General features: G+C 70.0%; 217 protein-coding genes, 4 tRNA genes, 2 rRNA genes and 6 pseudogenes (2 of these 229 cut by a window edge). 149 read left to right on the forward strand and 80 right to left on the reverse strand.

Annotated elements, in window-relative coordinates; translation table 11 throughout:
- The 9 genes from KK483_RS20395 to KK483_RS20435 all read left to right on the forward strand — a co-directional run.
- Nucleotides 1–2,137 (forward strand): 23S ribosomal RNA (locus KK483_RS20395) (it extends 982 nt beyond the left edge of the window).
- A gap of 80 nt (nt 2,138–2,217) precedes the next feature.
- Nucleotides 2,218–2,334 (forward strand): 5S ribosomal RNA (gene rrf / locus KK483_RS20400).
- Nucleotides 2,335–2,501: 167 nt separating this feature from the next.
- A complete protein-coding gene (locus KK483_RS20405; protein ID WP_262006643.1) occupies nt 2,502–3,728 on the forward strand; it encodes an MFS transporter in 1,227 nt (408 codons plus the stop codon).
- On the forward strand, nt 3,679–4,854 hold the full coding sequence (locus tag KK483_RS20410) for an acetoin utilization protein AcuC (protein ID WP_262006644.1): 1,176 nt from the start codon (nt 3,679–3,681) through the stop codon (nt 4,852–4,854). The genes KK483_RS20405 and KK483_RS20410 overlap by 50 nt, the downstream gene beginning before the upstream one ends.
- Nucleotides 4,855–4,971: 117 nt before the next feature.
- Nucleotides 4,972–5,787, forward strand: a complete 816-nt coding sequence (locus KK483_RS20415; protein ID WP_262006645.1) for a phosphatase — start codon at nt 4,972–4,974, stop codon at nt 5,785–5,787.
- Between the two features lie 128 nt (nt 5,788–5,915).
- Complete coding sequence (locus tag KK483_RS20420) at nt 5,916–6,128, forward strand: helix-turn-helix domain-containing protein (protein WP_242329139.1); 213 nt, start codon at nt 5,916–5,918, stop codon at nt 6,126–6,128.
- Nucleotides 6,129–6,238: 110 nt separating this feature from the next.
- A complete protein-coding gene (locus KK483_RS20425) occupies nt 6,239–6,337 on the forward strand; it encodes a 30S ribosomal protein bS22 (RefSeq protein ID WP_003948845.1) in 99 nt (32 codons plus the stop codon).
- A gap of 214 nt (nt 6,338–6,551) precedes the next feature.
- Nucleotides 6,552–7,673, forward strand: a complete 1,122-nt coding sequence (locus tag KK483_RS20430; protein WP_262006646.1) for an NAD-dependent epimerase/dehydratase family protein — start codon at nt 6,552–6,554, stop codon at nt 7,671–7,673.
- A 24-nt stretch (nt 7,674–7,697) separates the two neighbouring features.
- Nucleotides 7,698–8,876 (forward strand): lysophospholipid acyltransferase family protein, encoded by a 1,179-nt coding sequence (locus tag KK483_RS20435; RefSeq protein WP_262006647.1) that lies wholly within the window; start codon nt 7,698–7,700, stop codon nt 8,874–8,876.
- An 87-nt stretch (nt 8,877–8,963) separates the two neighbouring features.
- Here KK483_RS20435 and KK483_RS20440 read toward each other — a convergent pair whose 3' ends face one another.
- The 3 genes from KK483_RS20440 to KK483_RS20450 all read right to left on the reverse strand — a co-directional run bounded on the left by KK483_RS20440 (nt 8,964) and on the right by KK483_RS20450 (nt 12,585).
- Complete coding sequence (locus KK483_RS20440; RefSeq protein ID WP_262006648.1) at nt 8,964–10,193, reverse strand: DUF5667 domain-containing protein; 1,230 nt, start codon at nt 10,191–10,193, stop codon at nt 8,964–8,966.
- A 260-nt stretch (nt 10,194–10,453) separates the two neighbouring features.
- Nucleotides 10,454–11,242 carry an ECF subfamily RNA polymerase sigma factor, BldN family gene (locus KK483_RS20445; protein ID WP_262006649.1) on the reverse strand — a complete coding sequence of 263 codons (789 nt, stop codon included), beginning with the start codon at nt 11,240–11,242 and terminating at the stop codon, nt 10,454–10,456.
- A gap of 395 nt (nt 11,243–11,637) precedes the next feature.
- Entirely contained in the window at nt 11,638–12,585 is a 948-nt protein-coding gene (locus tag KK483_RS20450) for an HAD family phosphatase (RefSeq protein WP_262006650.1), read from the reverse strand.
- A 137-nt stretch (nt 12,586–12,722) separates the two neighbouring features.
- Between KK483_RS20450 and KK483_RS20455 the strand changes: the two genes are divergently transcribed.
- The 5 genes from KK483_RS20455 (at nt 12,723) to KK483_RS20475 (ending at nt 18,527) form a co-directional block, all read left to right on the forward strand.
- On the forward strand, nt 12,723–12,998 hold the full coding sequence (locus KK483_RS20455) for a glutaredoxin family protein (RefSeq protein ID WP_262006651.1): 276 nt from the start codon (nt 12,723–12,725) through the stop codon (nt 12,996–12,998).
- Between the two features lie 315 nt (nt 12,999–13,313).
- Entirely contained in the window at nt 13,314–14,231 is a 918-nt protein-coding gene (locus tag KK483_RS20460; protein ID WP_262006652.1) for a redox-sensing transcriptional repressor Rex, read from the forward strand.
- Nucleotides 14,228–15,898, forward strand: a complete 1,671-nt coding sequence (locus KK483_RS20465; RefSeq protein WP_262006653.1) for a glutamyl-tRNA reductase — start codon at nt 14,228–14,230, stop codon at nt 15,896–15,898. The genes KK483_RS20460 and KK483_RS20465 overlap by 4 nt, the downstream gene beginning before the upstream one ends.
- Nucleotides 15,895–16,863: a hydroxymethylbilane synthase gene (gene hemC / locus KK483_RS20470; RefSeq protein WP_262006654.1), complete on the forward strand. Its 969-nt coding sequence runs from the start codon at nt 15,895–15,897 to the stop codon at nt 16,861–16,863. The genes KK483_RS20465 and hemC overlap by 4 nt, the downstream gene beginning before the upstream one ends.
- Complete coding sequence (locus KK483_RS20475; protein WP_262006655.1) at nt 16,860–18,527, forward strand: bifunctional uroporphyrinogen-III C-methyltransferase/uroporphyrinogen-III synthase; 1,668 nt, start codon at nt 16,860–16,862, stop codon at nt 18,525–18,527. Before hemC ends, KK483_RS20475 begins: the two co-directional genes overlap by 4 nt.
- A gap of 97 nt (nt 18,528–18,624) precedes the next feature.
- Here KK483_RS20475 and KK483_RS20480 read toward each other — a convergent pair whose 3' ends face one another.
- Nucleotides 18,625–19,197: an LAETG motif-containing sortase-dependent surface protein gene (locus KK483_RS20480; protein WP_262006656.1), complete on the reverse strand. Its 573-nt coding sequence runs from the start codon at nt 19,195–19,197 to the stop codon at nt 18,625–18,627.
- A gap of 198 nt (nt 19,198–19,395) precedes the next feature.
- On the opposite strand from KK483_RS20480, the gene KK483_RS20485 reads away from it, so the two are divergent.
- The 3 genes from KK483_RS20485 to hemB all read left to right on the forward strand — a co-directional run bounded on the left by KK483_RS20485 (nt 19,396) and on the right by hemB (nt 22,867).
- The gene (locus tag KK483_RS20485) at nt 19,396–20,583 is read left to right on the forward strand and encodes a transposase (protein ID WP_262006657.1); all 1,188 of its coding nucleotides are present in this window, start codon (nt 19,396–19,398) and stop codon (nt 20,581–20,583) included.
- A gap of 349 nt (nt 20,584–20,932) precedes the next feature.
- A complete protein-coding gene (locus tag KK483_RS20490; protein WP_262006658.1) occupies nt 20,933–21,469 on the forward strand; it encodes a hypothetical protein in 537 nt (178 codons plus the stop codon).
- A 402-nt stretch (nt 21,470–21,871) separates the two neighbouring features.
- The gene (gene hemB, locus KK483_RS20495) at nt 21,872–22,867 is read left to right on the forward strand and encodes a porphobilinogen synthase (RefSeq protein ID WP_262006659.1); all 996 of its coding nucleotides are present in this window, start codon (nt 21,872–21,874) and stop codon (nt 22,865–22,867) included.
- A gap of 121 nt (nt 22,868–22,988) precedes the next feature.
- Here the strand turns inward: hemB and KK483_RS20500 are convergent, their stop codons facing one another.
- Nucleotides 22,989–23,813 (reverse strand): DUF4253 domain-containing protein, encoded by an 825-nt coding sequence (locus KK483_RS20500; protein ID WP_262006660.1) that lies wholly within the window; start codon nt 23,811–23,813, stop codon nt 22,989–22,991.
- A 54-nt stretch (nt 23,814–23,867) separates the two neighbouring features.
- Nucleotides 23,868–24,596: a DUF4232 domain-containing protein gene (locus tag KK483_RS20505; RefSeq protein WP_262006661.1), complete on the reverse strand. Its 729-nt coding sequence runs from the start codon at nt 24,594–24,596 to the stop codon at nt 23,868–23,870.
- Between the two features lie 199 nt (nt 24,597–24,795).
- Here KK483_RS20505 and KK483_RS20510 point away from each other — a divergent pair, with 199 nt between their 5' ends.
- Entirely contained in the window at nt 24,796–26,097 is a 1,302-nt protein-coding gene (locus KK483_RS20510) for a helix-turn-helix transcriptional regulator (protein ID WP_262006662.1), read from the forward strand.
- On the opposite strand, the gene KK483_RS20515 is transcribed toward KK483_RS20510, so the two are convergent.
- Nucleotides 26,061–26,336 carry a DUF397 domain-containing protein gene (locus tag KK483_RS20515; RefSeq protein WP_262006663.1) on the reverse strand — a complete coding sequence of 92 codons (276 nt, stop codon included), beginning with the start codon at nt 26,334–26,336 and terminating at the stop codon, nt 26,061–26,063. The genes KK483_RS20510 and KK483_RS20515 overlap by 37 nt on opposite strands.
- The gene (locus KK483_RS20520; RefSeq protein ID WP_262006664.1) at nt 26,333–27,160 is read right to left on the reverse strand and encodes a helix-turn-helix transcriptional regulator; all 828 of its coding nucleotides are present in this window, start codon (nt 27,158–27,160) and stop codon (nt 26,333–26,335) included. The genes KK483_RS20515 and KK483_RS20520 overlap by 4 nt, the downstream gene beginning before the upstream one ends.
- A gap of 113 nt (nt 27,161–27,273) precedes the next feature.
- On the opposite strand from KK483_RS20520, the gene KK483_RS20525 reads away from it, so the two are divergent.
- The 8 genes from KK483_RS20525 (at nt 27,274) to KK483_RS20560 (ending at nt 36,756) form a co-directional block, all read left to right on the forward strand.
- Nucleotides 27,274–27,681 carry an ATP-binding protein gene (locus KK483_RS20525; RefSeq protein ID WP_262006665.1) on the forward strand — a complete coding sequence of 136 codons (408 nt, stop codon included), beginning with the start codon at nt 27,274–27,276 and terminating at the stop codon, nt 27,679–27,681.
- 67 nt (nt 27,682–27,748) lie between these two features.
- Nucleotides 27,749–28,765: a LacI family DNA-binding transcriptional regulator gene (locus KK483_RS20530; RefSeq protein ID WP_262006666.1), complete on the forward strand. Its 1,017-nt coding sequence runs from the start codon at nt 27,749–27,751 to the stop codon at nt 28,763–28,765.
- Nucleotides 28,766–28,937: 172 nt separating this feature from the next.
- Nucleotides 28,938–30,299, forward strand: coding sequence for an ABC transporter substrate-binding protein (locus KK483_RS20535; protein WP_262006667.1), 1,362 nt, complete (start codon nt 28,938–28,940; stop codon nt 30,297–30,299).
- On the forward strand, nt 30,299–31,270 hold the full coding sequence (locus KK483_RS20540) for a carbohydrate ABC transporter permease (protein WP_262006668.1): 972 nt from the start codon (nt 30,299–30,301) through the stop codon (nt 31,268–31,270). The genes KK483_RS20535 and KK483_RS20540 overlap by 1 nt, the downstream gene beginning before the upstream one ends.
- Nucleotides 31,270–32,145 carry a carbohydrate ABC transporter permease gene (locus KK483_RS20545; protein WP_262006669.1) on the forward strand — a complete coding sequence of 292 codons (876 nt, stop codon included), beginning with the start codon at nt 31,270–31,272 and terminating at the stop codon, nt 32,143–32,145. The genes KK483_RS20540 and KK483_RS20545 overlap by 1 nt, the downstream gene beginning before the upstream one ends.
- Before the next feature lie 29 nt (nt 32,146–32,174).
- Nucleotides 32,175–34,649, forward strand: coding sequence for a carbohydrate-binding protein (locus tag KK483_RS20550; protein WP_262006670.1), 2,475 nt, complete (start codon nt 32,175–32,177; stop codon nt 34,647–34,649).
- Between the two features lie 92 nt (nt 34,650–34,741).
- Nucleotides 34,742–36,457: a glycoside hydrolase family 13 protein gene (locus KK483_RS20555; protein WP_262006671.1), complete on the forward strand. Its 1,716-nt coding sequence runs from the start codon at nt 34,742–34,744 to the stop codon at nt 36,455–36,457.
- A gap of 26 nt (nt 36,458–36,483) precedes the next feature.
- Nucleotides 36,484–36,756 carry a DUF1876 domain-containing protein gene (locus tag KK483_RS20560; protein ID WP_242329157.1) on the forward strand — a complete coding sequence of 91 codons (273 nt, stop codon included), beginning with the start codon at nt 36,484–36,486 and terminating at the stop codon, nt 36,754–36,756.
- Between the two features lie 63 nt (nt 36,757–36,819).
- Here the strand turns inward: KK483_RS20560 and argS are convergent, their stop codons facing one another.
- Nucleotides 36,820–38,586: an arginine--tRNA ligase gene (argS, locus tag KK483_RS20565; protein ID WP_262006672.1), complete on the reverse strand. Its 1,767-nt coding sequence runs from the start codon at nt 38,584–38,586 to the stop codon at nt 36,820–36,822.
- A 205-nt stretch (nt 38,587–38,791) separates the two neighbouring features.
- On the opposite strand from argS, the gene lysS reads away from it, so the two are divergent.
- The gene (lysS, locus tag KK483_RS20570; protein ID WP_262006673.1) at nt 38,792–40,531 is read left to right on the forward strand and encodes a lysine--tRNA ligase; all 1,740 of its coding nucleotides are present in this window, start codon (nt 38,792–38,794) and stop codon (nt 40,529–40,531) included.
- A gap of 95 nt (nt 40,532–40,626) precedes the next feature.
- On the opposite strand, the gene KK483_RS20575 is transcribed toward lysS, so the two are convergent.
- The 3 genes from KK483_RS20575 to KK483_RS20585 form a co-directional block, all read right to left on the reverse strand.
- A complete protein-coding gene (locus tag KK483_RS20575) occupies nt 40,627–41,973 on the reverse strand; it encodes a DUF2637 domain-containing protein (protein ID WP_262006674.1) in 1,347 nt (448 codons plus the stop codon).
- 260 nt (nt 41,974–42,233) lie between these two features.
- Nucleotides 42,234–42,959 carry a DUF3558 domain-containing protein gene (locus KK483_RS20580; protein ID WP_262006675.1) on the reverse strand — a complete coding sequence of 242 codons (726 nt, stop codon included), beginning with the start codon at nt 42,957–42,959 and terminating at the stop codon, nt 42,234–42,236.
- A 176-nt stretch (nt 42,960–43,135) separates the two neighbouring features.
- A complete protein-coding gene (locus KK483_RS20585; RefSeq protein WP_262006676.1) occupies nt 43,136–44,008 on the reverse strand; it encodes a DUF3558 domain-containing protein in 873 nt (290 codons plus the stop codon).
- Nucleotides 44,009–44,178: 170 nt separating this feature from the next.
- Here KK483_RS20585 and KK483_RS20590 point away from each other — a divergent pair, with 170 nt between their 5' ends.
- Both KK483_RS20590 and KK483_RS35350 read left to right on the forward strand, forming a co-directional pair.
- Complete coding sequence (locus KK483_RS20590; RefSeq protein ID WP_262006677.1) at nt 44,179–45,372, forward strand: RtcB family protein; 1,194 nt, start codon at nt 44,179–44,181, stop codon at nt 45,370–45,372.
- 539 nt (nt 45,373–45,911) lie between these two features.
- Complete coding sequence (locus KK483_RS35350) at nt 45,912–46,211, forward strand: hypothetical protein (protein WP_313879470.1); 300 nt, start codon at nt 45,912–45,914, stop codon at nt 46,209–46,211.
- Between the two features lie 10 nt (nt 46,212–46,221).
- Here the strand turns inward: KK483_RS35350 and KK483_RS20600 are convergent, their stop codons facing one another.
- Entirely contained in the window at nt 46,222–46,764 is a 543-nt protein-coding gene (locus tag KK483_RS20600) for a hypothetical protein (protein WP_262006679.1), read from the reverse strand.
- Between the two features lie 408 nt (nt 46,765–47,172).
- The gene (locus KK483_RS20605) at nt 47,173–47,604 is read right to left on the reverse strand and encodes a peptidase M23 (RefSeq protein ID WP_262006680.1); all 432 of its coding nucleotides are present in this window, start codon (nt 47,602–47,604) and stop codon (nt 47,173–47,175) included.
- Between the two features lie 326 nt (nt 47,605–47,930).
- Between KK483_RS20605 and KK483_RS20610 the strand changes: the two genes are divergently transcribed.
- Together KK483_RS20610 and KK483_RS20615 are read left to right on the forward strand one after the other, a co-directional pair.
- Nucleotides 47,931–48,455, forward strand: coding sequence for a hypothetical protein (locus tag KK483_RS20610; RefSeq protein WP_262006681.1), 525 nt, complete (start codon nt 47,931–47,933; stop codon nt 48,453–48,455).
- Nucleotides 48,455–48,832, forward strand: a complete 378-nt coding sequence (locus KK483_RS20615; RefSeq protein ID WP_262006682.1) for a hypothetical protein — start codon at nt 48,455–48,457, stop codon at nt 48,830–48,832. The genes KK483_RS20610 and KK483_RS20615 overlap by 1 nt, the downstream gene beginning before the upstream one ends.
- Nucleotides 48,833–48,887: 55 nt before the next feature.
- Here KK483_RS20615 and KK483_RS20620 read toward each other — a convergent pair whose 3' ends face one another.
- The 3 genes from KK483_RS20620 to KK483_RS20630 form a co-directional block, all read right to left on the reverse strand.
- On the reverse strand, nt 48,888–50,534 hold the full coding sequence (locus tag KK483_RS20620) for an alpha/beta hydrolase (protein ID WP_262006683.1): 1,647 nt from the start codon (nt 50,532–50,534) through the stop codon (nt 48,888–48,890).
- 218 nt (nt 50,535–50,752) lie between these two features.
- Complete coding sequence (locus KK483_RS20625) at nt 50,753–51,520, reverse strand: SDR family NAD(P)-dependent oxidoreductase (RefSeq protein ID WP_262006684.1); 768 nt, start codon at nt 51,518–51,520, stop codon at nt 50,753–50,755.
- Nucleotides 51,521–51,577: 57 nt separating this feature from the next.
- Nucleotides 51,578–51,913, reverse strand: coding sequence for a YnfA family protein (locus tag KK483_RS20630; protein WP_262006685.1), 336 nt, complete (start codon nt 51,911–51,913; stop codon nt 51,578–51,580).
- Between the two features lie 116 nt (nt 51,914–52,029).
- Between KK483_RS20630 and KK483_RS20635 the strand changes: the two genes are divergently transcribed.
- Nucleotides 52,030–52,578 carry a hypothetical protein gene (locus tag KK483_RS20635; protein WP_262006686.1) on the forward strand — a complete coding sequence of 183 codons (549 nt, stop codon included), beginning with the start codon at nt 52,030–52,032 and terminating at the stop codon, nt 52,576–52,578.
- Nucleotides 52,579–52,636: 58 nt separating this feature from the next.
- Here KK483_RS20635 and KK483_RS20640 read toward each other — a convergent pair whose 3' ends face one another.
- Nucleotides 52,637–54,091: an FAD-dependent monooxygenase gene (locus KK483_RS20640; RefSeq protein ID WP_262006687.1), complete on the reverse strand. Its 1,455-nt coding sequence runs from the start codon at nt 54,089–54,091 to the stop codon at nt 52,637–52,639.
- 96 nt (nt 54,092–54,187) lie between these two features.
- Here KK483_RS20640 and KK483_RS20645 point away from each other — a divergent pair, with 96 nt between their 5' ends.
- Nucleotides 54,188–54,760: a TetR/AcrR family transcriptional regulator gene (locus KK483_RS20645; RefSeq protein WP_262006688.1), complete on the forward strand. Its 573-nt coding sequence runs from the start codon at nt 54,188–54,190 to the stop codon at nt 54,758–54,760.
- A 34-nt stretch (nt 54,761–54,794) separates the two neighbouring features.
- On the opposite strand, the gene KK483_RS20650 is transcribed toward KK483_RS20645, so the two are convergent.
- The 3 genes from KK483_RS20650 to KK483_RS20660 form a co-directional block, all read right to left on the reverse strand.
- Nucleotides 54,795–55,544, reverse strand: a complete 750-nt coding sequence (locus tag KK483_RS20650) for a Mut7-C ubiquitin/RNAse domain-containing protein (protein WP_262006689.1) — start codon at nt 55,542–55,544, stop codon at nt 54,795–54,797.
- Between the two features lie 84 nt (nt 55,545–55,628).
- Nucleotides 55,629–56,168 carry a GNAT family N-acetyltransferase gene (locus KK483_RS20655; RefSeq protein WP_262006690.1) on the reverse strand — a complete coding sequence of 180 codons (540 nt, stop codon included), beginning with the start codon at nt 56,166–56,168 and terminating at the stop codon, nt 55,629–55,631.
- 48 nt (nt 56,169–56,216) lie between these two features.
- Nucleotides 56,217–57,110 (reverse strand): helix-turn-helix domain-containing protein, encoded by an 894-nt coding sequence (locus KK483_RS20660; RefSeq protein WP_262006691.1) that lies wholly within the window; start codon nt 57,108–57,110, stop codon nt 56,217–56,219.
- Nucleotides 57,111–57,376: 266 nt separating this feature from the next.
- Between KK483_RS20660 and KK483_RS20665 the strand changes: the two genes are divergently transcribed.
- The 3 genes and pseudogenes from KK483_RS20665 to KK483_RS20675 all read left to right on the forward strand — a co-directional run bounded on the left by KK483_RS20665 (nt 57,377) and on the right by KK483_RS20675 (nt 61,043).
- Nucleotides 57,377–57,946, forward strand: coding sequence for a TIGR03086 family metal-binding protein (locus tag KK483_RS20665; RefSeq protein ID WP_262006692.1), 570 nt, complete (start codon nt 57,377–57,379; stop codon nt 57,944–57,946).
- Nucleotides 57,947–58,535: 589 nt separating this feature from the next.
- Nucleotides 58,536–59,737: pseudogene (locus KK483_RS20670) on the forward strand (globin domain-containing protein).
- 187 nt (nt 59,738–59,924) lie between these two features.
- Nucleotides 59,925–61,043, forward strand: coding sequence for a magnesium and cobalt transport protein CorA (locus tag KK483_RS20675; RefSeq protein WP_262006693.1), 1,119 nt, complete (start codon nt 59,925–59,927; stop codon nt 61,041–61,043).
- A gap of 213 nt (nt 61,044–61,256) precedes the next feature.
- Here KK483_RS20675 and KK483_RS20680 read toward each other — a convergent pair whose 3' ends face one another.
- Nucleotides 61,257–61,814, reverse strand: coding sequence for a hypothetical protein (locus tag KK483_RS20680; protein ID WP_262006694.1), 558 nt, complete (start codon nt 61,812–61,814; stop codon nt 61,257–61,259).
- Nucleotides 61,815–61,940: 126 nt separating this feature from the next.
- On the opposite strand from KK483_RS20680, the gene hemL reads away from it, so the two are divergent.
- From hemL to KK483_RS20720, 8 genes are all read left to right on the forward strand, one after another.
- Nucleotides 61,941–63,257: a glutamate-1-semialdehyde 2,1-aminomutase gene (hemL, locus tag KK483_RS20685; RefSeq protein ID WP_262006695.1), complete on the forward strand. Its 1,317-nt coding sequence runs from the start codon at nt 61,941–61,943 to the stop codon at nt 63,255–63,257.
- Between the two features lie 68 nt (nt 63,258–63,325).
- Complete coding sequence (locus tag KK483_RS20690) at nt 63,326–64,018, forward strand: histidine phosphatase family protein (protein ID WP_262009620.1); 693 nt, start codon at nt 63,326–63,328, stop codon at nt 64,016–64,018.
- A gap of 109 nt (nt 64,019–64,127) precedes the next feature.
- Nucleotides 64,128–65,420, forward strand: a complete 1,293-nt coding sequence (locus KK483_RS20695) for a hypothetical protein (RefSeq protein WP_262006696.1) — start codon at nt 64,128–64,130, stop codon at nt 65,418–65,420.
- A gap of 77 nt (nt 65,421–65,497) precedes the next feature.
- A complete protein-coding gene (locus KK483_RS20700) occupies nt 65,498–66,118 on the forward strand; it encodes a TlpA disulfide reductase family protein (protein ID WP_262006697.1) in 621 nt (206 codons plus the stop codon).
- A gap of 7 nt (nt 66,119–66,125) precedes the next feature.
- Nucleotides 66,126–66,863: a cytochrome c biogenesis CcdA family protein gene (locus tag KK483_RS20705; RefSeq protein WP_262006698.1), complete on the forward strand. Its 738-nt coding sequence runs from the start codon at nt 66,126–66,128 to the stop codon at nt 66,861–66,863.
- 3 nt (nt 66,864–66,866) lie between these two features.
- On the forward strand, nt 66,867–68,765 hold the full coding sequence (locus tag KK483_RS20710; RefSeq protein WP_262006699.1) for a cytochrome c biogenesis protein ResB: 1,899 nt from the start codon (nt 66,867–66,869) through the stop codon (nt 68,763–68,765).
- Nucleotides 68,762–69,844: a c-type cytochrome biogenesis protein CcsB gene (gene ccsB / locus KK483_RS20715; protein WP_262006700.1), complete on the forward strand. Its 1,083-nt coding sequence runs from the start codon at nt 68,762–68,764 to the stop codon at nt 69,842–69,844. The genes KK483_RS20710 and ccsB overlap by 4 nt, the downstream gene beginning before the upstream one ends.
- 37 nt (nt 69,845–69,881) lie before the next feature.
- Nucleotides 69,882–70,424 carry an SRPBCC domain-containing protein gene (locus KK483_RS20720; protein WP_262006701.1) on the forward strand — a complete coding sequence of 181 codons (543 nt, stop codon included), beginning with the start codon at nt 69,882–69,884 and terminating at the stop codon, nt 70,422–70,424.
- On the opposite strand, the gene KK483_RS20725 is transcribed toward KK483_RS20720, so the two are convergent.
- Nucleotides 70,411–71,385 (reverse strand): isopenicillin N synthase family dioxygenase, encoded by a 975-nt coding sequence (locus KK483_RS20725; protein ID WP_399014403.1) that lies wholly within the window; start codon nt 71,383–71,385, stop codon nt 70,411–70,413. The genes KK483_RS20720 and KK483_RS20725 overlap by 14 nt on opposite strands.
- Nucleotides 71,375–71,746, reverse strand: coding sequence for a PLD nuclease N-terminal domain-containing protein (locus KK483_RS20730; protein ID WP_262006702.1), 372 nt, complete (start codon nt 71,744–71,746; stop codon nt 71,375–71,377). Before KK483_RS20730 ends, KK483_RS20725 begins: the two co-directional genes overlap by 11 nt.
- Before the next feature lie 86 nt (nt 71,747–71,832).
- Here KK483_RS20730 and KK483_RS20735 point away from each other — a divergent pair, with 86 nt between their 5' ends.
- Both KK483_RS20735 and mqnP read left to right on the forward strand, forming a co-directional pair.
- Nucleotides 71,833–73,287, forward strand: a complete 1,455-nt coding sequence (locus KK483_RS20735) for a menaquinone biosynthesis decarboxylase (protein ID WP_262006703.1) — start codon at nt 71,833–71,835, stop codon at nt 73,285–73,287.
- Nucleotides 73,284–74,186 carry a menaquinone biosynthesis prenyltransferase MqnP gene (gene mqnP, locus KK483_RS20740; RefSeq protein ID WP_262006704.1) on the forward strand — a complete coding sequence of 301 codons (903 nt, stop codon included), beginning with the start codon at nt 73,284–73,286 and terminating at the stop codon, nt 74,184–74,186. Before KK483_RS20735 ends, mqnP begins: the two co-directional genes overlap by 4 nt.
- Before the next feature lie 57 nt (nt 74,187–74,243).
- On the opposite strand, the gene KK483_RS20745 is transcribed toward mqnP, so the two are convergent.
- Nucleotides 74,244–74,840, reverse strand: coding sequence for a rhomboid family intramembrane serine protease (locus KK483_RS20745; protein ID WP_262006705.1), 597 nt, complete (start codon nt 74,838–74,840; stop codon nt 74,244–74,246).
- A 93-nt stretch (nt 74,841–74,933) separates the two neighbouring features.
- Here KK483_RS20745 and KK483_RS20750 point away from each other — a divergent pair, with 93 nt between their 5' ends.
- Nucleotides 74,934–75,608 carry a UbiX family flavin prenyltransferase gene (locus KK483_RS20750; protein WP_262006706.1) on the forward strand — a complete coding sequence of 225 codons (675 nt, stop codon included), beginning with the start codon at nt 74,934–74,936 and terminating at the stop codon, nt 75,606–75,608.
- Between the two features lie 29 nt (nt 75,609–75,637).
- Here the strand turns inward: KK483_RS20750 and KK483_RS20755 are convergent, their stop codons facing one another.
- Complete coding sequence (locus KK483_RS20755) at nt 75,638–75,790, reverse strand: hypothetical protein (protein ID WP_262006707.1); 153 nt, start codon at nt 75,788–75,790, stop codon at nt 75,638–75,640.
- 126 nt (nt 75,791–75,916) lie between these two features.
- On the opposite strand from KK483_RS20755, the gene KK483_RS20760 reads away from it, so the two are divergent.
- The 6 genes from KK483_RS20760 (at nt 75,917) to KK483_RS20785 (ending at nt 82,036) form a co-directional block, all read left to right on the forward strand.
- The gene (locus tag KK483_RS20760) at nt 75,917–76,375 is read left to right on the forward strand and encodes an Lrp/AsnC family transcriptional regulator (RefSeq protein WP_242329188.1); all 459 of its coding nucleotides are present in this window, start codon (nt 75,917–75,919) and stop codon (nt 76,373–76,375) included.
- A gap of 84 nt (nt 76,376–76,459) precedes the next feature.
- A complete protein-coding gene (gene mqnE, locus KK483_RS20765) occupies nt 76,460–77,653 on the forward strand; it encodes an aminofutalosine synthase MqnE (protein WP_262006708.1) in 1,194 nt (397 codons plus the stop codon).
- 3 nt (nt 77,654–77,656) lie between these two features.
- Nucleotides 77,657–78,181 (forward strand): GNAT family N-acetyltransferase, encoded by a 525-nt coding sequence (locus KK483_RS20770; protein ID WP_262006709.1) that lies wholly within the window; start codon nt 77,657–77,659, stop codon nt 78,179–78,181.
- 188 nt (nt 78,182–78,369) lie between these two features.
- The gene (locus KK483_RS20775) at nt 78,370–78,702 is read left to right on the forward strand and encodes a DUF4229 domain-containing protein (protein ID WP_262006710.1); all 333 of its coding nucleotides are present in this window, start codon (nt 78,370–78,372) and stop codon (nt 78,700–78,702) included.
- A gap of 56 nt (nt 78,703–78,758) precedes the next feature.
- Nucleotides 78,759–80,378: an ABC-F family ATP-binding cassette domain-containing protein gene (locus tag KK483_RS20780; RefSeq protein WP_262006711.1), complete on the forward strand. Its 1,620-nt coding sequence runs from the start codon at nt 78,759–78,761 to the stop codon at nt 80,376–80,378.
- A gap of 302 nt (nt 80,379–80,680) precedes the next feature.
- A complete protein-coding gene (locus KK483_RS20785; protein WP_262006712.1) occupies nt 80,681–82,036 on the forward strand; it encodes a dicarboxylate/amino acid:cation symporter in 1,356 nt (451 codons plus the stop codon).
- A gap of 109 nt (nt 82,037–82,145) precedes the next feature.
- Here KK483_RS20785 and KK483_RS20790 read toward each other — a convergent pair.
- Both KK483_RS20790 and KK483_RS20795 read right to left on the reverse strand, forming a co-directional pair.
- Nucleotides 82,146–82,871: pseudogene (locus tag KK483_RS20790) on the reverse strand (ABC transporter permease).
- Nucleotides 82,872–82,966: 95 nt separating this feature from the next.
- Nucleotides 82,967–83,227: a hypothetical protein gene (locus KK483_RS20795; protein WP_262006713.1), complete on the reverse strand. Its 261-nt coding sequence runs from the start codon at nt 83,225–83,227 to the stop codon at nt 82,967–82,969.
- 309 nt (nt 83,228–83,536) lie between these two features.
- On the opposite strand from KK483_RS20795, the gene KK483_RS20800 reads away from it, so the two are divergent.
- The 4 genes from KK483_RS20800 (at nt 83,537) to KK483_RS20810 (ending at nt 86,630) form a co-directional block, all read left to right on the forward strand.
- Nucleotides 83,537–84,718, forward strand: coding sequence for a hypothetical protein (locus tag KK483_RS20800; protein WP_262006714.1), 1,182 nt, complete (start codon nt 83,537–83,539; stop codon nt 84,716–84,718).
- A gap of 3 nt (nt 84,719–84,721) precedes the next feature.
- Nucleotides 84,722–85,693, forward strand: coding sequence for a hypothetical protein (locus KK483_RS20805; protein ID WP_262006715.1), 972 nt, complete (start codon nt 84,722–84,724; stop codon nt 85,691–85,693).
- Nucleotides 85,694–85,791: 98 nt separating this feature from the next.
- A complete protein-coding gene (locus KK483_RS35530; protein ID WP_099048249.1) occupies nt 85,792–85,866 on the forward strand; it encodes a 50S ribosomal protein bL37 in 75 nt (24 codons plus the stop codon).
- 107 nt (nt 85,867–85,973) lie between these two features.
- The gene (locus KK483_RS20810) at nt 85,974–86,630 is read left to right on the forward strand and encodes a TetR/AcrR family transcriptional regulator (RefSeq protein WP_399014407.1); all 657 of its coding nucleotides are present in this window, start codon (nt 85,974–85,976) and stop codon (nt 86,628–86,630) included.
- On the opposite strand, the gene KK483_RS20815 is transcribed toward KK483_RS20810, so the two are convergent.
- Nucleotides 86,593–87,561: a MaoC/PaaZ C-terminal domain-containing protein gene (locus KK483_RS20815; RefSeq protein ID WP_262006716.1), complete on the reverse strand. Its 969-nt coding sequence runs from the start codon at nt 87,559–87,561 to the stop codon at nt 86,593–86,595. The two genes, KK483_RS20810 and KK483_RS20815, sit on opposite strands and share 38 nt — an antisense overlap.
- A gap of 123 nt (nt 87,562–87,684) precedes the next feature.
- Complete coding sequence (locus KK483_RS20820) at nt 87,685–89,172, reverse strand: 3-oxoacyl-ACP reductase (protein ID WP_262006717.1); 1,488 nt, start codon at nt 89,170–89,172, stop codon at nt 87,685–87,687.
- 86 nt (nt 89,173–89,258) lie between these two features.
- Between KK483_RS20820 and KK483_RS20825 the strand changes: the two genes are divergently transcribed.
- Nucleotides 89,259–90,521: an acetyl-CoA C-acetyltransferase gene (locus KK483_RS20825; RefSeq protein WP_262006718.1), complete on the forward strand. Its 1,263-nt coding sequence runs from the start codon at nt 89,259–89,261 to the stop codon at nt 90,519–90,521.
- Nucleotides 90,522–90,567: 46 nt separating this feature from the next.
- On the opposite strand, the gene KK483_RS20830 is transcribed toward KK483_RS20825, so the two are convergent.
- Nucleotides 90,568–90,966 carry a DUF1992 domain-containing protein gene (locus KK483_RS20830; protein WP_262006719.1) on the reverse strand — a complete coding sequence of 133 codons (399 nt, stop codon included), beginning with the start codon at nt 90,964–90,966 and terminating at the stop codon, nt 90,568–90,570.
- Nucleotides 90,967–91,033: 67 nt separating this feature from the next.
- On the opposite strand from KK483_RS20830, the gene KK483_RS20835 reads away from it, so the two are divergent.
- Nucleotides 91,034–91,519, forward strand: a complete 486-nt coding sequence (locus tag KK483_RS20835; protein ID WP_262006720.1) for a GNAT family N-acetyltransferase — start codon at nt 91,034–91,036, stop codon at nt 91,517–91,519.
- A gap of 99 nt (nt 91,520–91,618) precedes the next feature.
- On the opposite strand, the gene KK483_RS20840 is transcribed toward KK483_RS20835, so the two are convergent.
- Entirely contained in the window at nt 91,619–91,822 is a 204-nt protein-coding gene (locus tag KK483_RS20840; RefSeq protein ID WP_003967102.1) for a cold-shock protein, read from the reverse strand.
- Between the two features lie 269 nt (nt 91,823–92,091).
- On the opposite strand from KK483_RS20840, the gene KK483_RS20845 reads away from it, so the two are divergent.
- Entirely contained in the window at nt 92,092–92,994 is a 903-nt protein-coding gene (locus KK483_RS20845) for a menaquinone biosynthetic enzyme MqnA/MqnD family protein (RefSeq protein ID WP_262006721.1), read from the forward strand.
- Between the two features lie 86 nt (nt 92,995–93,080).
- Here KK483_RS20845 and KK483_RS20850 read toward each other — a convergent pair whose 3' ends face one another.
- Nucleotides 93,081–94,127, reverse strand: a complete 1,047-nt coding sequence (locus KK483_RS20850; RefSeq protein ID WP_262006722.1) for an esterase family protein — start codon at nt 94,125–94,127, stop codon at nt 93,081–93,083.
- Between the two features lie 216 nt (nt 94,128–94,343).
- Here KK483_RS20850 and KK483_RS20855 point away from each other — a divergent pair, with 216 nt between their 5' ends.
- From KK483_RS20855 to KK483_RS20875, 5 genes are all read left to right on the forward strand, one after another.
- Nucleotides 94,344–96,044 (forward strand): serine/threonine-protein kinase, encoded by a 1,701-nt coding sequence (locus KK483_RS20855; RefSeq protein ID WP_262006723.1) that lies wholly within the window; start codon nt 94,344–94,346, stop codon nt 96,042–96,044.
- Nucleotides 96,045–96,235: 191 nt separating this feature from the next.
- The gene (gene mqnC / locus KK483_RS20860; RefSeq protein WP_262006724.1) at nt 96,236–97,435 is read left to right on the forward strand and encodes a cyclic dehypoxanthinyl futalosine synthase; all 1,200 of its coding nucleotides are present in this window, start codon (nt 96,236–96,238) and stop codon (nt 97,433–97,435) included.
- Between the two features lie 7 nt (nt 97,436–97,442).
- The gene (locus tag KK483_RS20865) at nt 97,443–98,045 is read left to right on the forward strand and encodes a hypothetical protein (RefSeq protein ID WP_262006725.1); all 603 of its coding nucleotides are present in this window, start codon (nt 97,443–97,445) and stop codon (nt 98,043–98,045) included.
- A 397-nt stretch (nt 98,046–98,442) separates the two neighbouring features.
- The gene (locus KK483_RS20870) at nt 98,443–99,138 is read left to right on the forward strand and encodes a demethylmenaquinone methyltransferase (RefSeq protein WP_262006726.1); all 696 of its coding nucleotides are present in this window, start codon (nt 98,443–98,445) and stop codon (nt 99,136–99,138) included.
- Nucleotides 99,139–99,165: 27 nt separating this feature from the next.
- Complete coding sequence (locus KK483_RS20875; RefSeq protein ID WP_262006727.1) at nt 99,166–100,077, forward strand: glutaminase; 912 nt, start codon at nt 99,166–99,168, stop codon at nt 100,075–100,077.
- A gap of 25 nt (nt 100,078–100,102) precedes the next feature.
- On the opposite strand, the gene KK483_RS20880 is transcribed toward KK483_RS20875, so the two are convergent.
- Nucleotides 100,103–100,618, reverse strand: coding sequence for a GNAT family N-acetyltransferase (locus tag KK483_RS20880; RefSeq protein WP_262006728.1), 516 nt, complete (start codon nt 100,616–100,618; stop codon nt 100,103–100,105).
- A gap of 98 nt (nt 100,619–100,716) precedes the next feature.
- Here KK483_RS20880 and KK483_RS20885 point away from each other — a divergent pair, with 98 nt between their 5' ends.
- From KK483_RS20885 to KK483_RS20895, 3 genes are all read left to right on the forward strand, one after another.
- Nucleotides 100,717–102,003 carry a geranylgeranyl reductase family protein gene (locus KK483_RS20885; RefSeq protein WP_262006729.1) on the forward strand — a complete coding sequence of 429 codons (1,287 nt, stop codon included), beginning with the start codon at nt 100,717–100,719 and terminating at the stop codon, nt 102,001–102,003.
- Between the two features lie 91 nt (nt 102,004–102,094).
- Nucleotides 102,095–102,379 carry a hypothetical protein gene (locus tag KK483_RS20890; protein ID WP_262006730.1) on the forward strand — a complete coding sequence of 95 codons (285 nt, stop codon included), beginning with the start codon at nt 102,095–102,097 and terminating at the stop codon, nt 102,377–102,379.
- 169 nt (nt 102,380–102,548) lie between these two features.
- Complete coding sequence (locus tag KK483_RS20895; protein ID WP_262006731.1) at nt 102,549–104,372, forward strand: FAD-dependent oxidoreductase; 1,824 nt, start codon at nt 102,549–102,551, stop codon at nt 104,370–104,372.
- A 118-nt stretch (nt 104,373–104,490) separates the two neighbouring features.
- Here KK483_RS20895 and KK483_RS20900 read toward each other — a convergent pair whose 3' ends face one another.
- Complete coding sequence (locus KK483_RS20900) at nt 104,491–105,294, reverse strand: C40 family peptidase (RefSeq protein ID WP_262006732.1); 804 nt, start codon at nt 105,292–105,294, stop codon at nt 104,491–104,493.
- Between the two features lie 787 nt (nt 105,295–106,081).
- Here KK483_RS20900 and KK483_RS20905 point away from each other — a divergent pair.
- The 15 genes from KK483_RS20905 to KK483_RS20975 all read left to right on the forward strand — a co-directional run bounded on the left by KK483_RS20905 (nt 106,082) and on the right by KK483_RS20975 (nt 122,809).
- On the forward strand, nt 106,082–106,441 hold the full coding sequence (locus tag KK483_RS20905) for an NADH-quinone oxidoreductase subunit A (RefSeq protein WP_262006733.1): 360 nt from the start codon (nt 106,082–106,084) through the stop codon (nt 106,439–106,441).
- A 31-nt stretch (nt 106,442–106,472) separates the two neighbouring features.
- Nucleotides 106,473–107,027 (forward strand): NADH-quinone oxidoreductase subunit B family protein, encoded by a 555-nt coding sequence (locus KK483_RS20910; RefSeq protein WP_007383964.1) that lies wholly within the window; start codon nt 106,473–106,475, stop codon nt 107,025–107,027.
- On the forward strand, nt 107,024–107,773 hold the full coding sequence (locus tag KK483_RS20915) for an NADH-quinone oxidoreductase subunit C (RefSeq protein WP_262006734.1): 750 nt from the start codon (nt 107,024–107,026) through the stop codon (nt 107,771–107,773). The genes KK483_RS20910 and KK483_RS20915 overlap by 4 nt, the downstream gene beginning before the upstream one ends.
- Nucleotides 107,770–109,092, forward strand: coding sequence for an NADH-quinone oxidoreductase subunit D (locus tag KK483_RS20920; protein ID WP_262006735.1), 1,323 nt, complete (start codon nt 107,770–107,772; stop codon nt 109,090–109,092). The genes KK483_RS20915 and KK483_RS20920 overlap by 4 nt, the downstream gene beginning before the upstream one ends.
- A 17-nt stretch (nt 109,093–109,109) precedes the next feature.
- On the forward strand, nt 109,110–109,967 hold the full coding sequence (gene nuoE, locus KK483_RS20925; RefSeq protein WP_262009624.1) for an NADH-quinone oxidoreductase subunit NuoE: 858 nt from the start codon (nt 109,110–109,112) through the stop codon (nt 109,965–109,967).
- Nucleotides 109,967–111,331, forward strand: coding sequence for an NADH-quinone oxidoreductase subunit NuoF (gene nuoF / locus KK483_RS20930; RefSeq protein ID WP_262006736.1), 1,365 nt, complete (start codon nt 109,967–109,969; stop codon nt 111,329–111,331). The genes nuoE and nuoF overlap by 1 nt, the downstream gene beginning before the upstream one ends.
- Before the next feature lie 217 nt (nt 111,332–111,548).
- On the forward strand, nt 111,549–114,059 hold the full coding sequence (locus tag KK483_RS20935) for an NADH-quinone oxidoreductase subunit G (protein ID WP_262006737.1): 2,511 nt from the start codon (nt 111,549–111,551) through the stop codon (nt 114,057–114,059).
- 127 nt (nt 114,060–114,186) lie between these two features.
- Complete coding sequence (gene nuoH / locus KK483_RS20940) at nt 114,187–115,596, forward strand: NADH-quinone oxidoreductase subunit NuoH (RefSeq protein ID WP_262006738.1); 1,410 nt, start codon at nt 114,187–114,189, stop codon at nt 115,594–115,596.
- On the forward strand, nt 115,589–116,203 hold the full coding sequence (gene nuoI / locus KK483_RS20945) for an NADH-quinone oxidoreductase subunit NuoI (protein ID WP_262006739.1): 615 nt from the start codon (nt 115,589–115,591) through the stop codon (nt 116,201–116,203). The genes nuoH and nuoI overlap by 8 nt, the downstream gene beginning before the upstream one ends.
- Nucleotides 116,200–117,039, forward strand: coding sequence for an NADH-quinone oxidoreductase subunit J (locus KK483_RS20950; RefSeq protein ID WP_262006740.1), 840 nt, complete (start codon nt 116,200–116,202; stop codon nt 117,037–117,039). The genes nuoI and KK483_RS20950 overlap by 4 nt, the downstream gene beginning before the upstream one ends.
- Nucleotides 117,036–117,335, forward strand: a complete 300-nt coding sequence (nuoK, locus tag KK483_RS20955; protein WP_262006741.1) for an NADH-quinone oxidoreductase subunit NuoK — start codon at nt 117,036–117,038, stop codon at nt 117,333–117,335. The genes KK483_RS20950 and nuoK (KK483_RS20955) overlap by 4 nt, the downstream gene beginning before the upstream one ends.
- Before the next feature lie 11 nt (nt 117,336–117,346).
- Nucleotides 117,347–119,242 carry an NADH-quinone oxidoreductase subunit L gene (nuoL, locus tag KK483_RS20960; RefSeq protein WP_262006742.1) on the forward strand — a complete coding sequence of 632 codons (1,896 nt, stop codon included), beginning with the start codon at nt 117,347–117,349 and terminating at the stop codon, nt 119,240–119,242.
- 5 nt (nt 119,243–119,247) lie between these two features.
- Nucleotides 119,248–120,846, forward strand: coding sequence for an NADH-quinone oxidoreductase subunit M (locus KK483_RS20965; RefSeq protein ID WP_262009625.1), 1,599 nt, complete (start codon nt 119,248–119,250; stop codon nt 120,844–120,846).
- Nucleotides 120,843–122,495, forward strand: coding sequence for an NADH-quinone oxidoreductase subunit NuoN (nuoN, locus tag KK483_RS20970; RefSeq protein WP_262006743.1), 1,653 nt, complete (start codon nt 120,843–120,845; stop codon nt 122,493–122,495). The genes KK483_RS20965 and nuoN overlap by 4 nt, the downstream gene beginning before the upstream one ends.
- Before the next feature lie 161 nt (nt 122,496–122,656).
- Nucleotides 122,657–122,809 carry a hypothetical protein gene (locus KK483_RS20975; protein WP_262006744.1) on the forward strand — a complete coding sequence of 51 codons (153 nt, stop codon included), beginning with the start codon at nt 122,657–122,659 and terminating at the stop codon, nt 122,807–122,809.
- Between the two features lie 83 nt (nt 122,810–122,892).
- On the opposite strand, the gene KK483_RS20980 is transcribed toward KK483_RS20975, so the two are convergent.
- From KK483_RS20980 to KK483_RS20990, 3 genes are all read right to left on the reverse strand, one after another.
- Nucleotides 122,893–123,783 carry a DUF4190 domain-containing protein gene (locus tag KK483_RS20980; RefSeq protein WP_262006745.1) on the reverse strand — a complete coding sequence of 297 codons (891 nt, stop codon included), beginning with the start codon at nt 123,781–123,783 and terminating at the stop codon, nt 122,893–122,895.
- A gap of 183 nt (nt 123,784–123,966) precedes the next feature.
- Nucleotides 123,967–125,193, reverse strand: coding sequence for a fumarylacetoacetase (gene fahA, locus KK483_RS20985; protein ID WP_262006746.1), 1,227 nt, complete (start codon nt 125,191–125,193; stop codon nt 123,967–123,969).
- A 109-nt stretch (nt 125,194–125,302) separates the two neighbouring features.
- Nucleotides 125,303–127,294, reverse strand: coding sequence for a CocE/NonD family hydrolase (locus tag KK483_RS20990; protein ID WP_262006747.1), 1,992 nt, complete (start codon nt 127,292–127,294; stop codon nt 125,303–125,305).
- A 229-nt stretch (nt 127,295–127,523) separates the two neighbouring features.
- On the opposite strand from KK483_RS20990, the gene KK483_RS20995 reads away from it, so the two are divergent.
- Both KK483_RS20995 and KK483_RS21000 read left to right on the forward strand, forming a co-directional pair.
- Nucleotides 127,524–128,534: a polyprenyl synthetase family protein gene (locus KK483_RS20995; protein WP_262006748.1), complete on the forward strand. Its 1,011-nt coding sequence runs from the start codon at nt 127,524–127,526 to the stop codon at nt 128,532–128,534.
- Between the two features lie 176 nt (nt 128,535–128,710).
- Nucleotides 128,711–129,967, forward strand: a complete 1,257-nt coding sequence (locus KK483_RS21000; protein WP_262006749.1) for a sigma-E factor regulatory protein RseB domain-containing protein — start codon at nt 128,711–128,713, stop codon at nt 129,965–129,967.
- 103 nt (nt 129,968–130,070) lie between these two features.
- On the opposite strand, the gene KK483_RS21005 is transcribed toward KK483_RS21000, so the two are convergent.
- From KK483_RS21005 to KK483_RS21020, 4 genes are all read right to left on the reverse strand, one after another.
- A complete protein-coding gene (locus tag KK483_RS21005) occupies nt 130,071–131,396 on the reverse strand; it encodes a M28 family metallopeptidase (RefSeq protein WP_262006750.1) in 1,326 nt (441 codons plus the stop codon).
- A 300-nt stretch (nt 131,397–131,696) separates the two neighbouring features.
- Nucleotides 131,697–131,864 carry a hypothetical protein gene (locus KK483_RS21010; protein WP_262006751.1) on the reverse strand — a complete coding sequence of 56 codons (168 nt, stop codon included), beginning with the start codon at nt 131,862–131,864 and terminating at the stop codon, nt 131,697–131,699.
- Nucleotides 131,865–131,910: 46 nt separating this feature from the next.
- Nucleotides 131,911–132,822, reverse strand: coding sequence for an EamA family transporter RarD (gene rarD, locus KK483_RS21015; RefSeq protein ID WP_399016130.1), 912 nt, complete (start codon nt 132,820–132,822; stop codon nt 131,911–131,913).
- A 160-nt stretch (nt 132,823–132,982) separates the two neighbouring features.
- Complete coding sequence (locus KK483_RS21020; protein ID WP_262006752.1) at nt 132,983–133,843, reverse strand: SDR family oxidoreductase; 861 nt, start codon at nt 133,841–133,843, stop codon at nt 132,983–132,985.
- Between the two features lie 87 nt (nt 133,844–133,930).
- Here KK483_RS21020 and KK483_RS21025 point away from each other — a divergent pair, with 87 nt between their 5' ends.
- Entirely contained in the window at nt 133,931–134,314 is a 384-nt protein-coding gene (locus KK483_RS21025) for a helix-turn-helix domain-containing protein (RefSeq protein ID WP_262006753.1), read from the forward strand.
- A gap of 37 nt (nt 134,315–134,351) precedes the next feature.
- Here the strand turns inward: KK483_RS21025 and KK483_RS21030 are convergent, their stop codons facing one another.
- The 5 genes from KK483_RS21030 to KK483_RS21050 all read right to left on the reverse strand — a co-directional run bounded on the left by KK483_RS21030 (nt 134,352) and on the right by KK483_RS21050 (nt 141,311).
- A complete protein-coding gene (locus KK483_RS21030; RefSeq protein WP_262006754.1) occupies nt 134,352–135,413 on the reverse strand; it encodes a 2-oxoacid:ferredoxin oxidoreductase subunit beta in 1,062 nt (353 codons plus the stop codon).
- Complete coding sequence (locus KK483_RS21035) at nt 135,406–137,352, reverse strand: 2-oxoacid:acceptor oxidoreductase subunit alpha (RefSeq protein WP_262006755.1); 1,947 nt, start codon at nt 137,350–137,352, stop codon at nt 135,406–135,408. The genes KK483_RS21030 and KK483_RS21035 overlap by 8 nt, the downstream gene beginning before the upstream one ends.
- Before the next feature lie 300 nt (nt 137,353–137,652).
- The gene (locus tag KK483_RS21040) at nt 137,653–138,312 is read right to left on the reverse strand and encodes a response regulator transcription factor (protein WP_262009627.1); all 660 of its coding nucleotides are present in this window, start codon (nt 138,310–138,312) and stop codon (nt 137,653–137,655) included.
- Nucleotides 138,313–138,572: 260 nt separating this feature from the next.
- Nucleotides 138,573–139,904: a sensor histidine kinase gene (locus tag KK483_RS21045; protein ID WP_262006756.1), complete on the reverse strand. Its 1,332-nt coding sequence runs from the start codon at nt 139,902–139,904 to the stop codon at nt 138,573–138,575.
- Between the two features lie 204 nt (nt 139,905–140,108).
- Nucleotides 140,109–141,311 carry a sensor histidine kinase gene (locus KK483_RS21050; RefSeq protein ID WP_262006757.1) on the reverse strand — a complete coding sequence of 401 codons (1,203 nt, stop codon included), beginning with the start codon at nt 141,309–141,311 and terminating at the stop codon, nt 140,109–140,111.
- Nucleotides 141,312–141,508: 197 nt separating this feature from the next.
- On the opposite strand from KK483_RS21050, the gene KK483_RS21055 reads away from it, so the two are divergent.
- From KK483_RS21055 to KK483_RS21115, 13 genes are all read left to right on the forward strand, one after another.
- Nucleotides 141,509–141,952, forward strand: coding sequence for an NADH-quinone oxidoreductase subunit A (locus tag KK483_RS21055; protein ID WP_262006758.1), 444 nt, complete (start codon nt 141,509–141,511; stop codon nt 141,950–141,952).
- Complete coding sequence (locus KK483_RS21060; protein WP_262006759.1) at nt 141,943–142,557, forward strand: NADH-quinone oxidoreductase subunit B; 615 nt, start codon at nt 141,943–141,945, stop codon at nt 142,555–142,557. The genes KK483_RS21055 and KK483_RS21060 overlap by 10 nt, the downstream gene beginning before the upstream one ends.
- Nucleotides 142,554–143,795, forward strand: coding sequence for an NADH-quinone oxidoreductase subunit C (locus tag KK483_RS21065; protein ID WP_262006760.1), 1,242 nt, complete (start codon nt 142,554–142,556; stop codon nt 143,793–143,795). The genes KK483_RS21060 and KK483_RS21065 overlap by 4 nt, the downstream gene beginning before the upstream one ends.
- On the forward strand, nt 143,792–144,760 hold the full coding sequence (locus tag KK483_RS21070) for a complex I subunit 1 family protein (protein WP_262006761.1): 969 nt from the start codon (nt 143,792–143,794) through the stop codon (nt 144,758–144,760). Before KK483_RS21065 ends, KK483_RS21070 begins: the two co-directional genes overlap by 4 nt.
- Entirely contained in the window at nt 144,760–145,449 is a 690-nt protein-coding gene (locus tag KK483_RS21075) for an NADH-quinone oxidoreductase subunit I (RefSeq protein ID WP_262006762.1), read from the forward strand. The genes KK483_RS21070 and KK483_RS21075 overlap by 1 nt, the downstream gene beginning before the upstream one ends.
- A gap of 5 nt (nt 145,450–145,454) precedes the next feature.
- A complete protein-coding gene (locus KK483_RS21080) occupies nt 145,455–146,021 on the forward strand; it encodes an NADH-quinone oxidoreductase subunit J (protein ID WP_262009628.1) in 567 nt (188 codons plus the stop codon).
- Nucleotides 146,021–146,389 (forward strand): NADH-quinone oxidoreductase subunit NuoK, encoded by a 369-nt coding sequence (nuoK, locus tag KK483_RS21085; RefSeq protein WP_262006764.1) that lies wholly within the window; start codon nt 146,021–146,023, stop codon nt 146,387–146,389. Before KK483_RS21080 ends, nuoK (KK483_RS21085) begins: the two co-directional genes overlap by 1 nt.
- Nucleotides 146,386–148,374, forward strand: coding sequence for an NADH-quinone oxidoreductase subunit L (locus KK483_RS21090; protein WP_262006765.1), 1,989 nt, complete (start codon nt 146,386–146,388; stop codon nt 148,372–148,374). Before nuoK (KK483_RS21085) ends, KK483_RS21090 begins: the two co-directional genes overlap by 4 nt.
- A gap of 3 nt (nt 148,375–148,377) precedes the next feature.
- Nucleotides 148,378–149,955: a NuoM family protein gene (locus KK483_RS21095; RefSeq protein WP_262006766.1), complete on the forward strand. Its 1,578-nt coding sequence runs from the start codon at nt 148,378–148,380 to the stop codon at nt 149,953–149,955.
- The gene (locus KK483_RS21100; RefSeq protein WP_262006767.1) at nt 149,952–151,493 is read left to right on the forward strand and encodes an NADH-quinone oxidoreductase subunit N; all 1,542 of its coding nucleotides are present in this window, start codon (nt 149,952–149,954) and stop codon (nt 151,491–151,493) included. The genes KK483_RS21095 and KK483_RS21100 overlap by 4 nt, the downstream gene beginning before the upstream one ends.
- Before the next feature lie 96 nt (nt 151,494–151,589).
- The gene (mscL, locus tag KK483_RS21105; protein ID WP_262006768.1) at nt 151,590–152,048 is read left to right on the forward strand and encodes a large conductance mechanosensitive channel protein MscL; all 459 of its coding nucleotides are present in this window, start codon (nt 151,590–151,592) and stop codon (nt 152,046–152,048) included.
- Nucleotides 152,049–152,213: 165 nt separating this feature from the next.
- Nucleotides 152,214–153,077 (forward strand): zinc metalloprotease HtpX, encoded by an 864-nt coding sequence (htpX, locus tag KK483_RS21110; protein WP_262006769.1) that lies wholly within the window; start codon nt 152,214–152,216, stop codon nt 153,075–153,077.
- Complete coding sequence (locus tag KK483_RS21115) at nt 153,074–153,466, forward strand: YccF domain-containing protein (protein WP_262006770.1); 393 nt, start codon at nt 153,074–153,076, stop codon at nt 153,464–153,466. Before htpX ends, KK483_RS21115 begins: the two co-directional genes overlap by 4 nt.
- A 2-nt stretch (nt 153,467–153,468) precedes the next feature.
- Here the strand turns inward: KK483_RS21115 and KK483_RS21120 are convergent, their stop codons facing one another.
- Nucleotides 153,469–154,728 carry an APC family permease gene (locus KK483_RS21120; RefSeq protein ID WP_262006771.1) on the reverse strand — a complete coding sequence of 420 codons (1,260 nt, stop codon included), beginning with the start codon at nt 154,726–154,728 and terminating at the stop codon, nt 153,469–153,471.
- Nucleotides 154,729–154,821: 93 nt separating this feature from the next.
- On the opposite strand from KK483_RS21120, the gene KK483_RS21125 reads away from it, so the two are divergent.
- Nucleotides 154,822–155,091 carry a GlsB/YeaQ/YmgE family stress response membrane protein gene (locus KK483_RS21125; protein ID WP_262006772.1) on the forward strand — a complete coding sequence of 90 codons (270 nt, stop codon included), beginning with the start codon at nt 154,822–154,824 and terminating at the stop codon, nt 155,089–155,091.
- A gap of 209 nt (nt 155,092–155,300) precedes the next feature.
- Here KK483_RS21125 and KK483_RS21130 read toward each other — a convergent pair whose 3' ends face one another.
- The 3 genes from KK483_RS21130 to KK483_RS21140 form a co-directional block, all read right to left on the reverse strand.
- A complete protein-coding gene (locus KK483_RS21130; protein WP_262006773.1) occupies nt 155,301–155,963 on the reverse strand; it encodes an alpha-ketoglutarate-dependent dioxygenase AlkB in 663 nt (220 codons plus the stop codon).
- Nucleotides 155,960–156,499 (reverse strand): methylated-DNA--[protein]-cysteine S-methyltransferase, encoded by a 540-nt coding sequence (locus KK483_RS21135; protein ID WP_262006774.1) that lies wholly within the window; start codon nt 156,497–156,499, stop codon nt 155,960–155,962. Before KK483_RS21135 ends, KK483_RS21130 begins: the two co-directional genes overlap by 4 nt.
- Before the next feature lie 149 nt (nt 156,500–156,648).
- Entirely contained in the window at nt 156,649–157,137 is a 489-nt protein-coding gene (locus KK483_RS21140) for a YajQ family cyclic di-GMP-binding protein (RefSeq protein ID WP_262006775.1), read from the reverse strand.
- Nucleotides 157,138–157,350: 213 nt separating this feature from the next.
- On the opposite strand from KK483_RS21140, the gene KK483_RS21145 reads away from it, so the two are divergent.
- Nucleotides 157,351–157,432, forward strand: a tRNA-Tyr gene (locus tag KK483_RS21145).
- Between the two features lie 178 nt (nt 157,433–157,610).
- Here KK483_RS21145 and KK483_RS21150 read toward each other — a convergent pair.
- From KK483_RS21150 to KK483_RS21220, 15 genes are all read right to left on the reverse strand, one after another.
- A complete protein-coding gene (locus KK483_RS21150) occupies nt 157,611–158,993 on the reverse strand; it encodes a tyrosine-type recombinase/integrase (protein ID WP_262006776.1) in 1,383 nt (460 codons plus the stop codon).
- Nucleotides 158,990–159,199 (reverse strand): AlpA family transcriptional regulator, encoded by a 210-nt coding sequence (locus tag KK483_RS21155; RefSeq protein WP_262006777.1) that lies wholly within the window; start codon nt 159,197–159,199, stop codon nt 158,990–158,992. The genes KK483_RS21150 and KK483_RS21155 overlap by 4 nt, the downstream gene beginning before the upstream one ends.
- On the reverse strand, nt 159,196–160,362 hold the full coding sequence (locus KK483_RS21160) for an AAA family ATPase (RefSeq protein ID WP_262006778.1): 1,167 nt from the start codon (nt 160,360–160,362) through the stop codon (nt 159,196–159,198). The genes KK483_RS21155 and KK483_RS21160 overlap by 4 nt, the downstream gene beginning before the upstream one ends.
- The gene (locus KK483_RS21165; RefSeq protein WP_262006779.1) at nt 160,359–161,258 is read right to left on the reverse strand and encodes a bifunctional DNA primase/polymerase; all 900 of its coding nucleotides are present in this window, start codon (nt 161,256–161,258) and stop codon (nt 160,359–160,361) included. Before KK483_RS21165 ends, KK483_RS21160 begins: the two co-directional genes overlap by 4 nt.
- A gap of 88 nt (nt 161,259–161,346) precedes the next feature.
- The gene (locus KK483_RS21170) at nt 161,347–161,811 is read right to left on the reverse strand and encodes a hypothetical protein (RefSeq protein ID WP_262006780.1); all 465 of its coding nucleotides are present in this window, start codon (nt 161,809–161,811) and stop codon (nt 161,347–161,349) included.
- A 16-nt stretch (nt 161,812–161,827) separates the two neighbouring features.
- Nucleotides 161,828–162,076 (reverse strand): hypothetical protein, encoded by a 249-nt coding sequence (locus KK483_RS21175; protein WP_262006781.1) that lies wholly within the window; start codon nt 162,074–162,076, stop codon nt 161,828–161,830.
- Nucleotides 162,073–162,273, reverse strand: a complete 201-nt coding sequence (locus KK483_RS21180) for a hypothetical protein (RefSeq protein ID WP_262006782.1) — start codon at nt 162,271–162,273, stop codon at nt 162,073–162,075. The genes KK483_RS21175 and KK483_RS21180 overlap by 4 nt, the downstream gene beginning before the upstream one ends.
- Nucleotides 162,274–162,286: 13 nt before the next feature.
- Entirely contained in the window at nt 162,287–162,475 is a 189-nt protein-coding gene (locus tag KK483_RS21185; RefSeq protein WP_262006416.1) for a hypothetical protein, read from the reverse strand.
- Nucleotides 162,476–162,638: 163 nt separating this feature from the next.
- Entirely contained in the window at nt 162,639–162,890 is a 252-nt protein-coding gene (locus KK483_RS21190; RefSeq protein WP_262006783.1) for a hypothetical protein, read from the reverse strand.
- A gap of 141 nt (nt 162,891–163,031) precedes the next feature.
- The gene (locus tag KK483_RS21195) at nt 163,032–165,278 is read right to left on the reverse strand and encodes a cell division protein FtsK (protein ID WP_262006784.1); all 2,247 of its coding nucleotides are present in this window, start codon (nt 165,276–165,278) and stop codon (nt 163,032–163,034) included.
- A gap of 111 nt (nt 165,279–165,389) precedes the next feature.
- Nucleotides 165,390–165,662 (reverse strand): hypothetical protein, encoded by a 273-nt coding sequence (locus tag KK483_RS21200; RefSeq protein ID WP_262006786.1) that lies wholly within the window; start codon nt 165,660–165,662, stop codon nt 165,390–165,392.
- 23 nt (nt 165,663–165,685) lie between these two features.
- Nucleotides 165,686–166,072 carry an RRQRL motif-containing zinc-binding protein gene (locus tag KK483_RS21205; protein ID WP_262006787.1) on the reverse strand — a complete coding sequence of 129 codons (387 nt, stop codon included), beginning with the start codon at nt 166,070–166,072 and terminating at the stop codon, nt 165,686–165,688.
- Complete coding sequence (locus KK483_RS21210) at nt 166,072–166,725, reverse strand: GGDEF domain-containing protein (protein WP_262006788.1); 654 nt, start codon at nt 166,723–166,725, stop codon at nt 166,072–166,074. The genes KK483_RS21205 and KK483_RS21210 overlap by 1 nt, the downstream gene beginning before the upstream one ends.
- The gene (locus tag KK483_RS21215) at nt 166,722–167,684 is read right to left on the reverse strand and encodes a DUF2637 domain-containing protein (protein ID WP_262006789.1); all 963 of its coding nucleotides are present in this window, start codon (nt 167,682–167,684) and stop codon (nt 166,722–166,724) included. The genes KK483_RS21210 and KK483_RS21215 overlap by 4 nt, the downstream gene beginning before the upstream one ends.
- Nucleotides 167,681–167,974 (reverse strand): hypothetical protein, encoded by a 294-nt coding sequence (locus tag KK483_RS21220; RefSeq protein WP_262006790.1) that lies wholly within the window; start codon nt 167,972–167,974, stop codon nt 167,681–167,683. The genes KK483_RS21215 and KK483_RS21220 overlap by 4 nt, the downstream gene beginning before the upstream one ends.
- A gap of 413 nt (nt 167,975–168,387) precedes the next feature.
- On the opposite strand from KK483_RS21220, the gene KK483_RS21225 reads away from it, so the two are divergent.
- On the forward strand, nt 168,388–168,774 hold the full coding sequence (locus KK483_RS21225; protein ID WP_262006791.1) for a GntR family transcriptional regulator: 387 nt from the start codon (nt 168,388–168,390) through the stop codon (nt 168,772–168,774).
- A gap of 216 nt (nt 168,775–168,990) precedes the next feature.
- Here KK483_RS21225 and KK483_RS21230 read toward each other — a convergent pair whose 3' ends face one another.
- Complete coding sequence (locus tag KK483_RS21230) at nt 168,991–169,569, reverse strand: flavoprotein (protein ID WP_262006794.1); 579 nt, start codon at nt 169,567–169,569, stop codon at nt 168,991–168,993.
- Nucleotides 169,551–170,786, reverse strand: a complete 1,236-nt coding sequence (locus KK483_RS21235) for a helix-turn-helix domain-containing protein (protein WP_262006795.1) — start codon at nt 170,784–170,786, stop codon at nt 169,551–169,553. The genes KK483_RS21230 and KK483_RS21235 overlap by 19 nt, the downstream gene beginning before the upstream one ends.
- Nucleotides 170,787–171,114: 328 nt before the next feature.
- On the opposite strand from KK483_RS21235, the gene KK483_RS21240 reads away from it, so the two are divergent.
- Both KK483_RS21240 and KK483_RS21245 read left to right on the forward strand, forming a co-directional pair.
- Nucleotides 171,115–171,942 carry a hypothetical protein gene (locus KK483_RS21240; protein ID WP_262006796.1) on the forward strand — a complete coding sequence of 276 codons (828 nt, stop codon included), beginning with the start codon at nt 171,115–171,117 and terminating at the stop codon, nt 171,940–171,942.
- Entirely contained in the window at nt 171,935–172,429 is a 495-nt protein-coding gene (locus tag KK483_RS21245) for a PIN domain-containing protein (RefSeq protein WP_262006797.1), read from the forward strand. The genes KK483_RS21240 and KK483_RS21245 overlap by 8 nt, the downstream gene beginning before the upstream one ends.
- Nucleotides 172,430–172,541: 112 nt before the next feature.
- On the opposite strand, the gene KK483_RS21250 is transcribed toward KK483_RS21245, so the two are convergent.
- A complete protein-coding gene (locus KK483_RS21250) occupies nt 172,542–173,216 on the reverse strand; it encodes a hypothetical protein (RefSeq protein WP_262006798.1) in 675 nt (224 codons plus the stop codon).
- A 1,126-nt stretch (nt 173,217–174,342) separates the two neighbouring features.
- Here KK483_RS21250 and KK483_RS21255 point away from each other — a divergent pair.
- Together KK483_RS21255 and KK483_RS21260 are read left to right on the forward strand one after the other, a co-directional pair.
- Nucleotides 174,343–174,759, forward strand: coding sequence for a DUF1932 domain-containing protein (locus tag KK483_RS21255; RefSeq protein ID WP_262006799.1), 417 nt, complete (start codon nt 174,343–174,345; stop codon nt 174,757–174,759).
- A gap of 51 nt (nt 174,760–174,810) precedes the next feature.
- On the forward strand, nt 174,811–175,020 hold the full coding sequence (locus KK483_RS21260) for a hypothetical protein (protein WP_262006800.1): 210 nt from the start codon (nt 174,811–174,813) through the stop codon (nt 175,018–175,020).
- Nucleotides 175,021–175,572: 552 nt separating this feature from the next.
- Here the strand turns inward: KK483_RS21260 and KK483_RS21265 are convergent.
- Nucleotides 175,573–175,734 carry a hypothetical protein gene (locus KK483_RS21265; protein WP_262006801.1) on the reverse strand — a complete coding sequence of 54 codons (162 nt, stop codon included), beginning with the start codon at nt 175,732–175,734 and terminating at the stop codon, nt 175,573–175,575.
- Nucleotides 175,735–176,712: 978 nt separating this feature from the next.
- On the opposite strand from KK483_RS21265, the gene KK483_RS21270 reads away from it, so the two are divergent.
- From KK483_RS21270 to KK483_RS21280, 3 genes are read left to right on the forward strand one after another with little or no spacing between them, the layout of a single operon-like run.
- Nucleotides 176,713–177,777: a glycosyltransferase family 2 protein gene (locus KK483_RS21270; RefSeq protein ID WP_262006802.1), complete on the forward strand. Its 1,065-nt coding sequence runs from the start codon at nt 176,713–176,715 to the stop codon at nt 177,775–177,777.
- A complete protein-coding gene (locus KK483_RS21275) occupies nt 177,767–178,252 on the forward strand; it encodes a GtrA family protein (protein WP_262006803.1) in 486 nt (161 codons plus the stop codon). Before KK483_RS21270 ends, KK483_RS21275 begins: the two co-directional genes overlap by 11 nt.
- A complete protein-coding gene (locus KK483_RS21280) occupies nt 178,249–179,517 on the forward strand; it encodes an NAD(P)/FAD-dependent oxidoreductase (RefSeq protein ID WP_262006804.1) in 1,269 nt (422 codons plus the stop codon). Before KK483_RS21275 ends, KK483_RS21280 begins: the two co-directional genes overlap by 4 nt.
- A gap of 159 nt (nt 179,518–179,676) precedes the next feature.
- On the opposite strand, the gene KK483_RS21285 is transcribed toward KK483_RS21280, so the two are convergent.
- The 3 genes from KK483_RS21285 to KK483_RS21295 all read right to left on the reverse strand — a co-directional run bounded on the left by KK483_RS21285 (nt 179,677) and on the right by KK483_RS21295 (nt 183,654).
- Entirely contained in the window at nt 179,677–181,455 is a 1,779-nt protein-coding gene (locus KK483_RS21285; RefSeq protein WP_262006805.1) for a hypothetical protein, read from the reverse strand.
- A gap of 203 nt (nt 181,456–181,658) precedes the next feature.
- Nucleotides 181,659–182,315, reverse strand: coding sequence for an SDR family oxidoreductase (locus tag KK483_RS21290; protein ID WP_262006806.1), 657 nt, complete (start codon nt 182,313–182,315; stop codon nt 181,659–181,661).
- Between the two features lie 91 nt (nt 182,316–182,406).
- Nucleotides 182,407–183,654 carry an amidohydrolase family protein gene (locus tag KK483_RS21295; protein WP_262006807.1) on the reverse strand — a complete coding sequence of 416 codons (1,248 nt, stop codon included), beginning with the start codon at nt 183,652–183,654 and terminating at the stop codon, nt 182,407–182,409.
- A 252-nt stretch (nt 183,655–183,906) separates the two neighbouring features.
- Here KK483_RS21295 and KK483_RS21300 point away from each other — a divergent pair.
- From KK483_RS21300 to KK483_RS21325, 6 genes and pseudogenes are all read left to right on the forward strand, one after another.
- Nucleotides 183,907–183,979: transfer RNA gene (locus KK483_RS21300), tRNA-Thr, on the forward strand.
- A 48-nt stretch (nt 183,980–184,027) separates the two neighbouring features.
- Nucleotides 184,028–184,100 (forward strand) — tRNA-Met (locus tag KK483_RS21305).
- 87 nt (nt 184,101–184,187) lie between these two features.
- The gene (gene rpmG / locus KK483_RS21310; protein WP_003948671.1) at nt 184,188–184,352 is read left to right on the forward strand and encodes a 50S ribosomal protein L33; all 165 of its coding nucleotides are present in this window, start codon (nt 184,188–184,190) and stop codon (nt 184,350–184,352) included.
- A gap of 98 nt (nt 184,353–184,450) precedes the next feature.
- Nucleotides 184,451–184,903 carry a MaoC family dehydratase N-terminal domain-containing protein gene (locus tag KK483_RS21315; RefSeq protein WP_262006808.1) on the forward strand — a complete coding sequence of 151 codons (453 nt, stop codon included), beginning with the start codon at nt 184,451–184,453 and terminating at the stop codon, nt 184,901–184,903.
- Between the two features lie 5 nt (nt 184,904–184,908).
- Nucleotides 184,909–185,337, forward strand: a complete 429-nt coding sequence (locus KK483_RS21320) for a MaoC family dehydratase (RefSeq protein WP_242329273.1) — start codon at nt 184,909–184,911, stop codon at nt 185,335–185,337.
- Nucleotides 185,338–185,382: 45 nt separating this feature from the next.
- Nucleotides 185,383–186,453, forward strand: a pseudogene (locus KK483_RS21325) (UDP-N-acetylmuramate dehydrogenase); the annotation flags it as partial.
- 85 nt (nt 186,454–186,538) lie between these two features.
- Here the strand turns inward: KK483_RS21325 and KK483_RS21330 are convergent.
- Nucleotides 186,539–187,181 (reverse strand): annotated as a pseudogene (locus KK483_RS21330) (NAD(P)-dependent oxidoreductase).
- Between the two features lie 103 nt (nt 187,182–187,284).
- On the opposite strand from KK483_RS21330, the gene KK483_RS21335 reads away from it, so the two are divergent.
- The gene (locus KK483_RS21335; protein ID WP_262006810.1) at nt 187,285–187,878 is read left to right on the forward strand and encodes a TetR family transcriptional regulator; all 594 of its coding nucleotides are present in this window, start codon (nt 187,285–187,287) and stop codon (nt 187,876–187,878) included.
- Nucleotides 187,879–188,077: 199 nt separating this feature from the next.
- Here the strand turns inward: KK483_RS21335 and KK483_RS21340 are convergent, their stop codons facing one another.
- Entirely contained in the window at nt 188,078–189,130 is a 1,053-nt protein-coding gene (locus tag KK483_RS21340) for an adenosine deaminase (protein ID WP_262006811.1), read from the reverse strand.
- 155 nt (nt 189,131–189,285) lie between these two features.
- Nucleotides 189,286–190,512, reverse strand: coding sequence for a pyridoxal phosphate-dependent aminotransferase (locus KK483_RS21345; RefSeq protein ID WP_262006812.1), 1,227 nt, complete (start codon nt 190,510–190,512; stop codon nt 189,286–189,288).
- Between the two features lie 238 nt (nt 190,513–190,750).
- Between KK483_RS21345 and KK483_RS21350 the strand changes: the two genes are divergently transcribed.
- From KK483_RS21350 to tuf, 13 genes are all read left to right on the forward strand, one after another.
- Nucleotides 190,751–190,823: transfer RNA gene (locus tag KK483_RS21350), tRNA-Trp, on the forward strand.
- Between the two features lie 106 nt (nt 190,824–190,929).
- Nucleotides 190,930–191,217, forward strand: a complete 288-nt coding sequence (gene secE / locus KK483_RS21355; protein WP_262006813.1) for a preprotein translocase subunit SecE — start codon at nt 190,930–190,932, stop codon at nt 191,215–191,217.
- A gap of 74 nt (nt 191,218–191,291) precedes the next feature.
- Nucleotides 191,292–192,194, forward strand: coding sequence for a transcription termination/antitermination protein NusG (gene nusG / locus KK483_RS21360; protein ID WP_262006814.1), 903 nt, complete (start codon nt 191,292–191,294; stop codon nt 192,192–192,194).
- Nucleotides 192,195–192,355: 161 nt separating this feature from the next.
- Nucleotides 192,356–192,790 carry a 50S ribosomal protein L11 gene (gene rplK, locus KK483_RS21365; protein ID WP_003956479.1) on the forward strand — a complete coding sequence of 145 codons (435 nt, stop codon included), beginning with the start codon at nt 192,356–192,358 and terminating at the stop codon, nt 192,788–192,790.
- Nucleotides 192,791–192,900: 110 nt separating this feature from the next.
- Complete coding sequence (gene rplA / locus KK483_RS21370) at nt 192,901–193,623, forward strand: 50S ribosomal protein L1 (RefSeq protein ID WP_262006815.1); 723 nt, start codon at nt 192,901–192,903, stop codon at nt 193,621–193,623.
- Nucleotides 193,624–193,957: 334 nt separating this feature from the next.
- Entirely contained in the window at nt 193,958–194,488 is a 531-nt protein-coding gene (gene rplJ / locus KK483_RS21375) for a 50S ribosomal protein L10 (RefSeq protein ID WP_262006816.1), read from the forward strand.
- Nucleotides 194,489–194,603: 115 nt separating this feature from the next.
- Nucleotides 194,604–194,987: a 50S ribosomal protein L7/L12 gene (gene rplL, locus KK483_RS21380; protein ID WP_072485559.1), complete on the forward strand. Its 384-nt coding sequence runs from the start codon at nt 194,604–194,606 to the stop codon at nt 194,985–194,987.
- 580 nt (nt 194,988–195,567) lie between these two features.
- Complete coding sequence (gene rpoB / locus KK483_RS21385) at nt 195,568–199,053, forward strand: DNA-directed RNA polymerase subunit beta (RefSeq protein WP_262006817.1); 3,486 nt, start codon at nt 195,568–195,570, stop codon at nt 199,051–199,053.
- A gap of 91 nt (nt 199,054–199,144) precedes the next feature.
- Entirely contained in the window at nt 199,145–203,059 is a 3,915-nt protein-coding gene (locus tag KK483_RS21390) for a DNA-directed RNA polymerase subunit beta' (protein WP_262006818.1), read from the forward strand.
- A 538-nt stretch (nt 203,060–203,597) separates the two neighbouring features.
- Nucleotides 203,598–203,969 (forward strand): 30S ribosomal protein S12, encoded by a 372-nt coding sequence (gene rpsL, locus KK483_RS21395; RefSeq protein WP_003948652.1) that lies wholly within the window; start codon nt 203,598–203,600, stop codon nt 203,967–203,969.
- Between the two features lie 2 nt (nt 203,970–203,971).
- Nucleotides 203,972–204,442 (forward strand): 30S ribosomal protein S7, encoded by a 471-nt coding sequence (rpsG, locus tag KK483_RS21400; protein ID WP_262006819.1) that lies wholly within the window; start codon nt 203,972–203,974, stop codon nt 204,440–204,442.
- A gap of 39 nt (nt 204,443–204,481) precedes the next feature.
- Nucleotides 204,482–206,608 carry an elongation factor G gene (gene fusA / locus KK483_RS21405; RefSeq protein ID WP_262006820.1) on the forward strand — a complete coding sequence of 709 codons (2,127 nt, stop codon included), beginning with the start codon at nt 204,482–204,484 and terminating at the stop codon, nt 206,606–206,608.
- Nucleotides 206,609–206,761: 153 nt separating this feature from the next.
- Nucleotides 206,762–207,955, forward strand: a complete 1,194-nt coding sequence (tuf, locus tag KK483_RS21410) for an elongation factor Tu (RefSeq protein ID WP_242329288.1) — start codon at nt 206,762–206,764, stop codon at nt 207,953–207,955.
- Nucleotides 207,956–208,041: 86 nt separating this feature from the next.
- Here tuf and KK483_RS21415 read toward each other — a convergent pair whose 3' ends face one another.
- The 3 genes and pseudogenes from KK483_RS21415 to KK483_RS21425 form a co-directional block, all read right to left on the reverse strand.
- A complete protein-coding gene (locus KK483_RS21415; protein ID WP_399016133.1) occupies nt 208,042–210,237 on the reverse strand; it encodes a PIG-L family deacetylase in 2,196 nt (731 codons plus the stop codon).
- Nucleotides 210,238–210,372: 135 nt separating this feature from the next.
- Entirely contained in the window at nt 210,373–213,789 is a 3,417-nt protein-coding gene (locus KK483_RS21420) for an RNA repair domain-containing protein (protein WP_262006822.1), read from the reverse strand.
- A pseudogene (locus tag KK483_RS21425) lies at nt 213,790–214,447 on the reverse strand (AAA family ATPase); the annotation flags it as partial.
- On the opposite strand from KK483_RS21425, the pseudogene KK483_RS21430 reads away from it, so the two are divergent.
- Nucleotides 214,447–214,623: pseudogene (locus KK483_RS21430) on the forward strand (LysR family transcriptional regulator); the annotation flags it as partial. The pseudogenes KK483_RS21425 and KK483_RS21430 overlap by 1 nt on opposite strands.
- A 281-nt stretch (nt 214,624–214,904) precedes the next feature.
- Here KK483_RS21430 and KK483_RS21435 read toward each other — a convergent pair.
- Nucleotides 214,905–215,600 (reverse strand): ADP-ribosylglycohydrolase family protein, encoded by a 696-nt coding sequence (locus tag KK483_RS21435; protein WP_313879471.1) that lies wholly within the window; start codon nt 215,598–215,600, stop codon nt 214,905–214,907.
- Nucleotides 215,601–215,873: 273 nt separating this feature from the next.
- Here KK483_RS21435 and rpsJ point away from each other — a divergent pair, with 273 nt between their 5' ends.
- The 19 genes from rpsJ to rpsE all read left to right on the forward strand — a co-directional run.
- Nucleotides 215,874–216,182 (forward strand): 30S ribosomal protein S10, encoded by a 309-nt coding sequence (rpsJ, locus tag KK483_RS21440; protein ID WP_003948644.1) that lies wholly within the window; start codon nt 215,874–215,876, stop codon nt 216,180–216,182.
- Between the two features lie 13 nt (nt 216,183–216,195).
- Nucleotides 216,196–216,840, forward strand: a complete 645-nt coding sequence (gene rplC / locus KK483_RS21445) for a 50S ribosomal protein L3 (protein ID WP_242329291.1) — start codon at nt 216,196–216,198, stop codon at nt 216,838–216,840.
- A gap of 8 nt (nt 216,841–216,848) precedes the next feature.
- Entirely contained in the window at nt 216,849–217,499 is a 651-nt protein-coding gene (gene rplD / locus KK483_RS21450; RefSeq protein ID WP_262006824.1) for a 50S ribosomal protein L4, read from the forward strand.
- A complete protein-coding gene (gene rplW / locus KK483_RS21455) occupies nt 217,499–217,822 on the forward strand; it encodes a 50S ribosomal protein L23 (RefSeq protein ID WP_262006825.1) in 324 nt (107 codons plus the stop codon). The genes rplD and rplW overlap by 1 nt, the downstream gene beginning before the upstream one ends.
- Before the next feature lie 40 nt (nt 217,823–217,862).
- Nucleotides 217,863–218,699 carry a 50S ribosomal protein L2 gene (gene rplB, locus KK483_RS21460; protein WP_262006826.1) on the forward strand — a complete coding sequence of 279 codons (837 nt, stop codon included), beginning with the start codon at nt 217,863–217,865 and terminating at the stop codon, nt 218,697–218,699.
- Between the two features lie 12 nt (nt 218,700–218,711).
- Nucleotides 218,712–218,993 (forward strand): 30S ribosomal protein S19, encoded by a 282-nt coding sequence (rpsS, locus tag KK483_RS21465; RefSeq protein ID WP_003956461.1) that lies wholly within the window; start codon nt 218,712–218,714, stop codon nt 218,991–218,993.
- A 43-nt stretch (nt 218,994–219,036) separates the two neighbouring features.
- On the forward strand, nt 219,037–219,384 hold the full coding sequence (gene rplV, locus KK483_RS21470; protein ID WP_009327087.1) for a 50S ribosomal protein L22: 348 nt from the start codon (nt 219,037–219,039) through the stop codon (nt 219,382–219,384).
- Nucleotides 219,384–220,241: a 30S ribosomal protein S3 gene (gene rpsC, locus KK483_RS21475; RefSeq protein ID WP_262006827.1), complete on the forward strand. Its 858-nt coding sequence runs from the start codon at nt 219,384–219,386 to the stop codon at nt 220,239–220,241. The genes rplV and rpsC overlap by 1 nt, the downstream gene beginning before the upstream one ends.
- Before the next feature lie 5 nt (nt 220,242–220,246).
- Nucleotides 220,247–220,666 carry a 50S ribosomal protein L16 gene (gene rplP / locus KK483_RS21480; protein ID WP_005313579.1) on the forward strand — a complete coding sequence of 140 codons (420 nt, stop codon included), beginning with the start codon at nt 220,247–220,249 and terminating at the stop codon, nt 220,664–220,666.
- Nucleotides 220,666–220,890 carry a 50S ribosomal protein L29 gene (rpmC, locus tag KK483_RS21485; RefSeq protein ID WP_262006828.1) on the forward strand — a complete coding sequence of 75 codons (225 nt, stop codon included), beginning with the start codon at nt 220,666–220,668 and terminating at the stop codon, nt 220,888–220,890. Before rplP ends, rpmC begins: the two co-directional genes overlap by 1 nt.
- Nucleotides 220,890–221,177, forward strand: coding sequence for a 30S ribosomal protein S17 (rpsQ, locus tag KK483_RS21490; RefSeq protein ID WP_262006829.1), 288 nt, complete (start codon nt 220,890–220,892; stop codon nt 221,175–221,177). Before rpmC ends, rpsQ begins: the two co-directional genes overlap by 1 nt.
- Before the next feature lie 124 nt (nt 221,178–221,301).
- A complete protein-coding gene (gene rplN / locus KK483_RS21495; RefSeq protein WP_003956455.1) occupies nt 221,302–221,670 on the forward strand; it encodes a 50S ribosomal protein L14 in 369 nt (122 codons plus the stop codon).
- 2 nt (nt 221,671–221,672) lie between these two features.
- Nucleotides 221,673–221,996, forward strand: coding sequence for a 50S ribosomal protein L24 (gene rplX / locus KK483_RS21500; RefSeq protein WP_242329297.1), 324 nt, complete (start codon nt 221,673–221,675; stop codon nt 221,994–221,996).
- The gene (gene rplE, locus KK483_RS21505) at nt 221,996–222,553 is read left to right on the forward strand and encodes a 50S ribosomal protein L5 (RefSeq protein ID WP_262006831.1); all 558 of its coding nucleotides are present in this window, start codon (nt 221,996–221,998) and stop codon (nt 222,551–222,553) included. The genes rplX and rplE overlap by 1 nt, the downstream gene beginning before the upstream one ends.
- Before the next feature lie 5 nt (nt 222,554–222,558).
- Complete coding sequence (locus KK483_RS21510; RefSeq protein WP_003956452.1) at nt 222,559–222,744, forward strand: type Z 30S ribosomal protein S14; 186 nt, start codon at nt 222,559–222,561, stop codon at nt 222,742–222,744.
- Nucleotides 222,745–222,956: 212 nt separating this feature from the next.
- On the forward strand, nt 222,957–223,355 hold the full coding sequence (rpsH, locus tag KK483_RS21515) for a 30S ribosomal protein S8 (protein WP_017949652.1): 399 nt from the start codon (nt 222,957–222,959) through the stop codon (nt 223,353–223,355).
- 22 nt (nt 223,356–223,377) lie between these two features.
- Entirely contained in the window at nt 223,378–223,917 is a 540-nt protein-coding gene (rplF, locus tag KK483_RS21520; protein ID WP_262006832.1) for a 50S ribosomal protein L6, read from the forward strand.
- A gap of 3 nt (nt 223,918–223,920) precedes the next feature.
- Nucleotides 223,921–224,304, forward strand: coding sequence for a 50S ribosomal protein L18 (gene rplR / locus KK483_RS21525; RefSeq protein ID WP_262006833.1), 384 nt, complete (start codon nt 223,921–223,923; stop codon nt 224,302–224,304).
- A gap of 43 nt (nt 224,305–224,347) precedes the next feature.
- Nucleotides 224,348–224,565, forward strand: the beginning of a protein-coding gene (gene rpsE / locus KK483_RS21530) for a 30S ribosomal protein S5 (protein WP_005313527.1). The gene runs 388 nt beyond the window's last position; 218 of the gene's 606 nt are visible here — the first part of the coding sequence; its start codon is at nt 224,348–224,350; the stop codon falls past the right edge of the window.

The following is a 224,565-nucleotide window of genomic DNA, read 5'->3' on the forward strand; positions in this document are numbered from 1 at the left end:
CTACCGGGTTACTGACCTTAGCCAAACTCCGAATGCCGGTAAGTGAGAGCGCGGCAGTGAGACTGTGGGGGATAAGCTCCATGGTCGAGAGGGAAACAGCCCAGAGCATCGACTAAGGCCCCTAAGCGTACGCTAAGTGGGAAAGGATGTGGAGTCGCAGAGACAACCAGGAGGTTGGCTTAGAAGCAGCCACCCTTGAAAGAGTGCGTAATAGCTCACTGGTCAAGTGATTCCGCGCCGACAATGTAGCGGGGCTCAAGCGTACCGCCGAAGTCGTGTCATTGCAGTACATACCCCCAACGGGGACTGTGATGGGTAGGGGAGCGTCGTGTGCCGGGTGAAGCAGCCGTGGAAGCGAGTTGTGGACGGTTCACGAGTGAGAATGCAGGCATGAGTAGCGATACACACGTGGGAAACGTGTGCGCCGATTGACTAAGGGTTCCTGGGTCAAGCTGATCTGCCCAGGGTAAGTCGGGACCTAAGGCGAGGCCGACAGGCGTAGTCGATGGACAACCGGTTGATATTCCGGTACCCGCTTTGAAACGCCCAATATCGAGCCCATTAATGCTAAGGCCGTGAAGCCGTCGGGTGCGTCTTCGGACAATCTCGGAGTGGTGGAGCCGCCGGTCCAAGGTGGTAGTAGGTAAGTGATGGGGTGACGCAGGAAGGTAGTCCAGCCCGGGCGGTGGTTGTCCCGGGGTAAGGGTGTAGGCCGTGTGGTAGGTAAATCCGTCACACATTGAGGCTGAGACCTGATGCCGAGCCGATTGTGGTGAAGTGGATGATCCTATGCTGTCGAGAAAAGCCTCTAGCGAGTTTCATGGCGGCCCGTACCCTAAACCGACTCAGGTGGTCAGGTAGAGAATACCGAGGCGTTCGGGTGAACTATGGTTAAGGAACTCGGCAAAATGCCCCCGTAACTTCGGGAGAAGGGGGGCCACGTCTGGTGAGGGAATTTACTTCCTGAGCTGGGGGTGGCCGCAGAGACCAGCGAGAAGCGACTGTTTACTAAAAACACAGGTCCGTGCGAAGCCGTAAGGCGATGTATACGGACTGACGCCTGCCCGGTGCTGGAACGTTAAGGGGACCGGTTAGCTCCATTTCGGTGGGGCGAAGCTGAGAACTTAAGCGCCAGTAAACGGCGGTGGTAACTATAACCATCCTAAGGTAGCGAAATTCCTTGTCGGGTAAGTTCCGACCTGCACGAATGGCGTAACGACTTCTCGACTGTCTCAACCATAGGCCCGGTGAAATTGCACTACGAGTAAAGATGCTCGTTTCGCGCAGCAGGACGGAAAGACCCCGGGACCTTTACTACAGTTTGATATTGGTGTTCGGTTCGGCTTGTGTAGGATAGGTGGGAGACTGTGAAGCGGCCACGCCAGTGGTTGTGGAGTCGTCGTTGAAATACCACTCTGGTCGTGCTGGATGTCTAACCTGGGTCCGTGATCCGGATCAGGGACAGTGTCTGATGGGTAGTTTAACTGGGGCGGTTGCCTCCTAAAGAGTAACGGAGGCGCCCAAAGGTTCCCTCAGCCTGGTTGGCAATCAGGTGTTGAGTGTAAGTGCACAAGGGAGCTTGACTGTGAGACCGACGGGTCGAGCAGGGACGAAAGTCGGGACTAGTGATCCGGCGGTGGCTTGTGGAAGCGCCGTCGCTCAACGGATAAAAGGTACCCCGGGGATAACAGGCTGATCTTCCCCAAGAGTCCATATCGACGGGATGGTTTGGCACCTCGATGTCGGCTCGTCGCATCCTGGGGCTGGAGTCGGTCCCAAGGGTTGGGCTGTTCGCCCATTAAAGCGGTACGCGAGCTGGGTTTAGAACGTCGTGAGACAGTTCGGTCCCTATCCGCTGTGCGCGTAGGAGTCTTGAGAAGGGCTGTCCCTAGTACGAGAGGACCGGGACGGACGAACCTCTGGTGTGCCAGTTGTTCTGCCAAGGGCATGGCTGGTTGGCTACGTTCGGGAGGGATAACCGCTGAAAGCATCTAAGCGGGAAGCCTGCTTCGAGATGAGGACTCCCACCTCCTAGAGAGGGTAAGGCTCCCAGTAGACGACTGGGTTGATAGGCCGGATATGGAAGCCAGGTAACTGGTGGAGTTGACCGGTACTAATAGGCCGAGGGCTTGTCCTCAGTTGCTCGCGTCCACTGTGTTAGTTCTGAAGTAACGAACTCGCCTTTTGCTGGCTGGTAGTTCGATATCTTCATAGTGTTTCGGTGGTCATAGCGTTAGGGAAACGCCCGGTTACATTTCGAACCCGGAAGCTAAGCCTTTCAGCGCCGATGGTACTGCAGGGGGGACCCTGTGGGAGAGTAGGACGCCGCCGAACAATCATTGACCTCAACCCCCGGACAACGTCCGGGGGTTGAGGTCTTTTTGCGTTGAGGAGAAGGCGGCGGTATGCGCGGATCCGGGTCGGGCATGGGAGACGTTCCTCCTGATTGCTCGTGTGATCCGTCTACCCATGGGTAGGGGCGGGCCTTACGCTGTGCCGCCATGACGGATGCGCGGTTGCGGCGTGGGCGGGGATCACTGGCGTTCGGCTTCTTCGCGCAGGGGGTGACCTTTGCGCTGCTCGTGACCCGTATCCCGGCGATTCAGGACCGGTACGGGATATCCGACGGCCTGCTGCCGGTGTTCCTGGCGGCCGTGCCGATCCTGGCCGGTGTCGGCAGTGTGGCGACCGAGAAGCTTGTGGCGCGTGTGCGGCCAGGGGTCGTGCTGAGGTGGTCGCAGCCCGTGGTGCTGCTGGCGCTGCTGGCGGTCGGTGCCGGTGCGGAGATGTGGCAGCTGGCGCTCGCCCTGGGGGCGTTCGGGCTGGCCGTCGGTGCGCTGGACGCGTCCATGAACATGCTCGGGGTGAGCCTCCAGCAGGCGTACGGGCGCAGCATCATGCTCGGCTTTCACGCCACGTACAGCCTGGGCGGGATCGTGGGGGCGTCGCTCGCGTGGGCGGGGGCGCACTGGGATCTGGCGCTGGTGGTGTCGTATCTGCCGGCGGTGGCGGTGCTGCTGCCGGCCGCGCTCGTCGGGAGCCGGTGGTACGTGGACGCGGAGCGCCGGGAGGGCCGGGCGGGTCTGGAGGAGGGGCCGCGGGCTCCGGCGGTCGCGTTCTCGGTGTTGCTCCCACTGTGTCTGGTGATGACGTTCGCGTACATCGGGGACTCGACCGTCTCCAACTGGAGCGCGAAGTACCTCCAGGACGTACTGGGCAGCTCGGAGGAGCTGGCGACCGTCCCCTACAACGCCTACATGGTGACGACGCTGCTCGGGCGTGCCGTGGGGGATCTCGGGGTGCGGCGCTTCGGGGCGGTCGCGGTCGTGCGGTGCGGGACGGTGCTGGCCGCGGGCGGGTTCGCGGTGGTGGCGGTGGCACCGGGCGCATGGGTGGGGCTCGGGGGGTTCACGCTGCTGGGGCTCGGGCTGTGCGTGATCGTGCCGCAGACGTTCGCGGCGGCGGGGCGGGCGTTTCCCGGGGCGGCGAGTGATGTGGCCGTGGCCCGGGTGAATGTCTTCAACTACGTGGGGTTCGTGATCGGGTCGCCGCTCGTCGGCGCGCTCGGGGACGCGTGGAGCTACCGGGGCGCGATGCTCGTCCCGATGGTGCTGGTCCTGGTGACGCTCGTGTATGCCCGGTCGTTCGCGACGGAGTCCGACCGATACGGTGGCGTGCATGAGCGGCCGCGCACTGTTGATGTGGGACGAAGCGGTAACGAGGTATGACTTCGGGCCCGACCATCCGATGGATCCCGTACGGCTTGCGCTGACCATGGGGTTGGTGCGGGCGTACGGGCTGGACCGCTCGGTGGACGTGGTGGCGGCGAAGCCGGCCGGGGAGTCGACGCTGCGGCTGGTCCACCGCGAGGACTATGTGGCCGCCGTGCGTGCGGCGTCCGAGAACCCGAGGGCGGCGGACCAGACGTACGGGCTGGGGACGATGGACGACCCGGCCTTCGCCGGTATGCACGAGGCGTCCGCGCTGATCGCGGGCCAGTCCGTGGGGGCGGCGGAGGCCGTGTGGCGGGGGGAGGCCGAGCACGCGGTGAACTTCGCGGGCGGGCTGCATCATGCGATGCCGGGCGCCGCGTCGGGGTTCTGCATCTACAACGACGCGTCGTTGGCGATCGCGCGGCTGCTGGAGCTGGGGGCGGAGCGGGTCGCGTACGTGGACGTCGACGTGCATCACGGGGACGGGGTGCAGGCGGCGTTCTGGGACGACCCGAGGGTGCTGACGATCTCGCTGCACGAGCACCCGAGCCTGCTGTTTCCGGGAACGGGATGGCCGGAGGAGACGGGCGGCTCGGGGCCGGGGGAGGGCTCGGCCGTCAATGTGGCGCTGCCTGCGGGGACGGGCGACGAGGGGTGGCTGCGGGCGTTCCACGCGGTGGTGCCGGAGCTGCTGGCGGATTTCCGGCCGCAGGTGCTGGTGACACAGCACGGGGCGGACACGCACTTCGAGGACCCGCTGGCGCATCTGGCGGTGTCGCTGGATGCGCAGCGGCTGGTGCAGGAGGCGTGCCACGCGCTCGCGCATGAGTGCGTCGAAGGCGGGCGCTGGGTGGCGCTCGGCGGCGGGGGGTACGCCGTGGTGGATGTTGTGCCGCGGTCGTGGACGCACCTCGTGGGGATCGCGGGGCATGCGCCGGTGGACCCGGAGTCGGAGGTTCCGTCGGCATGGCGCGATGAGGTGTACGCGCGTACGCGGCAGTTGGGGCCCGGGCGGATGACGGACGGGCGGACGCCGCAGTGGCGGGCGTGGGAGTCCGGGTACGACCCGGCGGACCGGCTGGACCAGGCGGTGCGGGCGACGAGGCGGGCCGTGTTTCCGCTGCGGGGGTTGCTGGCGTAGCGGACGCAGGGTCGCTGCGCTCCGCCGGACGCCTCGGAGAGGCTCTTGATTACGCCAACTGTGCGCATTTGCCGGGGTTTTGGCTCGCTCGCTGCGGGGGTGCGGGAGCATCGGCACGTGGTGAGCAGGGGAGCGTTGCGGGCGCATTTGTTGGCGTCGAGGCTGGCGGGGCCCGTGGCCACGTCCAGGGAGGAGAGTCTGCGCAGCTATCGGCTGTTCGCGGCGCGGGATCCGCGGGTGATGCTCGGGCTCGATCCCGAATGGGCGTGGGACGAGCGGGACTTGATCGCGTTGATGGCCGACAAGTGCGGGGTTTCGGGTGACCCCGGCCATGTGTCGGGGCCGGATGTGATCGACCCCGAGAGGACGTTGAGCGGGCTCGACGCGTTCGCAGAGCGGCTCGGAGATGCGGCCGGGCGGCAGGCTCCGGTGCTGTTCGGGACCGGGCACCCGCATCGGCTGCTCGGGTTCTACGCCGAGCTGGCAGACGCATTGTCGGCGGCGGGCTGTCCCGTACTCACACCGGCGCAGGGGCGATGTGTCGACATAACGACCCGGTTCGGCGTACGTACGTACCACCTCGACTACGTACGACGGGTCGCGCTGATACGGGAGCCCGGGGCGGCGGACCCCGCCCACCATGCCGGCGTACATACCCACTCACCCCTACCGATTCGGGTCGCACTGGACGGGCTGGCCGAGGCCGGCTTGCCGCTGCCCGCGCTGGTCGTGGGGGACCACGGCTGGGTCTGCGGGGCAGGTCAGCTGGGGTTCGACGCCATAGGGCTGGCCGATACGGACGACCCGGCGCTGTTCGTCGGCGAGGCCGAGGGGCGCGTAGCGGTCACCGTTCCGCTTGATGACGCCGTGCGGTCCGATTACTACCGGCCGCTAACTCGCTATGTAATCAATCGAGCGTGTCTGTCACAGTAGACGGCCGATGGCTGCTCCTCTTCCCCACTCGCATCACCCGCCCCTAGTCTGGGGAGTGAGCGCACAGCGACGAAGAGTCACCGGAGGGGAAGCCGGTGTGCGTCGCGTGCGGAAGGTACAGGTGGGTCATGGCTGCTGCTGGCGAGAGGCCTCTCAACGAGGTCAAGTTCCTGACCGTGGCGGAAGTCGCCTCGGTGATGCGCGTGTCGAAGATGACCGTGTACCGCTTGGTGCACAGCGGTCATCTGCCGGCCATCCGGGTGGGAAGGTCCTTCCGGGTTCCGGAGCAAGCGGTTCACGAGTACCTCCGCGAGTCCTTTGTGGGGGTCGAGTCCGCCTGAGGCACCCCTCGGATTACGAGCTCGGAGCTCGGGCCGGTAGGCTAGGCCGACGTAGGTCGTGTGGGCCCAGACGCCCCGCACCGAGTGAAGAGAAGTGAGCGAGGGTAGTCGTGGGCTCTGTTATCAAGAAGCGGCGCAAGCGGATGGCTAAGAAGAAGCACCGCAAGCTGCTCAAGCGCACGCGTGTTCAGCGTCGCAACAAGAAGTAAGCGGCGGCTGTCCGTGAACGGCGCGGCCCTTCCACCGGTATTCCGGTGGAAGGGCCGCGGTGCGTTTCGGGGCCGTCCATTCCGGAGTCCGTTCCGCGGTGCGTCGTACGGCGTTGGGGGCAATGAGCCGTGAAGACTGTCCTGCGGTCATCACAGCGCAACATCAACCCGCTACGGTGACGCCTAGGGGAGAACCGAACGGAAGGCGCTGATCTTGGGCAAGGTCGTGCTCGTCACCGGTGTGGCCCGGCAGCTCGGGGGCCGCTTCGTCCGTCGCATCCAGCGGGACCCCGAAGTGGACCGGGTGGTCGGCGTCGACGCGGTGACCCCGGAGCACGGACTCGGCGGCGCCGACTTCGTCCGCGCGGACATCCGGCAGCCGGCCATAGCGCGTGTGCTGGCCGAGCACGGTGTCGACACCGTCGTCCACATGGACGTCACCGGCACACCACTGGGATCGGGCGGCAGGGCCTCGGTCAAGGAGACCAACGTCATCGGCACCATGCAGCTGCTCGGTGCCTGCCAGAAGTCGCCGACCGTCCAGCGGCTCGTCGTCAAGTCCAGTACGAGCGTGTACGGCTCCGCTCCCCGCGACCCGGCCGTGTTCACCGAGACCACCCCGCCCAAGTCCCTCCCCAGCGGCGGCTTCGCCAAGGACGCGGTGGAGGTGGAGGGGTACGTACGCGGCTTCGCCCGCCGCAGGCCGGACGTGGCGGTGTGCGTGCTGCGGTTCGCGAACATCCTCGGACCGCGCGCCGACTCCCCGCTCGCCGACTACTTCTCGCTGCCGGTCCTGCCGACGGTCTTCGGATACGACCCGCGGCTCCAGTTCGTCCACGAGGACGACGTCATCGACGTCCTGCGGATCGCCTCCCACGAGCCGCGCCGCGGAACCCTCAACAGCGGCACGTTCAATGTCGCGGGCGACGGGGTGCTGCTGCTGTCGCAGTGCTCCCGGCGGCTGGGCCGTCCGACGGTGCCGGTGCTGCTGCCGGCCGTCACCTGGGTCGGCTCCGCGCTGCGTACGGTCGGCGTCACCGACTTCTCCCCCGAGCAGATCCGGCTGCTCACCCATGGGCGGGTGGTGAGCACGGTCCAGATGCGCGAGACGCTCGGCTTCACCCCCGCGCACACGACCGCGGAGACCTTCGCGGAGTTCGCGCACAGCCGCGCGCCCGGGCTGCTGCCACCGGAGGCCGTGGCCAGAGCGGTGGACAAGATCGCCGCACTGCCCGAGGCGGCGGGCTGCGGAAAGCGCAGTGCGGACGGCACGGCGGACACGGCGGCGGACACCGCGGCGCGTCCTGCCTCGACCAGCACTCACAGCGCCGGATAAGCCGGATAAGGAGCGCAAGCAACAATGGCGGACGCCAAGGTCATTCCGTTCGACGACGACCGGTCACGTGCGGGCGCGTCGCAGCGTCCGTTGCGGCGACGCTCGGGGGCAGGCAGGCGCAAGACCTCTGCCGACGCCGTTGCGGTGCGCGAGGTGCCGGTCGGCGCGGTGCCCGGACAACCTGACAGAGAGCTGCCCGGTGCGGTGGGCAGCGGCACGGCATCCCCCACGAGCGCCCGCGCCGCGCGCGAGGGTGCCGCCCCGGTGTGGGGTGCATCGGGCCAGGGCCATGAGCACGGCGAGGAGCAGCCGGACGAGGCGCGTGATTCAGGTATGCAGGAGACGGGCGGCGAGTCCGGCCGGGGCAACTGGGACCGGCGTATCGCGGGCGGTCTGTCGTTCCTGCGGCGCCGGCTCACCGGGGACTACGAGGTCGACGAGTTCGGCTACGACAAGGAGCTCACCGACCAGGTGCTCATGTCGCTCGTGCGCCCCCTGTACGACAAGTACTTCAGGGTCGAGGTCAAGGGCATCGAGAACATCCCGTCGCACGGCGGGGCGCTCGTGGTGGCCAACCACTCCGGGACGCTGCCGCTCGACGGGCTGATGATGCAGGTCGCTGTGCACGACAATCACCCCGCGGACCGCCATCTGCGGCTGCTCGCCGCGGACCTGGTCTTCGTGCTGCCGGTGATAAACGAACTGGCGCGGAAGGCCGGTCACACGCTCGCCTGCTCGGAGGACGCGGAGCGGCTGCTTCAGCAGGGTGAGGTCGTCGGGGTGATGCCCGAGGGCTTCAAGGGCATCGGGAAGCCCTTCAGCGAGCGCTACAAGCTCCAGCGCTTCGGGCGGGGAGGCTTCGTCTCCACGGCGCTTCGGGCGGGCGTACCGATCGTGCCGTGCTCGATCGTCGGGGCGGAGGAGATCTACCCGATGATCGGTAACGCGAAAACGCTCGCGCGCGTGCTGGGGTTCCCGTACTTCCCGATCACACCGACCTTCCCCTGGCTGGGGCCGCTCGGGGCGGTGCCGCTGCCGACGAAGTGGACGATCCAGTTCGGGGAGCCGATCCCGACGGACGGCTATCCGCCGGAGGCGGCGGAGGACCCGATGCTGATGTTCAACCTGACCGATCAGGTGCGCGAGCAGATCCAGCACACGCTGTACAAGCTGCTGGTGCAGCGGCGGTCCGTGTTCTTCTGACGGGCCCAGGAAGGGAGAAGGGAGGTGGGGATACGCTCCCGGGCGTATCCCCACCTCCCTTCCGTCAGCTGTGTACGGAGTACGGACCTAGTCGTCGTTGTCGTCGTGCGTATCGATTCCGAAGCCGGGGAGCAGCCCCGGCAGCAGCGGCGGGATCGTGATGTCCGGCGTGGGGGCCGCTGTGCCCTGGCCGACCGGGAGCGACGGCGACGCGCTGTTCTGCGGCGGGTCGAGCAGGCCGCCCGTGTTGCCTCCGAGCAGACCGTCGTCCTCCGCCGCGCCCGAGCCGGACGGGTGGGGCTGACTGCCGGGGACCGTGCTGCCCGCCGCCGGCGCGGACGCCGACGGGTGGTCCGTACCGAACGAACCGGATGAGCTGCTGGAGCTCCCGGGGGACGAGCCGGGCTGCTGTGGGCCGTCGCTCCCCTTCTCGGGAGTGGCGGGCAGCAGCGACTGGAGCGGCCGGACCTCCTGGTCTATGGCGTCGAAGACCGAGTTCACCTCGTCGCTGACGTCGGTGAGCTGCTGCGGGAGCCGGTCCCGCAGCCCGTTCCACATGTCTCGGTGGGAGCGGGAGAACGAGGACAGGGTCGCGATGGGGCCGAGCGAGCCGTCCCGTTCGTACGCCTGGTGGAGCAGCCGGTGGCCCTCGCCGGCGTCGTGGCGCACCGCGGTCAGGGCGCGCCGGACCTCGCCGAGCGACTCGTGGTCCAGCTCGCCGGCCCGGCCGCGCTCCATGAGTCTGCGGGCCTCGCTGAGCCTGGTCGACGCCTGGTCGAGGTAGAGCCCGCCACGGTCCGCGTCGTCGTCGGCCATGCCGAGCTTGAGGTCCTCCATGCCCCGCTTCAGCCCGTAGAGCGAGTCACCCGGGAGCGCGTCCGAACTGGCGGCGGCCACCCCGCCGAAGGCCCCCGCGGCCACGCCCACGGTGAGCCCGCCGGCAGCGATGCCCTTGGACCAGCGGGAACGCGGGCGCAGTTTCCGGAGCGGGGACGCCCGGTGGGCGCCGCGGCCGGAGGTGCGTCGTTGGTCCGGGACGGTGGGGCCCCGGGACGCACCCCCTTCAGGGGCCGTGCCCTCGCGGAACATGGCCTCCATGGCGGCGACGAGCTGGGCTCGCTGCACCACTTTGACCTCGGGGTCCAACTCGGGCTTCGGCAGCTCACCGAGGCCGTTCGCCAGGGCCAACAGCCGCCCCTGTTCGGCCGGTTCGGCCGAATCCTCGGGCTGCTCGGCCGCCGCGCCCCGGAGCGTCTGATCCTCCAGGGCCTGGGCGAAGGCGTTCGCCCGCCGGTGTGCCGAAACGTTCGCGATCACTGGCGGCACCTCCTCTCGTCATGACGGTCGACTCCCCGGGAGGTCCGGAAGGTTGCACACCTTGAGCACATCCACACGAAAGAGTGATGAGCCGCGGGCATGGCGTGACCACAGGGAGCCTGCATTCCGCACAACGAGCGGTTCGGCAGTTGGGTTACGCGCGAAGGATGATCGGACCAGTGCGTCATCAGCCGCTCACGATGGGTGAGTTGGAGGTACAGGACAGCGTGGGGGGCTGGTTCGCGTGGGGGGCCGGTGGGTCAGCGGGCATCGTCGGGGAGAAGTCTCGCCAGAGTTCGGACGGCACGGTATTGCAGGGTCTTGATCGCACCTTCGTTCTTGCCCATCACTCGGGCGGTCTCGGCCACCGACAGCCCTTGCAGGAAGCGCAGCGTGACGCATTCCTGCTGCTGCGGATTGAGCTTGCGGACGGCCTCCAGCAGCGCCGCGTTCGAGAGCGACTCGAGCACCGAATCCTCGGGGCTGCGCTCGACCTCGTTGGCGTCGAGCATCTCGCCGGTGGTCACTTCCAGTCGGAAACGGCTCGACTTGAAATGGTCGGCGACCAGATTGCGGGCGATGGTGACCAGCCACGCTCCGAAGTCGCGGCCCTGCCAGGTGAAGGTGGAGATGCGGCGCAGGGCGCGCAGGAAGGTCTCACTGGTGAGATCCTCCGCCGTCGCCTTACCGCCGACGCGGTAGTAGATGTAGCGGTAGACCGTGTCGCTGTACTGGTCGTAGAGGCGGCCGAAGGCCTCGGCCTCGCCCGCCTGGGCGCGCTCGACGAGCTCCATCATGCGGGCGCTGTCGCTGTCCGCGCTCGGTCGGCGGGCGGTGGTCGAGGTGCCCGCGCGGCCACCCCGTCTTCCCACTGCCGCGCCGCCGTCCGCCAGGGCGTAGCAGGGGCCGGCAGGGCCGAGGGCGGCAGGGCTCGGCGCGGCGAAAGCGGGGACGGCGTACGCGGTGGGGACGAAGCCGCGCAAGTGGTCGAGGACCGTTGCGCGCAGCGTAGCCAGGCCCGAGGCGTCAACCCCGACGTGTGGGTACACGGGACTCCCAGAGGCAGAGCTTCCATCACGAGCAGTGCGGGACCGTTCACTCGTCGTGGCGACGTGTGGGGTCCTTAATGCGTCTGAGGAGAATAACGCTTCGTACAGGCAGTGCTACACCCAGTTGCTCAAATCATCGATTCCGTCGCTTCTGTTACGGCAAAGCGGCGGATCAAGTAGCAGATTGTGATCGATTGCTGATCGGATTACTTCGTGGTCTGTTTCGGCCCGTGATGGGTTGTGCTCATGTGCCCGTATCCGGACTGGCGGGGGACGCGGGCGGGTAGGAGGGCCGGAATGCGGCGTGTCGCTTCCGTGTGCGGGAAGACGCGGGAAGGTGAGCCACCCGCTCGCACAGACCTACGACGGGGTGTACGGCAGCGGCGAGGCGTACGTCAGCGGCGGCGGCGGTGCAGGGCCACTGCCGCGGCAGTGCCGCCCGCCAGTGCGCCCACGCCCGCGGCGGCCGGGATGCCGACCTTGGCCGCCTTGCGGCCGGTGCGGTAGTCGCGCAGCCGCCAGTCGCGCTCCCGCGCGTGCTTGCGCAGCTTGGTGTCCGGATTGATCGCGTACGGATGCCCGACCAGGGAGAGCATCGGGATGTCGTTGTGCGAGTCGCTGTACGCCGCGCAGCGGGCCAGGTCCAGGTTCTCGGCCGCCGCCAGGGCGCGCACCGCCTCGGCCTTCGCCGGGCCGTGCAGCGGCTCCCCGACGAGCTTGCCGGTGTAGACGCCGTCGACCGACTCGGCCACGGTGCCGAGCGCACCGGTCAGGCCGAGCCTGCGGGCGATGATGGTCGCGGTCTCGACGGGTGCCGCGGTGACCAGCCAGACCTTCTGGCCCGCGTCGAGGTGGGCCTGGGCGAGGGCGCGTGTGCCGGGCCAGATGCGGTCGGCCATGTACTCGTCGTAGATCTCCTCGCCGATGGACATCAGCTCGGAGACGCGGTGTCCCTTGACGATGGAGAGGGCGGACTCGCGGACGTCCTGCATGTGGTCCGGGTCCTCGACGCCGGCGAGCCGGAACCAGGTCTGCTGCCAGGCGAACCTCGCCAGCTCGCGGCGCTGGAAGAACTTCCGCTTGTACAGGCCCCGTCCGAAGTGGAAGATCGCGGCGCCCTGCATGACGGTGTTGTCGAGGTCGAAGAAGGCTGCGGCCCGGACGTCCCCGACGACGGGGAAGTCCGGCTCCTTCTTCTTCGCCTCGCCGGCGTCCCGGTCCTCGGCCTCGGCGTCGAACTGCATCGAGGTCTTGCGGGCTGCCTCGGCGGCGGCCTCGCCGGCGAGGACGCTCCGGGCGGTGGCGGAGCGCCTACGGGGGGTGAGCCATCCCAGTGCGGCCATGGCGTGAGCATAGCCAGTCAGTTCGGAACTTCCCGACTCACGGGGATGCCATGGCGTGAACTCTGGGCGGCCGGATTGTTAAACCCGGCCGTTCGGGCACGGGATGGGCCCGGCCGAGGGGGCGGAGAATGGGGGGCATGAGTCCTCTGCTGCGGCGCACGAAGAAGAAGGCCGGCGAACGGGTCGTGACCTTGATCGGAAAGCCCGGGTGTCATCTCTGCGACGACGCCCGGGCCGTGATCGAGGAGGTGTGCGCCGAGACCGGCGCCGCGTGGGAGGAGAAGGACATCACCCAGGACGAGGAACTGCACAAGGCCTACTGGGAGCAGATTCCGGTCGTCCTGGTGGATGGTGAACAGCACACCTTCTGGCGCGTCGACGCAGGCCGGCTGCGCCGCGAGCTCATGGCCTGAGCGCAGGGGCCCCGCGGTCCGGGCGCGAGCTGGGGTGTGGACCCGAAAGGCGGTTACCATCGTGGGCGTTTTGTTGGGGTCTCGGGGGCGAGGACGTGAGGAGTGTGTACCGCTTTGCCCCCTTCGGGTTTGCAACGGACGGGACCCGCCCGCGGTTCCGGAATCACGGCTCCGACCTGCGTGACCCCGGTCACTTTGCTCGGACAAAGCGGACACCATCTTTGTGCACGCGTTCACAAAGACATAGCCTGCATTCGACGGGGCGGTCCTGGGACGTACGGCCGCCTGCAGCCTCGCTCATCCCGCAGGAGCACCGTGGCAACTGGCCGAACTCACCGACCGGCGACTCGTAGCCGAGGAATCCCCGAGGCCACCGTCGCCCGGCTTCCGCTGTATCTGCGCGCACTGACCGCGCTGTCGGAGCGTTCCGTGCCGACGGTCTCCTCCGAGGAGCTCGCGGCCGCGGCCGGGGTCAACTCCGCGAAGCTGCGGAAGGACTTCTCGTACCTCGGCTCGTACGGCACCCGGGGCGTCGGCTACGACGTCGAGTACCTCGTCTACCAGATCTCCCGCGAACTCGGCCTCACCCAGGACTGGCCGGTCGTGATCGTCGGTATCGGTAACCTCGGCGCCGCGCTCGCCAACTACGGCGGCTTCGCCTCCCGCGGCTTCCGCGTCGCCGCGCTGATCGACGCCGACCCGGCGATGGCGGGCAAGCCCGTCGCGGGGATCCCGGTCCAGCACACGGACGAGCTGGAGAAGATCATCTCGGACAACGGCGTCTCCATCGGGGTCATCGCGACCCCCGCCGGAGCCGCCCAGCAGGTGTGCGAGCGGCTGGTCGCCGCCGGTGTCACCTCCATCCTCAACTTCGCGCCGACCGTGCTGTCGGTCCCGGACGGCGTCGACGTCCGCAAGGTCGACCTCTCTATCGAGCTGCAGATCCTCGCCTTCCACGAGCAGCGCAAGGCCGGCGAGGAGTCGGAGGCGGACGCCGCCCTGCCGCCGGTGGGAGCACCCGGCGCCGGCTCGGCCACGGCTGCCGCCGTGGCCACGGGCTCGGGCGTCTCCGCCGCGGCCCCTGCGGCCGCGCCCGCGGCCGCCGGTGCCACGACGGCCGCGCCCGCGGCCGCCGCAGGAACCGGAACCGGTGCGGGAGCCGCCGCTGCCGCGAGTGCGGGCGCCGGCCGGAAAGGACCCGACGGGGACGTCCCCGCCGTGATGCCGGCATGAGCCTCCTCGTCGTCGGACTGAGTCACCGCAGCGCCCCGGTCAGCGTGCTGGAGCGGGCGTCGCTGACCGCTGACACCCAGACCAAGCTGCTTCAGGACACGCTCGCCGCGGAGCCCGCGGCCGAGGCGGCCGTCCTCGCCACCTGCAACCGCATCGAGCTGTACGCCGACGTCGACAAGTTCCACGCCGGTGTCGCCGAGCTGTCCACGCTGCTCGCCCAGCACAGCGGCGTCGGGCTGGAGGAACTCACTCCGTATCTGTACGTGCACTACGAGGACCGGGCCGTCCACCACCTCTTCTCGGTGGCCTGCGGCCTCGACTCGATGGTCGTCGGCGAGGGCCAGATCCTCGGCCAGATCAAGGACACGCTCGCGCTCGGGCAGGACCAGCACACCGCGGGCCGGCTGCTGAACGACCTCTTCCAGCAGGCGCTGCGGGTCGGCAAGCGCGCCCACAGCGAGACCGGGATCGACCGGGCGGGACAGTCGCTCGTCACCTTCGGCCTGGAGCAGCTCTCTCAGGGCCTGCCGGTGGACGAGTGGGCACGCGGCAAGCGGGCGCTGGTCATCGGCGCCGGTTCGATGTCCTCGCTCGCCGCGGCCACGCTCGCGCGCGCCGGGGTCGCCGAGGTCGTCGTCGCCAACCGTACGCAGGCCCGTGCGGACCGGCTCGTGCAGATCCTGACCGAGGCGGGCGCCGCCGGGGTCGCCTCGCGTGCCGTGTCCATGGACGCGATCGGCGCGGAACTGACACGAGTCGACATCGTGGTGTCCTGCACCGGTGCGACCGGGCTCGTCCTGACCGGCCAGGCCGTGGCGGAGGCCGTGCCCGGCGGCCGGGAGGCGCTCGGCGCCGCGGAGGCGGCCCTGGCCGAAGCGGCCGCCCACGAGGGCTCGGACCAGGCCGGCATCACCGAGGACGCCGAGATCATCGCGCGGCTCGCCGGATTCGACCGCGTGGCCGAGAACCCCGCCGTGCTCGCCGACCCCGCCGACGACGGCTGCCCGGTCGGGCTCGACGACAGGGCATCGGGAGCCGCGGTCGACGCGGACGACATGGGCCTGCACGGCGCCTGGGTGGAGAACGCGGCGGCCGACCGCCGCGGCGCCCCCGGGCGGCGTACGGTCCCCGCTTCCGCGGGGGACACGGGACCGGTGCGCCTCGCTCTGCTCGACCTGGCCATGCCCCGTGACATCGACGCCGCCGTGCACCGGATCCCCGGCGTCCGGCTCGTCGACATCGAGTCGCTCGCCGAGGCGTCCGCGGACGCCCCGATGGCCGCCGACGTCGACCAGGTGCGCACGATCGTCTCCGACGAGGTCGCCGCATTCGGCGCCGCGCAGCGCGCCGCCCACATCACGCCGACCGTCGTCGCGCTGCGCACGATGGCCGCCGATGTGGTGGCGGGCGAGGTCGCGCGGCTCGAGGGCCGGCTTCCGGACCTGGACGAGAAGCAGCGCGCCGAGATCACCCAGACCGTGCGCCGTGTGGTCGACAAGCTGCTGCACGCGCCCACGGTCCGGATCAAGCAGCTCGCGGCCGAGCCGGGCGGCGCCGGGTACGCGGACGCGCTGCGGACACTCTTCGACCTCGACCCGGAGACGGTCGCATCCGTCAGCCGGGCCGACCTGAACGACGCCGACGTCAAGAACCGAGGGCGGGTATGACCGAGAGGGCCGAGAAGGCTTTGAGGCTGGGGACCAGGCGCAGCAAGCTCGCCATGGCCCAGTCCGGGCGTGTGGCGGAGGCGGTGACCCGGGCCACCGGCCGTCCCGTCGAGCTCGTCGAGATCACCACGTACGGTGACACCTCCCGGGAGCACCTGGCGCAGATCGGCGGCACCGGGGTGTTCGTCACCGCGCTGCGCGACGCGCTCGTCGCCGGTGAGGTGGACTTCGCGGTGCACTCGCTGAAGGACCTGCCGACCACGCAGCCCGCCGAGTTGGTGCTGGCCGCGATTCCGCGCCGCGAGGACCCGCGTGACGTGCTCGTCGCCCGGGACGGCCTGACGCTCGACCGGCTGCCGCACGGCGCCCGGGTCGGCACCGGCTCGCCGCGGCGGATGGCCCAGCTGAACGCGTACGCGCGCTCGCACGGGCTGCAGATCGAGACCGTCCCGATCCGCGGGAACATCGACACCCGCGTCGGATACGTCCGCAACGGGGAGCTGGACGCCGTGGTGCTTGCCGCGGCCGGGCTGAACCGTATCGGCAGGACCGAGGACGTGACCGACTTCCTGTCGGTCGACGCGGTGCTGCCCGCCCCCGGCCAGGGGGCACTGGCGGTGGAGTGTCTTTCGGCCGATGCCGAGCTCACCGCTGCGCTCGCCGAGCTCGACGACCCGCACACCCGGGCCGCCGTGATCGCCGAGCGCTCCCTGCTCGCCGCCCTGGAGGCCGGCTGCAGCGCACCTGTGGGTGCGCTGGCCGACCTGCTGGCCGACGGACAGGTTGTTCATGAGATGCGCCTGCGGGGTGTCGTCGGTACGACCGACGGCTCTACGTTGGTGCAGCTGTCCACCACCGGTCCCGTACCCACGTCGCACGACGACGCGGTGGCGCTCGGACGCGAACTCGCGACCGAGATGCTCGCCAAGGGTGCGGCCGGTCTTATGGGGGAGCGAGCACTTTGAGCCCCACCACCACTGCCACCTCTGCCTCTTCCGCGTTCTCCGCATCAGGGCACGTCACCTTCCTCGGCGCCGGTCCCGGCGACCCGGGGCTGCTGACGCTGCGCGCCGTGGAGGCGCTGGCGGGCGCGGACGTGCTGATCGCCGAGCCCGATGTCCTCGAGGTCGTGCGCGGCCATGCGCGGGCCGGCGTGAGCACGCCTGAGCTGACGGTAGTTGACGACGTGTCAACGCCCGTCGGGGTCCCTGTGTTGAGGGACGCGACCAATCTTGTCATGGAGGCCGCACGGGGCGGCAAGCGGGTCGTCCGTGCGGTGGGCGGTGATCCCGGTCTGGACGGCAACGCAGGTCAGGAGATGCTCGCCTGCGCGGCGGAGGGCATTCCGTTCGAGGTCGTGCCCGGTGTCGCCACCGTTGTGGGCGTGCCCGCGTACGCGGGTGTGCCGCTGCGCGACGCGCAGGGCACCGATGTGCGCTTCATCGACGCCCGGACCGCCGACGACCGGTGCTGGACCGAGGTCGGGGCGTCGGACGGCACGGTCGTCGTGTCGACCACGCTGGACGCGGTGGCGGCCGCGGCGGGTGAGCTGGTGTCCGCCGGACGCAAGCCCGACACCCCGCTGACGGTGACCGTCGCCGGTACGACGACGCGGCAGCGGACGTGGACGGCGACGCTCGGGACGATCGCGCAGATCTTCAAGCAGACGAAGGTGCTGCCGTCGCCCGAGGGCCACCGGCCCGCCATAGCCGTGGTCGGCGAGCGCAGCGCCGCGGCTCAGCGTGAGCAGCTCGCGTGGTTCGAGTCCAAGCCGCTGTTCGGCTGGAAGGTGCTCGTGCCGCGCACGAAGGAGCAGGCGGCGTCGCTCTCCGACCAGCTTCGGTCGTACGGTGCGGTGCCGCACGAGGTGCCGACGATCGCCGTCGAGCCGCCGCGGACGCCGCAGCAGATGGAGCGCGCGGTCAAGGGGCTCGTCACGGGCCGCTACGAGTGGATCGCCTTCACGTCCGTCAACGCCGTCAAGGCGGTGCGGGAGAAGTTCGAGGAGTACGGGCTCGACGCGCGGGCGTTCGCCGGCATCAAGGTCGCGGCGGTGGGCGAGCAGACCGCGAAGGCGCTGGTCGAGTTCGGTGTGAAGCCGGACCTGGTGCCGAGCGGGGAGCAGAGCGCCGCCGGACTCCTGGAGGACTGGCCTCCGTACGACCCGGTCTTCGACCCGATCGACCGGGTGTTCCTGCCGCGGGCCGACATCGCCACGGAGACGCTGGTGGCGGGGCTCATCGAGCTCGGCTGGGAGGTCGACGACGTCACCGCCTACCGGACCGTACGGGCGTCGCCGCCACCGGCGGAGACGCGTGAGGCGATCAAGGGCGGCGGTTTCGACGCCGTTCTCTTCACGTCGTCCTCGACGGTGCGCAACCTGGTGGGTATCGCCGGGAAGCCGCACAACGTGACCGTGATCGCGTGCATCGGCCCGGCGACCGCCAAGACCGCGGAGGAGCACGGGCTGCGGGTGGACGTGCTGTCCCCCGAGCCCTCGGTGCACAAGCTGGCGGAGGCCCTGGCGGACTTCGGCGCCCGCCGCCGTGACGCGGCGCTCGAATCGGGCGACCCGGTCACCCGCCCCAGCGAGCGCAGGCCGGGCGCCCGGAGACGCCGCACCACGTAGGCGACGTGGGCGCGGAGCCTCCGGACACCGGACATGCGAGAGGGCCCCTTCCCGGGTTCGGGGAGGGGCCCTCTGCTGTTGCGGGAGCCGGTACGGGTCAGCTCTCGGCGTTCGCCCGGCGGCGGCGCCACCAGACCAGGCCGCTGCCGGCCACGACGGCCGCGGCGGCGATGCCTGCGATCAGGCCGACCGGGGTGCTGCTGCCGGTGTCGGCGAGGTCGCCGTCAGGGTCCTCCGGCCGGGTGGTGGCGGGGGGCTCGCTGGGCGTCGGTGCCGGGTCCGTCGGCGTCGGGGTGGGCTTCTCGGTGGGCTTCCCGGTGTCCGTCGGGGTCGGGGTCGGTGTGGGCGTGGGAGTGCCGCCCTGGGAGCGTCCGGCGCTGTTGCCGCCGAACATCAGGTAGCCCTCCTTGTGGGGGTCGTCGGCGATCGTGTCGACGGCGAAGCCGACGGTGCGGGGCTTGTAGCGCTGTTCGGTCCGGAACGTGACGGGGTTCATGTTGCGCTTGGGCTGCTTGGAGAAGTCGACGCCGCCGACGGTGTAGGTGTAGATGTCCTGACCGTTGGACCACTTGTACTTGAAGGTGCCTTCGGTGAACGCCTTGTAGTAGCGGTCCCAGACCTGCTTGCCGGTCCACTCCTTGTGGGGGGCGCGCAGCGCCCAGCGGCTCACGTCACCTGGCTCTTGCGAGGAAGCCCCGGCGTTCACGTCGGGGAGGAATCGCATCCGGTACTGGTGATGCGGAGCATCACGGCAACGGGAGGTGAGGGGGGCGGAGCGCCCGCGAGGGCTGCCAGGCGGAGCCGGGAAATGCGTACGTCCGTGCGATGTGGTCGCGAGTTGGGGTGAGGGTGTGCGATCTGGGCACGGGTGTGCGGGGTGCTGTTTAGGGTCGTGGTCATGAAGGTGGTCGTGCGGGTGAAGCTCCTGCCGACACCCGCGCAGGCGGCGGCGTTGGAGGCCACTCTGCGTGCCTGCAATCGGGCCGCCGAGCACGTCTCACGCTTCGCGTACGAGTCAGGCGTCAAGGACCGTAACCAGCTCCAGAAGGCCGTCTACACCGACATCAAGGACGTGTTCAGCCTGTCGGCGCAGCCCGCGGTGCGGGTGGTCAAGAAGGTCGTCGATGCTTACGCGGCGCTGTCCGCCCAGATGGAGGGCGGGCTGCTGGGCCGTCCGGCCCCGAAGCGGTACCGCAAGGCGACCGGGCACCCGATCGGTTTCCGGCCTCAGGCGGCGCAGCCGTTCGACGACCGGTGTCTTTCCTGGCAGACGGATGCGCGGACGGTGTCGATCTGGACGGTCGACGGGCGGATGCGCGGCGTGCGCTATACCGGGCAGGCCGGTCAGCTGAAGGCGCTCGCCGAGTACCGCAAGGGCGAGTCTGACCTGGTCCAGCGTGGCGGCAAGTGGTATTTGCTCGCCACCTGTGAGATCCCGGAGCCGGAGGTGGCCGAGCCGGTGGACTTCATCGGCGTGGACCGTGGGATCACCAATCTCGCCACCACCTCGGACGGCGCCAACTACCAAGGCCGCCGCCTGGGCCGCTATCGGCGCTGGCAGGCCCGCAAACGCGCCGAACTCCAACGGAAGAACACCCGGTCCGCCACCCGCCGTGCGGCCCGGCGGTCCCGGAAGGAGCAGCGTCATGCCACGCACGCGAATCACAAGATCAGCAAGGAGATCGTGTCCGTTGCGCAACGCACCGGTCGCGGGATCGCCGTCGAGGAGCTCGACGGGATCCGGGACCGGGTACGGCTTCGACGTGACCAGCGGGGCACGCTCTCCTCCTGGCCGTTCCACCAGCTCGGACAGCACCTGGCCTACAAAGCGAAACGGGTCGGAGTGGCGTTCATCGAGGTGGATGCGGCGTACACCTCGCAGCGCTGTCCGCGCTGCGGGCACACCGAGCGGGCTAACCGGCCCACTCGGGACCACTTCTCTTGTCGTCAGTGCGGCCTCGCTGGGCCCGCCGACCACGTCGCCGGGATCAACGTGCGCAACCGCGCACGCTCGGCGTGGGTGCTCGTCACCGCACCCGTCCCGAACACCGCATAGCCTTGCGCGGCGATTGGGGAGATGCGACCCGTGACCGCCCTGTCGTAGGGGGCAGTCGGGAGCGCGACGAGGCGTGAACACGACCGAGCCTGTGCATAATCGCACAAGCTCGGCCGTTCACGGCCGAGAGGGTGACGGTGTTTCCCCGTTTCCCCCGGGAGCCCTGGAAGAGGGGCAGATTCCGCCTGTGCGGGCGCCAGGGCCCCCTGGTCATGTGGGCGCCTGCACAAGCCGTCTCACCCTAGGGCCTCAACTCGCGGGCGTGACACGGTTTTTCTGATGTGGCATGTGTGAACTCCGTGCAGATGCCCGGTCGTTAATGCCAGGAGCGGGGATAGGGTTGACGGCTGTGAGTGACGAGACCTGGGACCCCGAGGACGAGCATGCCGCCTGCGAGCGCATCGACCGCCGGCACGCCGACAACCCCCGCCTCACCGGGTGGCTGGCCGAGCAGCGAGACCGCTTCGACGACTGGGACCGCCGCGAGGGCCGCCACGGCGGCGGATGGGACTTCTCGGAGCCCTCCCTCGACCGCATGGAAGCCCTCATCCGCGAACACATCACCGGCCCCGACGACCTGTTCGCCCAAGAGCACACCGAGCTCGTGCAGGTCGCCTGCTGGTACGTCGGCGAAGTCCACAACCGCACCCGCGGCACCCAGTGGCGCATGGACCCCGAACCCGCCGACACCCACCCCTGGTCCAAGCGGCCTTACGTGATCATGCCGTTCGAGCGGCTGCACGCGTACAAGGACCCCGAGGGCATCGACTACGACGCCCGCCCTCAGCACCACCCCCTCAGCAGCTTCCTCAGCCTCCTGAGCACGGAGCCCACGGCCGGGGAGGGTGGGGGTTCGCTTCGCGGCGAGCTCGACGACTACCGCTGACGCCCTACCCTCGCCCCTACCGTTGTGGGCATGCGTTCCGCGTGGGGGGTCCCCCAGGACGAAGTCGTAGGGGGAGGAACGGGTGGGCACAACCCCCGACCCCGGGTGCGTACCCGGTTGGCTCCGCCCGGCTGGGCCGGAGACGTTGCCCCGATGGGGCTGAAGCATCGGGTCCGGGCAGGCGCCCGGTGGGTCCGGCCAGGCGCGGTGGGTGGGGGCCGGGGGCCCTCTGGGGTACCTCCTCGGAGTCGGATGGCCAAGAACCGCACCCGATGTTGACCGACTCCTCCAGGGGCACGCGGGCGGACCCCCACCCCGCCCGGTGGGCAGGTGCGGACCGCAGCCGCACCGTCCGGCACGGTGTCGGTAAATGGCCCCCGCCCACGGGCGTAGCGTGGGCGTATGACTGCGTACGGATCCTTTCCCGGCACGCGGCCGCGTCGGCTGCGTACCACCCTCGCCATGCGCCGTATGGTCGCCGAGACCCGTCTCGACCCGGCCGACCTGATCCTGCCCGCCTTCGTGCGGGAAGGCGTGAGCGAGCCCGTGGCGATCGCCGCGATGCCGGGTGTCGTGCAGCACTCCCTGGACACGCTGCGGAAGGCCGCCGTGGAGGCCGTCTCCGCCGGGGTCTCCGGGATCATGCTCTTCGGCGTCCCCGAGGACGACAAGAAGGACGCGGCCGGGACGGCCGGCACCGACCCGGACGGCATCCTCCAGGTCGCCATCCGCGCGGTGAAGGCCGAGGTCGGCGACGAGCTCGTGATCATGTCCGACCTGTGCCTGGACGAGTACACCGACCACGGCCACTGCGGCGTGCTCGACGCGGAAGGCCGCGTCGACAACGACGCCACCCTGGAGCGCTACGCGGAGATGGCGCAGGTCCAGGCGGACGCGGGCGTCCATGTCGTCGGCCCCAGCGGCATGATGGACGGCCAGGTCGGCGTCGTCCGCGACGCCCTGGACACCATCGGCAAGGAGGACGTGGCGATCCTCGCGTACACCGCGAAGTACTCGTCCGCCTTCTACGGCCCGTTCCGCGAGGCCGTCGCCTCCTCCCTGAAGGGCGACCGCAAGACCTACCAGCAGGACCCGGCCAACCTCCGCGAGTCCCTGCGCGAGCTCGCCCTGGATCTGGAGGAGGGCGCCGACATGGTCATGGTCAAGCCCGCCGGCCCCTACCTGGACGTGCTCGCGAAGGTCGCGGACGCGGTCGACGTGCCCGTGGCCGCGTACCAGATCAGTGGTGAGTACTCGATGGTCGAGGCGGCCGCCGAGAAGGGCTGGATCGACCGGGACAAGGCGATCCTGGAGACCCTGACGGGCATCCGCCGGGCAGGCGCGAAGATGATCCTCACCTACTGGGCGACGGAAGCCGCCCAGAAGCTCGCCCGCTGAGCGAAGGCCCCTGCCCTCCGACGCCCGCCGCGCCGCTTCCGAGAGCCCCGCTGTTCCTGGTGAACAGCGGGGCCTCGGCGACTGATGGGGCCTCGGCCCGTGGCAGGTTCAGGTGCGCGCGTCAGTCCCACCAGAAGGACCAGGCGGGCTGGTCCAGGACCGCCTTGGCCGCGTACTCGTGCAGGTCGGCGTAGCTGCCCTGGGTGATGTTGTCCGGGCAGAAGGCGAAGTGCTCGGCGGCGACGGCCTCCGCCTCGTCCGAAGTCGTCGGCGGGGCGGCGACCGAGACGACCAGCTGGTCGAAGGTGAGCGCCACGACGCGTATGCCGAAGCGGTCCTCCCACGAGCGCAGGACGGAGCAGAGCCGCGCCACGTCGTTCTCGTGGTTGAGCGGCCCGGTCCAGCCCAGCGCGGCCGGTATGTCCGCACTGCGGCGGGCGGGGACGAGGGCGAGGCGGGCGCGCGAAAGCCACGAGTCCTCGGCCGAGAGCGCGTCGGCGATGTCGGCCGCGACGTCGTCAGGGGCCAGGGCGGGGCTGGTGGCCGAGGCCAGTCCGGGCCAGGTGGAGTCGTCCGGGTGGTCCTCGGGGGCGGACAACTCGTCCGCCGCGTACTCCTCCCAGAAGTCTTCCAGAACCTCCTCGGCGTCATGATCGCCCGGATAGGACATCATCGCCGGGGCCAGGTCCCAGTCTTCGGGCTGTTGGTTGTGGGCACTGCCGCCCGAGCCGATGAGGACGGGGTGCAGACCCGCGGCCTTGCGGGCGGGCAGGAGTGCGGACCAGTCGCCGGGGCGTGCGGGATCGTCCGCGGACCAGAGGAGCGGTTCGTGCCAGGGGCCGTCGATCGTCGCGTCGATCAGCCGGCCGGGCGGCAGTTGGAGGCCGAGCGACCGGCCCGAGGGGTCGGTCGCCAGCTTCGGCAGGGGATTGGGAAGCATCGCCATGCTCCGAAGGTAGAGGCCGCCACTGACAACGGGCGGCCCCCTCCCCATCGGTGCTCAGTACACGAGTGCGTCGGACATGTCGCTCTGCCAGTACGAGACGGCCGCGTCGTCGGTCTTGAACGTGTCCGCAGGCAGCGTCAGCTTGACGGGCGAGCCGACCGAGCCGCTGCCGTTGCGCGGGGCGAAGCTCACCCGCAGGACCTTGGCCGTGCGGCCGCCGCTGATGTCCTCGCCCTGGAGCAGGACCGAGGCGTAGGCCGACTGGCCCGGGTCGAGCATGACGACCGCCTGCGGGTGGCTGTCCTCGATGAACTGGGTGGGGGACTGCTCGTCGTCGAACTGAAGGAGGGGCGCGCCGTACGCGGCGCAGGGCCGGGAGCCCGTGTTGGTCGCGGTCAGCAGCAGGTGGTTGATGGGCCGCGAGACCTTGCTGGCGACGACCTTGGTGTTGGCGCTGGTGCAGGTGGCGAGGGCGGCGGCGCTGTCGTCGCCGCTCCCGCCACCGCTGGTGCCCTTGCCCGGCTCCTTGCCGCTGCCGCCGGTGCCGCTGCCGCTGCCGGAGCTCTTGCCACCGTCGGTGTCCGGCGTGGCGGAGGCGCTGCTGCCACCGGTGCCGGAGGACGGGGTGGCCGCCGGTGTCTCCGACGTGGTGGCCGTCGCCTTGCCCGAACCGGCCGGGTCGGCCGCCTTGGCCGTGTCGTCGCTCTGGCAGGCGGTGAGGGAAAGGCCGGTGAGGAGGGCTGCGGTCGCGGCGATGGCGGTGCGGGTACGGACGGTGCGCATGGTGGTTCGACTCCCCGTTGGGTTTCGTGAATTCAGTCGTTGCGTCCTGCTGTCCACAACCTTGCGGGGGTGGTGGATCGTGGGACAACCGACCGGGGACAATGTGGGAAGCTGGAACGCCGGGACGGTGTCTGACCTGCTGAAATACCCCCGGCCTGGAATGCGCACCTGGAACGGCCGAGCAACGGGGGAGGGCCAGTTGGCCACAGGAACGGACGGCTTCGCAGGGTTGCTGGGCGCACTGAAGGAACGCTCCGGGCGCAGTTACGGGGCGCTCGCCAGACAGCTGCACATGAGTACGTCCACGCTCCACCGTTACTGCAACGGCGACGCCGTCCCGACGGAGTACGCCCCTGTGGAGCGGTTCGCGAGGTTGTGCGGGGCGACATCGGAAGAGCTGGTGGAACTGCACCGGCAGTGGATCCTGGCCGACGAGGCCCGTAGGCGCGGCCGGGTCGCGGAGCCGGCGGCGGAAGCCGAGCCGGCAGCGGAAGCCGATCCGACGCCGCCGACCCCGGTCGCGGACGCACCCTCGGAGGCGGTCGACGCGGCGCCTGAGCCGGTGGTCATCGGGCCGCAGCCAGGCTCGCGCAAGCGCCGACTGCGTATCGCCGTGGCCACGGCGGCCGTTGTCGCCGTCGCTGTCCCGGTCACCTTCGCCATGAGCCGGTTGGGGGGCGATGAGCCTGCCACGGAAGCACGAGGCAGGGGCCAGGCCCCAGGGGGAGCGAGCGCAGGGACGTCGACCGGGACCTCTGTGTCCCCGTCCCCGACCCCGTCCCTTTCTGTTTCCGCTTCTCCGTCTGCCTCATCGAGCGGCAGCGCTTCTCCTTCCGCCGCCTCCGCGGCCACGGAACGTCCGCAGCCGGCGGCCGGGCAGGGCGGTGGCGCGGCGCCGAGCGTGGGCATCAGTTCGTACAACTGGGACGCGCCGTGCGGTGAGGACTTCCTGCTGGACCAGCAGCCGGACCAGGTCCCGCCACCGCCCGCCCCTCAGGACACCCGCGGCTGGGCGCGTGCCCTGGGCGGCGTCAGCGGCGGGAACGCGCAGTTGCAGCTGACCGTGACGGGCAACACGGACGAGTCGGTGGTCCTCACCGCGCTGAACGTCCGCGTCGTGGGCCGCAAGGCCCCGCTGACCTGGCAGGCGTACTCCATGGGCGAGGGCTGCGGCAGCGGTGTCACTCCGCAGACCTTCGCCATCGATCTGGACGCCGCCAGGCCGCTGACCAAGGCTGTGGCCGGACAGGACGGCGACACCGTCGTCCCGGCCAAGGACTTCCCGTACAAGGTCTCCACCCGTGATCCCCAGGTGCTGAACCTCGACGTCCACACCGAAGCCCACGAGGTCACGTGGTACTTGGAAGTGGCGTGGAGCAGCGGCGACCGGCACGGGACGGTACGGGTCGACGACGGCGGAAAGCCGTTCCGTACGAGCGCCCTTGAGGGGCGCCAGCGCTACTTCTACTGGCCGGACAAGGGCGAGTGGGTCGCCGGGTGACCGGCGGCGGCGAAGCCGGCGAATGACGACCAGGCGGCGGGCGCGAGGGTGAGCATGGGGCCGTCGGGGTTCTTGGAGTCGCGGACGTGGACAGCGGCGGGGTGGGTGGCGATCTCGAGGCAGGCGCCGCCCTCGTCACCGCTGTAGGAGGACTTGCGCCAGGCGTAGGCGACTTCGAGGCATTCGCCGCCGTCGCTGCCGCTGTAGCTGGACTTGAACCACTCAAGTGCGGTGCTCATAGCTCTCCTAGCAGCTGACTCAACAGGCCCTTCGTCTCTTCGGGGTTGAGGGCCTGCGTCCGCAGCATCGCATACCTCCGCGCCAAGATGCTGACCTCATCAGGGTCGGTGATGAGGTGGCTACCGCGCTGAGACTCCGTGTAGGCCAGGTGCTGGTGATCCGGCGTCTCTAAGAGGATGAAAGGGCCGTCGAGCGCCGCGTGGCTGTGTCGGCCGATAGGCATGATCTGAAGGGTGATGCCAGGGAGCTCGGCACAGGCGCTTAGGTGGCGCAGCGTCTCTGCGTAGACCTCGTTGCCTCCGAGGCGGTCGCGTACCACCGCCTCGGAGATGATGAAGCTCGTGGTCGGGGGAACCTTGCGGTGCAGGATCTCCTGCCGCTCGATGCGGGCGTCCGCCTTGGCGTTGATCTCGTCCTCGCCGAAGGCGGGTACCCGGCTGTGGAAGACCGCGCGGGCGTATCTTTGCGTCTGGAGGAGGCCCGGGAGCGCCTGGTTCGCGAAAAACGACAGAGCGATCGCCTCGCGCTCGAAGTCCATGTACTCCTCCGACCACGCCGGGATGAGATCAATTTCCGGCATGTTCTCCACCGCCGTCGCCAGCGCCCGCTTCGTCTCCAGAATGCGGTCCAGCGTCACCGCCAGGTCCAGCTTCAGCGGGCGCCTGCCCTGCTCGATCGAGGCGATCGTCTCCTCGCCCACGCAGACCCGGGCCGCCAGCTCCCGCTGAGTGAGGCCCGCCGACTCGCGGAAGCACGCCAGCAGCGAGCCCACGAGTTTCATTGCCGACGCGTTCTTGCGCTGCCGCTTCTTCCTGGGGTGCATACCGGCCCAACTCCCCGCCCGTACCCGTATGTCACGCGCGGGCGACCCGTACAAAAGCGTTGTACGGGTGCGCGCACTGCATCACCGTAGTCACCGAACGTGACAGTTGGCCTATGAACGAGATGATCCAACTCCCCTGTGTGCGCGAGCGGTTCTGTCGCCGAGAGCGGCAGTCCGTGCCCGCTGCCAGGAAGTTCGCCCACGAGGTGCTGGTGGACTGGGGCCTGGGCCGGATCCAGGACGACGTACTGCTGTGCGTGAGCGAGCTCGCGACCAACGCGCTCGTGCACGGCGTACCGCCAGGGCGCGGGTACTTGCTGCGGCTGTGGCGGTACGAGGACGCCCTGCGGGTCGAGGTCCACGACAGCGGCGACGGGAGCCCGCGCCTGCGTGAGCCGGACGGGGAGTCGGGGCGCGGCCTGATGCTCGTCGCGGCGGTCGCCGACAAATGGGGCGTCGGGGAGCGGGTGCCCGGAAAGGTCGCGTGGTGCGAGTTCGAGGTCGGTGGGCCTCGGCCCTGACGGGTGCAGTGCAAGATAATTGCATCAGGCTGGTCGAAATTTGCAGGGCCTGCTGTACGGTCATTCCGTGACTCGCCGCCTCTCCCGCATAGCCGACTTCGCCGGTGTCAGTGAAGTGACCGTCAGCCGTGTTCTCAACGGAAGCCCCGACGTCGCTCCCCGCACCCGCGACATCGTGCTCACCGCCCTCGACGTGTTCGGTTACCCCCGTCCCGCCACCAGCCGACGCGAACGGGCGCCGCTCGTCGGGCTGGTGGTGCCCGATCTGCAGAACCCGGTCTTCCCCGCCTTCGCCGAGGCGATGGCGGGCCGGTTGAACAAGGCCGGGCTGATCCCCGTCCTGTGCACCCGTACCGCCGACGGTGTCTCCGAGGCCAACTACATCGAGATGCTCCTCGGGCAGAACATCGGCGGCATCGTCTTCATCGGCTCCAGCTTCGCCGACGCCGGGCCCGAGCAGGGGCGCGCCCTGCGTGAGCGCGAGGTGCCGATGGTGCTCGTGAACGCCGCGGACGAGAACGCCGGCGTGGCTCAGATCTGCGCCGACGACACCTATGCCGCCCATCAGGCGCTGACTCATCTGGAGGCCCTCGGACACGAGCGCATCGGCCTGCTCCTCGGTCCCGTCGGCCATGTGCCGTCCGCTCGAAAGCTGGCCGGGTACGCCGCATTTGTTCAGGCCAGAGGTCTGAGCCAGGAGCAGTGGCGGCCGCTGGTCGCGCACACGATGTTCTCGATGGAGGGCGGGGCCACGGCGGCCGCCCGGCTGTTGGCGGACGGTGTCACCGGGCTGGTGTGCGCCAGTGACGCCCTGGCCCTGGGGGCGGTCCGCGGGGCCCGCAAGTCGGGGTTCGACGTCCCGCGGGACGTGTCCGTGGTGGGCTTCGACGACTCGCTCTTCATGGTGGCCACCGATCCGCCGCTCACCACCGCGCGGCAGCCGGTCCAGACGATGGCCGCGGCGGCCGTCTCCGCGCTGCTTGCGCAGATGGACGGGCATGCCGCCGACCCCGGACCGATGCTCTTCGAGTGCGAGTTGATCGTCCGCGGGTCGACCGCGGTCCGGCGTGGGTCCCTGAGCTGAGACCGGGCCGCCGCACACCGCCCGCTCCGCAGGCGACCGGAATTGAAATCTTGCGCACGTTCATTGACTTCTTGCGTTGAGCGCTCTTACGTTCTGCAACGTCGCTGATTGGCTCCGGCGGCCCTGACACCACCGGAGCCGTCCTCCCGCATCCCAGGAAGGCGCTCCCGCCATGGATGGCTTCAGATCGCGAAGGCTCGTCGTCGCCGGACTCACCTGTGCGCTCGCGCTCGGCCTCGCCGCCTGCGGCGGCTCGTCCTCCTCGTCGGACGGCAAGAGCGCCGACGGCAAGGTCGTCATCACCGTCAACGGCATGCCGCCGAAGACGCAGACCGTCGACCGCAAGAACTTCGAGGAGGACGTGACGGCCTTCGAGAAGAGCCACCCGGACATCGACATCCAGCCCCGCGAAGGGCTGATGGACCCCAAGACCTTCTCCGCCAAGCTCGCCGGCGGCCAGCTGGAGGACGTCTTCTACGTCTACTTCACCGACCCGGCCGGTCTGATCGCCCGCCGCCAGGCCGCGGACATCACCCCGTACCTGACCGGCGTGCCGAACGTCGGCGACGTACGCCCCGAACTGCAGAAGGTCTTCCAGGACGAGGACGGGAAGACGTACGGCCTGCCCACCGGCAACTACTCCCTCGGCCTGCTCTACAACCGCGAGCTGTTCAGGAAGGCGGGCCTGGACCCCGACCGGCCGCCGGCGACCTGGGAGGAGGTCCGCGGCGCCGCGAAGAGGATAGCCGGGCTCGGTGACGGCACCGTGGGCTACGCCGACTACAGCAAGAACAACCAGGGCGGCTGGCACCTCACCTCATGGATCTACTCCATGGGCGGCGAGGTCGCGGTCAAGGACGGCGGCAAGTGGAAGGCCGCGTTCGACTCGGACGCCGGCCGCAAGGCGATGCAGGCCCTGCACGACATGCGCTGGACCGACAACAGCATGGGCACCCGCCAGCTGCTGGAGATCCCCGACGTGCAGCAGCTGATGGGCGCCGGGAAGCTCGGCATGTATATGGCCGGGCCCGACAACATCCCCACCATCGTCAAGCAGTTCGAGCGCAAGTACGACGAGTACGGGCTGACCGCGCTGCCGGGCAGTGCGACCCTCGGCGGCGGCGACGGCTACATGTTCAACCCCAAGGCGACCCCTGAGCAGATCAAGGCCGGGATCGAGTGGATCCGGTGGAAGTTCTACGACCCGACGCACGAGGAGGCCAAGACCAAGAAGTCGGCCGGCTCCGACATCCCCATCGGCCTGCCGCAGCCGAACCTGTTCGCCGGTGAGACCCAGGCCACGGTCGATGCGGTCCACGCGAAGTACGCCAACGTGCCGCAGCGCAACTTCCAGCCCTTCGTGGACCGTTCTCCGCAGGTCGAGCTGAAGGTCGAACCGCCGAACGCCCAGCAGATCTACACCGTCCTCGACGGGGTGATGCAGGCCGTGCTCACCAAGAAGGACGCCGACCCCGACCAACTGCTCGCCGACGCGGCGAAGAAGGTCGACACGATCCTCGCCACGGTGAAGTAATGGCCGCGAGCCCCGCCACCGAGGCCCGCACCACCGAGGTCCGTCCGCCGCGCACCGGGGGCAGCCGCCGCCAGGTGCGCGGCACGGCCGCCGCCCCCTCCTCGTACAAGCGCCGCCGGGTCCGCGAGAACCTCACCGCCTATGCCTTCCTCGCCGCCGGCATCGTCGTCTTCGCCCTGTTCTCCTGGTATCCGATCGTCCGCGGGCTGCTGCTCGGCTTCCAGGAGGTCACCTTCGCCCAGCCGGCTCGCTGGGTGGGCCTGGACAACTTCCAGCGGCTGTTCGACGACCCGCTGTTCCTCACCGCCTGGCAGAACACCGGCTGGTTCACCCTGCTGGCCCTGGTCTTCGGCTTCGCCACGCCGTTCGTCACCGCCGTGGTCCTGAACGAGTTCCGGCACGCCAGCGGGTTTCTGCGGATGGCCGTCTATCTGCCGGTGATGCTGCCGCCGGTGGTGACGATGCTGCTGTGGCGGTGGTTCTACGATCCGGGCCCCGGCCTGTTCAACAACGTCCTGGAGGTGCTGCACCTGCCGGCCCAGCAGTGGCTGGAGTCGGAGCACCTCGCGATGGTCTCCCTGGTCATCGTCTCCACCTGGGCCAACATGGGCACCACCACGTTGATCTACCTGGCGGCGCTCGGCGGGATACCCGGGGAGCTGTACGAGGCGGCGGAGCTCGACGGGGCGTCCATCCGGCAGCGGCTGTGGCACGTCACGCTGCCGCAGATGCGCTTCATCCTGATGATCACCCTGCTGCTGCAGATCATCGGCACCATGCAGGTCTTCATCGAGCCGTTCGTGCTCACCGGCGGCGGCCCGGACGACGCCACCGTCACCGTACTGCTGCTCCTGTACCGCTACGCGTTCGTCTACAACGACTTCGGCCTGGCCAGCGCGATGAGCACGGTGCTCTTCGTGGTCCTCGGCCTGTTCGCCGCCGTGTATCTGCGCCTGACCCGGAGCAAGTGATGAGCACCCGCACCCTGATCGCCCCGGGCGAGATGAACCGCCGCACGGGACGCTTCCTCTACCGCTTCGTCCTCGTCTCCACCGTGGTGGGCTTCACCCTGGCCTTCGTCTTCCCGCTGTACTGGATGGCCACCGGGGCGCTGAAGTCCTCCAGTGAACTCGCCGACCCGGAGCCGACCCTGCTGCCCAGGACCTGGCACCCCGAAAGCTACTCCGGCGCCTGGGACACCGTCGGGCTCGGCCAGTACCTCCTCAACACCCTGCTGCTGGCGCTCGGCGCCTGGCTGGTGCAGCTGATCGTGGACGTGGCGGCGGCGTACGCGCTGTCGAAGCTGCGGCCCGTGCTGGGCAACGTGGTGCTCGGCATGATGCTGGCCACGCTGATGCTGCCGGTGTCAGCGCTGCTGGTGCCGACGTATCTCACCGCGGCCGACGTGCCGCTGCTGCACGTCAACCTGATCAACACCCCGTGGGCGGTGTGGCTGCCCGCCGCCGCCAACGCCTTCAACGTCTTCGTGCTCAAACGGTTCTTCGACCAGATCCCCGCCGAACTGCTCGACTCCGCCCGGATCGACGGCGCCGGGACGCTGCGCACCCTGGTCTCCGTCGTCCTTCCGCTGTCCCGCCCGGTTCTCGCGGTGGTGTCGATCTTCGCAGTCGTCGGGGTGTGGAAGGACTTCCTCTGGCCGATGCTCGTCCTCCCCGACCCGGAGAAGCAGCCCATCACCGTGGCGCTGCTCCGGCTGGCCCAGGACATGCCCGCCAACCAGCTGCTCGCCGGAATGGTCATGGCCTGCGTCCCGCTGCTCGTGCTCTTCCTGATCTTCCAGCGCCACATCATCGCCGGCCTGACCGCCGGCAGCCTCAAGGGCTGAGCGCCCGCCCCCCATCCGGAAGGATCCCCATGAGATCCAGAGCCGCAACCATGATCCTGCTGTCCCTCCTGTGTTCCCTGCTCTACGGATTCGCCCCTGGCACCCCCGCCCATGCGGGCACCGCAGTCGTCGAAGCGGAGTCCGCCGCGTTGTCGGGTGGTGCCGTGGTCGCCTCGGATCACGTCGGCTATACCGGTGCGGGTTTTGTGGGTGGCTATACCGATGCCAACAAGGGCACGGCGTCGACTGCTTTCTCTGTTCAGTCGGTGGTGGCCGGTTCGGGTTCGATGCGGCTGCGGTATGCGAACGGTACGACGGCGGCCATGACGCTGAGTCTGTACGTGAACGGGGCGAAGGTTCGCCAGGTCAGCCTTCCGGCGACCGCGAACTGGGACACCTGGGGCACGGTCGATGAGCCGGTGTCGTTCAACGCAGGGGCCAACACCGTGGCGTTGACGTTCACTTCCACCGACTCCGGCAACGTCAACCTCGACAACGCGGTCTTCACCACCCCCGAGCCCGGCCCCGGTGGAAGCCTGACGCACCCTGCGACGGACTTCTTCCGCTCCGGCGGGGTCACCGCGGGCAGCGGCTACCTGAGCGGGTTCACCGGCACCGGTGCCCGCGCGGTCTTCGCCGTGAACGCCACGGCCACGGGCACGCAGAACGTCAGCGTCCGCTACCGCACCTCCGGCAGCGGCAACGCCACGATCACCCTGACCGCCAACGGCACCAAGGTCCGCCAGCTTCAGCTCCCCGGCACCTCCGGTGCCTGGCGGGACACCGCCACGGACGCTCCCCTGCGCGCCGGCCTCAACACGCTGACCCTGCGCACCGAGTCCGGCGACAACGGCGCCTTCGACCTGGCCGGGCTGAACATCGCCGGTGCCGCGGCCAACGCCGCGCGGGGCGCCACCGTGCCGTACACGGCGTACGAAGCGGAGTCCGGCAGCACCAACGCCTCGGCCATCGGCCCGGACCGCACCTACCTCACCCCCGCCTCCGAAGCCTCCGGGCGCCGTGCGGTCGTCCTCGACCAGACCGGTGAGTACGTACAGGTCACGCTGGTGAAGCCGGCCAACGCCCTCACCCTGCGCTACTCCATCCCGGACAACGCCGCGGGCACCGGCACCCAGGCGTCCCTGAGCGTCTACAACGGCGGCACCCACCTCCGCGACCTGGCGCTGACCTCGAAGTACGCCTGGGTGTACGGCGCGTACCCGTACAACAACGACCCCGCGGGCGGCTCAGCCCACCGGTTCTACGACGAGACCCGTGTCCTCCTCGGCACCACCCTGCCCGCCGGAACCGTGCTGAAGTTCCAGAAGGACTCGGGCGACACCGCCCCCTCGTACACCCTCGACCTGGTCGAGACCGAGACCGCCCCCGACGCCTACTCCATGCCCGCCGGCTTCGTCTCCGCCACCACCCTCGGCGTCACCTCGGGCGACGGCGGGGACGACACGGCCTCCCTCAACTCCGCCCTCGGCACCGCGAAGAACCAGGGCAAGGGCCTGTGGCTGCCCGCCGGGACGTACGACATCTCCGGCGAGGTCAGCCTCACCGGCGTCCAGTTGCGGGGCGCGGGGGAGTGGCACACCGTGCTGCGCGGCAGGAACGGCAAGGGCGTGCTCTTCGGCCGCGGAGGCACCAGCACCGTCCAGGACCTGACGATCTCCGGCGACGTCACGTACCGCGACGACACCAACTTCGACGCGGGCATCGAGGGCGACTTCGGCACGGGCTCGACCATCCAGAACGTCTGGATCGAGCACACCAAGGTCGGCATGTGGCTGGACGCACCGACGACCGGCCTGTACGCCTCGGGGCTGCGGATCCGCGGCACCTTCGCCGACGGCGTGAACCTGCACAAGGGCACGGCCGGCACGGAGCTGTGGAACTCCTCCGTCCGCAACACCGGTGACGACGGTCTCGCGATGTACTCCGAGGCCCAGCCCGTACGCGACTGCGCCTACCGCTTCAACACCGTCCAGCTTCCGCTGCTGGCCAACGCCGCCGCCGTCTACGGCGGCAGCGGCAACCGCGTCGAGGACAACCTGCTCTCCGACACGGTGGACGCGGCCTCGGGCATCGCGATCAGCACCCGCAACTTCGGCTCGGGACCGCTGCCGTTCAGCGGACCCACGTACGTCCAGCGCAACACGCTCACCCGCACCGGCGGCTACGAACGCAACTGGGCCAGCAAGCTCGGCGCGCTGTGGATCTACGCCGACAGCTCCGACATCACCACCCCGGTGCACGTGAAGGACGTCGACATCCTCGACAGCACCTACAGCGGCACCCTGGTCAGCTGGCAGAAGACCGTCGGCGATCTGCGGCTGGAGAACGTGCGGATCCAGACCACCGGCCACTACGGCATCGAGATCAACTCCGCGGGCGCCGGCACTTTCACCGGCGTGACCGTCACGGGTGCAGCCTCCGGCGGGCTCAGCCTGGCCGGCGGCTTCACCGTCACCCGGGGGCAGGGCAACTCCGGCTGGTAGCCCGGTCGTCAGCCCACCGTTTCCGTCCTTCCGGCAGTCCCCGGGCAGCCCCCGGCAGTCCCCGGCAGCCTCCGAGAGACAAGGAGCCCTTCGTGAGCACGTCCACCCCCGCCTGGTGGCGGCACGCCGCGATCTACCAGATCTACGTCCGCAGCTTCGCCGACGGCAACGGCGACGGCACGGGCGATCTGGCCGGCGTCCGCGACCGCCTGCCGTACCTGCGGGACCTGGGGGTGGACGCGCTCTGGTTCAACCCCTGGTACGTCTCCCCGCTGGCCGACGGCGGCTACGACATCGCCGACTACCGCGACATCGACCCCGTCTTCGGTACCCTCGACGAGGCCGCCGAGCTGATCACCGAGGCCCACGCGCACGGGCTGCGGGTGATCGTCGATCTCGTCCCGAACCACTGCTCCGACCAGCACCCGTGGTTCCAGGAGGCGCTGGCCGCGGGGCCCGGCTCGGCGGCGCGCGACCGGTTCTGGTTCGCCGGCGGCGGCTCCTCCGACGAACCGCCCAACGACTGGCAGTCCTACTTCGGCGGCCCCGCCTGGACGAGGCTGCCCGACGGGGACTGGTACCTGCACATGTTCGCCCCCGAACAGCCCGACCTGAACTGGGAACACCCCGAGGTGCGGGCCGAGTTCGAGGACATCCTGCACTTCTGGCTGAGGCTCGGCGCCGACGGCTTCCGGATCGACGTGGCGCACGGGCTGGCGAAGAAGCCGGGCCTGCCCTCCGCAGGACCCGACCCCGACCCCACCGATCTGCCGTACCAGGACGTGGCCGAGGTGCATGAGATCTACCGCTCCTGGCGCAAGATCCTCGACTCCTACCCCGGCGAGCGCGTCTTCGTCGGCGAGGTGTGGCTGCCCACCGCCGCCCAGTACGCCCGCTATCTGCGCCCCGACGAGCTGCACTCGGCGTTCAACTTCGACTTCCTGTGCTGCCCCTGGGACGCCGCGGCCCTGCGCCGCGTCATCGACGCCACGCTCGCCGCGCACGAGCCCGTCGGCGCCCCGCCCACCTGGGTGCTCTCCAACCACGACACCATTCGCCATGTCACCCGCTACGGCCGCGCCGACACCTCCTTCGACATGGGCGCGCCCCGGCTGCTCGACCCCAGCGACACGGCGCTCGGCCGGCGCCGCGCCCGGGCCGCCGCCCTGCTCAGCTTCGCCCTGCCGGGCGGGGTGTACGTCTACCAGGGCGACGAACTGGCCCTGCCCGAGGTGCGGGACATCCCTGACGCACGCATCCAGGACCCCAAGTTCACCCGCTCCGGCGGCACGGACCGGGGGCGCGACGGCTGTCGTGTCCCCCTGCCATGGACGGCGGACGGCCCGTCGCTGGGCTTCTCGCGGAGCTCCGGGACGAGTGCCGGGACGAGCTCCGGGGCGAGCGCCGAGACGACGAACTCCGAGACGAACTCCGAGACGAGCGCCGGGACGTGGCTGCCACAGCCCGTCGACTGGGGCCCGTACAGCGTCGAGGCCCAACTCGCCGACCACGGCTCGGCCCTGCGCCTCTACCGGACCGCCCTGGCCCTGCGCCGGGACCGGCTGGCCGGGCTACCGGAGACCCTGGCCTGGGCGCAGTCGGCCCCCGGGACCCTGCGCTTCACCCGGGGCGACTTCACCTGCCTGGTCAACCTGGGCCGGCAGCCGGTGCCGCTGCCGCCCGGTGAGGTGCTGCTGAGCAGCGTCCCGCTGGACGACGGGAACGTGCCCGCGGACGCCTGCGTATGGCTCTGGGCCGACCGGGACCCCGGCCGAGGTGGTGATCTGCGGCCCGGCGGAGCACCCTGAAGGTGGTAACGGTGGAGGTGATCTGCATGGAGACGCTCGTCGGATGGCACGTCGACATGGAATTCGCCGAGGACGGCGACAAGACCAAGGCGGCTGCGATGGTCCGCCTCGCCGACGGCACGGAGGTCCGGGGGCACGGGAACGCCAGCCGTCACCCGTCCGATCCGGGGCAGCTCCGCGTCGGCGAGGAGATCGCGGGCGCGCGGGCGCTGATGGACATGGCACAGCAGATGCTGGAGAAGGCCCATGACGAGATCGAGGAGAGCACAGGGCGTCCGGCCCACCCCCTGACGCAGTGAGCGGAACGCAGGCGGCCCCGGCGATCGGATCGCCGGGGCCCGCCTGCGGGCGTATGCGTGTGATCAGAGACGCTCGGGCGTGCGGATGCCGAGGAGCGCCATGCCCTGCTGGAGCGTGCGGGCGGTGAGGGCGACAAGGAAGAGCCTGTTCTCCACCTGGGCCGGGGTGTCCGCCTTCAGGACCGGGCACTGGTCGTAGAACGAGGTCAGGTGCGTGGCCAGCTGGTACAGATACGCCGCGAGCTTGTGCGGCTCGTAGGACGCCGCGACCTCGGCCAGGGTCTCGCCGAACTGGTCCAGGTGCAGGCCGAGGGCCCGCTCGGCCGGGGCCAGCGCGAGCTCCGGATGGGCGGCCGGCTTCGCCTCGCCCGCCTTGCGGAGGATGGACTGGATACGGGCGTACGCGTACTGGAGGTAGACGGACGTGTCGCCGCTGAGCGACACCATCTGGTCCAGGTCGAACTTGTAGTCCCGGACCGCGGAGGTCGACAGGTCGGCGTACTTCACCGCGCCGATGCCGACGTACCGCCCGTTCTCGACGATCTCCTGCTCGCCGAGGCCGACCTTCTCGGCCTTCTCGCGCACGACGGCCGTCGCCCGCTCGACCGCCTCGTCGAGCAGGTCCTCCAGGCGCACCGTCTCGCCCTCACGGGTCTTGAACGGCTTGCCGTCCTTGCCGAGGACCGTGCCGAAGGCGAGCTGGACGGCCTTGACGTCGTCGTTCAGCCAGCCGGCCCGGCGGGCGGTCTCGAAGACCATCTTGAAGTGGAGCGACTGGCGGGCGTCCACCACGTACAGCAGCGTGGTCGCGCCGAGGTTCTGCACGCGGTCGCGGATGGCGGAGAGGTCCGTCGCCGCGTAGCCGAAGCCGCCGTCGGACTTCTGGACGATCAGCGGGACCGGGTTGCCCTCGGGGCCCTTGACGTCGTCGAAGAAGACGCACAGCGCCCCGTTGGAACGGACGGCGACGCCGGACTCCTCCAGGAGGCGGCAGGTCTCGGTCAGCATGTCGTTGTAGCCGGACTCGCCGACGACATCAGGATCGTTGATCTCCATGTCGAGCTTGTCGAAGACCGAGTAGAAGTAGATCTTCGACTCGTCGACGAAGCGCTGCCACATGGAGCGGGTCTGCTCGTCCCCCGCCTGGAGGTCGACCACCCGGCGGCGGGCCCGGTCCTTGAACTCCTCGTCGGAGTCGAAGACGGCGCGCGATGCCTTGTACAGCCTGTTCAGGTTGGACATCGCCTCTTCGCCGGAGACGGTGGCCTCGTCCGTGTGGTCGAGCTCGTGGGGGTGCTCGATCAGATACTGGATGAGCATGCCGAACTGGGTGCCCCAGTCGCCGATGTGGTGGCGCCGGACCACCTTCTCGCCGGTGAACTCCAGGATCTCGACCATCGCGGCGCCGATCACGGCGGAGCGCAGATGGCCGACGTGCATCTCCTTCGCCACGTTCGGCTGCGCGTAGTCGATCACGGTCGTGCCGGCGCCGGTGGCGTGCGGAACGCCCAGGCGGGCGTCGGCGGCGCGGGCGGCGAGGGTCTTCACGATCGCCTCGTCGGTGATCGTGATGTTGAGGAAGCCGGGGCCCGAGACCTCGATGTCCTTCAGCAGGCCATCGGCCGGGAGCGCGTCCACGACCTTCGTCGCCAGCTCGCGCGGGTTGCCCTTCAGCTTCTTGGCGAGCGCCAGGATGCCGTTGGCCTGGAAGTCGGCCCGGTCGCTTCGTCGCAGCATGGGATCGGCGACACCGGCCTCCGGCAGGGCTGCCGAGAGGGCGTCCGCGAGGCGCTGCTGCACGGTCGAAGCGAGGGAAGGGACCGAGGCCATGAGCTTCCGTTCCTGTCAGTGGATGGGTGGTGCTTATTCGGTAGTCAAGTCTCCCACGGGTGAGCAAGCTGTTTCTTCCACCTGGACGGGGCTGTGGACAACGTCGGGCCGAGGGCTGTGGACAACCCTGGGGTCGGCTGTTCCGTCTGGGAGAATGGCTAGCGCCAGTTTCGACAGAACCAGCCAGACCAAGGAATCAAGGGACGTGCCGACCGTGGCTCAGAGCAGCACCGAGACCGACTGGGTCTCCCGTTTCGCGGACGATGTCATCGCCGAGTCGGAACGGCGTGCGCCCGGGAAACCGGTCGTGGTTGCCTCTGGCCTGTCTCCGTCCGGCCCCATCCACCTGGGCAATCTCCGCGAGGTCATGACCCCGCACCTGGTCGCGGACGAGATCCGCCGGCGTGGGTTCGAGGTCCGGCATCTGATCTCCTGGGACGACTACGACCGGTACCGCAAGGTGCCCGAGAGCGTCCCCGGCGTCGACAAGACCTGGGCCGAGCACATCGGCAAGCCGCTGACGTCGGTCCCGGCCCCCGACGGCTCTCCGCACGCGAACTGGGCGGAGCACTTCAAGGCCGCCATGGTCGAGTCGCTCGCCGAGCTGGGCGTCGAGTACGACCCGATCAGCCAGACCGAGCAGTACATGTCCGGGGTGTACCGCGAGCAGATCCTGCACGCGATGAAGCACCGTGGTGCGATCGACGGGATCCTCGACCAGTACCGGACCAAGGCCAAGGCCCCGTCGAAGAAGCAGCAGCAGAAGCCGGCGGACGAGGCCGAGCTGGAGGCCGCCGAGGGCTCCGGTGCGGCGAGCGAGGACGACGGCAGCGGCGGCTCCGCGGGGTACTTCCCGTACAAGCCGTACTGCGGCAACTGCGAGAAGGACCTGACGACCGTCACCGAGTACATCGACGCGACCACCGAGCTGACGTACTCGTGCACGGCGTGCGGCTTCTCCGAGACGGTCCGGCTGAGCGAGTTCAACCGCGGCAAGCTGGTCTGGAAGGTCGACTGGCCGATGCGCTGGGCCTACGAGGGCGTGATCTTCGAGCCGAGCGGTGTCGACCACTCCTCCCCGGGGTCGTCCTTCGTCGTGGGCGGTCAGATCGTCCGCGAGATCTTCAACGGTGTGCAGCCGATCGGACCGATGTACGCCTTCGTGGGCATCTCCGGCATGGCGAAGATGTCGTCGTCCCGTGGCGGTGTGCCGACGCCCGCGGACGCGCTGAAGATCATGGAAGCGCCGCTGCTGCGCTGGCTGTACGCGCGCCGCAAGCCCAACCAGTCCTTCAAGATCGCCTTCGACCAGGAGATCCAGCGGCTCTACGACGAGTGGGACAAGCTGGAGTCCAAGGTCGAGGACGGGTCCGTGCTGCCGGCCGACGCGGCGGCGTACTCGCGCGCGGTGCGCACCGCCGCCGGTGAGCTGCCGCGCACGCCGCGGCCGCTGCCGTACCGCACGCTCGCCTCGGTCGTCGACATCACCGCCGGCCATGACGAGCAGACCGTGCGGATCCTCAGCGAGCTGGACCCGACGAAGCCGCTCGCCTCGCTCGACGAGGTGCGGCCGCGGCTCGACCGCGCGGAGAACTGGATCACCACCCAGGTGCCGGCCGACGCGCGCACGATCGTCCGTTCCGAGCCCGACACCGAGCTGCTCGGCTCGCTCGACGAGGAGGCACGGACGTCGCTGCGGCTGCTGCTGGAGGGCCTGGACTCCCACTGGTCCCTGGACGGCCTCACCACGCTGGTCTACGGAGTACCGAAGGTCATGGCGGGCCTGGAGCCGGACGCCAAGCCGACGCCCGAGCTGAAGGTCGCCCAGCGCTCCTTCTTCGCGCTGCTGTACCGGCTGCTGGTCAGCCGTGAGACCGGCCCGCGACTGCCGACGCTGCTGCTGGCGGTCGGGGCGGACCGGGTGCGCAAGCTGCTCGGGGCCTGACACGAAGGGCCTGGGGGCTCGGCCCCCAGGCCCTTGATGCGGCGCCCTGACGGCGCCGGCTGTCGCGCCGGCGGCGCCGGTCCGCCACGCGCCCGCTACGCGATGTGGTCTTCCATCAGCTCGTTGTTGAACCGGACCGTGAACCGGTCCATGTACTGGTTCACCTCGCGAGGCGGGAGGCGCAAGCCGTACGTGACCTCGACGTTCGACGCGAAGGCGCCGGGCGTCGGCATGCCCTCGCCCGCTATCGACTGCCGGAACACCTGGTACAGGTTCTCGTCCGAGGGCAATGCGTCCTGCACGCCCTCCCCCAACGGACGTGTGCCACCCGCCCCGTTCGGTACCTGGAACTTCGGCTCCGGTGCCTGGTCCGGCACCGGCTCGGGCGCCGGGGCCTGCTCGTACAGCGGCTGCTGCTCGGCGCGCGGCCCGGGAATGGCGTCAGGGCCGGGAAAGGCGTCCGGGCCGGAGGGGACCGCCACCGGGGTCGGCTCCAGGCCCTCCACGTACGTCGGGTTGTACGCGGTCTCGTACGCCTCCTGAGGCGCCTGCTGCGCGTGGAACCACGGGCTCTCGTGCGGGCCGGGGCCGACGTCCTGCGGCAGCTGCCCGTCCTCGGGGTGGGCCTGCGGGTACTCCTGGGGCCATTCCTCGCGCGGTGCCTGGGGCGCGGGCAGCTGCGGCGCCGCCGCGGGTGCGGTGACCGGGTCCGGCGCGTTCGTCGAGCTCGCCGGGTTCGCCGGGTTCGGCGGCAGCAGCGCGGGCTCGATCCCGGCGGCGGCCAGCCCGGCCGGGGCCGTCTCCGCCAGCGGGACGCCGTACTTCGCAAGCCGCAGCGGCATCAGCGCCTCGACCGGCGCCTTGCGCCGCCATGAGCGCCCGAAACGGGCCTGGAGGCGGGCCTGGTAGATCAGCCGCTCCTGCTCCAGCTTGATGACCTGGTCGTAACTGCGCAGCTCCCACAGCTTCATGCGCCGCCACAGCAGGAACGTGGGCACGGGCGAGAGCAGCCAGCGGGTGAGCCGCACGCCCTCCATGTGTTTGTCGGCGGTGATGTCCGCGATCCGGCCCACCGCGTGCCGGGCGGCCTCGACGGCGACCACGAAGAGCACCGGGATGACGGCGTGCATACCGACGCCGAGCGGGTCGGGCCAGGCGGCCGCGCCGTTGAACGCGATCGTCGCCGCCGTCAGCAGCCACGCGGTCTGGCGCAGCAGCGGGAACGGTATGCGGATCCACGTCAGCAGCAGGTCGAGGGCGAGCAGCACACAGATGCCCGCGTCGATGCCGATGGGGAAGACCAGGGAGAAGTTGCCGAAGCCCTTCTTTTCCGCGAGCTCGCGCACCGCGGCGTACGACCCGGCGAAGCCGATGCCGGCGATGATCACCGCGCCGGCGACGACCAGGCCGATGAGTATCCGGTGCGTGCGTGTCAGCTGCATCGCGGCCACCCGCGATCCCCTCCCGATATCCAGTCCCGGATCGAATTCCGGTGTCCGGGCCACGGCCCTTGGCGCCCGCGGGCGCGGGCCAAGCCTGGCACATCATTGCGGAGCCCGGGCCTCCGGGGAGGAGGTCCGGGCCCGTGCCCGGCTCCCCGCCCAGGCCAAGGCCCGGAAACGCTGTCCGGATCGCGACGGAGCGATCAACGGCCGTTGCCGCACCTACCGGTTGGGACGCGCGGCCGACAAGGGCCGGCGGCCTACTTGTTGGCCGTCGCGACCGAGGCCGCGGCCTCCTTGGCCGCCTTCATCGCATCCTTCATCAGATCCGCGGCGTCCGGGGTCTTGGCCCCGGCGTAGCCCGCGCCGTTGTAGCCGAGCGTGACCACGACGTTCCCCGTGCGGGCGACGATCGTCGCGTACTTGAACGTCTCGTCCGTCTTGCTCAGGTCGTAGCTGATCGCCGTCGCCTCGTCGCCGACGCCCGCGGCGGGCGACGTCTTGACGTTCTTGGCGTCCTCGGTGGCCTTGTTCTTCGCGACTTCCTTCGCGTACGCCTCCTTGGCGCGCTTCTCGCCGCTGCCCAGGCCGGACTCGGACTCGTACCGCAGGAAGGCGACGTCGAGCCAGCGGTAGTTCGAGCCCTTGACGCCCTTGTCCTCAAGGCCGTTCCAGGAGCAGCCGCCGCGGGCGCCGGTGTCGCTGGAGGTGCCGGCCGTACCGGCCTTGTTCTTCGCCTTGGGGACCAGCTCCAGGACCGTCTTCGAGGCGATCGCCTTGCACGGCTCCGGCAGCTTGGCGAACTTCGCGGGCTCGACCGCCGCCACCGACGGCTTCGCTCCGGTGGAGGCCCCCGAGGGGGTGTCCGAGCCGGATGCCTTGTCCGAGCCGCTGCCGGAGTCCGAGGAGCAGCCGGCGACGACGAGCATCACCGGGATGGCGGCGCTGGCGAATATGCGGGTGAGTCGCGGGGCTGATCGGTGCATGGTTCCTTCAGTCGGTCGGTTGCGTCGTACGGTCGGCCGGCCCGGAGCCGTCCGGTGGTCGGCCACGGTACGCCGACACGTTACGTCGCCGGGGGCGTCCCGCGGGATCGGGAACCGGAACCTGTCCGTCCTTGCGGACGGCCGCCGAAGCCGCCGCCGGGGGCCCCGACCGCGCCCTAGTCGTTGAAGCGCTCGGCCAGATTCCGGGCCAGGGCCTGCGCCTTTTCCTGCAGTTCCTTGCTGTCGGGGATCACGGTGGTCAGGGCGGGCTGCTCGACGTACTCGACGGTGACGATCACGTTCGATGTGCGGAACACCACGCTCACGGTGCGGTGCTGCGCCGTGGATCCGGCCCGCGTCAGGGCGTCGTCGAGGAAGGCCGCGTCGGCGAGGCCGTCGAGCTCGCGGGGCTCCAGGCCCTCGGGGGTGCCCGCGGTGCCGGAGGGGGTGACCACGGGGGCGACGGCGCCCGACGCGCTCGCGGCGCCCGACGCGCCCGCACCCTTGCCGCTGTCGGCTCCGGCTCCGGCTCCGGCGCTGGGGGGCGGCGTCGAAGGGCCGCCGCTCGGGGAACGGGTCCCCTGGACCTGCTCGTCGCGCGGGTCGGCGGGGGAAGGGAGCTGTGCCGCCTCCCGCTTCCCGGCGTAGACCTCCTGCGCCTTCGAGTCGTCGCTGACGGCCGGGTCGTACGAGACCACGCGCTCGACGTCGATCCGCAGCTGGTGCGAGGCGTCCGGTGCGTCGGCCTTCCAGCTGCACCCGACGCGCCGGTCGGTGTCGTACGTGACGGCGGCCGTCCCCTTGTACACCTTCTCCTGCTGCTCCTCGGGCAGCTGGGCGGCGCCGGGGAGGAGGTCCCTGAGAGTGGAGCGCTCGACCGCGCCACAGGGCTCGTAGAGCGTGCGGTACTTGCCCGGGGCCGCCGCGGCCGGGACCTCGCCCGCCTTGGTGTCGGGGGCCGAGCCGTCGTCGCCTGATCCGGCACTGCAGCCGCCGACGAACGCGACGAGAAGCGCCGCCAGAGCGGTTGCGTACGCCTTTCGCTGCACGTGCCGAGCTCCTTCTGTCACGGAAATGCGGTTGCCGCCGGATGCGGGCCGATGGACACAATGTCTATCGCACGCGCGGCTGTGAACGCCGGTCGGATGTCTCCTTTGCTGACCTTGGCGCCGGTTTTGCGTTTTCTTGCTTTCTTACTTTTCCGGGGGATTGAGGGCTTATGTCGTACGTAGAGGTACCGGGGGCGAAGGTTCCCATCCGTATGTGGACGGACCCGTCCACGGTCGAGGGCGGGGCGATGCAGCAGCTGCAGAACGTCGCCACGCTGCCCTGGATCAAGGGCCTCGCCGTCATGCCGGACGTGCACTACGGCAAGGGCGCGACCGTCGGCTCGGTGATCGCGATGCAGGGCGCCGTCTGCCCGGCGGCGGTCGGCGTCGACATCGGCTGCGGAATGTCCGCCGTGAAGAGCTCGCTGACGGCCGACGACCTCCCGGGCGACCTCTCGCGACTGCGCTCCAAGATCGAGCAGGCGATCCCGGTGGGCCGCGGCATGCACGACGAGCCGGTCGACCCCGGCCGGGTGTACGGGCTGCCGACGTCGGGCTTCGAAGACTTCTGGTCCCGGTTCGACGGGGTCGCCGACGCGGTCAAGTTCCGCCGGGAGCGCGCGACGAAGCAGATGGGAACGCTGGGCTCGGGCAACCACTTCGTGGAGTTCTGCCTCGACGAGACCGGTTCCGTATGGCTGATGCTCCACTCCGGCTCGCGCAACATCGGCAAGGAGCTCGCCGAGCACCACATCGGCGAGGCCCAGAAGCTGCCGCACAACCAGGGCCTGATCGACCGCGACCTGGCGGTGTTCGTCGCGGACACCCCGCAGATGGCGGCGTACCGGAACGACCTGTTCTGGGCGCAGGAGTACGCGAAGCACAACCGCGCGATCATGATGGGCCTCTTCCAGGAAATCGTCCGCAGGGAGTTCAGGAAGGCCCGGGTCACCTTCGATCCTGTCATCTCCTGCCACCACAACTACGTGGCGGAGGAGCGGTACGAGGGCATGGACCTGCTGGTCACCCGCAAGGGCGCGATCCGTGCGGGATCCGGCGACTTCGGCATCATCCCGGGATCGATGGGGACGGGCTCGTACATCGTGAAGGGTCTCGGCAACGAGAAGTCCTTCAACTCCGCCTCGCACGGCGCCGGCCGCAGGATGAGCCGCAACGCCGCGAAGCGGCGCTTCTCGACGCGGGACCTGGAGGAGCAGACGCGGGGCGTGGAGTGCCGTAAGGACTCCGGCGTCGTGGACGAGATCCCGGCCGCGTACAAGCCGATCGAGAAGGTCATCGACCAGCAGAGGGACCTGGTGCAGGTCGTCGCGAAGCTGAAGCAGGTCATCTGCGTCAAGGGCTGAGGTCCAGCACGCTGTGATCCACGGGCCCCGGACTCTGCGTCCGGGGCCTTGCTGTCGTAGTGGCGACCGGCCGTTCACCGAGGCGTTGGCGGAACGGCTGGCAGCAGGGCCGGCGGGGCAGATCCCGGCGTTACAGGAGCGGAGACTCGGTCCCAGCACCGTCGGCAACACCCGGTCTGGCGCCATGCCGGTCCGACAAAGACCTCGTTCAGTGCGGGCCCTTGACTTCGATAGCCTGAGGCCACTCCGGGCCATCCATAGGTCCGATATGGGGCAATTATGGAGAACGAAGAGTGTCGAGCCGTCGAGTTCCTTCGGGTGCCTGGATAGCTGTCCTGCTCCTGGGCGCACTGGCAGTCGTGACCGCACTGTCCATTCAAGCGCGGCACAATCTGCCGAAAGTGAGCCCACAGGCGAGCACCTCAACACCCAGCGCAAAGCCGTCTCGGTCAAACCCCCCAAAGCCGCGGCACCCGATACCCGCCGACTCGGGAACGGGTCGACGAGTGGTGTACTCCATAAAAGCAGAGCGCGTATGGTTGATCGACAAAAACGGCACCACCCTGCGAACTTTCGCCGTATGGCCGGGAACAGTCACCCCGTCGCCCGGACCCTACGCAGTTTCATTCAGGCGTGAACAAGGCACCGGATCAGACGGGGCACAGATTGAGCACGTCGTGTATTTTGGCGCGAATTTGGCTTTCTCGAACGCTATAGACGGCTCCTCTCCAGCTCCGAATCCGGATCTCCGCACCGGCGCCATTAGAGAGAGCATCGCCGATGGCGTGGCCATGTGGGAATTTGCTTCTATGGGCACGCCGATCACCGTCATCAAGTAGAAGCGACTCATCAATCGGCATCGAGGATTTTTCGCGCAGCCTTGTCGCGTGTGTCTATTTGGGACAATATCTCGCCGAGCTCCTTCTTGTTTCGATCGATCTCCGCTCTTTGGATAACGGCTTCTCCTTGGAACCAAGAATTCACCACGTCAAACTTCTTCTTGCACTCGACGTCTCGAAGCGCAGCGGCAACCTCGGCTTGATTTGCCGTTCTGGACTTCCAGTTCCAGCGAGGGTCCCGCATCGCGTCCATCGGCGACTTGTACGAATACCCCGCAGTGGACATGCATTCAGACCAGCGGCCAAACGAACGCACCACATCGGGTGATTCCATCGCCTTGATGTAGCTCGTTTGCTTGATCTCATCGGGCAGCTCGTTGTCCGTGAATGACGGAACAGTTTCGACCGCCCTCTCGGAGCACTCATCCATGGCTTCTCGCTCGTCGGCCGGGGGATTGTTCTCGCGGCGGGTCCCCGGGTCCCCGACGATCACCATGAAGTGATAGCCGTACTGTGCCTGAGTCTGGTTGACCGGTCCGTACCGGCCGGACATCAGTGAAGGCAGAGTTGTTCGAGTGACCGGCGCCGGGCGGAATTTTGCCTCCTTGGATTCGAGGCAGTTATTGATGATCGCAAGCCTGGCTCCAAGGCTCTGCGGCGCTGCTCGTCCGTCTCGATATACGTCTGGATCGGAAGCACCAGATCCGGGAGAGGATCCATCAGGTGGGATTCCTGAATCTCATGCGCCGACGGCGAGGATTCTCGTTCCCTGTGTGGACCTGTGGATTGTGGGGCCGATGAGCAGCCCGATACGAGGATGCTCATCGCAGAGCAGGCGAGGATGCTTCCAAGAAAGCTGTGCCTGGAGGACATGTGCACATTGCCTTTACCGGTCAGGGACTTACCAATGTCATGCAACGATGCCCACCAATAAAAGTATCGGCGGGCACCGGCGGGCTACCTAGATGTAGTACGACCTCCAGGAGGCGTTCTCGTTGTACGTCTCGACGAGCTGCTTGTCGGTGTTCGACGTGACCGTGTCGTAGTTACCCAGGAAACCCGAGTTGAAGAAGACGCGCACAAAGTCACTGCTGCAGACACAGCCGCCACCCATGCTGTAGGACGCGGAGGCGGAGTTGTTCTTGACGGCCTGTCCAGCACCAGCCCCGTTATTGGGGTAGACATAGCCGGCGAGGTTCGAGACTTCGCCGTCCGTGTTGCCGTTCCACTTGTAGTAAGCGCCCTGCTGGTTCGAGTTGTAGTAGAGGCAGAACCCCACTCCGGTGGAGTCTGTGGGGCAGGTTCCCGAGGCTGCCTGCGCCGGTGCCGTAAAGGCGAAAACCGAAGCCATGGCGGCAATGAATGTGCCGCATATGTACGATATTTTGCGCATTTCTGCGAACCTTTCCGTTCGAAATTGAGCAAAGTCAGGCTACTTACAGTCGACACCAAGATCAACTGCCTTTCCGCTATGGTCACCGGAAACCTGGTTCTCAGCTTTTACGCCATTTCCCATATGTTCGGTTGACAGTTGACCTTCTGGGAGGGATTGGGTGGGTGGCTGCACGCCGATTCGGAGAATCTGGGACAATCCGATGGGCTTCCGTCGCGCCGCGATACGGTGATACGCAGTCCGCAACCGGCCCGCACCGAGCCCGGCACACGTTCCCGTCCTGACATCTCGAGGTCGCCGCATGATGCCGATCCGATCGAGCAGCCGTGGCTGACGCAGCCTCACGCGCGGAGCAACGGGTCGCACGCGTACGGGACGACGCGGCTGGACGCTACGTGCTGGCGCGGGAGTTCTACCGGCTCGCCACGGGCCCTCGCCACCAGTACGGCACGGCCGAGCTGAGCTTCATGCGCTGGTCACTCGCCCGTGGCGTGCTCGCGCCGGAAACCGCCGACCCGCCGGGCAGCCCCTGGTGGCGTGCTGTCAATGAACGCCTGCTGCGGGACAAGGCCGAGGCTCATCTGCTGGCCGCCGAGGCCACGGGCACGGCCAGCGCCCATAGCGTCGAACTCTGGGTCGACTTCATCCGCACCCCCGGACCAGGCCGCTGGTACCGCGCGCACAACGCCAGCATCGTTGCCGGCTATCTGCGGCACGAGGATGTGGCCGCCGCCGAGCAGCAGGTCGAGCGATTCATGATGAACGTCGCACTGCTCCGCGTGCTGTTCACCCACGCCATGCTCGTGCAACCGCGACTCGCGCTCGGCGGCTGGCCGCCCTGGGTCCTCTGATGGCCGAGCCCCGCCACCGGGCCGTCCAGATGTTCCTCGACCTGGGCCGGTCCTTTCCGCCCGAATACCCGGTGACCGCGCCCGTCGAGGACACCATCCTCGACGAACACGCCCTCGCCCGCGTTCTGGACTACGGGGTGATCGCCCCGCGGCTGCCCGCACTCTACGAGTTCTCGGCCGCGTCACTGGACCAACCGCGGCTGACGGGCCTGTTGGACGACGGTGTCCCGGCCTACGCATGGCCGCACAACGACCGGCCGATCTGGTACATCGGCAACACCGGCCCCCATCTGCGCGCCATCGCCCGCGCCACCGGCGTGCGCCTGCTCTGGGCGCCGTCGCCATGGGCCTCCGGCCGTCGCGGCCCGCACAGGTGACGGTGCACAGCGCTCCGGCGCCGGTCGGCGGTCCGTACTCAGTGTGCCTCTCCGTTCAGTGCCTCACCTGGCCGGTGGTCATGGCGCCCCCGCCGGTGGCCACACCACCTCGCGGCTTGACCGTGGAGAACGGAGGAGTGTCCTGTCGGCACAACGTTCCTGCCGGGGGGAGGGTGCCGTCGATGAAGTAGCGGCCCTCGTACGCGTTGACGCAGCTGCTGGGGTTGATCAGTGCGGTGTGCCCGTAGCCGCTGTTCGTGAGCAAGCGGGCGTTGGCCAGCTCCTTGGTCATGGCGTGCGCGTTCCGGTAGGGGGTGGCGGGGTCGAGGGTGGTGCCGACCACCAGGACGGGGTGTGCCGTCGGTTCGTTCCACGGGCCGCGGTAGCGATCGGCCGCTGTGGCCGGCCAGTCCGCGCACGCCTCGGCGGCCCAGGCCCAGAAGCGTCCGGCGTCGCCCGCACGGGCGGCGGCGGCCTCCTCAAGAGCGTGGTACGCACCGGAGTCACGCGGATTGGGGCTGTCTCCGCAGAGCACCGCCACCGCCTGTTCCTCGCCCGCGTACGGATCCGGATTCGGGACCGGTGGTGCGGGAGGGGATGGGGACGGCTCCGGGGCGCGTCCCCGCCACAGGTCCTGCAACCTGCCGGCGAGGTCCGTCCACCCGGGGTGGACGACGTAGAGACCGCTCACGACGTCGCCGACCGTACGGCCATAGGTCCACGTGCCGACAGGACGCACCCGGAGCCGCCGCATCAGCTGGTCGAACTTGTCCCGGGTCGCCTTCGGGCTGCCCGCGGAGAAGGCGCAGCGGGCGGTGGCGGCGGATCCGCAGTGGGTGAGGAACTGGTCCAGGACCGCTGCCGCGCCACGGTCCGAGCCCATGCGCAGGAAGGTCGTGAGCCGGGGGTCGTCGTCGGAGGCGTGGTTCGTCCAGGCCGGCGGGTCGATGTTGCTGTCGAGGGCCATGGCCCGGACCTTGCCGGGGAAGAGGTTGGCGTAGGTGGCGCCGAGGATCGTCCCGTAGGAGATCCCGAGGTAGGTGAGTTGCGGGTCGCCCACGGCCTGGCGCAGCTGGTCGAGGTCGCTCGCGGTGTCGGCGGTCGACACATGACGCAGGAGCTCGGGGTCACGCTGCTGACAGCGCCGGGCCAGATCCCTGTACGCGGCGATCCAGGACGTCCGCTGCGCCTCGCCCACCGGGAAGCCGGCCGGTTTGCCCGAATCCCAGGCGGCGGCTTCCTCGCGACGTCCGAAGCAGTTCACCGCGGTGCTGCTGCCGATCCCACGCGGGTCCCAGCTGACGATGTCGAAGCGCTCACGCACCGCCTGTGGGAGGAACGCGTAGTTCTGTGGCATCTGTACGGTTCCGGGCCCGCCGGGGCCGCCGGGGTTGAAGAACAGGGTGCCGATGCGTCGTCCGGGGCCTGTTGCCTTGCGCTTCACGACCGCCAGTTCAATGGTGCGCCCGCGGGGCTTGCGGTGGTCCAGCGGCACCTTGGCGTTCGCGCAGTCGAACGGACTGCCCTGGACGCACGGTTTCCAGTCCAGCTTCGGGGCGGGCACCGCAGGAGTAGGCGTAGGCGTCGGCATACCGTCGGCCGTGGCGTGGCCCGGTCCGGTCAGCGCCGTCGAGCAGGTCACCACCGTGGCGATGAGCGCGGCATGACGCCGACGGACGGCTATCGGCCCGGATATGTGCATGCCTTGCCCCTTCACGGCTGAGCGCCCGATGCCACCCACGCGCTGGATGCCGGCACGCATCCGTGTCCACGACACCGCGGTCCGGCGACGCGCGCGAGCCGACCGCGGCCGAATGGCCGAGCCGGCGACGCAAGACTCGCCACCGTGCTGTATCTGCCCGCAGTGCGTGAGCGGTGCGTGTCGCGGCTGTGAGCGCGCCGGCTGCGCGTGGTGTGCCGTCAGAGCTCGCGGTGGACCTTCGTGTTGGATGCCTGAGCGCGGGGGCGGACGATCAGGAGGTCGACGTTGACGTGGGCGGGGCGGGTGACGGCCCAGGTGATGGTGTCGGCGACGTCCTCGGCGGTGAGGGGCTCCGCCACACCGGAGTAGACCTTGGCGGCCTTCTCGGTGTCGCCGCGGAAGCGGGTCGAGGCGAACTCCTCGGTCTTGACCATGCCGGGCGCGATCTCGACGACGCGGACAGGCGTGCCGACGATTTCGAGGCGGAGGGTCTCGGCGAGGACGCGGGCGCCGTTCTTCGCGGCGACATAGCCCGCGCCTCCCTCGTAGGTGGCGTGGCCCGCGGTGGAGGTCAGGACCACGACGGTGCCGTCGCCGCTGGCGGTGAGCGCGGGGAGGAGCGCCTGGGTGACGTGCAGGACCCCGATGACATTGACCTCGTACATCCGGCGCCAGTCGGCCGGGTCGCCGGTGGCGACCGGGTCGGCTCCGAGTGCTCCGCCGGCGTTGTTGACCAGGACCTTGACGGGCGCGGCACCGCCGAGGGACGCGGCGAAGGCGTCGACGGCCGCCCGGTCGGTGACATCGAGGGCGTGGGCGGTGGCCTGGTGTCCGGCCTGGGTGAGCTCGGCGGCGAGCGCCTCGATGCGGTCCTTGCGGCGGGCCGTGAGGACCACGTGGTAGCCGGCGGCGGCCAGCCCACGGGCGGTGGCGGCACCGATGCCGCTGCTCGCTCCGGTGACGACGGCGATGGGGGCGGCGGTCATGACGGCTCCTCGGGCAAGTGATCGATACCAGTGGCCAGTCGTCAGAATAGGCCGACGTCAACGGCCTCGCGGCACATACATGATCACGGCCATGCCGGCCAGACAGATCAGCGCGCCGACGATGTCCCAGCGGTCGGGGCGGTAGCCGTCGGCGACCGCGCCCCAGGCGAGCGAGCCGGCGACGAACACTCCGCCGTACGCCGCGAGGATCCTTCCGAAGTCGCCCTGCGGCTGGAGCGTGGCCACGAAGCCGTACGCCCCGAGGGCGAGGACTCCGGCGCCGATCCAGATCCAGCCGCGGTGCTCGCGCACGCCCTGCCACACCAGCCAGGCACCGCCGATCTCGCACAGGGCGGCGACGAGGAAGAGGAGCGCGGAGCGGGCGATGAGCATGGGCCAAGCGTGTCATGGGGTCGGGCACGCGGGTTGTCCGGGCCGGCCTCCCGGGGCGGCGCGCCGAACTGATGAGATGTCAACTCGATGGATCGGGTAATAGGTATCTTTCGGGCATGCAGGTGATGCGTAGGAGTCTGTTCGCGGCGTCCGCCGCGATGGCCGCGGTGGTGTTGGTCGCAGGTGGGAGCGCGAGTGCCGGTGCCGCCGGTGACGGCGCCCGGGTGGCGGAGGGCGTCGGGGCGGGGGCGGAGGAAGAGGCCCGGGCCCGGACGGGTATGGCGGAGGCGGACCTGGCACACCACGGCCACGCCTCGCTGTGGGAGGACCGCCTTGCCGTCTGGCTGGAGAGCGGCAACAGCGGCCCGGCCGAGGTGGCCGACGCGACCGTGCGGCTGACGTTCTCCGTGGAGCTCGCGGGCGATGTGGAGCTGCCGTCCGGGTGTCTGCGGGGCGGTGACCGAGTGGTCCTGTGCCGGACGGGAACGCTGCGGGCGGGCATCGGGGGGAGCGGCATCCCGCTCGATCTGAAGCTTGCGGGAAGCCCCGCCGAGACCGTCGTGGGCGTCACCACGGTGTGGAGCGGCGGCACGGTCGACCGCAACCGTGGGAACGACGACCACACCGTCCTGGTGCCGGCGACGGGTGACGGATACATCTTCTGACCGTGCTGGTCCGGGTCCGGTGCCGGGTCGGGGTCCGGTGTCGGGGTCGGGTCCGGGGTCACCGCTGTGCCCATGCGATGTACCCGTCCGGACGGATCAGGAGGCTGGTGTCGCGCGGGGTCCGCCAGTGGGCCCGGGTGACGCGGCCGGGTACGGCGGGCGCGGCCGGAGGCTCGCCGTTCGATGTGATCAGCACGAACTCACCTCCGCGAAGCAGCTCATAGAGGCGGCCTTCCGCGAGTTGCAGGTCGGGGGCGCGCCGGCCGGTCAGCCGGTGGGCGCCGCGCTCCGCGCCGTACGCGATGCCGATCCCCGAGATCATGCCCATCGCCTTGTCCGAGGCGGGCCTGACCATGGAGAGGAACCGGGCGGCGAAGGAGCGGGCCAGCCGCTGGGACCGGTTGTGCGCCATGGCGAGGCGGACGATCGCCCCGCTGCTGCGCAGCACCGCCTTCCCGACGGGATGCCTCTCCGACTGGTAGGTGTCGAGGAGGGCGTCGGCGTCCGGTGTGTCACCGCGGAGTGCTGCCGTGAGCTTCCAGGACAGATTGGCCGCGTCCTGCATGCCCGTGTTCATCCCCTGGCCGCCGGCGGGGGAGTGGACGTGTGCGGCGTCTCCGGCGAGGAAGATCTGGCCCTGCCGGTACTCCGGGACCTGGCGCTCGTCGCTGTGGAAGCGGGAGAGCCAGCGGGGGTCGCGCATGCCGAAGTCGGTCCCGAACGCCTTGCGGGTGATCTCGCGCACCTCCTCCAGGCCGACCGGTTCGCTCTCCGGCACCTGGTGGCTGCGCCGCCAGGCCATCGCCCGGTACCAGCCGTCGCCGAACGAGGCGATGACGGCGAACGCGTCCCCCGTGCCGTCGGCGATGAGAGGGCTCGTGGGCGGTTCGGTGAGGCGGACGTCCGCCATGGCCATGGAACGGATGACGGAGCCGCCGGGGAAGGGCAGGCCGAGCGTGGTGCGGACGGAGCTGCGCACACCGTCGGTGCCGACGAGATAGCGGGAGCGCACTATCGACTCACGTCCGTCCTCGTCGGACAGCCGGGCGGCGACCGAGGCGGCGTCCTGGCTCAGGCCGTGCAGCTCCGTGCCGTACCGGAAGCGGGCACCGGCCGCGAGGGCCCGGAGCTTCAGCAGCCGCTCCACCTCGTACTGCGGGGTGACGAGCAGGAAGGGGAAGCGGGTCCGCAACCGGGAGAGGTCCAGCGCGAGCCGGCCGAAGAAGGTCAGGCGGGTCATGGGCGAACCCGTCTTCACCAGCTCGTCCGCCAGGTCGCGGGCGTCGAGCAGCTCCAGCGTGCGGGCGTGCACGCCGAAGGCGCGGGTCAGATTGCTCGTCTGCTCGGGGCGGCGCTCGACGACGGTGACCCGGACGCCCGCGGTCGCGAGATCGCCGGCGAGCAGCAGGCCGGTCGGGCCCGCCCCCACCACGGTGACGTCCGTGTCATAGGAGCCGGGGGTGGCGGTCGGGTCAGAGCTCTGTGCGCTGTCGGTGCTGGGCTTGCCGGTCATGACGACCTCCTGCCAACGCTTGTGGGTCAACGCTTGTTGGCAAATGTATTCCGGCCCGCCTGGCATGTCAACGGTTGTTGGCCTACAGTTGTTGGCATGACTTCGGAAGCACCCGCGCCCCGCCGCTCGGACGCCACGCGTGCGGCGATCCTCGACGCCGCCCGAGACCGCTTCGCCGCCGACGGTTACGAGCGGGCGACGATCCGCGCCATCGCCCGCGACGCCGGGATCGACCCGTCGATGGTGATGCGGTACTACGGCAACAAGGAGGGGCTGTTCGCCGCCGCTTCCGAAATCGACCTGCGACTGCCCGAGTTGGGCGCGATGCCCGGCAAGCACGTAGGCGCCGTCCTCGTCTCCCATTTCCTCGACCGCTGGGAGCAGGACGAGGTCCTGACGGCGATGCTGCGCGTGGGCGTCACCAACAGCGCGGGTGCCGAGCGGATGCGGAAGGTGTTCAAGGGGCAACTGCTGCCGGTGGCCGCGGGGGTCTGCCCGGATCCGGCCGAGGCCGAGCGACGTGCCGCGCTCGCCGCATCGCAGATCCTCGGGATGGCGCTCGCCCGCTATGTGCTGCGCATCCCGCCCGCCGTCGACATGGCCAGGGACGAGGTGATCGCCTGGCTGGCCCCCACTATTCAGCGGTACCTGACGGCGGAGGCCCCGTAGCGGACTGCCGGCCTGAGGCCGGTCGCGCAGGTCCTCAGACCGGATCGGCTTGAGCTGCCGCGTCGCCGAATTCGCGCAGCGCGCCCTCGACGATCGCCTCCAGCCGGGCGTGGTGGGCGCCCCGCCAGTAGACGCGTTCGCACGCCGTGCACTGGGCGAACACGTCGTACGACCGCTGGGTGCCCCGCTCCAGGTGGTGCTCCACCGCCTCCTTGTCGGTGTCCGCGAGCGGGCCGTTGCAGGCCGTGCAGCGCGTCCACGGCGCGAGGGCGGGAGCGAACCGTTGCAGGACGTCCCGGAGCTGGTCGTCGGGGCGGTCGCTGTACACATACGCGCCGGCCCACAGCTCCCGGCGGCGCAGCAGTCCGCGGTCCCGGGAGAGCATCACGCGCTGCTCCCGCGCCGAGCGCGTGGCCAGTGCGGGGTCGCCGATGTCCTCGCTCTCGTACGCCGCGTCGACGCCGAGGAGGCGCAGCCGTCTGGCGAGGGTGCCGAGGTGCACGTCGAGCAGGAAGCGGAGCGGGGCGCCCGGCACGCGTTGCGGGCGCTCGACGCCGCGTACTTCGACATGCTCGCCCGCGGCAGGGATGTGCGAGACCTTGACCCGGGCGCCGTCCACGAGCAGCTGGCCCGCCTCCGTGAGCGGGACGCCGAGCGACTCGACGACATGACCGAGCGTGGACGAGCCGTCCGTCACAAGGGGCGTCCGACCGGCGCGCCGCTCGGCGGCGACGAAAAGCCGCAGCTCGGGGGCGAAGCTGATGTGGATCTGCGGTCCGTTCACGCCGTCAGGATGCCATCGGGCGGACCGCCCGTTCCAGGTTTTTCCGGGCGGGCGCGCCGGTGTCCCGGGCTGACGCAGGCTTGCTCAGGCGCCGGGCGGGCCCTGGGCGAGGAGATCGAGACGCCAGTTGTTGCCCCGTATCGGGTTGCCCGGCGGGTACTCGAAGTCGCACTCGCCCACCAGTGAGAAGCCCGCCTTGCGGCACACGCCGTTCGACGCGGCATTGTCGACCGAGGGGAACGCGTGCAGGTAGCGGTGCCTGCCCGCGGCCCGTGCCGCCTCGACGATGGCGCGGGTCGCCGCGGTGGCGATTCCGCGGCCCTGGAAACCGGGCAGCACGGTCCACCCTGTCTCGTACACCTGCTCCCCCTGCCAGGTGCTCTCCCAGAAGCCGACCGAGCCTACGGGTCGGCCCCCGTCCGCCAGCACCACCCGGTACATCCGCCCCGCACCGGGCAGTCCGGAGCTTATTGCCACATATCGCTTGTGGCGCTCCGCAAGCTTCTCGTCCGTCTCGGGCCCGCCGAGGTGCGCCATCAACTCCGGGGCGTTCGCGGCCTGGAGCAGGGCGAAGTCCTCGTCCGACCAGGGCTCGATGCGTACCGCTGATGTCTCGTCGTCCATGTCCCGCACCGTACGCCCAGGGTCTGACAATCGCCCGGCCGACCTTCCTCACCTGGGCGGACGCGTCGCGTACGCCGTCGGCGGCACGCCGACCGTCGCTGTGAAGTCCCGTACGAGGTGGGCCTGGTCGCTGTAGCCGAGTTCGGCAGCCAGCACCGCCCAGTCGAGCCCGTCGGCGAACGCCGATCCGGTGCCGGTGCCAGAACCCGGTCCCGAGCCGGAGCCAGAGCCGGAGCCGGAACCCGAGCCAGAGCCGGAACCCGAGCCCGTGGCCTGTGCCTCGGCCCGTTCCAGCGCCTCGTGGATGCGATAGCGCAGGATGACCCACTTGGGGCCGACGCCGACGTACGCGGCGAAGAGGCGTTGCAGTGAGCGGGCCGACACTCCCTCCGCCGCCGCGAGTTGGGCGACGCGGCGGATCGAACGGTCGCTGCGGACCTGTTCGACCAGCGTCATCGCGTGCTCCGCCCGTGGATCGGCGGCAGGGTCGAGCCCCAGCAGGTACGCATCGAGAGCCGCGACGCGCGCGTCCTCCGCGTCCGGTCCGACGATCTCCGCGGGGGCGCTCTGCGGGGCGCCGTCCGCCCCCGAGGCACCCGGTGCGCCCCGAATCCCCAGCACCTCGCCCACCGGAATCCGCTGCCCCGTCCACTCCGACACCGGTGAGGCCGGCGCGAAAGGCCGGAAGCCACCGGGCCGGAACTGCACTCCGCAGACCCGCCCCCGCCCTGCCAGCTTCTGTGTGAACAGCCCGAGGCCGATCCCCGCGACCTCACCCCAGGGCTCCTCGTCGCCGTACCGCTGGAAGACGACATTGACGGACGGATGCGGCACCACATGGGTGGCGAAGGGCTCGGCAAGGTCCCAGTCGATGAGCCAGTAGTGCTCCAGATACAGCCGCAGCGGCGGGGCGGGCTCGCGGCGCCGGAACCGTACGCGCATGAAGAGCTCCGGGGCGGCGACGATCCCCCGGGTGTCGCGTCGCGGACCGTTCGCCCCCGCCGCTCCTGCCCCCGCCGCTCCTGCCCCCGCCGCTCCTGCCCCTGCCGCTCCCGCTGCCGTCGCTCCCGCTCGTCCCGCTCCTGCCCCCGCCGCTTCCGCCCCTGCTCCTGGCTCTGGCGCGCCCATGCCCCGGATCCTAGAGCGGGCTCGTCGAGGTGTCGCGTTTGTTCAAGACGCAGGGGCCCGCGACTGGCAGCGTCGAGGGCATGAAGGCCATCAGTGAACTGCTCGAAGCCACCGCTGCCCGCGCGATTCCCGTCGTACGGGGAGTGCCGGAGGAGCGTCTGGACGCGCCGACGCCGTGCGCCGACTACGACGTACGTGCCCTGCTCAACCACCTGCTCTCGGTGATCGTCAACTTCCAGGCCCTGGCCGCCAAGGAGGACGCCGACTTCACCACGACGCCGGACCGTACCACCGGAAGCGACTGGCGGGCGGCCTTCGAGGACGAGTCCGCGCGCCTGGTGAAGGCGTGGGCGGGACCGGGAGCCGAGGAGGGGACGACAGGCGCGATGGGCCTCCCGGCGAGGACGGTCGGGCACATGGTGCTGCTGGACACGACCGTGCACGCCTGGGACTTGGCTCGTGCGACCGGACAGGAGTATGAGGCGGTTCCCGAAGTCGTCGCCGAACTCGGCCCGGCCGTCGAGGCGATGGCCCCGATGGCGCGGCAGTACGGGGTCTTCGGAGAGCCGGTCAGTGCCCCGGAGGACGCATCCGAGTTCGAACGTCTGCTCGCGACGACGGGGCGTGATCCACGGTGGAGCCCGCGCTGACGGGCACGTCCCCGTAGAGCCCGGCGAGCCGCTTGTACGCCTCGTCCACGATCTCCTGCGCCTCCGCGAGCATCGCGTCCTCGTCGAGCCGGGCGGCCGCGTGCGCCTGGCCACGCGCGCACGCGTGCGCGGAGGGCGACCGCAAGGACGATTGCGACGGCGACTGCGAGGACGACCGCGGTGACGGCGACGCCCGGCGTGCACGCCGCCACCAGCTGTCGCACAACGCGTAAATGCCGCTCGCGCAGACCGTGAGCGGGATGCTCAGGGCCAGCAGGACATCGCCCACGCGGGGCCTCCTCGGGGAAGTCGGTTCACTGTGCACTGCGGGGTGCGCTGCGGGGCGCACTGTGGACATCGGTCGCCACGGCCCCCGGCTGGAGTTACTTCACCGTTCAAAAGAACGTCCCGTCCCGGTCGCCGCGTCGGGTGATCGCAGGATCACCGCAGTACCCTCACGTGACTTTCGATGGAACGATTCCGTATGAAAGGCACTCAATGTGCCCGTCGGGCGCAGGGAGGCTTGAAGAGGGCACATCCGATGCCTCGGGGGAGGAGTCCCTCTGTCGTCGCCCCCGGGAGTGCCGCAGTGCTGTCGGAGAAGTCGACCGCCGTCGTCCGCGCGACGCTGCCCGCCGTGAGCGGGGCGATGGACGAGATCGCGCCGCTCTTCTACGAGCGTATGTTCGCCGCCCGGCCCGAGCTGCTGCGGAATCTCTTCAACCGCGGCAACCAGGCGAACGGCAGCGCCGGGCACTCGCGGGCTCCATCGCCGCCTTCGTCGGCGCGCTGCTCGCGCACCCGGACACCCGCCCCGACGCGATGCTCGCGCGCATCGCGCACAAGCACGTCTCCGTCGGTATCACGGCGGACCAGTACGAGACCGTCCACCAGTACTTCTTCGAGGCCGTCGCCGAGGTGCTCGGCGATGCCGTCACACCCGAGGTCGCGGCGGCCTGGGACGAGGTCTACTGGCTGATGGCCAACGCCCTGATCGCCATCGAGTCCCGGCTGTACGACGAGGCCGGGCGCCCCGAGGGCGAGGTCTGGAACGACTACCGGGTGATCGCCGTGCTGCCCGAGACCGCCCAGGTCACGACCTACGTCGTCGAACCCTTCCACCGCCGGACGCCGCTGCCGCGCTCCCGCCCCGGCCAGTACGTCTCCGTCCAGGTGACGCTGCCGGACGGGGCGCGGCAGATCCGCCGGTACAGCCTGTCGGGCGTCCAGGACGGCCACTTGCGCTTCTCCGTGAAGCGCCTGACGGCCACCGCCGCCGCTTCCGAGGGCGAGGTGTCCAACCACCTGCACGACCGTGTGCGCCCCGGCGACGTCCTGCGGATGAGCGACCCGGCCGGCGACGTCTTCCTCGACGAGACCTCCGACCGGCCCGTGCTGCTCGTCTCCGCGGGCATCGGCTGCACGCCCATGATCGGCATGCTCGCCCACCTGGCCGCCACCAGGTCGCGGCGGCGCGTCGTGTCCGTGCACGCGGACCGCGACGAGTTCACGCACGCCTTCCGCACCGAGCTCGAACTGCTCACCCTGAAGCTGCCGAACGCCTCGGCCGAGGTCTGGTACGAGCGTCCCGAGGGTGTGTGGCCCGCCGAACGGACCGGGCGGGCCGATCTGTCCGCGGTGGAGGTGCCGGAGGGGGCGGTGGCCTATCTGTGCGGGCCGCTGCCGTTCCTGAAGGCTGCGCGCGGGCAGCTCCTGGCGAGCGGCGTGCCGGCCGCGGACATCCACTACGAGGTCTTCGGACCCGATCTCTGGCTCGGCGCGACGGACTGAGCCACGGACTGACACAGGGACTGAGACAGGGGCTGAGACACGGGCTGAAGACAGGGCGTCCGCCGCGCCCCCGGGCATCCTCGAGTCGGCGGTTATCCACAGGCGTTTACAAGCGACTGCCGGTTCGGACACGCTGGCTGGGCAAGCGAGAGAAGCACCACCACTCTGCCGGGAGCCCGCGTTGTCCATGATCCGGAACCTCCGCCGTGCCGTGCGCCGCGCGTACGGTCGCACGGTCGACCTGAGCCACCCGGCCCGGTCGCCGCTCGGCAGCGCCGTCGTCAACTGCGTGGGGTACGCCGACGGGGCACGGCAGGCCGGTCACTGCCCGGCCGAGGAGGCGCTGCGCCGCGTGCGCAAGGAAAACAGCCAGAATCCCGGCAGCAACAGCTTCGTGTGGATAGGGCTGCACGAGCCGACACACGAGGAATTCGCCTCCCTCGCAGAGCTGTTCGGCCTCCACCGCCTCACCGTCGAGGACGCCGTCGGCGTCACGCACCACCGTCCCAAGGTCGTCCCGTACGACGACACGCTGCTCGCCGTCTTCAAGACCGTCGGGTATGCCGAGCACGACCAGTTGACCGCCACCAGCCAGGTCGTGGAGACGGGCCAGATCACCGTGATCATCGGCCGGGACTTCGTGATCACCATCCGGCACGGCCGGCACGGCTCCCTCGGACCGCTGCGCGAGGCCCTGGAGACGGCGCCGGAGCAGCTCGCCAAGGGCCCGTCATCGGTGCTGCACGCCGTGGCCGATTTCGTCGTCGACGAGTACGTGGCCGTCGCCGATGCCGTGCAGGACGATATAGAGGCGGTCGAGACGGCCGTCTTCTCCGAGCAGGCGGGGCGCGGGGCCGCGGGCCGCAGCGAGGCGGGACGGATCTATCAGCTGAAGCGGGAGCTGCTGGAGTTCAAGCGGGCGCTGTCGCCACTGAGCCGACCGCTGGACGCGCTCGCCACCCAGCCCACCACGCTGATCGCGCAGGACATCAGGCCGTACTTCCGCGATGTCTCCGACCATCTCGCCCGGGCCGCCGAGCAGATCAACGGCTTCGACTCGCTCCTCGACTCGATCCTCCAGGCCCATCTGGCCCAGATGACGGTCGCCCAGAACGAGGACATGCGCAAGATCACGGCATGGGCGGCGATCGTGGCCGTCCCGACGATGGTCTGCGGCGTCTACGGCATGAACTTCGACTACATACCGGAGCTCCGCTGGACGTACGGCTATCCGCTCGTCCTCGGTGTCATCGCGGTCGCCTGCTTCCTGCTCCACCGGGGCTTCCGTCGCAACGGCTGGCTCTGACCCAGCTCCACGCCGCCCGGGCAGGGGCTGCCCTGCCCTCCCGCCGGAGGGCTGGGATCGCAGGAGGCATCCCGCGGCCGGCGGTCGCGCGCCTGGGGCCGTGTGTCCGCCATCCCGCGAGACGCCACCTCGCCGAGACGCCCCCCGCGAGACGGCATCCCGCCGAGCCAGCACCCGGCTCAGCCGCGCATCAAGCTCAGCCGCGCACCTCTCTCAGGGCCACACCAGGCAGTACGGCTGGTGCCCCGCCTCATGGAGCCGGACCGAGAAGTCCTGCCACTCGTGCAGCAACTGGTACACGTCGAAAGCGTCCCGCGGACCCCCGCGATCCGGGACGGTCGACCAGATGAACGCCGCCGCGCCCACCGACTCCTCGCCGATGCCGCGCAGCGGGTCGACGACCGTCATGGGGAGCTTCACCACCGCGTAGTCGGGGTGGAGGACCACCAGCTCCAGCGGCGGCACCTTGTGGAGGGGCATGCCCTGGATACCGGTGAGGACCATCGCGGCTATCGTCTCGGGCTTGATCTTGGTGAACATCCCGCCCATGCCGAGCTCGTCGCCGCCCAGCTCTTCCGGGCGCATCGAGACCGGCACGCGGGCAGCCGTGGCGCCGTCGGGTGCGCCGAAGTACTTGTACGTCACCCCCATGCCCCGGCCACCCCTGTTTCCGACGGGAACGTCCGCCTCGTGCCGCCGGTGCTTCCCCCGCCGGGCAGGCTCAGGGCCCAGGTCGTCGGTCCCCTCGCCCAGTCCGCCACCGCGATGCATATCTCCACCCGACTGCTTTTAGGACGCACAGCCCCGGCCGCGCAACCCGATCATCGTGACAGTGACCTCCCCCACGGACGTGCGGTGAAACACCTGTCCGCAAGAACGTCCCCGGCCTCTGCCACCATGGATTCCGTGAGCTTTCCCTATGACGCCCCAGTTTCGCAGACGCTTTTCGACCGCGCGTCCCTCGTGACGCCCGGCGGCGTGAACTCTCCTGTCCGTGCCTTCCGCGCCGTGGGTGGTACACCCCGGTTCATGGTGTCCGGTACGGGTCCGTACCTGACCGACGCGGACGGGCGCGAGTACGTCGACCTCGTGTGCTCCTGGGGTCCGATGATCCTCGGCCATGCCCACCCCGAGGTCATCGCCGCAGTTCAGGAGTGTGTCGCACGCGGCACCTCGTTCGGTACGCCGGGCGAGGGCGAGGTCGCGCTCGCCGAGGAGATCGTGGCGCGGATCGCCCCGGTCGATCAGGTGAGACTCGTCTCGTCGGGCACCGAGGCGACGATGTCCGCGATCCGGCTGGCCCGCGGCTTCACCGGGCGCGCCAAGGTGGTCAAGTTCGCCGGCTGCTACCACGGTCATGTGGACTCCCTCCTGGCCGCGGCCGGTTCCGGTGTCGCGACCTTCGGCCTGCCCGACACGCCCGGCGTCACCGGCGCGCAGGCGGGGGACACGATCGTGCTGCCGTACAACGACCTGGAGGCGGTGCAGGCGGCGTTCCACGCGCACCCGGGCGAGATCGCCTGTGTGATCACGGAGGCGTCGCCGGGCAACATGGGCGTGGTCCCGCCGCTGCCGGGCTTCAACCAGGGCCTCAAGGACGCCTGCGCCAAGAACGGCGCGCTGTTCATCTCCGACGAGGTGATGACCGGATTCCGTACCTCGAAGGCCGGCTGGTACGGCATCGACGGCGTCACCCCGGACCTGATGACCTTCGGCAAGGTCATGGGCGGCGGCTTCCCGGCCGCGGCGTTCGGCGGGCGCGCCGATGTGATGGGGCACCTCGCCCCGGCCGGGCCGGTCTACCAGGCGGGCACCCTGTCCGGGAACCCGGTCGCCACGGCCGCCGGTCTCGCCCAGCTGAGGCTGCTCGACGACGCCGCGTACGCGAAGGTCGACGCGGTCTCCGAGCAGGTCCGGTCGCTGGTGACCGAGGCGCTGGCCAAGGAGGGCGTGGCCCACCGGTTGCAGACCGCGAGCAACATGTTCTCGGTCTTCTTCACCGCACGTGAGGTGCGTGACTACGAGGACGCGAAGAAGCAGGACGCCTTCCGCTTCAACGCCTTCTTCCACTCGATGCTGTCGCAGGGTGTCTACCTTCCGCCGTCCGCCTTCGAGTCCTGGTTCGTGTCGACCGCCCACGACGACGCCGCGATCGAGCGGATCGCGGCGGCGCTGCCGGCGGCCGCCCGTGCCGCCGCGGAGGCCACGGCATGACCGACGGCACGACGGGCAGCGGGACCACCGGCAATGAGACCACCGGCAGCGAGACCACCGGCAGTGACATGACCGGCACGGAGTTCAGTACGGAAACGACCGTGGTTCATCTCATGCGCCACGGCGAAGTGCACAACCCGGACGGTGTGCTCTACGGCCGCAGGCCCGGCTACCACCTGTCCGAGCTCGGCCGGCAGATGGCCGACCGCGTCGCCGAGCACCTCGCGGACCGGGACGTCACGCATGTGGTGGCGTCCCCGCTGGAGCGCGCGCAGGAGACGGCGGCGCCGATCGCCAAGTCCCACGGGCTCATGCTCGACACCGACGAGCGGCTGATCGAGGCGGGGAACGTCTTCGAGGGCAAGACCTTCGGTGTCGGTGACGGGGCCCTGCGCAAGCCGGGCAACTGGAAGCACCTCACCAACCCGTTCCGGCCGTCCTGGGGCGAGCCGTACCTGGAGCAGGTGGTGCGGATGACGGACGCGCTGCACGCCGCCCGGGACGCGGCCCGCGGCCACGAGGCGGTCCTCGTCAGCCATCAGCTGCCGATCTGGATCGTGCGCAGCCATGTGGAGGGGCGCCGGCTCTGGCACGATCCGCGGCGCCGGCAGTGCACGCTCGCGTCGCTGACGACCTTCACCTTCCGGGGAGACAAGATCGTCTCGGTCGGATACTCGGAACCCGCCCGCGATCTCGTCCCGGCGCATCTTCTCGTCGGCGCGAAACCGGTCAAGGGAAAGTCAAAAGCCTTCGGGGCATAGATCTTTCGCGGAAAGGCGGCCGGTCCCGGGAACCTTTGCGTTCCGCTTGCCATCTCACCCATTGGTAGGACAGCGGCGGAAAACGTGAACGGGAACGGGGGCGGCCGGTATGCGCGCTATCAGCCGAAGGAGCTTGATCGGGGCGGGGCTTGGGGCCGCGGCGGCGATGACGGTCGCGGGCTGCGGCACCGGCATCGGCCCCGGTTCCGGCTCCGGCAAGGGCGGCTCCGGCCGGAGCGGCGGTCCCGGTGCGGGCAGCGGGGGCGACGGCGGGGCGACGCCCGGTGCCGGTTCGGTACGGCCCATCGGTGACGGTTCGACCGCCGACACCGGCAAGCAGCCGCACCAGCCCGGCCGTCCCGTGCCGCTGGAGCCGGGCGAGACCCCGCCGCAATTCGTGATCCTTTCCTGGGACGGTGCGGGCGAGGTCGGCAACGGACTCTTCCCGCGCTTTCTTGAGCTCGCCAGGAATCACGGCGCGGCGATGACCTTCTTCCTCTCCGGGATCTATCTGCTCCCCGAGTCGAAGAAGACCCTCTACCGGCCGCCGAACAACGCGGTGGGCGCCTCCGACATCGGCTATCTCACCGACGCCCATATCAAGGACACCCTGAAGCACGTCCGCCAGGCATGGCTCGACGGCCATGAGATAGGCACCCATTTCAACGGGCATTTCTGTGCCGGCTCCGGTTCCGTCGGGAACTGGACGCCCGCGCAGTGGCGGAGCGAGATAGACCAGGCCGTCTCCTTCGTCACCGAATGGAAGACGAACAGCGGCTGGACCGATATCGAGCCGCTGCCCTTCGACTACCGCAAGGAACTCGTCGGCGGGCGCACTCCGTGCCTGCTCGGCCAGGACAATCTGCTGCCGACCGCGAAGAAGCTCGGCTGGCGCTACGACGCGAGCTCGCCCGGCGGCCGCCAGATGTGGCCGGAGAAGCGGGGCGGCATCTGGGACCTGCCGCTGCAGGCCGTGCCGTTCCCCGGGCACTCCTTCGAAGTGCTCTCGATGGACTACAACATCCTCGCCAACCAGTCGCAGAATTCGACCAACGGCATGCCGTCCCGTTATCCGGGCTGGCGCAGGCAGGCCACCGACGCGTACCTGAACGGATTCCGCAGGGCCTACGAGTCCAACCGCGCGCCCTTCTTCATCGGAAACCACTTCGAGCAGTGGAACGGCGGCATATACATGGACGCCGTCGAAGAGGCCCTCAAGGGCATGGCGGGCAAGAAGGACGTACGCCTGGTGTCGTTCCGGCAGTTCTGCGACTGGCTGGACGTGCAGGACCCGAAGATCCTCGCGAAACTTCGTACGCTCGAGGTCGGGCAGTCCCCGGCGGGCGGCTGGAACACCTTCCTCAAGGATCTCGGGGACACGCCCGTACCGCCGTCGGCTTAATCGCTCTTCACATGGGGCGTTACGGGCATGGAGGGGGGCGCGGAAGATCCCCCGAAGCCTCATGCGAAACTTTTCACATGAGCTTTGTCCGCCCCGCTGCACGCGCCCCCCGACGCACCCTGCTCGCCGCCGGAGCCGGCGCCCTGGCGGCCGCGCTCACGCTGTCGGCGTGCAGCGGCGGCTCCAACGGCAAGTCGGGCGGCGGTGGCGACACCAACTTCGTCACCAACACCGGCGGGATCTCGACCGTCGCCAAGGGCGAGCGGCCGGACGTGCCCGAGCTGAGTGGAAAGGACCTCACGGGCAGCCCGCTCGACCTCGCCGACTACAAGGGCAAGGTCGTCGTGCTGAACGTGTGGGGCTCCTGGTGCGCGCCCTGCCGCAGCGAGGCGCGGTACCTGGAGAAGGTCGCCCAGCAGACCAAGGACAAGGGCGTCCAGTTCCTGGGGATCAACACGCGCGACACACAGACAGGGCCCGCGCTCGCCTTCGAGAAGGAATTCGGCGTCAGCTACCCGAGTTTCCACGACCCGATCGGGAAGCTGATGCTCACATTCCCGAAGGGCAGCCTCAACCCCCAGTCGATTCCCACCACGATCGTCGTGGACCGCGACGGAAAGATCGCCGCGAGCGCTCCGCGCGCGCTCGACGACAAGGCGCTGCGTTCCATGATCGACCCGATCGTCGCGGAGAAGTGACCTCGCGATGAACGAGACCGTGTTCAGCGGTGCCCTGCTGCTCGCACTGCCCATCGCCGTGCTCGGCGGGCTCGTCTCCTTCTTCTCGCCCTGCGTACTGCCGCTGGTGCCGGGCTATCTCTCGTACGTGACCGGCGTCACCGGCACCGATCTCGCCGAGGCCAGGCGGGGCCGGATGACCGCGGGCGCCGCCCTCTTCGTGCTCGGCTTCTCCGCCGTCTTCGTCTCGGGCGGCGCGCTTTTCGGGTACTTCGGCTGGACCCTCCAGGAGCACCGAGAGACGCTCACCGCCGTCCTCGGCGTCCTCATGATCCTCATGGGGATCTTCTTCATGGGCCTGATGCCCTGGCTGACGCAGCGGGAGTTCCGCTTCCACCGGCGCCCCGTGACCGGGCTGGCCGGCGCACCCGTGCTGGGCGCCCTCTTCGGCATCGGCTGGACCCCGTGCATCGGGCCGACGCTCACGTCCGTCAACGTGCTCGCCGCCAACGAGGCCAGTGCGGGCCGCGGGGCGCTGCTGACCGCGGCGTACTGCATCGGGCTGGGGCTGCCGTTCGTGCTCGCCGCCGTCGCCTTCCGCAAGGCACTCGGTGCGTTCGGCTGGGTGAAGCGGCACTATGCGTGGGTGATGCGGATCGGCGGCGGGATGATGATCGCGACCGGTCTGCTGCTGCTCACAGGTGCGTGGGACATCCTCGTACAGGAGATGCAGGGCTGGTCCAACGGTTTCCAGGTGGGGATCTGATCCATGAGCAAGACCGACGCGACGGCCGGAACCGAAGCGACGAGCGGGGCTGATTCGACCACCGGCGCCGACCCGACCGTCGGGGCCGAAGCGACCGCCGGGTCCGACCCGACCACCGACACCGACACCGAAGCGGCGGCCGGGAGCGGCGGGCTCTCCACGGCCCCTCAGGAGGAGCTCGTCGGCGGGCCCGTGCTCGGTGTCATCGGCTGGGCGCGCTGGTTCTGGCGGCAGCTGACCTCGATGCGGGTCGCCCTGATCCTGCTCTTCCTGCTCTCGCTCGGCGCGATCCCCGGCTCGCTCATCCCGCAGAACAGCGTGGACGAGATGAAGGTCCGCGACTGGAAGGCGGGCCACGAGCTCCTGACGCCGGTCTTCGAGAAGCTCCAGCTCTTCGACGTCTACAGCTCGGTGTGGTTCTCGGCGATCTACATCCTGCTGTTCGTCTCGCTCATCGGCTGCATCGTGCCCCGCAGCTGGCAGTTCGTGGGCCAGCTGCGCGGCCGCCCGCCGGGCGCCCCCAGGCGGCTCACCCGGCTGCCCGCGTACACGACGTGGCGCACGGACGCGGAGCCCGAGGCGGTTCGCGAGGCGGCACTCGCGATGCTGAAGAAGCGGCACTTCCGCGCGCACACCGCCGGTGACGCGGTCGCGGCCGAGAAGGGCTACCTCCGCGAGGTGGGCAACCTCCTCTTCCACGTCGCGCTGATCGTGATGCTGGTGGCCTTCGCCGCGGGCCAGCTCTTCAAGTCCGAGGGCGGCAAACTGATCGTCGAGGGCGACGGCTTCTCCAACACCCTCACCCAGTACGACGACTTCAAGTCCGGATCGCTCTTCAGCATCGACGACCTGGCCCCGTTCAGCTTCACACTGGACCGCTTCACGGGTACGTACGAGACGCGCGGCCCGCAGCGCGGCACGCCCCGCACCTTCGAAGCGGCCGTGACCTACAGCGAGGGCGCCGACGGCGAGGAGAAGAAGCGCGTCATCCGGGTCAACGAGCCCCTGGAGATCGACGGCTCGAAGGTCTATCTGATCGAGCACGGATACGCGCCCGTCGTCACCGTGCGCGACGGCCGGGGCAAGACCGTCTTCCAGGGCGCGGTGCCGCTGCTGCCGCTCGACGCCAATGGCACCTCCACCGGTGTCATCAAGGTGATGGACGGCTACCGGAACAAGGGCGGCAAGTGGGATCAGCTCGGCCTGCCGGCGTTCTTCGTCCCGACGTACGCCGGCAAGGGCCAGGGCCAGATGTTCTCGCAGTTCCCTGGGCTGGTCTTCCCTGCGCTCAACCTGGGCGCGTACCACGGCGATCTGCGGGTCAACGGCGGACTGCCGCAGAACGTTTACCAGCTGGACACCAGCAAGATGAAGCCGTTCAAGGACGACAAGGGCGGCGTCTTCAAGCAGACCCTGCTGCCGGGCGAGACGATGACGCTGCCGGACGGCGCCGGCTCGGTCACCTTCGAGAAGGAGATCAAGGAGTGGGCCAGCTTCCAGATCTCCCAGCAGCCCGGCAACGGACTCGCCCTCACCGGCGCCATCGCGGCGATCGCGGGCCTCGTCGGCTCGCTGTTCATCCAGCGGCGACGGGTGTGGGTCAGGGCCGTACGGGGCGAGGACGGCGTCACCGTCGTCGAGATGGCAGGGCTCGGCCGCAGCGAGTCCGCGAAGCTTCCGGAGGAGCTGGCGGATCTGGCCGTCACGCTCCTCGCACAGGCGCCGACCGCACAGGCGCCGACCGCGCCGGACCCCGAGCACGCCCCGGACTCCGACTCCCCAGACGGCCCGGACTCCGGCCCGGACCCCGAAGGCCCGGACCCCGACTCCGAGCACGAACCCGACCCCGACCCCGATCACGAACCTGCCGACGTAGTTCCTGCCGAAGGGGCTGAGAAGTGAATCTCGCCGCCGCCACCAACGAGAGCCTCGCGGAGTTCAGCAACGGGCTGATCTACTCCTCGATGGCCGTCTACACCCTGGCGTTCCTGGCGCACATCGCCGAGTGGGTCTTCGGCAGCCGCAGCAAGGTCGGCCGCACCGCCGCCGCGCTGACCGAGGCCGGCTCCCCGGACGCCAAGGTCACCGTCCAGGTGGCGCAGAAGGGCGGCGGCACCGCCGTCCTGGAGCGCCCCAAGGTCGTCACCCGCTCGGCCGCCGGACAGCGCGACGTCCCGGACGGCCCCGGCGCCGCGGGCGGCACGGTCAAGGGTGATCTGTACGGGCGGATCGCGGTCTCGCTGACCGCGCTCGCCTTCCTCGTCGAGGCCGCCGGTGTCACGGCCCGCGCGCTGTCCGTGCAGCGGGCCCCCTGGGGCAACATGTACGAGTTCTCCACCACCTTCTCCACGGTGGCGGTGGGTGCGTACCTGGGCTTCCTGCTCGCGAGGAAGAACGTCCGCTGGATCGGTCTCCCGCTGGTCACCACGGTCCTTCTGGACCTGGGCATCGCCGTCACCTGGCTCTACACCGACAGCGACCAGCTCGTCCCGGCACTGCACTCGTACTGGCTGTGGATTCACGTCTCCACCGCCATCTTCTGCGGCGCGGTCTTCTACCTGGGTGCGGTCTCCACGCTGCTGTACCTCTTCCGGGACTCCTACGAGAACAAGCTGGCGACAGGGGGCAACCCCGGCTCCTTCGCCCGCTCCGTTCTGGAACGGCTGCCCGCCGCCGCCTCGCTCGACAAGTTCGCGTACCGGATCAACGCCGCGGTCTTCCCGCTGTGGACCTTCACGATCATCGCCGGCGCGATCTGGGCCGGTGACGCGTGGGGCCGTTACTGGGGCTGGGACGCCAAGGAGGTCTGGTCCTTCATCACCTGGGTGGCGTACGCGGCGTATCTGCATGCCCGCGCGACCGCCGGCTGGAAGGGCCGCAAGGCCGCCTACGTCGCGCTCGTCGCCTTCCTCTGCTTCCTCTTCAACTACTACGGCGTCAACCTCTTCGTGAACAGCCTCCACGGGTACGCGGGCGTGTGAGCTCGCCTTCCCGGCGGTGCCGGGCGACGCTGGTGCCATGACGGACGTGATCCCTTATGGCACCAGCGAGACCCGCGACGGCAGCGACCATCTCCTGCACTTCGTGATGCATCTGCCCCACCCCGTGGTGCACGTCTGGGCCGCCGTGGCGACCCCGGAGGGCCTGCCGCAGTGGCTGGCCGCCGCCGATCTGCTCGAACCCCACCTCGGGGGAGGGGTGACACTGCGCTGGCTGAACGCCGCCGGCGAGGGGACGGGGACGGTCGTCTCCGGGCAGGTCACCGCCTGGGACATGGAGTGCGTGGCCGAGTACACCGTCGAACTGCACGGCCGGATCCGCTTCCACATGGAGCCGGCACCCGCGAACTCCCTGGCGACGGTGGTGCGCTTCACCAACGAGTTCACCGGCACCGACGAGCAGCGCCTCGACAACCTGGCGGGCTGGCACCAGCACTTCGAGTACCTCGACGCCGCGCTCGACGGCCACCCCGCCGACTGGTCCGCCTGGACCCCGGACCGCTTCCAGCAGCTCCGTGCCGACTACGTGGAGCGGGACGAACGGCAGGTCAGCCGGCCGTGATCGCGTCCAGCCGGTCCCGCAGATACGTGTGCGAGTCCACGCCCCGCACGTCCGTGCCCGGATCGCACTCGTAGAAGTAGACGAGCGACATCAGCTCCTCCGCGGGCGCGTCCGCGGGCGGCGGCAGGACCCGGTGGCGCCCCGAGCACCAGCGGCCACCGCTCCAGCGAGCCATCAGATCGCCGATGTTGACGGTCAGCGCGTCGGGCGCGTACGGGGCGTCCGCCCAGCCGCTCTCGTCCGTGAAGACCTGGAGGCCGCCCTTGCCGGTCTGCCGGTCGAGGACCGTGACCGTGCCGAAATCGGTGTGCGGGCCGATCCGGAACTGTCCGGGCTGCGGCTCGCCGACGGTGTCCCGGCCCGGATACCAGTTGATGTTGAAGCCGTACGTCGGGTGCGCGGTGTGGCGGGTGAAGAAGTCGTCGGACTCGCCGAGCGCCGCGCCGAGCAGTTCGAGCAACTGGTCCGAGAGCGCCCGCATCACCGTCAGATACGCCTCGACAGCGGCGCGCAGCCCGGGGATCTCACCCGGCCAGGTGTTCGGCAGGAACCATTCCGCGTCCACCGCCGGGTCACCGGTCGGGACGTCCGCGGCGAAGGACAGCGACTCCTTCAGATCGGGCGGGGTCGCCGTGCCCTCCGCATAGGCGTTGGCCTCGGCGCCGGGACCGAGCCAGCCGCGGCCGCCGACCTTCACCGCGTACGGCTCCTTCGTGGCCGCCGGGAGGCGGAAGAAGCCACGGGCCAGCTCCCGGATCTCCGTACGCAGCCCGGGATCCACGCCGTGGCCGGTGACGAGCAGGAAGCCGGCGGTGCGCAGGGCGGCGTCGACGGTGGCGGCGGTGCGGGCGCGGTCCTCCGGCCCTCCGGAGAGCCAGGGCCCGAGGCCGATCACGGGGATCGAAGGCGTCACGGGCGTCACGGGCGTCATGGGCGTCGCGGGGCTGCCGTCACGAGTCATCGCTCTCCCGCTTCGGGTCCTTCGGCTCCCGGGGCTCGGACTCCTTCGGCTCCCGGGGTTCCGGCTCCTTCGGCTCCTTCGGATCGTGCGGCTGGTCCCTCTCCTCGTCGAGGGACTTCAGGAACTCCGGGTTGTCGTCAGGGGCGACCCATCCGCCCTGCCGCCGCGCCGGACGCTGCACCGTGCGGTCCTTGCCCGCGATCAGCCACGAGACCGAGCCCACGAGAGGGAAGAGCAGCACGAGGATCGCCCAGAGAGGCTTGGGGAGGTGCCGGATCTCCTTCTCGTCCGTGGAGATGCAGTCGATGAACGCATAGATGCTGAGCGCCAGCGGCACCAAGAACATCAGCACCCGAAGCATGTGGCGGCCCCCTGCGTACGGAGAACGGGACCGTGGAACGGCCCCCGTGACAACTCCAGCGTAGCGAGTGGCCGATACTGGACGGCATGGCTTACGACGATCTTCGCTCGCTGCTCCGGGCGCTGGAGCGCGAGGGCGACCTCAAGCGCATCAAGGCCGAAGTCGACCCGTACCTGGAGGTCGGGGAGATCGTCGACCGGGTCCAGAAGTCCGGCGGCCCGGCGCTCCTCTTCGAGAACGTGCGCGGCTCCTCGATGCCGCTCGCGATGAACGTGTACGGGACCGACCGGCGGCTGCTCAAGGCGCTGGGCCTGACGTCGTACGACGAGATCAGCGGGAAGATCGGCGGGCTGCTCAGGCCGGAGCTTCCGCACGGCTTCGTCGGGGTGCGCGAGGCGTTCGGGAAGCTCGGCGCGATGACGCACGTACCGCCGAAGAAGGTGAAGGACGCGCCGGTGCAGGAGGTGGTCCTGCGCGGGGACGACGTCGATCTGGACCGGCTGCCCGCGCTGTTCACCTGGCCCGAGGACGGCGGCTCCTTCTTCAACCTGGGGCTCACCCACACCAAGGACCCGGAGACCGGGATCCGCAATCTCGGGCTCTACCGCCTCCAGCGCCACGACAAGCGCACCATCGGCATGCACTGGCAGATCCACAAGGACAGCCGCAACCACTACCAGGTGGCCGCGCGGCGCGGCGAGCGGCTGCCGGTCGCGATCGCCTTCGGCTGCCCACCGGCCGTGACGTACGCCTCGACGGCCCCGCTGCCCGGCGACATCGACGAGTACCTCTTCGCCGGCTTCGTGCAGGGCAAGCGGATCGAGATGGTCGACTGCAAGACCGTGCCGCTCCAGGTGCCCGCGCAGGCGGAGGTCGTCCTGGAGGGCTGGCTGGAGCCGGGGAAGATGCTCCCCGAGGGGCCGTTCGGCGACCACACCGGCTTCTACACGCCGCAGGAGGACTTCCCCGCGCTGACGATCGACTGCGTGACGATGCGCAGGCGTCCGCTGCTCCAGTCGATCGTGGTGGGCCGGCCGCCGACGGAGGACGGGCCGCTGGGCCGCGCGACGGAACGCTTCTTCCTGCCGCTGCTCAAGATCATCGTGCCGGACATCGTGGACTACCACCTGCCGGAGTCGGGCGGCTTCCACAACTGCGCGATCGTCTCGATCGACAAGAAGTACCCGAAGCACGCCCAGAAGGTCATGCACGCGATCTGGGGCGCGCACATGATGTCGCTGACCAAGCTGATCGTCGTCGTGGACGCCGACTGCGACGTCCACGATCTGCACGAGGTGTCGTGGCGGGCGCTCGGCAACACCGACTACGCGCGTGACCTGACCGTCGTCGAGGGCCCGGTGGACCATCTGGACCACTCCTCCTACCAGCAGTTCTGGGGCGGCAAGGCGGGCATCGACGCGACGAAGAAGTGGCCCGAGGAGGGCTACACGCGGGACGGGGGCTGGCCGAACATGGTCCTCTCCGACCCGGACACGGCGGCGCTCGTCGACCGCCGCTGGAAGGAGTACGGACTCTCGTGAGCGCCTCCGCCGCCGCCGTACCGGGCCCGGGCCGCACCCGGGCCTTCCTGCGGCTCGTGATGATCGAGCACTCGGTCTTCGCGCTGCCGTTCGCCTACATCGCCTCGCTCACCGCGATGTTCCGGCTCGACCGCACCATCCACTGGGGCACGCTGCTGCTCGTCACCGTCGCCATGGTGGGGCTGCGGACCTTCGCGATGGCCTGCAACCGCATCATCGACCGCGAGATCGACGCCCGTAACCCGCGCACGGCGGGGCGCGAGCTCGTCACGGGCGCCGTGTCGGTGCGGTCCGCGTGGACGGGGGCGTTGATCGCGGTCGTGGTCTTCCTGGGGGCGGCGGCGCTGCTGAACCCGCTGTGCCTCGCGCTCGCGCCGATCGCGGTCGTGCCGATGGTGGTCTACCCGTACGGGAAGCGCTTCACGAACTTCCCGCACGCGATCCTGGGTCTCGCGCAGGCGATGGGCCCGGTCGGCGCGTGGATCGCGGTGACCGGTACGTGGTCCTGGGACGCGGTGATCCTCGGCCTCGCGGTCGGCATCTGGATCGGCGGCTTCGACCTGATCTTCGCCTGCCAGGACGTCGCGGCGGACCGGGCCGAGGGCGTCATGTCGGTGCCGGCGCGCTTCGGCGTCCCGGCGGCGTTGTGGGGCGCGCGGGGGTGCCACGTGGTGACGATGGCGCTCTTCGTCTGGTACGCGCTCGCGGTCGGGGCGGGGGTGTTCTTCTGGCTGGGCCTGGTGATCGTGGCGGTGGCGTTCCTGTACGAGCACACGATCGTGCGGCCGCATGACCTGTCGCGGCTGAACCGGGCGTTCTTCACGGTGAACGGCTTCATCGGCATCGCGCTCTTCGTGTGCGCGCTGCTGGATCTGCTGGTGCGCGGCCTGACGGTGTAGGGGGGCGCGGCAAGGTCCCTGACCCACGGGCTCGGGACTCGGGGCTCGGGGGTCCGGTCAGGCGCGGCGGCGGAAGAGGAAGGCCGCCGCTATGCCGCCCAGGAGGCCGAAGAGGTGGCCCTGCCAGCTGATGCCGGAGTCGGTGGGCAGCACGCCCCACAGCAGCGAGCCGTAGAACGCGGCGACCAGCAGCCCGACCACGATGTCGCGCGCGCTGCGGTCGACGAAGCCGCGCACGAGGACGTAGCCGAAGAGGCCGAAGACGACGCCGGACGCGCCGAGGGTGACGGTGTTGTCGGGGGAGGTGAGCCAGACTCCCAGGCCGGAGGCGGCGATGATCGTGAGCACGACGCCCAGGAAGCGGCGGACGCCGCTGAGCGCGGCGATGAAGCCGAGGACGAGCAGGGGCAGGGTGTTGGCCGCGACATGGCCGAAGCTGCCGTGCAGGAAGGCGGCGGGGAGGACGTCCCGCAGCTCGCCGAGGTGGCGTGGTGTGATCCCGTAGGCGTCCAGAGCATGGCCGGTCGCCGTGTCCACGGCTTCGAGCGCCCAGAGCAGCGCGACCCAGGCCAGCATCAGCTTGCCGGCCGTCATCGCCCGCTCGGTGCGGCTTCCTTCGGGGCGTGCGCCTGTCGTGTCCGCCGTGCCTGCCATCGCGGTCCCCCTGTGAATGCTGTGTCTCCACCCGGAAACGTCCGGTGCACCTTGCTCGGTTCCGCCACCCGGTGGCCGGATAGGCTCGATGCCATGACTGACGCCGACCGCACCCCGTGGATCGTCGGGGTCTCCGGGGCGTCCGGGACCCCCTATGCCGCCGCCGTGCTGCGCGGACTGCTCGACGCGGGCGAGAGCGTCGACCTGGTGGTGTCGCGGGCTTCACGGCTCACGCTGCTGGACGAGACCGGGATCGCGTTCCGGGACGCGCACTGGCAGGAGGATCTGCGCACGTGGCTGGCGCGGGGCGCGGACGGCAAGCCCGGCACCTTCGAGGTGGCCGAGGACGCCGACGTACGGCACTGGGCGGCCGGGGATCTCGCGGCGGGACCGTCCTCGGGGTCGTACCCCGTCAAGGGGATGCTGATCGTGCCGGCGTCCACGGCCTGCGTCGCGGGCGTGGCGCTCGGGCTGTCGAAGGACCTGTTGCAGCGGGCGGCGAGCGTGACGCTGAAGGAGCGCCGGAAGCTGGTGGTCGCGGTGCGGGAGACCCCGCTGAACGGGCAGACCTTGAAGCAGCTCGTCGCGCTGGACGAGGCGGGCGCGGTCGTGCTGCCCGCCTCTCCGGCGTTCTACGCGGGGGCGACGCACATCCAGGATCTGGTGGACTTCGTCGCGGGGCGGGTGCTGGACACGGCAGGGGTGCCGCACCGGCTGTACCGCCGTTGGGAGGGGGAGCTGGGTGAGGCCCGGTCCCGAGGTGACTGACCCGTCCGGTGCGCCCGGACCGGTGCGGCCTAGCGCTTCTTGGCCGTGCGGCGGGCGGGACGGGCCGTCCGGTCGGCGCGGTGGGCGGCGGCAGGCTGATGGACACGCGAGCGGTTGGCCAGCTCCTGCAGCTGTCGCATGTGGGCGTAGGCCATCTCGATCGTGTACACGGTGAGTGTCATCTCCTGTATGGATCGTCGCTATGGATCATTGTGATCGTTTGAAAGATTCACAGGGCTCAACCCCTGTGCGCCTTAGATTCTACACGTAAGCTTGCGGTATCGCTGAATAATGGAAGGCACAGGCATATGGACGCCGTGGATAGGCAGCTCATCCAGGCCCTGCGCGAGAACGGCCGCGCCTCGTACGCCGAGCTCGGCCGGCTCGTCGGGCTCTCCGGCCCCTCCGTCACCGACCGCATCAACCGCCTGGAGGCGGCGGGCGTCATCACGGGCTACCGGGCGACCGTCGACGCCGCCTCGCTCGGCCTCGGTGTCACCGCGCTGATCGGCATCTCCCTCTCCGACGCCGCCGACCACGAGGACGTGGCGCGCAGGCTGCGGGACCTCGCGGAGATCGAGGACTGCTGGTTCATCGCGGGCGACGACTCGTACATGCTCAAGGTGCGGGCGTCCGACGTCGACGGGCTGGAGAAGACGATCCGCCGCCTCTCCGGGACCAAGGGCGTGTCCCGGACGCGTACGACGATCGTGCTGTCGACCAAGTGGGAGAACCGGGTCGGCGACCTCCCTGAGGAAGAGGGCTGACGCGGAGCGTCGATGGGGTCCCCCCGGCTGCGAAGTGCGGGGGAGGCGGGGGAGTACGGTGGGTCCGGCCGGATTGGTTGACGTATGGGAGGCGGCCTGATGACTGCATCTGTCCAAGATGTGGGCTTCAAGCGCGAGCTGGAGGAAAAGGTCCGGGCCGGGGAGCGGCTGACCCGTGAGGACGGCGTCGCGCTCTACGAGTCGGACGACCTGGCCTGGCTCGGCGGCCTCGCCCACGAGGTGCGTACGCGCAAGAACGGCGACGTCGTCCACTTCAACGTCAACCGGCACCTCAACATGACGAACGTGTGCACCGCTTCGTGCGCGTACTGCTCGTTCCAGCGCAAGCCGGGCGAGAAGGACGCGTACACCATGCGCATCGAGGAGGCCGTCCGCCTCGCCAAGGCGATGGAGAACGAGAACCTCACCGAGCTGCACATCGTCAACGGGCTCCACCCGAACCTGCCCTGGCGCTACTACCCGCGCTCCCTGAGCGAGCTGAAGAAGGCCCTGCCGAACGTCTCGCTGAAGGCGTTCACGGCCACGGAGATCCACCACTTCGAGACCATCTCCGGACTCTCCGCCTCCGAGATCCTCGACGAGCTCATCGACGCCGGCCTCGAGTCGCTGACCGGCGGCGGCGCCGAGATCTTCGACTGGGAGGTCCGCCGGCACATCGTCGACCACCGCACCCACTGGGAGGACTGGTCGCGCATCCACCGCCTCGCGCACGAGAAGGGCCTCAAGACCCCGTGCACGATGCTGTACGGGCACATCGAGGAGCCCCGCCACCGCGTGGACCACGTGCTGCGGCTGCGTGAACTCCAGGACGAGACCGGCGGTTTCCAGGTCTTCATCCCGCTGCGCTACCAGCACGACTTCGTCGACATGAAGGACGGCAAGGTCCGCAACAAGCTCCAGGCGCGCACGACGATGGCGACCGGCGCCGAGGCGCTCAAGACCTTCGCGGTCTCCCGGCTGCTCTTCGACAACGTCCCGCACGTCAAGGTCTTCTGGGTGATGCACGGCGTCCAGACCGCCCAGCTGGCGCTCCAGCACGGCGCGGACGACATGGACGGCTCGGTCGTCGAGTACAAGATCACGCACGACGCCGACAACTACGGCACCCCGAACAAGCTCACCCGCGACGACCTGCTGGAGCTCATCCGCGACGCCGGCTTCCGCCCGGTGGAGCGGAACACCCGCTACGAGATCATCCGTGAGTACCCGGGCCCGGACCCGGAGCGCCGCGAGTCGCCCCAGCCGATGCGGGTCTGACCCATGACGCTGGAATTCCGGCTCGACCCGCCGGGCGGGCCCGAGCTGCGCGACGGCGTGCTCGCGCTCTGGACCGAGGTGTCCAACGCGGGCGGCGCCGTCGGCTTCGTACCGCCGGTGACCCCCGAGGACATCCGGCCCGCCTGGCTCAAGCACCTGGGCGACATGGCCGAGGGCCGCACGAGGCTCGTCGCGGGGTACGACGCGGCGGGCACGGTCGCCGCGACCGCCTTCCTCACGCACAACACGCACCGGTTGATGCGGCACTGGATCTGGGCCTACACGGTGATGGTCCACCCGGCCCACCAGGGCAAGGGCTACGGCCGCGACCTGATGCGGGCGGTCGAGGACGCGGCCCGCTCCTTCGACGGCATCGAGGCGATACGGCTCACCTGCCGTGGCGGTACGGGGCTGGAGGACTTCTACGCGTCGTGCGGCTACAAGGAGGTCGGGCGGGTGCCCGATGCGATCCGGGTGGCCGAGGGAGACGACCGCGACGACATCACGATGCTGCTGCCGCTGCACTGACCTCCCCGTGCTCATCCGGCTGCACTGATCTCACCGCGCCCCGCTGCGCTGACCTCCCCGCGCTCATCCGGCTGCACTGATCTCACCGCGCCCCGCTGCACTGACCTCCTCGCGCTCATCCCGCTGTACTGATCGCAATCGGCGCATGCTTCACTGGTCGGGCAATTCAGTGAAGGGAAGGGACCACCGTGTCCGACACCACAGACAGCTCCGGCAGCACGGACGGCTCCGGCAGCAGGGTCAGCCCCGCGCTCCGGTACACGCTCATGCGTCTCGGCGTCTTCGCCGGCTGCTTCTTCGTCCTGTGGGGACTGGTGTACCTGAGGGTGCTGCCGCGCGGCCTCGGCGACTCCAACCTGCTGTGGGTGCTCGTCCTCTCCGTCGTGATCTCCGCACCGCTCAGCTTCGTCCTCCTGCGCAAGCAGCGCGAGGCGATGTCCGAGCAGATCGTCACCAAGGTCGACCGGGCCAAGTCGCGGCTCGAGGCGAACCGGTCCCAGGAGGACGGCGTCGTCCAGTAGCGGGTGCGGCGAAATGCCGTTGCCCGCCGGCGGGACCGGCCGTGAGAATGCGCGCCATGGGACATGTCGAAACCGCCCACCTCGAGTACTACCTGCCGGACGGGCGGGCGCTGCTCGGCGATGTCTCGTTCCGCGTCGCGGAGGGCACGGCCGCCGCGCTCGTCGGGCCCAACGGCGCGGGCAAGACCACACTGCTGCGGCTGATCGCGGGTGAGCTGACGCCGCACGGCGGCACCGTCACGGTCAGCGGCGGACTCGGCGTCATGCCGCAGTTCGTGGGCAGCGTGCGGGACGAGCGGACCGTGCGCGACCTCCTCGTGTCCGTCGCGCCGCCGCGCATCAGGCAGGCCGCGAAGGCCGTCGACGAGGCCGAGCACACCATCATGACGGTCGACGACGAGGCCGCGCAGATGCGCTATGCCCAGGCCCTCGCCGACTGGGCCGAGGTCCAGGGCTACGAGGCCGAGACCCTCTGGGACATGTGCACCACCGCCGCCCTCGGCATCCCGTACGAGAAGGCCCAGTGGCGCCAGGTGCGCACGCTCTCCGGTGGCGAGCAGAAGCGGCTCGTGCTGGAGTACCTCTTCCGCGGCCACGACGAGGTGCTCCTCCTCGACGAGCCCGACAACTACCTGGACGTGCCCGGCAAGCGGTGGCTGGAGGAGCAGATCCGGCAGACCCGCAAGACGGTCCTGTTCATCTCCCACGACCGCGAGCTCCTCGCCCGCGCCGCCGGGCGGATCATCAGCGTCGAGCCCGGCGCCGGCGGAGCCGACGTGTGGGTGCACGGCGGCGGCTTCACCACGTACCACGAGGCCCGCAAGGAGCGCTTCGCCCGCTTCGAGGAACTGCGCAGGCGCTGGGACGAGAAGCACGCCCAGCTGAAGAAGCTGGTGGTCAGCCTCCAGCAGGCGGCGGCGGTCAGCCACGAGATGGCGTCGCGGTACGCCGCCGCGCAGACCAGGCTCCGCAAGTTCGAGGAGGCGGGCCCTCCGCCGGAGCCGCCGAAGGAGCAGGACATCCGGATGCGGCTGCGGGGCGGACGCACCGGCGTGCGCGCGATCACCTGCGAGGGCCTGGAGCTGAGCGGCCTGATGGCCCCCTTCGACCTGGAGGTCTTCTACGGGGAGCGGGTCGCCGTCCTCGGCTCCAACGGCTCCGGAAAATCCCACTTCCTGCGGCTCCTCGCGGGCGAGGAGGTCGCGCACTCGGGGCTGTGGAAGCTCGGCGCACGGGTCGTCCCCGGCCACTTCGCGCAGACACACGCCCACCCCGAGCTGGAGGGGCGGACCCTGCTCGACATCCTGTGGAGCGAGCACTCCCGCGACCGGGGCGCCGCCATGTCGGTCCTGCGGCGGTACGAGCTGACGGCCCAGGCCGAGCAGCGCTTCGACCGCCTCTCGGGCGGGCAGCAGGCCCGCTTCCAGATCCTGCTCCTGGAACTCGCGGGGACGACGGCGCTGCTGCTCGACGAGCCGACGGACAACCTGGACCTGGAGAGCGCGGAGGCGCTCCAGGACGCGCTGGAGGCGTACGACGGGACGGTGCTGGCCGTCACACACGACCGCTGGTTCGCGCGGAGCTTCGACCGCTACCTCGTGTTCGGGTCGGACGGCCGGCTGCGGGAGACGCCGGAGCCGGTGTGGGACGAGCGGCGGGTCGAACGGGTCCGCTGACGGCGGACTCTCGCTAGCGGGCGGCGGATTTGCGCCATGGCGTGTTCCCGACTCAAAGCGGGGCTTTGAGGTTCTCAAAGTTCAAGTGTTAACGTGTTGCGCATGACGACAGCAGCAGTGCGCCCTCACACAGCCATGGGCATCCCGCTCGTGGCGCGCCTGCACGTCGATCTGTGCCGCTGTATGTCCGCGGTCTGTTGCCGATCGGTCTGACCCCGGCATCACAGCGGCGCCGCCCCGGACGCCGCACCCCCGTCCCCCGTACGTCCCCGTATCCCCGTACGCCCTCATGGAGTGTGTCCGTGTCCGCGAACTCCGCGACGCCCAGCACCACGCGCACCAGCCGCATACCCTCGGTCCCCTTCTGGGCCCAGATCGTCGCAGGTCTGCTCCTCGGCGCCCTGCTCGGCTGGCTCGCCCGTAGCCAGGACATCAGCTGGCTCTACACCACCCTCGAGAAGGTCGGCGACATCTTCGTCCAGCTGCTGAAGCTGGCCGTCGCCCCGCTCGTCTTCTTCGCGATCCTGGTGTCCATCACCAATCTGCGGAAGGTCAACAACGCAGCGCGGCTGGCCGGGCGCACGCTGCTCTGGTTCATGATCACCTCGCTGATCGCGGTCGTGATCGGCATCGGGATCGGCCTGCTGACCGACCCCGGCGCGGGCACCGGCCTCACCCCCAAGGACGGCCAGAAGCCGGAACACGCGGGCTCCTGGATCGACTTCCTGACCGGCATCGTCCCGACGGACGTCATCACCCCCTTCACCGAGCTGAACGTCCTTCAGATCGTCTTCATGGCCGCCGTCGCCGGCATCGCCGCGCTCAAGCTGGGTGACCGCGCCAAGCCCGTCCTCGCACTCAGCGAGGCCGTCCTCGAACTGCTCCAGAAGGCCCTGTGGTGGGTCATCCGCCTCGCCCCGATCGGCACCGTCGGCCTCATCGGCTACGCCATCGCCGACTACGGCTGGGACCTCATCGGCAAGTACGCGACCTTCACCGCCGACGTCTACATCGGCTGCGCGCTGGTGATGTTCGGCGTGTACCCGCTGCTGCTCGCCACGGCCGCCCGGGTCAACCCGGTCCAGTTCTTCAAGGGCGCCTGGCCCGCCATCCAGCTGGCCTTCGTCTCCCGCTCCTCCGTCGGCACGATGCCGGTCACGGTCAAGGTCACCGAGCGCCTCGGCGTGCCGAAGGAGTACACCTCCTTCGCCGTCCCGTTCGGCGCCACGACCAAGATGGACGGCTGCGCCGCGATCTACCCGGCGCTCGCCGCGATCTTCATCGCGCAGATCTTCGGCGTCGAGCTCGGCATCCAGGAGTACCTGCTGATCGCCTTCGTCTCGGTCGTCGGCTCCGCGGCCACCGCGGGCCTCACGGGCGCGACGGTCATGCTGACGCTGACCCTCTCCACGCTGGGCCTCCCGCTGGAGGGCGTGGGCCTGCTGATGGCGATCGACCCGGTACTCGACATGATGCGCACGGCCACGAACGTCGCCGGCCAGGCCCTGATCCCGGTCATCGTCGCCGCCCGCGAGAACATCCTGGACCGCGCGGCGTACGACGCGGCGTCGTCGTCGCCGATCGACGAGGCGGACGCGGATGCGGATGCGGACGCTCGCGAGGCGGGGCAGAAGGTGGCAGTTCCCGCAAGCGCCTGAGGGCTGTTGACCCCTCGCAGCAGTGGCAAGAGGGCCCCGGATCCCACCCGATCCGGGGCCCTCTCTTGTCGCTTGCCGGGGAGTGGCGCTGCGGCCGGTTCCCCTCCCGCTACTTCGGGTCGCGGGTGAACAGCGACTTCGGCCAGAAGTAGCCGAGCACTGCCAGCCCCAGGCGCCAGGCGACGGCCAGTCAGCCGTTGTGGCCGATCTCGGTGCCGAGCAGCAGCCCGCGCAGGGTCTCGATGGCCGGGGTGAACGGCTGGTACTCGGCGATCGGCCGGAACCAGCCCGGCATCGCGTCGACCGGCACGAAGGCGCTGGAGAGGAGCGGCAGGATCATCAGCGGCAGGGCGTTGTTGCTGGCGGCCTCGGCGTTCGGGCTGGACAGGCCCATTCCGACGGCGATCCAGGTGAGCGCCAGGGAGACGAGCGCCAGCAGCCCCACCGCGAGGATCCACTCCAGGGCGGTGGCGTCCGTCGCCCGGAATCCGATGGCCACGGCGACGGCCCCGACGAGGACCACGCTCATCACGCACTGGAGCACGCTGCCGACGACGTGCCCGATGAGTACCGAGCCGCGATGGATCGCCATTGTGCGGAAGCGGGCGATGATGCCCTCGGTCATATCCATCGCGACGGACACCGCGCTGCCGATCGTGGTGCCGCCGATGGTCAGCAGCAGGATGCCCGGGACGAGGTAGGCGAGGTATTCGGACCGGTCCGCCCCGCCGCCTCCGATGCCGGCGCTCATCACATCGCCGAAGATGTAGACGAAGAGCAGCGGCAGGATGACCGGCGTGAGCAGCTGGATGGCGCCAAGTTGCCCTGGTGCCATCCGGTGTCATGTGGTGGCGTGTATTGGCGCAAGGGGCCTGCCCTGCCCGAAGAGTGGGGGTGCGGGGATCCCCCCCGCACCCCCACTGCTGGGGCCTACTGGCCCGTGGCCTGCCACAACGCCAGCGCGAGGGCGGTGCATGAAGTCACCGCGGCCAGTGAAGGGAGCGGCCAGCGATTTCGTTCCAGGGCGTCGAGGCGTCTTTCGTGCTCGTCCAGGAGCTTGTCGGCCTGATCGGCCCGCTGGAGCAGCAGGGCCAGGTCGCCGCGAGTGGTGGCGAAGCCGACGTCAACGGAGCTGCGAAGTCGCTCCAGCTCTACGGCGACGCCTGTGGCGGTCTCCTCGTCCGTCGTCATCCTTCCTCTCTTTCCGCTGCCGCGATGGCGTCACCGCCAGAGGCGTCCTCCTGCCCGGGCGGTGGCTCCACCCCCACATGAATCGAACTGGTGTTCAATGACATATGACGAACACGCGTTCGATTAGTCCATCCGTGCCATGTGGCTCCCACGGGGGACCGGATCGCGCCGCGCACGTCGCCCGAAGGGTCCGCCCGGAGTCGATCAGTTGCTGCCGGGATCTCCGACTCACCCCTGAAGAAGCCCTTGTTGGGGCACAATCGTGAGTGCGACTTGCTGCCGCACAGGGTGAACTCGGGGGAGTGCACGGTGAATCACCGCCTGTCCCTGGCACTGGCCGGGGGATGTGCCAACGCCCAGGCGATGTTCCTGTTCGGGTTCCATCCCGTGCTCGCGCGCGTGTGGAGCGGTGATACGCGACGCCTGGCCGACGTGGAGGTACGGCTGCTCGGCCTGGACTTCGACGGCTTCGCGGTAAAGGACTACAGCCGACTCGACGGATGGCTGCCGCAGGCGGTCTTCGTCGCCCTGAGCGCGGTGCTGACGTACGCGGTGTTACGGGGTGTCCCGGGAACCCGGCCGCGTGTGCGTACCGCCCTGGCGCTGCTCGGCGCCGCGCTGCTGGCCGCAGGAGTCGCGGAGTTGCTGGGGCCGGTGCTGGATCCGGAGTGGCACAGGGCCGTTCCGACCGCCGATGAATGGCTCTTCAGAGCCCATGTCGATGAAGTGGCCTCCGCACCCGTGCAGTTCGCGCTGTGCCTCTTCTGGCTGCCGCTCGCTTCCTGGGGCGCGGCGTGGCTGCTCCGCCGCTGGCCGCCCGTCGCCGCCTTCCTGGGGACCACGGACAGCGCTGACGGGAGTGGGAAGGGGCACGGGTCCCCGCCGGCCCCCGCGGCGCCGCGCGGGCGACGGGACGTGGTCTTCGCGGGGTTGATCCCCGTGGTGGCGCTGGCGATCGCCGGTGGACCGCTGCTGCGGCACGCGGCCGTTCGGCATGTGGAGCCGGGGTCCGTCACCTTCGACCCCGACCTCTGGATGCCGTACCGGCCTCCGGCCTGGGCGGAGGCGTGGAGCGGTGTGCTCTACCCGGCGCTGCGCATGCGTCCGCTCAGCACCGAGACGACCGCCGGCTGGGCCGCGACGCTGGGCGTGTGTCTCGTCCTGCTCGTCGCGCTCGCGGTGGCGCTCCACGTGGTGGTCGGACAGGCGGCGCGCAAGAGCCCGCTGCGGCTCTTCTTCGCCTGCTGGTACGTGACGCTGCTCGCCGCCCTGGCTGCCGCCCTGGTGGAGAGCGGCCTTCTGGAGGAGGCGGCGCCGCGGCCGAACGCCACCGAGTTCGTCCGCCCCTTCGACGCGGCCGTCGGTGACGCAGTCCGCTTCGGCACGGCCTGGGGATGGACGACGGGGGCCGCGTGCCTGGCGGCGGTCCTGGTGATGGCCCGCCGGACGTCCAGGCGCCCCGCGGAGCCCAGTGGAGTGGAGGGCGACTGAGCCGTGCCGAACAACCGCAACAACCGACCGGCGGCCCGCAGGACCGGGTCGCTCACCCGACTGAGCGTCCGCAGGGGCGGCCGGACACGTTCGGAGCCGACGGACGGTCCGGACCGGCTGCGGTATCTGAGAAGCCCCGCCACGTGGCTGGCCGGCATTCTGCTGGCGGTGGCGACCGTGACCTTCCAGGACGTGCTGACGGGCGCCGTGAAGGCGATTCTTCCGCTGGACCGGCTGCCGGACCGGCTCTCGCCGCAGAACGCCATCGACGTGGTCGAGGTCAGGAACGTCAAGAAGACCGGTCTGTTCCTGGTCCGCGGCGACGTGGACGGGCGTGTCCTCGACGCGGTGGGCTCCGGTGAGCCGGGGAGGCACGAGGAGAGCGTTGTGGACGTCGACGACGCCAGGTGGATGGTCACCCTGCAAGGCCGCGCCAGCCAGCAGGTCAGGATCACCGACATCGTTCCCGAGGTGGAGGGCGGTACGTGCTCGTCGCCACTCACGGGCAACCTCGTGAACGCACCCAGCCAGGGGGTCCAGAGGGCCATTGCGCTCAAGGTCGCCATCGACGAGCCCGCACCGAGGCTCATGGTGCCCAAGGAGAAAGGGCCCGAGGAGAAAGGGAAGGAGAAGGAGACGGACGCGGAGGAGCCGTACTTCACGGGCTCCGAACCCCGGCACATCACGCTGGACCAGAACGAGAGCGAGGCACTCCTCATCGAGGCGACGTCCGAAGAGGGCTACTGTCGCTGGCGTTACCGGGTCCGCTATCAAGTGGGCGGCAGCACGGCGGAGATGGTGCTCAGCCGGTCGGGTGGGAAGCCCTTCGAGCTCACCGGTCAACTGGCCGATGCGAGCGGCTACCGGTCCGTCCACTACCGCTCCTTCGGGTGCTCCGACTCCACGGCCTGGCTCACGGGAACGGGCGAGGAGTACAAGCGCGCGGGCGACACGCTGCCGTGCCCGCCGAGCTGAGCGGCGCCGGGCCGACCGCCGCGCGGATGCGGCTCCCGGCGGGGCGAACCTAGACTGACGGAGCCAAAGGATTTGTCCCGAATGAGGGGATCTGTGCCATGTCCAAGCGAGGCAACAAGCGGCGTGCCCGTAAGGGGAAGAAGGCCAACCACGGCAAGCGTCCCAACGCCTGACGCCATCAGTCGTGCGTGAGCGCCCCGGCACCGAAGGGAGCCGGGGCGCTTTTGCGGGGCCGTAGGCTTACCGGCGGGTAGACCGCGGGTGGGGGAGGAAGGCCGGGATGGGCGCTGTGGGAGCCGGGCGGAGCGGGAAGCGGATGCCGCGCGCCGTGCGGGAGCGGCAGATGCTGGACGCCGCGGTGCGCACGTTCGGGCAGCGCGGGTACCGGGCGGCGTCGATGGACGAGATCGCCGAACTGGCCGGGGTGTCCAAGCCGCTGGTCTATCTGTATCTGAACTCCAAGGAGGACCTGTTCACGGCGTGCATCCGGCGCGAGGCCGGGGCGCTGGTCGAGGCGGTGCGGGCCGCGGTGGAGCCGGGGCTGCCCGCCGACCGGCAACTGTGGGAGGGGCTTTCGGCGTTCTTCCGGCACACCGCGGAGCACCCGGACGCGTGGGCGGTGCTGCACCGGCAGGCGCGGACGCACGGCGAGCCGTTCGCCGCCGAGGCGGCGGTGATGCGGGACGAGATCGTGGCGTTCGTGACCGGGCTGATCGGGGCCGCCGCGCGGGAGGCGCACGGGGACGGGGAGCTCGCCGACCGGGATGTCGCCGGGCTCGCGCAGGCGCTGGTGGGCGCGGCCGAGTCGCTCGCAGGATGGGCGAACGAGACCCCCGGCGTCTCCGCGAAGGAGGCCGCGGCGACGCTGATGAACTTCGCCTGGGCGGGCCTCGGCAGCCTCATGCGGGGCGAGCGGTGGTCGCCGTCCGGCCGATGAGGTGGACGCGGCCGTTGCGAGGGTCCCGTAGCTCGAAGACTCCCCCGTCGCCCTCGTCGCTCCCGTTGCCCTCGTTGCTCTCGTCGGCCCCCTCGCCCACGGCGTACTCGACGGTGCCGGGCAGCAGGACCGGCGCCCTGAACTCCGCCTCGGCGTAACGGATCCCGCCCGGGTGCGGCTGTTCGGCCAGGCAGCGGGCGAACGTCCACATGCCGTGCGCGACGGCCCGGCGGAAGCCGAAGGCGCGGGCGGTGAGCGCGTACAGATGGATGGGGTTGCGGTCGCCCGATGCCGCGGCGTACCGGCGCCCGAGGTCCGCGGGGAGCGGCCACCGCGCCTGTGCGGTCGTCGTCCCGGCTGTCGCTTCGGGCGACGGCGAGGGCAAGGGCGAGGGCGAGGGCGTGATCGTGCGTACGTCGTCGGGGCGGGCGTGCCGGTGCAGATAGCGGCTGCGCGACTCCCATACGAGCTCGCCGCCCTCGCCGCCTTCGCCGCCCTCACCGCCGAGCCGGGCCTCGGTCACCATCGTCACCTCCGTACCGCGCCGGTGCGGGGTGAGTCCGGCCGCGTACACGCACAGGGTGGGGGCGTCGGTGGGCAGCAGCGGCCGGTGCCGGGTGATCTCGATGTACGTGTGCACCAGCCCGAGCAGCGGCAGCGGGAAGGCCCGTCCGGCCATCAGCCGCATCGCGAGCGGGAAGCCGAGGACGTGCGGGTAGGTGAGCGGGAGCGCGCCGCTCTCGGAGAAGCCGCAGACGCGTGCGTACGCGGCGAGGCGCCCCGCGTCGACCGCCGCGGCCGGGACCACGAGCCGCGTCTGCGGCAAGGCGGCGCCCTCCCGCACGCGGCGCTTGAGCGGCGACGCGAGGGCTCCGCGCAGGAGGGCGGGGCCGAGTGGTGGAGGGGCGGCCAGGGTGCGGGTGGTTTCCATGCGTGGTTCCTCTGCCTCGTTGCCGGGTGCGGGCCGGCGGGTGGTCGTGCCCGCCCGTTCCGCCCCGCGGACGGCTGCGGGCCACCAGTCGGGACGGACGGGGTGGGCCGGTGGGCGGGAGCGTCACGCTCCCAGCAGGGACTGGCCGCAGACGCGGACCACCTGGCCGTTCACCGCGGCCGACGCCGGGTGGGACAGCCAGGCCGTCGTCTCCGCCACGTCGTCCGGGAGGCCGCCCTGGGCGAGGGAGTTCATGCGGCGGCCGGCCTCGCGGATGAGGAAGGGGACCGCGGCGGTCATCCGGGTCTCGATGAAACCGGGGGCCACCGCGTTGACCGTCACGCCGTGGTGCGCGGCCGCGCGGGGGGCCAGTGAGCGGACCATGCCGATGATTCCGGCCTTGGAGGCCGCGTAGTTGGTCTGCCCGGTGTTGCCGGCGATGCCCGCGATGGAGGCGGTGGCGACGACACGGCCGCCCGGTCGCAGTGCGCCGGACTTCAGCAGGGTGTCGGTGGTGTCGAGCACCGCGGCGAGATTGACGTCGAGGACGGAGGCCCACCGGTCCGCGGACATGTTGGCGAGGCGCCGGTCCCGGGTGATTCCGGCGTTGTGGATCAGGATGTCGAGCCCGTCGCCGGTGGCCGCGGCCATCCGGTCGGCCGCGTCGGCCGCCGTGATGTCGAGCGGCAGCGCGCTGCCGCCCAGCGCCTCGGCGGTGCGGAGCAGATCGGCCTGGGCCGCGGGCACGTCGAGGCAGACGACATGGGCGCCGTCGCGGGCGAGCGCACCGGCGACGGCGGCGCCGATACCGCGTGCGGCGCCGGTGACCAGAGCGGTGCGTCCGGCCAACGGCCGCGACCAGTCCCCGGACCAGACTCCGGACCAGTCCCCGGCCCAACCCGCGGCCCGGTCCGCGGCGGTCCTGTCCCGGGACGCGTCTTCGGGCCCGTTGCCCGCGCTGCCGCTGGTGCCATCGGGCCCCTCACCCGACCGGCCGCTCGGGCCGCTCGGGCCGCCGGACCCGGAGCCCGTTCCGCCGCCGGTGCGGGCGCCGATCTCCACGACCTGGCCGCTCACGTACGCCGACCTGGGCGACAGCAGGAAGCGCAGCGTCGACTCCGCCTCCTGCACTGCCCCGCCCACCCGCACCAGATTGACCGTCCTGCCCCGGCCGATCTCCTTGCCGAGGGAGCGGACGAACCCTTCCAGCGCCTGCTGAGCGGCCGCCTGGTGATGGTCCGTCGGCGACGGCGGCGCGCCCAGCACCACGACGCGCCCGCTCGCCGCGACGGACCGTACGACGGGGTGCAGCGCCGCGTGCACCCCGGCGAGCGCGCCCGCCGTGGCGACTCCGGTCGCGTCCAGGACGACCGCGGCGGGCCGTTCGGACGCCGTGGCCACGGGCAGGCCGGTACGGGCCAGGACCGCGCCGAGCGCCGCGTCGGCAGGACCGGCGGCCGTCAGGTGCAGCAACTCCCCGTCCAGCGAGGGCCGCTCGGGCGACCAACGCCGCAGGACGGCCGGTTCCGGGAGCCCGAGGCGGTGTGTGAGGAACCGGCCGGGTGCCGTGCGGGCGAAGCGCTGATAGCGGTCGGGGGTGCGGTCGGCCATGGTTGTCCGGACTCCAGCTGGGTCGTAGATTGACGCCGGGTTTTTACTCCAGAGTAAGGTTACTCAAGGGTCAGGAGCTGGTCGAGATGTACCTCCACGAGATCCGCAGGGTCGCGATCGTCGGCGGCAGCCGCATCCCGTTCGCCCGTTCCGACGGCCCCTACGCCACCGCCTCCAACCAGGAGCTGCTCACCGCCGCCCTGAACGGCCTCGTGGAGCGGTACGGCCTCCGGGCGCGGGGCGCGGTGGGCGAGTTCGTCGCGGGCGCGGTCCTCAAGCACAGCCGCGACTTCAACCTCGCCCGCGAGACCGTCCTCGGCTCTGCCCTCGACCCGCACACCCCCGCGTACGACATCCAGCAGGCGTGCGGCACCGGCCTCCAGGCGGTCATCGCCGCCGCCAACAAGATCGCGCTCGGCGCGATCGACTCCGCGGTCGCGGGCGGCGCGGACACCACCAGCGACGCGCCACTCGGCGTCAACGACGAGCTGCGCAGGCTGCTCCTCGAAGCCCGCCGCGCGAAGAGCACGGGCGCCAGGCTCAGGGCCCTCGCCCGGGTGCGCCCGAGGCACCTCGTCCCCGACATCCCGCGCAACGCCGAGCCGCGCACCGGCCTGTCCATGGGCGAGCACGCGGCGATCACCGCCCGGAAGTGGGGCGTCTCCCGCGAGGCCCAGGACGAACTGGCCGCCACCAGCCACCAGCGGCTCGCCGCCGCGTACGAGCGCGGCTTCCTGGACGACCTCGTCGTCCCCTTCCGCGGCCTGGCCAGGGACCAGAACCTGCGCCCCGGCTCGACGGCGGAGAAGCTCGCCGCGCTGAAGCCCGTCTTCGGCACGGACCACGAGAACGCGACGATGACCGCCGGGAACTCCACGCCGCTGACGGACGGCGCCGCCGTCGTGCTCCTCGCGAGCGAGGAGTGGGCGCGGGAGCGGGGGCTCGACGTCCTCGCGTACCTCACGGCGTACGAGACGGCCGCGGTGGACTACGTGGACGGGGAGGAGGGGCTGCTGATGGCGCCGGCGCACGCCGTGCCCCGGATGCTGGAGCGCACCGGGCTCGGCATCGGGGACTTCGACCTCGTCGAGATCCACGAGGCGTTCGCCTCCCAGGTGCTCGCCACCCTCGCGGCCTGGGAGGAGCAGGGGCTCGCTCCGGTGGACCGTGCGCGGCTGAACGTCGCGGGCTCGTCGCTGGCCACCGGGCACCCCTTCGCGGCCACCGGCGCCCGTGTCGTCGCCACGCTCGCCAAGCTGCTGGCCGAGCGGGACGCGCCGGGGCGCGGTCTGGTCTCCGTCTGCGCGGCGGGCGGCCAGGGCGTCACGGCCATCCTGGAGCGGTCGTAGGGTCCTGGGACTTCATGACCCCAGGGGCGACGGGGCCGGTGGCCGGTCAGACGTGGGTGAGCCGCCAGTCCCGCAGCACCGCGTCCACGTCGTACGGCACCAGCCTGAGCGGCGGGCCCTGGGGCGGGCGGTGCAGTGCGGCGGTGATCCTGGCGTTGATGTCCTCGATGATGCGCCGCACCGCGGCCTCGGACGGGGCCCGGCGCGCCGCTTCCAGCGCGTCCTCGGCCTGCTTGCGCAGGGCGAGGGACGGTGGCAGGTACGACAGGCCCTCGCGGTGCATCTTGCCCTTGATCCACCACATGTCGTCGTACGCGTCACCGCTCTCCGGCAGGGGCATGCCCATGCCGGGCAGATCCTTGAAGTCGCCGCGCTCCGTCGCTTCCCGGATCTGCTTGTCGGCCCACGACTCGAAGCTGACGCCTGGCGGCTTACGCTCGGTCATGTCTCCAGGGTAGGAGAAATACGCCCGCCCAGGGGGTCTTCCTCCGGGTCTCTGCGAGACTCGAAGGGTGCTGATCAGAGACGCGAAGAGTGACGACTGGGACCGTATCTGGCCGTTCTGGCAGCGGATCGTGGCGGCGGGGGAGACCTACACCTGGGACCCGGACACGCCGGAGCCGGCAGCCCGCGCGCTGTGGATGGCCCCGGCGAACCGGGTGTTCGTGGTGGAGGACCCGGAGGGCGGCGCGGTCGTCGCCTCGGCGTACCTGCGGCCCAACTACGGCGGCCCGGCGGCGGGCATCGCCAACGCGGCGTTCATGGTCGACCCCGAGCGGGCGGGGCGGGGGACCGGGCGGAGGCTGGCCGAGCACGTGCTGGAGCAGGCGCGGGCCGACGGGTACACGGGGATGGTCTTCAACGCGGTCGTGGAGACCAATCCGGCGGTGCGGCTCTGGGAGTCGCTGGGCTTCCGGATCCTCGGGACCGTACCGGGCGCCTTCCGGCATCCGGTCCACGGCACGGTCGGGCTGAACGTCATGTTCCGGGAGCTGTGACAGCCCCGCAGAAGACCTCAAGAGGCAGGAGCCCCGTTCCGTACAGAACGGGGCTCCTTGGGTACTGCTAAGTCGTGCGCGATCGCCGACCCGGGCAACTTAGGCCGGGGTGACGTTCTCCGCCTGGGGGCCCTTCGGGCCCTGGGTGACGTCGAAGTTCACGACCTGGTTCTCCTCCAGGGAGCGGAAACCAGACGCGTTGATCGCGGAGTAGTGGACGAAGACATCCGGGCCGCCGCCGTCCTGGGCGATGAAGCCGAAGCCCTTTTCAGCGTTGAACCACTTGACGGTTCCGGTAGCCATAAGCCCTCCTTGGGCCAAAGGGTTGCCCTGCTCCAGAACCTGCAAACAAGTCTGAAAAACAAAAGCCTGCGGGTTACATGCTCCGCAGGCTCTGTACTGCAAGGGAAACCAAACTGCAACTTGCGTTGAGCGTAGCACGCAGGGTGTTCGCATGGGTAGAGGGAAAGATCACGTCACCCGGATGTTTGATGCCCGCTTGACAAGCTGACGGTCGCGGCGCGCCGTACCCCGCTCATTCCCAGGGCCACCCACGGGTCTAGCCTCGCGCTGTGGACAGTCATGCAGAACCCGCGGAACACGCGGAGAACGCCGCCGCCGACGGCGACCGTCGCAGCCGGCCACGCGTCGGTCACATCCAGTTCCTGAACTGCCTGCCCCTCTACTGGGGCCTGGCCCGCACCGGAACGCTGCTCGACCTGGAGCTCACCAAGGACACCCCGGAGAAGCTCTCCGAGCAGCTGGTCCGCGGTGACCTCGACATCGGCCCCATCACCCTCGTCGAGTACCTCCGCAACGCCGACGGCCTCGTCGCCTTCCCCGACCTCGCGGTCGGCTGCGACGGCCCCGTCATGTCCTGCGTGATCGTGTCGCAGGTGCCGCTCGACCGGCTGGACGGCGCGAGGGTCGCCCTCGGGTCCACCTCGCGCACCTCGGTACGCCTCGCCCAGCTGCTCCTCGCCGAGCAGTACGGCGTGGCGCCCGACTACTACGCGTGCCCGCCCGACCTCGGCGTGATGATGCAGGAGGCGGAGGCGGCGGTGCTGATCGGGGACGCGGCCCTGCGCGCCTCGCTGCACGACGCGCCCCGCCTCGGCCTGCGCGTCCACGACCTGGGGCAGATGTGGAAGGACTGGACCGGGCTGCCGTTCGTCTTCGCGGTCTGGGCGGCACGCAGGGACTATCTGGAGCGCGAGCCCGGTGTCGTACGGAAGGTCCACGAGGCGTTCCTGGCCTCGCGTGACCTGTCGCTGGACGAGGTCGGGAAGGTCGCCGAGCAGGCGTCGCGCTGGGAGGTCTTCGACGCGAAGCTGCTGGAGCGCTACTTCACGACGCTCGACTTCCGCTTCGGGGCCGAGCAGCTCGCCGGGGTACGGGAGTTCGCGCGCAGGACCGGGCCGACCACCGGGTTCCCGGCGGACGTACGGGTGGAGCTGCTCGGCGCCGGGGGCTAGGTCGTGTCTGACAAATGGCGCCGTCCGCCCGCAGGGCGGGGTGCGTGCCGGACGCCGCGCACCAGGCGGGATTTGTCAGACACGGCCTAGGACGAGGGGACGGGGGCCTGCATGTGCTCGCTGATCCACTGGATCGAGCCGTCCCCCATGCCCTTCATGTAGGTCTTGGCGTTGTGCCCGCCGCCCTGGATGACCTGGAGGCGGGTCTTGACCGGGCCCTTGGTGTGGTCCCGGATGAAGGTCTTGAGGTTCTTCATCCCGGACTCCCGGGTGCCGATCTGGAACGCCAGATAGACGTCGGTGTCCTTGGAGCCGGGCTTCGCGCCCAGGAGTTGGGCGAGCTTCTCCGGATTGTTCGCCTGCCGCTCCGGCTCGTGCCCGGCCCACAGCGGGGAGTCCGGGACGGTGTCGGGTCCGGAGGCGATGACGGCCTTGAACTTGTCCGGGTGCTTCAGCACCGACTTCAGCCCGACGAAGCCGCCGGACGAGGAGCCCATGAATGCCCAGCCGTCACGGGAGTTGAACGTACGGAAATTCGCCCTGACGAAATCGGGAACGTCTTCCGTCATCCAGGTGCCCATTTTCGGCTGCCCCGGTATATCGCTGCCGTCGTAGTAGTGCTTGTCGTCCGGGTTGAGGACGGGCATCACGACGACGAAGGGCAGGCTTTTGCCTTCCTTCGACCACTTGCTGATGCTGCTCTGGAGCTTGAGGTCGGTGCCCATCCAGTAATTGTTCGGATAGCCGCTGCCGCCGGGCAGGGCGATCAGCACCGGAAAGCCGCTGTTGGCGTACTTCTGGTCGAAGTACTGCTGCGGCGCCCACACCCACACCTTGCCCGTGAAGCCGGACTTCCTGCCGTGAAGGGTCGTCACCCCGATCTTCGTGCCGTCGTCGAGGGTGTTCTGGGTGGTGAACTCGGCCTTCGGGCCCGTAGGCATGACCGTCCTGGCGGCGGCCTCGGCGGCGCCATCGTCCGGCCGCGCGGCCTGCCGCCCGCCGCCCGCCGCCGCGGGGGCCTGGGCCGACGGGCCGTCGAAGGAGACCGGGTCCCCCTCGGAGGAGCAGCCCGCGACCAGCACGACAGAGCCGAGAGCGACAGCGGCCACGAGGGACTTGGTCAGGCTTTTCATACCGGACTCCGATGGTTTGCAGTGGTTCGGTGCAAGGTGTGCGATTTACGCCCAAGGAGATGAGGGCCGCGGCCGATCGGTTGGCCCGGAGGCGCATCGGATCCCGGTGATGCGGCCCACGCCGCGCTCTACGCTGTCCGGGACGGGCATCCCGTCCCGGACAGGCGTCGTCTCCCGGGCGGGCATCGCGGGAGTCGGGCGGAATCGGGGGAGTTCATGCATCCGCTGGAGGCGGGCGAGCCGGGGACCATCGGTGCGTACCGGCTGCTCGGGCGGCTCGGTGCGGGCGGGATGGGCCGGGTGTATCTGGCACGTTCCGAGGGCGGCCGCACCGTCGCGGTCAAGGTCGTCCATCCGCACTTCGCGCTCGACGAGCAGTTCAGGGAGCGGTTCCGCCGCGAGGTGGCGGCGGCGCGGCGGGTGGGCGGCGAGTGGACGGCACCGGTGCTGGACGCCGACCCGGACGCCCCCGTGCCCTGGGTGGCCACCGGCTATGTGGCGGGCCCTTCACTGGGGCAGGCCGTCACGGAGCACGGGCCGCTGCCGGAGCACACCGTGCGGGCGTTGGGCGCGGGCCTCGCGGAGGCGCTGGCGGCCGTCCACGCACTGGACCTGGTCCACCGGGACGTCAAACCCTCGAACGTGCTGCTGACCCTCGACGGCCCCCGCCTCATCGACTTCGGCATCGCACGGGCGACGGACGGCACCGCCTCGCTCACGACGACCGGCGTCTCCGTCGGCTCGCCCGGCTACATGGCGCCTGAACAGATCCTCGGCAAGGGCGGGGTGACGGGCGCGGCCGACGTCTTCTCGCTGGGCGCGGTCCTCGCGTACGGGGCCACGGGTGCCGCCCCCTTCCCGGGCGACTCGTCGGCGGCGCTCCTCTACAAGGTGGTCCACGAGGAGCCCGAACTGGGCGCCCTCGCAGGAGAGTTGCGTGATGTCGTCGCCGCCTGCCTGGCCAAGGAGCCGTCGGCGCGGCCCGCCCCGCGGGAGCTGGCCGCCCGGCTGGCCCCGGGTGGCGGGGGTGCGGGGGCGCTGGTGGCGGCGGGCTGGCTGCCGGGGCCGCTGGTGGAGCAGGTGAGCCGGGCCGCGGTACGGCTTCTCGACCTGGAGCCGGCCCGGCAGGATCCGGCGGGGTCGGGGCCCGTGCCGTTCACGAGTCGTGCGGTGGGGGAGTTCGGCCCGCCGATCGATCCGGGGCTGAGCGAGCCGGCTCCGGGGCTGATCGCGCCGGTGCCGACCGCGACCGCGCCGTCGGTGGCCGATGCCGTACCGCCGCAGCGAGGCCGTTCCGACGGGCGTTCCGACGGCCCTCCCGACGGCCGGCCTGAAGGGCGCCTGTCCGTCTCGGTGACCACCAGCACGGAACGCGGCAGGCCCGGCGGCGCCCGCAAGGTGAGCTGCACGGTCGCGCTCGCCGTCGCGGGCGCGCTGGCCGCGGTGACGGTCGGCGCGGGCCTCCTCCTCGACGTCCTCCCGGGCGGGGACGGCAAGGACGCGGCGACCGAGCCGCCGAGCTCGACGGCCTCCAGCCCTCCGGCGGACGGTGCCTCGCGCGCGGCGAAGGACGTGCCGAAGGCGTTCGTCGGGACCTGGGAAGGGGAGATCACCGCCGCCGGGCTGCCCGCCGGCACCATGAAGGTCACCATCAGGGCGGGGCGCACCGGCCAGCGGGTCGGCACGGCCGAACAGACCGACATCCTCGGCAACTTCATCTGCGAGGACCTCCTCACCGCGACCGGCGCCGACACACGGACCCTCGTCGTCGACGCCGAGCGCGGCCCGCGCAGCCAGGGCATGTGCACGGAGAGCACGAAGGGCCTGCGGCTGGAGCTGAGCGGCGGTTCCCTGCGGTACGTCTCCGCCGACGCGCGCGCCGGAAACCCCACGGGCGAGCTGGCCAGGCAGCGCTGAGCCAGGGTCCGAGGCAGCGCTGAGCCAGGGTCCGAGGCAGCGCTGAGCCAGGTCCGAGGCGGCATCGGCCAGGGTTCGAGGCGGCACCGAGGCGGCGCCCGGACCGCACTGAGGCAGCCGCGCTGAGTCGGCCGAAAGCGCTGGCGTAGGCTGTTTCGGACCGTCCAGACCCCGCCGAAAGGTGACTCCCGGTGACCGAGAAGGCCGACCTTCAGTCCGTCCTGGACCGCGCCGCCGAGGGCGGGCGGATCACCCCCGACGAGGCGCTCGACCTCTACCGGTCCGCGCCCCTGCACGCGCTGGGCGCCGCCGCCGATGCCGTGCGCCGCCGCCGGTACGTCGGGACCGAGCGCATCGCGACGTACATCATCGAGCGGAACATCAACTACACCAACGTCTGCGTCACGGCCTGCAAGTTCTGCGCCTTCTACGCCGCGCCCAAGGACACCGCCAAGGGCTGGACCCGCGACCTCGACGACATCCTGCGGCGCTGCGCCGAGACCGTCGAGCTGGGCGGCACCCAGATCATGTTCCAGGGCGGCCACCACCCGGACTACGGCGTCGAGTACTACGAGAAGCACTTCTCCGCCATCAAGCGGGAGTTCCCGCAGCTGGTCATCCACTCCCTCGGCGCCTCCGAGGTCGAGCACATGGCCCGGATCTCCGGCGTCTCCGTCGAGGAGGCCGTCCAGCGCATCCACGCGGCGGGGCTCGACTCCTTCGCGGGCGCCGGCGCCGAGCTGCTCCCCGAGCGGCCGCGCAAGGCGATCGCGCCGCTGAAGGAGTCCGGCGAGCGCTGGCTGGAGATCATGGAGACCGCGCACCGGCTGGGTGTCGAGTCGACGTCCACGATGCTGATGGGCACCGGCGAGACCAACGCCGAGCGCATCGAGCACATGCGGATGATCCGGGACGTACAGGACCGGACGGGTGGCTTCCGGGCCTTTATCCCGTACACGTACCAGCCGGAGAACAACCACCTCAAGGGCCGCACCCAGGCCACGATCTTCGAGTATCTGCGGATCATCGCGATCGCCCGGCTCTTCTTCGACAACGTCGCCCACATCCAGGGCTCGTGGCTGACCACCGGCAAGGAGGTCGGCCAGCTCTCGCTGCACTACGGCGCGGACGACCTGGGTTCGATCATGCTGGAGGAGAACGTCGTCTCCTCGGCCGGCGCCAAGCACCGGTCCAACCGCCAGGAGATCATCGACCTGATCCGCAAGGCGGGCCGCGTCCCGGCGCAGCGGACGACCACGTACGAGCACATCGTCGTCCACGAGGACCCGGCGGAGGACCCGGTCGACGAGCGGGTCGCCTCGCACATCTCCTCGACCGCGATCGAGGGCGGCACGGCGCATCCGGAACTGAAGCTCCTGAACGCGAACTGACGACGTCTTGCTGACGATCCACGTCGCGGCGGCGGGCCGTGCCGTCCTCGTCGACGGCCCGGGAGTCGTCGCCGTCGGGCCCTACGAGGAGGTCGTCGGCGAGCGCCCGGAGGCGCGGGTACGACGGTGGCCCGGCGTCATCACGCCGGGGCTCGTCAACCTCTACGGTCCCGAACTGCTGGAGCAGGCGTACCACCCCGACCCGCGCGAGTCCGACGAGCTCGGTACCGAGCCGGTCACGGGTGCGGCGCTGGACGCCCTGGAGATGACCGACGCGCGGTGGGGCGCCAGCGCGCGGCGCGGGGTCCAGCGGATGCTGGCGCACGGCACCGTCGCCGCCGCCGGTGAACTGCACAACCGGGCCGTGCTCGACGCGGTCCGCCGCGCGGGGCTCATCCTGACCGGACGCGCCCGGCGCCCGGACGGCGTGCCGGCGCTGGACCCGTTCGCATCGGGCGGACCGGTGCTGTGGGCGCCCGGCCTGAACCCCGGCACGGCGGCACGGTTCGCGGTCTTCGACGTCCCGGACGAGTCGGCCCTCGCCGAGCACGGCGCCGCCACCTGCGTCGCCACCGTCATCGCCGGCCGCCTGGTGTACCGGCGCCGCTGAGTCCGTCGGCGCTGCTGGGCGGCGGTGCCTATCCGCCGCCCCGGAAGTCCGCATACCGCACGAGCGCCGGCAGCGCCTCGTTCCCGTGCGGCGGCCGGCAACCGGTCCCCGGTCACCGGGGCCGACACCCCGGCGGCGTAGGTTGAAGAGGTATTCCGGCGCAGAACGCCGAGCCGGAACGCCGAGCCGGAACGCCGAGCCGGAACGCCGAGCCGGAACGCCGAGCCGGAACGCCGAGCCGGAACGCCGAGCCGGAACGCCGAGCCGGAACGCCGAGCCGGAACGCCGAGCCGGAACGCCGAGCCGGAACACCGTGCCGGGACACCGTGCCGGGACACCGAGACCCGCTGGCCGACCTGCCCGAGCTCCGGGACCGTCCTGCGGGCACAATGGGGGAGTGACCCGAGCCTCCCTGGACAAGCAGCCGCACGAAGTCGCCTCCATGTTCGACGGTGTGGCGGCGAACTACGACCTCACCAACGACGTCCTCTCGCTCGGCCAGGACAGGCGCTGGCGCAACGAGGTCGCCAAGGCGGTCGGCGCGCGGCCGGCCGAGAAGGTGCTCGACCTCGCCGCCGGGACCGGCACGTCGTCGCTTCCCTTCACACGCACCGGCGCGTACGTCGTGCCCTGCGACTTCTCGCTCGGCATGCTGCGCGAGGGCAAGAAGCGCCACCCGTGGCTGCCTCTGACCGCCGGTGACGCGACGAAGCTGCCGTTCCGCGACAACGTCTTCGACGCCGTCACGATCTCCTTCGGGCTGCGCAACGTGCAGGACACGGACGGGGCGCTGCGCGAGCTCCACCGGGTGACCCGGCCCGGCGGACGCGTCGTCATCTGCGAGTTCTCGCACCCCACCTGGGCGCCGTTCCGGACCGTGTACGAGGAGTACCTGATGCGGGCGCTGCCGCCGGTGGCGCGCGCGGTCTCCTCCAACCCCGACGCGTACGTCTACCTCGCCGAGTCCATCCAGTCGTGGCCCGAGCAGGCGGAGCTGGCGCGGCTGCTCCAGAAGGCCGGCTGGTCGAAGGTGGCCTGGCGGAACCTCTCGGGCGGCATCGTGGCCCTGCACCGCGCCACCAAGCCCCAGTAGCCCGGCCGCGAGAGGGCGAGAGCAGCCGTGGACTACCAGGCGCTCCTGGAACGGATCGCGGACGACGTGGCCCCGCTGGTCGGCAGCGGCACCCCCGCCGAGTACATCCCCGCGCTCGCCGCCGTCGACCCGCACCGCTTCGGCATGGCCGTCGCCGACCTCGACGGCAAGGTCTACGGCACGGGCGACTGGGAGCACCCCTTCTCGACCCAGTCCGTCACCAAGGTCTTCGCCCTCGCGCTCGCCCTCTCCCTCGGCGGCGACGAGCTGTGGGAACGGGTCGGCCGGGAGCCCTCCGGCAACCCCTTCAACTCGCTCGTGCAGCTGGAGTACGAGAACGGCATCCCGCGCAATCCGTTCATCAACGCGGGCGCGCTCGTCGTCACCGACCGGCTCCAGACCCTCACCGGCGACGCGAGCAGCGAACTCCTGGAGTTCCTGCGGGCCGAGAGCGGGAACGAGGAGCTCGCCTTCGACCCGGACGTCGCCGCGTCGGAGTCGGAGCACGGCGACCGCAACGCGGCCCTGGCCCACTTCATGGCCTCGTACGGGACGATCGCCAACCCGGTGCCGACCCTCCTCGACCACTACTTCTGGCAGTGCTCGATCGAGATGAACTGCGCCGACCTGGCCCTCGCGATCCGCTTCCTGGCCGGTCACGGGGTGCGGGCGGACGGCTCCCGGCTGCTGACCGTCAGCGAGTCCAAGCAGATCAACGCCGTGATGATGACCTGCGGGACGTACGACGCGGCAGGGGAGTTCGCCTATCGGGTCGGGCTGCCGGGCAAGAGCGGGGTGGGCGGCGGGATCGTCGCCGTCGTCCCGGGGCGCTGCACGCTGTGCGTGTGGAGCCCGGGGCTCGACCGGCAGGGCAACTCGGTGGCGGGCGTCGCGGCGCTGGACCGCTTCACGACGCTCACCGGACTGTCCGTCTTCTGACTTCTGACCGGCTTCCGACCGGACCTCACAGGCCGAGCCGGAAGCAGTGCCCCTTCCGCTGCGACACCGGCGTGGTGAACGTCTCCGCGTGCTCCATGCCGAGGCGCCGCATCACGGCGATCGACCGCTCGTTCTCCGCGGCCACCATCGCGACGACGCTCGGCACGCCTTCCGCGCGCAGGCGCTCCAGAGTGATGCGGGCGGCGGCCGTCGCGTACCCCTGCCCCCAGGCCCGCCGGGCCAGCCGCCAGCCGATCTCGATCTCGCCCACCGGGCCCCAGTCGTGCGGCCACGGCTGGGCGCCCGTGAACCCGATGACCTCGCCCGCCGCGTCCAGCAGCGTCCACAGGCAGAAGCCGTGCTCCGCGTCGTGCCGGCGCTGCCGGGCCGTCAGCTCCTCGTACACCGACAGCTCCGCGGGCGCACCGCCGTGGAACTCCATGACCTCCGGGTCCGCGAAGATCCGGTGCCAGGCCAGGGCGTCCTCGTCGGTGGGCACACGCAGCTGCACCACCGGTGCGGCGGGAAGCGTTTCGCTCATGGGACAGCCCTTCGGTTCGTGGATCAGTACGCCCCCATAGACTGCACAGGTCCAGTGCCTTTTAGGCACGCGAAATCGAGTCTTCGGGAGTCCACGCCGTGACCGAGCCTCTCTCCGAGCACACCGCAGATGTGATCGTCGTCGGCGCGGGCCCGGCCGGTTCCACGACCGCGTACTACCTGGCCAAGGCCGGACTCGACGTCCTCCTGCTGGAGAAGACCGCCTTCCCGCGCGAGAAGGTCTGCGGCGACGGCCTCACGCCCCGCGCCACCAAGCAGCTCGTCGCCATGGGCATCGACATCTCCGAAGAGGCGGGCTGGCTGCGCAACAAGGGCCTGCGCATCATCGGCGGCGGCGTCCGGCTCCAGCTGGACTGGCCGGAGCTGGCCTCGTACCCGGACTACGGGCTCGTCCGCAAGCGGGACGACTTCGACGAGCAGCTGGCCCGCCAGGCGCAGAAGGCGGGCGCGCGGCTGCACGAACGCTGCAACGTCGGCGAGCCGATCATCGACGACCGCACCGGCCGCATCACCGGCGTGCACGCCAAGCTGGGCGAGGAGAAGACCCCGGTCACCTTCCACGCCCCGCTCGTCGTCGCCGCCGACGGCAACTCCTCGCGGATCTCCCTCGCGATGGGCCTGCACCGCCGTGAGGACCGCCCGATGGGCGTCGCGGTCCGCACGTACTTCACCAGCCCGCGCCACGACGACGACTACCTGGAGTCCTGGCTGGAGCTGTGGGACCGGCGCGGCCCGGGCGAGGACCGGCTGCTGCCCGGCTACGGCTGGATCTTCGGCATGGGCGACGGCACCTCCAACGTCGGCCTCGGCGTGCTCAACACCTCCGCCTCCTTCAAGGAGCTCGACTGGCGCGAGGTCCTCAAGGCGTGGTGCGCCTCGATGCCCGAGGACTGGGGCTACGTCCCCGAGAACATGACGGGCCCGATCCGCGGCGCCGCCCTGCCGATGGCCTTCAACCGCCAGCCCCACTACACCCGCGGCCTGCTCCTCGTCGGCGACGCGGGCGGCCTGGTCAACCCGTTCAACGGCGAGGGCATCGCGTACGCCATGGAGTCCGGCCAGATCGCCGCCGACGTCATCGTCCAGGCCCACGCCCGAGCGACCCCCGCCCAGCGCGAACTGGCCCTGCGCAACTACCCGCGGGTGCTCAAGGAGACCTACGGCGGCTACTACACGCTGGGCCGCGCTTTCGTGAAGCTCATCGGCAACCCCAGGGTCATGAAGATCGCGACCCAGCGCGGACTGACCCACCCGGTCCTGATGAAGTTCACGCTGAAGATGCTCGCGAACCTGACCGACCCGACGGGCGGCGACGCGATGGACCGCATCATCAACGGCCTGAGCAAGGTGGCCCCGAAGGCCTGACCGCGACCCCGGCCCTCGGCTCCGCCGGGCCGGCCCGACGGTCCGGCCCGGCGGTCCGGCCCGGCGGTCAGGACGCCAGTACGATGCGGCCGTGATCCGTCCCGTCCCCGGCCGCCGTGTGCGCGCACTCCCCGCCGCCGTCTGCGGGGTTGTCCTCGCGGCCGTCGTGACGGCCGGCTGGTACGCCACCCGTCCCGTCGCGCCCGCCTGCACGTTCGCCGTCTCGAAGCTGGCCGACGCGAACGGTGATCCCCTGCCCGACGGCGACGGGGTGGTGCGGTCCGACCAGGAACTGGCCAGGCGCGCCTACCAGGAGGCCATCGCCGCAGGACGCTGCGAGGCGCCGCAGCCTCGGTGGCGGCGGTGGCTCGGCTGACCTGTGACTGCGCGCACGGCGATCCACGCTGTGTTCGGACCGCCGCAGCAGGCGTGTACGCGCTGTAGAGGTGCTGTGGCCGTCCGTGCCGGTCGCTTCCGGCCCGGTCGGCCTCTCCCTAGCCTGCGTGACGTACTTCTGACAAGGCGTCGGTGGAGGGGGCTCGGCCATGGGCAAGGGCACGCACGGGAGCGCGCAAGGGGGAAACAGCCGCAGGACGTTCCTCGCCGGGACGGCGGGGGCCGTGGGTGCCGGGGCCGTGGGGGCGGTCGGCGTCGCGCCGGCCGCCGCCCGGGCCGCCGCAGCCGCCCGACGTGTCGCCGTGCTCGGCGGCGGTGTCTCCGGACTCAGCGCCGCCCATGAACTCGCCGAACGCGGCTATGCCGTGACCGTCTACGAGTACTACGACGTCCTCGGCGGCAAGGCCCGCTCCATGGACGTCCCCGGCACCGGCACCGGTGGCCGCAAACCGCTCCCCGGCGAGCACGGCTTCCGCTTCTTCCCCGGCTTCTACCGGAACCTGCCGGACACGATGCGCCGCATCCCCTTCCCCGGCAACCCCGGCGGCGTACGGGGCAATCTGCGCAACGCCACCGAGGAGCTCTTCGCCCGCGAGGCGGGCCGGCCCGATCTGCATTTCCCGCTGCGGCGCGCGACGACCCCGCCGCGCCTCGGCGACCTGACCCCGACGTGGATCCGCGACGAGGTCACCGCCGCGCTCGACACGGGCACGAAGCTGCCCGCGCACGAGGTCGCCTACTTCGCCAACCGCCTCCTCGTCCATCTCACCAGCTGCGACGCCCGCCGAGAGAGCGAGTGGGAGGCCACGCCCTGGTGGGACTTCATCCGTGCGGGGGACTTCAGCGAGGAGTACCGGATCCTGCTGGGCATCGGCCAGACCCGCAATCTCGTCGCCACGCGCGCGCAGGAGGCGTCCACCCGCACCGTCGGCCGCGTGATCATGGAGGCGCTGATTCTGTGGGGGCTGCTCGGGCGCGGCCTCGACGGCCCCGACGCCGACATCGACCGCGTCCTGAACGCCCCGACCTCCGAGGCGTGGATCGATCCCTGGAGGGAGCATCTCACCTCCCTGGGCGTGGAGTTCGTCCACTCCAGCGAGGTACGGGAGGTGCTGTACGCCGACGGGCGCGTCACCGGCGTGCGCATCACCGATCCCGGCGGGTCCGACTCGCGCACCATCACCGCCGACCACTACGTCCAGGCGATGCCGGTCGAGCACGCCCGGCGCACCTGGGGCCCCGCCCTGCGCGCGGCGGACCCGCAACTGGCCCGCTGCGACAAGCTCCGTACGGACTGGATGACGGGCATCATGTTCTATACGCGGCGGAAAGTTCCGCTCGTCCACGGACATGTCAATTGCCTGGATTCCCCCTGGGCGGTGACCGCCATCGGGCAGGCACAGTTCTGGGACGGCCGCGACTTCGCCGCGGACTACGGCGACGGGAAGGTGCTCGACTGCGTCTCGGCGATCGTCTCGGAGTGGGACCGGCCGGGCATCCTCTACGGCAAGCCGGCCCGCGCGTGCACCCGCGAGGAGATCGTCGAGGAGTGCTGGGCGCAGCTGAAGGACGGGGTGAACGACACGGGGCGCACCCTGGTCGAGGATGCCGACCGGGTGGCGTGGTTCATGGACCCGGCGGTGAGCGGGCTCGGCGGTCCCGATCCGCAGAACCGCGAGCCGCTCTTCATCCATCCGACCGGGACCTGGCATCTGCGCCCCACCGCCCGCACCGCCGTCCCGAACTTCTTCCTCGCCGGTGACTACGTCCGTACGGACGTGGACCTGGCGACGATGGAGGGCGCCAACGAGTCCGCGCGGCGCGCCGTCAACGCCCTGCTCGACCAGGACGGTTCGGACGCGCGGCGCTGCACGGTGTGGGAGCTGTACCGCCCGCCGGAGCTGGAGCCCCTCAAGCGCGTCGACGAGGCGCGCTTCCGCCTCGGGCTGCCCAACACCTTCGATCTGGGCTGACGACCCCGGCCGGCGACCCGGCTGACGCCCCGGCCAACGCCCTGTCCGGCGGCCCGGACATGCGGAAGGCCGCCGCCCCCGGACGGGGAAGCGGCGGCCTTCATCGCGCAATGGTGCCTCAGAGCACGCGGACCGCGCCGTCGGCCGGGTAGCCGGACAGGTCCTGGATGACGACGCCCTTGCTGGGGTTGGCGGCGTCGAGGTACTGGCCGCCGCCGATGTAGACGCCGACGTGGTACGCGGAGCCGGCGCCGCCCCAGTACAGGATGTCGCCGACCTGGAGGTTGTCCAGGGAGACCTGGGTGCCCGCCACGGACTGGTCCTGCGAGACGCGGGGGAGGTCCACGCCGACCTGCTTGTACGCGGCCTGCACGAGGCTGGAGCAGTCCCAGGCGTTGGGACCGGTGGCGCCCATGACGTACGCGTCGCCGAGCTGCGCCTTGAGGAAGGAGATGACGGTGCCGACGGAGCCGGACGCCTGGGAGGAGCTGCTCTGGGAGGCGGCCGAGAGCGTGGTGCGCGCGGAGTCGCGCGAGGCACGGGCAGCGGCCTCGGCGCGGGCGGCCTCCTCGGCCTTCTTCTCGGCCTCGGCCTTGCGGACGGCCTCGTCCTTGGCCTTCTGAGCGGCCTTGGCGGCCTTCGCGGCGGCCGCGTTCTCCTGGGCCTGGAGCTGGGAGTCCAGGGCGGACTGCTGGGTCGCCTCGGCGGAGAGCGCGACGGCGCTCGCCAGCGCCGGGGACTCCAGCGTGAGTGCGGGCATCTCGATGGTCTCGGTCACCGGCTCGGCGTTCGCCGGCCCGGCGCTACCGGCCACCGCGATGGTGCTGAGGACGCCACCGGCAACTCCGGCCCGGAGCGCGAGCTTCGAGGCGCTGCGGGGGCGGGGCTTCCGGTGGCTTCGTATGTGAGCGGTGTGGGACATGAGTACAACCGCTATCAAGGAGTTCCGGTTCCCTTCAAGAAACGTGTGTTGCGCCACAGTTACGTTCGGAATCCCACAATCCGCTTTCCTGGGAACTTTATTGACGCCGTAACGGGCAAAACGGGCATCGGCGATCAGGGCTGTGATCATGGGCTTTCAGTAAAAGGTCCGAATTGCCCGTCGCTTACCACCCCTTCACACCGATGGCCAAGCCCCTGATTCCCGGGCGGGCGGGGGAGTGGTACAGGTCACAGAACGGTCACCGCCGGACGCGCTCTGGAATCGCCCATTCCGGGTAGCCGCAGTGTCGCCCCGGGGGGCGAGGGCCGATCGGACCCCGTCCGGCGCTCCCGGGGGCTGGGTGGTCGCCCCTCCCCGGGGCTCGTGAACGGATGCACACGTCCACTTCCGTCCTCGCCGCCCCTCGCTCGGGTGACCGGTGTCCTCTACCACCCGCTTCCACCCCTCGCGAATTTGCGTGCATATAGCACTCCTGATAATGGAGCCACCCTTCTGACCAGCGGTAACGCGCCACCGCGTCACATCTTGTAGTCGCTCGTACGCTTCGCGTGCAAGATCACCGCTCATCCGACTTCATGATCCTTCGTCAGGTGGTGGAGATCACAAAGGCGTTGTCGTACCCCGTGTCGCAGATCACAGACCGGCGGGCATAGGATGCGGAGCAGTCGGGCTTGTGAACTGCCTCACATGTGCGTGATCTTCGAGGCGGGGTGACGGATGCCCGGTGCGGTCCAACGGTCAAGGACGACTGGAAGGAGCGAGGAGCGTGAATGCGTACGCGCCCATCCTCGTGCTCGGCGCCCTGGCGGCAGCTTTTGCGATCTTCTCCGTGGTCATGGCCACGCTTATCGGTCCGAGGCGTTACAACCGGGCGAAGCTCGAGGCGTACGAGTGCGGCATCGAGCCGACGCCGCAGCCGGCCGGAGGCGGCCGCTTCCCCATCAAGTACTACCTGACGGCGATGCTCTTCATCATTTTCGATATCGAGATCGTCTTCCTCTATCCCTGGGCCGTCACCTTCGACGCCCTGGGGATCTTCGGGCTCGTGGAGATGCTGCTCTTCGTGCTCACCGTCTTCGTCGCGTACGCGTACGTATGGCGGCGCGGCGGCCTGGACTGGGACTGAGGGCCTACTGAGGGGCTGAGGAGCACACCAAATGGGACTCGAAGAGAAGCTGCCGAGCGGTTTCCTGCTGACCACCGTCGAACAGGCCGCGGGCTGGGTGCGCAAGGCGTCCGTCTTCCCCGCCACCTTCGGCCTGGCCTGCTGCGCCATCGAGATGATGACGACGGGCGCAGGCCGGTACGACCTGGCCCGCTTCGGCATGGAGGTCTTCCGCGGCTCGCCGCGGCAGGCGGACCTGATGATCGTCGCCGGTCGGGTGAGCCAGAAGATGGCGCCCGTCCTGCGGCAGGTCTACGACCAGATGCCCAACCCCAAGTGGGTGATCTCCATGGGGGTTTGCGCATCATCGGGCGGAATGTTCAACAATTACGCGATTGTGCAGGGCGTTGATCACATTGTTCCCGTTGACATCTATTTGCCCGGCTGCCCCCCGCGGCCGGAGATGCTGATGGACGCGATCCTCAAGCTCCATCAGAAGATCCAGTCCTCCAAGCTCGGCGTGAACGCCGAGGAGGCGGCCCGCGAGGCGGAGGAGGCGGCCCTCAAGGCGCTCCCGACGATCGAGATGAAGGGGCTGCTGCGATGACGGACGCACCCGGCGCACGCGACGACCGGCCGAACCCCGAGAAGGAGCTCAGCGCGCAGAACCTGCCGGGCCAGCGCGGAGAGCACGGCGAGGAGATCCGCGTCCAGCGCGGCATGTTCGGCGCCGACAAGGGCGGCGACACCTCCGGCTACGGCGGACTCGTCCGCTCCGTACGGCTGCCCGGCGCGGCCACCCGCCCCTACGGCGGCTGGTTCGACGAGGTCGCCGACGAGCTCGAGGGCGCCCTGGAGGAGCAGGACCTCGTCCCGGAGCACGCGATCGAGAAGACCGTCGTCGACCGCGACGAACTCACCTTCCACATCGCCCGCGAGCACCTCGTGCGCGTCGCGAGGACGCTGCGCGACGACCCCGCGCTCCGCTTCGAGCTCTGCACGGGCGTCAGCGGCGTCCACTACCCGGGCGACAAGGGCCGCGAGCTGCACGCCGTCTACCACCTGCGCTCGATCACCCACGGCCGGCTGATCCGCCTCGAAGTGAGCGCCCCGGACACGGACCCGCACGTCCCGTCACTCGTCGAGGTCTATCCGACCAACGACTGGCACGAGCGCGAGACCTACGACTTCTTCGGGCTGATCTTCGACGGCCACCCCGCCCTCACCCGGATCATGATGCCGGATGACTGGCAGGGCTTCCCGCAGCGCAAGGACTACCCCCTCGGCGGCATCCCCGTCGAGTACAAGGGCGCCCAGATCCCGGCTCCGGACCAGCGGAGGTCGTACTCGTGACAACCCCATCTGCATCGGCGCGTGAGACGACCGAGGGGACCGTCTACACGGTCACCGGCGGGGACTGGGACGAGGTCGCCCAGAGCGCGGCCAAGGCCGACGACGAGCGCATCGTCGTCAACATGGGTCCCCAGCACCCGTCCACCCATGGAGTGCTCCGCCTGATCCTGGAGATCGACGGCGAGACCGTCACCGAGGCCCGCTGCGGCATCGGCTATCTCCACACCGGCATCGAGAAGAACCTCGAGTACCGGACCTGGACGCAGGGCACGACCTTCGTGACGCGCATGGACTACCTGACGCCGTTCTTCAACGAGACGGCGTACTGCCTCGCGGTCGAGAAGCTGCTCGGCATCGAGGACCAGATCCCGGACCGGGCCACGGTCATCCGGGTCCTCCTCATGGAGCTGAACCGGCTCTCGTCCCACCTGGTGTGCATCGCCACCGGCGGCATGGAACTCGGCGCCACCACGGTCATGATCTACGGATTCCGTGATCGTGAACTCATTCTCGACATCTACGAGCTCATCACCGGCCTGCGGATGAACCACGCGTACATCCGCCCCGGCGGACTCGCCCAGGACCTGCCCCCGGGCGCCGTGGACCAGATCCGCGAGTTCGTGAAGAAGATGCAGAAGAACCTGCCCGAGTACGACAAGCTCGCCACAGGGAACCCGATCTTCAAGGCCCGTATGCAGGACATCGGCCATCTCGACCTGGCCGGCTGCATGGCGCTCGGCGCCACCGGACCGATCCTGCGCGCGACCGGCCTCCCGCACGACCTGCGCAAGTCCGATCCCTACTGCGGATACGAGACGTACGACTTCGACGTGCCGACCGCGGACACCTGCGACGCCTACGGCCGCTTCCTCATCCGGCTGGAGGAGATGCGCCAGTCGCTGCGGATCGTCGAGCAGTGCCTGGACCGGCTCGCCCCCGGCCCGGTGATGGTCGGCGACAAGAAGATCGCCTGGCCCGCACAGCTCGCGCTCGGCCCGGACGGCCTCGGCAACTCCCTCGACCACATCAAGAAGATCATGGGCACCTCCATGGAGGCCCTGATCCACCACTTCAAGCTGGTGACCGAGGGCTTCCGGGTCCCGGCCGGACAGGCGTACGCGGCCGTCGAGTCGCCCAAGGGCGAGCTCGGCGTCCATGTCGTCTCCGACGGCGGCACCCGCCCCTACCGGGTCCACTTCCGCGACCCGTCCTTCACCAACCTGCAGACCATGGCGGCGATGTGCGAGGGCGGCATGGTCGCCGACGTCATCGTCGCCGTCGCGTCCATCGACCCCGTGATGGGAGGCGTCGACCGGTGACAGACGTATCGCTCGGGATGCCCCAGCTCCCCGCCCCGGACTATCCCGCCGAGGTGCGCGAGCGGCTGGCCGCCGACGCCGAGGAGATCATCGGCCGCTACCCGGACAGCCGGTCCGCGCTGCTCCCCCTGCTGCACCTGGTGCAGTCCGAGGAGGGCCATGTCACCCGCACCGGCATGCGGTTCTGTGCGGAGATGCTGGACCTGACGACGGCGGAGGTCACGGCCGTCGCCACCTTCTACACGATGTACCGGCGCAAGCCCTCCGGGGACTACCAGGTCGGGGTGTGCACCAACACGCTCTGCGCGGTGATGGGCGGCGACGCCATCCTCAACGAGCTCAAGGAGCACCTGGGCGTCGGCAACAACGAGACCACCGCGGACGGCAAGGTCACTCTTGAGCACATCGAGTGCAACGCGGCCTGCGACTTCGCCCCCGTCGTGATGGTCAACTGGGAGTTCTTCGACAACCAGACCCCCGAGTCGGCCCGGCAGCTCGTCGACGACCTGCGGGCCGGCAGGCCCGTCGAACCCACCCGCGGCGCGCCGCTGTGCACCTTCAAGGAGACCGCGCGCATCCTGGCGGGCTTCCCCGACGAGCGCCCCGGTGCCGTCGGGGCGAGCGGCGGAGCGGGCCCGGCCTCCCTGACCGGCCTCCGGCTGGCCAGGGGCGAGGCTCCCCACGCGCGCATGGTCCACCAGCGCGGCGCCGCCCCGCAGGGCGAGCCGCCGGCCGAGCACCTCAGCTCGCACGACGCACCGCAGCAGACGTCCGCGTCCGACCCTGCCCACCCGTCGCCCCCCACCAGCCACGACCGAGGCACTTCGTCCCGCCCGTCCGACTCCGCGGGCCCGGTTTCCGAGGAGGGGGAGTGATGACCGTGTCCACCGAGTACGGCCCGGAGGCCGGCGACGGGACGAGCCCCGAGAAGCTGCTCGTGCCCGTGCTGTCCGCCTTCTGGGACGAGCCCGAGTCCTGGACCCTGGACACCTACCGTCGCCACGAGGGCTACGAAGGACTGCGCAAGGCCCTCGCGATGGCGCCGGACGACCTCATCGCGTACGTCAAGGACTCCGGGCTGCGCGGCCGCGGCGGCGCCGGCTTCCCCACCGGAATGAAGTGGCAGTTCATCCCGCAGGGCGACGGCAAGCCCCACTACCTCGTGGTCAACGCCGACGAGTCGGAGCCCGGGACCTGCAAGGACATCCCGCTCCTCTTCGCCAACCCGCACTCCCTCATCGAGGGGATCGTGATCGCCTGCTACGCGATCCGGTCGAACCACGCCTTCATCTACCTGCGCGGCGAGGTCGTCCCCGTGCTGCGCAGGCTGCACGAGGCCGTGCGCGAGGCGTACGACGCGGGCTACCTCGGCACCGACATCCTGGGGAGCGGGCTCGACCTCGAACTCACCGTGCACGCGGGCGCGGGCGCGTACATCTGCGGTGAGGAGACCGCGCTCCTCGACTCCCTGGAAGGCCGGCGCGGCCAGCCCCGGCTGCGTCCCCCCTTCCCCGCGGTCGCCGGTCTGTACGCGTGCCCCACCGTGGTGAACAACGTCGAGTCCATCGCCTCCGTTCCCGCGATCCTCAACAGGGGCAAGGACTGGTTCCGTTCGATGGGCAGCGAGAAGTCCCCGGGCTTCACGCTCTACTCGCTCAGCGGCCATGTCGCCGCACCGGGCCAGTACGAGGCCCCGCTCGGCATCACCCTGCGCCAGCTGCTCGACATGAGCGGCGGCATGCGCCCCGGCCACCGGCTCAAGTTCTGGACCCCGGGCGGCTCCTCGACTCCGATGTTCACCGACGAGCACCTTGACGTCCCGCTGGACTACGAGGCCGTGGGCGCCGCCGGGTCGATGCTCGGCACCAAGGCGCTCCAGTGCTTCGACGAGACGACGTGTGTCGTACGGGCCGTCACCCGCTGGACCGAGTTCTACGCCCACGAGTCCTGCGGCAAGTGCACTCCGTGCCGCGAAGGCACCTACTGGCTCGTGCAGTTGCTGCGCGACATCGAGGCCGGCAAGGGCGCCATGGAGGACCTCGACAAGCTGAACGACATCGCCGACAACATCAACGGCAAGTCGTTCTGCGCGCTCGGTGACGGTGCCGCCTCGCCGATCTTCTCCTCGCTCAAGTACTTCCGCGACGAGTACGAGCAGCACATCACGGGCCGCGGCTGCCCCTTCGACCCGGCCAGGTCGACCGCCTGGGCGGACAAGAACCACGAGGTGCCGGCATGACCGCTATGCACCACGCACCCGTTCCGGCGCTTCCCGTGCCCACCGAGCTTCCTGTGCTTTCCGTCCGCGGCCGCGCCGCGGGCCGCCTCGGGGGCGGCCCGTCCCGGCGATCCGCCGAGTCCCTTCTGGAGGCTGTCCGCATGACTGTGGCGCACGCGCCGAACCCCGGCCGCGGCTCTGCCGCAGGCCGTTCCGCAGCCCGGACGGAGGTGCGGCCATGACCGTGACCACCTCGACCCCCGCCGGCGGCGGCACCGCGGTCCCGCCCGAGGACCTGGTCACCCTCACCATCGACGGCGTCGAGATCTCCGTGCCCAAGGGCACGCTGGTCATCCGCGCCGCCGAGCTGCTCGGCATCGAGATCCCCCGGTTCTGCGACCACCCCCTCCTCGACCCGGCCGGCGCCTGCCGGCAGTGCATCGTCGAGGTCGAGGGCCAGCGCAAGCCGATGGCCTCCTGCACCATCACCTGCACCGACGGCATGGTCGTCAAGTCGCAGCTCACCTCGCCCGTCGCCGAGAAGGCGCAGCAGGGCGTGATGGAGCTGCTGCTCATCAACCACCCCCTCGACTGCCCGGTCTGCGACAAGGGCGGTGAGTGCCCGCTCCAGAACCAGGCCGTCTCGCACGGCCAGGCCGACACCCGTTTCGAGGGCCGGAAGCGCACGTACGAGAAGCCGGTCAACATCTCCACCCAGGTGCTGCTCGACCGTGAGCGCTGCGTGCTGTGCGCGCGCTGCACCCGCTTCTCCAACCAGGTCGCCGGGGACCCGATGATCGAGCTGCTGGAGCGCGGAGCCCTCCAGCAGGTCGGCACCGGCGAAGGCGACCCGTTCCAGTCCTACTTCTCCGGCAACACCATCCAGATCTGCCCGGTCGGCGCGCTGACCTCGGCGGCCTACCGGTTCCGCGCCCGCCCCTTCGACCTCGTCTCCTCGCCGTCCGTCTGCGAGCACTGCGCGGGCGGCTGCGCCACCCGCACCGACCACCGGCGCGGCAAGGTCATGCGGCGGCTCGCCGCCGACGACCCCGAGGTCAACGAGGAGTGGATCTGCGACAAGGGGCGGTTCGCCTTCCGCTACGCCCAGCAGCGCGACCGGCTCACCACCCCGCTCGTCCGCGACAAGGAGAGCGGTGAGCTCCAGCCGGCCAGCTGGCCGGAGGCCCTGGAGGCGGCGGCCGCGGGGCTCGCGGCGGCGCGCGGCCGGACCGCGGTGCTGACCGGCGGGCGGCTCACGGTCGAGGACGCTTACGCGTACGCCAAGTTCGCACGGGTCGCCCTCGACACCAACGACGTCGACTTCAGGGCCCGGGTCCACTCCTCCGAGGAGGCGGACTTCCTGGCCTCGGCCGTCGCCGGGCGCGGCCGGGACCTCGACCGCGAGGGGGCCACCTACACCTCGTTGGAGAAGGCTCCGGTGGTGCTGCTCGCCGGCTTCGAGGCCGAGGAGGAGGCCCCCGGCGTCTTCCTGCGGCTGCGCAAGGCCGCGCGCAAGCACGGCCAGCGCACCTTCGCGATCGCCACACACGCCACCCGCGGACTGACGAAGGCCGCGGGCGTGCTGCTGCCCGCCGCCCCCGGCACCGAGACCGAGTGGCTCGACGCGCTCGCCTCCGGCACCGGGCTCGACGGTGACGGCGCGGCTGCCGGCGAGGCGCTGCGCGCCGAAGGGGCCGTGATCGTCGTCGGCGAGCGGCTGGCCGCGGTGCCGGGTGCGCTCACCGCGGTGGTGCGGACCGCCGCGGCGACCGGTGCCCGGCTGGTATGGATCCCGCGCCGGGCCGGCGAACGCGGTGCCGTGGAGGCGGGAGCGATCCCGTCGCTGCTGCCCGGCGGCCGCCCCGCGACCGACCCGCGGGCCCGCGAGGAGACCGCGGCGGTCTGGGGCGTACGCGAACTCCCGCACCGCTACGGCCGTGACACCGGCCAGATCGTCGAGGCCGCGGCCACCGGCGAACTGGGCGCGCTGCTCGTCGCGGGCGTCGAGGTAGCCGACCTGCCCGACCCCGCACGGGCGCGCGAGGCACTCGACGCGGTGGGCTTCCTGGTCTCGCTGGAGCTGCGGCCGAGCGAGGTGACCGAGCGGGCCGACGTGGTCTTCCCCGTCGCCGCGGTCGCCGAGAAGCCGGGCACCTTCCTCAACTGGGAAGGCAGGGCGCGGATGTTCGAGGCCGCGCTGAAGCCGGACCAGATGACCCGCCCGCTGCCGCCCACCGACGCGCGGGTGCTCCACATGCTCGCCGACGCGCTCGACGTGCACCTCGGGTTGCCGGACCTGCGGTCCGTACGGCGCGAGCTGGACCGGCTCGGCGCCTGGGGCGGCCCGCGGGCGAACGAGCCCGCCGAGTCGACCCGGCCGCTGCCCCGCCCCGGCGCGGGCGAGGCGGTCCTCGCGGGCCACCGGATGCTGCTCGACCAGGGCCTGCTCCAGCAGGGCGACGAGGCGCTGGCCGGAACGCGGCATGCCGCGGTCGCCCGGCTCTCCGCCGCCACCGCGGCCGAGACCGGCGTCAAGGACGGCGACCTCCTCGCCGTCACCGGACCCGCGGGATCGGTCGAACTGCCGCTCAAGGTGACCGAGATGCCCGACCGGGTGGTCTGGCTCCCGCTCAACTCGACGGGCGGCGGCGTGCCGAGCGACACGGGCACCCGCCCCGGCGAGCTGGTCCGCATCGGCCCGGCGACCGCCGGGGCCGCCGTGTCCGAGGCACCGGAGGTGGAGTCGTGACCGCGTACTCCCGCAGGCGTCCTGCGCCGCGTGCCGAGGCCGCTCCGGCCCGTCGCACGGTGGCTCCCCGTGGCTACGTCCTCCGGCCGGCCGGAGGCCCGGCCGTCCCCGCACCGGAGGTGCGCGCATGATCGCGCTTGCTCAGCTCGCGGCCCAGCCGCAGAGCGTCCTCGCCGCCGAGGACCTCTCGATGTTCGGGCGGGACCCGTGGTGGCTCGTCGTCATCAAGGCAGTCTTCTGCTTCGCCTTCCTGATGGTGACCGTGCTCTTCTCCATCGTGTGGGAGCGCAAGGTCGTCGCCTGGATGCAGCTGCGCATCGGCCCCAACCGGCACGGCCCCTGGGGCCTCCTCCAGTCCCTCGCGGACGGCGTCAAGCTGATGCTCAAGGAGGACCTGATCGTCAAGCGCGCGGACAAGGTGGTCTACGTCCTCGCGCCGATCATCGCCGCCATCCCGGCCTTCATGGCGATCGCCGTGATCCCCTTCGGCCCGGCAGGCAACGAGATCTCGATCTTCGGCCAGCGGACCACGATGCAGCTCACCGACCTGCCGATCGCGATGCTCTACATCCTCGCGGTCGCCTCCGTCGGCATCTACGGCATCGTGCTGGCGGGCTGGTCGTCCGGCTCCACGTACCCGCTGCTCGGCGGGCTCCGCTCCTGCGCGCAGATGATCTCGTACGAGATCGCGATGGGCGCGGCCTTCGCCTCCGTCTTCCTCTACTCCGGGTCGATGTCGACCTCGGCGATCGTCGAGGCGCAGGCGGACCGCTGGTACGTGCTGCTGCTGCCGGTCTCGTTCCTGATCTACATCGTCACGATGATCGGCGAGACCAACCGGGCCCCGTTCGACATGCCGGAGTCCGAGGGCGACCTCGTCGGCGGCTTCAACACCGAGTACTCGTCCATCAAGTTCGCGCTGTTCATGCTCGCCGAGTACGTCAACATGGTCACCGTCTCGGCGGTCTCGGTCACCCTCTTCCTGGGCGGCTGGCGGGCCCCGTACCCGATCAGCACCTTCTGGGAGGGCGCGAACCACGGCTGGTGGCCGATGCTCTGGTTCGTCATCAAGGTGCAGCTGCTGCTGTTCTTCTTCATCTGGCTGCGCGGCACACTGCCGCGCGTCCGCTACGACCAGCTGATGAAGCTCGGCTGGAAGGTCCTCATCCCGGTCTCGGTCGTCTGGCTGATGCTCGTCGCGACCGTAAGGGCGCTGCGCAACGAGGGACAGGACTTCTCGCAGATCGTGCTCTACGTCGGCGGGGCGGTCCTCGCGGTCCTGCTGCTCTCCTTCGTGGTCGACCTCGTCCGCGGCAAGCCGGAAGAGGGCACGGAAGCAGGGAAGGCGGCGCCGCCCGCCGCGTTCGACCCGATGGCGGGCGGATACCCGGTGCCCCCGCTGCCCGGGCAGGAGCTGCCGCCGGTGCCGCGCAGGCGGCCGAGGCGCGACCGCGAACTGATTGTCAGTGGTGGCATGAATACTGACAGTGACGGTCCTCGTGACGGACGTGACGGAAAGGAGGCTGACGGTGTCTGAGCGATCCAAGGACTCCGAGAGCGGGTTCCAGAACCCGGTCGCCGGCTTCGGCGTGACCTTCAAGGCCATGTTCAAGAAGCGGCTGACGGAGCAGTATCCGGAGCAGCAGAAGACGACGGCGCCGCGCTTCCACGGCCGGCACCAGCTCAACCGGCACCCGGACGGGCTGGAGAAGTGCGTCGGCTGCGAGTTGTGCGCCTGGGCCTGTCCCGCGGACGCCATCTATGTGGAGGGCGCGGACAACACCGACGAGGAGCGCTACTCGCCGGGCGAGCGGTACGGGCGGGTGTACCAGATCAACTACGCCCGCTGCATTCTGTGCGGTCTGTGCATCGAGGCGTGCCCGACCCGGGCGCTCACGATGACCAACGAGTTCGAGCTGGCCGACAGCTCCCGGGAGAACCTGATCTACACCAAGGAGCAGCTCCTCGCCGGGCTGGAGCCCGGCATGGTCGACTCCCCGCACGCGATCTACCCCGGCACGGACGAGCAGGACTACTACCGGGGGCTGGTCACCGAGGCCGCGCCCGGCACGGAGCGCCAGGTCGCCACCTCCAAGGGCGAGAAGCCGGCGGACGGGCCCGTGGACGAGGAGGTCGACGCATGAGCGCCACGCTCGCCGCGGCCACCTCCACGGGGGAGGCCGTCCAGTTCTGGGTGCTGGGCACGGTCGCCGTCCTCGGCGCGCTCGGCACCGTCCTGATGAGGAAGGCCGTGCACAGCGCGCTGTGCCTCGCCGGGACCATGATCGTCCTCGCGGTCTTCTACCTCGCCAACGGGGCGTACTTCCTGGGCATCGTCCAGATCGTCGTCTACACCGGCGCGATCATGATGCTGTTCCTCTTCGTCGTCATGCTCGTCGGCGTCACGGCCGCGGACTCCCTCAAGGAGACCATCAAGGGCCAGCGCTGGTGGGCCGCGCTCTGCGGACTCGGCTTCGGCGTCCTGCTCGCCGCCGGCATCGGGAACGCCTCGCTGAGCCCCGGCTCCTTCATCGGCCTCGGCCAGGCCAACGCGGGTGGCAATGTCGAAGGGCTCGCCGCCCTCATCTTCACCAAGTACGTCTTCGCCTTCGAGATCACCGGCGCGCTGCTGATCTCGGCGGCCGTCGGCGCGATGGTGCTCACCCACCGGGAGCGCACCGAGCGCGCCAGCACCCAGCGGGAGCTGGCCGAGCAGCGGGTCCGCGAGGGCAAGCACCTGCCGCCGCTGCCCGCCCCGGGTGTCTACGCCCGGCACAACGCGGTGGACGTCGCCGGTCTGCTCCCGGACGGCACCACGTCGCAGCTTTCCGTCAGCAAGACGCTGCGCGACCGCGGGCAGCTCCGCGATGTCTCCACCGAGGCGCTGAACGACCTCAAGGCGCTGGAGCAGCGCTCGGAGGAGCGCCTCGGACGGGCCAAGGACGCACTCGACCGGGACGGACAGGAGGCCAAGCGGTGAATCCCGTCAACTACCTCTATCTTGCCGCCCTGTTGTTCACCATCGGCGCGGCGGGCGTGCTGATCAGGCGGAACGCGATCGTGGTGTTCATGTGCATCGAGCTCATGCTCAACGCCTGCAACCTCGCGTTCGTCGCCTTCTCCCGGATGCACGGCAATCTCGACGGCCAGATCATCGCCTTCTTCACGATGGTCGTCGCCGCCGCGGAGGTCGTGGTCGGGCTCGCCATCATCGTGTTGCTGTTCCGTTCCCGCCACTCGGCCTCGGTCGACGACGCCAGCCTGATGAAGCTGTGAGGGGCTGAAACGTGGAGAACCTGATTGCGCTGCTGGTCGCGGCGCCCCTGCTCGGAGCGGTGCTGCTGCTGTGCGGAGGGCGCCGGCTCGACCGCACGGGCCACTGGATCGGCACACTGCTCGCCGCCGCCTCCTTCGCCATCGGCGTCGTGCTCTTCGCCGACATGCTCGGCAGGCCCGGCGACGACCGGACGCTGACCCAGCACCTGTACAGCTGGATCCCGGTCGAGGGCTTCCAGGCGGACGTCGCCTTCCAGCTCGACCAGCTGTCGATGACCTTCGTCCTGCTGATCACCGGCGTCGGCTCGCTCATCCACCTGTACTCGGTCGGGTACATGGAGCACGACGAGCGCCGCCGCCGCTTCTTCGGCTACCTCAACCTGTTCCTCGCGGCGATGCTCCTGCTGGTCCTCGCCGACAACTACCTGCTGCTGTACGTCGGCTGGGAGGGCGTCGGCCTCGCCTCGTACCTGCTCATCGGCTTCTGGCAGCACAAGCCCAGCGCGGCGACCGCCGCGAAGAAGGCGTTCCTGGTCAACCGGGTCGGGGACATGGGCCTGTCGATCGCCATCATGGTGATGTTCACGACCTTCGGGACCTTCGCCTTCGGGCCGGTGCTGGAGTCCACGGCCGGGACGTCCGAGGGCACGCTGACCGCCATCGCGCTGATGCTGCTGCTCGCCGCCTGCGGCAAGTCCGCCCAGGTGCCGCTGCAGTCCTGGCTCGGGGACGCGATGGAGGGCCCGACCCCGGTCTCGGCCCTGATCCACGCGGCGACGATGGTGACCGCCGGTGTCTATCTGATCGTCCGCTCCGGCGCGATCTTCAACGCGGCGCCGGACGCGCAGCTCGTCGTCACCATCGTCGGCGCGGTCACGCTCCTCTTCGGTGCGATCGTCGGTTGCGCGAAGGACGACATCAAGAAGGCGCTGGCCGGTTCGACGATGTCCCAGATCGGCTACATGATCCTGGCCGCCGGCCTCGGCCCGATCGGCTATGTCTTCGCGATCATGCACCTGGTGACGCACGGCTTCTTCAAGGCCGGGCTCTTCCTCGGCGCCGGCTCGGTCATGCACGGCATGAACGACGAGGTGGACATGCGGAAGTACGGCGGCCTGCGGACGTACATGCCGGTCACCTTCGTCACCTTCGGCCTCGGCTATCTCGCGATCATCGGCTTCCCGGGCCTGTCCGGCTTCTTCTCCAAGGACAAGATCATCGAGGCGGCCTTCGCCAAGGGCGGCACGGAGGGCTGGATCCTCGGCGGAGCGGCCCTGCTGGGCGCGGCGATCACGGCGTACTACATGACCCGCGTGATGCTCATGACCTTCTTCGGCGAGAAGCGCTGGCAGCCCGACGAGAAGGGCGACCTGCCGCATCCGCACGAGTCGCCGCGGACGATGACCATCCCGATGATCGTGCTCGCCTTCGGGTCGGTCTTCGCGGGCGGACTCTTCTCGTTCCACGAGGCGTTCGTGAAGTGGCTGGAGCCGGTGACCAGTTTCGAGCACGGCCACCCGCCGATCAGCGCCGCCACGGTCACGATCTCCACGGTCGCGGTGATGGTCATCGGCGTCGCACTCGCCTACGCCCAGTACGGACGCCGCCCGGTGCCCGTCACCGCTCCGCGCGGCTCGCTGCTCACCCGGGCCGCCCGCCGCGATCTCCTCCAGGACGACTTCAACCACATCGTCCTGGTGCGCGGCGGCGAGCACCTCACCCGCTCGCTCGTCTACGTCGACCACAGTCTGGTCGACGGCGTCGTCAACGGCACGGCGGCGTCGTTCGGCGGCCTCTCGGGCCGGCTCCGCAAACTGCAGAACGGCTACGCCCGCTCCTATGCGGTCTCGATGTTCGGAGGTACGGCGGTGCTGATCGCCGCGACCCTGCTGATGAGGGCGGTGTGACCGACATGTCCTTCCCGCTCCTTACGGTGACGGCGGCACTCCCGGCGATCGGTGCGATCGCCACCGCCGCCGTCCCGGCCGGCCGGAGGGCCGCCGCGAAGTGGCTGGCGCTGCTCGTCTCGCTCGGCACGCTGGTGCTGGCGGCGCTGATCGCCGTCCGGTTCGACCCCGGCGGCGACCGCTACCAGCTCACCGAATCCCACCCCTGGATCAAGGACTTCGGGGTCCGGTACGAGCTGGGTGTGGACGGCATCGGGGTGGCGCTGATCGCGCTGACTGCGGTGCTGATCCCGCTGATCATTCTGGCGGGCTGGCATGATGCCGACCCACTTGAGACCGATTCGTTGAGGTGGCGGCCGACGCAGGGCTTCTTCGCCCTGATCCTGTCCGTCGAGGCGATGGTGATCCTCTCCTTCGAGGCCACCGACGTCTTCCTCTTCTACATCCTCTTCGAAGCCATGCTCATCCCGATGTACTTCCTCATCGGCGGCTTCGGGGACCGCGCCGCACCTTCTCGACATGCCGCTGCCGCGGCGGGGGGCAGCGACGAGAACGCGGCGGCGCAGCGCTCGTACGCCGCCGTGAAGTTCCTGCTCTACAACCTGGTCGGCGGACTGATCATGCTGGCCGCGGTCATCGGGCTCTACGTCGTCGCGGGGAACTTCTCGCTGACGGAGATCGCCGAGGCCCGCGCCAACGGCACGCTCGACATGTCGACCGACACCGAGCGCCTGCTCTTCCTCGGCTTCTTCTTCGCCTTCGCGGTGAAGGCCCCGCTGTGGCCGCTGCACACCTGGCTGCCCAACGCGATGGGGGAGGCGACCGCCCCGGTCGCCGTGCTGATCACGGCCGTGGTCGACAAGGTGGGCACCTTCGCGATGCTCCGCTTCTGCCTCGGGCTGTTCCCGGGGGCGTCGGAGTGGGCGACGCCGGTGATCCTCGTCCTGGCGCTCATCAGCATCATCTACGGAGCGCTGCTCGCGGTGGGCCAGCGGGACATCAAGCGTCTGGTCGCCTACGCCTCGATCTCGCACTTCGGCTTCATCATCATGGGCATCTTCGCGATGACGAGCCAAGGCCAGTCCGGGGCCACGCTCTACATGGTCAACCACGGGATCTCGACGGCCGCGCTGATGCTCGTGGCCGGCTTCCTGATCTCGCGGCGCGGCTCCCGGCTCATCGCCGACTACGGCGGGGTGCAGAAGGTCGCCCCGGTCCTCGCCGGCACCTTCCTCATCGGGGGACTCGCGACTCTGTCGCTGCCGGGCCTCGCGCCCTTCGTCAGTGAATTCCTGGTCCTGGTGGGCACGTTCAGCCGCTATCCGGTGATCGGCATCATCGCGACCCTCGGCATCGTGCTCGCCGCGCTCTACACCCTGGTCCTGTACCAGCGGACGATGACCGGCCCGGTGAAGGAGGAGGTGCGGAGCCTTCCGGATCTGCGCCTGCGTGAACTGGTGGTGGTCACCCCGCTGATCGCGCTGCTGATCTTCCTCGGTGTCTATCCCAAGCCGCTGACGGAGATCGTCAACCCGGCCGTGCAGCACACCATGTCCGACGTACAGATGAAGGACCCCAAGCCCGAGGTGGAGGCGGCCAAGTGAGCACGACAGCTGTCCACAGCCTGTGGACAACGGCGGCGGCCCAGCCGTTGGACAAGATCCCCGCCCCGCACATCGAGTACGCCCAGCTCGCCCCCACGCTGATCGTGGTCGGCGCGGCGGTCCTGGGAGTGCTGGTCGAGGCGTTCGTCCCGCGCAAGGGCCGTTACTACACCCAGGTGTTCCTCACCGTCGTCGCGCTGACCGCCGCGTTCGCCGCGGTGGTGGGCCTCGCCGCCGGGGGATACGGCACCACCAAGGCGCACATCGCGGCGATGGGCGCCATCGCGGTCGACGGGCCCGCTCTGTTCCTCCAGGGCACGATCCTGCTGGCCTCGCTGGTCGCCGTCTTCACCTTCGCCGAGCGCAGGCTCGACCCGGAGGCACACGGGAAGCGCGTCGACTCCTTCGCCGCGCAGGCCGCGTCGGTGCCGGGCAGCGACAGCGAAAAGGCAGCGGTCAGGGCCGGGTTCACCACCACCGAGGTGTTCCCGCTGGCCCTGTTCGCCATCTCCGGCATGCTGGTCTTCCCGGCCGCCAACGACCTGCTGACGCTGTTCATCGCCCTTGAGGTCTTCTCGCTGCCGCTCTACCTCCTGTGCGCCCTGGCCCGCCGCAAGCGGCTCATGTCGCAGGAGGCCGCGGTGAAGTACTTCCTCCTCGGCGCCTTCTCCTCCGCGTTCCTGCTGTTCGGCATCGCGCTCCTCTACGGCTACGCGGGCTCGGTGGCGTACGCGCGGATCGCCGACGTCGTCGACGGCACCGTCCAGACCATCGACCCGGCGCTCGCCGCCACGATGGGCAACGACGCCCTGCTGCTCATCGGCGGCGCGATGATCCTGATGGGTCTGCTCTTCAAGGTCGGCGCGGTGCCGTTCCACATGTGGACCCCGGACGTCTACCAGGGCGCGCCGACCCCCGTCACCGGCTTCATGGCGGCGGCCACCAAGGTCGCGGCGTTCGGTGCGCTGCTCCGGCTGCTGTACGTGGTGCTGCCGGGCCTGCGCTGGGACTGGCGGCCGGTCATGTGGGCCATCGCGATCGTCACCATGCTGGGCGGCGCCATCGTCGCGATCACCCAGACCGACATCAAGCGCCTGCTCGCGTACTCGTCGATCGCGCACGCCGGGTTCATCCTCGCCGGTGTCATCGCGGTGACACCGGACGGTGTCTCGTCCGTGCTCTTCTACCTCCTCGCCTACTCCTTCGTGACGATCGGCGCCTTCGCCGTCGTCACGCTGGTCCGGGACGCGGGCGGAGAGGCCACGCACCTGTCCAAGTGGGCGGGGCTCGGGCGGCGTTCGCCACTGGTGGCCGCCGTCTTCGCGGTGTTCCTGCTGGCCTTCGCCGGAATCCCGCTGACCTCGGGCTTCTCCGGGAAGTTCGCGGTCTTCAAGGCGGCGGCCGAGGGCGGCGCCGGGGTGCTGGTCGTGGTGGGTGTGATCTCCTCCGCGATCGCCGCGTTCTTCTACATCCGGGTCATCGTGCTGATGTTCTTCAGCGAGCCCAAGCCCGAGGGCCCGACGGTCGCCGTGCCGTCGCCGCTGACGATGACGACGATCGCGGTAGGTGTGGCGGTCACGCTGGTGCTGGGTGTCGCGCCGCAGTACTTCCTGGATCTTGCGGGTCAGGCGAGCGTGTTCGTGCGGTAGCCGCGCGTGTGCTCGCGGGCGTGATCATGGCGAAGGCCCGGCATCCCCCCAGGGGGATGCCGGGCCTTCGCCATGAGCCGCCTTTGTGTGCGGAGGGCCGGGCCGCCGGAAAAGGACTACGCTCGGTCACGGGGAGCGCTGGAGGTCAAAGGAGAAGCGTCATGATCGACCAGTACCAGTACCCCGAGTACACCACCCCCTCGCAGGCCGAGGGCGAGGACGCCGAATCGACCGAGGAGCAGCACCCCGACGTCTCCAGGACGACCCCGTCCCAGGCCGAGGGCGAGCGGACGGCCGCGGACGAGGAGAGCTGACCGGAGACGGGCCGGCCGGGCCCCGGCCCGACGGGGTCGGCTCGACCGGGCCGGCTCGACCGGCCCCCGGCCCCGACCCCGGCTCAGGAACCGGTGGCGCGCACCGAGCCGGTGCTGGAGCCGCTGGTGTCGCCCAGGAAGCAGGTGACCTCACGGTCGCCGAGGGTCCAGCCGGCGGACTCCGGGTGGTAGTAGTACACCTCCAGCGTCTCCGGGAGCTTCGCGGCCTTGCCCACGTAGCCGGTGAGCGCCGTGCCGGCGCACTTCTCGTCGGCGATCGATGCGACCTTCTCCGTACCCGGGTACGGCCCGTCCTCCAGGTTGAAGACGGCGTACGCCTCGCCCTCGTGGGGCTGGTCGCAGGGCACGATGCGCACCGAGAAGGCGGCCTGGGCGCCGTCCTCGTCGCCGTACTCGGCCAGGTCGTCCGACGTGGTGAAGCAGTCGCCCTTGCGGATGTCCTGCACGTTGCTGGAGCCCGGGGTGGTGACCTGGCCGCTGGTGTCCCGCTTCGGCTCGTCGAGCGCCCCGGTGAGCCCGAAGACCGCCACGAGCACGTAGAACCCGAGTGTCACACCGTGGATGGCGATGGCCGCGATGGCGAAGCCCCTGCCCTTCTCGCCGCGCTTGCGGATCTGGGAGAGGGCGATGATGCCGAGGATCAGCGGGACGAACGGCAGTGCGCAGACGATCGACATGACGAACGCCACGGTGGCCAGCGTGTTGCTCTTCTGCTGCGGCCCGCCGTACCAACCCTGCTGGCCGGCGTACGGCGCGGGCTGCCCCGGCTGTCCGTACGGTCCCGGCTGGCCCGGCTGGCCCGGCTGTGGGCCGGCCGCGGGCGGCTGTCCGTAAGGGCCGGGCTGCCCCGGTTGCCCCGGCTGTCCGTACGGTCCCGGCTGACCTGGCTGCCCCGGCCGGCCCGGCTGCGGGTACGGCTCCGGGGACGATGGTGGCTGCGGCGGTATGGACATGCGCGTGGCGCTCCTTGCAAGAGAGGGACACCGCAACCTATAGCCAGGCAGTGACACCGTGGACGCCGGGTGGGGCGGGGGAAGGCCGCGGTTCTCCCGCCGGGGGAGACCCGCGACCGAGGTCCGCCGTCCTCCAGGACGTACCGCTCCCGGCCGCCTGCCGAACCGGCGGCCCCAGGGGTGTCAGACGCCGGGGACGATACGGCCGGTGACCTCGCCGAGGCCGACCCGTACGCCGTCCGGGCCCGGGGCCCACGCGGTCATGGTGACTTCGTCGCCGTCCTCCAGGAACGTCCGCTTCCCGTACGGCAGCTCCAGCGGGTCCCGGCCGTTCCAGGTCAGTTCGAGCAGTGAACCGCGCTGGTGGACCTCGGGGCCGCTGACCGTGCCGGAGCCGTAGAGGTCGCCGGTGCGCAGCGAGGCGCCGTTGACGGTCATGTGCGCGAGCTGCTGGGCAGCTGTCCAGTACATCGTGGCGAACGGCGGTTCGCTGACGATCTGTCCGTTGATCGCGACCGAGATGCGCAGGTCGAAGCCGCAGGGCTCCTCGTCGCCGGAGTCGTCCAGATAGGGCAGTACGTCCACGTCCCGGGAGGGCGGGGCGACGCGCGCCGCGTCGAGCGCCTCCAGCGGGGTGACCCAGGCGGAGACCGAGGTGGCGAAGGACTTGCCGAGGAACGGGCCGAGGGGCACGTACTCCCACGCCTGGATGTCGCGCGCGGACCAGTCGTTGAGCAGGTGCAGCCCGAAGACGTGGTCGCGGAAGGCGTTGAGCGGGACCGGCCGGCCCAGCTCGGTCGGGGTGCCGACGACGAAGCCGACCTCCGCCTCGATGTCGAGCTTGACGGACGGGCCGAAGAGCGGCGCCGGGTCGGCGGGGGTCTTGCGCTGGCCGGCGGGTCGGATGACGTCGGTGCCGGAGACGACGACCGTGCCGGAGCGGCCGTGGTAACCGATCGGCAGATGCTTCCAGTTGGGGGTGAGCGGCTCGCCGTCGGGCCGGAAGATGTGGCCGACGTTGGTGGCGTGGTGCTCGCTCGAGTAGAAGTCGACGTAGTCGGCGACGTCGTAGGGAAGGTGGAGGGTGACCGCGTCGAGCGGGTGCAGCAGCGGCTCGATGTCCTGCCGGTGGGCGGGCACCGTCACCCAGGCGGTGAGCGCGCGCCGTACGTCGCGCCAGGCCGTGCGGCCCGCCGCCAGCAGCGGTCCCAGACTCCGCTGAGCGAGCAGCGAGGCGTACGGGGACCCGAGGGTGTGCGCGGCCGCTCCGGCGTCCAGCACATGGTCGCCGATCCTGACGCCGAGCCGCCGCAGGCCGGGCTCGTCCGCGGTGGTGAAGACGCCGTACGGGAGGTTGTGCGGGCCGAAGGGATCGCCCTCGGCGAGATCGAGCGGGCTCTGCTCGGGCATCGGTGCTTGCCTCGCTTTCCACGTGTGTGGGGGACACGTTACGTGGGCGATGCACCGGCCGTCAGCGTCCATTTGGCCGCTTCGGCCACCCGGCGTCCACCGGGCGCCGTCAGCCGGACGTGTGCGGAATCCGCTTCTCCCAGGTGCGGTGGAACACCACCTCCTGTCCGTGCCGGCACACCAGCTCGTCGGAGGTGAGGAAGCCGTCCCCGTCGCAGCTGGTCTCGGAGCGGGCCTCGATATGGATGTCCCAGGCCAGGTCAGGGCGGTGGAGGCGGATCGTCCGGTCGGACCGGGCACGGGCGGAGAGCGGATCGCGCTCCTGGATCGTGTACGTGTCCAGGGCCTCCTCCGTGTATTCGAGGCCGTCGGGGTGGACATGGGTGCCACCGTCCGCCGGGTCGGTCTCCAGCCGCCATTCGCCCTTGGCGACATCGCGGACCACCAGCCGCCCGGGGCGGGGCTCGTCGAGGGTCACGGGCGTGACGACGCCGAGCGGTTCGGACTGCTCGGGTTCCCCGAAGCCGATCGCCCCGGCCGTGTCTCCCGGTGCGCGGACGGGGAGTTCGAGGGACGAGCCCTCCGGTTCGAGCGTGAAGCCCGCCGTGCCGGGCGAGGGCCAGATCCACGGCCAGTACGCGGAGGAGACCGCGAGCCGGATGCGGTGGCCGGGCGGGAAGGCGTGGCCGATGGCGCTGAGCTCGAAGCAGACGTCCTCGGTGGCGCCGGGCGGCCAGGCGTCGCGGCGGTCAGGGCCGTGCCGGGCGGAGAGGTCGAGGACGCCCCTGGTGACCAGGGTGGACGAGCCGTCGGGGCCGACGTCGCACAGCCGGGCGACGGCCTGGCCGCCCGGTGCGTCCCTATGGATCCGGAGCCTCACCCGGGGGCGCCCGAGGATCTCCGTCCGTTCGGTGACGGCGAAGTCGAAGCTCGCGGATCGGGCGTCCTCTTCGCGCTGGTCGGGCGGGAGGTCGGCGTCGCCGCCTGCCGGGACGAAGCGGCCCGCGTCGACCCCCGTGTGCTGCGGGGAGTCGACGACGACCGGCGGGCCCCGGAAGACGTGGACCCGCGGGGTGGTGCGCGGCGAAGGCCAGACGTCGTCGCCGACCCAGCGCCCGGGCAGGGTGGCGTACGTCGTCGCGGGCGGGTGCGACTCGCCGATCCACGCGCGGAGCAGCGGCTCGCCCATCACGCCGCCCGCGGGTGAGGCGCTGCCGGCCGCGGTGGCGCCCTTGAGGTGGTGGTCCCACCAGCGCAGCGTCTCCTGGAGGAAGCCGATCGCGGGGCCCGGCGGCAGCCCCCGGTCGGGGTACTGGTGGCACCAGGGACCGATCAGCCCCCGTACGCGCGCCGGGTCGAGGTGTTGGACCAGCCGCAGCACCGTGTCGCGGTACGGGTCGTGCCAGCCGCCCACCGCGAGCACCGCCGCCCGGATCGCGCCGTACTCCTCGCGGATGCTGCCGTGCTCCCAGTACGCGTCGCGCGTCGGGTGCTCCAGCCAGGTGTGGAGGGCGGGCTCGACGGCCTGGAGCCGGTTCAGCCACAGCTCCCGCCAGGTGTCGCCCGCGTACAGCGGGTCGGGCGGCCGGGCGGCGCCGGCGAGCAGGGCCGCCGACCGGGCGTGTGCCCCTCCGCCCGGCCGGTCGTAGCGGTCGTCGGTGGAGCAGACGGTGACGACGGCCTTCAGCGGCTCGGGGGCGAGGGCCGCGACGGCGAGGGCGGTGGTGCCGCCCCGGCCGACGCCGAACATGCCCACGCCGCCGTCGCACCACGGCTGTTCGGCGAGCCATGCGACGACGGCGGCGCCGTCGGCGAGCTCGGCCGGCGGGTACGCGTCCCCGGGCACGCCCTCGCTGTTGCCGTGGCCGCGCATGTCCACCCGTACGGAGGCGTAGCCGTGGCCCGCGTACCAGGGATGGCGCTGCCGGTCCCGCGCGGCGGTCGCGTCCGTGAGTCGGTGGGGGAGGTACTCCAGGAGTGCCGGTACCGGCTCGTCGTCCAGCGGCCGCCAGATCCGGGCGTACAGCCGGATACCGTCCGACAGCGGGATCCGGACGTCGTCCTGGCGCGTCTCGTACGGGTAGTCGGTGCGGATTCTCATGGCGGACCTCGGGGTTGTCTTCGGGCGGGGGCCGCTCGGCGTTGGTGCGGGGTTCGGTCGCCGTTCCGGACAAAGGTCGCATACCCCTTCGTATAAGCCGATCAAGAACATACCGGGGGCGGCGGGAAGGCGCCGCCGGTGATCGAAAGGGGACCGGATACGCTGACTTGAGTGGGGACAGCGACACATCGACAATCCGTGTGATCGTCAGCAGACAGGAGTACCTCTCGTGACCGTCGTCGGGCCGTTCGGGCTGAGCGTGCGGGACCAGGCTCTTGAGGCCGATGTCCAGACCGGACTGGCGGCCGTCGAGGCGGGACTGCTCGATGCCACCAAGAGCGAGGTGCCCTTCATCACGGAGGCCGCGCAACATCTCGTCCGCGCCGGCGGCAAGCGCTTCCGGCCGCTGCTGGTGATGCTGGCCGCGCAGTTCGGCGATCCGTACGCGCCGGGTGTCGTGCCCTCGGCCGTCGTCGTCGAGCTGACCCACCTCGCGACGCTGTACCACGACGACGTCATGGACGAGGCCGAGGTGCGCCGGGGCGTGGCCAGCGCCAACACCCGCTGGGGCAACTCGGTGGCCGTCCTCACCGGCGACTTCCTCTTCGCCCGCGCCTCCCACATCCTCGCCGACCTCGGCCCGGAGGCCGTACGCATCCAGGCCGAGGCGTTCGAGAGGCTGGTCACGGGCCAGATCCTGGAGACCGCGGGCCCGCGCGACGGCCGCGACCCCGTCGACCACTACCTCGACGTCATCGGAGGCAAGACCGGCTCGCTGATCGCCGTCTCCGGGCGCTTCGGCGCGATGATGTCCGGCGCCGACGAGAGCGTCACGGACATCCTCACCCAGTACGGCGAGCGGCTCGGCGTCGCCTTCCAGCTCGCCGACGACGTCCTCGACATCGCCTCCGACTCGCACGAGTCCGGCAAGACCCCGGGGACCGACCTGCGCGAGGGCATCCCCACGCTGCCGGTCCTGCGGCTGCGTGAGCAGGCCGCCCGGCACGGGCGGGCCGAGGACCTGGCGCTGGTCGAGCTTCTCGAAGGCGACCTGACGGACGACGCCCGGCACGCCGAGGCACTGGCCGGGCTGCGGGCGCACCCCGCCCTGGAGCAGGCGCGGCGCGACACCGTGCGGTACGCGGAGGAGGCGCGGGCGATGCTCGGGCCGCTGCCCGGCTGCTCCGCCAAGGCCGCGCTGGAGGAGCTGTGCGACGCGGTGGTGCACCGCGCGGGCTGAGCCGCCCCTGAGCGGCGCGGCCGGGCCGCGACCCCTACTGGTCGGCGGAGTTTCCTCGCCCCCGGGTCATACCGCAGAAGTACGCGGAGTTGATTCCGGGGGCTGACGCTTCTCTCCGGGGCTTTTGGTCAGATGGTGTGGACGGAGACGCGGCTATCACGGAGGTAGGGCACACCATGGCACCGAACGAGAACGCACCGGTCACCGAAGAGCCCGGGGAGGTCGGCCCGGCCCGCCGTAAGGCGGCGCGGTACCTCGTCCCGGCCGCGGTGGCGGGCGTTGCCGCGGCGACCATCGGGCTGGTCCCGGCGCTCGCCGCGACAGGCGACCCCGATCTGCCGGAGATCACCGCCCAGGAACTCATCGAGAAGATCGCCGCCTCGGACGTGCAGCAGCTCTCCGGCACGGTGAAGATCACCACGGACCTGGGCCTCCCGTCCTTCGCGGGCCTCGCCGACAGCTTCATGAAGGGCGCCGATGGCGGGGGCAGCGGCTCCGGCGCCTCCGCCTCGCCCCAGGACAAGCTGATGGAGCTGGCCTCCGGCAGCCACCTGGTGGACGTCGCGGCCGACGGACCGGACCGGCAGCGCGTGGCCCTTCGGTCGGGCGACGAGGAGTACAGCGTCACCCACAACGGTGACGACGTCTGGACGTACGACAGCGCGTCGAACGAGGTCGTGCACGGCAAGGACGACGGCGAGGGCAAGGGCGAGGGGGACGCGCACGAGGCCCCGAAGGAGCTGCCGACGACGCCCAAGGCGCTCGCCGACGAGGCCCTGAAGGCCGCCGACGAGACGACGTCGGTGACGGTCGACGGCACGGCCCGGATCGCCGGCCGGGACGCGTACCAGCTGGTCATCAAGCCGAAGCAGAGCGGCTCGACGATCGGGTCCATCAAGGTCGCGGTGGACGCGGAGAACGGTGTGCCGCTGAAGTTCACGCTGCTGCCGAGCGACGGCGGCAAGGCCGCGGTCGACGCCGGCTTCACCAAGGTCGACTTCTCCGAGCCGGCCGCGTCCACCTTCGACTTCACCCCGCCCAAGGGCGCGAAGGTCACCGAGGCGGACGAGCTCGAAGGCCACGCGGAGCTCGACGGCCGCAAGGGGCTCAAGGAGCCCAAGGACGGCAAGGAGTTCGAGGGCCTGGAGGACTTCAACGGGCTTGAGGTCATCGGCGAGGGCTGGACCTCCATCGCCGAGCTCACCGTCCCGGGCGGCGAGGGCTTCAAGGCGCCGAAGGCCGGCGAGGGCGATGTGCCGCCGGAGGCCGGGCAGTTCCTGGACGCCCTCGGCGACGAGGTGAAGGGCGACTTCGGCACCGGCACGGTCTTCAAGACCCGCCTGGTCAACGCCCTGATGACGGACGACGGCAAGGTCTACGTCGGCGCGGTCACCAAGGAAGCGCTGGTCGAGGCGGCGAACGAGGCGAAGTAGTCCGCACGTCGGGCGAACGGGCGCGGGGCGTCCCCTTCGGGGGGCGCCCCGCGCTGCGTACCGCGTCACGGCCCGCAGGACCGCGGGTCCGGGGCCGGCGCGCTCAGAAGGTGAGCTTCCAGCTGTTGATGTGACCCGTGTCCTGGGCCGCCACGTCCTGCACCCTGAGTTGCCAGGTGCCGTTCGCGGCCTCCGCCGACGCGTTCACCGTGTACGTCGCGACGACGTTGTCCGCGGAGTCGCTGCCGCTGGAGCTCTTCAGGCGGTACGCGGTGCCGTCCGGGGCCAGCAGATCGATGACCAGGTCGCCGCGCCACGTGTGGACGATGTCCACACCCACCTGGAGTGCGGACGGCGCGTTGCCGGTGCGCCCGGTGACCGCCAGCGGTGAGGTGACGGCGGCGGCGTTGTCCGGGACGGCCACGTCGGCGGTGTTCTCGTACACGTCGCCGCCCGGCGGGACGGTCGTACCGGCGGACAGGGACCAGATCGCATGGGCGATGGCGTCGCTGTTCCGGTCGAGCGCGGTGTCGTTGATGTTCGCCGTGGTGTCGCAGGAGGAGTGGTAGCAGCGGTCGAACGCTTGGCCCGACGTGCCGCCCCACTTCTGGGCCTGCGCACTGGACTTCGTACGGCTGGCGCCGGTGAAGAGGCCGCCGACCGGTATGCCCACGTTCTTGAACGAGGCGTGGTCGGAGCGGCCGTCGCCCTCGGTCTCGATCTCCGTCGGGACGCCGATGCCCGCGAAGTAGTCCTTGAAGGTCTGCTCGATCACCGGGTCGTCGTCGTAGACGAAGTAGCCGGGGTTGGGCGAGCCGATCATGTCGAAGTTGAGGTAGCCGGTGACCTTCGAACGCTCCGCGGCGGGAAGGTTGTTGACGTAGTAGCGGGAGCCGACCAGGCCCAGCTCCTCCGCGCCCCACCAGGCGAAGCGCAGATGCTTGGCGGGCGCGAACTGGGCGCGTGAGACGGCGAGCGCGGTCTCCAGGACCGCGGCCGAGCCCGAGCCGTTGTCGTTGATGCCGGGGCCGGAGGTGACGGAGTCGAGATGGGCGCCGGCCATCAGCACCTGGTTGGCGTCGCCGCCGGGCCAGTCGGCGATGAGGTTGTAGCCGGTGGCGCCGGACGAGGTGAACTGCTGGACGGTGGTGGTGAATCCGGCCGCGTCCAGCTTGGCCTTCAGATGGTCGACCGACGCCTTGTATCCGGTGCGGCCGTGCGCGCGGTTCCCGCCGTTGGCGGTGGCGATCGACTGGAGGTCCGCGAGATGGGCCTTGACGTTCGCGAGCGGGATGTCCGGCGCGGCGAGCACCGCCGGGGAAGGGGCGGCGCTCGGTGCGGCGGTGGCGGCCGGTACGGCCGCGGCGAGCAGTCCGGCGAGGGCGAGTGCCGTGACCGCGGCGGCGCGTCTGTGCGCGGAGTGGGTCATGTGGGGGCTCCGGATTCCGTACGGGGACAGGACGGAACGTGCGCGACACCCCGCGACGGCGGTGTCGCAGGGTGCTGGAGCTGTACTCGGTGCGGTGTGTGTGGTGAATGGTCAGCGAGAGGGTGACGGACCGTCAAGGGCGGAAACCGGTCAGTCGGGTTCGCTCAACGGACACCGACGGGCGCTGGCGGGCGCTGACGGACACCGAAAGGCGCTGACGGCATCGATGTCCGTCGACGGGCGTCGACGGGCGTCGACGGACATCGAGGGACGCCGACGGGTGCTGCGCCCCCAGTCGCTTCAGTCGCTCCAGCCGGGCCGCTTCCTCGTCCCGCGTCCGGCCCCGTACGGATCGTCCGGATGCCGGAGGGCGGCCGGATCCCGCCATGCGCGGTGGTCGTCCCATCCGGTGGTCAGGGCCTGCGGACCGCACCCGCGCCGCCGCGGCACGTCGGTCTCGCTCGGCATGCTGATCACGGGGCCGGAGGGCTCGGGGCGGGGCTCGGGGGCTCCGTCAGACGGTCGGTTCCGGGTGCTTCACGGCGCCCGGAGCGCCGGCCACCGGCGCGGCCGCGGCCAGGCGGGCCGCCTTGGCCCGCGTTCGCCGGGCGGTCCGCAGCGCGTCCCAGGTCAGCACCGTCAGCGCCAGCCAGACCAGCGAGAACCCGGCCCACCGCTCTGCGGGCATGGCCTCGTGGAAGTAGACGATGCCGAGCGCGAACTGGAACACCGGCGCCAGGTACTGCAGCAGCCCGAGCGTCGACAGCGGCACCCGGATCGCCGCGGCCCCGAAGCAGACCAGCGGCACGGCGGTGACCAGGCCCGTGGCCGCGAGCAGGGCGGCGTGGCCCGTGCCCTGCGCGCCGAAACTCAGCGTGCCCTGAGACCCCAGCCAGAGCAGATAGGCGAGCGCGGGCAGGAACTGCACCGCCGTCTCCGCCGCCAGCGACTCCAGGCCGCCGATGTTGGTCTTCTTCTTGATCAGCCCGTACACGGCGAACGAGAACGCCAGCACCAGCGAGATCCACGGCGGGCGCCCGTAGCCGATGGTCAGCACGACCACCGCGGCGAAGCCGATGCCGACCGCCGCCCACTGCGCGGGCCGCAGCCGCTCCTTGAGCAGCAGGACGCCCATCGCGATGGTGACCAGCGGATTGATGAAGTACCCGAGCGAAGCCTCCACGACCTGGCCGCTGTTGACCGCCCAGATGTAGAGACCCCAGTTCACGGTGATCACCGTGGCGGCGACGGTGAGCAGCCCCAGCTTGCGCGGTTCGCGCAGCAGCTCACGTATCCAGCCCCAGCGCCGCAGGGCGAGCAGCGCGATGCCCACCACGGCCAGGGACCAGACCATGCGGTGGGCGAGGATCTCGATCGCTCCGGCCGGCTTCAGCAGCGGCCAGAAGAGCGGGACCAGTCCCCACATCCCGTAGGCGCCGATCCCGTACAGCAAACCTGTCCGCTGCTCGGTGTCCTTCACTGGCCCTCCTGCCCTGCCCCACGCGTGTCCTGGTGAAAGGTAGCGCCGAGCAGGGCAGGCTGTCATGCCCGTTCCGCAATACGGTCGTGACGGTGACGGTGTGCGGTCAGTGGTGGGCCAGCGCCTCGGCGACCGTCTCGGCGAGCGGGGTCGTCGGCCGTCCGATCAGCCGGGAGAGGTCGCCGTCCCCGCGGGCCAGCAGCCCGCGCCGGATCGCCTCGTCGACGTCGACGAGGATCGCGGCGAAGAGCTCGGGCACTCCGGCGCCGGTCAGGATCTGCCGGTGCGTCTCGGCCGGCACGTCGTTGTACGCGATCTCCTTGCCGGACTGCCGCGCGATCTCGGCGGCGTACTCGGCGAGGGACCAGGTGGTGTCGCCGCTGAGCTCGTACGCCCTGCCGAGGTGGCCGTCGCCGGTGAGGACGGCCGCCGCCGCTGCGGCGTAGTCCGCGCGGGCGGCGGCCGCGATCCGGCCCCCGCCCGCGTTGCCGACGACGGCGCCGTGCCGGAGGACCGTGGCGAGCTGGTCGGTGTAGTTCTCCGTGTACCAGCCGTTGCGCAGGAAGGTGTACGGCAGACCGGAGTCGAGGATCGCCTGCTCGGTGGCCTTGTGGTCGGCGGCGAGCTCGAAGTCGGCCTCGGGCCCGCCCAGTACGCCGGTGTACGCGAGCTGGGCGACCCCGGCGGCCTTCGCCGCGTCGACCACGGCCCGGTGCTGCGGAATGCGCCGTCCTACCGCGTTGCCGGAGACGAAGAGGACCCGGTCGCCCGGCCGGAACGCGGCCGCGAGCGTCCCGGGCGCGTCGTAGTCCGCGATGCGCAGCTCGAGGCCGCGCTCGGCGAGGCCGGCGGCCTTCTCCTTCGTGCGGACGACCGCGGCGATGTCCTGGGCGGGGGTGCCGGTGGCGAGCAGGCGCTCGACGACGAGCCGGCCGAGCTGTCCGGTCGCTCCGGTGATGACGATCATGGCTGTGACTCCTGTTCTCGGGTGCTTCATCACCGTAAGCTGGGCACTAACCAGGGGGAAGTACCCACTTTGAAGTAAGGTACTGGCATGGAAGTAAGTTGGAAGCCGGGGATGAAGGCGGACGTCACCGACCCGATGTGCCCGTCGCGGAATGTCCTGGAGCATGTGACCAGCCGTTGGGGCGTGCTGATCCTGCTCGCGCTGCGGCACCGTTCGTACCGCTTCAGCGAGCTGCGGCGCGCGGTCGGTGGCGTGAGCGAGAAGATGCTGGCGCAGACGCTGCAGACCCTGGAGCGCGACGGCTTCGTGCACCGCGACGCCAAGCCGGTGATCCCGCCCCGTGTCGACTACTCGCTGACCGGGCTCGGCCAGGAGGCGGCCACGCACGTCCAGGCGCTCGCCGAGTGGACGGGGAAGCGCACGGAGACGGTCCTCGACAACCGCGCCGCGTACGACGAGGCCCGGTCCTGAAGGAGTCCAGGACCGGGCCTCGTGTGGACGGGCCGGGTCAGCCGACGACGGTCCAGGTGTCGTTGCCGTGGAGCAGCGCGCCGAGGTCGCCCTTGCCGTTCTGCTCTATGGCCGCGTCGAGCTGCTCGGCCATCTGGGTGTCGTAGACCGGACGCTCCACACTGCGGAACACCCCGATCGGTGTGTTGTGCAGCGTGTCCGGATCGGCCAGCCGCGACAGCGCGAAGGCGGTCGTGGGGCTGGCGCTGTGCGCGTCGTGGACGAGGATGTCCGCCTCGTTCTCACCGGTGACGGTGACGACCTTCAGATCGCCGGTGGCGGGGTCGCGGACCACGCCCTTCGCCCCGTCGGCGCCGAAGCGGATCGGCTGCCCGTGCTGCAGCCGGATCACGGCCTCCTCGGCCTGCTGCTTGTCCTTGAGGGCGTCGAAGGCGCCGTCGTTGAAGATGTTGCAGTTCTGGTAGATCTCCACCAGCGCGGTGCCCGAGTGGTCGGCGGCGGCGCGCAGGACCTCGGTGAGGTGCTTGCGGTCGGAGTCGACGGTGCGGGCGACGAAGGACGCCTCGGCGCCGATGGCCAGGGACACCGGGTTGAAGGGCGCGTCGAGCGAACCCATCGGCGTCGACTTGGTGATCTTGCCGACCTCGGACGTCGGGCTGTACTGGCCCTTGGTCAGACCGTAGATCCGGTTGTTGAAGAGCAGGATCTTGAGGTTGACGTTGCGGCGCAGCGCGTGGATCAGGTGGTTGCCGCCGATGGACAGGGCGTCGCCGTCGCCGGTGACGACCCACACGGACAGGTCGCGGCGCGAGGACGCGAGCCCGGTCGCGATGGCCGGGGCGCGGCCGTGGATGGAGTGCATCCCGTAGGTGTTCATGTAGTACGGGAAGCGGGACGAGCAGCCGATGCCGGAGACGAAGACGATGTTCTCCTTCGCCAGGCCGAGCTCGGGCATGAAGCCCTGCACGGCGGCGAGGATCGCGTAGTCCCCGCAGCCGGGGCACCAGCGGACCTCCTGGTCCGACTTGAAGTCCTTCATGGACTGCTTGGCCTCGGCCTTGGGAACCAGGGACAGCAGTGAGGACGCTGTCTCAGTCATTGATGGCCTCCTTGAGAGCCGCGGCGAGCTGCTCGGCCTTGAACGGCATGCCGTTGACCTGGTTGTAGGAGTCCGCGTCGACCAGGAACCGCGCCCGGATGAGGGTGGCGAGCTGGCCGAGGTTCATCTCCGGAACCACTACCTTCTCGTAACGCTCCAGCACCTCGCCCAGATTCCTCGGGAAGGGGTTGAGGTTCCGCAGATGGGCCTGCGCGATATGGCCGCCTTCCTTGCGGATGCGGCGGACGGCGGCGGTGATCGGCCCGTACGTGGACCCCCAGCCCAGCACGAGCGTGCGCGCGTTGTCGGGGTCGTCGACCTCGATGTCCGGCACCTCGATGCCGTCGATCTTGGCCTGGCGGATGCGGACCATGTGGTCGTGGTTGGCCGGGTCGTAGGAGATGTTGCCCGTGCCGTCCTGCTTCTCGATGCCGCCGATCCGGTGCTCCAGACCGGGGGTACCGGGCAGCGCCCAGGGGCGGGCGAGCGTCTGCGGGTCCCGCTTGTAGGGCCAGAAGACCTCGGTGCCGTCCTCCTCGGTGTGGTTGGGCCCGGTGGCGAACTGGACCCGCAGATCGGGCAGTTCGTCGAGGTCCGGGATCCGCCACGGCTCGCTGCCGTTGGCCAGGTAGCCGTCGGAGAGCAGGAACACCGGGGTGCGGTAGGCCAGTGCGATCCGGGCCGCCTCGATGGCCGCGTCGAAGCAGTCCGCGGGCGTCTTCGGCGCGACGACCGGCACCGGCGCCTCGCCGTTGCGGCCGTACATGGCCTGGAGCAGGTCCGCCTGCTCGGTCTTGGTGGGCAGACCCGTGGAGGGGCCGCCGCGCTGGATGTCCACGACCAGCAGCGGCAGCTCCAGCGAGACCGCGAGGCCGATCGTCTCCGACTTCAGCGCCACACCGGGGCCCGAGGTGGTGGTCACGGCGAGGGAGCCGCCGAAGGCCGCGCCGAGCGCGGCGCCGATGCCCGCGATCTCGTCCTCGGCCTGGAAGGTCCGCACGCCGAAGTTCTTGTGCCTGCTCAGCTCGTGCAGGATGTCGGAGGCCGGGGTGATCGGGTACGAGCCCAGGTAGAGCGGCAGATCGGCCTGCTGCGAGGCGGCGATCAGGCCGTACGACAGGGCCAGGTTCCCCGAGATGTTGCGGTAGGTGCCGGTCGGGAAGGCCGCGTCGGCCGGGGCGACCTCGTAGGAGACGGCGAAGTCCTCGGTCGTCTCGCCGAAGTTCCAGCCCGCGCGGAACGCCGCCACGTTCGCCTCGGCGATCTGCGGCTTCTTCGCGAACTTGCTGCGCAGGAAGGACTCGGTGCCCTCGGTGGGCCGGTGGTACATCCAGCTCAGCAGGCCCAGCGCGAACATGTTCTTCGACCGCTCGGCCTCCTTGCGGGAGAGCCCGAAGTCCTTGAGCGCCTCGATCGTGAGCGTCGTCAGCGGCACCGGATGGACGTTGTACGCGGCGAGCGAACCGTCCTCGAGCGGATTGGTGTCGTAGCCGACCTTGGCCATCGCGCGCTTGGCGAACTCGTCCGTGTTGACGATGATTTCGCCGCCGCGCGGAACGTCCCCGATGTTCGCCTTCAGGGCGGCGGGATTCATCGCCACCAGGACGTTCGGCGCGTCGCCGGGGGTGAGGATGTCGTGGTCGGCGAAGTGCAGCTGGAAGCTGGAGACACCGGGCAGCGTTCCGGCGGGCGCCCGGATCTCGGCCGGGAAGTTCGGCAGTGTCGACAGGTCGTTCCCGAACGACGCCGTCTCCGACGTGAAGCGGTCACCCGTCAGCTGCATACCGTCACCGGAGTCACCCGCGAACCGGATGATCACCCGGTCGAGCCGGCGGACCTCCTTGTCGCCGGGGGGCCTGCGCTGTCCCCCGACGAGGGTCTCCCCGGGCTCGTCTGCCTCGTCTGCGTGCTCGGCTGGGCTACTGACCTGGCTGGTCACTGAACTGGACCTCCTTCGAGGCGGCTGGGCCGCGGCCGGCTCACCGGTCGCTCCAAGGTCAACCCTACGTCGGTGAGGGTCACCTTCCCGGGACCGCTCACATACCGGACGTCACTATGAGACACCCCGCGGTCCCGGTTCGCCATGTTGTCCTCCCCGACTGCTGCGGACGTGCCGCCGACGTTCCGTGGTGCTTGCCGTGCTCCCCGGGGCTCCCCCCGGGCCCCTCCGCGGCCCCTCCCCGGTCCCTCCTCGAGCCCTCCCCGGGTCTCTCCGGTCCACTGACAGGGTGTCAGATGATCAGGAGTTGAGGTAGGTGAGTACGGCCAGTACGCGCCGGTGGTCCCCGTCGCTGGGCGACAGTCCGAGCTTCAGGAAGATGTTGCTTACATGCTTCTCGACGGCTCCGTCACTCACGACCAGCTGCTTCGCGATCGCCGAGTTCGTCCGGCCCTCCGCCATCAGCCCGAGGACCTCGCGCTCGCGCGGCGTCAGCCCGGCCAGGACGTCCTGCTTGCGGCTCCGGCCCAGCAGCTGGGCGACGACCTCGGGGTCCAGCGCCGTGCCGCCCCTGGCCACCCGCACGACGGCGTCCACGAACTCCCGGACCTCGGCGACCCGGTCCTTCAGCAGATAGCCCACGCCCCGGCTGCTCCCGGCGAGCAGCTCGGTGGCGTACCGCTCCTCGACGTACTGCGACAGCACCAGCACGCCGATCCCGGGGTGGTCGCGGCGCAGCCGCACGGCAGCGCGCACTCCCTCGTCGGTGTGCGTCGGCGGCATCCGGACGTCCGCGACCACCACGTCGGGCGATGTGCCCTGCGCCGCGAGGTCCTCGATCGTCTTGATCAGCGCGTCCGCGTCCCCCACGCCCGCGACCACGTCGTGCCCGCGGTCGGTCAGCAGCCGCGTCAGTCCCTCCCGCAACAGGACGGAATCCTCGGCGATGACCACCCGCACCCTGTCCTCCACGGCCCGCAGCCCCCATGTGTCGATGTCTCGTGTCGCGCCCCTCGCCTCCAGCATCCCAGGGTCGGCCCGCGGGCGCCGCCACCCACGCGTATTCGGCGGCGCACTTCGGGTTCGTACGTCGGCCCGTACGCCGATCCGTACGCCGATCCGTGCGTCGGCCCGTACGCGCGCCTCCGGGCCCGAAGACGTGCTTCGGGCCCGGTGCGGGGCACTACGGGCGCGTGGGGTCACGCTCTGGACGTGCCGAGTCACGTCCTGGGTGTGCGGTCGCGCCACGGCAGCTCCGCCGTGACGACCGTCGGCCCGCCGGGCGGCGATTCCACCACCAGGAGCCCGTCGACCGCGCCGAGCCGCTCGGCCAGCCCCGCGAGACCACTGCCCGCCGACGTGTCCGCACCCCCCTGCCCGTCGTCCCTGACCTGGAGCATCAGCCGCTCCCGCGTCCGCCAGACCTCGACCGACGCCTGGCTCGCCCGGGCGTGCTTGCTGATGTTCTGGAGCAGCTCGGAGACGGTGAAGTACGCGATGCCCTCGATCGCCGGAACCGGGCGGGCCGGCAGATCCACCTCCACGCGGACGGGCACGGTGCAGCGGGAGGCGACGGAGGACAGGGCCGCGTCCAGACCGCGGTCGGTGAGGACCGCGGGATGGATGCCCCGTGCCAGGTCGCGCAGCTCCTGGAGCGCCGTCTTCACCTCGCCGTGCGCCTCGTCGACCATGCGCGCAGCGGCCTGTGGATCGCTGTGCAGCTTCTCCTTGGCCAGGCCCAGGTCCATGGCGAGGGCGACGAGCCGGGCCTGGGCCCCGTCGTGCAGGTCGCGCTCGATCCGGCGCAGGTCGGCGGCTGCCGTGTCCACGACCACGCCCCGGTCCGACTCCAGCTCCACGACACGGCCCTCCAGCCGGGAAGGGCCCAGCAGCCCCGTCACCAGCAGCCGGTCCACGGTGGCGAGACCGCGCACGACCCAGGGGGTGGCCAGAACGAGGACCAGGCCGAAGGCGCAGGTCACGGCCAGCTCGAAGGGGGAGTCCAGATAGACGTTGTGGGTGCCGTCGCCGTAGAGCTGAAGGCCGTCCACGCCGACGTACACGGGGAAGACCCAGTGCCAGAGCGGATAGGTGGCGAAGCCCCAGCCGTACAGCCAGAAGGGCAGGGCGACGGAGAACGCGAACACCGCCCACGGCATGTGGATCAGCGCGTAGAGCAGATGCCGCCAGGACACCCCGCTCTTCAGCATCGCGCCGATCCAGGCCATCGGCCCGCCCTTGCGGGGGAGGGCGGGAGCGGGCTCGGAGACGTCGAGGCCGAGCAGGGCGCGGGCCCGGGCCCGCTCCAGGGTCCCGAAGCCGCGGCACATGGCCAGCGTCCCGGCGAGCACCGGAATGCCGAGGAAGGTCACCACGAGGCCGACGCCGGCCGACGCGAAGGAGACGGCGAGCGAGAAGGAGACGACGCTGAGCGGCAGGCTGAGCATGAGATACCCGAACTCGCGCCAGGTGCGGCCCTCGAACGGCGCGCGCAGCGCCGGCGGGAGGCGATGGGACCTGGTCGCCCGTTCCGTTCCGTATGCCGTGGCCATCGTCGTCATCCGTTTCTGCTCGTCTGCGCTGGTGCGCTGGTGCGCTGGTGCTCTGGTGCTCTGCTTCTCTGCTTTTCTGCGCTCGTCCGCTCCCATGCTGCTTGCCGGGTGGGGCGCGCCACCATGAGGCCGGTCTCCGTCTCGGCCGGGGGTTTTCCCTACCTGCGAGCCGTCGGCGTCAGGCCGTCGACCCCACCGTGGACGTCATGCCCTGGGTGTGCGGTCGCGCCACGGCAGCTCCGCCGTGACGACCGTCGGCCCGCCGGGCGGCGAGTCCACCACGAACAGTCCGTCGACCGCGCCGAGCCGCTCCGCGAGCCCCGCCATACCGCTGCCGCTCTCGGCCGAGGCTCCGCCGCGCCCGTCGTCCTGCACCTGGATCAGCAGCCGGTCGTCGTTGCGCCACACATCCACCGACGCCCGGGCGGCCCGGGCGTGCTTGCTGACGTTCTGGAGCAGCTCGGAGACGGTGAAGTACGCGATGCCCTCGATCGCCTCGGCCGGACGGGCCGCCAGATCGACGGTGACCTGGACGGGCACGGTGCAGCGGGAGGCGACGGAGGACAGGGCCGCGTCCAGACCGCGGTCGGTGAGGACGGCGGGATGGATGCCCCGTGCCAGATCGCGCAGCTCCTGGAGCGCCAGCTTCACCTCGCCGTGCGCCTCGTCCACCATCGCGGCGGCCGCGTCCGGGTCCTCCAGCAGCTTCTCCTTGGCGAGACCCAGCCCCATGGCGAGGGCGACGAGCCGGGCCTGGGCCCCGTCGTGCAGGTCGCGCTCGATCCGGCGCAGATCGGCGGCTGCCGTGTCCACGACCACGCCGCGGTCCGACTCCAGTTCGGCGATCCGCCGCTCCAGCTCGTCGGAGGGCGAGAGAAGGCTCCGCACCAGCGCCCGGTCCACATTGGCCATGCCCCGCACCACGTACGGCAGCACGGGCCACAGCACGAACAGACCGGCCAGTGTCACGGTGAAACCGACCACGGCCAGCGGCAGCCGGATGACGCCGTAGAGCACCGAGCGCCAGGCCACCGGGTCCTTCAGCCCGGCCCACACCCGGCCGAAGAAGCCGTCCCCGCCCCCGTGGCGCGCCAGCGGGCTCGGCTCCTCCACCCGCACATCCAGCAGCCCCCGCGCCCGCAGCCGCTCCCACCGGCCGAGCTGCCGCGAACCCGCGAGACCGAGGGCCAGCAGGGGCAGACCGACGACGGTGACGGACAGCCCCACGCCTGTCGCGACCATGAAGACCGTGTAAACAAAACCGACGATCGCGGACGGCAGACCGGAGAGGAGATAAGCGATCTCCTTCCAGGTGTGCCGCTCGTACGCGAAGCGGGCGGGCGGGGGCCCTTCGTACTCGACGGAGCCGCCGTCGGCGGCGGCTCCGGTATCGCTGGTCACGGTCATGCGCCCCAGCCTGCCGGGTCGTATCCGCGCACGCCATGGGGTATGTGGGTGGCGTGATGTAGGGATATCCCCACCCTCCGAAGCCCCGATCCCGACCAAGGCGTGACACGGCTGCTTACGGTGCCCTTAGCAGGGCCTAGACTCCCGTGCGAAAGGATCGTCGAACCGGATCGTCGAACGAACCGTCGAAACGGTTCATGAACGACATCGGACAACGGGGCAGGGAGCGAGGGACGGACGTGCCGGAACCCACCGAACCGACCGTACTCGCGGCCGACTACTTCCAGAGCTACTCGGTCGTCGGACTGCTCGCCGTGATCGGAGTCCTCTTCGTCGCGGTGGCCTTCGGCGCGGGCCGGCTGCTGCGGCCCGTCGTGCCGACCCCCGAGAAGCTGCTCACGTACGAATGCGGAGTCGACCCCGTGGGGGAGGGCTGGGCGCACACCCAGGTCCGCTACTACGTGTACGCCTTCCTCTACGTGATCTTCGCCGTCGACTCGATCTTCCTCTTCCCCTGGGCGACCGTCTTCGCCGCACCCGGATACGGCGCGACGACGCTCGTGGAGATGTTCATCTTCCTCGGCTTCCTGGCCGTGGGACTGCTGTACGCATATAAGAAGGGCGTCCTGGCATGGACGTGACCCCCTCGACCTCCCCGGCCCCCGAGCCGGTGCTGCTCCCGGAGCCGAAGCGGCTGGGCGCGCTCGCCCGCCTGGCTCCCGAGCCGATGAAGGTGGTCCTGAACTGGGGCCGCCGCTACAGCCTGTGGGTCTTCAACTTCGGGCTCGCCTGCTGCGCGATCGAGTTCATCGCCGCGTCGATGGCCCGGCACGACTTCATCCGGCTCGGCGTGATCCCGTTCGCGCCCGGACCGCGCCAGGCCGACCTCATGGTCGTGTCCGGCACCGTCACCGACAAGATGGCGCCCGCGGTGAAGCGGCTCTACGAGCAGATGCCCGAGCCCAAGTACGTCATCTCCTTCGGCGCCTGCTCGAACTGCGGCGGCCCCTACTGGGACTCGTACTCCGTGACCAAGGGCGTCGACCAGATCATCCCCGTCGACGTGTACGTCCCGGGCTGCCCGCCCCGTCCCGAGGCGCTGCTCCAGGGCATCCTCAAGCTCCAGGAGAAGATCGCCCGCGAGTCGCTGGGGGAGCGGTACGGCGCCGTCCCGGGCCGGTCCTCCGTCGGCGAACTCCGCAGCGGCCTGGTCACCCCGCCGCCCGCCCCCGGAGCGGTCTCATGAGCACGTTCGAACCGGACATCGCCGAGAGCTTCGGGCCCGACGCCACCGCCGAGGCCGCGTACGACCTGCTGACGGTCGACGTGCCCGCCGCCGGCTGGCTCGACGCGCTGCGCACCGCCCGCGACGGACTCGGCTGCACGTACTTCGACTGGCTCAGCGCCGTCGACGAGCCGGGCGCGGGCTTCCGCGTCTGCGCGCACGTCGCCGCGCTGGAGACCGGGCCGGAAGGGAGCACCGTCCGGCGTCTGCTGCTCCGCACCACGGTCCCGCACGACGCTCCCGTCCTCCCCTCCGCCGTGGACGTCTACGCGGGCGCGGCCTGGCACGAGCGCGAGACGTACGAGATGTTCGGCGTGTCCTTCACCGGCCACCCGCACCTCGTGCCGCTGCTGCTCCCGGACGGCTTCGAGGGCCACCCGCTGCGCAAGGACTTCGTCCTGGCCGCGCGGGTCGCCAAGGCGTGGCCGGGTGCGAAGGAGCCGGGGGAGTCCGAGCACGGCGGCCCGAAGCGCCGCCAGATGCTGCCGCCCGGCGTCCCCGACCCGAACGAGTGGGGCCCCCTCAAGGGCCAGCTCCCGCCGGCCCCCGCCCGCCCGGCCCGCACCCCCCGTGCCGCGGGCGCCGCGGGCGAGCGTCCCCCGCGCCGCGCCCGCAGTGTGTCGGAGGGCTCGGCGAGCCAGGCTGCGGGAACGGCTCCGACGGCCCCGACCACTGCCTCGACCACTGCCTCGACCACTGCCTCGACCACTCCGGAAGCCGCCGCGGCTCCGCCCCGCCGCGCCCGTACGGCCGGCGAGGGTTCGGCGAGCCGGCGCCCGGCGGCCGCGGAGCAGCCTCCGACGCCGGAACCGGCCGCGCGCCCCCGCAGCGCCGACGCCCCCTGGCACCACGCCCGCCCGGCCTTCGACGACACGAAGGCCGAACCCGAGCGCACTCCGCAAGGACCGGCCGAGCCCGGGACCGAGCCGAAGCCCGAACCCGAGGCGAAACCGCAGCCCGAGCCGGAGGCCGAGGCCGGGTCGAAACCGTCGCCCGAGCCGAAGGCCGAGGCCAAACCCGCAGCTGAGCCCGAGTCCGAGCCGGGGCTTGAGCCCGAGGCCGAGCCGGGGCTTGAGCCCGAGGCCGGTGCGGCGGAGGCCGCACCCGGCACCACCACCCCGACCCACCGTTCGGCGAACGCGTCCGAGGAAGGACCCGGCACCGCGCCGACCGACTCCGAAGGAGGCGACCCCGCATGAACGACGCACTCGACGTCGCCCTGCGGCTGGTCGTCGTCTTCGCCGTCTTCCTCGTGCTGCCCCTCGTCATCGGGCAGACCGAACACAAGGTGATGGCCCATATGCAGGGCCGCCTCGGCCCCATGTACGCCGGCGGTTTCCACGGCTGGGCCCAGCTCGTCGCGGACGGCGTGAAGTTCGCGCAGAAGGAGGACGTGGTCCCGGCCAACGCCGACCGCCGCATCTTCCAGCTCGCCCCCGCCGTCGCCCTTCTCCCTTATCTCCTCGTGCTCGTCGCCATTCCGGTCGGCCCGAGCGAGGGCGCGGTCGGCGTGCTCCTGGACGCGGGCATCTTCTTCGTCCTCGCCGTCATGGGCGTCGGCGTGCTCGGCTCGCTCATGGCGGGCTGGGCGTCCGCCAACAAGTTCTCGCTCCTCGGCGGTCTCCGCACCGCCGCCCAGCTGCTCGCGTACGAACTCCCGATGCTGCTCGCCGCCGCGTCCGTCGCCATGGCGGCCGGCACCGTCTCGCTCCCCGGCATCCTGAACGCCTTCGAGTGGTGGTGGCTGCCCTGGCAGATCGTCGGTGCCGTCGTCTTCTTCGTCGCCGGCCTCGCCGAACTCCAGCGCCCTCCGTTCGACATGCCGGTCGCCGACTCCGAGATCATCTTCGGTGCGTACACCGAGTACACCGGCCTGCGTTTCGCCCTCTTCCTGCTGGCCGAGTACGCGGGCATCGTCGTTCTCTGCGGCCTCACCACCGTCCTCTTCCTCGGCGGCTGGCACGGCCCGTTCGGCGCCGACGGCCTCGGCTGGGTCTGGACCCTGCTCAAGACGGCCGTGCTCGCCTTCATCGTGATCTGGCTGCGGGTGACCTATCCGCGACTGCGCGAGGACCAGCTCCAGAGGCTCGCCTGGACGACGCTCGTCCCGCTCGCCCTCGCCCAGATCGCCCTCACCGGCGTCGTGAAGGTGGTGATGCAGTAATGGCCGAGTCTCTCCCGCCCGCCCGGCCCGAGTCTCTCCCGCCCACCCGGTCCCGCATTCCCGGATCCGGCCTGGCCAAGGGCCTCGCCGTCACGCTCCGCACGATGACGCGGAAGTCCGTGACCGCCCAGTACCCGGACGTCCAGCCCGAACTGCCGCCCCGCACACGCGGTGTGATCGGCCTGTTCGAGGAGAACTGCACGGTGTGCATGCTCTGCGCCCGTGAGTGCCCCGACTGGTGTATCTACATCGACTCCCACAAGGAGACGGTCCCCGCCGCCGCCCCCGGTGGCCGTGAACGCAGCCGTAACGTCCTCGACCGCTTCGCGATCGACTTCTCGCTCTGCATGTACTGCGGTATCTGCATCGAGGTGTGTCCTTTCGACGCGCTCTTCTGGTCCCCCGAGTTCGAGTACGCGGAGACGGACATCCGCGAGCTCACCCATGAGCGGGACAAGCTCCGCGAGTGGATGTGGACGGTCCCGGAGCCGCCCGCGCTCGACCCGGCCGCGGAGGAGCCCAAGGAGCTCGCCGCAGCCCGCAAGGCCGCCGACAAGCTCGCGGCGGAGCAGGCGGCAGCCGAGCAGGCCGCTGCCGAGCAGCGCGCCGCCGAGCACTCCGAGCCCGAGCACCCCGAGCCCGAGCACCCCGAGTCCGCGCCTCCCGCCACCGAGGAGGGGACCACGTGAGCCCCGTGAATCCCGTGAGCCCTGTGAGCCTCGCGGCCGAGGCGCACGGCTTCCTCTCCCCGACCGGCGTCGAGATCGCCTTCGTCCTCGTCGGCATCGCCACGCTCGCCGCGGCCGTCGTCACGGTCACCACCAAGCAGCTGGTGCACGCCGCCCTCTGGCTGGTCGTGGCACTGGGCGGGCTCGCCGTCGAGTACCTCCTCCTGACCGCGGAGTTCATCGCCTGGGTGCAGGTGCTGATCTATGTGGGCTCCGTCGTCGTCCTCCTCCTCTTCGGGCTGATGCTCACCAAGGCGCCCATCGGCCGCTCCCCGGACGCCGACTCGGGCAACCGCCCGGCCGCCCTCGCCGTGGCCGTCGCCGCCGCGGCCGCCCTGATCTGGGTGGTCGTCGACGCGTTCCGCACGACCTGGATCGACCTGGACGGTCCGGCCCAGGGCTCGACCCGCGTCTCCGGCGAGATCCTCTTCCGGCACTGGGTGCTGCCGTTCGAAGCGCTCTCCGTGCTGCTGCTCGCCGCACTGGTCGGTGCGATCGTCCTCTCCCGCAAGAGCGACAAGGAGCAGCGCTGATGCATCTCGCCTATCCCGCCGTGCTCTCCGTGCTCCTCTTCTGCACCGGCCTGTACGGAGTGCTCGCACGCCGGAACGCGATCCTGGTCCTGATGTCCGTCGAGCTGATGCTCAACGCGGTCAACCTCAACCTGGTCGGCTTCGACGTCTGGCTCCGCGACGCCCTGCACGCAGGCCAGGCCCTGACCCTGTTCACCATCGCCATCGCCGCCGCGGAGATCGGCATCGGCCTGGCGATCGTCCTGATGGTCTACCGCAATCGCGGCACCTCGGACGTCGACAAGCTCCGCGACACCGCCGAGGGCGCACCCGGCGCCGAGGAGGCGGCCGAGCCCGCCCCGGCAGAGAAGGCTGAGGCCACCGCGTGACCACGACGACCCTCGCCGTTCTCGTCCCCCTCCTTCCCTTCCTCGGCGCCGCCGCCGGGCTGCTCCTCGGCCGCACCGCGCCCGGTTTCGTACGCCCCCTTGCCGTACTGCCGACGCTCATCGCCACCGTGCTCGCGGTGCTCGTCGCCGTCCGCCAGGGGGGCGGCAGGCCGATCACCGCCTCCACCGAACTCACCCCCACCGGCTCGGTCCCGATCGACCTCGCCCTGTACCTCGACGGCTTCGCCGTCCTGGTCGCCGTGCTCGTCGGGGTCGTCGCCTCCTGCGTGCAGATCTACTCGACCGCGTATCTGCGCGACGACCCCCGCTACCCCTCGTACGCGGCTCTGGTCTCCCTCTTCACCTCCGCGATGCTGCTCGTCGTCTACTCCGGCGACCTGATGGTGCTGCTGGTCGGCTGGGAGATCATGGGCATCTGCTCGTACTTCCTCGTGGGCCACTACTGGGAGACGCCCGAGGCGCGCGCCGCCTCGCTGAAGGCGTTCCTGGTCACCAAGCTCGGCGATGTCCCCTTCCTCTTCGGCCTCTTCGCGCTCGCGCTGGACGCCGGGACGTTCCGCATCACCGGCATCCTCGGCGCTGTGGCAGCGGGCGGCATCGAGCACCCCACGCTGGTCGCCCTCCTGCTGCTCGCCGGTGTCGCGGGCAAGTCCGCGCAGTTCCCGCTGCACACCTGGCTCCCCGACGCCATGGCGGGCCCCACCCCGGTCTCCGCCCTGATCCACGCCGCGACGATGGTCGCCGCCGGTGTCTACTTCATCGCCCGGCTCCTCCCCGTCTTCGCCGAGTCCGCCGCCGCCCTGGTCGTGCTGGCGGTGATGGCCGCCGTCACCATGGTCGGTTCGGCGCTCGCCGCCCTCGCCCAGGACGACATCAAGCGGGTCCTCGCCTACTCGACCATCGGCCAGCTCGGCTACATGTCCGGCGCCCTGGCCGTAGGCGACCGCGGCGCCGCAGTCTTCCACCTCCTTGCGCACGGCGCGTTCAAGGCGCTGCTGTTCCTCGCCGCCGGCGTGGTCATCCACGCCGCCGGAACCAACTCCCTGACCGCCATGTCCCGGATGAGCGGCCTGGCCAGGCGGATCCCCGACGCGTACTGGACGATGACCGTCGCCCTGCTCGCACTCGCCGCGATCCCTCCCTTCGCCGGCTTCTTCTCCAAGGAAGCCGTCCTCGTGGCCGCCGAGCACACGGCGCTCGGCGAATCCGACCTCGCCCCGGCCGGGGCCGGCTGGACCGTCCTCGTCGCCGGACTGCTCACCGCCCTCCTCACCGCGGCCTACGCCACCCGGCTGTGGCTGCTCGCGTTCCGCGGCCGGGGCACCGAGGCCCCCGACCACGGCAGGCAGCCACTCGCCATGACCGCGGTGCTCTGGGTGCTCGCCGTCCCGTCGCTCGGCTTCGGCCTGACCGCGGCCTACCTCGACGACTGGTTCGACGGACGGGCGCTGAGCCCGACGCTCACCACCGCCGTGCTCGGCACCGGCGTCGCCCTCGTCGGCGGGCTGGTCACCTACGGCACCTGGCGGCACACGACGGCCCTCGCCGCCCGTGCCCGGGCCGGTGCTCCCGCCGCCGCGCCCCCGCACGTCGCGCATCCGGACGCCGAGCCCGGCCTGGTCGAGGCCGAGGCCCTGCACATGCCGCATCCCGCGTCGGACCCCGGCGACCCGGGCCGACTGCTGCTCGGCCCGCTGCACCGCCCCGCCGCCGACGGCTTCCATCTCGATGCCGTCTACCGCACCGTCTTCGTCCGTCCCGTGCAGGCCGGCGCCGAACTGGTCCGCTTCCTGGACCGCGAGGTCGTCGAAACGTACGTGCGCGGCGCGGGCACCGGCACCAACTGGCTGGGCCGGCTCGTCCGCAGCGCCCAGACCGGCAATGTGCAGACCTACCTCAGCGCCCTGCTCGCCGGCTCCGTCGTCCTGGCGATCGCCGCCGTACTCGTCGCCGCCGGAGTGTGAGCCGTGATCGATATCAGCGAATCCGTGATGCAGTTCCTTCTCGCGTTCATCGTCGTCGGCCCGCTCATCGGTGCCGCGGCGGCCCTGCTGCCCGCCCCGCCCGGGCTGAAGGGGAAGTCCCCGGACCAGGCCGTGCTCCGCCACGGAGTGACCGTCACCGGAGTGGTCCTCGCCGCCGCGATCGTCCTCACCCTGGGCTTCGACCACGACCAGCCGTCGAAGATGCAGGCCACGACGGACATCAGCTGGATCCCGGCCCTGGACGTGCGGATCCACCTCGGTGTCGACGGCATTTCCCTCCCCCTTCTGGTCCTGACCGCGCTGCTGACCTTCCTCTGCGCGCTGTACAGCTACTTCAAGCAGCCGGCGGGCCCGTCCCCGAAGGCGTTTGTCGCCCTGCTGCTCGTCCTGGAGTGCGGCACCCTCGCCACGTTCGCCGTCCTCGACCTGCTCCTCTTCTTCCTCGCCTTCGAGACGGTCCTCATCCCGATGTACTTCCTCATCGCCCGCTGGGGCGGTGAGCAACGCCGGGCCGCGGCCTGGAGGTTCGTCCTCTACACCGTGCTCGGCTCCGTGGTCATGCTGCTCGGCCTGCTCCTCATCGGACTGAAGGCGGGCACGTTCGACATGCTGGCACTCGCCACTGACAACGGCCGGGGCCTGAGCACGTCCGTGCAGGTCATCGCCGTTCTGGCGATCGGGATCGGGCTCGCCGTGAAGACGCCGATGTGGCCGCTGCACAGCTGGCTCCCGGACGCCCACACCGCTGCCCCGACGGTCGGTTCGGTCCTGCTCGCCGGTGTCCTGCTGAAGATGGGTACGTACGGATTCGTCCGCATCGCCCTGCCGATCGCGCCCGACGGCATGCAGATCTTCGCCCCGTACCTCGCGGCGTTCGCCGTCACGGGCATCATCTACGGGTCCCTGGCCTGCCTCGCCCTCGCCCGGCCGGGCTCCAAGGGCGACCTCAAGCGGCTGATCGCGTACTCCTCCGTCGGCCACATGGGCTTCGTCCTGCTCGGCATCGCCACCCTCACCCCCACCGGCGTCAACGGCGCGCTCTTCGCCAACATCGCCCACGGACTCATCACCGGCCTGCTCTTCTTCCTGGTCGGCGCGATCAAGGACCGGTACGGCACCGCCGACCTCGACGCCCTGGCCGGCGCCACCGGCGCGGCGCTCTACGGCCGCGCGCCCCGCCTCGGCGCTCTGCTCGCCTTCGCCGCCGTCGCCTCCCTCGGCCTGCCGGGCCTCGCCGGGTTCTGGGGCGAGATGCTCGCCCTCTTCGCCGCCTTCGACCCCGCCGAGGGACTCAGCCGCCCCGCCTACCTCACCTTCATGGTGATCGGCGGCCTCGGCACCCTGCTCACGGCCGCGTATCTCCTCGTCGTCGTCCGCCGTGTCTGCATGGGGGCCACCAGGCCCGCGGGCGAGGCGGCGATCGCCGACGTCCAGGGGTACGAGTTCGCCGCCTGGACGCCGCTCGTCGCCCTGACCGTCCTCGCCGGACTCTGGCCCGCGGTCCTCCTCGGCCTCACCGACCCGGCCGTGCAGAAGCTCCTCGCGGGAGGCAAGGCATGATCCTGGCAGCCACGCACACGCCGGCCGCGCCGGCCGTCGTCCAGTCCGTCGACTGGCTCGCGATCGCCCCGCCGACCATCGCCGCCGTCGTCGGCCTGCTCATCCTGGTCGCCGACCTCTTCGTACCGGAGCGGAACAAGCCGCTCCTTGGCTACGCGGCCATCGCCGGCCTCGCCGCCGCGGTGCTCTCGCTCGCCCCGCTGCGCGCCGGCGACCGCTCCACCTTCTGCCTCACCACCGCCCCCGACGCCTGCAGCTACACCGCCGACCACTTCACCCTCGTCATCCAGTTCCTGGTGCTCGGCGGCGCGCTGCTCACCGCCCTGCTCTCGGTCCACGAGACCAAGGACCGGCTGCCCGCGGGCGAGTACTGGTTCCTGCTGCTGTCCTCGGCCGCCGGAGCCGCCCTGCTGCCCGCCTCGCGCGACCTGGCCACCCTGGTCGTCGCCCTCGAAGTGGCCTCGCTCCCCGCGTTCGCCCTGGTGGGCATGGTGCGCGGCGACCGGATGTCGAGCGAGGCGGCGCTGAAGTTCTTCCTCTCCTCCGTCACCGCCACCGCCGTGACCCTGCTCGGCGTCAGCTTCGTGTACGCGTCCACGGGCACTCTGCACCTCACCCAGGTCGCCACCCGCCTGGACACCGTCCCGGGGCAGCTGGAGACCCTCGCCCAGGCGGGCGTCGCGCTCACGCTCGTGGGCTTCGCCTTCAAGACGGCGGCGGTTCCGTTCCACTTCTGGGTGCCCGACACCTATGTCGGCGCGCCCGTGCCGGTCGCCGCGTACCTCTCGGTCATCGGCAAGGCCGTCGGCTTCACCGGGCTCATCCTGGTGACCGTGGTCGCCTTCCCGGCGTACGCGGACGTGTGGGGGCCCGCCATGGCGGTGTTCGCCGCGCTCACCATGACGGTCGGCAACGTCGCGGCGGTACGGCAGTCGGCCACGCGCGCCCGGAGCGCGGTGCGGCTGCTCGCATGGTCCTCGGTGGCCCAGGCGGGCTACATCCTGGTGCCGATCGCGGCGGCGGCGTACTCCAGCGACGACCAGATCGGCTCCACGGTCGCGTACGCACTGATGTACGCCGTCATCAACCTCGGCGCCTTCGCCGTCGTCGCCCTGGTCGCCCGCACGAAGCCGCTGAACCGGATCGAGGACTACCGGGGCCTGTACGCCACCCGCCCCGTGACCGCCCTCCTGATGGGCTTCTTCCTGCTCTGCCTGGCGGGACTGCCGCCCGGCATCATCGGCCTGTTCGCCAAGGTCACGGTCTTCTCCGCGGCCGTCGACGCGGGGCTCGGCTGGCTCGCCGTCGTCATGGGCCTCAATGTCGTGATCGCGCTCTACTACTACCTCCAGTGGACCGCCCTGCTCTTCCGCGCGCCCCAGGAGGCGCCCGAAGCGGCTGCCGAGGGCGCCGCTCCGGAGCGGCACCGTGCGCCGGTCCTGGTCACGGTCGCGATCGTGATCACGGGCGCCGCGGGGATCCTGCTGTCCGGCTGGCCCCAGCTGGCGCTGCGCTTCGCCGCGTCCAGCCTCTTCTGACGGTCTGACCAGGCGGTTCGACAAGCGGTGCCCCCACCGGGCACCGTGTTCCGCGCATCTGGTCCCACACATGACAAACGACAGGGAGAGCCGGCCGTGCTCAGCGGGTTCAAGGACTTCATTCTCCGCGGAAACGTGATCTCGATGGCGATCGGTCTGGCCGTCGGCGCCGCCTTCACGGCGGTCGTCACAGGCTTCACCAACGCCTTCATCACCCCGCTGATCGGGGTCGCCACCAGCGGCACGGGTGACTTCAGCAAGGCCACCTTCGAGCTCCAGGGCGTGAAGTTCCCGTACGGGCTCTTCATCAGCGCCGCGATCGCCTTCGTGATCACCGCCGCGGTGCTCTACTTCCTCGTCGTCGTCCCGATGATGAAGGTGCAGGAGCGTTTCACCAAGGAGGAGCCTGTCAGTATCAAGTCGGCCGTGCGCGACTGCCCGCGCTGCTACAGCGAGATCCCCCAGGTCGCCAACCGCTGCTCGCACTGCACCAGCGAGGTCGAGCCGGTGGCCGAGGCCCTGGAGAAGGCGGGGCTGCTGCCCGCGCAGCGCTGACCGGCGGCTCGCGCGCACGTTCACCCGAACGGCCGAACCCCTCGCCCGGAGAGGCCGGGGAACCCGTCGCTTCCGCCTGGCGTTGACCAGTACGGGAGGGTCCACTGGAGAGCGGACCACCGACCAGCGAAGGGTTCCCCTGCCGCACCACTTGGAGGGCGTACCGTGCACCGCCGGCACAACGGGCTCAGGACCGCCGTTCTCCTCGGCGGGCTGTCCGCCCTCATCATCGTCATCGGCAGTCTCTTCGGCCGTACGGGCCTGATCGTCGCCGTTCTCGTGGCCATCGGGACGAACGCGTATGCGTACTGGAACAGCGACAAACTGGCGCTGCGTGCCATGCGCGCCCGCCCCGTCAGCGAGTTCGAGGCGCCCGCGCTCTACCGGATGGTGAGGGAGCTCTCCACCCAGGCCCGCCAGCCCATGCCCCGGCTGTACATCTCACCGACGCAGGCGCCGAACGCCTTCGCCACGGGCCGCAATCCGCGCAACGCCGCGGTCTGCTGCACCGAAGGGATCCTGCGGATCCTGGACGAGCGTGAGCTGCGCGGCGTCATCGGCCACGAGTTGAGCCATGTCTACAACCGCGACATCCTCATCTCCTCAGTGGCCGGAGCCCTCGCCTCCGTGATCATGTTCCTGGTCAACTTCGCCTGGCTGATCCCGATCGGCCGCTCGGACGACGACGAGGGCCCGGGCCTGCTGGGCATGCTCCTGATCATGATCCTGGGCCCGCTCGCCGCCTCCGTGATCCAACTGGCGATCAGCCGCTCGCGGGAGTACGAGGCCGACGCCTCCGGCGCCCGGCTCACCGGCGACCCGCTCGCCCTCGCCAGCGCCCTGCGCAAGCTCGAAGCCGGTACGAAACAGCTCCCGCTGCCGCCCGAGCCGAAGATCGAGACGGCGAGCCACATGATGATCGCCAACCCGTTCCGCCCCGGCCAGGGCATCTCCAGGATGTTCTCCACCCACCCACCGATGGCGGAGCGCATCGCCCGCCTTGAGCAGATGGCAGGTCGCCGCCCATGAAGACCATCCTCAACGTCATCTGGCTCGTCCTGTGCGGGTTCTGGATGTTCCTCGGTTATCTGCTGGCCGGTGTGCTGCTGTGCATCACGATCATCGGCATCCCCTTCGGACTCGCCGCGTTCCGCATCGGCGTCTACGCGCTCTGGCCGTTCGGCTACACCGTGGTGGACCGGCGGGACTCCGGCGCCCCGTCCTGTATCGGCAACGTGCTGTGGCTGATCCTGGCCGGCTGGTGGCTGGCGCTCGGCCACATCGTCACGGGCATCGCGCTCTGCATCACGATCATCGGCATCCCACTGGGCATCGCCAACTTCAAGCTGATCCCGGTGTCGTTGCTGCCCCTGGGCAAGGAGATCGTCCCGACCGACCAGCCGTTCGCGACGCGCTAGCGCTAGCGCGAGCGCGAGCTCGGCCGCCGCAACTGCCGCGACCGCCGAACCCCGTACGCCGCCGCGCCCAGCGCCAGCACCGCCGCCCCCGACGCCACCGAGGACAGCGGAAGGGCGAAGGCGAGCGCCAGGCAGCCCGCGAGCCCGCAGCCGGCGAGTGCGCGATGGCGGGAACTCAGCGTCCAGGCCGAGGCGTTGGCAATTGCGTAGTACACGAGCACCCCGAACGACGAGAAGCCGATCGCGCCCCGCACATCCGCCGTCGCCGCCACGACCGCCACCACGACGCCCACTGCCGCCTCCGCGTGGTGCGGCACCCGGAAGCGGGGGTGGACGGCCGCGAGCGTGCGCGGGAGATGCCCGTCGCGGGCCATCGCCAGCGTGGTCCGCGAGACGCCGAGGATCAGCGCCAGCAGCGAGCCGAGCGCGGCCACCGCCGCGCCCACCCGCACCACCGGGGCCAGCCACTGCGCCCCGGCCGCCCGGACGGCGTCCGCCAGCGGGGCCGTCGCCCTCCCCAGCTCATCCGCGCCCAGCACGGAAAGGACAGCCACCGCGACAGCCAGATACACGACCAGCGCGATACCGAGCGCCAGCGGAACCGCCCGCGGGATCGTCCGTGCCGGATCCCTGACCTCCTCACCGAGCGTGGTGATCCGCGCGTACCCGGCGAACGCGAAGAACAGCAGCCCGGCCGCCTGGAGCACCCCGCCCGCACCACCGCCGGGGCCGTCGGCGCCGAGCCGCCCCGGATCCGCCGCCGACGAGGTGAGTGAGGAGACCACCACGGCCGCCAGGACCGCCAGCACGACCGCCACGATCGCCCGGGTCAGCCACGCCGACTTCTGAACGCCCCCGTAGTTCACGGCAGTCAGCGCCACGACCGCGGCGACCGCCACCGCATGCGCCTGCCCCGGCCAGACGTACGCGCCCACGGTCAGGGCCATCGCCGCGCACGACGCCGTCTTGCCGACGATGAAACCCCAGCCCGCCAGATACCCCCAGAACGGGCCGAGCCGCTCGCGCCCGTACACATACGTCCCGCCCGACGCGGGGTAGCGGGCCGCGAGCGCCGCCGACGCCATCGCGTTGCAGTACGCCACGGCCGCCGCCAGCCCAAGAGCCAGGAGCAGCAGCGCCCCGGAGCCCGCGGCCCCGGCCGCTGGAGCAAGCGCGACGAAGATTCCGGCACCGATCATCGAGCCCAGCCCGATGACGACGGCGTCGAAGACGCCGAGTGACCGGCGCAGCTCCTGTGTCATGGGCCGCACCCTACTGGCCGCCGCAACCGCCGCCCCCGGGTGGATCGTCTCTCGGTACGACGCCGCACGTCCAAAAGAAAGGCAGGTCACGGCATGGGCATCATCAGCTGGATCATCCTGGGGCTGCTCGCCGGGGTGATAGCCAAGATCCTTCTTCCCGGCCGCGACCCGGGCGGGCTGATCGGCACCACACTCATCGGCATCGCCGGTGCGTTCATCGGTGGCTGGATCTCGTCGCGCTGGCTGGACCGGCCGATCACCAAGGACTTCTACGACGGCGCCACCTGGGTCTCCGCGATCGGCGGCGCGCTCGTGCTGCTGATCGCGTACCGGATCCTGTTCGGCCACTCGCGGTCGCGCTAGCGCGTTCGGATCTTGCCGGGTTCGCGTGTCCTGGTGCGCACATCTGCCGCGTTGTCGTCGGTCGCCGACTCCGCCGTAGCCCTTCGGGCACGGGAGGTGCCCCCACCGCGTCGACTTCTTCGTCCGCGTTGCAGTTACACGCACCGCTGTGACATTAGCTGCTCCGTGGCGGGCCGCTCGTTGATCCGGCCTGATCCGAATGACAGGGCCTAGGCCCGTGCGGGGTCCCCGAGCCCGGTCTTGCGCAAGGTGATGTTCAGCCGGCCGGTCAGGCCAAGCGCCGGATCGGCCGTGCCCGGGTACACCTTCGGCACTCCGTGGTACGCGAAGCGGGACACCCCGCCGAAGACGAACAGGTCGCCGGAGGCCAGCTCCACGTCCGTGTAGGGCCGCCCGCGGTCCTCGGTGTTCCCGAAGCGGAAGACACAGCTGTCGCCGATGCTGAGCGACACCACCGGGGCCCCGGACCGCTCGTCCTTGTCCTGGTGCATGCCCATTCTCGCGGCGCCGTCGTAGAAGTTGACGAGGGCGGTGTCCGGCGCGTAGCCCTCATCACCGCCGTACGCCTCGGTCACCGCCTCCCGCCCCAGCTCCGCCAGCCACTCCGGGAACGCGGCGACGCGCTCGCCGTTCACGTCGTCGGCGGTACGGGTGTAGCGGTACGGCTGCCAGTGCCAGCCCACGCACACCGTCCGCACGGACATCACCCCGCCGCCCGGCAGCCTGGTGTGCCGGATCGGCACCGGACCGCGCGCCCAGCCGCGGCACGCCTCCACGAGCTCCCGCTGCCGCGCCGCGGACAGCCACCCCGGGACGTGCACCGCCCCGGGCGCCACCACGGCCCGCTCGCGCGGGAAGAGCCCGGCGCTCACGGCACCAGCGCGCCTTCCAGCCCGAGCAGCCGCTCCTTGCGGTCCAGCCCGCCCGCGTAACCGCGCAGTGCGCCGTCGGCGCCGATCACCCGGTGGCAGGGCCGCACGACCAGCACCGGATTCCGCCCGATCGCCGTTCCCACGGCCCGTACGCCGGCGCCCGACGACCCGACGCGCTCGGCGATCTGCCCGTACGTCACCGTCTCCCCGTACGGGATCTCCTCCAGCGCCCGCCAGACGCGCCGCTGGAATTCCGTGCCGCCGGTGCTGGCGCCGCTCCCGGTGCCGCCGCCGCTCAGCCCGGCGTACTCGACGGAGAAGCGCGTCAGCTCCCCGCCGAAGTACGCGTGCAACTGCCCGGCAAGCTCCTCGAACGCCTCCGGGGCGTGCCGCCACCCGTCCTGGACCACCGCCGCGCCCTTCTGCCCCGGCACGGAGAGCGACACCAGCGCGGTACCGCCCGGGGCGGTCGCGGACTCCTCGCCGACCAGCAGCAGTTCATCCAGCGGGCTGTCGACCCTCGCGTAGACCGTCATGGCTCCGTCCTCTCTCATCGGCTTTCCGCGCTGTCGAGTCTGGTTCGCCGAGCGCCCGGCGGCTGGCGGTATTCGGACATCACACGCGGCGGGGGCGGAGCGACCGCGGCCGCTCCGCCCCCGAGTGCCGGAACCACTCGTCGACCGGCTCAGCGGTAGTTCACGAACTGCAGCGCGAACTCGAAGTCCTGGCCCTTCAGCAGCGTGATCACGGCCTGCAGGTCGTCCCGGCTCTTCGAGCTGACCCGCAGCTCGTCACCCTGCACCTGGGCCTTGACGCCCTTGGGACCCTCGTCGCGGATGATCTTCGCGACCTTCTTGGCGTTCTCCTGGGAGATGCCTTCCTCGATCGAGGCGAAGATCTTGTACTCCTTGCCGGAGAGCTGCGGCTCGCCCGCGTCCAGCGCCTTCAGCGAGATCCCGCGCTTGACGAGCTTGGACTGGAAGACGTCGAGGATGGCGTTCACGCGCTCCTCGGAGTTGGCCTGCATCAGGATCTTCTCGCCGGACCACGAGATCGAGGCGCCGACGTTCTTGAAGTCGTAACGCTGCGAGATCTCCTTGGCGGCCTGGTTGAGGGCGTTGTCGACCTCCTGCCGCTCGACCTTCGAGACGATGTCGAAACTGGAGTCGGCCATGTGCTGTGGCTCCTTGAAGTCGGGGGCGAATCGGGTGCGGGGACGGCACGTGCACAGACGACCGCGCTCCCCGGACCGCTGCGGCAAGCCTAGTCACCCGCACCCCCCCAGGCGCTGATCAATCCGGTGGCGGAGCACCCCTGGGCATCAGGTATCGTTTACGTCGTTGCCACGGAGCACCGCGGAAAAGCGGCGCACCGGCGACGATCCCATGGCGGTGTGCCCGAGTGGCCAATGGGAGCGGACTGTAAATCCGTCGGCTTAGCCTACCCAGGTTCGAATCCTGGCGCCGCCACGCGATAAAAACGGCCCCTGATCTGCGGAAACGCGGACAGGGGCCGTTCTGCTGTGCCTGCGCTCAGGGCATGACTGTCTCGCTCTGTCTCACTGAATCCCGCTCTCTACCAGCGTCTCTGGACGACACGTGGACGAGATTTCCGGGCGCCACCTGCGCAGACGGGCTGATGGGCGGTTCACGCGGTGGACGATCCCCCGCGGCGCTGGTTAAGGCGGGCGGAGATCTTGGCGTTGGCTGCCTCGTCACCCCCCTTCAGGAACTTCGCGTACACCCGGAAGAGGACGGCCGTGCTGTGCCCGGCTCGCTGGGCGACGAGCTGCGGTTCGACCCCTGAGCTGAGCCAGGTGGAGACGGCCGCATGACGCAGGTCGTATGGGCGCTTGGCGAGCTTCGACTCCTGCTCAGCGGGCGAGAGTACGTCCTCCCGGGCCCGCGCCCACACCTCGCCGTACCCGCTCTCTTGGACGATGCCGCCGCGAGCGGTCCGGAACAGCCGGCCGTCGTCCTCGGCGCGGTACCGGGTGACATGCCACCGGAGCATGGCTACCAGCTCGGGAGGGATCGGCACGTAGCGAACGGTCTTCCGGGTGCGGTGCTTGAGCCCGCGCCGGTCGTGGGCCTCACCCGTGTCCGTCCAGGAGGAGCCGGAGCGAGCCCGGCTCTCCCGGAGCCGGATGAGCCCCCAGCCCTGGCGCGGGAGGTCGCAGTCCCGCAGCCGGAGCCCGACCAGTTCACCGGGGCGGGCAGCGGAGTAGTAGATGCACCCGAAGAACGCTTCCAGGTGCCGCCCGCGGGCACCCCGCTTCCGTACGGCCTCGAAGAGCGCGCTGGCCTGTTCCGGGTCCGGGACGGCCTCGGGGTCCACCTCCTCCTCCACCTTCTCCGGGGCCTTCCAACGGACAGCCGGGAGCGGGTTCTCGGTCAGCAACTCGGCGTCCACGGCAAAGCTGAGGGCCTGATGGAAGATGGCCCGCTTCCGGGCGATGACGGCCCCCGACGATGTCTTGCCGTCCAGCCGTCGTGCGCAGGCGTCCAGGGCCTTCCGCACGAGCATCCGATCCGTCAGGGCGGAGGTGGGGACAGACTTCCGCTCGACCCACGCGAGCAGATCGGCGACGTCGGCCGGAGGATCCTCCTTCCAGCGGTTCACGTTGAAACCCCAGGTGTAGAGCGCTCGCCGTATGGCCTTGTGCTCGGCCATGCCCTTGGTGTCCTTCACCAGGGCGAGGGTGATGGTGGCCATGGCCTCAGCGAGATTCCGGCGTGTGGAGGCGGGAGAGTGGTCCCACTTCATCTCCAGGTAGTTCCTGGCGTGCTGGTACCAGGGGATGTCCTTCGCCTTCTGGACCATCGACTTCGGGAGGCCGCTCTCGACGTCCCAGGGCTCTCCCGAGCGGGACGCGGTGATGAATTGCGCGCGGCGGCTTTCGGCGAGACCGGAGGTTGGGAATGACTCGGAGTGAGTCTGGGTGCCGACCTGCCAACGGAGCTGGAACGGATTGCGGTGGGGCCGCTTGCGGATGCTCCAGATCCGCACGGTGTAGCTCCACTCAGTCACGCGGCCTCCAGCTCGTTGAGGAACGTGTCGAGGGCACTGCGTCGGACCCGCAGATGCCCGTTGGGCAAGCGCCTGACCTCCGGGCCGTAGCCGCGGTTGCGCCAGCGGTACCAGGTGGCGCGGGTGATACCGATCTCCTCCAAGACATCGGTCAGCGGCAGCCACTCGTCGGCCGGGGGCCGACGGCGGCGGGCAGGGGTTGTCATCGGGCGCCCTCCTTCTCGGTGGCAGTGGAACCGGACAGCCCGGACAGCTCCAGTTCCGACTGTCCGGGTCGTTCGTGCTGGTCAGGTGGGGTAACCGGACAGTCGGACAGCTGGGACACCTCCGGTGCGGTCTGTGTCCGGGTCTCGGTGTCCGGGTAGTACCGGCCGCTGCCGTCCTTGGTGAGCTGTCCCGCCTCGGCCATGCGGGAGCAGGTGCGGCGGACGGTGTCCACATCGACCTGCGGCAGCGCTTCGGCGATGTCCTTGGGCTTGGACCCGGGGTGGGCCCGCACGTGCCGCAGGATTGCCGCGCGGGTGTCGCCGATGGTGTGGTCCGATGCCGGTCCGTCCAGCAAGTGCCAGGCACCGGAGGCTTCCTGGAACTGAAGCGCGTACTCGGCTTCGTTCACATCGCGTCCGGTGACGTGAAGGATCCCGTCGGCCTGCCCGCGGGCCCGCTTGAGCACGAGGGTGGCGTCAGCGGCTCCGGCGATGCCGTTGGTGCCGGAGACCTCGGTGAGGAAGTCGTCCGAGCCCGCCTTGCGGACGTGGTGGACCAGGACAACGGCGATGCCGTAGTGGTCCGCGAGCCGCTTGGCGTAGCCGACCGCGACATAGTCCGCGTCGTAGGCGGACACCCCTTGTGGGGCCTGGCCGCGCATCTTGGCGAAGACGTCGATGACGACCATGCGGGCGTCCGGGTTGCGGTCCAGCCACTGAGCGATGGCTTCCACCCCACCCTGCGGGAAGGGCGGGCACTCGGTCACCAGCGTCAGCCCGGCGGGCGCGGCCTGTCCGCCAAGCAGCTTCCCCATGCGGGTCTGCAATCGGCGCGGGGTGTCTTCCAGGGCGAGGTAGAGCACGGGACCGCCCTGAACCGGTACAGAGTCGAAGGCGTGCCCGCCAGCCGCGACGGAGAGGCCGAGTCCGAGGGAGAGCCAGGACTTGCCGACCTTGGGCGGTCCGGCCAGCAGACTGACGCCTTCGGCGAGGATGCCGGGCACGGCCCACTTCGGCTCGGGGAAGCGCGCGGCCATGAGCTGATCCGCAGTCCAGGAGGTGCGGGGGCGCTCGCGCTTCGGCGGCGTCCTGGGCGCCGCTTCCGGGTCGCTGGGCACGGAGTACAGGTGCAGCGGCGGGATCGGGTTCGGGCTGGCGCTCATGCCGCCACCGTCCTCGGACGCCGGGCTCCGGCCCGCAGGCCGGAGTTGATCGTGCGCTGGGCCTCTCGCTCGCCCTGGCCGACTTGGAGGGCGGCGGTCAGGAGCCAGCCCGTCACGTCGGCATCGCTCAGCTCTCCCCCGGCGACGAGCTGTCCGAGGGCGACGGATGCGATGTAGAGCGCGTTGTTGTGCTGGTTCGGGCCGGAGCGGGTGACTCGCTCCACTTCCCCGTTGACCGCGGATCGCAGGAAGGCGCTGCGCCGGCCGCGTCCGGCGAGGGCAACCCTGATTGGCTTCTGTGGGGGCAAGGGGGCAGGGCGCAGCAGTTCGGCGAGCCAGGGCGGCAGGGGCGCCACGGGGCCGTTGTGGGTGACCCTGTAGCGGCGTCCGTCGAAGGTGCTACCCGCGCCGACGACGAGGCCGCCGACGGCGCGGGTGTCGACCTTCCAGCCCAGTCCGCGGGCACTGTCCCCGGCGGTGTTGCGCAGGGGCTGGCCCTCCGGGGCGGCGAAGTACAGGTGGGTGCCGCCGCTCCACGTACGCACCGTGTACGTGTCGGTCGGGAAAGGCTGACCGTGGCGCTCGCAGAGCACTGCGAGCACGTCGGCCCCGTCCGTGACGCCGTACTCGGCCCAAGCCGCCGGCGGGACGTCGTCGGGGTGCTTCGGCCGGTCCAGGTCGACGACAACCAAACCGGAGGGTCCGGCGGCGACGCCGATGTTGTACGGGGCGTGTGCCCAGCAGCGGCCGATGCGCTCGCTGTCGCTGGTGGCGCGCGGCTCCCAGTCGCGCAGTGCTGGGCGCTTGTCGCCGGGCACGAGGGGGAAGATGTGCCAGCCGCGCTCAGCAGCGGTGAGGGCTGCGGTGAGCAGCGCGTGGGGCTGGTCATGAGTCATGCTGTAGGTCTCCTGTCTGTCTTCGGACGGGTAGGGAGAACCGCGGCGGCGGGCGACCTTGCTGGGGAGTCCCGCCGCCGCGGCGTTGCTACTGGTGCTTGGCCCAGCGGGCGTACTCGCGGCGGACGTAGTGACGCGGGTCGCAGATCACGGCCGCGTCGTCCACATCCATGAGCCGCTGGGCGGCCTTGGTGGCCACCTCGGCCGCGTCGCCGTGGATGCCGGCGGCTTCGTCGGCGAGGGCGATGCGGTCGAGGACGGCGGCCTTGCGGAGCCAGAACTCCCGCCCGAGCCGCGCGCCGAACGGCTTGTCGGCGGCCGTGCGGGCGGTCCATCCGATCTCGCTGACGATGCTCGGGGCGAGCACGTATGCCGCATCCGGCGTCGGCCACGGCTCCGGCTCGGGGCGGTGGTCGGCGGTGAAGTACAGCCGGATGCGCTGGCCGTCGCGAGTGGCGTGCTCGCGTACGGGCCCGGTGGTGAACGCGTCCGCGAGGGTCTTGCTCACGCGGTCGCGGTCGTCCGCGTCGCAGATGATGCGGATCTCGAACATGGCTGTCCTCTCGGGTCTATGCCGCGTTACGACGGTGGGCGGGGAAGTCGATGACGGTTGCGAGCCGGACCTGCTCGGCCGCGGGCTGCGGGGCCGGTTCGCCGCCGGTCGGCGGCGGCTGGGAGCCCGTGGCCCGGTTGGCGTCGAGTGCGGCGGCCAGGGCGTCATCGGCCCTCCGGGATGCCCGGTGTCCGGCGAGGCAGACCGCGGTGACGATGGCGCCCGGGGTGAGCAGCACCGTGGCGGCGATGAGTTCGGCGTTCACGCCGCATCCCTCCCGACGGTGGCGAGCAGCTCGGGGAGTGAGCCGCCGAGGACGGTGAGGCGGTGCTCGATGGCCTGCCATGAGGTGGGGTCGATGCTCATGAGTGCGGCGGCGGCCGCCTGGAGGTCGCCGCGGGCGGTGGCCTCCAGGGCGGTGCGCAGTTCGCCGGCGGCCATGAGCGTGATCGGTTCGGTCATGGTGGTGTGCTCCTCAGAGGTTGCCGAGGGCGTTGATGACGGCGGTGGCGAGTTCGTTGATGGGTCCGGAGGCGCCGGTGGAGGCGAGGAAGAAGCCGAACCCGGCGGCGGTGAACGCGCTGCCGTAGCCGAGGGAGTTGGAGCGCAGGAGGAAGAACAGGACGAGCCCGAACAGGGCGACGAGGGAGACGGTGACGACCACGGCGGGGAACTCCTTTGACGGTGTGGCGGGGTGGCTGGCTAAACTTCGGGCACCCTCGGGTGCTGGCAAGCTCGTGGGAATGGCCGACGGTTGCGCCCACCTAGCTCCTGCAAAGAGCGGGGTACGTCTCATGACGGGCACCGTCGGCCGCTTCGTGTCCGGGTCAGCGGGTGCCGTCGCGGTGGATGCGCGCGGCGACGTTGAACAGGTGGCGGCCGGTGCGTATGCGTTTGCCGGTGGCCTTGCAGCGGCGGCAGTCCTTGCCGCGCTTCATGCGGCCCTTGCGGTCGTGCTTCATCTCGAAGCCCCAGCCGCGGCACTTGCGGCAGGGTCCGAACGGCACGGCCGCACATAGCCCGCCGTAACAGAACGTGACGGCGAGTAGGCAGGCGATAGCGAACAGGGCAGGGGTCATGACGGGCCCTCCCAGGCGGGTTTCCGGGGTTTTCGCAGGTGGGCCGCTATGCGCTAGCGGCCTGATCAGATGGGGTGTGGGCCGCTATCGGGGCTGCTATCGATAGCAGGGCGTCCCGCTATCGATAGCGCCCCCGGGTAGTCAGCCCGCGTCCCGATTCTGGTTACGTTCCGCTACCGCAGCAGCGATGTCGGCACGCTTGATGCCGCGCTTGTTGACGAACTTGCCGTCGATGCGGCGCCCGACCTGCCCGACCGGGATGCCGTAGGGCTTGAGCACGGCGGTCAGGTGCGCGGTCTGCTCCTCACCCGACATCTGCGCCCACTCGCCGTAGGTTTCGGGCCGCAGCTCCGCGAGCCGTTCGACGACTGTTTCGTTCCACACCTTGGCTTCCTTCTCGGGGATGACCGCGAGAACGTCCGCCAGCAGCGTCGATGTGGTGGCGTCGACCGGTTCGAAGACCTCCCCGAGCGCGTGGCCGGAGAGGGTGCCGGCCGCTTCGCGTGTCCTGCGGGCGCGCAGTGCGATGCGTTCGGCGGTCGGGGCGTCCACGTAGACGCTGCGGATAATCCGGGCATCGGAGCCGTCGCCGACGAAGTAGGCAATGCCCTTGTCGGCCCAGGCGAACATGGTCGCGCGCACGCCGCGCTTGTGGGCGCCGGTGCCCAGCACCATGTCGTTGGCGGTGTGGTCCATGACCTTCATGCACAGCCGCACACCGGCGTTGGCGCTGATGCCGGTGGGCAGCGACTTCGCGTCCGGCCGCTGGGTGGCGAGCAGGAGCACGATGCCGGTGGCGGGGCCGCGCTTGACCAGGTCGGTGCAGATCGCCTCGAACTCCTTGCCGTACTCGTGGTGCTCGAACCACACCTGGCACTCGTCCACGCAGATCACGATCGGGTGCAGGCCAAGGCTCGGCTTGGAGGCGAGTTCGCTGGTCACCTTGGACTCCGGGCAGATGTCCCGGGGCAGGGAGCGGATCACCTTCGCGCGGCGGCGCAGTTCCTCGCGGATTTCCCGCATGTCGGCGATGGCGTACTCGATGTCCTCGTCCTCTTCACCGGCCCGGTGGCGGTGGGAGACCGCTTCGCCGACCGGGTCGAGGTCGCCGGTGCCCTTGAGGTCGTAGGTGTGCAGCTCCGCTCGTGGGTCGAGCGCGGCGATCAGGGCGAACAGGCGCAGCAGGAACGTCTTGCCCATGCGCGGGATCGCGCCGATGATGCCGGCGATGTACATGAACGTCAGGCCCACCCACCGTCCGCGCTGGTCGGTGGAGAAGTCGACCGGCTTGAACAAGTCCACGCTGCCTGCCTTGAGCAGCGGCCATGCGGGCTGCTTGGCCTTGTTCATGTCCTGATCGCCGACCCACAGCACCAGATGGCCGGTGTGCTCATCCGGCACCGCTTCGGGCCACACACAGCCCAGCGGGCGGCGCAATCCAGAGGCGAGGCGGTCACGGCGCTCGATGATGTCGGTGACCGTCACGCCGTAGGGGAGGTTGCCCTCCGCACGCCAGCCCGGCCCGTCCCGGGTGATCGGGGCGGTGAATTCAAACCCCTCCTTCCCCTTGGACTGGGCCTGATTGATCGCCGGAATGCCCAGGGCCCCGAGGGCGCGCAGCACGATGTCACTGGTCAGCTTCATCGCCTTCGGCAGCTCCACCGCCCGGTGAATCACCGGCGCATCCGCCTGCCGGCCCTTGAACCCCAGTGCCATCACCAGCGCTGACACTGAGAGGGCCTGAAGCCAACCCGGGGCGAGCACGTAGATGGCAAGCGCAGCCCCGAGCCCGACGAACATGGCCAGCACCGTGATCAGGGTGCGGAGTCGGACGCGTCCGTCGCGCTGCCGGGACAGCTTCAGGTAGTCGGCCGCATCCTCCCGCCGCACGGCGGCGAGCCGGACTGGCTCTCCCTCGCGGTCGGCGACCCACCGCATCGTCCCGCCGACGACCCGGGCGGCACCGGTCGGGGCCTGAAGGGTCAAGCGGGCGGCGTAGACCGGTGCGCGCAGCGCGTGATACCCGGCCGCGTGCGCGTAGTGCCGCGCCACCCAGGACGCGGCAGTCTTCAGCTCCGCCATCGACCGCAGCCACACCGGGATGACATCCCTGCGGCGGGCACCCATCAGCCGACCCAGATACCCCGGACCGGCAGCCGTCGGAGTCGGCTGGTCGACCATCACCACCTTCGTTGGGTCGCCCGACGGTTCCGGGATCGAGTCGGCCGACGGGTCGGCGATCGGGTCGGTGTACGAGTCGCCCGACCCGTGGCGGGCCGACCGCGCCTTGCTCAGGTCGACCACATCCGCGCCCGAGTCGGGCCCGGAGTCGGCGGCCATGTCGGCTTCGAGCCGGTTGAACAGTTCGTTCTCATCGTCGTGATTCACTGAACGTTCCTCCCTGGGAACGGGGTTAGGGGTGGGCCCGGACGGCGCTTTCGTCGGCAGGCGTCCGGGCCCTCTGAGGTGTGTCGGGCAGTGCCCTCGGACCGGTCAGGTTCAGAGGTCCGTGAGGGCCTTGGTGGGGATCTCGTAGATGTCGGTGACGGAGTCGACGTCGCGCCACCGGTCGCGGCCGAACTGGACGTGCGCGACGTGGACGTTGTTGCCGTCGCGGTCCGTCGTCTCGAAGACGCGGACGACCGCGGCGCTGCGGCGGGCCCGACGGATGATCTGGCGGGCGGTGTCGACCCTCAGCCGCTCCGGGCGGTAGGCCACCGTGCGGGTGTCGTCAGTACGGCGCATCAGGGTGTGCAGAAGGACGGGACGCATGCTGTGCTCCTCAAGAGTCGGTTTCAGGCGGCGCGCTGTTCCTCGGGGTAGGCGCAGGTAACGCAGGTGCCGAGCGTGGGCGGAATGACGTATCCGGCATCGCGCCGGCAGGCCGGGCAGGTGCGGCGGGCGAGCATCGCCAGGGCGAGCGCACCCCACTTGCGCGACGTCATCGGCCGCACCGGCTTCGCCAGGTCGACCCGGTAGAGGTGGGCGACCATGACCCCGGACTTGCGGCGGGGCGAGCGGCGCATGAGCTGCGCGGCGACCGGTTGTCCGCCGGGCCGCAGCCCGCGGGCGCGGAGCTGACGGCGGGTGGCGTAGCCCTCCGGTGCGAGGCGCCACGGGTAGGTGGGGATGCCGTAGCGGGCACCGGTCGGGTCGTAGCACCGGCCGTACGTGGGCGACATCAGGCGGCCCTCCCCACCAGTGGCGGGGCGGTGCGGGCGCCGCGGCGACCGGAGCGGCGGCCGGTGACCGTGGCGAACAGCCTGCCGAGCCCCGCGCGGCGGACGCCGGCGCGGCCCTGCTTCGCCGCGTACATCGCCTCATCCGCCCGCCCCAACAGGCTGGAGAGGTCCTCGCCGGGGAAGTCCTCGGCCCGCACCCAGCCCAAAGAGACCGTGGTGCGTACCGCCGGGGGCTGTCCGTCGACGGGTCGGGCGAGCACGCCGTGGAGTACGGCGAGCAGATCGCCTACGGTGCCGCGGGTGTCGAGGATGACCGCGGCGAACTCATCGCCCCCGAGCCGTCCCACGACGCCATCGGCGCCGACGTAGTGGGCGAGCCGGGCCGCGGTCGCCTTCAGGAGCGCGTCCCCGGCGGCGTGGCCGTGGCTGTCATTGATGTGCTTGAAGCGGTCCACGTCCGCGAGGACCACCACCGCCCGCGGATCGCGCAGCAGGACGGTTGCGCGGCGGGTGAAGCCGTCCCGGGTCCACAGACCAGTGAGCGGGTCGCGGCGGGCGGTGCGCAGGCGACGACGCAGAAGCCGGGCGTGCACAGCCCATCCGGCCGCCAGCGGCCCAGCAGCAACGAGTGCGGTTAACAGGGTGCTGCTCATGCCGCCGCCCCCTCCAACTCGACGGGGCGCCGGCCACCGGCCCGCTCGGCGAGCAGTGCATCGCGCACGGTGCGGGAGTTGGCTGCCGAGCAGTGCAGCGCAGTGCGGATCTTCTCGGCGTTGATCTCAGCATCCGACCATCCGGCGGTGACTTCCCGCGCTGCGGTCAGCAGCTCCGCCGCCGTACGGGACGCCTTCGGGCTCGGCTTCCGGCCCCGGCTCCGGCCACGCGGCTTGGGCGCCTCGCCCTTCGGCGCCTCGGGCTGGGGCTCGGGGGCGGGGTCGACGTCGACCGCGGCCGGGGCGAGATCCCCGAGCTTGAGCAGCACGCGGGTGCGGTGCGGGGTGTGCTTGCGCCACCGGCGCCCATACACCTCGCGCAGCTCCGCCCGGGCAAGCTGCCGCTCCTTCTCCCGCGCCAGTGCCTCGGTGTAAGAGGTGATCTCCCACAGCGTCATCCGCCGCCACAGGGAGAAGGTGGAGGGGAAGGCGAGCAGCCACCGAGCGAAACGGATCTTGTCCATCCGCCGGCCGGTCGCAGCCCCGATCCGTACGGCGTAGATGTGGGCGCCGATCTCGGAGAACACCACCCACAGCAGCGGCATCGTGCCGTGGGCCACCTTCGCCCACATGCCGTGTCCGGCGGCGACGTTCAGTCCGCAGGTCACCAAGGTGAGCGCCCAGGGCACGAATCGCACCCAGGTCAACGCCATGTCCATCCGGATCAGCAGCAGGTTGGCCACGGTGAACACCGGGATCGCCACGTCGATGCCGACCGGCAGCATCCACGGCGAGGTGAACCCCCACTCCGCAGCGGCGGCCGAGACGGCATCGAACGACGACACCAGGCCCAGCGCGCCGACCCCGGCAGCGGCGAACGCGCCGACCCCGGCCAGGCCCATCTCCGGGCGGGTCAGCGGCGGCACCGCCGGCCGCTCGACGGTCTGCATGGTCGTCATGCCGCAGTTCCCTTCCGGGACCGCGTCCGCCGGACCGCCGGCCGGACCAACGGGACGACGTTGAACAGCTCCGGCGCGTAGGTCTCGATCGCCTCCGCGGCGATCCGGGAAACGTCGTCCGGCAGGGTCGGGTTGTCGGCGAGGATGTCGCGGGCCGCGTCCAGGCGGGCCGCGCGCTCTTCGTCCGTCTCGCCTTCGACCCCGAGCCACAGCTCCAGCGGGGTCCCAAGGGCCAATTCCACGAAGTCGTTGGCGGAGACCGCCTGATGGCCGCCGATGTACGTACGCATCGATCACTCCTGAAGTCGAGTGGCAGGGAGAGCCGCGGCGGCAGGCGACCTTGCTGGGGAGTCCCGCCGCCGCGGCGGTGTCGTGCGTGCCCCGACCAGGAGTCGAACCCGGCCTACGACCATCAGGGCTGCGCGGACCTCACCGCGCTGGCCGCCTTTTCGGAGGAGGCGGCGGCCTCATTCGGCACGCTGTTGAGTTTTCAAGGAACGGACGCTTCCTTCGAGCCCGTTTCACGGGCCCTCCGGGCGCGGGTACTGCGGTCCTCTTCGCTTCGCCGATGCAGGCGAGTACTGAGGGTTGATCCAGATTGACTTAGGTCAATCCTTGAGTGAGGAAGTTACCCAGGTCAATCCGAGCCGTCAAGGGGGAGTGCGGAGAACTAAATTGACCTAGGCCGGTTACGCTCGAACCCATGGAGACGAGCCCCGGTACCCCGCGCCCCACGGCCAAGGACATCGCTGCGGACATCCGCCAAGAACTCCTGATCGGAGGTCTTGGTCCCGGAGACCAACTGCCGGCCGCCCGTGACCTGGCCAAGAGGTATGGAGTGACCCTGGTCAAGGTGCAGAACGCCTATCGCGAGCTCAGCGAGGAAGGGCTCGTGTTCTCCCAGCAGGGGCGCGGCACGTTCGTGGCTGACCCCTCGCGGCCCCTCGATGACGGGCAGCGCGGAGGGTCGGCATTCATCTCGCTCGCCACGGAGGTCGCTGCTATGCACGAGACGATCCGTCAACTTGCGGACCGCCTTGAACGACTCGAGCAGATTGTGGATTCCGACGGGTCAGCACCCGCTCAGTGATGTCCTCGGCCTGCCGAATCAGCCGATTTGCCTCCGCGCGCGCCTTGCCGAGACTCGCTCTGAGCAGGGCGCACTGAGCGGGAGTAAGTCCCGTGCTGTTGCTGGGCTGTTCGAACGTCTCTGCCATGTGAGACAGCTTGGGCGCGGAAGCGACGATGGACCCGGACAGAGTGTCCGGGTCCATCGTTGTTGCAGTTCAGAGGTGTTGACTTGGTGTCACATCACGGCATTCTCGGCGGCATTCAGTACAGCTGCCCACGGGAGTGGGCGCCCGGACGGAGCTTCTCGCGGTTCGTACAGAGGCCACACGTGCGGCCCGTAGACAAGCTGAACTTGAGCTTCACGTAGTGCTTCAAGATGGCGATTCCAGGCAGGGTGCCGTGCGTGGGCCGCATTCACCCGCGGGAAGACGACTACAGGGAGTCCGAGCGTGCCAAGGGCTTCACTGACCTGCGTCAGCGCCTGATTGTCCTGGATTCCCGTCGCGAGCTTGGCGACCATGTTGGCGCTCGCGGGGGCGACCACGTAGCAGTCGACGGGCGGGTGCGGCCGGTCGTCCCCAGGGAGCCGCGGCTCATCCCGTACCGGGAGTCCCGTCAGAGCTTCCAACCGAGCCAGTTCCCCGCTCATCCGGAGCCAATTCCCTGCGGTAGGCGTCAGCGTGACGGCTACCTGCCAGCCGCGAGCGATCGCAGGTTCGACCAACCCTGTACGAAGCGCCTCCACTCCGCCGGCCGCCGAACCCACGACTCCGAGAACCCCGCGCTTCCCCGTACTCACTGCACCGCCCTGCATCGTTGCGCCATCACGAACACCTCGGAAGAGCGAGCGCCGGCGGTCACTGGTGACTGCTTGGTCAGGTCCCGCAACGTCTCGCGCACTCTGGGATTGTTTCGTACGAGCTGTGGCGACGTACGCTCGGCCTTCCGCAGCTCCGCGAAGGCCTCGTCACCGTGACCCGCGAGCGAGAGCGCGCGGGCGAAGTCGATCCGATGCGAGACGCTGCGCTCCTGCGGCATATGGTCCACGTTGATCCGACCGTTCTCCACCACGTAGGCCACGTTGTCGAGGTCCAGCTCGATGGATAGTCGGTGCAGCAGTACGTTCGTGGGCCCGAAGCCGGTCTGCCAGTAGTTCTCATCTGAGCCGAGATCATCCGCGAGCGCTTCGGCGCGGCTCAGAAGTCCGGCAGCAGTCGGGCGGTCCTGGTGTCGTGCCGCGGCGACGGCAGCCCGCAGGTGAATCATGCCGAGCAGGCTCAGCGCGGACGGGTCGCTCTCCTCTACCTGAGGAGCCAACCAGCGCGCTGTGGCCTCGCCCAGCTCCATTGCTGCCTCATAGCGGCCGTTGGCGAGAAGAGCATGAGTTCCGGAACGTGCGGCGGATGCCAACACCAAGGGGTCATCGGAGGCGTCTGCCGCTTGCATGGCGCGCTCTGCCGCGAGCCATGAGATATCGGACTCCCCGATCTTCGCTAGCGTCGTCGCCGCAAGGTGATGAGTGCGGGCCGACACTGCCCAGCAATCGCGACGATCCTCCTCGCGCCGCGCCGCTCGATCCTCCAGCTCTTGCGCAGTCTGGAGAAGTGCGGGGAGCGCAGCGATCACGCTGCCGAGCCGACCGCCCTGGTAGTCGTTCCACGCCTTCTCGACGCGCACAGCGACCGGAGCAGGTGTGGGGAGCTGAGCATCCGCCTCCGGCCCAAACAGAAGACGGGAAAGACGACGCGGACTCATGAGCGCGTCGCGCACAGCCGGCACGTCGTCCTGCTGCTTCTCGTCTTCCACGAGCATGGACTGACCGACCAGGTCCCCGAGCGGGACTCGCAGGATGCGGGCAAGCTCCGCAAGCATGTCAATCCGCGGCGGCTTGCGCCTGCCGGTTTCCGCCTTCGCCAGCCAGTCAGTACTGCGGCCGACCAACCCGGCCAGTACCTCTTGCGTGTATCCGCGGCGCTTCCGACAGAAGGCGATCCGCTCGCCAATGCTGAGATGGTCTCCAAGACCACGCATGAGTGTTGCCTCCAGGCGGTGAGGGGCAGATATCAAGGTAGCGAGGTGGTGACATGAGGTCCCCACGAGGAACAAGGTCCGAGCGTCAGCCGTTCGAGACCCGGGCAGTCCATCCCTGGCGGAAGGAGATGGCCAGGTCGTTCGCCGTACGCACCGAGCTGTGATCACGAATAAGCCTCAGACACCCAGCGCCTACGTCGCTGAGGCTCAGGAAAGTCGCTTCGAAACGATGGGCTGATCTGCGAACACCCGATAGCCTGTAGCTTCACCACGGACCAAAGGGAACAAACGGACGTAAAGCGGCAGGACGAGCGGGAGAGGGGGCAGGATGACGATCACCGATATCGGAGGCGCGGCCCTTGAGGTCCGCATCACCCCAAGCCATCAAAGACTCGACCTGCAAGCGTACACAAGCATTCTTTCCGAGGTCCGGAAGTCTCTAGAAGAAGTTGACCGCATCGCCATTCCCGCTCGGACCCCTCGCATGCAATGGGCGATTAAGGATATGAGCATGCGGCAAGACGTTCGCATCCTCCTCGTGCCCAAAGTGATTCCAAATAAGCGGGCCATTTCCACGCTCAGTGTTCCAACTGAGGGTCTCGTAAGCGGTGTGCGATCCCTTTCGAGGGTGGCTGAGATTCCTGCCTACTTTACCGATGCGACAGTTCATAGAGTTGAGCAAATCGGAAAGCATGTACGTTCTGGAGATGTTGATCGGGTTTCGGTAGCCAGCATGCGTATCCCGACGGAAGCGGCAGTTGTCGATCAGGCAACAACCATTAATGCTGCGCGCGCGATTGAGCCCGTGAAGAAATCGTTCTCTAGCGTCACGGGAGTGCTCGAAGTGCTAGAGCATCGAACGGGTCGCTCCCCAAGGGCATTCTTGCGAGTCGATGGGTCCAAGCATGGAGTGAGGGTCGAAGCAAGAGAGGATCAATCCTCTCTCCTTCGAGAGGCTTGGGGGGAGCGGGTGCTGGCAGAGGGTCTACTCAAACGAAACATCCTAGGGCAGCCTGTCTCGCTCGTGCTAGACACTATCGAAAATGCCCCGGATCGGGGAAACGCCCTGAGTCCATGGGAATTGCTGGGTGTAGACCCAGATTTCACCGAAGGGCTTAGTACCGAGGAATACATCAGGCGGGTGAGGCGTGGTTGAGCCATTGGTATACGTGGATTCGTGCATATTCATCAACGTCATCCGCCGTGAGGCGGCGCTGTGGCCAGACTCTCTGAAAGTTCTGATGGCTGCGCACCGTGGCGATATTCGATTGGTCGCTTCAACCTTGCTGCTTGTCGAGCTGAACGGACAGAAGCGATCTGATGAAAGCGACTTCCGGACGGCCCGCGACAAGCTTGTAAATCAGTATCTGGATTCACTCGATGTTGAGTGGGTGGAAGTCGATCACATAACCGCACGGGAGGCCAGGCAGGTCTCTGAGCGTCACCGCCTCCTCGGTGCGGATGCGGCTCATCTGGCGACTGCAATACGCAGAGATGCCGACTACTTCATCTCGCGCGATAGCCAATTCCCCTATGGGACGACGGTGGGGGCGCGAACCAAAGTCGTCCAGCCCACCGTTCTCTGGAACCCAACCACCGATGACATAGCTGTTGACCAAGAGGCGGCACGGGAGTCGTCCTGAAATACTCGGCCTGGCTGCCACTCGCGTCCGGCTGTCCGACTGTCCGGTTGAGCCGGTGACCTGCGAGAACAGCCCGGACAGCTCCAAGCGTCGCTGTCCGGGCTGTCCGGTGTCAGCTCCGGTGCCCGACCTTGGGGCGCAAAGACCACCTTCTACCCGTCGAGACCCCGTAGCGCTCTGACCAGATCATGTGCTGGCCTTGCATCAACATCGCGAGTCCAACGCCTCTGAAGAGCGCCAGGTAGCCGACGTTGTACTTGCCAAGCAGGCCATCGACGAACGTGGCGACAGGCGGTAGTGACGCACCGAAGGATCGATGCCGTTTGAACGGATCGGGGCACATGAACACGGGGATTCTGTCGAATCCCTGCCAGTCGACGTGTGCATAGTCAATGGCTTGTGCGACCCAGCCCGTCGTGTCCCTCCGGTCGGCATGCGCGACGTAGGAGTACCAGGCCTTGAACTCGACGCCGAGGGAGATAGCTGGGTTCTTCCAGCAGTGGGCGTCCTTCGGGGTGAGTATCGCGTCTATGCGGCACGGAGCGCCCGTCGGGTGCTTGCCAGGGACCTCTCGCCGCACATGGAACCAGGGCTCCAGACGTCCAAGCACTCCAACCATGAGGCTCGACTCATCCGGGAAGCCCGAAAGTGGGACTTGCTCACCGTAGGCATGCCCGCTACCCCAGTCTTGGGTTTCGTCGAACGGGGTGGGCTCGCCGGCGAGTGGCTGGAAGGTCGCAGCTGCTCTCCTCCATAACGTTCGCGTTTCTTCATGATCCGAATCCATGCCCACAGCCCTTCCACGGTCGCGTCACTCGACAGTGCTGTAGCGACTCTTGTGCACGTACAGGCAGGCTGAAACATTGGGTGGTTGAATCGCGAACCTCACCATGTTTCAGCAGTCGTGGGCGAAGCCGACGTTGGGAAGTCGTGTCGCCGGAGGCGACTCCTCATCGAGGTGCCGTGAGGCGGCTGTGGACGAGGGGTGGACGGCGGACGCCCCCGTCTCGTACTCGTCAGGCTCCGCCGCAGGTCAACGAGGGTGCTAATGCGTGAACGCCAGAAGTCTGTAAATCCGTCGGCTTAGCCTACCCAGGTTCGAATCCTGGCGCCGCCACGCGATGAAATGGCCCTTGATCTGCGGAAACGCGGATCAAGGGCCATTTTGCTGCATCTGCGATGAGGGCGTGGCTGTGCCGCCCTGGTCTTGGCGTTGGCTGCCTCATCACCACCCTTCAGGGGGAGGAGCGAGCCGGAGCGGGCCCGGCTCTCCCGGAGTCGGATGAGGCTCCAGCCCTGGCGCGGGAGGTCGCAATCCCTGAGCCGGCGCCCGACCAGCTCACCGGGGCGGGCGGCGGAGTAGTAGATGCACCGAAGAACGCTTCCAGGTGCTGCCCGCGGGCAACCCCGCTTCCGTACGGCCGCAAAGAGAGCGGTGACCTGTTCAGGGTTCGGGACGGCCTCGGGGGCTACTTCCTCCTCCATCTTCTCCGGGGCCTTCCAACGGACAGCGGGGAGCGGGTTCTCGGTCGCCGTGGACGCTGACCATCCGGACCGATCAGCTCAGCTCCGCTGAGTCGGCCCGCGACATCAACGACGTGGTGAAGGAACGGAAGACGGCCGAGCCCCGGAGCATCAGGGAGCCGGTCGGATGACCACCCTCGGCATCCTGCATCCGAGCAGCATGGGCGGGGCTGTTGCTGCTCAGGCAAGGCTCAGCGGAGCAGAGGTCTTGTGGTGCGGCCGTCGCCGAGGACGGCAAGCGCGGTCTCTCCCGCCACGATGGCCAACATCAGCGCCATCATGCCGGCACCCGGGGCAACGGTGGTCGACGGCTCCGTTATCGGTTCGCCCTCATCGGCCTCGAGAGCACGCGGCTCTATCTCTCAGGACCGTCACCGGCGCTGTCTCCCGTGGCACGACTCTTCGACGGAAGCGCCGTTCAGGCTCACCTCCTGCCCGGCGGCGTCGGGCGAGCATCGGCTCTCAAGCTGTCGTACCGCAGCTACCAGAAAGCGAGCCGCGTCCTTGCAACTGTCTCGTACGAACTGGCCTGTTCCTATGGTGTGGAGGACGAGCTGGCCGACATCGCACAGGGCCGTCCGAAGGCGGCCGCGCGTTCGTGGCGCTGGGGTCCGGAGATGAGAGAAGTAGCGTTCGCCCTCGAAGAGGCCGGACTGCCTTCCGATCTGGCCGTCGCGTCAGCCGCGGTCATGAGCCGGTGGGGCAGCCTCAAGGGCTCAGACCAGGACATCTCCCAGGTGCTCGATCTGCTGCATGGCCCCTCACCGTCACCCGAAAGGCGCAACAGGACGTGCCCACATGGGTGAAGATAAGCTGATTAGTACCCCCAACCGAGTAATCCGTGAAAGGGGAACCAAATGCGCATTCGACGAATCTTCGCCGCCGTTGCTGCCACGGCAGCCCTCGCCGGACTCGGCCTCACGGGCGCCGCCACTGCCACCGCCGCCACCGCACAGGGCGCCCCGTCCTACGTCAGCCCTTCTCAGTGCGAGCAGGGCGGCGGAACGGCCGATCTGACGGACAACACCTGCAAGGGCGGTACGTACAACGGGGAGAAGATCGACTGAACCGCACAAAGCGCCCCGCAGTCACCCGCCGCGGGGCGCTCCCCGCGCGAGCGTAGCCAGGACAGTCGCAGGGACTGTGTCGACCCGTCGGGCACGCTAATCAGGGCAATCGCAGCCGCAGACGTGGGAGTTGTCGCAGTGGCAGTAGCCATGCCCTCGCCGCAGGCTCGTCTTCCGGGCCGTCGAGGGGCTTACGCCGCTGTGGGGCGAGGTCCAGGCACTGGGCAGCCGTGCTGCGCGACAGGGCGCGGTCCCGAGTCTGCGCGGCGACTGGTGTCCCAGCCGTCCGACTGTCCGGCTGAACCGCTGACCTGTGGTGACACCCCGAACGGCCCAATTCAGTAGCCGAAGGCGACTTCCGCTACTCACTTCGTCGCGCGACGCATGCCACGTCATCGCAAGGGAAGCCATAGGTTTCGACGCATCTGCGGGAATTGAATGCACGGCCTCCGGAAGCTCATCCAGGATGAGAGGGCATCGTGTCGACCGAGACGTCGATCGCCAGCCGTGCGGCAGCATCGCCCGCAGTTGCGGTTGAGAGGAAACGCACCGTCAGGTGATCTTGACCGTACTTCCGTCGGGGAGCGAGCACACAGTGCCGCCGTATGGGATGGTCTTAACCGCTCCGCCCTGTGCTGTGCATTCTTCGGCGGTGATGGTGGTGATGGTCGGGAACGTCACTGCTTGGGCGGCGGCAGCGCCAATGGCGCTCATGCCGGCGAGCGTTGCAGTGGCAAGAGTGAGGCCGATCAGTCGTCGTATGCACATGGGTCACTCCACTCCGGTGCCCCCGGTCCGGTCCCCACTTGAGGACGACCAGTTCCTGAAGCCAGGGGCGCCCTATTACCCAGCATGGGCGTCGGCCGGCAGGCTCGCGAGTCCGATCCTGAGGATGGCCCGTGGCTTCGTGGGACGGAGCTCAGCAGCTGTCGTTTCGAAGCCCTGAGAGCAAGATCTGGACCACATGTGGACGGCCGCGCGGCCTGATGGCGTTAACCGCTTACACCGCAGGTCAACGGGGGTGCCGAGGCCTGAATGGCAGAAGGCCGTAAATCCGGCAACTTAGCCTGCCCAGGTTCGAATCCCGGCGCCGCCACGCGATGAAAACGGCCCGTGATCTGCGGAAACGCAGATCAGGGGCCGTTTCGTGTACGCCGGAGCTCCTTGCCGTCGTCCCGTGGTCCACGTCTATGGAGCTGGGAGTGCAAGCCACCGAGCGGGTGTGGAGGGCCACCCGCACCGGCACCACGAGCGCCCCTACACGCGCTTCCACATCCTTCTGGTGGGCCGGCTCTTCCGGAAGGCATCCCAGGCCAAGGCGGCGCACCGGCTGGGCGACCCGGTTGGCTGGGCGAGGTCATCAAAGAGGCCCTCGTCCCGGCTGCCTCGGATCCCGCCTGGCAATTGGTCGCCGAGCCGCGGTTCTGCCGGTAGTGGTACGCGTTCGGGGGCACCGGGATCGAGCTGGTGCCGGGTGGGGCGATGGTCCTGTGGTGGGACGAGCACGGTCGCTTTCCGGCACCGGTGGCGGCTTGGCTGCCGGAGCCGGGTGGCCTCGTCGAGATCCCGCCAGGGCGCGGCCGCAGGGGCTGACGGCCGCGGTACGCGACGGGCCCCGCACGTCGATTCGTGGCATCGCGCCGCTCATTGGGTGTTCGCGACCCGTTCACATCGCGACCCTACGTTCACAGAATGCCAGAAATCTCCAGCCGGGTGCGCGAGTCCCACGTGCCCCGTCAGCGTGGTGGCGCCGCGCTCGTCTCGTATGTACTGCCCGTCTTCAACGAACAGGACGGGATTCGCCACTTCCACGACGAGCTCGTGGCAGCGTTGGGTGAACGCCCCGAGTTCACCTATGAGTTGGTGTACGTGAACGACGGGTCCGCCGATGGCACCCTGGCCATCCTGGAGGACATCGCGAAGAACGACCGGCGCGTCCGGATCGTCGACTTCGCGCGCAACTTCGGACACCAGATGGCCATCACGGCCGGTATCGACGAGGCCCGCGGCGACGCCGTCATCGTCATGGACACCGACCTCCAGGACCCGCCGAAGGTCAGCCTTGAGCTGATCGACGCCTGGCGGGACGGCGCGGAGATCGTGCATGCCCGGCGGCGTACCCGGCAGGACACGCTCTTCAAGCGGGCCACCGCGCACGCCTACTACCGGCTGCTGCGGTCCTCCACCGATGTGGACATCCCGCTGGACACCGGCGACTTCCGGCTCATGGACCGCCGCGCCGCCGATGAGCTGCGGCGTTTCCGTGAGCGCAGCCGGTTCGTGCGCGGCATGGTCGCCTCGATGGGCTTCCGCCAGAGCGAGGTGCACTTCGACCGGGACGAGCGGTTCGCCGGCGAGACGAAGTACCCGCTGCGCAAGATGGCGCGGCTGGCGATCGACGGGCTGACCGGGTTCTCCACCGCGCCCCTCCAGATGATCACCAAGCTGGGCTTCGCCGTGCTCGCGCTGTCGCTCCTCGGCATCTGCTACGCACTCGCCATGAAGGTGCTGCGGCCCGAGATCACGGTCTCCGGCTGGACGATGCTGATGGTGGTCGTGCTGTTCCTGGGCGGTGTGCAGATGCTCTCGCTCGGTGTGCTGGGCAGCTACATCGGGCGTACGTACAGCGAGGTGCAGGGCCGGCCTCTGTACACCGTGCGACAGGTCATCGCGCATGACCACGACGGGGCGGCGGGCGACGACGGGACCGCCAGCAGGACCGCCGGCAACGGCAACGGCACCGGCGATGACGACTGACAGTACGGTGACGGCCGAGGACGGGCCCTCGGCCGACGGTGCGGCAGCGGTGGCCGACGGCGCGGTGCGCACCGAGGCCCCCGCGGGCGACGACACACGCGCACGCGACGTCCGTCAGCTGATCACCTACGCGCTCGTCGGCGGCAGCGGCGTTCTGCTGGACATGGGCGCGTTCCTGCTGCTCTACAACGTGATCGGGCTGCACGAGCAGGTGGCCAACATCCTCTCCACCAGCCTCGGCATCACCAACAACTTCGTCCTCAACGCCCTGTTCACGTTCAGCAAGCGCGACCGTCTGCTGGTGCGCTACCTGCGCTTCTACGCCGTCGGCCTGACCGGCATCGCCCTGACCTTCGTGCTGCTCGCGGTGTTCTCCCGCGGGCTCGGCATCGATCCGAACCTGGTGAAGGCCGGCTCGCTGCCGGTGGTGCTGGTCTTCCAGTTCGTGCTCAACAGAAAGTGGAGTTTCGCATGAATCTCGGCGTCATCGGCGCGGGAGCAACCGGCCTGACCGCCGCGTACGACGCGGTCAAGCAGGGCCACGCGGTCACCGTCCTGGAGGCCGCCGACGAGCTCGGCGGGCTCGCCGCGTCGATCCCCGTCGGGGGAGTGCCGCTGGAGCGCTACTACCACCACATCTTCCGCAGCGACCGCCAGATGATCGAGCTCATAGAGGAGCTGGGTCTCGGCGGTGACCTGCGCTTCCACAAGACCACGACCGGGGTGTTCCGCAACGGGCGGATGCACCCCTTCAGCACCCCGCTGGAGATGCTGGGCTCCCCGCTGTACGGGCTGCCGGCCGGCATCCGCTTCGGTCTGTCGTCGGCGTGGCTGAAGGTGGTACGCGACGGCGAGCGCTTCAACGACCGCACCGCGCTGAGCTGGTTGAACAAGTGGGCGGGGCGGCGCGCCACCGAGGCCGTCTGGGAGCCGCTGCTGCGCGGCAAGTTCGGCGACCGCGCCGACCAGGTGTCGATGGCCTGGCTGTGGGCGAGAGTCCACTGCCGCACCTTCGAACTGGGCTACCTGGACGGCGGGTTCGAGCGGGTGTACGCGGCGCTGCGCGACCGGATCGCCGAGCGCGGCGGCAAGGTCGAGTTCGGCAAGCGGATGGAGACGATCCGCCAGGACGGCGACGACGGCCCGGTCACGGTGAACACCGCCGACGGCGCCTCGTACACCTTCGACCGGCTGATCGTCACCACTCCGCAGCCCGCCTTCGCGAAGGCGGCCGACGCGCCGGCCGACGACGCGGTGTGGCGCAACCAGTACCTGGGCGCCACCTGCTTCGTCCTTGAGCTGGACCGCAGCGCCATCCCGTACTACTGGCTCAACATCAACGAGCCGGACTTCCCCTTCCTCGCCGTCGTCGAGCACACGAAGATGGTCGACCGGGCGCAGTACGGCGGCCGCCACATCCTCTACGTGGGCAACTACGTCGAGCGGGACGACTGGCGCTTCACCACCGAGCCGGGCGAGCTGCTGGAGCGGTATCTGCCGTGGCTCAAGAAGCTCAACCCGGAGTTCGACCGCTCCTGGATCCAGGACTGGCACTTCTCGCGGGCGCCGTTCGCGCAGCCCGTGGTCACGCCCGAGTACAAGGCGCTGATCCCCGGCCACGACACCCACCTCAGCCGGGTGACGCTGGCGACGATGGCGCAGATCTACCCCCAGGACCGGGGGCAGAGCTACTCGGTGGAGCTCGGGCACAAGGCGGCGAGGATCGCCGGGGCGGCCTGACCTTCCCCGGCCACTGGCTCCACCGGCCACTGGCTCCACCGGTCACCGGTCACTGGACCTCTGGTCTCCGGCCTTCGGCCCCGGCCACGACGAAGGCCCCGGCGGTGCGCAAGCCCGCCGGGGCCTTCGTATGCCGTGCGCCGTGACGCCGCGCGCGGGTCAGTGCGGGTGGCGCAGGGGGCACACCACGAGCTGCTGGCCCTGCGTCGGCTTGGGGCACTCGTACGTGTTCCGGATCGCGGCGGCGATACGGGGGTTGATCACGCCGAGCGACATCCAGCTGGGGTGGTAGACGGCGTACGCGGCCGGGTGCTCCTGGGTGACACAGCGCACGTTCTCCCTGGTGGACGTGAGCGAGGCCGCCTTGGTGAGCTGCTTGGGCACGTTCAGGAAGGTGGGGAAGGGGTAACGGCAGGCGGTCGGGTGGCCGATGTAGTACGCCTGCTGGCCGAAGGACAGGTAGAGCACCTCTGCCCCGTCGGGCAGTTCGGCCCTGACCTGCTCGGCGGCGGCCTCGGCCGACTGCGACTGCTGCTTGAGTTCGGCGTTCGTGGTGACGACGGTCCCGAGGATCACCCGGACCCCGGAGGTGGGCCAGACGGTCGCGGCCAGGCACACGGCGAGCGCGAGGGTGGTCAGGGCCACGGGGGCACCACGCCGGCGCGGGCGGGGCGCGACACGGGAGACACGGGCGCGGGCACGCAGGACGTCGACGAGCGCGGCGACGAGGGAGGCGGCGGACGCGAGCCAGGCGAGCACCGCCGTGTCCACGTCGGTCCGTACGAACGCGAGCAGCGGCGTCAGCACCCCGAGCAGGAAGGCGAGCACGGTCAGGCACAGCGGGGGCCGGCCGTGCCTGCCGTACCAGCGGCCGATCGCGAGACCGGTCAGCGCCGCGGCCACGACGGGAAGGTTCTCCCCGTGGTACGCAAACCAGTTGCCCTGGTAGACCACGACGGACAGGCCGCCGGCGACGAGGAGCACGGTGACCAGCGTGGCCTCGATGCGCCGGCGGCGGGACGAGAGGGTCGTCGCGAACAGCAGCAGCGCGCCCGGCAGCAGCGCGAGAACCGGTGTGACCGTGATCCGGTCGCCCAGATAGTCGGCGGTCCGCTGGAGCAGATCGGAGGCGACGACGGGTTCGCTGCCGAACGCGTGCGCGTTGATGTACGGCATGTCGCGCAGCCACTGGAGTTCGCGCGAGCCGGCCCAGGCGCTGAACGCGAACAGCAGACCGGTGGCGACGGCGGTTGCGGCGGCGAGCAGCAGGGCCCGTACGCGGTCCACGGCGAAGACGATCAGCAGCGCCATCGCCGCGGTGCCCGCGGTGGAGTACTTCATCAGCACGGCGAGGCCGAGCGGGAGCGAGGCGAGAGCGGCGGCCTGCCAGCGGCTGCGGATGCCGAGTGCGGCGGCGAGGGCTCCCATCGCGAGGACGATCGCGAACCACTCCGGCTGCAGGTAGTCGATGACGGGCGCGAAGGCGAGCGTCAGGGCGGCCAGGCCCGCGGTGAGGGCCGCGTCCCGCTCGGGCATCCGCCGGCGCAGGGCCCGGTGCAGCAGAAGTCCGGCCGCCGCGGCCAGGACGATGCCGACGAGCCGCATGAGGCCCTCGCTCACCGCAATCGGCGCGCTGCCGGTTGCGCCGCCGGTGACGAAGTCCAGAGCGGCGAGGACCCAGCGGTAGAAAAGGGGGCGGTGGGCGAATATCTCCGAGGGGGAGATGCCGCCTTCTCCGGTCGTCCGCATAGCCGCCAGTACATAGCGGATATCGAGAAAGACACCCGCCGTGAGCGTGGTGTAGATCAGCAGCGCGGCGGTGGTGATGGCGGTGGTCCACCCCGCGGGGGAGGTGAAGCGCAGCGGGCGGGAGGCCGGTCTGCGCGGGCTCTGTCTGCGCTGGATCGCAGGCGGAGTTGAGGTGGATATATCGGTCACGTCCGCGAACCTAGCACCGTATTCGGGCGGAATTACGGGGCGGTGGACGGGGATTCGACCGGGTCGCCAGTTCTTCATCTGGAATTTGCTTGGGTGGCGATTGAGGGGCGAGGGACCCGGCGAATCGCGAGGGATCCGGAGAAGAGCGAGGGACTCGGAGAAGAGCGAAGGATCCGGCGAAGAGGAGTGCGCGGGCCGAGGGCTCAGTTGCCCGCGATGTCCTTGACCGCGACCACCACCGGCACCGTCCCGCTGATCAGCTCCAGGGTCAGACCGGCCGTCGCCGGCGTCTCCAGCAGCTCCGCCAGGACCGCCGCGACGTCGTCGCGCGGCACCGGGCCGCGGCCGGTGTGCGCCTCCAGGCGCACGAGACCGGTCCCCGCGTCGTTCGTCAGCATCCCGGGGCGCAGGATCGTCCACTCCAGGCCGCTCTGCGCGCGCACGTACGCGTCCGCCGCGCCCTTCGCCCGCAGGTAGGCGTCGAAGACGTCGTCGCCCTTGTGCTCCGGGTCGGCGCCCATGGACGAGACGACGATGTACCGGCGTACGCCCGCCCGTTGGGCCGCGTCCGCGAACAGCTCCGCCGCGGCGCGGTCCACCGTGTCCTTGCGGGCGACGCCGCTGCCGGGACCCGCGCCCGCCGCGAAGACGGCGGCGTCGGCGCCGGACATCACCTCCGCCACCTGCTCCACCGAGGCCGACTCCAGGTCCAGCACGACCGGCTCCGCCCCGGCCGCGCGCAGGGCGTCGGCCTGCTCCGGATTGCGGATGACGCCCGCGACCTCGTGCCCGCCCGTGGAGAGCAGCAGCTCCAGGCGCAGCGCGATCTGACCGTGTCCTCCAGCGATGACAATGCGCATGCTCACGACCGTACGCCGCTCCCGCGCCCACCGCTCGCGGCTTCGGCGCGGGCCCCTCCCGCCCGCCCCGGCCCGGGGTCTCCGTCCCGCCTCACGTCCCCCCGTCCGGCCTTCCCTGGCGGGGGAGTTCGAGGGCGAAGGCCGCCGCCGAGTCGCAGTACTCGCGGACCGCGCTCGTCCGGGCGACCACGCGGCCCCGGTGGACCACGATGCGGCTGTAGGCGAGGGAGAGCACGCTCGTCAGGTCCTCCCCGCGCACGGCGAGGAGTTCGGCCGGGAAGCCCGCCTCGACGCGCACTTCGGGGAGGCCCATCGCCTGCCGCGCCGCGGCGCTGACGGCGTCGTAGGCGTCCGGGGAGCGCAGTCCGGACTGGGAGGCCAGGAGGAAGGCCGCCTCCAGGGGGTCCGCGCGGCCGACCGGATTGGCGAGGTCGCGCATCGCGCCGCTGCCCGCGGCGACGCGGACGCCGGCGGCGCGCAGGAGGCGGACCGGGGAGCCGCCGCGGAGCTGGGTGCCCGCGCAGCCGCCCTGGGGGAGGCAGACCACGGTGACGCCGGCCGCCGCCAGCTGGTCCGCCGCGCGGGAGGCGACCTCGGCGGGGAGCCGGGCCAGGCCCGTGCACGGGCCGATCGAGACGCCGGGGCGCAGGCCGCCCGCCATGGCGGCGAGGCGGGCGAGGCGCGCCGGGTCGTCGCCGTCGGTGTGCAGGTCGACGGCGCAGCCGTGCTCGGCGGCGGCCTGAAGCACCGCCTCCGTGTACCCCATAGGGTCCGGGTCCAGGTCCGGGCAGCCGCCGGCCACGGTCGCGCCCATCTTCACCGCGTCGTGCAGCATCGCCAGCCCGTCGGCGCCGGCCAGGCCGGTCAGCAGCCGCGGCATGGCGACCGTGCTCAGCTCGGCCAGCCCGCGCAGCGAACGCCGGGCCTGGAGGACGCCCTCCAGTGGCCCGAGCCCCTGCACGTCCCCGATCCGCACATGCGAGCGCAGCGCCGTCGCGCCGTGCCCGAGCTGGAGCAGCGCGGCCTCGGTGGCGCGTCGCTGGACGTCCTCGACGGCGTACGACACCGGGCCGTCGGTGCCCGGCGCGGTGAGGGCGGTGTCGCCGTGGATGTGCGGCTCGGCGGGGGCGGGGAGCAGCAGGAAGCCGTGGAGATCCACCCGCGGGGAGTGCGCCTTGGCCGTCTCGCTGAGGCTGCCGGCGGTGCCGACGGCCTCGATGCGGCCGCCGCTGAGCCGTACGTCGACCGTGCGGCCGTCGGTGAGCCGGGCGCCGCACAGCAGGAGTGCGGTGGTGTCGGCGGTGGCGCCGTCGGGCGGTTGCGCCTGGCTGTCGGGCATCGCGCTCCTCGCTCAGGACGACGGTGCAGGTGAGACGGTCACGATCACACAGCGTGAGTCGAGCCTAGGGGCGCGCGCACCGCGCTTCGAGAAGGAGCGCAATAGTCGTACCGGTGTGACCACGAGTGGCGTACGGGACCGGTGGGACGGCCCCGGACGCACACCCTGCGCGTACGTCCCCGAAGGCGGGCAGTGCGGCCCGTAAACGGATTTGGGCGATCGGCGGCGGACCGTGTAATGTCTTCATCGCTCGCCCCAATAGCTCAGTCGGCAGAGCGTCTCCATGGTAAGGAGAAGGTCTACGGTTCGATTCCGTATTGGGGCTCTGGTGTTGGAAGATCCTCGCCTTCGGGCGAGGTGATCCCGGCATCACAGCGGTGTAGCTCAGTCGGTAGAGCAAGCGGCTCATAATCGCTGTGTCACCGGTTCAAGTCCGGTCACCGCTACACACAGTAGCCGATTGTGGGGTCGGTCCTTCGATCGGCTACTCTTTTTGCGTTCATCCGTTCATCGTCCGTCCAAGGAGCACTCACGTGGCTGCCACCGACGTCCGCCCGAAGATCACGCTGGCCTGCGTGGAGTGCAAGGAGCGGAACTACATCACCAAGAAGAACCGGCGCAACAACCCGGACCGTCTTGAGATGAAGAAGCACTGCCCGCGCTGCAACGCGCACACTGCGCACCGCGAGACGCGCTGAATCAGGCTCGAACGCGAGGCCGCCCCCTTTGGGGGCGGCCTCGTGTCGTTTCTGCCGGGGTTACCGGCAAGGCAAGAAAACCAGGAGGTAGCGAGTCCATGGCGCTCGACCAGTCCTTCGTCGGGCGGACCTATCCGCCCACCGCGCCGTACGAGGTCGGCCGGGAGAAGATCAGGGAGTTCGCGGAGGCGGTGGGCGACGAGAATCCCGCGTACACCGATCCCGATGCTGCCAAGCAGCTCGGGCACTCCGATGTGATCGCCCCGCCGACCTTTGTGTTCGCAATCACGTTCAAGGCCGCGGGACAGGTCATCGCCGATCCGCAACTGGGTCTGGACTACAGCCGCGTGGTGCACGGCGACCAGAAGTTCTCGTACACCCGTCCGGTGCGGGCGGGGGACCGGCTCTCGGTCGTCTCGACCATCGAGGCGATCAAGTCCCTCGCGGGCAACGACATCCTGGACATCCGCGGTGAGGTGCGCGACGAGGCCGGTGCGCACGTCGTGACCGCGTGGACGAAGCTCGTGGCGCGCGGCGCCGAGGAGGTCTGACCGGTATGGCGGCGAAGATCGCATACGCGGACGTCGAGGTCGGCACCGAACTGCCGGCGCAGAGCTTCCCGGTGACCCGCGCGACGCTGGTGCGGTACGCGGGCGCCTCCGGGGACTTCAACCCGATCCACTGGAACGAGAAGTTCGCCAAGGAGGTCGGCCTGCCGGACGTCATCGCGCACGGCATGTTCACCATGGCCGAGGCGGCGCGTGTGGTGACCGACTGGCTGGGCGACCCCGGTGCGGTCGTCGAGTACGGAGTCCGCTTCACCAAGCCCGTCGTCGTGCCGAACGACGACGAGGGCGCGGTCGTCGAGGTCAGCGGCAAGGTCGCCGCGAAGCTCGACGACCACCAGGTGCGGATCGACCTGACCGCGATGTCGGCCGGGCAGAAGGTGCTCGGGATGTCGCGGGCGGTCGTACGGCTCGCCTGACCCCGGGGACCCACGGGCCGTCCGGCGGGGCGGACCCGGGCGGCCCGTACCCTTGTGCCCGTGCACGAACTCCACGACGCTCCGCTCGCCCCGCTGACCACCTTCCGTCTCGGCGGCCCGGCCACCCGGCTGGTGACGGCGGCCACCGACGACGAGGTGGTCGCCGCTGTCCGTGAGGCCGACGCGGCCGGCACCCCGCTGCTGCTCATCGGCGGCGGGAGTAACCTGGTCATCGGCGACAAGGGCTTCGACGGCACCGCCCTGCGCATCGCGACCACCGGCTTCGCGCTGGACGGCACGCGGCTGGAGCTCGCAGCGGGCGAGGTCTGGACCGACGCCGTCGCACGGACCGTGGGGGCGGGGCTCGCCGGGCTCGAATGCCTGGCCGGGATCCCCGGCTCGGCCGGCGCGACGCCCATCCAGAACGTCGGGGCGTACGGCCAGGAGGTGTCCAGCACCCTCACCGAGGTCGTGGCCTACGACCGCCGTGCCGGCGAGACGGTCACCATCCCGAACGCCGAGTGCGGATTCTCGTACCGCTACAGCCGCTTCAAGGCCGAGCCCGACCGCTATGTCGTGCTGCGTGTCCGGTTCGAGCTGGAGGACGCGGGGGGCATGTCGGCGCCGGTCAAGTACCCCGAGACCGCGCGCGTCCTCGGCGTCGAGGCCGGGGACCGGGTCCCCGCGGCGGCCGCGCGCGAGGCGGTCCTGAAGCTGCGCGCGGGCAAGGGCATGGTGCTGGACCCCGAGGACCACGACACCTGGTCGGCCGGGTCGTTCTTCACCAACCCGATCCTGACGGCTGCCGAGTACGAGACGTTCCTCACGTGCGTACGCGACCGCCTCGGCGACGGCGTCACGCCGCCCGCGTACCCCGCGGGCGACGGCCACACCAAGACCTCCGCGGCCTGGCTCATCGACAAGGCGGGCTTCACCAAGGGATACGGCGAGGGTCCGGCCCGTATCTCCACCAAGCACACCCTGGCCCTGACCAACCGGGGCTCGGCCACGACCGAGGACCTGCTGGCGCTCGCCCGCGAGGTCGTGGCGGGCGTCCGCGACGCCTTCGGCATCACGCTCGTCAACGAGCCGGTGACGGTCGGCGTCAGCCTCTGAACGGCGGTGGTCGGCAGGCCGGCAGCAGCGGTCAGGTCACCGGCAGCGGTCAGGTCACCGGCAACCGTCAGGCCACCAGCGGCGGTCAGTACGCCACCGCCACCGCCTGCTTCACCGTTGCCGGGTCGCCGGTCATCGCCAGCATCGCGTGGGCGACGTCCGCCCGGGAGATCTTCGCGCCGCCGCGCAGGCTCGCGCCGACCGCCGTGCGGTAGCGCCCGGTGAGCGGGCCGTTGGTCAGCTTCGGCGGCCGGACCGACGTCCAGTCGGTCGCGCTGCGCCGCATGTCGTCCTCCATGATCCGCAGGTCGTCGTAGTGCTTGCGCAGCACCCGCGAGACCAGGGGCGTGCCGATGTACCGCAGGAAGAACGTCTCGTCCTCGGGGACGGGCCCGAGCGGCGCCGCGCTCACCGCGAGGAAGCGCCGGGTGCCCGCCGCCTCCAGGGCCTGGAGCACCGGGCGGGTGAGCCGCGAGGCGACCCCGACCTGCTTGGTGGAGCGGGGGCCGAGGCCCGAGAGGACCGCGTCGCGGCCCGCGCGCCCGGCGCAGCGCCTCCGGGTCGTCGAACCGGGCCGTCGCCACATCGAGCCGCTCGCGCCCGTCGGCCGGGACGGACAGCCGTGCCGGGTCACGGACCACGGCCGTGACCTGATGGCCGGCCGCCAGGGCCTGGCGGACGATCTCCTGGCCGATGCCGCCGGTCGCGCCGAGAACCGTGAGCTTCATGTCTACCCCGAGAAGATGGTGGAAGGTGGGTGAGTGCTTACTCACCACTAGGGTGAGTAAGCACTCACCCACCCGTCAACCCCCGATCCCGGATGGAGCGCACATGCAGCGACCCGCGCGGGAGCGCATCCTCGACGCCGCGCACCGGCTGATGCTCACCGTCGGCCTGACCCGGGCCACCACCAAGGCCATCGCCGCGGCCGCCGACTGCTCCGAAGCGGCGCTGTACAAGCACTTCGCGAGCAAGGAAGAGCTGTTCGTGAACGTGCTGAAGGAGCGGCTGCCCGAGCTGGACCCGTTGCTGCGCCGGCTCGACGCGGACCCGGGGGAGCGGAGCGTCGAGGAGAACCTGACCGACATCGCGCGCCAGGCCGCGCTCTTCTACGCCGAGGTCTTCCCGATCGCGGCGTCGCTCTACGCCGAGCCGTCACTCAAGGCGCGCCACGACGACGCGATGCGGGCGATGGGGGTCGGGCCGCACCGGCCGATCGAGGCGCTCGACGCATATCTGCGGGCCGAGCGGGCGGCGGGCCGGGTCGCCGCGGACGCGGACACGTTCGCCGCGGCCTCGCTGCTGCTCGGTGCGTGTGCGCAGCGCGCCTTCGCGTACAAGGCGACCGCCGGCGGTGAGCCGCCGCAGTCCCTCGACGAGTTCGCGGCCGGGATCGTCCGCATGCTGCTGCGCGGGCTCGGCTAGCTAGTGCTGTGACCGGAAAGGTTCACCGAGTAGCTCGCGGCGTCCGGTGCGGTGCATCGCAAGGCGGAGGGTCGCCCTCGTACTGGGCGTACTCGGGTGACTCCGACAACGCCGCGTGGGGGCACCTCCCGTGCCCGAAGGGCTACGGGGGAGTGCCGTGCCGGGCGTCGCGAGCCGGTGAACCCTCCCGGCCACAGCACTAGCCGGCCAGCCAGGTGTCGATGCCCGCCAGGAGCTCCGTACGGACCTCCTCCGGCGCCGCCGATCCGCGCACCGACTGGCGGGCGAGCTCCGCCAGTTCCGCGTCGGTGAAGCCGTGGTGGCGGCGGGCGATGTCGTACTGGGCCGCCAGGCGGGAGCCGAAGAGGAGGGGGTCGTCGGCGCCGAGGGCCATGGGGACGCCCGCGTCCCACAGGGTCCGCAGAGGCACGTCCTCCGGCTTGTCGTAGACACCGAGCGCGACGTTCGACGCCGGGCAGACCTCGCAGGTCACGCCGCGCTCCGCCAGCCGGCGCAGCAGGCGGGGGTCCTCCGCGGCCCGTACGCCGTGGCCGATGCGCGAGGCGTGCAGGTCGTCCAGGCAGTCCCGTACGGACGAAGGGCCCGTCAGTTCGCCGCCGTGCGGGGCGGCGAGCAGCCCGCCGTCGCGGGCGATGGCGAACGCGCGGTCGAAGTCGCGGGCCATGCCCCGCCGCTCGTCGTTGGAGAGCCCGAAGCCGACCACGCCCCGGTCCGCGTACCGCACGGCCAGCCGGGCGAGTGTGCGGGCGTCCAGGGGGTGCTTCATCCGGTTCGCCGCGACCAGCACCCGTATCCCGAGGCCGGTCGCGCGCGCCGCGTCGTCCACCGCGTCGAGGATGATCTCCAGCGCCGGGATCAGTCCGCCCAGCATCGGCGCGTACGACGTCGGGTCGACCTGGATCTCCAGCCAGCCGGAACCGTCCCTGACGTCCTCCTCGGCGGCCTCGCGCACCAGCCGCCGGATGTCCTCGGGGGCGCGCAGACACGAGCGCGCGATGTCGTACAGCCGCTGGAAACGGAACCAGCCGCGCTCGTCCGTCGCCCGTAGCTTCGGCGGCTCGCCGCTGGTCAGTGCGTCGGGGAGGTGGACCCCGTATTTGTCGGCGAGTTCGAGCAGGGTGGCGGGCCGCATCGAGCCCGTGAAGTGCAGATGCAGATGGGCCTTCGGCAGCAGACTCAGATCGCGGACTTTCGGGGGGTTCGGGGGGTGTCCCCCTGAAGGGCTCGGCATTGGAAGATCTTGCCGCAGGGGGCGGCCGTCCGGCAGCCCCTTTCCCCGATCGGGTCCTTGCCCGAACACAGGAACGGGCTCCCGGCCGAAGCCGGAAGCCCGTTCCGCAGGAAGCAGCAGGAAGCAGCAGGAAGCAGCAGGGAGTCGCCGGGAGCTCAGTCCCGGGCCTCCGCCAGCAGCTTCTGGAGCCGCGAGACACCCTCGACCAGATCCTCGTCGCCCAGCGCGTACGACAGCCGCAGATAGCCGGGCGTGCCGAACGCCTCGCCCGGTACGACCGCGACCTCGGCCTCGTCCAGGATCAGCGCCGCCAGCTCCACGGAGGTCTCCGGGCGCTTGCCGCGGATCTCCTTGCCGAGCAGGGCCTTCACCGACGGGTACGCGTAGAAGGCGCCCTCCGGCTCCGGGCAGATCACGCCGTCGATCTCGTTGAGCATCCGCACGATGGTCTGCCGGCGGCGGTCGAACGCCTCACGCATCGTCGCGACCGCGTCCAGGCTGCCGGAGACCGCGGCGAGCGCGGCGACCTGCGCCACGTTGGACACGTTGGACGTGGCGTGGGACTGGAGGTTGGTCGCGGCCTTCACGACGTCCTTCGGGCCGACGATCCAGCCCACCCGCCAGCCGGTCATCGCGTACGTCTTCGCCACGCCGTTCACGACGATGCACTTGTCGCGCAGCTCGGGCACGAGCGCGGGGATCGAGGTGAACGCCGCGTCGCCGTAGACGAGGTGCTCGTAGATCTCGTCCGTCAGCACCCACAGACCGTGCTCCAGGGCCCAGCGGCCGATCGCCTCGGTGTCCGCCTCGCTGTAGACCGCGCCGGTCGGGTTGGACGGGGAGACGAAGAGGACGACCTTGGTCCGCTCGGTGCGCGCCGCCTCCAGCTGCTCGACCGAGACCCGGTAGCCGGTGGTCTCGTCGGCGACCACGTCGACCGGGACACCGCCCGCGAGCCGGATCGACTCGGGGTACGTCGTCCAGTACGGCGCCGGGACGATGACCTCGTCACCCGGGTCCAGGATCGCGGCGAAGGCCTCGTAGATCGCCTGCTTCCCGCCGTTGGTCACCAGGACCTGGGCCGGGTCGACCTCGTAGCCGGAGTCGCGGAGCGTCTTCTCGGCGATGGCCTTCTTCAGCTCGGGAAGGCCGCCGGCCGGCGTGTAGCGGTGGTACTTCGGGTTCTTGCATGCCTCGATCGCGGCCTCGACGATGTAGTCGGGCGTCGGGAAGTCGGGCTCGCCCGCGCCGAAGCCGATCACGGGACGCCCGGCGGCCTTGAGGGCCTTGGCCTTGGCGTCGACGGCGAGGGTCGCGGACTCGGAGATCGCGCCGATGCGGGCGGACACCCGGCGCTCGGTCGGAGGAGTTGCAGCGCTCATACGGCCATCGTCCCAGACCCCGCGGGGCCCGGGCACAAGGGTTTCGCGGACCGGACAGATGTCGGGGAGATAGGGGGGAGAGGCGCGGTCGGTGGCCTGACAGGGCCCTGTCGGAACACGGACAGGAACCACTGAGAAGCTGTCTGTTCGACGCAGCGCCTCTGACCACGTACACTCTTGGCTCGTTGGCCCTCACCGACCACCTCGACCCATGGGGTAGGTTTGGGGGGAACCACAAAGGGTCGTAGCTCAATTGGTAGAGCACTGGTCTCCAAAACCAGCGGTTGGGGGTTCAAGTCCCTCCGGCCCTGCTACACACACCTTCGCCAGGATGTGTGCGCATGTACGTACTTCGATATACAGCCGTGCGGCTCAACCGGGCGCGGCACGGCCACGACCCGGAATCAGGTGAGAGACGTGACGGACGCCGTGGGCTCCATCGACATGCCTGATGCCGAGGATGAGGCGCCAGAGGCCCGGAAGAAGACCCGGAAGGGCGGCAAGCGCGGGAAGAAGGGCCCCTTCGGGCGCCTCGCGCTGTTCTACCGCCAGATCGTCGCCGAGCTGCGCAAGGTCGTCTGGCCGACGCGCAGCCAGCTGACGACGTACACCACAGTGGTGATTGTCTTCGTCGTCATCATGATCGGCCTTGTGACCGTGATGGACTATGGCTTGCAGGCAGCAGTCAAGTACGTCTTCGGCTGATCCCGCGGAGGGCGCCTGGCCGGCGCCCCTTTCGCATGTTCCACCCCATCTGTAGCCAGGAAGAAGCAGCCACCGTGTCTGACCCGAACCTGAACGACGCCATCGAGTCGGCGGAGTCCGCTGAGGACCAGCTCGACATCGTCGAGGCGGCGGACGCTGTGGACCCGGACCAGGCCGAAGCTGCCGACGACGCCGCGGGGGAGTCGGCCGAGGTGGCCGCGATCCACGCCGAGGACGAAACCGAAGACGAGGCCGAGGCCGAGGCGGTCGCCGAGACCGACGAGGACGAGGACGCCGCCGAAGCCGCTGAGGCGGAGGACGCCGACGAGGACGAGGCCGTGGCGGAGCCCGAGGCGCCCGTCGACCCGATCGCCGCGCTCCGCGACGAGCTGCGCGGTCTGCCCGGCGAGTGGTACGTGATCCACACCTACGCGGGCTACGAGAAGCGCGTGAAGGCCAACCTGGAGCAGCGTGCCGTCTCGCTGAACGTCGAGGACTTCATCTACCAGGCCGAGGTCCCCGAGGAAGAGATCGTCCAGATCAAGAACGGCGAGCGCAAGAACGTCCGGCAGAACAAGCTGCCCGGTTACGTGCTCGTCCGTATGGACCTGACGAACGAGTCCTGGGGCGTCGTCCGCAACACCCCCGGTGTCACCGGCTTCGTGGGCAACGCCTACGACCCGTACCCGCTGACCCTGGACGAGATCGTCAAGATGCTCGCCCCCGAGGCCGAGGAGAAGGCCGCCCGCGAGGCCGCGGAGGCCGAGGGCAAGCCGGCTCCGGCCCGCAAGGTCGAGGTCCAGGTGCTGGACTTCGAGGTCGGCGACTCGGTCACCGTCACGGACGGCCCGTTCGCCACCCTCCAGGCCACGATCAACGAGATCAACGCCGACTCGAAGAAGGTCAAGGGCCTCGTCGAGATCTTCGGCCGCGAGACCCCGGTCGAGCTGAGCTTCGACCAGATCCAGAAGAACTAGCTCGCACAGAAGCTTCCGACCAGGTCAGAACGGCCCTCGTGGCCGTTCTGACCTGGTCGGTTTTTGGCCGCGCACTCATACCCGTTATCGTTGTGCGGTATGCCTCCATCCGGATGATCGGGTGGAAGGCGGAAAACTCTCACTAGGACCCGGAGAGAGCAATGCCTCCCAAGAAGAAGAAGGTCACGGGGCTTATCAAGCTCCAGATCCAGGCCGGCGCGGCCAACCCGGCTCCGCCGGTCGGCCCCGCGCTGGGTCAGCACGGCGTCAACATCATGGAGTTCTGCAAGGCCTACAACGCCGCGACCGAGTCGCAGCGTGGCATGGTCGTGCCGGTGGAGATCACGGTCTACGAGGACCGTTCCTTCACCTTCGTCACCAAGACTCCGCCGGCCGCCAAGCTGATCCTCAAGGCCGCGGGTGTGGACAAGGGCTCCGGCGAGCCGCACAAGACCAAGGTCGCCAAGCTGACGCGCGACCAGGTCCGCGACATCGCCACCACCAAGATGCCCGACCTGAACGCCAACGACCTGGACGCCGCCGAGAAGATCATCGCCGGCACCGCCCGCTCCATGGGCATCACGGTCGAGGGCTGATCAGCTCCCCGCTTGCCACGCGGCGGTAGCCGCACACGCAGCACAGCAGTGGCAGGGCCAGGCGCTGGCCCGGACCACGACTCCACACCTGAACCAACACAGGAGAAGAAGTGAAGCGCAGCAAGGCTCTCCGCAACGCGGACGCCAAGGTCGACCGGGAGCGCAGCTACGCCCCGCTCGAGGCCGTCCGCATTGCGAAGGACACCGCCACCACCAAGTTCGACGGCACCGTCGAGGTCGCCTTCCGCCTGGGCGTTGACCCGCGCAAGGCCGACCAGATGGTCCGTGGCACCGTGAACCTTCCGCACGGCACCGGTAAGACCGCCCGGGTCCTGGTCTTCGCGACCGGTGACCGTGCTGCGGCCGCGGAAGCCGCTGGCGCCGACATCGTCGGCTCCGACGAACTGATCGACGAGGTCGCGAAGGGCCGTCTGGACTTCGACGCCGTCGTCGCCACCCCGGACCTCATGGGCAAGGTCGGCCGCCTCGGCCGTGTGCTCGGTCCCCGTGGTCTCATGCCGAACCCCAAGACCGGCACCGTGACCATGGACGTCGCCAAGGCTGTCACCGACATCAAGGGCGGCAAGATCGAGTTCCGCGTCGACAAGCACTCGAACCTGCACTTCATCATCGGCAAGGTCTCCTTCGACGAGACGAAGCTGGTCGAGAACTACGCCGCGGCGCTGGAGGAGATCCTCCGTCTGAAGCCGTCCGCCGCGAAGGGCCGCTACATCAAGAAGGCGACCCTGACCACCACCATGGGCCCCGGCATCCCGCTGGACTCCAACCGCACCCGCAACCTCCTCGTCGAGGAGGACCCGGCAGCTGTCTGACCGGGTACGAGCCTGACCGGCTCAGGTGTACTGGACGGCCCCCACGCCTCTTCCGAGGCGTGGGGGCCGTCCCCGTACGGGCGGATTTGCCTGTACGGCACCCCGTCCCGTACGCTTCCACGGAAGCCAAAGACCGCTGGTTGTCGCTGTGCCCTCACAGGGTGCGGCGGCCGAAGGATCCGCTTGACTGCGGACGGCCCGCGCAGGTGACAGTGGAAGAGCTCCCGGATGTCCATCCGGTCGAGCTCCGCCCCGTGCGCCTGCGCCCGGGGCGTTTCGTTTTGTTCAGCCCCTTCCGAGCGGTCCTCATCACCCGGAAGGAGGCCGACGCTCTATGGCAAGGCCCGACAAGGCTGCCGCGGTAGCCGAGCTCGCGGACCAGTTCCGCAGCTCGAACGCCGCTGTGCTGACCGAGTACCGGGGTCTCACCGTGGCGCAGCTCAAGACGCTGCGTCGTTCGCTCGGTGAGAACGCCCAGTACGCCGTGGTGAAGAACACGCTGACCAAGATTGCGGCCAACGAGGCCGGGATCACTTCGCTCGACGACCAGTTCAATGGTCCGACGGCGGTTGCCTTCATCACCGGTGACCCGGTGGAGTCGGCGAAGGGTCTTCGTGACTTCGCCAAGGACAACCCGAATCTCATCATCAAGGCGGGTGTCCTTGACGGCAAGGCGCTGTCCGCCGATGAGATCAAGAAGCTTGCGGACCTCGAGTCCCGCGAGGTTCTGCTCGCCAAGCTGGCGGGCGCCTTCAAGGGCAAGCAGTCCCAGGCTGCGCAGCTCTTCCAGGCGCTTCCGTCGAAGCTCGTCCGCACCGTGGACGCGCTTCGCGCCAAGCAGGCCGAGCAGGGCGGTGCCGAGTAATTCGGCTCGCGCATTGATCCGCGCCGCCTGAGGCGGCACGGGTCGCAGCGGGCCACCGTACGCCCGCCTCACATGTACATCCGGCACCAGCCGAATTAGTGGAAGGACCGCCATCATGGCGAAGCTCAGCCAGGACGACCTGCTCGCGCAGTTCGAGGAGATGACCCTCATCGAGCTCTCCGAGTTCGTGAAGGCCTTCGAGGAGAAGTTCGACGTCACCGCCGCCGCCGCGGTCGCCGTTGCCGGCCCCGCCGGCCCGGGCGCCGTTGCCGAGGCCGTCGAGGAGCAGGACGAGTTCGACGTCATCCTCACCGGCGCCGGCGAGAAGAAGATCCAGGTCATCAAGGTCGTGCGTGAGCTGACCTCCCTGGGTCTGAAGGAGGCCAAGGACCTCGTCGACGGCACCCCGAAGCCGGTCCTCGAGAAGGTCGCCAAGGAGGCCGCGGAGAAGGCTGCCGAGTCCCTCAAGGCCGCCGGCGCCTCCGTCGAGGTCAAGTAAGTCTCGACTGCGCCCACGGGCGCACGGTGCGCCGCGAGCGGGTCCCCTGACTCCGTGCTGTAACGCGCACACGCTGAAGGGCGATCACCCATACGGGTGGTCGCCTTTCGGCGTCTCGGAGACACCCGGGAGGGCGTCTTGCACTGACCGCTGCGGAGAGTAAGGTGATCTTCGCCGTGCGCCAGGTGACGATCTCCACGGAGTGGGGGGCCTTGACGAACCGCACGCAGCGCGCAATTCTCAGGACGCGTCGTCACAACGATCCGGGTTCGAGGCATGGATCGACGACTGAACGGGCAGTATCGGTGTGCGCCTCCAGCGCACGGCATACCGCGGAGTTGAGAACAACGAGGGTCCCGGAAAACCCGCCCTGGACATCAGTGGGCCAAGTGGCTACACTGACCCTTTGCGCTGCCTGTTAGCTGCCCCCTGCCCGTCACCAGGGGCATCCCCTCGCACGAGCATCGACGACCGAATAGCCCTGACCTGGCCTTTCGACCATTTCAGGAATGTCTGTCTCCCTGCCCGGCGTGGGACCGGTACGCGCGTAGTGAGTCCGAGCCCTCGGAAGGACCCCCTCTTGGCCGCCTCGCGCAACGCCTCGACCGCGAATATGAACAACGGCGCAAGCACCGCCCCGCTGCGCATCTCCTTTGCAAAGATCAAGGAGCCCCTCGAGGTTCCGAACCTCCTCGCGCTGCAGACCGAGAGCTTTGACTGGCTGCTCGGCAATGCCGCATGGAAGGCTCGTGTCGAGGCGGCTCTGGAGTCCGGACAGGACGTCCCCACGAAGTCCGGTCTGGAGGAGATCTTCGAGGAGATCTCCCCGATCGAGGACTTCTCCGGGTCGATGTCGCTGACCTTCCGCGACCACCGCTTCGAGCCCCCCAAGAACTCGATCGACGAGTGCAAGGAGCGCGACTTCACGTACGCCGCGCCGCTCTTCGTCACGGCCGAGTTCACCAACAACGAGACCGGCGAGATCAAGTCCCAGACGGTCTTCATGGGCGACTTCCCGCTCATGACCAACAAGGGCACCTTCGTCATCAACGGCACCGAGCGTGTCGTGGTGTCGCAGCTGGTCCGCTCGCCGGGTGTCTACTTCGACTCCTCCATCGACAAGACGTCCGACAAGGACATCTTCTCGGCCAAGATCATCCCGTCCCGGGGTGCCTGGCTGGAGATGGAGATCGACAAGCGCGACATGGTCGGTGTCCGTATCGACCGCAAGCGCAAGCAGTCCGTCACCGTCCTCCTGAAGGCTCTCGGCTGGACCACCGAGCAGATCCTGGAGGAGTTCGGCGAGTACGAGTCGATGCGCGCCACCCTGGAGAAGGACCACACCCAGGGCCAGGACGACGCGCTGCTCGACATCTACCGCAAGCTGCGCCCGGGCGAGCCCCCGACGCGTGAGGCCGCGCAGACGCTGCTCGAGAACCTGTACTTCAACCCGAAGCGCTACGACCTCGCCAAGGTCGGCCGCTACAAGGTCAACAAGAAGCTCGGCGCGGACGAGCCGCTGGACGCCGGCGTGCTCACCACCGACGACGTCATCGCGACCATCAAGTACCTGGTCAAGCTGCACGCCGGCGAGATCGAGACGGTCGGTGAGAACGGCAACAACATCGTCGTCGAGACCGACGACATCGACCACTTCGGCAACCGTCGTCTGCGCAACGTCGGCGAGCTCATCCAGAACCAGGTCCGTACGGGTCTCGCCCGTATGGAGCGCGTCGTGCGCGAGCGCATGACCACCCAGGACGTCGAGGCGATCACGCCGCAGACCCTGATCAACATCCGGCCGGTCGTCGCCTCCATCAAGGAGTTCTTCGGCACCAGCCAGCTGTCCCAGTTCATGGACCAGAACAACCCGCTGTCCGGCCTGACCCACAAGCGCCGCCTGTCGGCGCTGGGCCCCGGCGGTCTCTCCCGTGAGCGGGCGGGCTTCGAGGTCCGAGACGTGCACCCGTCCCACTACGGACGCATGTGCCCGATCGAGACCCCCGAAGGCCCGAACATCGGTCTGATCGGTTCGCTCGCCTCGTACGGCCGCGTCAACGCGTTCGGCTTCGTCGAGACGCCGTACCGCAAGGTCACCGACGGCCAGGTCACCGACGAGGTGGACTACCTGACCGCCGACGAGGAGGACCGCTACGTCATCGCGCAGGCCAACGCCGCGCTCGGTGACGACCTGCGGTTCGCCGAGGCCCGCGTCCTGGTGCGCCGCCGTGGCGGCGAGGTCGACTACGTCGCACCCGGCGACGTGGACTACATGGACGTCTCGCCGCGCCAGATGGTGTCGGTCGCGACCGCCATGATCCCGTTCCTCGAGCACGACGACGCCAACCGTGCCCTCATGGGCGCGAACATGATGCGCCAGGCCGTTCCGCTCATCAAGGCGGAGGCCCCGCTCGTCGGCACCGGCATGGAGTACCGCTGCGCCACCGACGCCGGTGACGTGGTCAAGGCCGAGAAGGACGGTGTGATCCAGGAGCTCTCCGCGGACTACATCACCGTCGCCAACGACGACGGCACGTACAACACGTACCGCCTGGCCAAGTTCGCCCGCTCCAACCAGGGCACCTCGGTCAACCAGAAGGTCGTCGTCGCCGAGGGCGACCGGGTCATCGAGGGCCAGGTCCTCGCCGACGGGCCGGCCACCGAGAACGGTGAGATGGCGCTCGGCAAGAACCTGCTCGTGGCGTTCATGCCGTGGGAGGGCCACAACTACGAGGACGCGATCATCCTGTCGCAGCGCCTCGTGCAGGACGACGTCCTCTCCTCGATCCACATCGAGGAGCACGAGGTCGACGCCCGTGACACCAAGCTCGGCCCGGAGGAGATCACCCGGGACATCCCGAACGTCTCCGAGGAGGTCCTCGCCGACCTCGACGAGCGCGGCATCATCCGTATCGGTGCCGAGGTCGTCGCCGGCGACATCCTGGTCGGCAAGGTCACCCCGAAGGGCGAGACCGAGCTGACCCCGGAGGAGCGCCTGCTCCGCGCGATCTTCGGTGAGAAGGCCCGTGAGGTCCGTGACACCTCGCTGAAGGTGCCGCACGGCGAGACCGGCAAGGTCATCGGCGTCCGCGTCTTCGACCGCGAGGAGGGCGACGAGCTGCCGCCGGGCGTGAACCAGCTGGTCCGCGTCTACGTCGCGCAGAAGCGCAAGATCACCGACGGTGACAAGCTCGCCGGCCGCCACGGCAACAAGGGCGTCATCTCGAAGATCCTGCCGATCGAGGACATGCCGTTCCTGGAGGACGGCACCCCGGTCGACATCATCCTCAACCCGCTGGGTGTCCCGTCCCGAATGAACCCGGGACAGGTCCTGGAGATCCACCTCGGCTGGCTCGCCAGCCGTGGCTGGGACGTCTCCGGCCTCGCGGATGAGTGGGCGCAGCGCCTGCAGGCCATCGGCGCCGACCAGGTCGAGCCGGGCACCAACGTCGCGACCCCGGTCTTCGACGGTGCGCGCGAGGACGAGCTGGCGGGTCTGCTGCAGCACACCATCCCGAACCGGGACGGCGAGCGCATGGTGCTCCCGACCGGTAAGGCCCGGCTGTTCGACGGCCGCTCCGGTGAGCCGTTCCCGGACCCGATCTCCGTCGGGTACATGTACATCCTCAAGCTCCACCACCTGGTCGACGACAAGCTGCACGCCCGCTCGACCGGTCCGTACTCGATGATCACCCAGCAGCCGCTGGGTGGTAAGGCTCAGTTCGGTGGCCAGCGCTTCGGTGAGATGGAGGTGTGGGCGCTCGAGGCTTACGGCGCCGCTTACGCCCTCCAGGAGCTGCTGACCATCAAGTCCGACGACGTCACCGGCCGCGTGAAGGTCTACGAGGCCATCGTCAAGGGCGAGAACATCCCCGAGCCCGGCATCCCCGAGTCCTTCAAGGTGCTCATCAAGGAGATGCAGTCCCTGTGCCTCAACGTGGAGGTGCTGTCCTCGGACGGCATGTCCATCGAGATGCGCGACACCGACGAGGACGTCTTCCGCGCCGCGGAGGAGCTCGGTATCGACCTGTCCCGGCGCGAGCCGAGCAGCGTCGAAGAGGTCTGACGGGTCTGGCCGGGGCTCCCACAAAGAGCCCCGGCCGTCCCCGGACCCGTTCAGACCATTGACTTACGACCCTGAGAGGGATTGACGCATAGTGCTCGACGTCAACTTCTTCGACGAGCTCCGGATCGGCCTGGCCACCGCTGACGACATCCGTCAGTGGTCTCACGGCGAGGTCAAGAAGCCCGAGACCATCAACTACCGCACGCTCAAGCCCGAAAAGGACGGACTCTTCTGCGAGAAGATCTTCGGTCCGACCCGGGACTGGGAGTGCTACTGCGGCAAGTACAAGCGCGTCCGCTTCAAGGGCATCATCTGTGAGCGGTGTGGCGTCGAGGTCACCCGCGCCAAGGTGCGCCGTGAGCGGATGGGCCACATCGAGCTGGCCGCTCCCGTCACCCACATCTGGTACTTCAAGGGCGTTCCCTCGCGCCTCGGCTACCTGCTCGACCTCGCCCCGAAGGACCTGGAGAAGGTCATCTACTTCGCGGCGTACATGATCACGTACGTCGACGAGGAGCGCCGCACCCGCGACCTGCCCTCGCTGGAGGCGCACGTCTCCGTCGAGCGCCAGCAGATCGAGAACCGCCGCGACGCCGACCTGGAGGCCCGCGCCAAGAAGCTCGAGGCCGACCTGGCCGAGCTGGAGGCCGAGGGTGCCAAGGCCGATGTGCGCCGCAAGGTGCGCGAGGGTGCCGAGCGCGAGATGAAGCAGCTGCGCGACCGTGCCCAGCGCGAGATCGACCGTCTCGACGAGGTGTGGAACCGCTTCAAGAACCTCAAGGTCCAGGACCTGGAGGGCGACGAGCTGCTCTACCGCGAGCTGCGTGACCGCTTCGGCACGTACTTCGACGGCTCGATGGGTGCCGCGGCGCTGCAGAAGCGCCTGGAGTCCTTCGACCTGGAGGAGGAGGCCGAGCGCCTCCGCGAGATCATCCGTACCGGCAAGGGCCAGAAGAAGACCCGTGCGCTCAAGCGCCTCAAGGTCGTCTCCGCCTTCCTGCAGACCAGCAACAGCCCCAAGGGCATGGTGCTGGACTGCGTCCCGGTGATCCCGCCGGACCTGCGTCCGATGGTGCAGCTGGACGGTGGCCGCTTCGCGACCTCCGACCTGAACGACCTGTACCGCCGGGTCATCAACCGGAACAACCGTCTGAAGCGTCTGCTCGACCTCGGTGCCCCCGAGATCATCGTGAACAACGAGAAGCGGATGCTCCAGGAGGCCGTCGACGCGCTGTTCGACAACGGCCGCCGCGGCCGTCCGGTCACCGGTCCCGGTAACCGCCCGCTGAAGTCCCTCAGCGACATGCTGAAGGGCAAGCAGGGCCGCTTCCGTCAGAACCTGCTCGGCAAGCGAGTCGACTACTCGGCGCGTTCCGTCATCGTCGTCGGCCCGCAGCTGAAGCTGCACCAGTGCGGTCTGCCCAAGGCCATGGCGCTGGAGCTCTTCAAGCCGTTCGTGATGAAGCGCCTGGTCGACCTGAACCACGCGCAGAACATCAAGTCGGCCAAGCGCATGGTCGAGCGCGGCCGCACCGTCGTGTACGACGTCCTCGAAGAGGTCATCGCCGAGCACCCGGTGCTGCTGAACCGTGCGCCCACGCTGCACCGCCTCGGCATCCAGGCCTTCGAGCCGCAGCTGGTCGAGGGCAAGGCCATCCAGATCCACCCGCTCGTCTGCACCGCGTTCAACGCGGACTTCGACGGTGACCAGATGGCCGTGCACCTGCCGCTGTCCGCGGAGGCGCAGGCCGAGGCCCGCATCCTGATGCTGTCCTCGAACAACATCCTCAAGCCGGCCGACGGCCGTCCGGTGACCATGCCGACCCAGGACATGGTGCTGGGCCTCTTCTTCCTCACCACGGACGAGGAGGAGCGCGAGGTCAAGGGCGAGGGCCGGGCGTTCAACTCCAGCGCCGAGGCGATCATGGCGTTCGACGCCCGGGAGCTCTCGCTCCAGGCGAAGATCGACATCCGCTTCCCGATCGGCACCGTCCCGCCGCGCGGCTGGGTCCCCCCGGTCGAGGAGGAGGGCGACGACAGCCTCGGTGCAGGTGCGTGGCAGCAGGGCGACAGCTTCCGGCTGCGGACGACCCTGGGCCGCGCGCTCTTCAACGAGCTGCTGCCCGAGGACTACCCGTTCGTGGACTACACGGTCGGCAAGAAGCAGCTCTCCGAGATCGTCAACGACCTCGCCGAGCGCTACCCGAAGGTCATCGTGGCGGCGACGCTCGACAACCTGAAGGCGGCCGGCTTCTACTGGGCGACCCGTTCCGGTGTCACCGTCGCCATCTCCGACGTCGTCGTTCCCGAGGCGAAGAAGGAGATCGTCGCTTCGTACGAGGCCAAGGACGAGAAGGTCCAGAAGCAGTACGAGCGCGGTCTGATCACCAAGGACGAGCGCACGCAGGAGCTCATCCAGATCTGGACCCAGGCGACCAACGACGTTGCCGAGGCGATGAACGCGAACTTCCCGAAGACCAACCCCATCTTCATGATGGTCAACTCGGGTGCTCGCGGAAACATGATGCAGATGCGTCAGATCGCCGGTATGCGTGGTCTGGTGTCGAACGCCAAGAACGAGACCATCCCGCGTCCGATCAAGGCGTCCTTCCGTGAGGGCCTGTCCGTGCTGGAGTACTTCATCTCCACGCACGGTGCCCGTAAGGGTCTCGCGGACACCGCTCTGCGTACCGCCGACTCGGGTTACCTGACGCGTCGTCTGGTCGACGTCTCGCAGGACGTCATCATCCGCGAGGAGGACTGCGGCACCGACCGCGGTCTGAAGCTGCGGATCGCCGAGAAGGGCGCCGACGGCGTCCTGCGCAAGGCGGAGGACGTCGAGACGTCCGTGTACGCGCGGATGCTCGCCGAGGACGTCGTCGTGGACGGCAAGGTCATCGCGCCGGCCAACGTCGACCTCGGTGACGTGCTGATCGACGCGCTCGTGGGCGCGGGTGTCGAGGAGGTCAAGACCCGCTCGGTCCTGACCTGTGAGTCCGCGGTCGGTACGTGTGCGTACTGCTACGGCCGTTCGCTCGCCACCGGCAAGCTGGTCGACATCGGTGAGGCGGTCGGCATCATCGCCGCCCAGTCCATCGGTGAGCCCGGTACCCAGCTGACGATGCGTACCTTCCACACCGGTGGTGTGGCCGGTGACGACATCACCCAGGGTCTGCCGCGTGTCGTCGAGCTCTTCGAGGCCCGTACCCCGAAGGGTGTCGCCCCGATCTCCGAGGCCAACGGCCGCGTGCGGATCGAGGAGACCGAGAAGACCAAGAAGCTCGTCGTCACCCCGGACGACGGCAGCGACGAGACGGCGTTCCCGATCTCGAAGCGTGCCCGTCTGCTGGTGGGCGAGGGCGACCACGTCGAGGTGGGCCAGAAGCTCACCGTGGGTGCCACCAACCCGCACGACGTGCTGCGCATCCTCGGCCAGCGGGCCGTCCAGGTCCACCTGGTCGGCGAGGTCCAGAAGGTCTACAACTCGCAGGGTGTGTCGATCCACGACAAGCACATCGAGATCATCATCCGGCAGATGCTGCGCCGTGTGACGATCATCGAGTCCGGCGACGCGGAGCTGCTGCCGGGCGAGCTCGTGGAGCGCTCGAAGTTCGAGACCGAGAACCGTCGTGTGGTCACCGAGGGCGGTCACCCCGCCTCCGGCCGTCCGCAGCTGATGGGTATCACCAAGGCCTCGCTCGCCACCGAGTCGTGGCTGTCGGCGGCGTCCTTCCAGGAGACGACCAGGGTCCTCACCGACGCGGCGATCAACGCCAAGTCGGACTCCCTGATCGGCCTCAAGGAGAACGTCATCATCGGTAAGCTCATCCCGGCCGGTACGGGCCTGTCCCGCTACCGCAACATCCGGGTCGAGCCGACCGAGGAGGCCAAGGCCGCGATGTACTCGGCCGTCGGCTACGACGACATCGACTACTCGCCGTTCGGCACCGGCTCCGGCCAGGCCGTTCCGCTGGAGGACTACGACTACGGTCCGTACAACCAGTAAGGCGTACGTCTGACGAAGGGCGGTCACCCCATGCGGGGTGGCCGCCCTTCGGCGTGTCAGCGGCCGGGAGTGGCCGGAGGGGCGTGGGACGGGCGTGGGAGTCCGCCCCCGACCCGGCGGTCATCCGGCGGCCCGGGGGCGTCGGCGGTGTGGTACGGGGCGAGTCAGGCCGCGCCTCGCCCCGGTCCGGCGGCCTCGCCCTGGTCTCGCACAGGTCCTGCCGTAGCATTTTTGTGAACGCTTGCCCCGAAACGGGAAGTGGATCTAGCGGCTGGGCCCGCGAAGTGACCAGCGTGTCCGCTGTCCAGGCATTTGTTTTGACCGGAGTGATTGAGGTAGGTACGCTCAGACCTTGTGCCTGGGGTGTGCCCTGGCCCTCGTGCGTGCCTTCAACCGTACGGGGAGCCTGCACCGGCCACCGCAATCTGCGCTCTCTCTGCCTTTCGGCGGGAGCCTGCAGCATTCGACACACCCGACCGCGTGGGTCGGCGACGTTCCAGGTTAGCTTTACTGACGGCACACAGAAACCGGAGAAGTAGTGCCTACGATCCAGCAGCTGGTCCGCAAGGGCCGGCAGGACAAGGTCGAGAAGAACAAGACGCCCGCACTCGAGGGTTCCCCTCAGCGCCGCGGCGTCTGCACGCGTGTGTTCACGACCACCCCGAAGAAGCCGAACTCGGCCCTCCGTAAGGTCGCGCGTGTGCGTCTGACCTCGGGCATCGAGGTCACGGCCTACATCCCGGGTGAGGGACACAACCTGCAGGAGCACTCCATCGTGCTCGTGCGTGGTGGCCGTGTGAAGGACCTGCCGGGTGTTCGCTACAAGATCATCCGCGGCTCGCTCGACACCCAGGGTGTCAAGAACCGCAAGCAGGCCCGCAGCCGCTACGGCGCCAAGAAGGAGAAGTAAGAATGCCTCGTAAGGGCCCCGCCCCGAAGCGCCCGGTCATCATCGACCCGGTTTACGGTTCTCCTCTGGTGACCTCGCTGATCAACAAGATCCTGCTCAACGGCAAGCGTTCCACCGCTGAGCGCATCGTCTACGGCGCCATGGAAGGCCTCCGCGAGAAGACCGGCGCAGACCCGGTCATCACGCTGAAGCGCGCCCTCGAGAACGTCAAGCCGTCTCTCGAGGTCAAGTCCCGCCGTGTCGGTGGCGCCACCTACCAGGTGCCGATCGAGGTCAAGCCCGGTCGTGCCTCCACCCTCGCGCTGCGCTGGGTCGTGGGTTACTCCCGCGCCCGTCGCGAGAAGACCATGACCGAGCGCCTCATGAACGAGCTCCTTGACGCCTCGAACGGCCTCGGCGCTGCGGTCAAGAAGCGTGAGGACACGCACAAGATGGCCGAGTCCAACAAGGCCTTCGCGCACTACCGCTGGTAGTCGCAACCCCATCGAGAACCGAGAGAAGACGAAAGCCTTATGGCTACCACTTCGCTTGACCTGGCCAAGGTCCGCAATATCGGGATCATGGCCCACATCGACGCGGGCAAGACGACCACCACTGAGCGCATCCTGTTCTACACCGGTGTTTCGTACAAGATCGGTGAGGTCCACGACGGCGCTGCCACGATGGACTGGATGGAGCAGGAGCAGGAGCGCGGCATCACGATCACGTCCGCCGCGACGACCTGTCACTGGCCGCTCGAGGACGTCGACCACACCATCAACATCATCGACACCCCGGGTCACGTCGACTTCACCGTCGAGGTGGAGCGCTCCCTGCGCGTGCTCGACGGTGCCGTGACGGTGTTCGACGGCGTCGCTGGCGTCGAGCCGCAGTCCGAGACCGTGTGGCGTCAGGCCGACCGCTACGGCGTTCCGCGGATCTGCTTCGTCAACAAGCTGGACCGTACGGGTGCCGAGTTCCACCGCTGCGTGGACATGATCAGCGACCGCCTCGGCGCGCAGCCGATCGTCATGCAGCTCCCGATCGGTGCCGAGGCGGACTTCAAGGGCGTCGTCGACCTGGTCCGCATGAAGGCCCTGGTCTGGTCCGCCGAGGCCGCCAAGGGCGAGATGTACGACATCGTCGACATCCCGGACACGCACACCGAGGCTGCCGAGGAGTACCGCGGCAAGCTCGTCGAGGCCGTGGCCGAGAACGACGAAGAGATCATGGAGCTGTACCTGGAGGGCCAGGAGCCCACCGAGGAGCAGCTGTACGCCGCGATCCGCCGTATCACCATCGCCTCCGGCAAGGGCAAGGGCACCACGGTCACCCCGGTGTTCTGTGGCACCGCGTTCAAGAACAAGGGCGTTCAGCCCCTGCTCGACGCGGTCGTGCGCTACCTCCCCTCCCCCGTCGACATCGAGGCCATCGAGGGCCACGACGTCAAGGACCCGGAGCAGGTCGTCAAGCGCAAGCCGTCCGACGACGAGCCGCTGTCGGCGCTGGCGTTCAAGATCATGAGCGACCCGCACCTCGGCAAGCTCACCTTCGTGCGCATCTACTCCGGCCGTCTGGAGTCCGGCACCGCCGTGCTGAACTCCGTGAAGGGCCGCAAGGAGCGCATCGGCAAGATCTACCGCATGCACGCGAACAAGCGTGAGGAGATCGAGTCGGTGGGCGCCGGTGACATCGTCGCCGTCATGGGCCTGAAGCAGACCACCACCGGTGAGACGCTCGCGGACGAGAAGAACCCGGTGATCCTGGAGTCCATGGACTTCCCGGCGCCGGTCATCGAGGTCGCGATCGAGCCCAAGTCCAAGGGTGACCAGGAGAAGCTGGGTGTCGCCATCCAGCGTCTCGCGGAGGAGGACCCCTCCTTCCAGGTGCACACCAACGAGGAGACCGGCCAGACCGTCATCGGCGGTATGGGCGAGCTTCACCTCGAGGTGCTCGTCGACCGTATGAAGCGTGAGTTCAAGGTCGAGGCCAACGTCGGCAAGCCGCAGGTCGCGTACCGCGAGACGATCCGCAAGGCCGTCGAGCGTCACGACTACACCCACAAGAAGCAGACCGGTGGTACCGGTCAGTTCGCCAAGGTGCAGATCGCGATCGAGCCCATCGAGGGCGGCGACTCGGCCTACGAGTTCGTGAACAAGGTCACCGGTGGCCGCATCCCGAAGGAATACATTCCTTCCGTGGACGCCGGCTGCCAGGAGGCGATGTCGTTCGGCATCCTCGCCGGCTACGAGATGACGGGCGTTCGCGTCATTCTTCTCGACGGTGGCTACCACGAGGTCGACTCCTCCGAGCTCGCGTTCAAGATCGCCGGTTCGCAGGCCTTCAAGGAGGCCGCGCGCAAGGCGTCCCCGGTTCTCCTCGAGCCGATGATGGCCGTTGAGGTCACCACGCCCGAGGACTACATGGGCGATGTCATCGGTGACATCAACTCCCGCCGTGGCCAGATCCAGGCCATGGAGGAGCGTGCCGGTGCCCGTGTCGTCAAGGGCCTGGTGCCGCTGTCGGAGATGTTCGGCTACGTCGGCGACCTCCGCAGCAAGACCTCGGGTCGCGCAAGCTACTCGATGCAGTTCGACTCCTACGCCGAGGTTCCGCGGAACGTCGCCGAGGAGATCATCGCGAAGGCCAAGGGCGAGTAACTCACCCGAGTACACGCTTTAGGCTTGACGCCGTGACCGTCGGGGCGTTCCCCGCGAACCCGTGAGGTTCGCCCCGACGGCCGGCACCACCAGCAAAGATCACCCTGGCGCCGATGAGTAAGGCGTACAGAACCACTCCACAGGAGGACCCCAGTGGCGAAGGCGAAGTTCGAGCGGACTAAGCCGCACGTCAACATCGGCACCATCGGTCACATCGACCACGGTAAGACGACCCTCACGGCCGCCATTACCAAGGTGCTGCATGACGCGTACCCGGACCTGAACGAGGCCTCGGCCTTCGACCAGATCGACAAGGCTCCTGAGGAGCGCCAGCGCGGTATCACCATCTCCATCGCGCACGTCGAGTACCAGACCGAGTCGCGTCACTACGCGCACGTCGACTGCCCCGGTCACGCGGACTACATCAAGAACATGATCACCGGTGCCGCCCAGATGGACGGCGCCATCCTCGTGGTCGCCGCCACCGACGGCCCGATGCCGCAGACCAAGGAGCACGTGCTCCTGGCCCGCCAGGTCGGCGTTCCGTACATCGTCGTCGCCCTGAACAAGGCCGACATGGTGGACGACGAGGAGATCCTGGAGCTCGTCGAGCTCGAGGTCCGTGAGCTCCTCACCGAGTACGAGTTCCCGGGCGACGACGTTCCCGTCGTCAAGGTCTCGGCGCTCAAGGCGCTCGAGGGCGACAAGGAGTGGGGCCAGTCGGTCCTGAACCTGATGGCCGCCGTCGACGAGGCGATCCCGCAGCCCGAGCGTGACGTCGACAAGCCGTTCCTGATGCCGATCGAGGACGTCTTCACGATCACCGGTCGTGGCACCGTCGTCACCGGTCGTATCGAGCGTGGTGTCCTCAAGGTCAACGAGACCGTCGACATCATCGGCATCAAGACCGAGAAGACCACCACCACGGTCACCGGCATCGAGATGTTCCGCAAGCTGCTCGACGAGGGCCAGGCCGGTGAGAACGTCGGTCTGCTCCTCCGTGGCATCAAGCGCGAGGACGTCGAGCGCGGCCAGGTCATCATCAAGCCCGGTTCGGTCACGCCGCACACCGAGTTCGAGGCCCAGGCCTACATCCTGTCCAAGGACGAGGGTGGCCGCCACACGCCGTTCTTCAACAACTACCGTCCGCAGTTCTACTTCCGTACGACTGACGTGACCGGTGTTGTGACCCTCCCCGAGGGCACCGAGATGGTCATGCCGGGTGACAACACCCAGATGACCGTCTCGCTGATCCAGCCCGTCGCCATGGAAGAGGGCCTGAAGTTCGCCATCCGTGAGGGTGGCCGGACCGTCGGCGCCGGCCAGGTCGTCAAGATCACCAAGTAAGTCCCGGTGGTTTGACCTGGCAGCTCACCGAGCTGCAAGAAGGGCCCCGCGCCTCTGGGTGCGGGGCCCTTCGGCATGTCCGCGTGTCAGGTGCGGACCCGGGCCGGGGTCCAGACCCACGGGTGGGCGTCCGCGCCCATGCCGACGGCCGTGGCACCGGAGGCGCCCAGGTGGAGCGCGGGGGAGTCCAGCGGCTCGACGCCCTGAGTGCGGGTCAGGATCCGGGGCCCTTCGCGGAGTCGGATCCGGCCGCGGAGATCCCGGCCGAGCAGTACCGGACCGGTGGGGGAGGGGGCCGCGGCGAGCGCGCCGTAACCGTCGAAGCCCGCGCGCAGCACCCGGCCGTCGGCCCGCACCGACGTCACCGCCGACTCGGCCGGCCGGCGGTAGTGGAGCTCCACGCCACCGCCGGGTGCGGGCACCGCGGTGAGCGACTCGCCGGCTGCCGCAGGCGTCCCCGTCGGGCGGAGGGTGAGCTCCTGACCCGGCGCGTCCTGGGTCCAGTGGTGCACGGAGTCGCGGCCCGCGGCGTGGACGTGGACCAGCCCGGCAGCGTCCACGACCGCCGAGAGACCGTCCTGGATCCCGCCGGCCGCGTTTGTCCCTTCGGTCCCGCGAGCCCTTCCGTCGGCCCTTCCGTCGGTCCACCCGTCGGTCTCGCCGCCGGCCCACCCTTCGGTCTCGCCGCCGCCGAGATCGCGCCACCGGTCCCAGCGCCCGTCACTGCCCCGCACGCGTGCGCTGAGGCCCTTGTCCGCGTTGCGTACGAAGAGGTGGACCCGCCCGTCGGGGGCGGCCACCGCGACCGGAACGCCGATCCGGCGGCCCCGGTCGTCGTCCCGCTCCGGATTGCCGAGGCCCCGCCAGGCGAGGAAGTCCCCGCCCGCGGCACGCTGTTCGAGTACGACGATCTCGCGCCGGTTCGCCCCGCCGTGCCCGCCGAACGCGGCGAACCGCAGCCCGAAGAGCAGCTGCCGCCCGTCCGCGAGCGCCGCCGAGCCCAGCGCGGGCGCGAGCGGCCCGCCGCCGAGGTCGTCGGGGTCGCCCCATTGGCCGCTGCCGGGCGCGGTCTCGCGCCAGCGCACGGCCCGGAGCCCCAGCACCCCGTAGGCGGTGAGCCGCCCGTCCGCCTCGTCGGTCACGAGGGGCCGGGCACCCGGATAGCGGTGGTGGGTCGAGCGGACCCAGCCCTTCTTGTTCGTCAACGGGCGTGTGCCGCCCACGTTGTAGTCGCCGCAGCCGGACGGGTTGCCGCACGGCCAGTCCGGGTCGCCTCCGTACGGGACGAGATGGGCGGCCTTCTCGGCGAGCGTGGCGGCGGGCAGGTTCTTGGGCCAGTGCCGGTTGTAGTAGCCGCGGAAGGCGGTGGCGACGAACGCCGGGAGCTGTCCACCGTCCTTCGCCGACTCGGCCACCCAGCGCAGCATCGCCGCCCAGCTGAAGCACGCCACCGCGGTGTGGTCGGCGTGGTCCGCGTAGCCGCGCTGCTCGCTGTCCTTCTTACGGGTCGCCTCGTCGCTGTGCTGGATGTCCGGGTCGGGATCCAGGGTCTGGACGACGGTCGGCCGGTACTGATCCATGAGCCCGACGAGCACGTCGACGAGCTGGTCGTAGTCGTACGACACGGTTCTGTGCAGCGGTGAGTCGGCGGAGACGACGGTGTGCAGGCCCAGCGCCCGGTCGCGCCAGAGGCTGGGCAGCGCATCCCAGCGGCGGGGCGTGTGCATGGGGAGGTTGAGGAAGAGCAGTTCGATCCGGCGGTCGCCGTTGGCGAGCGTGTCGACCTCGGCCCGGTGGTCGCCGCGGAGCGAGGCCACGCCCTTCTGCCACTCGGTGAACCGGTCGAGGCCGAGCATGGAGGCGTATGCCTGGCGCAGGCCCTGGTGGCGGGCGGAGGAGTAGGCGGGGCGGTCGGCCGGGACGTCCCGGCCGCCGGGTATGTGGTTCCTGCCGTCGTGCTCCCCGGCGGTGACGTACACGCAGAGGAGGGGGACCCCGGAGTCCACCAGCCGCTGGGTGTCCGGGTTCATGAAGTACAGGTCGTCGTCCGGGTGCGCCAGGATCTGCATCAGCTGGGCGCGGCGTGAGCGGGCGATCGGCATGCCGGGCGCGGGATCCGCGGTGGGGGTGGGGCGCCGGGGCGCGGGCACGGAGCAGGCGGTGAGTGCGCTCGCGGCAGCGGTTCCGGCGAGGGCGGTGAGGGCGGCGAGGACGGAGCGCCGGCGAGGCCGGGGTCGCTCGGCCAACCCGTCGGGTCTGCCTGTGGAATGTGCCGCAGGCATGCTGCGCGCAGCGCTCTCGTTCACGTGCCGTGCTCCGTCCGCTTCCCCCGCAGCGGGCGGGCATGGGCCCCCGTCTGCGTACTGTCTGTCCCCAGGTCGCGGAGGGCAGGGCTTGGTCGGAGCCCGCCTCCGCGCTCAGCTAGACGCGCCTGCGGAGCGCGGGGTTGCCGTGCTCTGCGCCTCACCTGCGCCGACCCGCCCTTCCGCCAGGAGGACGCGGAGGCGGGCCATGCGGTGGGCGATGTCGCGCCGTGGTTCGGGCGGAGCAGGTGCCTGAGTCACGGGGAACCGCTGCGGGAAGCGAGCCGCCTCGTTCCCCTGCGTGGTTGCCGGGTGGCGGTCAAGCTGCGCATGTGAGCACCCCGTACAGCGTCTCGTCGCCGACGTCGCCGACGTTGCCGCAGCGTCGAAAGTCCTGACGAGGATGCCCGGTTCGAAGGGATGGACCCCGTCGAGGGCGACGTCGAGGGCGACGACGAGGGCGACGACGAGGGCGAGGGCGAGGGTGAGGGCGAGGGCGAGGACGACGACGAGGGTCAGGGTGAGGGCGACGACGCGGTGCGGATCCGCGGCCGGATGCATGCAGGCATCCGTCAACCGGCCAGTGCCGGGACGTCGCCGCCCTCCGCCCAGGTGAGCGTGGTCCCCGGCAGGTCCCTCAGCCACCGCTCGGCGATCTCCGCGAGCCGTGCCCGGTCCGGCGGGGTCCGGCCGAGCCCGATGGCGTACCGGGCGCCCTCCGGGCCGGACGCGAAGGGCCGGGGCCAGGCGTGGGCGCCTTCCACACCGGCCGCCTCCAGTGCGGTGAGCAGGGCCCGTACGCGCCCGCGCACCCGACCCGCGGCCGGCCCGGCGGGCACGGTCAGCACCGCCCAGGCCGTGTGCCGGCGATGCAGCGGCGGCGGTGCGAGCAGCTCTCCCCAGGGCACCGCGGAGCCCGCCGCCTCCAGCAACTCCCAGGCCCGGTAGAGCTCCTGGGCCACCAGCTCCTGCCCGCTTGTGCCGAGCTGATCCGAGCAGGACCTGACGGGCTCGCTCGGCGTCATGACCGGTTGCCGCCAGTCCCACGCGGCCCAGGTCGCGAAGAAGCGCCGCAGCAGCGCGGCGTCGGCCGTCTCGGCCGTCTCGGCCGGGCCCTGGGCCCCGTCCCCGGCCTCGCAGACCGTGCGGGCCGTCCGGGCCGCCAGGAGGGACCAGGCCAGGCCAGGGAGACCGCCGAAGGGGGGGTGAGTCCAGGCCGCGGGCCCCGGCCCAGGACTTGATCCGCCGGGCGAGGAGGGTGAACGCTTCCACGTGCGGGCCCGCGACGGCCAGCACGGCGTCCGCGTCGCTCACCGCGCTCAACGCCACCGAGGCCGCATCGCCCAGCTCGGCGCGGCGGGCGACCGCGTCGGGCGGGGGGACGGCGCCCGTGGCGGCCACGACCAGGTCCACGTCGAGTCGGCCGACACGCAGCCGTAGCCCCGGCACCCTGGCGCCCACGACCTCCCGGACGTCCGTGGCCTCCGGCAGCGCCGCCGCGACCCGCGCCCGTACGTCCTCCGGCGCGGCGCCGCCCGGCAGTGCCGCGACCAGGTTCAGGTCGGCGCCGGGCAGCTGGCAGCCCATGCGCCGTGAGCCGACGACGTACACGACGCCGTCGGCCAGCGCGTCCGACACGCGCTGCGCGGTGCGCCGGGCGTGCGCCGTGCGGGGCGCGTCCTCCTCGGAGGGCGGTCCGGTGACGGAGGGCGGTCCGGCGGCGCCCTCCTCCGGCGCCCATCGCACCTCGCCCGTCCCCATCGCGACCGTCGCGCGCACCCGCATCGGCTCGTCGCCCCGCCGGGACAGCAAGGCGAGCTCCCCGATCCGGGCCGTCGCGCCGCCGAGCAGGGCCTCGCACCGTGCGGCCAGCGGGTTCGGATCGTGGGTCCGTCCCAGGGACAGATGCGGGATGAAGCCTTCCGCGGCCTTCCCGCGCCGCCCCGCGCACAGCGGGAAGCGCTCCACCAGCGCCTCGTACAGCCGGGCCCACGGCTCCTCGCCGCCCGCCGCGGGGTCGAGCCACACGGTGGCGTCGTCCCGGTGCCCGAACCAGTTGACGCCTTCGAGCCGGGCGGTGAACGGGGCGACCTTCGCCGCGGCCGCCGCGAGCAGCGGGGCCGCCCGCTCGAAGTCGGACTCCGGTACGAAGCCGAAGAGGACGTTGACGTGCGGCGGCCAGCGGCGGATCTGGCGGTCGTGCTCCTGGCGGATGTGCTGGATAGGCGGCCACAGCTCCCGCGGAGGGAGCCACGCCACGGCCGTACGGGGCGTCGGCCGCACGGCGAGCACGTTCGCGCGTACGTCCGCCGGTGCATCCAGGGGTGCGTGGGAGTCCAGAGGTGCGTGTGCGTCCAGGGGTGCCTGGGAGTCCAGGGGCGCGTGGGCATTCACGGGTGCGAGGGCGTTCACGGGTGCGTGGCCGTCGTGCGCGTCGAGGCTCAGCTCCGCCACCACGCCGTAGTGGTCGGACACGTACAGCCCCTCCGGGCCCGGCGCGTCACCCGTCAGCGCCGCACCGTCCACCCGCAGCCCCTCCGCGCGCAGCAGTACCCGGTCCAGCCGGGACGCCCGCCCCGTCTGGGACGCCACCGCCGCCAGCGGGTTGACGCCCGGGTCGAAGGTCGGGGTCCGGTCGTCGAGCCCGTGCGTCTCGCTCCACGCGTCGCGCATCCCGAGCGTCGTCTCCGGCACGTCCGTACCGTCGTTGAAGTCGCCCAGCAGCAGCAGATTCCCCTCGACTCCCGCCAACCCCTCGGCGAGCGCGCCGAGTTCGGCCTCCCGCCGCGCCACTCCGTTCTCGGAGTGGTCGCTGCTGAGATGGGTGGCGGCCACGGTCACCGGGCCCTCCGCGGTTTCCACGACCACAGCCGTCACCGCCTTGTGCGGGCCGAGGACGTGCATCCCCGCCTCCCGCACCGGCAGCCGGCTGAGCAGCAGCACGCCGCAGTCGTCGACGTCCATGCCGGACGGCTCGGTGCCCAGCGTGTACGCCTCACGTACCCACTGCGCGTCCAGCAGCACCGAGAGCAGCCGGGACTCCACCTCCTGGAGCGCGATGACGTCCGCGTCGGCCTCCCGGAGGGCGTCGAGGAGGAGCGGGCGGCGCCTCGTGGTGTCGATGCGGTCGCTGTTGTAGCGGTCCCAGAACGTGTTCCAGGTCAGGACGCGCAGTCCTGCCGTGGCGGGCACGCCCCGCGGCGCCCGCGCGGGCGCCCAGCCGCCGGAACGGTCCCAGACGGACGGCGTGCGCGGCGTGAAGAAGGGCGCCCGCAGCCGGCGCGGGTCCCGTACCCGCCCCGCGTCGGTCGCATCGATCCGGTCCACGCCCGTCGAGCGGTCCCAGACCACTTCACCGTCGGCCTCGAAGAACAGCACCCGGTGCCAGGGGATCTCGCCGCCCGGGTCGAAGTCGTCGAGCGGCAGCCGCTCGGGCGGGGCGCCGCGCTGGCTGATCCCGATCACGAAGCGGGCCGGGTCGAAGCGCGCGTCCCAGCGCACCCGGTGGTAGATCTCCTCGCTCGTACGCACCTACGCCTCCTCCTCGACGGTCCCGTCCGCTCCGACGTACCAGGCGCGGTGGGCCTGGCCCGGGTACGGCGGGACGAACCGGTGCAGCTGCGAGGCGGGCACCTCGGGCGGCACCGGGTGCGTCCGGCCGGCGTTGCGCCGGGCCGGCTCGTCCTCGCCCGACGAGGACGACGGCGTGCGTGACGAGCGCGTCGCGGCGCCGGGCGACCGCGTGCACCAGGGAACGCTGGTGCGGGTTGAGGGACGTGGCGTCCCACACCACGGTGCCACCTTCCGCCGGCGCGGTGTCGAGCCGGTGCAGTCCTGCGCACAGGACTGCACCGCCCGCGCGCTGGTCGGCCTGCGGCCTGCGACCCGCGACCCTCGCGCAGCTCGTCGAGCGACATGTACGCGTCGACGCCGGGCAGGCTCCGCGCGAAGGCGCCTCTTGCCGCTGCCCGTGGGCCCCACCATGTGGATCAGCTTCGGGAACTCCCCCCGACCGCCACCGCCAGGTCGCCGCGACCGCCTCGTCGACGGTCCGGATGCGCCCCTGCGCGTACGCTCCCCGCGCCTCGGCCCGGCAGCGGACGGCCGCATCCGCGGGCAGACCGGCGAAGGCCGCGCGCAGTCCGTGCAGGGGCCGCGCCTCCTCGGTGTGCAGCGCCGACCACTCCACCCCGGTGGACGACCCGCCCGCACCCCGCGCTGGTCCTCAGACCGCTCGCGGGAGTCCACGCCCGCCGCCACATCGACGTCCTCCACCGCCCTGAGCGGACGGCCCGGACGGTCGTCCGAACGGTCCTCGCGGAACTGCGGCGGGCGGCGGTGTCGATCCGGAGCCGTGACGCGTAGCGCTCCGCGCACCGGGACGGACGACCTCGCCGGCGGCGACGAGCGTGCGGGGGTCGCAGGACCTCCCTGCCCAATGACGCCGCCCGCCCTCGGCGGCTCAGCGGGTCCGAGCGCGGAGTGTGCGGCGACGCCAGCCGCGGGCGTCGATCCTGCGCGGCTGGTTCCGGACACGGGCCGCGGCCTTCCATGGGGGAGATGCTTCCCGCTCCGCCGGCCGGGGAGCTGGAGGCCGGGTGGAAGGAGCCGGACGGGGTCCGCCTCTGTGCGTGTCACGTCCGAACTCAGTCCCAGGCTCGGGCCAGGGCGCTGAGACGGTCCCGGTACTCCAGTACCTCGATCCACTCGGGCAGCCAGTACTTCGGGCCGTTCTTCGCCCCGGCGAAGGCGCCGGCGAGGGCTGCGATCGAGTCGGAGTCTCCGGAGGAGTGGGCTCCCCGTGCGATCGCTGCTCGGGCGTCGCCCCTGACCACCAGGAAGCAGTACAGGGCGGTGGCGAGGGCCTCCTCGGCGATCCAGCCGGCACCGACGACCTCGCAGGGGTCCTGGCCGATGTCCGGCTCGCGCAGGGCGTCGGTCACCTTGTCGAGGGCGGCCCGCAGGCACTCGTTCACCGGGTCACGTTGGCACAGCGGTACAGCGTCCGCACCAGCCGTATCCCGAGGGTCCGGATTTGCCCCGCATGGTCGATCGGAGCCCTCGGCACCCGCAGCATGATCCGGTCGCCGCCGAACAGCCCCCACGCCCGTCGTCGAGGGCGGCCGAGCGTGCCCACCCCCTCGACCCCCGAGCCGGACCCCGGACCCCGGACCGCGGTCGCCGGAGGTTCCGCGCGCCGCGGTTTGACACGCAACCCCGCCGGGGTAATCTCTTCGGCCCGATTGGCGTCCCCAGCGGCCTGTGTGGCAGACTATCCGGGTTGCTCGGTTGAGTGCCGATGCTGCGCGCCTCCCGCCGGGAGGACCGGAAGCGAGTCCCACAGTACTCGTCGCCCCAACTGCCCCCAGGGCAGCGCTGGGGCGGACGTACGGGAATCTTCCGGGAAGTGTCAGCGGGGCCCCGGCCAGGCACCCGGTGGGTTTTCTCCCCCGTCCAGCGGTCTCTTCTGCGGATCGCAATCCCCTCCAGCAGGGAATCCGTCACTGGATATCTGCGTAGCGGGAGTGCGACACGCCCGACCGCGTGGGTCGGAGAGAAGGCTGTTAACACCGGGTTCCAGAGCGTTACGAGACAGACAGGACTACGAAGTAGCCATGGCGGGACAGAAGATCCGCATCCGGCTCAAGGCCTACGACCACGAGGTCATCGACTCCTCGGCGAAGAAGATCGTCGAGACGGTGACCCGCACTGGTGCGTCGGTCGCGGGCCCGGTGCCGCTGCCCACTGAGAAGAACGTGTACTGCGTCATCAAGTCGCCGCACAAGTACAAGGACTCGCGCGAGCACTTCGAGATGCGCACGCACAAGCGCCTCATCGACATCCTCGACCCCACGCCGAAGACGGTTGACTCGCTGATGCGTCTCGACCTGCCGGCGGGCGTCGACATCGAGATCAAGCTCTGAGGTGACGCGCGAGATGGCTAAGCAGATCAAGGGCATCCTGGGCGAGAAGCTCGGCATGACTCAGGTCTGGGACGAGAACAACCGTGTCGTCCCGGTCACCGTCGTCAAGGCCGGCCCCAACGTCGTCACCCAGGTCCGTACGAACGACACCGACGGCTACGAGTCGGTCCAGATCGCCTTCGGCGAGATCGACCCGCGCAAGGTGAACAAGCCCCTCAAGGGCCACTTCGCCAAGGCCGACGTGACCCCGCGCCGCCACCTGGTGGAGCTCCGTACCTCCGACGCCAGCGAGTACACGCTCGGCCAGGAGATCACTGCCGAGGTGTTCGAGTCCGGCGTCAAGGTCGACGTCACGGGCAAGAGCAAGGGCAAGGGCTTCGCCGGTGTCATGAAGCGTCACAACTTCAAGGGCCTCGGCGCCGGTCACGGCACCCAGCGCAAGCACCGCTCGCCCGGTTCCATCGGTGGCTGTGCCACCCCGGGCCGTGTGTTCAAGGGCCTCCGCATGGCGGGCCGTATGGGCAACGAGCGGGTCACCACCCAGAACCTGACCGTCCACGCCGTTGACGCGGAGAAGGGTCTGCTGCTCATCAAGGGCGCGGTTCCCGGTCCGAACGGCGGCCTCGTCCTGGTCCGTACCGCGGCCAAGGGGGCCTGAGGTAACCGATGAGCACCATTGACATCCTTTCGCCCGCTGGCGACAAGGCCGGTAGCGTCGAGCTCCCCGCGGAGATCTTCGACGCCAAGGTCAGCGTTCCGCTGATCCACCAGGTCGTCGTCGCGCAGCTGGCCGCTGCCCGCCAGGGCACGCACAAGACCAAGACCCGCGGCGAAGTCCGTGGTGGTGGCAAGAAGCCTTACCGCCAGAAGGGCACCGGCCGCGCCCGTCAGGGTTCGACCCGTGCGCCGCAGTTCGCCGGCGGTGGCGTCGTCCACGGCCCCGTGCCGCGTGACTACTCGCAGCGGACCCCGAAGAAGATGAAGGCCGCCGCCCTGCGCGGTGCCCTCACCGACCGGGCCCGTCACTCCCGTATCCACGTCGTCTCCGGCGTGGTCGAGGGCGAGATCTCCACCAAGGCCGCCAAGACGCTGTTCGGCAAGATCTCGGAGCGCAAGAACCTGCTCCTGGTCGTCGACCGCAGCGACGAGGCCGCGTGGCTCTCCGCCCGCAACCTGCCCCAGGTGCACATCCTGGAGCCGGGCCAGCTGAACACGTACGACGTGCTCGTCTCCGACGACGTGGTCTTCACCCAGGCCGCCTTCGAGTCCTTCGTGTCTGGCCCCAAGGCCGTTGAGACCGAAGGGAGCGAGGCCTGATGACTGAGGCCGCCGTCACCAGCAAGACCTTCTCGGACCCGCGCGACCTGCTGATCAAGCCGGTCGTCTCCGAGAAGAGCTACGCGCTGCTGGACGAGAACAAGTACACGTTCGTTGTCGACCCGCGCGCCAACAAGACCCAGATCAAGCAGGCCGTCGAGGCGGTCTTCCAGGTCAAGGTCACCGGGGTCAACACGATCAACCGTCAGGGCAAGCGCAAGCGCACCCGCACCGGTTTCGGCAAGCGTGCCAACACCAAGCGCGCCATCGTGACCCTTGCCGAGGGCAGCCGAATCGACATCTTCGGCGGTCCGACCGCCTAAGGGCGGTCCGGATCGTCCGATATCGGACGAGGACTGAGAAATGGGTATCCGCAAGTACAAGCCGACGACTCCGGGCCGTCGTGGCTCCAGCGTCGCCGACTTCGTCGAGATCACGCGGTCCACGCCGGAGAAGTCGCTGGTCCGCCCTCTGCACAGCAAGGGCGGCCGTAACAACGCCGGTCGTGTGACCGTTCGCCACCAGGGCGGTGGCCACAAGCGCGCCTACCGAGTGATCGACTTCCGTCGTCACGACAAGGACGGCGTGCCGGCCAAGGTCGCGCACATCGAGTACGACCCCAACCGCACCGCGCGCATCGCGCTCCTGCACTACGCGGACGGCGAGAAGCGCTACATCCTGGCCCCCCGCGGCCTGCAGCAGGGTGACCGGATTGAGAACGGCCCCGCGGCCGACATCAAGCCCGGCAACAACCTGGCGCTGCGCAACATCCCGGTCGGTACGACCCTGCACGCCATCGAGCTGCGGCCCGGCGGCGGCGCGAAGTTCGCCCGCTCCGCGGGTGCCTCCGTGCAGCTGCTGGCGAAGGAGGGCTCCATGGCCCACCTTCGTATGCCGTCGGGCGAGATCCGCCTGGTCGACGTCCGCTGCCGCGCCACCATCGGCGAGGTCGGCAACGCCGAGCAGTCGAACATCAACTGGGGCAAGGCCGGCCGCATGCGCTGGAAGGGCGTCCGCCCGACCGTCCGCGGTGTCGCCATGAACCCGGTCGACCACCCGCACGGTGGTGGTGAGGGCAAGACCTCCGGTGGTCGCCACCCGGTCTCCCCGTGGGGTCAGAAGGAGGGTCGTACTCGTTCTCCCAAGAAGGCGAGCAACAAGTACATCGTCCGCCGCCGCAAGACGAACAAGAAGCGCTAGGAGCGGGTTTAGATGCCGCGCAGTCTCAAGAAGGGGCCCTTCGTCGACGACCACCTCATCAAGAAGGTGGACGTCCAGAACGAAGCAGGCACCAAGAACGTCATCAAGACCTGGTCCCGTCGCTCGATGATCGTCCCGGCCATGCTGGGCCACACGATCGCGGTGCACAACGGCAAGACCCATGTCCCGGTGTTCGTCACCGAGTCCATGGTCGGCCACAAGCTCGGCGAGTTCTCGCCGACTCGCACCTTCCGCGGCCACGTCAAGGACGACCGGAAGTCGAAGCGCCGCTAATCGCGGGGTGGAAACGACTATGACTTACACCGAAGGGACAACCATGGAAGCCAGGGCCCAGGCGCGGTACATCCGCGTCACGCCCATGAAGGCCCGCCGCGTGGTGGACCTCATCCGTGGCATGGACGCCACGGAGGCTCAGGCGGTCCTGCGTTTCGCCCCGCAGGCCGCGAGCGTGCCGGTCGGCAAGGTGCTGGACAGCGCCATTGCCAACGCCGCGCACAACTACGACCACACGGACGCTTCTTCGCTGTTCATCAGCGAGGCGTACGTCGACGAGGGCCCGACCCTGAAGCGGTTCCGTCCGCGTGCTCAGGGCCGTGCCTACCGGATCCGCAAGCGGACCAGCCACATCACCGTGGTCGTCAGCAGCAAGGAAGGAACCCGGTAATGGGCCAGAAGGTAAACCCGCACGGGTTCCGGCTCGGTATCACCACGGACTTCAAGTCCCGTTGGTACGCCGACAAGCTGTACAAGGACTACGTCAAGGAAGACGTCGCCATCCGTCGGATGATGACGTCCGGCATGGAGCGCGCCGGTATCTCGAAGGTTGAGATCGAGCGCACCCGTGACCGCGTGCGGGTGGACATCCACACCGCGCGTCCCGGCATCGTCATCGGCCGCCGTGGCGCCGAGGCCGACCGCATCCGCGGCGACCTCGAGAAGCTCACGGGCAAGCAGGTCCAGCTGAACATCCTCGAGGTCAAGAACCCCGAGGTCGACGCTCAGCTCGTGGCCCAGGCCGTTGCCGAGCAGCTGTCCTCCCGCGTCTCCTTCCGTCGGGCCATGCGCAAGAGCATGCAGTCCGCCATGAAGGCCGGCGCCAAGGGCATCAAGATCCAGTGTGGTGGCCGTCTCGGCGGCGCCGAGATGTCCCGCTCGGAGTTCTACCGCGAGGGCCGTGTGCCGCTGCACACGCTCCGCGCGAACGTCGAGTACGGCTTCTTCGAGGCCAAGACGACCTTCGGCCGTATCGGCGTGAAGGTCTGGATCTACAAGGGCGACGTCAAGAACATCGCCGAGGTCCGCGCCGAGAACGCCGCTGCCCGCGCCGGCAACCGCCCGGCCCGTGGTGGCGCTGACCGCCCGGCCGGCCGTGGTGGCCGCGGTGGCGAGCGTGGCGGTCGCGGTCGCAAGCCGCAGCAGCAGGGGGCCCAGAGTGGCCAGCAGCAGCCTGCCGAGGCCCCCAAGGCCGACGCTCCCGCCGCCGCTGCCGCTCCGGCTGAGAGCACCGGAACGGAGGCCTGACCGAAATGCTGATCCCCCGTAGGGTCAAGCACCGCAAGCAGCACCACCCCAAGCGTCGCGGTATGGCCAAGGGTGGTACGACGGTTGCGTTCGGCGAGTACGGCATCCAGGCCATGACTCCGGCGTACGTGACCAACCGCCAGATCGAGGCGGCTCGTATCGCGATGACCCGCCACATCAAGCGTGGCGGCAAGGTCTGGATCAACATCTACCCGGACCGCCCGCTGACGAAGAAGCCCGCCGAGACCCGCATGGGTTCCGGTAAGGGTTCCCCGGAGTGGTGGGTCGCGAACGTGCACCCGGGCCGGGTCATGTTCGAGCTGTCCTACCCGAACGAGAAGATTGCGCGTGAGGCTCTGACTCGTGCAGCGCACAAGCTGCCGATGAAGTGCCGGATCGTCAAGCGCGAGGCAGGTGAAGCGTGATGTCGGTCGGTACCAAGGCGTCCGAGCTGCGCGAGCTGGGCAACGAGGAGCTTGTTGCCAAGCTCCGCGAGGCCAAGGAAGAGCTGTTCAACCTCCGCTTCCAGGCGGCGACGGGCCAGCTCGAGAACCACGGCCGGCTGAAGGCCGTCCGCAAGGACATCGCCCGGATCTACACCCTGATGCGTGAGCGCGAGCTGGGCATCGAGACGGTGGAGAGCGCCTGATGAGCGAGAGCAACGTGACTGAGAACAAGACCGCGGAGCGCGGCTTCCGCAAGACCCGTGAGGGTCTGGTCGTCAGCGACAAGATGGACAAGACCGTCGTCGTCGCTGTCGAGGACCGCGTCAAGCACGCGCTGTACGGCAAGGTCATCCGCCGTACGAACAAGCTCAAGGCGCACGACGAGCAGAACGCCGCGGGTGTCGGCGACCGCGTCCTCCTCATGGAGACCCGGCCGCTGTCCGCGACGAAGCGCTGGCGCGTCGTCGAGATCCTCGAGAAGGCCAAGTAATTTTGCGGGGGCCCACGCCCCCGCATGCCCCCCGCTGGGACCCCGGTCCCAGCACTAGTTCCGCCAGGCTCCGGGGACTGCTCGCGCAGTCCCCGGGGAACCGGCAGACGATCAGGAGATAGACGTGATCCAGCAGGAGTCGCGACTTCGCGTCGCCGACAACACTGGTGCCAAGGAGATCCTTTGCATCCGTGTTCTCGGTGGCTCGGGTCGCCGCTACGCGGGCATCGGTGACGTCATCGTCGCCACCGTCAAGGACGCGATCCCCGGTGGCAACGTGAAGAAGGGTGACGTCGTCAAGGCGGTCATCGTTCGCACCGTCAAGGAGCGCCGCCGCCAGGACGGCTCGTACATCCGCTTCGACGAGAACGCCGCCGTCATTCTGAAGAACGACGGCGACCCTCGCGGCACCCGTATCTTCGGCCCGGTGGGCCGTGAGCTGCGCGAGAAGAAGTTCATGAAGATCATCTCGCTCGCGCCGGAGGTGCTGTAAGCATGAAGATCAAGAAGGGCGACCTGGTCCAGGTCATCACCGGCAAGGACAAGGGCAAGCAGGGCAAGGTCATTGCCGCTTTCCCGCGCGAGGAGCGCGTCCTGGTCGAGGGTGTCAACCGGGTCAAGAAGCACACCAAGGCCAACCAGCCGGGCCGCGCCTCGCAGGCCGGCGGCATCGTGACCACCGAGGCCCCGATCCACGTCAGCAACGTTCAGCTGGTCGTGGAGAAGGACGGCAACAAGGTCGTGACTCGCGTCGGCTATCGCTTCGACGACGAGGGCAACAAGATCCGCGTTGCCAAGCGGACTGGTGAGGACATCTGATGACGACCACCACGACTCCGCGTCTCAAGACGAAGTACCGCGAGGAGATCATCGGCAAGCTGCGTGAGGAGTTCTCGTACGAGAACATCATGCAGGTTCCGGGCCTCGTCAAGATCGTGGTCAACATGGGTGTGGGCGACGCCGCCCGCGACTCCAAGCTGATCGAGGGCGCCATCCGCGACCTCACCACGATCACCGGTCAGAAGCCGGCCGTCACCAAGGCCCGCAAGTCCATCGCGCAGTTCAAGCTGCGTGAGGGCCAGCCGATCGGTGCCCACGTCACGCTCCGTGGCGACCGCATGTGGGAGTTCCTGGACCGCACCCTGTCGCTCGCGCTCCCGCGCATCCGCGACTTCCGCGGCCTGTCCCCCAAGCAGTTCGACGGCCGTGGCAACTACACCTTCGGTCTCACGGAGCAGGTCATGTTCCACGAGATCGACCAGGACAAGATCGACCGCGTCCGGGGTATGGACATCACCGTGGTCACCACGGCGACCAACGACGCTGAGGGCCGCGCCCTTCTCCGTCACCTCGGCTTCCCGTTCAAGGAGGCGTAAGCGAGATGGCGAAGAAGGCTCTGATTGCCAAGGCTGCTCGTAAGCCCAAGTTCGGTGTGCGTGCGTACACCCGCTGCCAGCGCTGCGGCCGCCCGCACTCCGTGTACCGCAAGTTCGGCCTCTGCCGCGTGTGCCTTCGTGAGATGGCTCACCGTGGCGAGCTGCCGGGCGTGACCAAGAGCTCCTGGTAATCCCCGTAACCACGGGAATTACCAGAGGCTCTCGGTAAGCAACGGGACGGCGGGGCCCTCCCTCACATGCCGTAGGCTTGTGGGGTTGGGCGCCCGCCGCCCTGATCGACTTACTACGCCGTAGGTCCCCGTGCCGCACCCGTCCCGCCCATGTGTGGGGAGAGGGATGGCGCATACAGGAAACCCCGGCGAGAGAGGCCGAAGGCCAATTCATGACCATGACTGATCCGATCGCGGACATGCTGACTCGTCTGCGTAACGCGAACTCGGCGTACCACGACTCCGTGACGATGCCGCACAGCAAGATCAAGTCTCACATCGCGGAGATCCTCCAGCAGGAGGGCTTCATCACGGGCTGGAAGGTCGAGGACGCCGAGGTCGGCAAGAACCTCGTCCTCGAGCTGAAGTTCGGCCCGAACCGTGAGCGCTCCATCGCGGGCATCAAGCGGATCTCCAAGCCCGGTCTCCGGGTGTACGCGAAGTCCACCAACCTGCCGAAGGTGCTGGGCGGCCTGGGCGTGGCGATCATCTCCACGTCGCACGGGCTCCTCACCGACAAGCAGGCCAGCAAGAAGGGTGTGGGCGGGGAAGTCCTCGCCTACGTCTGGTAGTCGGGAACGGAGGAGAAGAAACATGTCGCGTATCGGCAAGCTCCCCATCTCGGTTCCCGCCGGCGTGGATGTCACCATCGATGGCCGTACGGTCCAGGTGAAGGGCCCCAAGGGCACCCTGACCCACACCGTTGCCGCGCCGATCGAGATCGCGAAGGGCGAGGACGGCGTTCTGAACGTCACCCGCCCGAACGACGAGCGTCAGAACAAGGCCCTGCACGGCCTGTCCCGCACGCTGGTGGCCAACATGATCACCGGTGTGACCGCGGGGTACACGAAGGCGCTCGAGATCAGCGGTGTCGGTTACCGCGTTGCCGCGAAGGGCTCCAACCTGGAGTTCCAGCTCGGCTACAGCCACTCGATCCTGGTGGAGGCCCCCGAGGGCATCTCCTTCAAGGTCGAGTCGCCGACCAAGTTCTCGGTCGAGGGCATCGACAAGCAGAAGGTCGGCGAGGTCGCCGCGAACATCCGCAAGCTGCGCAAGCCCGACCCGTACAAGGCCAAGGGCGTGAAGTACGCGGGCGAGGTCATCCGCCGCAAGGTCGGAAAGGCTGGTAAGTAAGCCATGGCATACGGCGTGAAGATTGCCAAGGGCAAGGCCTACAAGGGCGCTTCCCTGAAGCGTCGCCACATCCGCATCCGCAAGAAGATCTCGGGTACCCCGGCGCGTCCGCGCCTGGTCGTCACCCGGTCCAACCGCGGGATCACGGCTCAGGTCATCGACGACCTCGCGGGGCACACCCTCGCGTCGGCGTCCACCCTGGACTCGTCCATCCGCGGCGGCGAAGGCGACAAGTCGTCGAAGGCGAAGCAGGTCGGCCAGCTCGTGGCCGAGCGTGCCAAGGCCGCCGGCGTCGAGGCTGTCGTGTTCGACCGTGGCGGCAACCAGTACGCGGGGCGCATCGCCGCCCTGGCGGACGCCGCCCGCGAAGCCGGCCTGAAGTTCTGAGCCGGTTCCGTAGCTCAGCGGAAAACGAAGAGAGGTAATTCCAATGGCTGGACCCCAGCGCCGCGGAAGCGGTGCCGGTGGCGGCGAGCGGCGGGACCGGAAGGGCCGTGACGGCGGCGCAGCTGCCGCCGAGAAGACCGCTTACGTTGAGCGCGTTGTCGCGATCAACCGTGTCGCCAAGGTTGTGAAGGGTGGTCGTCGCTTCAGCTTCACCGCGCTGGTCGTGGTGGGCGACGGTGACGGCACCGTGGGTGTCGGTTA

Source organism: Streptomyces sp. FIT100 (assembly GCF_024584805.1).
In the GTDB taxonomy this organism is placed as follows: domain Bacteria; phylum Actinomycetota; class Actinomycetes; order Streptomycetales; family Streptomycetaceae; genus Streptomyces.

Excerpts from the sequence above, each read along its gene's own strand:
- rplK (WP_003956479.1), top strand. The coding sequence starts at position 192,356 with ATGCCTCCCAAGAAGAAGAAGGTCACGGGGCTTATCAAGCTCCAGATC.
- KK483_RS20560 (WP_242329157.1), top strand. The coding sequence starts at position 36,484 with ATGGAGACGCTCGTCGGATGGCACGTCGACATGGAATTCGCCGAGGAC.
- rplD (WP_262006824.1), top strand. The coding sequence starts at position 216,849 with ATGAGCACCATTGACATCCTTTCGCCCGCTGGCGACAAGGCCGGTAGC.
- rplV (WP_009327087.1), top strand. The coding sequence starts at position 219,037 with ATGGAAGCCAGGGCCCAGGCGCGGTACATCCGCGTCACGCCCATGAAG.
- KK483_RS20830 (WP_262006719.1), bottom strand. The coding sequence starts at position 90,966 with ATGACCGAGCGTAAGCCGCCAGGCGTCAGCTTCGAGTCGTGGGCCGAC.
- KK483_RS20625 (WP_262006684.1), bottom strand. The coding sequence starts at position 51,520 with ATGACCGCCGCCCCCATCGCCGTCGTCACCGGAGCGAGCAGCGGCATC.
- KK483_RS20515 (WP_262006663.1), bottom strand. The coding sequence starts at position 26,336 with ATGAGCACCGCACTTGAGTGGTTCAAGTCCAGCTACAGCGGCAGCGAC.
- KK483_RS21220 (WP_262006790.1), bottom strand. The coding sequence starts at position 167,974 with ATGCGTACGTACATCGGCGGCCATCAGGCGGTCTCCGCCAACGACTTC.
- KK483_RS21215 (WP_262006789.1), bottom strand. The coding sequence starts at position 167,684 with ATGACGACCATGCAGACCGTCGAGCGGCCGGCGGTGCCGCCGCTGACC.
- KK483_RS21265 (WP_262006801.1), bottom strand. The coding sequence starts at position 175,734 with ATGAGCGCCATTGGCGCTGCCGCCGCCCAAGCAGTGACGTTCCCGACC.
- KK483_RS21205 (WP_262006787.1), bottom strand. The coding sequence starts at position 166,072 with ATGTCGCCCACGTACGGCCGGTGCTACGACCCGACCGGTGCCCGCTAC.
- KK483_RS20660 (WP_262006691.1), bottom strand. The coding sequence starts at position 57,110 with ATGCGCGTACGGTTCCGGCGCCGCGAGCCCGCCCCGCCGCTGCGGCTG.
- KK483_RS21065 (WP_262006760.1), top strand. The coding sequence starts at position 142,554 with ATGAGCACGTTCGAACCGGACATCGCCGAGAGCTTCGGGCCCGACGCC.
- KK483_RS20675 (WP_262006693.1), top strand. The coding sequence starts at position 59,925 with ATGATCCGGAACCTCCGCCGTGCCGTGCGCCGCGCGTACGGTCGCACG.
- KK483_RS20700 (WP_262006697.1), top strand. The coding sequence starts at position 65,498 with ATGAGCTTTGTCCGCCCCGCTGCACGCGCCCCCCGACGCACCCTGCTC.
- KK483_RS20545 (WP_262006669.1), top strand. The coding sequence starts at position 31,270 with ATGAGCACCCGCACCCTGATCGCCCCGGGCGAGATGAACCGCCGCACG.
- KK483_RS20575 (WP_262006674.1), bottom strand. The coding sequence starts at position 41,973 with ATGCAGCTGACACGCACGCACCGGATACTCATCGGCCTGGTCGTCGCC.
- KK483_RS20550 (WP_262006670.1), top strand. The coding sequence starts at position 32,175 with ATGAGATCCAGAGCCGCAACCATGATCCTGCTGTCCCTCCTGTGTTCC.
- rplF (WP_262006832.1), top strand. The coding sequence starts at position 223,378 with ATGTCGCGTATCGGCAAGCTCCCCATCTCGGTTCCCGCCGGCGTGGAT.
- KK483_RS20850 (WP_262006722.1), bottom strand. The coding sequence starts at position 94,127 with ATGAAAAGCCTGACCAAGTCCCTCGTGGCCGCTGTCGCTCTCGGCTCT.
- KK483_RS21250 (WP_262006798.1), bottom strand. The coding sequence starts at position 173,216 with ATGGATTCGGATCATGAAGAAACGCGAACGTTATGGAGGAGAGCAGCT.
- KK483_RS20655 (WP_262006690.1), bottom strand. The coding sequence starts at position 56,168 with ATGGACGACGAGACATCAGCGGTACGCATCGAGCCCTGGTCGGACGAG.
- KK483_RS21260 (WP_262006800.1), top strand. The coding sequence starts at position 174,811 with ATGCGCATTCGACGAATCTTCGCCGCCGTTGCTGCCACGGCAGCCCTC.
- rplP (WP_005313579.1), top strand. The coding sequence starts at position 220,247 with ATGCTGATCCCCCGTAGGGTCAAGCACCGCAAGCAGCACCACCCCAAG.
- KK483_RS21025 (WP_262006753.1), top strand. The coding sequence starts at position 133,931 with ATGGAAGTAAGTTGGAAGCCGGGGATGAAGGCGGACGTCACCGACCCG.
- KK483_RS20600 (WP_262006679.1), bottom strand. The coding sequence starts at position 46,764 with ATGTCCGGCCGGTACGGACCGGTCAACCAGACTCAGGCACAGTACGGC.
- KK483_RS20950 (WP_262006740.1), top strand. The coding sequence starts at position 116,200 with ATGAGCGCCACGCTCGCCGCGGCCACCTCCACGGGGGAGGCCGTCCAG.
- KK483_RS20720 (WP_262006701.1), top strand. The coding sequence starts at position 69,882 with ATGACGGACGTGATCCCTTATGGCACCAGCGAGACCCGCGACGGCAGC.
- nuoK (WP_262006764.1), top strand. The coding sequence starts at position 146,021 with ATGCATCTCGCCTATCCCGCCGTGCTCTCCGTGCTCCTCTTCTGCACC.
- KK483_RS20910 (WP_007383964.1), top strand. The coding sequence starts at position 106,473 with ATGGGACTCGAAGAGAAGCTGCCGAGCGGTTTCCTGCTGACCACCGTC.
- KK483_RS20760 (WP_242329188.1), top strand. The coding sequence starts at position 75,917 with ATGGACGCCGTGGATAGGCAGCTCATCCAGGCCCTGCGCGAGAACGGC.
- KK483_RS20405 (WP_262006643.1), top strand. The coding sequence starts at position 2,502 with ATGACGGATGCGCGGTTGCGGCGTGGGCGGGGATCACTGGCGTTCGGC.
- KK483_RS20525 (WP_262006665.1), top strand. The coding sequence starts at position 27,274 with ATGAACGAGATGATCCAACTCCCCTGTGTGCGCGAGCGGTTCTGTCGC.
- KK483_RS21225 (WP_262006791.1), top strand. The coding sequence starts at position 168,388 with ATGGAGACGAGCCCCGGTACCCCGCGCCCCACGGCCAAGGACATCGCT.
- KK483_RS21190 (WP_262006783.1), bottom strand. The coding sequence starts at position 162,890 with ATGACCCCTGCCCTGTTCGCTATCGCCTGCCTACTCGCCGTCACGTTC.
- KK483_RS20815 (WP_262006716.1), bottom strand. The coding sequence starts at position 87,561 with ATGGAAACCACCCGCACCCTGGCCGCCCCTCCACCACTCGGCCCCGCC.
- KK483_RS20755 (WP_262006707.1), bottom strand. The coding sequence starts at position 75,790 with ATGACACTCACCGTGTACACGATCGAGATGGCCTACGCCCACATGCGA.
- KK483_RS21165 (WP_262006779.1), bottom strand. The coding sequence starts at position 161,258 with ATGACTCATGACCAGCCCCACGCGCTGCTCACCGCAGCCCTCACCGCT.
- KK483_RS20695 (WP_262006696.1), top strand. The coding sequence starts at position 64,128 with ATGCGCGCTATCAGCCGAAGGAGCTTGATCGGGGCGGGGCTTGGGGCC.
- rpsG (WP_262006819.1), top strand. The coding sequence starts at position 203,972 with ATGCCTCGTAAGGGCCCCGCCCCGAAGCGCCCGGTCATCATCGACCCG.
- KK483_RS21050 (WP_262006757.1), bottom strand. The coding sequence starts at position 141,311 with ATGACCGTGACCAGCGATACCGGAGCCGCCGCCGACGGCGGCTCCGTC.
- KK483_RS20535 (WP_262006667.1), top strand. The coding sequence starts at position 28,938 with ATGGATGGCTTCAGATCGCGAAGGCTCGTCGTCGCCGGACTCACCTGT.
- KK483_RS20705 (WP_262006698.1), top strand. The coding sequence starts at position 66,126 with ATGAACGAGACCGTGTTCAGCGGTGCCCTGCTGCTCGCACTGCCCATC.
- hemC (WP_262006654.1), top strand. The coding sequence starts at position 15,895 with ATGACCGAGAGGGCCGAGAAGGCTTTGAGGCTGGGGACCAGGCGCAGC.
- rplB (WP_262006826.1), top strand. The coding sequence starts at position 217,863 with ATGGGTATCCGCAAGTACAAGCCGACGACTCCGGGCCGTCGTGGCTCC.
- KK483_RS20580 (WP_262006675.1), bottom strand. The coding sequence starts at position 42,959 with ATGCACCGATCAGCCCCGCGACTCACCCGCATATTCGCCAGCGCCGCC.
- KK483_RS21295 (WP_262006807.1), bottom strand. The coding sequence starts at position 183,654 with ATGCCCGACAGCCAGGCGCAACCGCCCGACGGCGCCACCGCCGACACC.
- KK483_RS21160 (WP_262006778.1), bottom strand. The coding sequence starts at position 160,362 with ATGAGCGCCAGCCCGAACCCGATCCCGCCGCTGCACCTGTACTCCGTG.
- rplR (WP_262006833.1), top strand. The coding sequence starts at position 223,921 with ATGGCATACGGCGTGAAGATTGCCAAGGGCAAGGCCTACAAGGGCGCT.
- KK483_RS20735 (WP_262006703.1), top strand. The coding sequence starts at position 71,833 with ATGGCTTACGACGATCTTCGCTCGCTGCTCCGGGCGCTGGAGCGCGAG.
- KK483_RS20645 (WP_262006688.1), top strand. The coding sequence starts at position 54,188 with ATGACTTCGGAAGCACCCGCGCCCCGCCGCTCGGACGCCACGCGTGCG.
- KK483_RS20605 (WP_262006680.1), bottom strand. The coding sequence starts at position 47,604 with ATGCGCAAAATATCGTACATATGCGGCACATTCATTGCCGCCATGGCT.
- KK483_RS21020 (WP_262006752.1), bottom strand. The coding sequence starts at position 133,843 with ATGATCGTCATCACCGGAGCGACCGGACAGCTCGGCCGGCTCGTCGTC.
- KK483_RS21005 (WP_262006750.1), bottom strand. The coding sequence starts at position 131,396 with ATGACCCACTCCGCGCACAGACGCGCCGCCGCGGTCACGGCACTCGCC.
- rplC (WP_242329291.1), top strand. The coding sequence starts at position 216,196 with ATGGCTAAGCAGATCAAGGGCATCCTGGGCGAGAAGCTCGGCATGACT.
- KK483_RS20640 (WP_262006687.1), bottom strand. The coding sequence starts at position 54,091 with ATGACCGGCAAGCCCAGCACCGACAGCGCACAGAGCTCTGACCCGACC.
- KK483_RS21275 (WP_262006803.1), top strand. The coding sequence starts at position 177,767 with ATGACGACTGACAGTACGGTGACGGCCGAGGACGGGCCCTCGGCCGAC.
- KK483_RS20450 (WP_262006650.1), bottom strand. The coding sequence starts at position 12,585 with ATGGCCGCACTGGGATGGCTCACCCCCCGTAGGCGCTCCGCCACCGCC.
- rplJ (WP_262006816.1), top strand. The coding sequence starts at position 193,958 with ATGGCAAGGCCCGACAAGGCTGCCGCGGTAGCCGAGCTCGCGGACCAG.
- KK483_RS21100 (WP_262006767.1), top strand. The coding sequence starts at position 149,952 with ATGATCCTGGCAGCCACGCACACGCCGGCCGCGCCGGCCGTCGTCCAG.
- KK483_RS21320 (WP_242329273.1), top strand. The coding sequence starts at position 184,909 with ATGGCGGCGAAGATCGCATACGCGGACGTCGAGGTCGGCACCGAACTG.
- KK483_RS20900 (WP_262006732.1), bottom strand. The coding sequence starts at position 105,294 with ATGTCCCACACCGCTCACATACGAAGCCACCGGAAGCCCCGCCCCCGC.
- KK483_RS20935 (WP_262006737.1), top strand. The coding sequence starts at position 111,549 with ATGACCGTGACCACCTCGACCCCCGCCGGCGGCGGCACCGCGGTCCCG.
- rpmC (WP_262006828.1), top strand. The coding sequence starts at position 220,666 with ATGTCGGTCGGTACCAAGGCGTCCGAGCTGCGCGAGCTGGGCAACGAG.
- KK483_RS20725 (WP_399014403.1), bottom strand. The coding sequence starts at position 71,385 with ATGACTCGTGACGGCAGCCCCGCGACGCCCATGACGCCCGTGACGCCC.
- KK483_RS21510 (WP_003956452.1), top strand. The coding sequence starts at position 222,559 with ATGGCGAAGAAGGCTCTGATTGCCAAGGCTGCTCGTAAGCCCAAGTTC.
- rarD (WP_399016130.1), bottom strand. The coding sequence starts at position 132,822 with ATGTGGGGACTGGTCCCGCTCTTCTGGCCGCTGCTGAAGCCGGCCGGA.
- KK483_RS21075 (WP_262006762.1), top strand. The coding sequence starts at position 144,760 with ATGGCCGAGTCTCTCCCGCCCGCCCGGCCCGAGTCTCTCCCGCCCACC.
- KK483_RS20665 (WP_262006692.1), top strand. The coding sequence starts at position 57,377 with ATGAAGGCCATCAGTGAACTGCTCGAAGCCACCGCTGCCCGCGCGATT.
- KK483_RS20855 (WP_262006723.1), top strand. The coding sequence starts at position 94,344 with ATGCATCCGCTGGAGGCGGGCGAGCCGGGGACCATCGGTGCGTACCGG.
- KK483_RS21115 (WP_262006770.1), top strand. The coding sequence starts at position 153,074 with ATGAAGACCATCCTCAACGTCATCTGGCTCGTCCTGTGCGGGTTCTGG.
- KK483_RS20975 (WP_262006744.1), top strand. The coding sequence starts at position 122,657 with ATGATCGACCAGTACCAGTACCCCGAGTACACCACCCCCTCGCAGGCC.
- KK483_RS21200 (WP_262006786.1), bottom strand. The coding sequence starts at position 165,662 with ATGCGTCCCGTCCTTCTGCACACCCTGATGCGCCGTACTGACGACACC.
- KK483_RS20990 (WP_262006747.1), bottom strand. The coding sequence starts at position 127,294 with ATGAGAATCCGCACCGACTACCCGTACGAGACGCGCCAGGACGACGTC.
- KK483_RS21060 (WP_262006759.1), top strand. The coding sequence starts at position 141,943 with ATGGACGTGACCCCCTCGACCTCCCCGGCCCCCGAGCCGGTGCTGCTC.
- KK483_RS21240 (WP_262006796.1), top strand. The coding sequence starts at position 171,115 with ATGACGATCACCGATATCGGAGGCGCGGCCCTTGAGGTCCGCATCACC.
- nuoE (WP_262009624.1), top strand. The coding sequence starts at position 109,110 with ATGCCCCAGCTCCCCGCCCCGGACTATCCCGCCGAGGTGCGCGAGCGG.
- hemL (WP_262006695.1), top strand. The coding sequence starts at position 61,941 with ATGGATTCCGTGAGCTTTCCCTATGACGCCCCAGTTTCGCAGACGCTT.
- KK483_RS20780 (WP_262006711.1), top strand. The coding sequence starts at position 78,759 with ATGGGACATGTCGAAACCGCCCACCTCGAGTACTACCTGCCGGACGGG.
- KK483_RS21290 (WP_262006806.1), bottom strand. The coding sequence starts at position 182,315 with ATGCGCATTGTCATCGCTGGAGGACACGGTCAGATCGCGCTGCGCCTG.
- rplW (WP_262006825.1), top strand. The coding sequence starts at position 217,499 with ATGACTGAGGCCGCCGTCACCAGCAAGACCTTCTCGGACCCGCGCGAC.
- KK483_RS20635 (WP_262006686.1), top strand. The coding sequence starts at position 52,030 with ATGCAGGTGATGCGTAGGAGTCTGTTCGCGGCGTCCGCCGCGATGGCC.
- KK483_RS20880 (WP_262006728.1), bottom strand. The coding sequence starts at position 100,618 with ATGAGCGAAACGCTTCCCGCCGCACCGGTGGTGCAGCTGCGTGTGCCC.
- KK483_RS20730 (WP_262006702.1), bottom strand. The coding sequence starts at position 71,746 with ATGCTTCGGGTGCTGATGTTCTTGGTGCCGCTGGCGCTCAGCATCTAT.
- KK483_RS21030 (WP_262006754.1), bottom strand. The coding sequence starts at position 135,413 with ATGACTGAGACAGCGTCCTCACTGCTGTCCCTGGTTCCCAAGGCCGAG.
- KK483_RS20505 (WP_262006661.1), bottom strand. The coding sequence starts at position 24,596 with ATGCGCACCGTCCGTACCCGCACCGCCATCGCCGCGACCGCAGCCCTC.
- KK483_RS21280 (WP_262006804.1), top strand. The coding sequence starts at position 178,249 with ATGAATCTCGGCGTCATCGGCGCGGGAGCAACCGGCCTGACCGCCGCG.
- KK483_RS20615 (WP_262006682.1), top strand. The coding sequence starts at position 48,455 with ATGGCCGAGCCCCGCCACCGGGCCGTCCAGATGTTCCTCGACCTGGGC.
- KK483_RS20710 (WP_262006699.1), top strand. The coding sequence starts at position 66,867 with ATGAGCAAGACCGACGCGACGGCCGGAACCGAAGCGACGAGCGGGGCT.
- KK483_RS21140 (WP_262006775.1), bottom strand. The coding sequence starts at position 157,137 with ATGGCCGACTCCAGTTTCGACATCGTCTCGAAGGTCGAGCGGCAGGAG.
- KK483_RS20540 (WP_262006668.1), top strand. The coding sequence starts at position 30,299 with ATGGCCGCGAGCCCCGCCACCGAGGCCCGCACCACCGAGGTCCGTCCG.
- KK483_RS20500 (WP_262006660.1), bottom strand. The coding sequence starts at position 23,813 with ATGGCGATGCTTCCCAATCCCCTGCCGAAGCTGGCGACCGACCCCTCG.
- rpsC (WP_262006827.1), top strand. The coding sequence starts at position 219,384 with ATGGGCCAGAAGGTAAACCCGCACGGGTTCCGGCTCGGTATCACCACG.
- KK483_RS21125 (WP_262006772.1), top strand. The coding sequence starts at position 154,822 with ATGGGCATCATCAGCTGGATCATCCTGGGGCTGCTCGCCGGGGTGATA.
- KK483_RS21170 (WP_262006780.1), bottom strand. The coding sequence starts at position 161,811 with ATGTTCGAGATCCGCATCATCTGCGACGCGGACGACCGCGACCGCGTG.
- KK483_RS21345 (WP_262006812.1), bottom strand. The coding sequence starts at position 190,512 with ATGAGCGCTGCAACTCCTCCGACCGAGCGCCGGGTGTCCGCCCGCATC.
- KK483_RS20420 (WP_242329139.1), top strand. The coding sequence starts at position 5,916 with ATGGCTGCTGCTGGCGAGAGGCCTCTCAACGAGGTCAAGTTCCTGACC.
- KK483_RS21045 (WP_262006756.1), bottom strand. The coding sequence starts at position 139,904 with ATGGCCACGGCATACGGAACGGAACGGGCGACCAGGTCCCATCGCCTC.
- hemB (WP_262006659.1), top strand. The coding sequence starts at position 21,872 with ATGACTGCGTACGGATCCTTTCCCGGCACGCGGCCGCGTCGGCTGCGT.
- KK483_RS21210 (WP_262006788.1), bottom strand. The coding sequence starts at position 166,725 with ATGAGCAGCACCCTGTTAACCGCACTCGTTGCTGCTGGGCCGCTGGCG.
- KK483_RS21180 (WP_262006782.1), bottom strand. The coding sequence starts at position 162,273 with ATGACCGAACCGATCACGCTCATGGCCGCCGGCGAACTGCGCACCGCC.
- KK483_RS20820 (WP_262006717.1), bottom strand. The coding sequence starts at position 89,172 with ATGGCCGACCGCACCCCCGACCGCTATCAGCGCTTCGCCCGCACGGCA.
- fusA (WP_262006820.1), top strand. The coding sequence starts at position 204,482 with ATGGCTACCACTTCGCTTGACCTGGCCAAGGTCCGCAATATCGGGATC.
- KK483_RS20770 (WP_262006709.1), top strand. The coding sequence starts at position 77,657 with ATGACGCTGGAATTCCGGCTCGACCCGCCGGGCGGGCCCGAGCTGCGC.
- KK483_RS20745 (WP_262006705.1), bottom strand. The coding sequence starts at position 74,840 with ATGGCAGGCACGGCGGACACGACAGGCGCACGCCCCGAAGGAAGCCGC.
- KK483_RS21230 (WP_262006794.1), bottom strand. The coding sequence starts at position 169,569 with ATGCAGGGCGGTGCAGTGAGTACGGGGAAGCGCGGGGTTCTCGGAGTC.
- argS (WP_262006672.1), bottom strand. The coding sequence starts at position 38,586 with ATGGCCTCGGTCCCTTCCCTCGCTTCGACCGTGCAGCAGCGCCTCGCG.
- KK483_RS21055 (WP_262006758.1), top strand. The coding sequence starts at position 141,509 with ATGAACGACATCGGACAACGGGGCAGGGAGCGAGGGACGGACGTGCCG.
- KK483_RS21000 (WP_262006749.1), top strand. The coding sequence starts at position 128,711 with ATGGCACCGAACGAGAACGCACCGGTCACCGAAGAGCCCGGGGAGGTC.
- KK483_RS21135 (WP_262006774.1), bottom strand. The coding sequence starts at position 156,499 with ATGACGGTCTACGCGAGGGTCGACAGCCCGCTGGATGAACTGCTGCTG.
- KK483_RS21415 (WP_399016133.1), bottom strand. The coding sequence starts at position 210,237 with ATGCCTGCGGCACATTCCACAGGCAGACCCGACGGGTTGGCCGAGCGA.
- KK483_RS20840 (WP_003967102.1), bottom strand. The coding sequence starts at position 91,822 with ATGGCTACCGGAACCGTCAAGTGGTTCAACGCTGAAAAGGGCTTCGGC.
- KK483_RS20810 (WP_399014407.1), top strand. The coding sequence starts at position 85,974 with ATGGGCGCTGTGGGAGCCGGGCGGAGCGGGAAGCGGATGCCGCGCGCC.
- mqnE (WP_262006708.1), top strand. The coding sequence starts at position 76,460 with ATGGGAGGCGGCCTGATGACTGCATCTGTCCAAGATGTGGGCTTCAAG.
- rpsJ (WP_003948644.1), top strand. The coding sequence starts at position 215,874 with ATGGCGGGACAGAAGATCCGCATCCGGCTCAAGGCCTACGACCACGAG.
- KK483_RS20825 (WP_262006718.1), top strand. The coding sequence starts at position 89,259 with ATGTACCTCCACGAGATCCGCAGGGTCGCGATCGTCGGCGGCAGCCGC.
- rplE (WP_262006831.1), top strand. The coding sequence starts at position 221,996 with ATGACGACCACCACGACTCCGCGTCTCAAGACGAAGTACCGCGAGGAG.
- rplX (WP_242329297.1), top strand. The coding sequence starts at position 221,673 with ATGAAGATCAAGAAGGGCGACCTGGTCCAGGTCATCACCGGCAAGGAC.
- KK483_RS21340 (WP_262006811.1), bottom strand. The coding sequence starts at position 189,130 with ATGCCGAGCCCTTCAGGGGGACACCCCCCGAACCCCCCGAAAGTCCGC.
- KK483_RS21235 (WP_262006795.1), bottom strand. The coding sequence starts at position 170,786 with ATGCGTGGTCTTGGAGACCATCTCAGCATTGGCGAGCGGATCGCCTTC.
- KK483_RS20520 (WP_262006664.1), bottom strand. The coding sequence starts at position 27,160 with ATGCACCCCAGGAAGAAGCGGCAGCGCAAGAACGCGTCGGCAATGAAA.
- KK483_RS21010 (WP_262006751.1), bottom strand. The coding sequence starts at position 131,864 with ATGCCGAGCGAGACCGACGTGCCGCGGCGGCGCGGGTGCGGTCCGCAG.
- nuoF (WP_262006736.1), top strand. The coding sequence starts at position 109,967 with ATGACCGTGTCCACCGAGTACGGCCCGGAGGCCGGCGACGGGACGAGC.
- KK483_RS20795 (WP_262006713.1), bottom strand. The coding sequence starts at position 83,227 with ATGACGACGGACGAGGAGACCGCCACAGGCGTCGCCGTAGAGCTGGAG.
- KK483_RS20895 (WP_262006731.1), top strand. The coding sequence starts at position 102,549 with ATGGGCAAGGGCACGCACGGGAGCGCGCAAGGGGGAAACAGCCGCAGG.
- KK483_RS20630 (WP_262006685.1), bottom strand. The coding sequence starts at position 51,913 with ATGCTCATCGCCCGCTCCGCGCTCCTCTTCCTCGTCGCCGCCCTGTGC.
- rpsS (WP_003956461.1), top strand. The coding sequence starts at position 218,712 with ATGCCGCGCAGTCTCAAGAAGGGGCCCTTCGTCGACGACCACCTCATC.
- KK483_RS20750 (WP_262006706.1), top strand. The coding sequence starts at position 74,934 with ATGACTGACGCCGACCGCACCCCGTGGATCGTCGGGGTCTCCGGGGCG.
- KK483_RS20620 (WP_262006683.1), bottom strand. The coding sequence starts at position 50,534 with ATGCACATATCCGGGCCGATAGCCGTCCGTCGGCGTCATGCCGCGCTC.
- KK483_RS21120 (WP_262006771.1), bottom strand. The coding sequence starts at position 154,728 with ATGACACAGGAGCTGCGCCGGTCACTCGGCGTCTTCGACGCCGTCGTC.
- KK483_RS21270 (WP_262006802.1), top strand. The coding sequence starts at position 176,713 with ATGCCAGAAATCTCCAGCCGGGTGCGCGAGTCCCACGTGCCCCGTCAG.
- KK483_RS20690 (WP_262009620.1), top strand. The coding sequence starts at position 63,326 with ATGACCGGCACGGAGTTCAGTACGGAAACGACCGTGGTTCATCTCATG.
- KK483_RS20410 (WP_262006644.1), top strand. The coding sequence starts at position 3,679 with ATGAGCGGCCGCGCACTGTTGATGTGGGACGAAGCGGTAACGAGGTAT.
- KK483_RS20680 (WP_262006694.1), bottom strand. The coding sequence starts at position 61,814 with ATGCATCGCGGTGGCGGACTGGGCGAGGGGACCGACGACCTGGGCCCT.
- KK483_RS20915 (WP_262006734.1), top strand. The coding sequence starts at position 107,024 with ATGACGGACGCACCCGGCGCACGCGACGACCGGCCGAACCCCGAGAAG.
- nuoH (WP_262006738.1), top strand. The coding sequence starts at position 114,187 with ATGATCGCGCTTGCTCAGCTCGCGGCCCAGCCGCAGAGCGTCCTCGCC.
- KK483_RS20965 (WP_262009625.1), top strand. The coding sequence starts at position 119,248 with ATGTCCTTCCCGCTCCTTACGGTGACGGCGGCACTCCCGGCGATCGGT.
- rpsH (WP_017949652.1), top strand. The coding sequence starts at position 222,957 with ATGACCATGACTGATCCGATCGCGGACATGCTGACTCGTCTGCGTAAC.
- KK483_RS21155 (WP_262006777.1), bottom strand. The coding sequence starts at position 159,199 with ATGACAACCCCTGCCCGCCGCCGTCGGCCCCCGGCCGACGAGTGGCTG.
- KK483_RS21335 (WP_262006810.1), top strand. The coding sequence starts at position 187,285 with ATGCAGCGACCCGCGCGGGAGCGCATCCTCGACGCCGCGCACCGGCTG.
- KK483_RS21315 (WP_262006808.1), top strand. The coding sequence starts at position 184,451 with ATGGCGCTCGACCAGTCCTTCGTCGGGCGGACCTATCCGCCCACCGCG.
- KK483_RS20465 (WP_262006653.1), top strand. The coding sequence starts at position 14,228 with ATGAGCCTCCTCGTCGTCGGACTGAGTCACCGCAGCGCCCCGGTCAGC.
- rpsQ (WP_262006829.1), top strand. The coding sequence starts at position 220,890 with ATGAGCGAGAGCAACGTGACTGAGAACAAGACCGCGGAGCGCGGCTTC.
- fahA (WP_262006746.1), bottom strand. The coding sequence starts at position 125,193 with ATGCCCGAGCAGAGCCCGCTCGATCTCGCCGAGGGCGATCCCTTCGGC.
- KK483_RS21070 (WP_262006761.1), top strand. The coding sequence starts at position 143,792 with ATGAACGACGCACTCGACGTCGCCCTGCGGCTGGTCGTCGTCTTCGCC.
- KK483_RS20435 (WP_262006647.1), top strand. The coding sequence starts at position 7,698 with ATGGCGGACGCCAAGGTCATTCCGTTCGACGACGACCGGTCACGTGCG.
- KK483_RS20455 (WP_262006651.1), top strand. The coding sequence starts at position 12,723 with ATGAGTCCTCTGCTGCGGCGCACGAAGAAGAAGGCCGGCGAACGGGTC.
- rplL (WP_072485559.1), top strand. The coding sequence starts at position 194,604 with ATGGCGAAGCTCAGCCAGGACGACCTGCTCGCGCAGTTCGAGGAGATG.
- KK483_RS20980 (WP_262006745.1), bottom strand. The coding sequence starts at position 123,783 with ATGTCCATACCGCCGCAGCCACCATCGTCCCCGGAGCCGTACCCGCAG.
- KK483_RS20590 (WP_262006677.1), top strand. The coding sequence starts at position 44,179 with ATGTCGTACGTAGAGGTACCGGGGGCGAAGGTTCCCATCCGTATGTGG.